This is a genomic window from Sphingomonas sp. SL1004, assembly GCF_057815015.1.
Map to the genome: position 1 here is coordinate 3707351 of NZ_JBYMUX010000001.1, position 226917 is coordinate 3934267.

Below are 226917 nucleotides of genomic sequence, written 5' to 3' on the forward strand. Positions count from 1 at the left end.
CCGAGCAGCAGCGGCTCGACGATAAACGCGGCGGGGTGCGCGGCGCAGGCCGTCTCCAGCGCATCGAGCGTCGCCTGTTCGTGCCCGGCGGCAGGGAAGGGGATCGTGCCGACGTCGAACAGCAGCGGTGCATAGGCTCGGTTGTAGACGCCGCGTGCGCCGACCGACATCGCGCCGATCGTGTCGCCGTGATAGCTATGTTCGAGGACTAGGATGCGGTGGCGATCCTCGCCGCGATCGAGCCAATAGCCGAGCGCCATCTTCAGCGCGCACTCGACGCTGGTCGAGCCGGAATCCGAGAAGAATACGCGCGTAAGATCGGGCGGCATGATCGCGGTCAGCCCGCGCGCAAGGTCCTCGGCGGGCTGATGCGTCCAGCCGGCGAAAATGATCTGGTCGAGCCTGCCCGCCTGCTCGGCGATCGCCGCCATGATTTTGGGGTTGGCGTGGCCGTGCGTGGTGACCCACCAGGACGAGATCGCATCGACGATCCGCCGGTCATCCGCGGTATAAAGCGCTGCGCCCTCGGCATGCGTGACGAGCGGGATCGGCTCGCGCAGGCCGTGCTGCGTGAAGGGGTGCCAGACGGGGGAGTCGGTCACCGGAACGCCCCCAGGTCGAAGCTCGCGGCGAACGCCTCGGCCAGGGTCGCTGCGTTCAAGGGATCGAGACGGGGCAGGCGGCCGAGCCGGCGGACCTTGCCGAGCGTGGCAATCGTCGCCTCGCTATCCTCGACCGCATCGCCGACGAACGCGATGCCGAGGATCGGTACGCCGCGGCTTCGCAGCGCCTCGATCGAGAGCAGGCTGTGGTTGATCGTGCCGAGCCCGGTGCGGGCGACGAGCACCACCGGCTTGCCCCAGCGCGCGAACAGGTCTGCGAAGATCAGCTCGCGCGTCACCGGCACCATCACGCCGCCCGCGCCCTCGACAACCAGCGGACCGTCGATTTCGGGCAGCGCCAGCTGGTCCGGATCGATCGTCACGTCGTCGATTTCCGCGGCGAGATGCGGCGAGCACGGCGTCGTCAGTCGGTATGCTTCGGGCAGGACGCGGTCTGCGGGGACCCCGAGCGCCGCGACCGAAGCCGCATCGCTGCCGTCCGTGAGCCCCGCCTGCACCGGCTTCCAATAGCGTGCGCCGAGCGCGGCGGTCAGGCCGGCGGCGAACACCGTCTTGCCGATATCCGTGTCCGTCCCGGTGACGATAATCGTCATTGCAGCGCCTCCTTCATGACCTCGCCCAATGCCTCGATATCCGCCGCGGTGGCGTTCAGCGTCAACGATATCCGCAGCCGTGACGTCCCCTCGGGCACGGTCGGCGGCCGGATACCACGGACGTCGAACCCGGCCGCCTGGATCGCGCCGGCAACGCGCATCGTCCGCGCGGCATCGCCCAGTACGAGCGGCAGGATCTGCGACCCGGTTGCCGCGACACCGTAAGGCGCCAGCACCTGCTCCGCCGTCGCGACGAGGTTCCAAAGCCGGTCCCGACGCGTGGGTTCGTCGGCCATGATCCGCAATGCCTCGCCGACCGCCAGCGCCATCAACGGCGAAGGTGCGGTCGAGAAGATGAACCCGCGCCCGCGATTGACGATGAACTCGCGCATGACGGCGGGGCCACACAGTAGCGCGCCCTCGCAGCCGAGCGCCTTGCCGCAAGTGCGTAAGGTGATGACGTTCTCGCGCCCGTCGAGCCCCTCTGCCAATCCGCGGCCACGGGTGCCGAACATCCCGGTCGCGTGCGCCTCGTCGATCAGCAGGATCGCGTCGTGGCGATCCGCGACGCGTGCGAGGTCGGCAAGCGGCGCCTGGTCGCCGTCCATGCTGTAGAGGCTCTCGACCGCGATCCACACGTGGCCCATGCCGCCCGCCGCGCGCCAGTTGGCGATCGCATCCTCGAACGCGTCCACATCGTTATGCGCTGCGCTCGTACAGGTCGCCCGCGTGAGCCGCATCCCTTCGTGCGCGCTCGCATGGATCAGCGCGTCGTGGACGATCAGGTCGCCGCGCTGTGGCAACGTCGCAAACAAGATCGTGTTCGCGACATAGCCGCTTGCGAAGAACAGCGCGGCTTCGGTTCCGAAGAACCGTGCGGCTTCCGCCTCCAGCGCGTCGTGCTCGGGCGCATTCCCGCGCAGCAACCGCGACCCGCCCGATCCGACCGGCACGCCGCGCTGAAGGGCGTCCGTCATCGCGGCGCGCAAGCGGTCCGAGGAAGCGAGCCCGAGATAGTCGTTCGAGGCGAAGTCGACGCCCGTGCGCGGCTGGAGCGATCGATACCGGTCGGCGGCGGCCAGCGTGGCGAGGTCTCGTTCCTGGTCGGCGAACATCATCGCCGAACCCTAACCGCTACGCCGCGCGAAGACGATCCCCTCGGCGCAGATCTGGCTCGCACAATCGTTGGCGCTGAATTATCAGATATAAAAAGGGAGAGTGTGATGTCAGGATTTACCCGCCGTTCGGTGCTGGGGCAAAGCGCGCTGGCGCTCACGGTAGCGGCCACCCCGGCATTCGGGAGCAAGGCGACATTGCCAGCACCGCCGGCGCCTCGGTCCCGCGAGCGGTTGGCAGAATGGCGCTTCCATCTGGGCCACGCTGCGGAGACGGAGCGCGATTTCGGGTTCGGTCGCAACCAGCGAACCTTTGCCAAGGCGGGCGCCGCGACCGCGGATGCGGCCATGGCGACGTTCGACGATTCCGGCTGGCAACAGGTCCGCGTGCCGCACGACTGGGCCGTCGCGCTGCCGTTCGCTCCGCCGGCTTCTCCGGCGCCGAAGGAGACCGAGGATGCGGTCGCGGCGCACGGCTTCAAGGCGATCGGCCGCGATCATCCGGCGAACAGCATCGGCTGGTATCGCTGCCCGATCGCGGTCACCGCGGCCGACCTCGGACGCCGGCTGTGGCTCGAATTCGACGGCGTATTCCGCGATTGCTTGGTGTTCGTGAACGGCCACATTGTCGGCCGCAACGAGAGCGGCTATGCCCCGTTCCGCGTCGAGATCGACGATTTTCTCGACTATGACGGCGGCCGGAACGTCGTCACGGTGCGCGTCGACGCTACACTCGGCGAAGGCTGGTTCTACGAAGGCGCAGGTATCTACCGCCACGTCGAACTGGTGCGCGCGGATCCGGTGCATGTGCCGCAATGGGGCACGGCCGTGCGCAGCGACGTGCAGGCCGACGGCGCGCAGGTCTCCGTCTCCACCGAAATCTTCAACAGCGGCGATGCCAAGGTCGAGGGCGTGGTGCGCCAGCGCTTGATCGGTCCCGATGGCCGCGCGGTGGCAAGCCTGGCGGATACCCCGTTCGCGATAGCTGCCGGCGATCGCGTCATGCTCGACGCGCGGACGCAGGTCGCGACGCCCGTCCTGTGGTCGATCGAGACCCCGAAACTCTACACCGTCGAGGCCGAGATCGTGATCGGCGGGCGGGTCGTCGATCGCTACGACACGCGGTTCGGCATCCGCACGATCCACTTCGACGGCGCGCGCGGCTTCCTGCTCAACGGCAGGCCGGTCAAGTTGCTCGGTACCTGCAACCATCAGGATCATGCCGGCGTCGGTGCCGGCATTCCCGATGCGCTGCACGCGTGGCGGGTCGCGCAGTTGCAGGACATGGGTTCGAACGCGTGGCGCAGCGCGCACAATCCGCCCGCGGCCGCGCTGCTGGATGTCTGCGACGACATGGGCATGATGATGATCGTCGAGGCCCGGCTGAACAGCAGCGACGACGAGGCGATGGCGCAACTCGACCGCATCGTCCGCCGCGATCGCAACCGGCCGAGCGTGATCGCCTGGTCGCTTGGCAACGAGGAGCCGCAACAGGGCTCGGCCAAGGGCGCGCGGATCACGTCCGAAATGCAGGCGGCGGTACGGAAGCTCGATCCGACTCGCCCGACGACGTTCGCGTTCGACAATAGCTGGGACAAGGGTGCGGCGAAGGTCGTCGACGTGGTCGGCTTCAACTACCGCACCGACAAGATCGAGGCGTTCCACCAGCAATTCCCCGAAATGCCGACGATGGGTACCGAGACCGGCAGCACCGTCAGCACGCGGGGCGCGTATATGAACGATGCCGCCGCGCATGTGGTGCGCGCGTATGACACCGAGCATCCGTGGTGGGCGTCGACCGCGGAAAGCTGGTGGTCGGTCGCGGCGACGCGGCCGTATATTGCGGGCGGGTTCATATGGACCGGCTTCGATTATCGCGGCGAACCGACGCCGTTCGCGCAATTCCCGAGCATTTCCAGCTACTTTGGCGTGCTCGATACGTGCGGCTTTCCGAAGGACAATTTCCATTATTATCGCGCGTGGTGGCGGCCCGACCTGCCGCAAGTCCACCTGCTGCCGCACTGGACGTGGCCGGGCCGCGAAGGTCAGCCGATCGAGGTCTGGGCACACGGCAATTGCGACGAGGTGGAGCTGTTGCTCAACGGCCGGTCGCTCGGGCGCAAACCGATGCCGCGCAACGGGCATCTCGCGTGGAGCGTGCCCTACGTGCCGGGCCGGATCGAAGCACGGGGCTTGAACAAGGGGCGGCGGGTGGCGTCCTCGGTGCGCGAGACTGCGGGCGCGGCGGCGGCGGTGCTGCTCACCGCGGACAGGCGCGTGGTAAAGGCGGACGGCAACGACGTCGTCATGCTGCGCGCGGAGATCGTTGATACGCGTGGGCGGCCGGTGCCCGATGCCGACACGCTGCTGCGGTTCGAAACGAGCGGTGGCGCGGCGGTGATCGGTGTAGGCAACGGCAATCCGACCAGCCTCGAAGCGGATGTCGCGAGCCAGCGACGGGCGTTCCACGGGCTTGCGCAGGCGATCGTGCGGGTCGGGTCGCAACCCGGGCCGGTCGGGATTTCCGTGTCCGGCGATGGGCTCAAGTCCGCGTCGCTGCGCATCATGGCGGCGCGCTGATGCGTCGCGCTTTGCTCACGCTCGTGCTGCTCGCGTCGACTGCTACTGCGCAACCGCTAGCCCCCAAACCGGTAGGCGGAGTCTATCTCGGCGCCGACCTGTCCTACGTCAACGAGATGGAGGATTGCGGCGCGGTGTACCGCGTGGACGGCAAGCCGGTCGATCCGTTCGCACTGATGAAGTCCAAGGGCGGCAACATCGTCCGCGTCCGGATCTGGAACGACGCGAAGTGGACGAAGTACAGCGACCTCGCCGACGTTACCAAGACGATCCGGCGCGCCAAAGCGGCGGGCATGCAGGTGCTGCTCGACTTTCATTACTCGGACGATTGGGCGGACGGCGAGAAGCAGATCCCGCCTGCCGCATGGGCCAAGCTCGACACCGCGGCGCAGGCGAAGGCGCTGTATGCGTACACGCGCGAGGTATTGGGGAAGCTCGCTGCGGATGGCCTGATGCCGGAGATGGTGCAGGTCGGCAACGAGACGAACCCGGAGCTGATGGGCGGGACAAAGGACCGCCAGATCGACTGGACGCGTAACGCGACGTTGCTCAACGCCGGGATAAGGGCGGTGCGCGATGCGGGGAAGGGCGCAAAGATCAACCCGCGGATCATGTTGCACATCGCCCAGCCCGAGCATGTCGCGGCGTGGTTCGACGATGCGGCGAAGGCGGGCGTGCGCGATTTCGACGTGATCGGGATCAGCTATTACCGCAAATGGTCGACGCGGACGCCGGCCGAGCTTGGCGAGACGATCGCGCTGGCGAAGGCGCGCTACAAGGCGGACGTGATCGTCGTCGAGACGGCGTATCCGTTCAATCCGGTCGGCGAGGATGCGTCGCCCGATCTGCTGGGCGCGGATTCGCTGCTGCCGGGTTATCCTGCGACGCCGCAGGGGCAGCTGAAATATCTGGTCGATCTGACGCAGACGGTGGTCGATGCGGGCGGGATCGGCGTGGTGTATTGGGAGCCGGCGTGGGTTTCGACCGGGTGCAAGACGCGCTGGGGGACGGGCTCGAACTGGGAGAATGCGGCGTGGTTCGGGCTGGGCCGGCACGAGGCGCTGCCCGCGTTCGATTTTCTCGGGCGGCGGTATGTGAAGACGAGGTAGTGGCTTTCCCTGCGCTGCGTTTGCAATCCTCCCCCGCCAGGGGGAGGTGGCTGGCTTTTGCCAGACGGAGGGGCGGTGAGGGAAACCTCTGCTCCGTGTCCTCCCCCCTCCGTCACCTTCGGTGACACCGCCCCCTGGCGGGGGAGGATCGATCTGTCTTAGCCCTTCAACGCGGCGATGAAGCCGGCCGCGCGTGCGCCGACGTCCGCTGCGGTCATGCCGGGTGCGTACAGGGCCGAGCCGAGGCCGAAGCCGGCCGCGCCCGCCTTGCGCCATTCCGCCATGATCTCGGGTACGACGCCACCAACCGGCAACACGCGTGTGTCCTTGGGAAGCACCGCGCGCATCGCCTTCAGTACCGCGGGGCTCGCGGCTTCGGCCGGGAATAGTTTCAGCGCCGCCGCACCTGCCTCCAGCGCGGCGAACGCCTCGGTCGGCGTGGCGATGCCGGGGAGCGCGACATAGCCGCGTTCCGCCGCTGCCGCGATCACGCGCGTGTTCGCGTTGGGCGCGATGATCAGCGTGCCGCCCGCCGCGCCGACCGCCTCGACGTCCTCGACGCGCAGCACCGTGCCGGCGCCGACCACCGCGCGACCCTGCAGCGTACGCGCCAAGCGCGCGATGCTGTCGAGCGGGTCGGGCGAGTTCATCGGGACTTCGAGGATCGTGAAGCCCGCCTCGACCAGCGCTTCGCCGATCGCCTCGACCTCGTCGGGCTTCACGCCGCGCAGAATCGCGATCAGCGGGCATTTGGCGAAGGCGTCGTCGAACGCTTGGCGGTGGTTGGTCATGCGGCGAGATCCTGGATGCGGGTGATGCCGGCCACGAACGCGGCCTGGCTGTCGATATGGTGCGAGTGGCCGCCGAGCGCATCGACCGCGCTGGCATAAAGCGCGCCGAGTGCCGGGTCGGCGAGGATGTGGACGGTCGCGCCGGGCGTGATCCGTGCGACGGTATCCGCGCCGATCAGCAGCCCGCTCGCGAACGAGGCGGCGTGCGCGTCGTCGGCAATCCCGAGCACGCCGCGCGCCCTGATCGCGAACAGGCTGGCCGCAAGATCGCGTTTCGAGCCCTCCTCGACGCCCTCGAGGAAGGCCGCGCCGGGTTCGACCGCATGGCCAAGCTGGCGTGACAATACGCCGTGCGCGCGGAGCAGGGCGAACAGCTCGCCGGTCATCGCGGTAGTGAACCGCGTGATCTGGCCACCCTCGACCGTCGCCCATTTGCAATGCGTGCCGGGTTGGCAGAGCAGGGCGTCGGGCGGCACCAGTTCCGCCGCGACCGCGCCGAGCAACTGGACCTCCTCACCGCGCATCACGTCGGCATGGAGTCCGTCGCGGTACGACAGCCCCGGTACGATCGCGGTGCGGTCGTCGACCCTGTCGAGCCCGGCGGCAATTTCGGCAAGACCCGCAGGCGCGGCGACATAGGGCACGCTGCGCCAGCCGATGTTCGAACCGACCATCCCGGCGAGCAGCATCGGCAGGTCGCCCAGCCGTTCGCGAATGCCGGCGACTTCGGCTTCGTACTCGCCTGCCGCGACGTTCGCGGCACCGCGATCGTCCCGCTCGGTCGCGACGACCTGACCATCCTCGATCCGGAACGCACGCCGGTTGGTCGTGCCCCAGTCGACCGCAATAAACTCGCTCATGCTCACCACCACGTTGCGTACAAAGCGACGAGGATCATCACCACGCCGACCGCTGCGATATTGAACCCGCGCGTTGTCGTATAGTCGACGTCGCGCGTGACAATCCGGTTGGCCGCGCTCGATTGCGGTCGGACCAGCGAGGCGATCACCGCCAGTACCAGCGCGATCACGAACGCGATCAGCATGCGGTTCATGAACGGAATTTCCGGCGCGGCATATTTCAGCAGCAACGAGATCGCGAACGACGCGACCGCGGCGATCAGAGCGCCGGCCTCGGTCGCGCGCTTCCAGAACAGGCCGAGCATGAATATCACGACGATGCCGGGCGTGAAGAACCCGGTATATTCCTGGATATACTGAAACGCCTGGTCCGATTTGCCGAGCAACGGCCGCGCGGTGATCATCGCCAGGACGATCGCTACCGCGGCTGCGATCCGGCCGACCTTAACGAGGTTACGCTCGACGGCCGGATCGGCCACCACGGTCGAACCGTCCTCGGCGATCGACGTCGCACCGCGGCGCTTGGCGTAGAGGTCGAGCGTGAAGATCGTCGCGATCGAGTTGATCTTCGACGCGGTCGAGGCGACGATCGCCGCGATCAGCGCTGCGAACACCAGCCCGAGCAGACCGGGGGGCAGCAGGCGCATCATCGTCGGGTACGCCTGATCCGGCTTGGCGAGACCGGGCGCGAGGATCACCGCGGCGATCCCCGGCACGACGATTACCAGCGGCATCAGCAGCTTCAGGAACGCGGCGAACACGATCCCCTTCTGCGCCTCGCCGAGCGACTTAGCGGCGAGCGCGCGCTGGATGATGTACTGGTTGAAGCCCCAGTAGCTCAGATTTGCGATCCACATCCCGCCGACCAGCACCGAGATGCCCGGCAGATCCTTGTAGAACGCATTGTCCTTCGACAGGATCATGTGGAAATGGTCGGGTGCCTGGTTCACGAGCCGGTGGAAACCGCCGAGCATGCCAGCGCCGCCACCGAGTTCGCTCAGCGCTAGGCCGGAAACGATCAGGCCACCGACGACCAGCAGCGTCACCTGGACGATGTCAGTCAGCGCGACCGCCTTCAGCCCGCCTTTCAACTGGTACAGCAGCGCAAACAGGCCGAGGCCGATCAGGGCGAAATCCTGGTTGATCCCGGCGACCTGGTTGACCGCGATCGAGCCGAGCCAGATGATCGAGGTGAGGTTCACGAACACGTACAGGCCAAGCCAGAACACCGCCATCAGCGTGCGGATCGACGGGCCGTAGCGCTGCTCCAGGAACTGCGGCATCGTGTAGATCTCGTTGCGCAGGAAGATCGGCAGGAAGAACTTGCCGACGATCAGCAACGTCAGCGCCGCCATCCATTCGTACGAGGCGATCGCGAGGCCGATCGCATAGCCCGAGCCGGCCATGCCCACGATCTGCTCGGCGGAGATGTTGGCGGCGATCAGCGACGCACCGATCGCCCACCACGGCAATGATTTCGAGGCGAGGAAATAGTCGGAGCTGTCCTTGGCCTTACCCTTGTCGCGCGATACCCATTGCGCGAGGCCGAATATGCCGATCGCATAGACGATGACGACGATCAGATCGATGCCGGACAGGCTCATGGACGTTCCTCTTCCATCCCGGTTCACGTCGTTCGACAGGCCGGTTTTCGATATTTATACGACAAATATCGAAAGTCCAGTATGCCCAAGCCGGCCGATGGGGCGTTAGACGCGTGACAGGCTGACGATGTTGCGCCAGAACTCGGGGTGATGGCTAGCGATATGACAGACACCGACACGGCCCCGATCGCGCCCGCCCTGGGTCGCAACCTCACCCACGGCATGCTCGATACGCTCGGCCGCGCGATCGTGACCGGGCGGTACGAACATCGCCAGTTCCCGACCGAGGCGGAGATCGCCAAGACGCACGGTGTCAGCCGCTCCGTCACGCGCGAGGCGGTCAAGATGCTGACCGCGAAAGGCCTTGTCAGCGCCCGGCCTCGGCAGGGGACGGTGGTGCAGCCCGCGAGCGCGTGGAACCTGTTCGACACCGACGTGCTGCGCTGGACGCTGGAGCGTAAATTCTCGGTCGAGTTGCTGCGGCATTTCAACCAGCTGCGCGTGGGAATCGAACCCGAGGCGGCGGCGCTGGCGGCGCGGTTCGGCGATGATGCGGATTTTGCTGCGATCCGGGGAGGGCTCGAGCAGATGGAAGCGGGCGAAGCGGGACATACCGATCCGCTCGAAGCCGACATCGCGTTCCACGTGGCAATTTTGCGGGCGTCGAAAAACCCGTTCTACGCGCAGTTCCAGTCGGTGGTGTCGACTGCGCTGCGCACCTCGATCCGCTTTACCAACAAGATCAAGGGCCGGTCCGCGAACGTTGCCGATCACGCCGCGGTCGCGGACGCGATCATCGCGCGGGATCCCGAGGGGGCAAAGGTGGCGATGACGCGGATCATCGGCGACGTGCTGACGCTGATCGGCAAGGAGTAGGGGGGCGTTTTCGGGTACTCCCCCTGGCCGGGGAGGATCGAAGGACGATCGTCACACCACCACCCCGGCGAAGGCCGGGGCCCAGTTGGGGGCTGCGAACGGCGAAGGGCAACGCGTCGTTACCGCGACCTTTCCAACTGGGCCCCGGCCTTCGCCGGGGTGGTGGCTGAGTAGGGAAGCAAACCTTTCAATGGCTATCGCGCGGCAGGCCCTTCTCCGCGATGCGCTGGTACTTCACCGCGCTTTCGATCACCGCGCCGCCGTCGAACTGGCCGACGATGTTGCGATGGATTTCCTGCCACGGGGTCTGCGACACCGGGAAGAAATAGCCGTCCGCATCCACTGCCGCACGGCGTCGCGCGAGTTCGGCGTCGTCGACCAGCATGTCGGCGCGGTTGGCGCGCAGGTCGATGCGGATGCGGTCGCCGGTCTGGAGTAGCGCGAGATTGCCGCCCGCCGCCGCCTCGGGCGAGGCGTTGAGGATCGACGGACTACCGCTCGTCCCCGACTGGCGCCCGTCGCCGAGGCACGGCAGCGCGTGGATGCCCGCGCGGATCAGCGCCGCCGGCGGCCGCATGTTCACGACCTCCGCGCCGCCCGGATACCCGATCGGACCTGTGCCGCGCATCACCAGGATGCAGCTCTCGTCGATGCCCAGCGCGGGGTCGTCGATCCGCTTGTGATAATCCTCCGGCCCATCGAACACCACCGCGGTCGCCTCGAACGCCTCGGGATCGTCGGGATTGCTGAGGTACATCGCGCGAAACTGGTCCGAGACGACGCTGAGCTTCATCACCGCCGCATCGAACATGTTGCCGCGCAGGACGGTGAGACCCGCATTGGCGAGCAACGGCGCATCGAGCAGGCGGATGACGTCGACGTCGCGGGTCGTCTGGCCGCCGATATTCTCCTCGACCGTCTTGCCGTTCACGGTCAGCGCAGAGCCGTCGATCATGCCCTTCGCCAGCAACTGGCCCATCACCGCCGGTACGCCGCCCGCGCGGTAGAAATCCTCGCCGAGATATTCGCCCGCTGGCTGCAGGTTGACGATGAACGGCACGTCCGCGCCGTGATTCTCCCAATCCTCCAGCGTCAGTTCGACGCCGACATGACGCGCGATCGCGTTCAGGTGGATCGGCGCGTTGGTCGATCCGCCGATCGCCGAATTGACCCGGATCGCGTTCAGGAACGCCTGTCGCGTGAGCACGTCGGACGGGCGGCGGTTGGCGGCGACCATCTCGACGATACGGCGGCCCGTCTCCCACGAACATTCCTGGCGATCGCGGTGCGGCGCGGGGATCGCCGCCGATCCCGGCAGCGACATGCCGAGCGCCTCGCACAACGAGTTCATCGTCGTCGCGGTGCCCATCGTGTTGCAGAAACCCGTCGACGGCGCCGACGACGCGACCAGCGCGATGAAGCCCTTGTAATCGATCTCGCCTGCCGCGAGCAGCTCGCGCGCCTTCCAGACGATCGTGCCCGAGCCGGTACGCTGGCCGTTGTAATTGCCGTTGAGCATCGGCCCCACGGAGAGCGCGATCGCCGGGATGTTGACGGTCGCCGCGGCCATCAGGCACGCCGGCGTCGTCTTGTCGCAGCCGATCGTCAGGACGACGCCGTCGATCGGATAGCCGTGCAGCACCTCGACCAGGCTCAGATAGGCGAGGTTGCGGTCGAGCCCCGCGGTCGGACGCTTGCCGGTTTCCTGGATCGGGTGGATCGGGAATTCGATCGGGATGCCGCCAGCGTCGCGGATGCCGTCGCGGACGCGTTGCGCGAGGACGAGGTGATGGCGGTTGCACGGCGCGAGATCGCTGCCGGTCTGCGCGATGCCGATGATCGGCCGGTTCGACTGAAGCTCTTCCAGGCTGAGCCCGTAGTTCAGATAGCGCTCGATATAGAGCGCGGTCATGTCGGGATTGCTAGGGTCGTCGAACCACGCACGCGACCGCAATCCGCCTTGACCCTGCTTGGCCGCACCGTCGTCGATCGTGTTCGTCATGTCGTTCTCTCCGAAGCCCGGCAAATCAACGCGTTGGCCCCGAAGCTCGGGCTCGCGCCGTTACCGGTCCGGTGATAGCGTGAGCAGCCTGGGTTACAATGAATAAGTCATATAAATGGGTGTGCGTGAGGTTCGCGGGCTGCTGTCGGCGGTGACCGCGATCTCGATGTGACACGTAGCGTCTCGCCGCTGACCCATGTTGTATCGGGCGGCCGGACAGGTGGTGCGGTTCCGGTGGTGATTTCACCCACGGCAAACTAACTGATCCAAGATAGTATCGCAGGAACGGCTGATGGGACGTCTCGTTGACTTCCACCAGCGAGAGGAATGCGAGTGCTTCAGCGTAGCCAACAGGTCGAGACCGAAATCGCTGCGTGCGCTGTGCCGCCGGCGCCGACTGCCGTTACGCTAGCCGCACGGCTGACCGAGGGTGACATCCTGTTCGTCGCCGCCGACGATCAGCGCGCGAGCGAAATCGCGGCGACCGCAGCCGCGCTCGCGCCACAGGCTGTGGTCGTGCATTTGCCGTCGAGCGACGCGTTGCCCGGCGACGATGCGCCTGCTTCGCCTGCCAACGTGGGTCGACGGGTAGCCGCGTTACGCCATGTCAGGGCGGCCATCGCGGCCGATACCGGGCCGATCCTGCTCGTCACGACCGCGGAGGCGACCGCGGTGCGCTATCCCGCACCGGCGATGTTCGATGCCGCGCCGCCGCGGCTGGCGGTCGGCGACGCACTCGACGTCGAGGCCTTTGCCGCGACCGCCGAGGAGATCGGCTATATCGTCGACGACCGGATCGACGAACCGGGCGAGATCGCCGTGCGCGGCAACGTCATCGACATCTTCCCGGCGGACCGCGAAGCGCCCGTGCGGATCGAATTTGCCGATGGGCACATCACTGCACTCCGCGAATATGATCCGGTCTCGCAATTGGGGTCGGCGGACATCGAGATCGTCGAGATCGGGCGGGCGACCGAACCCGTGGCCGAGGAGGGTGATTCGATCCTCGCGCATCTGCCGGGAGCGGCCGTCGCGTTCGATCCGGATGCAGATCGCCGCCGTACGAAGTTCCTCGCCATCGCCGCCGACGGTCTGCCGCGGCGCAAGGCGTCGAACGATCTGATCGCGGCCAAGGCATGGGGTGCCGAGATCGCCAAGCGCGAAATGCTGACGATCGAGCCCGCCGGCGAGACGCCGCCGCGGTTCATCGAACAGCGCGATCCGGCGCGCGGGTTTGCGAAGTTTGTGCGCGGGGTGTTGGCGGAGTCGCGGCTGGTGCTGGTCGGCTCACCGCGCGATCTGCGCTTTCTGCAACCCCGGCTCGAACGGAATGCCAAGATCGCGTTCACCGCTGTGGACAGTTGGTCGGACGTCATGGCGGCCAAACCCGGCACCGCGGTGATGCTGGTCGCGCCGGTCGACCGGGGTTTTGCGGTTCCCGGCGTTACCGTGATCGCTGGCGCCGACCTGCTGGGCGGTCGCGCTCGCGGGGACGAGATCGGCGGCAGCGCGGGCGATGCGTTCGCCGGGCAATTCAGCGAACTGCGCTGCGGCGACGTGATCGTACACGAGGAGTTCGGGATCGGCGTCATACGCGGGCTCGAAAAGCTGCCCGGGAATGACGGCGATGCGGTCGTATTGGGCTATGCCAAGGAGGGCCGTCGGCTCGTGCCGGTCGCGGAGGCCGACCGGATCTGGCGCTATGGCGCGGACGCCGATGCAGTGACGCTCGACGCGCTCGACGGGTCGTCGTGGCAGAAGCGACGCGGTGCGATCGATACTGCCATCGCGGAAAGCGCCCGCGATCTCGCTGCCATAGCGGCCGAACGGGGTGCCCAGACAACCGATCCGATCATCCCCGACCGTGCTGCGTACGAACGCTTTGCAGCAGGTTTTGCGTTCACCGAAACGCCGGACCAAGCGCGGGCAATCGCCACGACGCTGGCCGATCTGTCGAGTGGCAGGCCAATGGATCGGCTCGTGATAGGCGACGTTGGCTACGGCAAGACCGAGATCGCGTTGCGGGCTGCGGCGGCGGTCGCCCTGGCGGGCCGACAGGTGGCGATCGCGGCACCGACGACCGTCCTGGTTCGCCAGCATATCGAGACGTTTACACAGCGGTTCGCGGGCAGTGGCGTCACCGTCGCCGGCTTGTCACGCTTGTCCAGCACCACCGAGAAAGCGCGTGTGAAAGCGGGGCTCGCGGACGGATCGATCGGTGTCGTGATCGGCACCGGCGCAATCGCAGGCAAGGGCGTGGACTATCACGATTTAGCACTCGTCGTGATCGACGAGGAACAGCGTTTCGGTGCCGCGGACAAGGCGAAACTCCATGCACTCGGGGCGGGGCATGTCCTGACGCTCAGCGCCACGCCGATCCCGCGGACGCTGCAATCGGCGATGATCGGGCTTCAGGGTCTGTCGGTGATCGCGACCCCGCCCGCGCGTCGCCAGCCGATCCGTACGTCGGTCGCGACCTTCGACGACGCGACCGTGCGCGCGGCGTTGCGGCGCGAGCGGGCGCGTGGTGGCCAGAGCTTCGTCGTGGTGCCGCGGATCGACGACATGGCGCCGCTCGCCGCGAAGCTCGCCAAGCTCGTGCCCGAACTCGGGCTGGTCCAGGCGCACGGCAAGATGCCCGCAGCCGAGATCGACGAGGCGATGGTCGCGTTCGCGGCGGGGGATGGCGACGTGCTGCTGGCGACCAACATCATTGAGGCGGGGCTCGACGTGCCGCGCGCGAACACGATGATCGTGCATCATGCGGACCGGTTCGGGCTGTCGCAGCTGCATCAGTTGCGCGGGCGGGTTGGTCGTGGTGGGCGGCGCGGGCAGATCATGCTGCTGACCGACGGCGAGGCGACGATCGCCGAGGCCACGCTGAAGCGGCTGCGGACGTTGCAGGCGTTCGACCGGCTCGGCGCGGGGTTTGCGATCAGCGCGCGCGATCTCGATCTGCGCGGCGCAGGCGATCTCGTCGGCGAGGCGCAGGCCGGGCACATGAAGCTGATCGGGATCGACCTGTACCAGCATCTGTTCGGTCGCGCCCTCCGGCTGGCGCGGGGCGAAGAGGTCGATGACTGGGTGCCCGACCTTCACCTGGAGGTGGGCGGAAGCCTGCCCGAGGCGTGGATTCCCGAGGAGGAAGTGCGTCTGTCGCTCTACGGTCGGCTCGCGCGGCTGGACGATGTCGCGGCGCTTGATCAGTTCGAGGCGGAACTGGAGGATCGCTTCGGTGTCGTACCGGATTCAGCGCGGCATCTGTTGTTGGTAGCGCGGATCCGCATGCTGGCGCGCGCCGCGGCCATCCGGCGGATCGATGCAGGGCCAGCCGCGATCGCGTTCACGCCGCATGACAAGCGCACGGACAAGCCGTTGGACGAGTTGGTCGAGAAGAACGGCCGGTGGATCGCCGAACTCGCTATCGCCGATCCGATCGAGCGTGCCGAGCGGATCGAGGGGCTGCTCGACGCGCTGACCGACTGATTACTCGGCGGCGGTCGCCAGCGGTATCGACAGCGCCTCGTCCGCCAGCGCCACCAACGTCGCGCGCAACAGGTCGACGACGCGCGCAAACCCTGCACCCGGCGCGTGCAGCTTCCGGTCGAGGTACAGCGTACGGTCGAATTCGAGCTGTATCGCGTGGATGCCGATGTCAGGCCGGGCATGTCGTTCGAGGATGTGCCCGCCCGCATAGGGCGCGTTGAGCCCGACCGAAAAGCCGCGGGCGGTGCATTCAGCCTCGATCCGGCCGACGAACCGGGGTGCTGCGGAATGGCCGAATCGATCGCCAATGACGATCCGGGCCCCTCCTCCCGGCGTATTGAGCGGCGGCATCGAATGCACGTCGAGCAGCACGGCGATGCCGAACCGCGCATGCGCCGCCGCCAGCGCCGCGGCCAGCGCGGCATGATAGGGGCGGTGGTCGTTCGCGATCCGCGCGGTTACGTCGGCATCGGTGAAGCGCCGCGCCCACAGGTCGCCGGCACCGGATGCGCGTCGTGGAACGAGCCCCAGTCCGCTGCGCAGCTTGGCAGATTGTTGCGCCAGCGGAACTGCGGCCGCGCCCTCGTCGAGCAGCGGATCGCGCTCATGCTCGCCGCGGTTCAGATCGATCCAGGCGCGCGCGCGGGTCTGGATGATCGCGGTCTGGTCGGTCCGCGCAGACCGCGCGACCGCATCGACGAGCCGGTCCTCGAGCGGCAGCACGCCCGCCAGCGGCACGCGCAACGCAGTCATCAGCGCGAGCGGGTAATCGCGGCCAGCATGCGGCACGGAGATCACCACCGGGCTCGCGGGCGGCATGGCGCCCAGGCGTTCATAGGGGGATGCGTGCATGCCGCACACGCTAGGGCGAGCGTGCGGTGCGGGCAATCGATCTGGAAATCTTAACCGCTTTGGGCGTAGGTCGGTATGCGAAACGCTGTACGAAACACTGTACGGAACACTGTGCGAAAACGGGACTTTTGATCGATGTTGCGAATCCTGCTGGCCGAAGACGATCAGGTCATGCGCGAGTATCTGACGCGGGCGCTCGAACGCTCCGGATATGCGGTGACCGCGGTCGATCGCGGGACGGCAGCGATTCCGCTGCTCGAAACCGAGACGTTCGATCTGTTGCTGACCGATATCGTCATGCCCGAGATGGACGGGATCGAGCTGGCGCAGAAGGCCGGCGAGATGTGCAAGGACCTCCGCGTGATGTTCATAACGGGCTTTGCGGCGGTCACGTTGAAGGCCGGGCGGGCGATGCCGCAGGCGCGCGTGCTGTCCAAGCCGTTCCACCTGCGCGACCTGGTCGCCGAGGTCGATCGGCTGTTCGAGATGGATAATGTCACCGGCATGCATTGAGCGCTTGCACCCCGCGATAACCGCGGCTAGTGGAGCCCTCCGGCGGGCGTGTAGCTCAGTGGTAGAGCACTGTGTTGACATCGCAGGGGTCGCAAGTTCAATCCTTGCCACGCCCACCATAGAAAGCCCTGGTAGCTCGATGAGCTACCAGGGCTTTTTTGCATCTGCAGCTGGACGGTGTGAGCGAGGCGGACCGGCCGTTTGCGCTCGATCATCCTGGCGAGACAGCGCTAGGCCGCGTTTCGGTACCTCCTTCGGCCATGCGTCGTGATGCGCGCCTGCGTCGGCCCGCATCGGTGGTACGCCGCAACGGGCGTCGCGATTCCCGGTACCGATCAAGTGCCACGTCGTACAAGGAGTCAGGCCGCGATCCTCTCGTCCGGCGACCAGGCTAGAAGCGGGCTTGCGTTTCGACCGAGAAGGCGACGCGCATCGTCCATCACGACATTTTGCCGTGCGATGGTCGATGGCACGCGCCGATCGATAGACACCGACCGCGACTGTCGACGATGTGCGGAGTGTTCGAAAACGATGTCGCGCCAAGCGTCCGGGCTTGTCCTGCCGCGGAATCCTGCCATGCGGCGCCGATGATACGCACCTCGCTTCCCGCCTTGGCCCTCGCACTTCTTTCGTCGGGTCCGGCTTTTGCCCAGTCGATCGGCGCGCCAGCCCCGGAGATGACTCCCGACATCGTCGTCACTGGTCGCGGGCTCGAGGCGGCGCCAGGCGACCGCGCATACGACGTCGTCACGATCGAGCGCGACCGGATCCAGGCGAATGCGAGCAATCGGCTGGAAAGCATCCTCGCCGACGTCGCCGGCCTGCAGCAGTTCCGTCGCTCGGATTCGCGCAGTGCCAACCCGACCAGCCAAGGCATTTCGCTGCGCGGCATTGGTGGTAACGCGTCGAGCCGCGCGCTGCTGATCTTCGATGGCGTCCCGCAGGCGGATCCGTTCGGCGGATGGGTCGCGTTTCCGGCGTATGCGACGGGGCGGCTCGGCCGCATCCGCGTCACGCGCGGCGGCGGCAGCGGGTATCAGGGGCCGGGAGCCTTGGCCGGGACGGTCGAGCTGGAAAGCGCGACGCCCGATCAACTGACCCCGTTCCAGGGCAGCGTCGCCTATGGCAGCCGTGACTCGGTCGACGCGCAGGGCTCTGCGGCGCTGGTCCGTGGATCGGGATTCGCCACCTTGTCAGGGGCCTATGCACGCGGTGACGGCTTTACGCCGACCGTCGAGGAAAGCCGCGGGATCGTTGATCGACCAGCCCCGTACGAACAGGCGTCGGGTGCGCTGCGGACCGTCGTCGGGATCGGCGCGAAGACCGAATTGCAGATGAATGCGAGCGCGTTCACCGACAAGCGCGACCGCGGCAGCGACTTTACCGACAACAAGAGCGGAGGCGCCGACGCCAGCATCCGCCTGATCGGGCGCGGGAACTGGGCGTATTCCGCGCTCGCCTATCTGCAGACGCGCGCGTTCGCGAGCAGCTTCAACAGCATCAATGCCGCGCGGACGACCGCGATCCAGTCGCTGAACCAGTATAATACGCCGGCCACCGGGCTGGGCGGACGCGTCGAGATTGCGCCGCCCTTGGGCGAGAGCATCACGTTGCGCCTCGGCGCGGATATCCGCGACGTCAGCGGCAAGACACAGGAGCTCTATACGTTCGTGAACGCGGTCCCGACGCGGCGGCGCGAAGCGGGGGGGAGCACGACGACGACCGGCGTGTTCGCCGATGGCAGCCTGGTCGCAGGCGACTTCACCTTCAGCCTCGGCGGGCGGGTCGACTGGTGGTCGATCGATGGCGGCTATCTGTCCGAACGTCCGCTGGCGACCGGCGTGGCACTGACCAATCTGCGCTACGCGGACCGCAACGGCAGCGAGACAACCGGGCGGGCGGGCGTGGCGTACAAGCCGCTCGACGCGATCACATTGCGCGCCGCCGGCTATCGCGGGTGGCGGTTGCCGACGCTCAATGAACTGTATCGCCCGTTCCGCGTCGGTAACGATGCGACCGCGGCGAATGCGCTGTTGTCGCCGGAGCGACTGACCGGGGTCGAGGGCGGCATCACGCTGACGCCGGCGCCGGGGGTGAGCATCGCAGCGACCTATTTCTACAACCGGCTGAAGGATGCGATCGCCAACGTCACGACGACCAGTCCGACGCAGGTGTTGCCGGGGGTGACGACCTACCGCGTGCGCCAGAACCTCGATGCGATCCGAGCGCATGGGTTCGAGCTGGATGCGTCGTATCGACCCGGCGCCTTCGGCGTACAGGCGTCGTGGTCGCATACCAACTCGAAGGTCGAGGGATCGGGAATCACGGCTGCGCTCGATGGTTTGCGACCGGCACAGACGCCGCGCGATCAGGTGTCGGGGACCGTCGACTGGCGGCACGACGCGGCCGCGCTGTCGCTGACCGTGCGGCACATCGGCCAGCAATATGACGACGACCAGAATACGCGCGTACTCGATCCGGCGACGACGCTGGATGCGTATGCCGCGCTGCCGATCATGCGATCGCTGGTCGCCGAACTGCGCGGCGAGAATTTGTTCAACGAGCGGGTCGAGGCGGGGATCAGCGGGGCGAACATCGTCGAACGCGCGACACCGCGGACGATCTGGGTCGGGTTGCGCTACGGGATCCGCTGAACCGGCACGCGTTGACCCGTGCATGGCGTGCGACTAATGCCGAGCGCGTGAAGGGTTCCCGGCGACGGGATCAAAAGGGAAGTCGGTGCGCGGGCAGGTCGTCAGGACCCAAATCCGCAAGGCCGGCGCTGTCCCCGCAACTGTGACCGGAAAGCGGCCACCCCGATTACGCCACTGGGTTTCGATCTGGGAAGGCGGGGTGGAGGCGATGACCCGGAAGCCAGGAGACCTGCCCCTCACGGTCGATCCACTGCGCGGGCGGGTGCTCCGGCGCGGACGAGCGCTCCGGTCAAATGGAGTTCCCTCGAGTGAGAGACGTCTGCCGTTTCGCGAATGGTCGCGAGCGGCTTTTCAGGACGTAACCCATGACGAAATTTCTCCTTCTCCTGAGCGCCGCGCTGATCGCATCGCCGGCCTATGCGCAGGACATCCCCGACAGCGACGCGCCCGAAGTCGTCGTCACCGCGACCCGCGTCGCGCAACCCGCGAGCGAAGTCGGCCAGGCGGTGACCGTGATCGACCGCGCCGAGATCGAGCGCCGCCAGACCGTCGTCGTGTCAGACCTGCTCGCGACCACGCCGGGTGTTACCGTGACGCGCAACGGCACGCTGGGTGCTTTGACCGGTGTGCGGATCCGCGGTGCCGAGTCCGACCAGACGTTGGTGGTGATCGACGGCGTGCGGGTCAACGATCCGTCGTCGACCGGCGGCGGCTTCGATTTCGGCAATCTCCTGTCGAGTTCGGTCGAGCGGATCGAAGTGTTGCGCGGACCGAACTCGGTGCCTTGGGGCAGCCAGGCGATCGGCGGCGTCGTCAACATCATCACCGCCGCACCGAGCGAGGGTTTGCAGGCGCGCGCCAACGCCGAATATGGCTATGCCGACAGCGTGTTCGCGAGCGCAGGCGTGTTGGGGAAGACCGGGCCAGTGTCGGGATCGCTGACCGGCGGGTATCTGAAGACCGACGGGATTTCATCGGCCGCTGACGGGACGGAGCGGGACGGGTATCGTCAATATGGCGCGACCGGACGGCTCGGCGTCGAGTTCGCGCCAGGGATCGGCCTCGACCTGCGCGGGTATTTCGCGGACAGCCGGGGCGAACTGGATGGCTTCCCGGCGCCCGACTATGTGCTTGCCGACACCGCCGACTATAGCAAGACGCAGGAGCTTTACGGCTATGCGGGGCTGCACGCGAACTTCGCCGACGGACGGTTCAACAACCGGGTCGCGTTCACGATCGCCGACATCGACCGCGACAATTACGAGCCGGCGTTCGGCGCGGACCCGTCGTTCATCGGTCGCGGCCGTAGCGAGCGCTACGAATACCAAGGCGACTTTCGCCCGCTCGACCAGGTCCGCGTCGTCGCCGGCGTGGAGCGCGAGAACAGCCGTTACAATGACGGCTTCACCTATGCCGATACCGGAATCACCAGCGTTTACGGCCAGTTGATCGTCAAGCCGCTCGACATCCTCACGATCACCGGCGGCGTCCGCAACGACGATCACGAGGATTTCGGCAACCACACGACGTTCGGCGCGAACGCGGCGCTGGCGCTGCGGACCGGCACCACCGTCCGCGCAAGCTATGGTGAAGGGTTCAAGGCGCCGACGCTGTACCAGCTCTTCTCCGAATATGGTGACCGCGATCTGGACCCGGAGACGGCACGCAATTTCGATATCGGCGTCGAGCAGGCGTTCCTCGGCGACCGGGCCCGCGTCGGCGTGACCTATTTCAACCGCCGCACGCGCAACCAGATCGATTTCGATCTGGAGACGTACACCTACCAGAACATCGCGCGCGCCGAGGCGGACGGAGTCGAGTTCACGCTGGCGTTGCGTCCGGTCGATGCGCTGACGCTCACCGCCAACTACAGCTACATCCACACCGAGAACCGCTCGATCGGCGCGAATTACGGCAACGAACTCGCGCGTCGCCCGCGGCAGACCGCCAGCGTCAACGCCGATTACCGGTTCGGGTTCGGGCTCTCGGTCGGCGGCACCGTGTCGCTGGTCGACGACAGCTTCAACGATGCCGGCAACACGACGCGGATCGACGGCTATGCGATCGGCAGCGTCCGTGCGGAGTTCCCGATCGGTGAGCGGTTCGCGATCTACGGTCGTGTCGATAACGTCACCGACGCGAGTTATCAGACGGTCACGGGCTACGGCACCTATGGCCGTGCGGCGTATGGCGGCGTGCGGTTGCGCCTGAAATGAGGTCGGGGGCAATCCTCGCCGCCCTGCTGCTCGGCGGATGTGCAGCACCACCGAGCGGAGGCGGGGGGATCGTCTCGACCAACCCGTGCGTGGATTCGGTGCTGGTCCGGATCCTGCCGGCCTCGCGGATCGCCGCGATCAGCCGGTATTCGCAGGATCCGGCCGCGACCTCGATTCCGCTCGACGTCGCGGGCCGTTTTCGTGCGACCGCGGGGACTGCCGAGGAGGTGATCGCGCTGCATCCCGATCTCGTCATCGCCAGCACCTATACGCCGCCTGCTACCCAGGCGGCGTACGCGCGGGCCGGGTTGAAGACGCTGCTGCTCGGCATTCCGGACTCGATTGCGGAAAGCCAGGCGCAGGTCACGCAGATTGCCGATGCCGTCGGTGCACCTGCGGGCGGCGCGCGGATCAATGCGGATATCGATCGTGCGGTGGCGCGATGGAGCCGCAAGGATGGCGGGGTGCCGAGCGCCTTGCTTTATATCAGCGGAGACCTGGCGACCGGGGGGAGCACGTTGCTGAACGAGATGATGACGCGCGTCGGCTTCCGCAACGCTGCCGCGACTTACGGCCTGACGCATACCGGCACGGTGTCCGCCGAGACGATCGTGACGCGTCCGCCTGCGGTGGTGATCGCGTCGGAACGCGTCGGTCGGGGCACGGCACTGCGCCACCGGCTGCTGCCGAACACGCCGCAAGCCGTCTTCCCGCGCGTCCTGATCAACTGTGGCGGGCCGACCATTCCGCCCGCGCTTGAACGCCTCGCCGCGATCCGGGCGGCGCTGTGATGCGATACCCATACCCAAACCACCCCGGCGAAGGCCGGGGCCCAATTGGAATGGCGGCAATAACCGAGTGCTGCACGCCGTCACGTTCGTCCCCCAATTGGGCCCCGGCCTTCGCCGGGGTGGCGGCAGTGGTCGGTATGCTTGCGGCGGTCCTGTGATGACCCGCGCGCTCAAACTTGCCGTATTGGCCGTCCTGGTGGTCGTGCTGTTCGGACTGTCGCTCGGGTGCGGGAAAGTCTGGGTGCCGCTCGACACCTGGTTCTCGACCGATCCGCGCTGGTGGATCATCCTCGAACTCCGCCTGCCGCGCGCCGTGCTGGGGCTCGCGCTCGGCGCGACGCTCGGGCTGTCGGGCGCGGTATTGCAGGGGTATCTCCGCAACCCGCTCGCAGATCCTGCGGTCGTGGGCGTGTCGTCGGTCGCAGCGCTGGGGGCGGTCGCCGCGATACTCTTCGGGATTGGCCCCGGGCCTGCGATCTTTGCAGCCGCGATGCTGGGGGCAGGGGGGGCGGTGGCGCTGCTCGCCGCGCTGACGTGGCGGTCGCCGAGCGCGATCACCTTCATCCTCGCCGGCACCGTGCTCGCCAGCCTCGCCGGTGCGCTGACCGCGTTCCTGATCTCGATCGCGCCGAACCCCTATGCGGTCGCCGAGGTGATCGACTGGATCATGGGCGCGCTGACCGATCGCGGCTGGGACGACATCAAGCTGGCCTTGCCGCCGATGCTGCTCGGCGCGGTCCTGCTCATGTTCACCGGTCGCTCGCTCGATGCGCTGTCGCTGGGCGAGGCGGCGGCGCGGTCGCTGGGCGTGCGGATGGGCCGGGTGCGCTGGCTGGTCGTGCTCGGCACCGGACTCGTCATCGGCGCGGGTGTCGCAGTCACCGGCGTGATCGGCTTCGTCGGCCTCGTCGTGCCGCATCTGTTGCGGCCCGTCTTCGGTCACCGACCGGGAGCGCTCTTGCTGCCCTCCGCGCTTGGTGGCGCAGCGTTGGTCCTCGCCGCGGACAGTCTCGTTCGCCTCGCACCCGGCGCAGGCGAAGTCCGGCTCGGTGTCGCGATGGCGCTGATCGGGGCGCCGTTCTTTCTCGGGTTACTGGTCAAGGAACGGGGCCGCGCGTGGATCTGATCATTGATGCACTGAGCGTGAAGCTCGGCAAGCGCACTGTCCTCCAGGACGTGTCCGCGCACCTGCGCCCCGGCCGCGTCACCGCGATCCTCGGCCCTAACGGCGCTGGCAAGAGCACGCTGGTCAAAGCCGCCGCGGCACTCGTCGCTCGCGGCGGAGGAAGCGTCCGGCTCGATACGCAGGACGTGGCGGCGATGGACCCGCGCGCCCGCGCACGTGCGATCGGCTACCTCCCGCAGGACGCGACGGTGCACTGGAACATCGTCGCACGTGATGTCGTAGCGCTCGGCCGCCTGCCGCACCTTGGCGCCCATGCAGCGCCGTCGCCTGCCGATCTGGCCGCGATGGAGCGGGCGATGCACGATACCGAGACCACGCACCTCGCGGATCGCCCGGTCGGCGAACTCTCCGGCGGCGAGCGCGCGCGCGTCCTGCTCGCGCGCGTGCTGGCGGGCGAACCGCGCTGGCTGCTCGCCGACGAGCCGCTCGCCAGCCTCGATCCCTCGCACCAGATCGACCTGCTCGCGCGTCTGCGTGCCTACGCGGCAGGCGGGGCGGGGGTCGCGATCGTTCTGCACGACCTCGTCCAGGCCCAGCGCGCGGCGGACGATGCGCTGCTGATCGCGGACGGTCGCGTCGTCGCCTCCGGCACGGTCGCTGAGGTTATGACCGCGGAGACGCTGGCGCGGGTGTTCGGCGTCCGCGTTGCTCCTCTCGAAGACGATGGTCGACGCCTGCTCGTGCCGGTCGGGCGCATCGATTCATAACGAGCTCACGCGGCATAGACGGTCGACGCGCCGCGCCCGCGGCACTATCCCGCGCCGGGTGATCGACATACCCGCTCCCCTCCGCCTGCGCCTCGATGGCGACGCCCTTGTCCAGAATTGGCGCACGCTCGACCGCATGAGCGGCACGGCTGCATGCGGTGCGGCAGTGAAGGCGAACGGCTACGGCCTGGGCGCGGCAGAAGTCGCACGTCGGCTGGCGGGGGCGGGGTGCCGGGACTTTTTCGTCTCCAACTGGCGCGAAGCCGCCGAACTCGCGCCACTGGGCTTGACCGTGTCGGTCCTTCACGGCGTCCGCGAAGACGACATGCCTGCCGCGGCCACCGGCTTCGCCCGGCCCGTGCTCAGCACGCCCACGCAGGTCGCACGCTGGAAGGCGGCAGGCGGCGGTGCCTGCGACGTCATGGTCGACACCGGCATGAACCGCCTAGGCGTGTCGGCGGACGACATCGCCGATGGCCTGCTCGATGGCCTCGCGATCGAAACGCTGATGAGTCATCTGGCGTGCGCGGATGAGGATGTGGCGATGAACGAACGCCAGCGTGCTGCATTCGCCGCACTTGCCGGGCAGACATCGGCAAGACGAATGAGCCTCGCCAACTCCGCCGGTATCGCGCTGGAAGGCTATGCATTCGATCTTACCCGGCCCGGATTGGCGCTGTACGGCGGGATTCCCCGCGGCGAACTGACCGGAGCGATCCAATCCGTCGTAACTCCCGAAGCGCAGATCCTCCAGCGTCGTCGCGTCGTGACCGGCGATACCGTCGGCTACAATGCGACCTGGACGGCCCCCCGCGACACCGAGGTTGCGATCATCAGCCTGGGGTATGCGGACGGCTATTTCCGCGGGTTCTCGGATCGCGGCAAGGCGTCGATCGACGGTCAGCTCGTGCCGGTGATCGGCCGGGTATCGATGGACCTGCTCGCGGTCGATGTGACTGCGGTCGCGGCTATCCAGGAAGGCGCATGGATCGCGCTCGATTTCGCCCTGCCCGACGCCGCCGCGTTGTCGGGGATGTCGCAATATGAACTGCTGACCGGGATGGGCGCGCGCTACTCCCGGTCATGGTCCTGACCGGCCGCTTCGTGGCGAGCGACCGGTAAAGGAGTGAACGTTACCGCTCGATGCACATCGCGATGCCCATGCCGCCGCCGATGCAGAGCGTCGCCAGCCCCTTCTTCGCATCGCGCTTCTGCATCTCGTAGATCAGTGTCGTCAGGACGCGCGCGCCGCTGGCGCCGATGGGGTGGCCGATCGCGATCGCGCCGCCGTTGACGTTGACCTTCGACGCATCCCAGCCGAGTTCCTTGCCGACCGACAAAGCTTGCGCGGCGAAGGCTTCGTTGGCTTCGATCAGGTCGAGGTCGGCTAGTGTCCACCCGGCCTTCTCGAGCGCGCGCCGGGTGGCGGGGACGGGGCCGATGCCCATCACCGACGGATCGACGCCGGCCGAGGCCCAGCTCTTGATCGTGGCCAGAATGGTCGAGCCGCGGCGTTCGGCCTCGTCGCGGCGCATCATCACCAGCGCGGCGGCGCCGTCGTTGAGGCCGCTCGCGTTGGCGGCCGTTACCGTGCCGTCCTTCTTGAACGCGGGCTTCACGCCCGAGACGCTCTCGATCGTCGCGCCGGCCCGGATATATTCGTCGTCGGCAACGATGGTGTCGCCCTTGCGGCCCTTGATCGTGACCAGTGCGATCTCGTCCTTGAAGCGGCCCGAGCCGCGCGCGGCCTCGGCCTTGTTCTGCGAGGCGACCGAGAACGCGTCCTGCTCGCCGCGCGTGACCTGGTATTGCTCGGCGAGGTTCTCGGCGGTGATGCCCATGTGATAGCCGTTGAAGACGTCGGTCAGGCCGTCGCTGACCATCGTGTCGACGAGGCTGAGATTGCCCATCTTTTGGCCACCGCGGATCGACTGCGCGTGCGCGGAGAGCGACATCGATTCCTGGCCGCCCGCGACGACGATGGTCGCGTCACCGGTCTGGATCGCCTGTGCCGCGAGTGCGACCGCGCGGAGGCCCGAGCCGCAGACTTGGTTGACGCCCCATGCCGGGATTTCCTTGGGCACGCCAGCGGCCATCGAGGCCTGGCGGGCGGGGTTCTGGCCCTGGGCTGCGGTGAGGACCTGGCCGAGGATCACTTCGGAGACGTCCTCGCCGGCGACGCCTGCCTGTTCGAGCGCGGCTTCGATCGCGATGCGGCCGAGTTCGTGTGCGGGCGTGGTGGCGAATGCGCCGAGGAAGCTGCCGACGGGGGTGCGCTTGGCGGCGGTGATGACGACGTCGTTCGAGTTCAGGTCGGTCATGGCGGGATCCTCTATGTTTGGACCCCATGTAGGTCAGTCGAGCGCGGCGATCCAGTTGGCCAGCGGTTCCCAGAGGCGCGCGCGGGCGGACCGGCCGACGATCATGCCGACATGCCCTGCGCCGAGATCGCGGCGGTCCGCGAGGCCGATCGCGGTGGCGGCGGGGACGATGCGGTCGCTGAGCGAGACGAACTCGACCGTGGGGCAGGCGAGGGCGAGCGGATCGACCGGCGTGCCGGCGATCGTCCATTGCCCTTTGCCGGGGAGGTCGCTGGCGATGCAGTCCTCGAACAACGAGGCGGCAGCGGCGTAGGGAAGGGGGGCGCCTGCGTTCGCCCAATCCTCGAGTCGGACGAACGCGCGGGCCGCATCACTGTCGGGGGCGAGGTCGGCGAACGCTTCGTATTTGGCGATCGTACGTGTCGGGTCGAGTTGCCAGAAGCCGGCCTGGAGCACTTCCATCGGTAACAGGCCGAGCATTTCCGCCGCCGGTCTTACTGCGGCCCATGTCGCGGCGAGGGCGGGGCGACCTTCGCCATAGCCGGCGAAGTGCCAGGGTGCGGCGATCGCCGCGACGCCCGCAACGGGCATGATGGCGGCGGCACCGAGCGCGAGCGTGCCGCCGAGGCAGTAGCCAACGATGACCGGCGGTTCGTCGAACGCCTGGAGCAGCGGCACCAGCAAGCGCTCGACATGCAGCGCCAGATCGAGGTCGCGGTCCTCGCTGCCGGGCGATCCCCAGTCGATCAGCCATGCGTGAAAGCCCTGTCCGGCGATCCACCGCAACAGCGAAGTCTCCGCGGAATGATCGAGGATGTCGGGTGGGTTTATCAGCGACGGGACGAACACCACGGGGCGTCCGCTGCCACCGTAATCGCGCAACGACACGCGGCCGGCGCGGTGGATCGCAGGCATCGGATCGGGCCGTTTCTCTCGCGGTGCCGACTGGTATGCGCGCAATCCGGCTAGCGCGCGGGCCATCCGTTCGGGCGATGCTGCAGTCTCGCTGCGCAGCACGGATAGGAACAACGGCAGGGGGCGCGGACCGTGTTGCGGTGCGTCATCAAAGACTGTAGCCTCCGTTTCAAACATAAGACGGGGGATCCATGAAGAAGCAACCGGCGGCCGACGGAATCGTCATCATCAAGAAATACGCCAATCGGCGACTCTATAACACCGAGACTTCATCCTACATCACGCTCGATCATCTCGCGACGATGACCCGCGAGGGCCGCGACTTCAAGGTGGTTGATGCGAAGACGGACGAGGACATCACACACAATGTTCTCACGCAAATCATCATGGAGGAGGAGAGCCGCGGCGAGACGATGATGCCGGTGAATTTCCTGCGCCAGCTGATCTCGATGTACGGCGATTCGATGCAGACGATGGTGCCCGGTTATCTCGAGGCGTCGATGGACAGCTTCCGCCGTAACCACGATCAGTTCAAGTCCGCGGTTGAGGGCGCGTTCGCCAATTCGCCGTTCGCCGACATCGCCAAGCGCAACCTGGCGATGTTCGACGTCGCCGCGCAGGCGATGGCGTCGCCCGCGCCCGCACCTGCCGCCAGCAAGGACGACGAGATCGCAGCATTGCGCAGCGAACTCGCCAAGCTGCAGGAAAAGGTCGAGAAGCTCGGCTGAGCGATCGGGTTTAACGGTGGCACCGATATTGTGGAGCGCGAGCGGCGGGTTGGCCGCGCTCGCCGTGATCGCGGGGCTCGGCGAGCGGCGCAGGCGACGGCGCCACGATCCGGATTCGGTCGGGTGGGTCGACTGGCCGACGGTCCAGATGCTGGCGCTGATCGCGCTGGCCGTCACGATCGGACTGGCGTTCAAGTCCTGAACCGACGCCCGTTTCTCAGATAGACGACGGTGTGCCACCGGCTGCGCGGCGTCGTGAAGACCGGGTGATAGTCGCGGGCGAGCGCCGCCTTCACCGCGCGCAGGCTGCCACGGTTCCAGATCGACAGACGCCGATCCGACGTGACGATAACGGGCGGACGGTTCGCCAGGATGCGGCGGACCTCGGCGGCCTCGTCGATCCCGGTCGCATGCTGTTCGGTGTCGTAGGCCAGCAGGTTAGGGAAGGCGTAGGGCGTAGGCAGGCAAGCGTGCGCGAGATGATACGTCACCGTGTCGCCGATAAAGACGTAGGGGCATTCGGCGCCGCTGTTCGCTTCGACGATCTGCGCGACGCGGTAGGCGCCTTGCGCGTCGTTCGGGATCAACGCGCGTTTCGCCAGCAGAATCAGAACGGTGCCGCCGAGAACTAGTGCCAGCAATCGCACTGACCGGCCCAGCGTCGGGGCTGACAAAATTACGAATGGGGTAACCAACGGCAGTGAATAGTGATCGAAGAAGGTCCCGATCGCAAAGAATCCGATCAGCGCCGATGCCAACCAACCGTAGCCGAGGATAATTGTCTCGCGTGGTACGCCGCTGCGTGGTCGAGCGCGCCACGTCAGAACTGTCGCGAGGAGCAGGGGCGACAACTGGGCGATTATGCCGAGCAATCGCATTGCGAGTTCGCTTGCAGGATAGCCCCGGCGCAGCGCGATCGACGTAAAGTTGGCAAACCAGAATGCGTCGAGCGCGACAGCACCACCGGCATAGTACCAGCCGATTGCAGCCAGCGTCGGAATGAGCCCCATGGCCGTCCAGATGACTATTGCAGCAACAAGCCCAATTTTAGGTGTGCCCGAACGTCGCAAGAACCAGATATGCGCCAACCCAAAAGCAGCACCCTCGAACATCGGGGTATATTTTATCTGGATGGCGATACCTGCAAGCAGGCACGAGACAATGCCGCTCGCAAAGATCGCACCGCTGCGACCTTCCGCGGCCTTGGCCGGCACCTGTAGCGTCAACCATGCGGCAATCGCCATCGGCAGATTGTAGAATACCGGCGACTGCCCGCCATTTCCGCCGACTAGCGATATGGCGCCTAGATACACGACTCCCGCTGCAAAGGCGCCTCGATCGTTTGCCCCCACGATTTTGGCCGCTTGGCGGACGATGATCGCAGTGGCCCAAGCGCAGGCGGTCGCGACGAGCTGATATGCGAGGATACCGTTGCCTGGCAGCATCCGGATGCCGGCAAACAGCGCGAATAATCCTATCGGCTTACGATCCCAAAGATCGATATACGGCACTGCGCCGTGCAGCATGCGATCGCCGACGAGCAGATAATATTGCTGGTCATACTCGATGACCGGGTTGCCGAAATCCCAGGCGCGGATCGCGAGCGCGACCAGCAGCAGGAGCAGCGCCTGTATCCAGCGATGGTGTATCCAGCGATTGCGCGACATCAGTAGAAGCTTGCGAGCGTCAGGGGGCGAACGGGGCCGTCGCACAGCCCCAGCGCGACGACGCGTCCCGGCGTGCCGGCGGACCAGGACGCGATCGGACTGGTCGGATATGCGGCGGAGATCGGTGCTCCATCGACCGAGCAGATCAGGTCGCCGTCCTTCCAGCCTGACCCGGCTGCAGGGCCGCCGCGCATGACGTGAAGAACTTTCAACCGATCCTTTTCGACGCCGACGAGCAACCCGCTGGTCGAGCGGAGCGGCGGCGTGTCGGCTTTCGGGCCGCGGCTCAGGACCATCCGGCGTGCGCCGGGATCGAGCAGGACGCGGTAGTTCTGGAGGAAGCCCGAGCCGATCCGGCCTGCCGTGCCGATGGCTTGGGAAAAGCCGTCCGCGGGTTCGATGCGGACTTCGGTGGCGCGCGCGAGCATATCGCCGACGCGGATGTCGGGTACGATCGCGAGTCCGCTGACCGCTGGCCCCGCGAGCCCGAACGAGATCGCGGTGGTGGACGGCAATTGCGACAGGTTCGCCGCCTGCCAGCCGGGCGCGGTGACGGTGATCGAGGATCCGTCGCCGGTGTCGACGACGATCGGTGCCAGGCGTCGGCCGCCGAGGGTTATCGCGCTTTCGTAGACGCTGCGCTCGGCGGAGACGCGGAGCGGTGCGGTCTCGCCCTTGAACGGCAACCGGCCCGAACGAAGCAGGCGGAAGCGGTGCGCGGCGTAATCGATGTCGAGCGCGTGGCCGGCGAGCAGGTCGGCGCCGACCAGCAGGTCGACCGCGGCGGCGCTGCCGGTGGCGATCGCGGGCAGGTCCGCGACGGTGACGCCGCCGCCGGTGCGGGTCAGGCCGCCGACCGTGACCGATCGGGTCGGCATCCAGCCGAGCGCCACCGATCCCCCGATCGCGGTCGCCCGGCCACCGGCGACCAGCTTGGTGGTGTCGAGCGCGGGGGACGCCTTGGCGAGCAGCGTGTAGCTGACGCCGGTATCGAGGATCGCAATGACGTCGCGGCCATCGAGCTGCATCGTGAAGCGGATCTGGTTGCCGGGGGTGAGGTCGAAAGGCACCCAGCGCGCTTCGGTATCGGTGGCGAGCGCGTAGACGCCGCGATCGCGCGCGGCGGGGGAGATGGCGGCGGCCGGTGGCGGTGCCGGCTCGCGCGCGGAGACGAAGAGGACCGCGATCAGCGGGACGAGAGCGAAGAGGGCGCGGCGCATGAGGGGGTGTCCCTAACGAGTCGGTCGCGGCGTACAAGCGCGGGCGGGGCGTGCTCATAGAAGAAGTGGCCTATCCCCTCGCTGCAAGGACGTGGCTAGTGACTAGTGACGGTCCGCGCGTCCATGTTCTCCCGAGAAGGGGGGAGTCCAGTCTGAGTCCCCGCTTTTGCAGGGAAACAGTCTTCTCTCGGTTTGAGCGCAAAAGCCGATCGATGATCCTCTCCCGCCAGGGGGAGGTGGCCGGCGCTTGCCAGCCGGGGGGGCGGAACGGACTCCTGTCTGTTGCGCGTCCTCCCCCTCCGTCGCCTTCGGCGACACCTCCCCTCTGGCGGGGGAGGATCGTTGGGGTTGCACCTTGATGTGAGGACGGCAGAAGGGGGCGAGGCTGTCGAAACCAACCAGCAAACTCAGACAACTATCCAGCCCGAGAAGCTGCGCAGCGCATAGAAAATACACCACCCCGGCGGAGGCCGGGGCCCAATTGGGGGACAGCGATGGCTAAGGGCAGCATGCCATTACTGCCACCTTGCCAATTGGCCCCCGGCCTTCGCCGGAGTGGTGCTCTCCGCCGTGGTAACGACAGTGGGGTAGGAAGGCGCTCGATGAGGCAGCGGCAGCCCCTACAGGCACGCTTCCAGATACGCCTGGTCGAACCCGAACTGTTTCGCCTTCTCCAGCGTATACGGCCGCAATCCCATCGAACGGTACTCGCCCAGGATCTTCCCGTCCGCCGACTCGTCCATATATTCGAACTTGAACAGCTCCTGCGTGACGATCACCGGGCCCTCCATGCCGATCACCTCAGTGATGTTGGTCACCCGGCGCGAACCGTCGCGCAGGCGCTTCACCTGGATGATCAGCTCGACCGAATCGGCGATCTGTCGCGAGATGGCTTCCTTCGGCACCTTGATGTCCGACATCATCACCATGTTCTCCATGCGCGCAAGCGCCTCGCGGGGAGAGTTGGCGTGGAGCGTGCACATCGAGCCGTCGTGACCCGTGTTCATCGCCGCGAGCATGTCGAAACACTCGGAGCCACGAATTTCGCCCAGGATGATCCGGTCAGGACGCATACGCAGCGCGTTCTTAACGAGGTCGCGGATCGAGATTTCGCCCTGGCCCTCCAGATTGGCGGGCCGCGTCTCGAGCGGCAGCCAATGCGGCTGTTGCAGGCGAAGCTCGGCGGCGTCCTCGATCGTCAGCACGCGTTCGCCGGGGTCGATCATCTTCGACAACGCGTTGAGCATCGTCGTCTTGCCCGAACCGGTACCGCCAGAAATGACCACGTTAAAGCGCGAGGCACCCGCAATCTTGAGCGCGGTCGCCATCTTGGGCGACATCGAGCCGAAGCCCGCCATCATGTCTAGCGTGATCGGTTTCGCCGAGAATTTACGGATCGAGATCGCGGTACCGCGCAAAGACAGCGGCGGGACGATCACGTTGACGCGCGAGCCGTCCTTCAGACGCGCATCGGCGAGCGGCGAAGTCTGGTCGACACGGCGGCCGACCGAGTTCACTATCCGCTGCGCGATCTGAAACAGATGCTCCTCGTCGCGGAACTGGATCGGCGCGAGTTCGAGCTTGCCCTTGCGCTCGACATAGGTCTGTTCGGGGCCGTTCACCATGATGTCGGTGATGTTCGGATCCGCCAGCAACTCCTCGAGCGGCCCGAGCCCGAGCAGTTCGTCGACCAGCACCTTTTCCAGCGCGAACTGTTCGCGGCGGTTGAGCGTCAGCTTCAGTTCGGCGAGCACCTCGCCGATGATCGGGCGAAATTCCTCCGCGAGTTCGTCCTTGCCGAGCGTCGCCGCCGCTTCCGGATCGACGCGTTCGAGCAGGCGCGGGAGGACCTGCTCCTTGATCTTGTGGATCGACTGTTCGAAACCTTCGACGCGGCTGTTGCCCGCTTCGCCGCTCGCATTCTGGCGGTCTGAGAGGCGCTGCATCGCGTCCATCTGCGTGCCGGGCATCGTGCCGGGACCGAAGCCGTCCGATTCGCCTGGCATCGGCAGCGATTCGATCGGCGGGAATTGCGAGCCGCCCTCGGGTTCGGATCGCGGCGCGGGGCCGCCACCCTGCATCGGGCGGGCTACGCCGAATGCGGGCCGGGCCGCTTGCCCCCCGCTCATGCCATTACGACGCCCGAATGCGCTCATGCCCAAATCCCTGGATAAGTACGTACCGGGTTAGGCGCGAAGGCTTGATAATTCGCTAACCAAACCGGAATGGTGGATGTCGTCGGATCGGCTGCAGGGTTGATCGCGGTCGAGAACTCCCCGAAGGCTGGGGAATGATCCGCCTGCTGCTCCTTCTCGCGCTGACTTTCGGGTTGGCGAGCTCCGCGTCTGCCGACGACATCGCCGCCACCGGGCGCGGCGTGGTGCGCGTCGTGACGATCGCGGTAGTCGACGATCAGGTGGTCGGCTTCGGTCACGGCAGCGGCTTTGCGATCGCGCCCAACCGGATCGTCACCAACGCGCACGTCGTCGATCTCGCCGAGCGCTATCCCCACAATGTCGTCGTCGGGATCGTCCCGACCGAGGGCACCAAATCGTACCAGGGCAAGGTGATCGCGTATGATTCGCAGCGCGACCTGGCGCTGATCGAGTTCACCGGCGCGCGCCTGCCGCCGAGCGCGCTCTATACCGGGCCGATGAGTGAGGGCGACGCGGTGGTGTCGCTCGGCTTCCCGGGGAACGTCGATCTGGCGACCGCGCGGTCGGCGGCGGATTACATCCGGCCGATGACTCCGGTGCGGTCGGAGGGTGTGCTGTCGGGGCGGCGCGTGCTGAGCAATGTCGAAGTCTTGCTCCATACCGCCAGCATCGCGCGGGGCAATTCGGGCGGGCCTTTGCTTGATCGCTGCGGCCGAATAATCGGCGTGAACTCGGCGATCACGCGCGGCGAGGAGGGCGATTCGACGTTCGGGTTCGCGATTGCGGATACCGAGCTCGCCGGCTTCCTGCACGACGCGAAACAGCCCTACGCGTCGATCGGGACGGGTTGCACGTCGATCGAGGATCGCTTGCGGCAGGATAGCGACGCGGACGCGCGCGCCACCGCCGATGCGGCGTCGGCGAAGCGCGATGCCGCGACGCAGGATGCGATGGCGCGCGAGGTTGCGCTGGAGAAGGCGCGGACCGAGGCGTCGCGCAGCCGCGAGAACGTGATGGCGATCGCCGGGCTGCTGCTGGTGGCGGGGGCGCTGGTGATCGGGAGCGCGGGGCTGCTCGAATCGCGTGGTCAGCGGCGGCAGGCGGTGTGGGCGCTGGGCGTTGGCGGGCTGAGTGCGCTTATCGCGATTGTCGTGTTCGTGCTGCGGCCCTCCGGCGAGGTCGACGTGCCACTGTCCGCGCTGCCGAAGACGCGGATATCGACGCCCGATGCGGCGCTCGGCAAATTGATGTGCACGCTGATCCCCGAGCGCAGCCGGATCACGATTTCGTCCAGCGAGGACGTGCCGATCGATTGGGGCGCGAAGGGCTGCGTCAACGGCAAGACGCAATATGTCGAGGCGAACGGCCGCTGGGACCGCGTGCTGGTGCCCGATGCCGAGCAGACCGTGTCCGTCCTCTCGTTCGATCCGGCGACGCGCGTGTATTCCAACACGCGCTATCTGCTGTCGGCAGCGGGGATGACCGCGGCGCGGACCGCGCGCGGTGTCGTGCCCAACGTGTGCAACATGGACGATGCGGCGCTTGGGCGACTCGCCGGGCAGCAGGCGGCGGTGCGTGCGGTGTTGCCGCCGCTGCCGAACGAGAAGCTCGTCTATTCCTGCAAGTCGGCGCGCTGAGCCTCGGTCGCGAGTAGCGCGCGTTTGCGATCCAGCCCGTACGCATAGCCGCCGAGCGCGCCGCCGATCCGCTGCGCACGGTGGCAGGGGATGACGATCGACACCGGGTTCTGGCCGCAGGCGGTGCCGGCGGCGCGGACCGCGGCGGGGCGACCGGCGAGCGCGGCAAGTTCGCTGTAGGTGCGGGTTTCGCCGATCGGGATTTGCCGCAATGCTTGCCAGATAGCTTCCTGAAAGGCGGTGCCGCGGACGTCCAGCGGGAGGTCTTGGTCGCGTTCGGGGGATTCGACGGCAGCGACGACTTGCGCTGCCAGGTCGGCGAGCGCGGCATCGCCTGGTTCGATCGTGGCGTTGGGGAAGCGGCGGCGGAGTTCGTCGGCGTCTTCGTCGAACGACACGCGGCACAGGCCTTTGTCGGTGGCGGCTACGAACAGGGTGCCGAGGCTCGTATCGGCGGTGGTCCAGCGGATCGTGACGCCTTCGCCGCCGCGTGCCCAGGCGCTGGGGGCCATGCCGAGCCGTTTCGCGTCGGCCTCGTAGAAGCGGCTGGGGGCGGAGTAGCCGGCGTCGTAGATCGCTTCGGTCACGGTCGAATCCTCCGATAGGGCGTTGGCCGCGCGGCCGGTGCGGAGGGCCCGCGCGTAGGCGGCGGGGGTGACGCCGGTGGCGCGCTTGAACAGGCGATGGAAGTGATGGGGGGCGTAGCCGACTTTCGCCGCGACCTCCTCTAGCGAGAGGCGGTCTTCGGCGGCTTCGAGCAGTGCGACCGCCGCGGCGACGGCGATGCGGTCGCGGCCGACTTCGTCCGGGGTGCAACGCAGGCATGGGCGGAAGCCGGCGGCGCGGGCGCTTGGCGGGTCGGGGTGGAAGGTGACGTTTTCGCGCTTGGGATGGCGCGCGGGGCAGCTTGGCTTGCAGTAGATGCCGGTGGTCTTCACGCCGACGATAAACCGGCCGTCCCACGCGCGGTCGCGGCGCTCGAACGCGGTCCAGGCGGTATCATTGTCGGGAGCGGTGATCATCGCGTCGGTATAGCCGGTCGCGACGCGCGTGCATCCCGTGGCTTGCGGTCAAAGCGGAGCCAATCGCGGGCCCGGCCGTTCTCTTGGGTATACCCCATAACGAAAGATGTCTCATGGCCTCCGACACCCCCGTCTGGTTCATTTCCGGCTGCTCGACCGGTTTCGGCCGTGAACTCGCCAAGCTCGTCCTAGCGCGCGGTTGGCGTGCGGTGGTCACTGCGCGGGATGCGGATCGCGTCGCTGATCTGGCGAAGGGTACCGAGGATCGTGCGCTGGCGGTGTCGCTCGACGTGACGGAGCAGGCGCAGATCGACGATGCGGTCGCGCGGGCCAAAACGAAGTTCGGGCGGATCGACGTGCTCGTGAACAATGCGGGATACGGCTACCAGGCTTCGGTCGAGGAGGGCGAGGAGTCGGAGATCCGTGCGCAGTTCGATGCGAACGTGTTCGGGTTGTTTGCGCTTACGCGGGCGGTGCTGCCGATCATGCGGGCACAGAAGAGCGGCAACATCATCAACATCACCTCGGTCGCCGGCCAGGTCGGGTTCCCGGGCTCGGGCTATTACGCCGCGTCGAAGCATGCGGTAGAGGGGTGGTCGGACGCGCTGCTCGCCGAAGTTCAGCCGCTTGGCATCAACGTCACGTGCGTCGAGCCGGGGCCGTTCCGCACGGATTGGGCCGGGCGTTCGCTGAAGCAGACGCCGGTGAAGATCGCCGACTATGCGGATACTGCGGGGAAGCGGCTCGACGGTACGCGCGAGGTGAGCGGGACTCAGGCTGGCGATCCGGTGCGGGCCGGCGAGGCGATGATCGCGCTGACAGAAAACGCGAACCCACCGCGGCATCTGGTGCTGGGGGCCTGGGGGTATGATGCTGTGACGAAGAAGCTGGCGGAGCGGTTGAAGGAGATCGAGGCGCATAAGGCTGACAGCCTCGGAGCCGATTTCCCAGGCGAGTAATCTGAGAGCTTAACCCCACAACCTGTTTCCCCGCGAAGGCGGGGATCCAGACTGGGCTCCCGCCTTCGCGGGAGAACAAGGAAGCGGGGGGTTGCCTTCACGTTTGTAGCGCTAGTCTGCGCTCAGGCCCTTTGCTCTCTCCTGGCCTTTTACCAGAGCCACCATCTAACCGAAGCCACCGCCCCGGCGAAGGCCGGGGTCCAATTGGGGGACGTCGCTGACAGAGCGCGCCCCTCAATTACTGCCACCTTTCCAATTGGGCCCCGGCCTTCGCCGGGGTGGTGCCAATAGGATGCGGCGGCTTAGCCGCCGTTGGCGCGGAACAGGTCCAGCGTGCGCTGCTTCGCCAGATCCGCGCTAGGCTCGTGGTAATCCTTCCGCCGGTCCGAATTGAACCCGTGGCCCGCCTCGTAGACATACACCGTCGCGTTCGGCCAATCCTTCGCGATCACCTGCTCGACGCCCTCCATCGGGATGCCGTGGTCGTGGCGACCGAAGTGGAGGATCACCGGCACCTTCGGCTCCTCGTCCGCCGCGGCCGGGATCATGCTGCCGTAATAGCCGCTCGCCGCCGCCACGCCGGTGAGCTTGGTCGAAGCGAACCACGCGACCGAGCCGCCATAGCAATAGCCGACCACGAACACCGGCCCGGCGGAGGCGAGCGTGTCGATGCAGGTCTGGACGTCCTTCAGCGACAGGTCGAACGGGTGGAGCTGGCGGGCCAGCTCGACCCCGCGGGCGAGGCCGTCGCCCGAATAGTCCGCCTCGAAGCCGGGATGCTCGCGGTCGAACAGCGCGGGGGCCAGGACCTCGTAGCCGTCGGCGGCATACTCATTGCAGAGATCGCGGATGTGGTCCGTAATGCCGAAGATCTCCTGCACCAGCACAAGGCCACCGCGACGCTCGCCGGTCGGCTGCGCGTGATAGACCGCGACGCTCGCGCCGTCGGACATCGTCATCGTTTCCATCGTGCCGGTCATTCTTCAGTCCTCGTCGATTGGTCGTAACGCCCGCCCAATACCGTCATTCCAGCGGAGGCGGGAACCCATAGTGGCAGGCCGTGCGGCGAAAGCGCTGGGTCCGCAGGATATCGATCCCCCGCCTTCGCGAGGATGACATAGGAGTGGTGGTTGTCTCGACACGAATGACAAAACAGTCACAAACCCGTCCTCCCGACCCTCCCGCCGGGTTGCCAATCCGACAACCCGATGCTAACCGCGCCGCGTCCCAGGAGAGGTGCTTTCGCGCCCTCTCTTCCTTTGGGTCGGTTATTCGTTGCAGGCGAGGATAGAGGTTCCGTGGAGACATCCGGCGGTATTCAGGCGAGCTTAGGCGGGCGTTATGCGCTGGCCCTGTTCGAACTCGCGCGTGACGCGAAGACGATCGATGCGGTCGAGTCGAGCCTGGCGAACGTGCGCGACGCACTCGCGCAGTCCGAGGACTTCCGCAATCTGACGGTCAGCCCGATGGTCTCGCGCGGTGCCGCCGTGAAGGCGGTCTCCGCGGTTGCCGACGAGCTCGGCGTCGATGCGACCACCAAGAGCTTTCTCGGCGTCCTCGCCGAGAACCACCGGCTGGGCGCGCTGCCGAAGATCATCAAGGCATTCCGCGCACTTGCCGCGCAGCATCGCGGCGAGATCGCCGCCGAGGTGACGTCCGCGCATCCGCTGACCGACGAGCAGGTGATCGAGCTGAAGCATCAGCTCCGCCAGCGGGTCGGCCGTGAAGTTTCCGTCGACCTCAGCGTCGACCCATCGTTGCTGGGTGGACTCGTCGTCCGCGTCGGCAGCCAGATGATCGATTCGTCGATCAAGACGCGTCTCAACACTCTCGCGCACGCGATGAAGGGCTAAGCTAATGGATATCCGCGCCGCAGAAATCTCGAAGATCATCAAGGATCAGATCGCCAATTTCGGCACCGAGGCCCAGGTCAGCGAGACCGGCCAGGTGCTGAGCGTCGGCGACGGCATCGCGCGCATCTTCGGCCTCGACAACGTCCAGGCCGGCGAGATGGTCGAATTCTCGAACGGCGTGCAGGGCATGGCGCTCAACCTCGAGGCCGATAACGTCGGCGTCGTGATCTTCGGGAGCGATTCCGAGATCAAGGAAGGCGACATCGTCAAGCGCACCGGCACGATCGTCGACGTGCCGATCGGCAAGGAGCTGCTCGGCCGCGTGGTCGATGGCCTCGGCAACCCGATCGACGGCAAGGGCCCGATCCACACCACCGAGCGCAGCCGCGTCGAAGTGAAGGCACCGGGCATCATCCCGCGCCAGTCGGTCAGCGAGCCGGTCCAGACGGGCCTGAAGGCGATCGACGCCCTCGTCCCCGTCGGCCGCGGCCAGCGCGAGCTGATCATCGGCGATCGCCAGACCGGCAAGTCTGCCGTCGCGATCGACGCGTTCATCAACCAGAAGATCGCCAACGCCGGCGACGACGAGTCGAAGAAGCTGTATTGCGTCTATGTCGCGATCGGCCAGAAGCGCTCGACCGTCGCACAGCTCGTCAAGACGCTCGAAGAGAATGGCGCGATGGAATACACCATCGTCATCGCCGCGACCGCGTCGGACCCCGCACCGCTCCAGTATCTCGCGCCCTATACCGGCGTCGCGATGGGCGAGTATTTCCGCGATCGCGGCATGCACGCGCTGATCTGCTACGACGATCTGTCCAAGCAGGCCGTCGCGTATCGCCAGATGTCGCTGCTGCTGCGTCGTCCTCCGGGCCGTGAGGCGTATCCGGGCGACGTGTTCTATCTCCACAGCCGTCTGCTCGAGCGTGCGGCGAAGATGTCGGACGCGAATGGCGGCGGATCGCTGACCGCGCTGCCGATCATCGAGACGCAGGCAGGCGACGTTTCGGCGTACATCCCGACCAACGTGATCTCGATCACCGACGGCCAGATCTTCCTCGAGACCGACCTGTTCTTCTCGGGCGTGCGTCCGGCGATCAACGTCGGCCTGTCGGTGAGCCGCGTCGGTTCGGCGGCTCAGACCAAGGCGATGAAGAAGGTGTCGGGCTCGATCAAGCTCGAGCTGGCGCAGTACCGCGAGATGGCGGCATTCGCGCAGTTCGGGTCGGATCTCGATGCGTCGACGCAGAAGTTGCTGAATCGTGGTGCTCGTTTGACCGAACTGCTCAAGCAGGCGCAGTTCTCGCCGTTGCCGTTCGAGGAGCAGACCGTGTCGATCTTCGCCGGCACCAGCGGCTATCTCGACAAGGTGCCGGTCGCCGACGTGACCCGCTACGAGCAGGCGCTGCTGGCCGACATGCGCGCGAACCATGCCGACGTGCTGAAGCTGATCCGCGATACCCGCGACCTGGGTAACGAGGCGAAGGACAAGCTGAAGGCAGCGCTCGAAGCGTTCGCGAAGACTTTCGCTTAAGTAGATTGTGCCCCCGCGAAGGCGGGGGCCCAGACTGGGCCTCCGCCTTCGCGGAGGAACAAAGGGACGTAGATGGCGAGCCTCAAGGCACTCAAGATCCGCATCGGCTCGGTGAAGTCGACGCAGAAGATCACCAAGGCGATGAAGATGGTCGCCGCCGCGAAGCTGCGCCGTGCGCAGGACGCGGCGGTCGCCGGGCGTCCGTATGCCGAGCGTCTCGAAGCGGTGATGGCGAGCCTTGCGGGGCGCGTCGGTATCGCACCGGGCGCGTCGCCGCTGCTCGCGGGCACCGGCAAGGACCAGGTCCACCTGATCGTCATCGCGACGTCGGAACGCGGCCTCGCGGGTGCGTTCAACACCAACATCGTTCGTGCGGCACGTCGCAAGGCCGAGGAGCTGATCGCGGCGGGCAAGACCGTGAAGTTCTACGTCGCCGGCAAGAAGGGGCGCGTGATCAAGCGCTTCTTCCCGAACGACATCCTCGCCGATCACGAGATGGGCCAGATCAAGCGACTCGCGTTCAGCGATGCGCAGGAAATCTCCGAGGACCTGATCAAGCGCTTCGGCGAAGGCCAGTTCGACGTCGCACACCTGTTCTACGCGAAGTTCGTGTCGGCGCTGGTGCAGGTCCCGACTGGTATCCAGATCATCCCGATCCCGCTGTCGGCGATCCCCGGTGCCGAGGCCAAGCCCGGTGCGCCTGCCGAAGCCGTGGTCGAGTACGAGCCCGACGAGGAAGCGATCCTCGCCGATCTCCTGCCGCGCAACGTCGCGATCCAGATTTTCCGTGCGCTGCTCGAAAACGCAGCGTCGGAGCAGGGCTCGCGCATGAACGCGATGGACAACGCCACGCGCAACGCCGGCGACATGATCACGCGCCTCTCGATCCAGTATAACCGTACGCGTCAGGCTGCGATCACGACCGAGCTGGTCGAGATCATCTCGGGTGCCGAAGCGCTGAAATGAGGCTTGCGGTCGCCCTGACCCTTACGATGATGCTGGCTGGCTGTGGCAAGCCGGCACCATCGGTGCGTGAGCAGGAAGCGGCGCAGACCGCTTCCGTCGCGACGCTGTCGGGCTGGGATCGGCTGTTCGCCGCCCCGCAGGAGACGGTCGGCGCGATCAATCAGGCGGGCTTCGCGCTCGGCGAGTATGCGGCGAAGAACGATGGCTTCATCGCGACTGGCCAGCCGCGGATGTTCTCCAATTCCAATGCGGCCAAGCCCAACACGACCTCGGTCGCGGTTACGGGCAAGACCGCCGCGGCGATCGATACCGTGGCCTATACGCTGACGCTGACCGACCCGGTCGACGTGACCACTGCACGGATGCGGCTCGCGCAGACCATCGGCGAGTTTCTCGGCCGCTTCAAGATCAAGGCGTCGCCCGACCTCTTGCGCGCGATCCGCCTCGGCCAGCCACTCGATGCGGCGCCCGCCAAGGTCGCGATCGTACCTGCTACCAACACCACGCCAGCACGCGTGGACGTGACTTTTACCCGTTCTCCGGCTACCAGCCCGGCCAACAACAAGACCCAAGGATAGTGTGATGGCAACCGCCGCTGAAGACATCCGCCCGACCGAGGGCAGCTCGAAGGCCACGAACAACACCGGCCGCATCTCGCAGGTGATCGGTGCCGTCGTCGACGTGCATTTCCCCGATAACCTGCCCGCCATTCTGTCGGCGCTCGAAACCGACAATAACGGCAACCGGCTCGTGCTCGAAGTCGCGCAGCATCTCGGCGAGAACACCGTTCGCACGATCGCGATGGACGCTACCGAGGGTCTGACCCGCGGCCAGACCGTCACCGACACCGGCTCGCAGATCCGCGTGCCGGTCGGTCCGAAGACGCTCGGTCGCATCCTCAACGTCATCGGCGAGCCGATCGACGAGCGTGGTCCCGTCGGCGCAGAGACGACCGCCCCGATCCATGCCTCGGCGCCGCTGTTCGTCGACCAGTCGACCGAGAGCGCGATCCTGGTAACCGGCATCAAGGTCATCGACCTGCTCGCACCCTATGCGAAGGGCGGCAAGATCGGCCTGTTCGGCGGCGCCGGCGTCGGCAAGACCGTGCTGATCCAGGAACTGATCAACAACATCGCCAAGGGGCACGGCGGCACCTCGGTGTTCGCGGGCGTCGGCGAGCGCACCCGCGAGGGTAACGATCTGTACCACGAGTTCCTCGATGCGGGCGTCATCGCCAAGGATGCCGACGGCAATCCGCAGTCGGAGGGTTCGAAGGTCGCGCTCGTGTTCGGCCAGATGAACGAGCCGCCAGGCGCACGCGCTCGCGTCGCGCTGTCGGGCCTGACGATCGCCGAGTATTTCCGCGACGTCGAAGGCCAGGACGTGTTGTTCTTCGTCGACAACATCTTCCGCTTCACGCAGGCGGGTGCCGAGGTTTCGGCACTGCTGGGCCGTATTCCTTCGGCAGTGGGCTATCAGCCGACGCTGTCGACCGACATGGGTGCGCTGCAGGAGCGCATCACGTCGACCAACAAGGGCTCGATCACTTCGGTGCAGGCCGTGTACGTTCCGGCCGACGATCTCACCGATCCGGCACCGGCGACGTCGTTCGCGCATCTCGATGCCACGACCAACCTCAACCGCGCGATCTCGGAGCTGGGCATCTACCCGGCGGTTGATCCGCTCGACTCGACCTCGCGTCTGCTCGAGCCACGTGTCGTCGGCCAGGAGCATTACGACACTGCGCGCGCCGTTCAGTCGACGCTGCAGAAGTACAAGTCGCTGCAGGACATCATCGCGATTCTCGGCATGGACGAGCTGTCCGAGGAGGATAAGCTCACCGTCCAGCGGGCTCGGAAGATCCAGAAGTTCCTGAGCCAGCCGTTCCACGTCGCCGAGGTCTTCACCGGCATCAGCGGCAAGTTCGTCCAGCTCGAGGATACGGTCCGGTCGTTCAAGGCGGTGGTCGAAGGCGAGTATGATCACCTCCCCGAGGCGGCGTTCTACATGGTCGGCGGCATCGACGAAGCCGTCGCCAAGGCCGAGAAGATGGCTTCCGAGGCGTAACTTCTAACTGCTCCCCCTCCCGCAAGCGGGAGGGGGCTGGGGGGTGGGCACCCGCTCTCCACGTCGCGCGACGCCGATGGCGCGAGCCCACCCCCGGCCCCTCCCGCATGCGGGAGGGGAGTGAGACCCAGACATGCTGCATTTCGAACTCGTCACGCCAGAAAAGCTCGTCCGCTCGGAGGAGGTCTACATGGTCGTCGTCCCCGGCACCGAAGGCGATTTCGGCGTCCTCGAAGGCCACGCGCCCTTCATGTCGACGGTCCGCGACGGCGGCGTGCAGGTTTACCGCACGCAGAACGGCACCCCCGAGATCATCGCCATCAAGGGCGGTTTCGCCGAGGTCAACGCCAAGGGCCTGACAGTGCTTGCCGAGCACGCGGGCGAGTAAGCTTCCCTAACAAGATTGTTTCCCCGCGAAGGCGGGGACCCAGACTGGGCACCCGCCTTCGCGGGTGAACACGCTATTTGGATTTGAGCCGGCGAGCGCCTCCCTCAAACCGTCATCCCAGCGAAAGCTGGGATCTCCCCGTTCCGGGTCGCAGCACCCGCCCCGATGATATCCCAGCTTCCGCTGGGATGACGGGTGGGGTGAGGGGATGTAGGGGGGCGGGGCGAGGCGCGCGGCTCCCAGCTCACAGCTCACAGCTCCCAGCTCCCAGCGCCTAGCACTACAAGAAATTATACGGGTCGACGTCGACCGTCACGCGCACTTTCAACGGCCAGTCCAGCTTCCCCAGCCACTCCCGAATCACATCCTGCACATCCAGCGCCCGCCGCGCATGAACCAGCAGCCGATACCGGTGCCGCCCCCGCAACATCGCCAACGGCGCCGGCGCAGGGCCATAGACGTGCATGCCCTCGACCTCGGGCGCACTTCGCCCTACCAGCTTGGCGGTATCATGCGCGCAAGACTGGTCCTCCGACGACACGACGATCGCCGCATAGCGCCCGAACGGCGGCGCCCCCGCGTCCTTCCGCGCATCCGTTTCGGCCGCGTAGAACGCATCCGCATCGCCGGTGATCAGCGCCTGCATCACCTGGGCTCCCGGACTATGCGTCTGGATGAACACGTGCCCCGGCTTCTCGCCGCGCCCAGCACGTCCCGACACCTGCCGGATCTGCTGGAACGTGCGTTCCGCCGCACGCAGGTCGCCGCCATCGAGCCCGAGGTCCGCATCGACCACGCCGACCAGTGTCAGGTTCGGAAAATGATACCCCTTCGTCACCAGCTGCGTGCCGACGACGATGTCGATATCGCCGGCCTCCATCCGCCCGACGAACTCCGCCGCCTTGGCGGGCGACCAGATCGTGTCCGACGTCACCACCGCCGTCTTTGCCTCGGGGAACAGCGCCGTCACCTCGTCGGCGATCCGCTCCACGCCGGGCCCGCAGGCGACCAGCGTATCCTCGCCCTTGCACTCGGGGCAGACGCGCGGCGTCGGCTCGGCGTGGCCGCAATGATGGCAGGCGAGCCGCCGCGTCAGCCGATGCTCGACCATCCACGCGGTGCAGTTCGGACACTGGAACCGGTGCCCGCACGTCCGGCACAAGGTCAACGGCGCATAGCCTCGCCGGTTGAGGAAGAGTAGCGACTGCTCCCGCCGCTCCAGCGTCGCCTGCATCGCCTTGACCAGACGTGGGGCCAGCCAGCGACCACGTTCGGGCGGCTCCTTGATCAGGTCGATCGGCTCGATCGTCGGCATCTCCGCCGCGCCGAACCGCCCCGGCAGCTTGAGTTCCGCATACCGCCCGGTCACGACCTGTTGCCGCGTCTCGATCGCCGGCGTCGCGGAGGCGAGGATCACCGGGCACCCCTCGAACTTGCCGCGCATCACGGCGACGTCGCGCGCGTGATAATGCACACCCTCTTCCTGCTTGAAGCTGGTCTCGTGAGCCTCGTCGACGACGATCAGCCCGAGATCGCGGTACGGCAGGAACAGCGCCGAGCGCGCCCCCACCGTCACCAACGCCTCGCCACTCGCAATCGCCCGCCACGCGCGCCGCCGCTGGGTCGAGCGCAATCCCGAATGCCATGCGATCGGCTCGCACCCGAACCGGTCGTGGAAGCGCTTCAGGAACGGCTCGGTCAGCGCGATCTCGGGGAGCAGGACCAACGTCTGGCGCCCATCGCGAATCGCCTGCGCCACCGCCTCGAAATACACCTCGGTCTTGCCCGACCCGGTGACCCCGTCGAGCAGGGTCGGGTGGAACGCGTGCTCCGCAACGCCCGCGACGAGAGCATCGGCCGCGGCGCGCTGATCTTCCGACAGGACCGGTTCGTGATGCGCGGGATCGGGGACAGGGTAGGGGACGTCGATACTCACCTCGACCGCCTCGATCGCACCGACCTTCACCAGCCCGCGAATCACCGCATCGCTGACCTCTGCCAGCGTGGCGAGCTCCCGGATCAGCCCCTGGCGATCGCCGATCCGCTCCAGCGCCTGCTCGCGCTGCGGGGTAAGGCGAGGTGGCACGACTCCAGTAGACCGATACTCGATCGCCGTCCGCGCGCCTTCCAGCGCCGAGGTCGACGCCAGCGTCATCCGCAACACCGACGCGGCCGGCGCGAGGTAATAATCCGCGGTCCACTCGACCAGTCGCCGCAGCGGTGCTCCCAGGGGCGGCACGTCGGCGACCGCGAGCAGGTTGCGCAACCGGTTGTCGCCAACCTCCGCATCCGACGGCATCCGCTCCGCCTCCCACACCACGCCGAGCAACTGGCGGGGGCCAAGGGGGGCGACCACGATCGAGCCCGGCTCCACGCTCATGCCGGCAGGCACGCGGTAGTCGAGCGGCCCAAGAGCGGCGTTGAGGATCAGGACACGGGCGCGAGACGACATCGTGTGCGTATATGGGGGCGGATCGACTCGACGGAAACCGCTTTGCGTACCAGTCGGTCGAGATCCGACTTAAGCGGCGGAGCGCCGATCGCTGCGCCGGCGCTCACCCACGCGCGCGCGCTTCGCCCGGTAGAGGATCGTATCGGCGCGGTGCACGAAATCGCGAATGGTGTGACAGTCGGGGTCGAGCGCGGCGATCCCGACGGTGCCGGCGCTGACCATCGCCAGGCCGTTCATCGCAATCGGGAAGCGCAGCGCCTCCTCAAGCCGCGCGCAGATAAGATCCGACGTGGCGGCAAGCCGCGAATCGTCGATTATCAGCGCGAATTCGTCGCCACCGAGACGTGCCGCGAAACTACCCTTGAGCCACGGCGCTTGCAGCACCCGGCCGACGCCGCGGAGCACGTCGTCACCCGCGGTATGGCCGAGCGTGTCGTTGATCGCCTTGAACCCGTCGAGATCGACGAGCGCCAGCAAGAGCGGCGTGTCCTGCGCATGCGCCCGCGTGATCGCGGCGTCGAGCGCGCGATCGAACGCAGCACGGTTGGCGATGCCCGTCAGCGAATCGGTATCTGCCGACCGCCGCAGCGTCACTTCGAGTGCATGGCGTTCGGTGACGTCCTGGAACACGCCGACGACCGCAACGGCAGTGCTTTCGCTGCCCTCGCGTTCGCCCATCACGCGGACGCGGCGTGGTTCGCCTTGTGCCGTGATAAAATCGACTTCGAGATCAAGCGGGGCGCCCGTCTCTACCGTTCGCGCAAGCCCTGCCGTCACCTCGCCGCGGGCATGCGGCGGATAGAAGCCCATCGCGATCGGCATCGGCGGCAGCTCGCCGACCGGAAGGCCGTGGATCCGGTAGACGCCGTCCGACCATTCGAGCCGTTCGTCGGCCAGCGTCACGCGCCACGATCCGAATGCCGCCATCCGCTCCGCCTGGCGAAAGATGCGATCCTGGCGGGTAAGCGCGGCGGCCTGGCGATCGGCAACCGTAGCGATGGAGATCGCCTGATGTGCCGCCGAGCGCGCCGCGATCGTCGTTTCGGCCAGCGTGGCGAGATGCATCAGCGCGCGGCGACCCGCGGCGTTCAGGCTGCGCGGTGCGGTATCGACCACGCAGATCGCCCCGATCGCGCGTCGTTCGCCCATGCCGTCGATCGCGTGGATCGGTGCCCCGGCATAAAAGCGTGCACCCTGAGTGGCCATGACCAGCGGATTACAATCGAACCGCCGATCATCGGCCAGATCGTCGATCACCAGTGGCTCCTGGCCCCGGATCGTATAGTTGCACATCCCGATTTCGCGCTGGATTTCGCCGCGATCTCCGCCACTTGCCGCCTTGATCCAGAGCCGGTCACTGTCGACGAGCGTCAGTAACGCGGTCGGACAGCCCAACATTTCCGCCGCCAGCGCCACGAGCGCATCGAATTCGCGCTCGGGCTCGCTGTCGAGCAGCTCAAGGGCATGTAATGCTGCCACGCGCCGTGTTTCGTCCGCGAACATGTCTGTGGTGAGGTCTATCGGGGACATGGCGATTCAATAATGCGAGGACGTTAATTTTCTTTGCCGGTTGAACGCGATACTGTCCACCTGTGGTAATTAACAATGACTTCGCGACGTCGCACGACGTACTCCCGCCCTCGATGGTCTGGGCCGAGCATCTCGCGCGCGATCGGCGCCGGTCGGTCCACACGGTCCGGGCGTACCGCGCATCGGCCGAGCGGCTGACGGCGTTCCTGACAGGCCATTGGGGCGAACGAATCGACCGGAATGCGCTGGCGCGGGTGACGGCGATCGACCTACGCGCGTATCTTGCGCAGCGTCGCGAATCGGGGCTCGGCAATGCTTCGGCAGCGCGGGAATTGTCGGCCTTGCGCGGCTTCCTCGCGTGGGCGAACGACGAGGCCGAGCAACCCCGCCTGCGCGGGCCGCGTGTTAAGAAAGGTGTGCCGCGGCCAATCTCTCCCGCCGAGGCGGTCGCGCTGGCCGAGGAGGTGGCGGACGATGCGGCCGAGCCGTGGATCGGCGCGCGCGACTGGGCGGTGCTGCTGCTGCTGTACGGCGCGGGGCTGCGGATCGGCGAGGCGCTGACGCTGACGGGAGCCGTGCTCCCGTTGGGCGAGACGATCCGGGTAACGGGCAAGCGCGCCAAGACGCGCGTCGTGCCGCTGTTGCCGCAGGTACGCGCGGCGATCGAGGCCTATGTCGCGCAGACTCCGTGGCCGATCGCGCGCGATGCGCCGATATTTCGCGGCGCAAAGGGCGGCGTGCTGTCGCCCGTGGTGGTTCGGCGCTCGGTGCGCGGTGCGCGGGCGCGATTGGGCCTTGGCGACCGGACGACCCCACATGCGCTCCGCCACAGCTTTGCGACGCACCTGCTGGGGCGGGGAGCGGACCTGCGGGCGCTGCAGGAGCTGCTCGGGCATGCGAGCCTGAGCTCGACGCAAATCTATACGCAGGTCGACGCTGCGCACCTGATGGACGTGTACCGCAACGCCCATCCTCATGGCGGCGCCTAGCTGTTTAGTCCCGGCATCTGGTGGATCGGATTGACGATGAACCGCTCAGGCTCTGAAGTCCAGATTTTGGCGATGTATTCGTAAGGCGTGAGGCCGCTGAGCGTTTTGAGCCGACGGGCGAAGTTGTAGGCAGCCATAAAGTCAGCGAGGTGCGTCCGTAGCTGTTCGTGGTTTTCGTAGTGGAAGCGTTTGACGGTCGCCTCCTTGATGGTGCGGTTCATCCGTTCGACCTGTCCGTTGGTCCACGGATGGTTCGGCTTCGTGAGGCGGTGCTCAATGTCGTTTGCCTCGCAGATCATGTCGAAGCGCATCTGACGCGACCAGGCGGTGTTACGGTTGCGCGGCTGGTCGGCGAACTGGATGCCATTGTCGGTCAGGATCGTGTGGATCCGGTACGGCACCGCTTTCAGCAGGTGCTCAAGGAACTCCCACGCCGTTCGCCTGTCAGCCTTGTCGACGAGCTGGGTGACCGCGAATTTACTCGTGCGGTCGATGCCGACGAACAGGTAGAGTTTGCCTTCGGCTGTCTGAACCTCGGCGATATCCATGTGGAAGAAGCCGATCGGGTAGCGCTTGAAGCGCTGTCGCTTCGGCTTGTCGCCCTCAATGTCCGGCAGACGGGATATACCGTGCCGCTGCAGGCATCGATGCAGCGCCGATCGGGTCAGATGAGGGATCGACGGCTGCAATGCGTAGAGGCAGTCGTCCAGCGGCAGCAACGTGTGACGCCGGAATGCGACGACCGCTGCCTCCTCGGCTTCGGTTAGGGTCGTGGAGTGAGGGGCCTTCGGCCCGGTCTTCAGATCCTCGACCGTCGCCCGCTTACGCCACTTCGCGACCGTCTTGGGGTTGATCCCCAGTTCCTGGCTCAACGTCGCGAGCGAAGCTTGCGATCGCTGTATTGCTGCTCTGACGGCGTGCGTGGTCGTGGCGCTCCCGTGACGTACCTGTCCCATATGGCTTCCTTCCATTCCAACGAAAGGATCGCACCATCAAACCGTGGGATCAAACACCTAGCCCTTGGGCTTCCAGGTCAGCACGCGCCACCCATAGCCGATGATGATGACCACGAACGTCGCCACCGCGACCGGCCCGACATAGCGGTCGAGTTCCTCGAAATGCGAGCCGAGCAGGATGCCGGCATAGGCGAGCACGGTGTTCCAGATCGCACTGCCCGCCGCGGTCCATATCACGAACTGCCAGATCGGCATGCGGGTCATCCCCGCGGGCAGCGAAATGACGGTGCGGAAGGTCGGCATGAAGCGGAACACGAAGATCACCCAGCCACCGCGCTTCATGAAGAAGCGGTGGATCTTTTCGACGTCCGACCATTCCATCGTCAGCCAGCGGCCGTTGCGTTCGATGAACGGGCGGAAGCGTTCGTAACCGATGTTGCGGCCGATATAATACCAGAAATAGTTGCCGACTACCGACCCCGCGGTGCCCCAGGCGATCAGCGGAACGACGGTCATGTCGCCGCGCGCGACGGCCATGCCGCCGAGTCCCATGATGACTTCGGACGGCACCGGGGGCACGATATTCTCGAGCGCCATCAACAGGAAGATACCGAAATATCCGCCCCAGGCGATGAGATCGAGGATGAAAGCGGTCATGGGTATCAGATACTGCCGGGGCGGCGGATGGGTTCCGCGCGGCGTTCCACCACTGCACCACCCCGGCGAAGGCCGGGGCCCAATTGGGGGACGGTCATGACGGAGGACGGCGCTTCGTTGCCACGACCATTCCAATTGGGCCCCGGCCTCCGCCGGGGTGGTGTTCGGTGCCTACCGCGCCGCCACCTTCGCTTCGATCGCATCCCAGATCATGCCGGCGACATCGGTCCCGTCGAACTTCTCGATCGCGACGATCCCCGTGGGCGACGTCACGTTGATCTCGGTCAGCCACGTGCCGCCGATCACGTCGATGCCGACGAACAGCAGCCCGCGCTTCTTGAGTTCCGGTCCCAGCACCGCGCAGATCTCGCGCTCCTTGTCGGTCAGTTCCGACTTCTCCGCAGATCCTCCGACCGCCAGGTTCGAGCGGATCTCGCCTTCGCCCGGCAGCCGGTTGATCGCGCCCGCGACTTCGCCGTCGATCAGGACGATGCGCTTGTCGCCCTTCGCCACGTCGGGGAGGAAAGCCTGGACCATGTGCGGCTCGCGCCACGTCATGTTGAAGACCTCCATCAGCGCCGACAGATTGGCGCCATCCGACTCGACCTTGAAGATCGCCTTGCCGCCATTGCCGTGCAGCGGCTTGATGACGATCGCGCCGTGCTCGGCAAGAAACTTCCGCGCCTCGTCGAGTGAGCGCGTCACCAGCGTCGGCGGCATGAACTGCGGATAGTCGAGCACGAACACCTTCTCGGGCGCGTTCCGGACCTGCGCAGGATCGTTCACGACCAGCGTCTTGTCGGCAATCCGCTCGAGCAGGTGCGTCGCGGTGATATAGCCGAGATCGAACGGGGGATCCTGTCGCATCAGCACGACGTCGGCCTCGTCGCCGAGGTCGAGGTTCACGGGCTCGCCAACCGAGAAGTGATCGCCGACGACGCGCTGCACGGTGACCGGATGCGCCTTCGCCCAGACCCGGCCGTCGCGGTAGTTCAGGTCCTCGGCGGAGTAATGGAAGAGCTTATGGCCACGATTCTGCGCCGAGAGCATCAGCGCGAAGGTCGAATCGCCGGCGATGTTGATGCTGTCGAGCGGGTCCATCTGGACGGCGACGGTGAGGCTCATTCTCGCATTCCTTCCATGCACCCCGCTTTGGCCGTCACCCCAGCGGAAGCTAGGGTCTCCCGGTTACGGAGAGACCCAGCTTCCGCAGCGGTGACGGGTCGGGATGGTTCGGATCGGGACTTAGGAAGGCGGGCGGGATTTGTCACCCACGCTTGCCTGATCGCTACCCGATCCCGTCACCCGATCCACGCATTCTCGATATGCCGCGGTCGCGTACCCGGCGCGAGCAGGATCACGTCGACACGGATATCGTCGCCCGGTCCGGCATAGCGCGGCATCAGATACTCCGCCGCCGCTGCCACCCGCGCAAGCCGGCGTTCGTCGATCGCGAAGTCGAGTTCGGCGGCGGTCGCGCGGGTTTTTACCTCGACGAATGCGATCAGGTTGCCCTTCCGCGCGACGAGGTCGACCTCGCCGGCGGGCGTACGAACGCGGCGATCGAGGATGCTCCAGCCCTTCAGCCGCAACCACCACCCCGCCAGCCGCTCGCCGCGTCGGCCGGTGGCCTCCGCGACTTGTCGGTCAGCGGTGTTCCCCTTCCGCCTGCGGGAGGGGTTAGGGGAGGGCGGGGGAGGCACGTCCGTGGCATGCCCTCCCCCGACCCCTCCCGCAAGCTGGAGGGAAGAATGGCGCGCTTCCGCAAGCGGGAGGGGAGATCAGGGTTTAGGCTTCAACTCCAGTGCCCGCGCATACAGCGCCTTGCGATCGAGCCCCAGTTTCTTCGCTACCTCGCTCGCAGCCTGACCGGTGGACAGGCGGGTGAGTGCTTCGGTCAGCGCCGCGTCACCGTCCTCGGCACTCGCCGGCGGCGCCTCGCCCGGCGGAGCGACGACGATCACGATTTCGCCGCGCGGCGGCGCATCCGCATAGCGTGCGGCGAGCGTCGACAGCGTCCCCGTCACTGCCTCCTCGAACTTCTTGCTGATCTCGCGCGTCACCGCCGCCTCGCGGTCGCCGAGCCCTTCGAGCAGCGCCGCCAGACACGCGCCGAGCCGCGGCCCCGACTCGTACATCACCAGCGTCGCGCGGATCGTCGCGACTTCGGCGATCGCCTCCGCCCGCGCGTGCAGCTTCGACGGCAGGAAGCCGACGAACAGGAACCGGTCGGTCGGCAACCCCGCCAGCGTCAGCGCAGCGACGGCGGCACACGGGCCGGGGATCGTGACCACCAGATGCCCCGCGGCCCGCGCGTCACGCACCAGCTTGAAGCCGGGATCGGAGATCAGCGGCGTCCCGGCGTCCGACACCAAAGCCACCGCCTGCGTCGCCATGCGTGCGATCAGCGCTGGCCTTACCCCTTCCGCGCTGTGGTCATGATACGGCACCATCGGCGTCTTGGTGCCGACATGGCGTAGCAGCCCGGCCGTCACGCGGCTGTCCTCGACCGCGATCACATCGGCCCTGCGGAGGATGTCGGCAGCGCGCGGCGACAGATCGCCAAGATTGCCGATCGGGGTCGCGACGATGTAGAGGCCGGGATCGAGAAGAGTTTCAGGGTTCATGGGGAGTGTCATGGCAGACGCAGCGACGATACGGCAACCGGGGCGCCATCGGCCACGCGCATTCGGACGGTGGGCCGCACTCGCTGCGGCATGCCTGCTCGGCGCGTGTCAGACGATCGTCCCGCGCGGCCCCGTCGAGCCTGCACAGCAGCGCCCGACGACGCGCCCGGTCGATCGGCCGACGATCGGTGTCGAGACCGGCATCCCCCGCGATGCCGAGCGCAACCGCGTCGCGCTGCTCGTGCCGTTGTCGGGCAGCAACGCCGGCGTCGGCACCTCGATCGCCAACGCGACGATGCTGGCCTTGCTCGATACGCAGAACCAGCGCGTGCGGATTACCAATTACGATACCGCGACCGGCGCCGCCGCGGCGGCCCAGCGCGCGATCGCAGAAGGGGCGCAACTGATCCTCGGGCCGCTGCTCGCCGACGACGTCCGCGCAGTCGCCCCGATCGCGCGCGCCGCCAACATTCCCGTGCTCAGCTTCTCCAACGATCTGGGAGTCGCGGGCAACGGCACGTACCTGATGGGCTATGTCCCGACCCAGTCGGTCGGCCGTGTCGTCGACTTCGCCAAGGAGCGCGGCGTCAGCAATTTTGCCGGGCTGGTCCCCAACGGCCTGTACGGCGAGCGCGCGTCGACCGCGTTCCTCCGCGCCGTCGAGGGTGCGGGCGGGCAGGTCGTATCGCTCCAGACGTACGCGCGGGGCCCCGGTGGCGTTTCCGGTGCAGTCACGCGGCTTGCGGCGAAGGCGCCGTACGACGCGGTGCTGATCGCCGACAGCGGTTCGAACGCGGCGGCGGCGGCGGCGCTGGTCAAGCGTGGCGGCGGCGCATCGACGCGTATCCTCGGCACCGAATTGTGGAATTCGGAACCCGGCATCGCCGCCAAGCCCGCACTCTCCGGCGCATGGTATGCGAGCGTGTCGGACACGCTGTACCGCCAATACGCCGCCAAATACCGCGCGCGGTTCGGCACGGGCCCGTACCGCCTGTCGAGCCTCGGCTATGATTCGGTGCTGCTGACGGTCCGGATCGCCCGCGACTGGAAGCCCGGCACGCCGTTCCCGGTCAACCGCCTGCGCGACGGCGATGGCTTTGCCGGCATCGACGGAGCGTTCCGCTTCGGCAAGGACAGCGTTGCCGAGCGTGCGCTGGAGGTGAAGGAAATCCGCGGCGGTACGACCACGGTGGTATCGCCGGCGCCGACCGGGTTTGGGAAGTAGCGCACGTCCCACGCACTTCGTCACCCCGGATCAGTTCCGGGGTCCACGGTTCCCGCGATCTCAATTCTTTCGAATATGCGGAACCGTGGATGCCGGAACGAGCCCGGCATGACGGAAGCAGGTCAGGCGGTGACGATCTCGGGCAAAATGGCATCCAACAATAGCGCACCCGCCTCGGTAACCCGCAGTCGGCCCGGGGTATGCGCGATCAGCCCCAGATCCTCCAACCGCGCCACGGCTGCCAGATCCACCGGCACGACGCCCGCGTTCAGCGCGGTGATCCGGTCAAGATCCACCCCTTCCGCCAATCGCAGACCCATCAGCAGAGCCTCGGTCGCGCGCGTCGACGGGGTCAGCGGATCCTCGACCTCCATGCCGTGGCCATTGCGCTCGATCGCCGCCAGCCAGTTCTCCGGCTTCTTGCGTCGCACCGTCGCCAGCCCGCCGCGCCGCCCATGCGCGCCCGGCCCGATCCCGGCGTAATCCTGGTATCGCCAGTAAGCGAGATTGTGGCGGCTCTCCGACCCCGGCCGTGCGTGGTTCGACGTCTCGTACGCCGGGAGCCCCGCCGCGGCGGTGTCGGCCCGCGTCGCTTCGAAGAGGTCGGCCGCCGAGTCGCCATCGGGGATCACGATCCGGCCTGCGAGCGCTTCGGTCGCGAACCGCGTACCGGCCTCGATCGTCAGCTGGTACAGCGACAGATGTTCCGTGCCGAGGCTCAGCGCACGCGCGAGTTCCGCACGCCAGTCGTCGAGCCGCTGCCCCGGCAGCGCATAGATCAGGTCGAAACTCACCCGCGGAAACACGCTCTGTGCCGTCGCCAGCGCCGCTTGCCCCTCGTTCACGTCATGCGCGCGGCCGAGGAACTGCAGGGCCGCGTCATCAAGCGATTGCAGTCCCAGCGACACCCGGTTCACCCCCGCGTGCGCCAGATCGGCGAACCGCGCCGCCTCGACCGACGACGGGTTTGCCTCCAGCGTGATCTCGATGCCCTCGGCGAACCCCCACGCCTTTTCTGCGGCATCCAGCACCGCCGCGACGGTCGCGGGCGGCATCAGCGAGGGCGTGCCGCCGCCGAAGAAGATCGACTGCAGCTTTCGCCCAGGCAGAACGCGTGCCTCATGCTCCAGGTCGGTGATCAGCGCGGCGCGCCACGCGGCTTGGTCGACCTCCTCGCGGACGTGGCTGTTGAAGTCGCAATAGGGGCATTTCGACACGCAGAACGGCCAGTGGACGTACAGTGCGAGATCCGAACCGGGGCTTGGTGTTTCGAAGACGGGCATTATCTGGCGCATATGGTCGCACGGGGCGGCGGAAGGAAGTGCGATGACGGTTCGGTTGAGTTTGGCGGTCGCCGCGGCGTTGCTGGTTGCGGGGTGTGCGCAGGGGCCCGAGCGTGTCGTCGAACGTCGCGAGACGCAGGCGCCCGCGCCGCGCGGTGCGGCATTGCTCAAGATCGCGATGATGGATGGCCACAACGCCGCGCGGGCCGAGGTCGGCGTGTCGCCGCTGGTTTGGAGCGACACGCTGGCGACGACCGCGCGCGCCTATGCCGAGGAAATGACGCGAACGGGGAAGTTCGCGCACGCGCATCAGCCGCAGGACAATACGCGTGAGGGCGAAAATCTGTGGACGGGCACGCGCTACGCCTACACCTATGCCGAGATGATGGGGCATTGGGTCGCGGAAAAGCGCGATTTCATCAACGGCGTGACGCCCGATTTCAGCCGGACGGGCAAGTTCGAGGACGTCGCGCATTATACGCAGATCGTTTGGCGGAACTCGACGGCGGTCGGGTGTGCGATCGCGAGCAACAAGACCGACGATTATCTGGTGTGCCGGTATTCGCCACCGGGGAATGTGATCGGGCAGCGATCGTTCTGACTGCGGTCTGAGCGGTAACGCGGCATGTCGGTGTCACCGCGACCCTTGTCTGTGGCTGCGTCTCATACCCGTCAACCCAGCGAAACTTCGTCACCCCAGCGAAAGCTGGGGTATCCCCGTTCGAGCCGTGCGTTTCCCGACTGGGATACCCCAGCTTTCGCTGGGGTGACGGAAGTTTGTAGGGGGCCGGTTTTAGAACACCGCCGACTTAGACACGCCCGCTCAGAACACCGCAGCTTCGAGGAGCTTGAACGCCTCGTTGCGGTGGCTGATCGCGTTCTTCGTTTCGTGCGGCAGTTCGGCGTAAGTCTGTTCGTAGCCCAGCGGCACGAACACAGGGTCGTACCCGAAGCCGACCGCGCCACGCGGCGGCCATGTCAGCGTACCTTCCGCACGACCCTCGAACCATTCGACGTGACCATCGGGCCAGGCGAGCGCGAGCACGCTGACGAAATGCGCGCCACGAGTCGCTTCGGGACCCTTGGCGGTCAGCGCGTCCTCGACCTTCTGCATCGCCATGTTCCAGTCGCGACCGTTCGGCGTCTCCGCCCAGTCGGCGGTGTAGACACCCGGATCGCCGTTCAGTGCGTCGACGCACAGCCCGCTATCGTCCGCGAGCGCGGGGTAGCCCGACAGGTCGGCCGCCGAGCGCGCCTTTAGTTCGGCGTTCGCGAAAAAGGTGGTGCCCGTCTCGATCGGCTCCGGCAGGTCGAGCTCGGCGGCGGAGACGACTTCGAGCCCGCGGCCTTCGAGCAGCGCGGCGATCTCGCGGACCTTGCCCTTGTTGTGACTGGCGATGACCAGCTTGCCCGGCTGGAGCTTGCGGATCGCCTGCGGCTCCTTGCCTTCGCCGCTCACTTGGCGACCGCTTTCGCCTGCGCCGCGAAGATATCCGTGCAGCCGATCCGCGCGAGCCGCAGCAGGCGGAGCAGCGCCTCCTCGTCATAGGTCGCGCCCTCGGCGGTCGCCTGTGCCTCGGCGATGTTGCCGTTCTCCAGCAACACGAAGTTAGCATCCGCATCCGCGCCCGAATCCTCGATATAGTCGAGGTCGAGCACCGGATTGCCCTGATAGATGCCGCAGCTGATCGCCGCGACCTTCTGCGTCAGCGGGTCGGCGGTCAGCTTGCCGCTCGCGAGCAACCCGTCGATCGCAAGGCGCAGCGCGACCCAGCCGCCCGAGATCGACGCGGTGCGCGTGCCGCCATCCGCCTGGATCACGTCGCAGTCGATCACGATCTGGCGCTCGCCAAGCAGCTTCAGGTCGACGACCGCGCGAAGCGAACGACCGATCAGCCGCTGGATTTCCTGCGTGCGACCCGATTGCTTGCCCTTGGCGGCCTCGCGGTTGTTGCGCGTGTTGGTGGCGCGCGGGAGCATGCCGTATTCGGCCGTCACCCAGCCTTCGCCCTTGCCGCGCATGAACGGCGGGACCTTCTCCTCGACGCTGGCGGTGACGAGCACTTTCGTGTCGCCGAAGCCGATCAGGACGGAGCCCTCGGCATGCTTGGTGAAGCGCGGCTCGATCGTGATCGCACGCATCTGGTCTGGGGCGCGGCCGGATGGGCGCATGTTGTATTCCTAAAACGGGAGTGAGTAGTTGTGCGCTGCCTAGCCTTTCGTTTGGTCGCTCGCCAGCCTAGATCAAAGCGATGGCCACGCCCCCCGTCACCGAACTGACCGATCGCGCGCGCGACATTTTTCGTGCGGTGGTCGACAGCTATCTCGCCAGCGGCACGCCGGTCGGGTCGAAGACGATCGCGCAACTGACCGGCCTCAGCCTTTCGCCCGCCTCGATTCGCGGTGTGATGGGCGAACTCGAAGGTCTTGGCCTGCTCGCCAGCCCGCATACCAGTGCCGGCAGGATGCCGACCGATCGCGGCTTGCGGCTGTTCGTGGACGGCATGATGCAGGCGATGGAGCCGTCGTTCGAGGAGCGCCAGACAATCGAGGCCCGCGCCGGAGTCGGTGGTCCGGTCGAGGATGCGCTCGCCGCGACCACGCTCGCGCTCTCCGGGCTGTCGGCGTGCGCGGGGCTTGTGATGGTGCCCAAGCGCGAGCTGAAACTGCGCCAGATCGCGTTCGTGGCACTCTCGCCCGAACAGGCGCTGGCAGTGCTGGTCAGCGAGGACGGCTCGGTCGAGAACCGCGTGATCGCACTGCCCAAGGGCATGTCGGCGTCCGCGTTGATCGAGGCGGGCAATTACATGTCGGCGACTCTCGGCGGGCTGACGCTGGCCGAGGCGCGCGGCCGGATCGAGCGCGAGCTGGCGGACGGTCAGGCGGCGCTCGATGGCGCGGCGCGCGCGTTGGTGGAGGCGGGCATCGCGGTGTGGAGCGAGGATGCCGATCGGCGCCCGGTGCTGATCGTGCGCGGGCAGGGTCGGCTGATCGACGCGGCCGCCGCCGCCGATCTCGATCGGGTCCGCGACCTGCTCGACGATCTCGAGGGAAAGCAGGAAGTCGCATCGCTTCTGGACAGCGCGCGGGCCGGGGATTCGACCCGGATTTTCATTGGCGCGGAGACAAAATTGTTCGCGTTGTCAGGGTCTTCGGTGATCGCACGGCCGTTCCGTGGGTTGGACGGTCGGGTTGTCGGCGTGGTCGGTGTCATAGGCCCGACGCGGTTGAACTATGCGCGCGTCGTGCCCATGGTGGATTTCACGGCTGCAACGCTCGCCCGGTTGATGGGTTGAGCGGGCCAGATTTTATAGGGAAAGCAATGTCCGATATCGACCAGAACACGCCTGCAGACCTGCGCGAAGAGACCGCTGAAGACGCACCCGAAGTCGCCGCGAACGACCGGGTCGCCGAACTCGAAAACCAGCTCGCCGAGGCCAAGCAGAACGTCCTCTATGCGCAGGCCGAGATCCAGAACGTCCGCCGTCGTGCCGAGAAGGAAGCGCAGGATGCCCGCGCCTATGCCGCGACGGCGTTCGCGCGCGACGTGTTGTCGGTTGCGGACAACCTCTCGCGTGGCCTGTCGGCGATCCCCGCGGACCTGCGTGCCGACGACAAGATGAAGGGGCTCGTCACCGGGCTTGAGGCGACCGGTCGCGAGCTGGAGAGCGTGTTCCAGCGCCACGGCATCACCAAGATCGCCGCGGAGGGCCAGATGCTCGACCCGAACAAGCACCAGGCAATGCTGGAAGTCCCGAGCGATCAGCCTGTGGGGACGATCGTCCAGGAGATGCAGGCGGGCTACATGATCAAGGACCGCCTGTTGCGTCCGGCGATGGTCGGCGTGGCCAAGGCTGGGTAATCCTCCCCGGAACGGGGAGGGGGACCGCCACGCGCTTGCGTGGTGGTGGAGGGGGCTCACCTCCCGCGTACCATCTGCGGCCGGGGGGCTGCGTCGAGCGTCACGTACGCGGCGAGCCCCCTCCACCAGCTGCGCTGGTCCCCCTCCCCTTGCAGGGGAGGATTTGAAAGTCAGTCGATGAACCAGAACCTTACCGCCGATCGCCAGACCTTCGTGACGCATCTCGAATGCTCGATTGCCGGTGAGCGCTATGAGGCGGACCAGCTTCATGGGCTTTCCCGCGCTGGGCGGCCGTTGCTTGTACGCTACGATCTGGAGGCGGTGCGGTCGACGATCTCGCGCGACACGATCGAGGCACGGCCGACTGATCTGTGGCGGTGGCGTGAACTGCTCCCCGTGCGCCACACCTCCAATATCGTCAGTCTTGGCGAGATCGAGACGCCGCTGGTGCCGCTGACCAAGTCCGGTGGCCCCAACGTGCTCGTGAAGGACGAAGGTCGCCTCCCGACCGGTTCGTTCAAGGCGCGTGGGCTGGTCATGGCCGTCGCGATGGCGAAGGAGCTTGGCGTCAAGAAAATCGCGATGCCGACCAACGGCAATGCGGGCGCGGCGCTGGCGGCGTACGCCACCCGCTGTGGGATCGAGACGATCGTATTCTGTCCCGACGACACCCCCGAGATCAACGTCCGCGAGATCGCGATGCAGGGCGCGCGGGTCTGGCGGGTCAACGGCCTGATCGACGATTGCGGCGCGATCGTCGGCAAGGGCGCCGCAGAGGGCCGCTGGTTCGATTTCTCGACGTTGAAGGAGCCCTACCGGATCGAGGGCAAGAAGACGATGGGGCTCGAACTCGCCGCGCAGTTCGGCTGGAAGCTGCCCGACGCGATCTTCTACCCGACCGGCGGCGGCACTGGGCTGATCGGGATGTGGAAGGCGTTCGACGAACTCGAGAAGCTCGGCTGGATCGGTTCGGAGCGCCCCAAGATGTTCGCAGTGCAGGCGAGCGGCTGCGCGCCGATCGTCCGCGCGTTCGAGGCGGGCGAGGAGCATGCCGAGCGTTGGGAGGATGCGAGCACCGTTGCGGCGGGCATTCGCGTGCCGAAGGCGGTCGGCGACTTCCTGATCCTCCGCGCAGTGCGGGAATCGGGCGGGCAGGCGCTCGCAGTTGGCGATCCGGCGATCCTGAAGGCGGTCGATGCGGCGGCGAAGCAGGATGGGCTGCTGCTGTGCCCCGAGGGTGGCGCGACGCTGGCGGCGTATCATCAGGCGCTGAACACCGGCTTGGTCGACGAGGACGACAAGGTCGTTCTTTTCAACTGCGCGACCGGACTGAAATATCCGATGCCCGAGGCGCCGCAAGCGCTTGATAGAACACGACCTATCGATTTCGACGCGCTGTAAGCGGCGGATTTCTGCCGATCGGGTGGATTGAGATCTACCCGATCGGTGGTTGAAATTGATCCAAGCTGTCTGCAACGGGGCGCCCTTCTTTACAAAAAAAGGTGCTAAATGCAGAAAATCGTCCAGGTCGTTTGTGTCGTGCTCATCGCGGCGGCGGTGATGTTCGGCGGGCGTTGGTACATGTATGTCGCGCGTGGCGAGAGCCCGTATGACGAGGTTGGTATCGCGTTGAACGGCTACGCGCCGGGGCCGATGCGGGCGTGGGGCTGCCACAAGATGCAGACGCGGTTCCCGGGCCAGTTGCCGCCTTATGGGTGTGGCGGACCGGATGGACGTAGCTGGCTTTAACAAACGTCCGTCATCCCGGCGAAAGCTGGGATCTCCCCGTGATAGCGTGCGCCCTCGCCGCTTGAGATCCCAGCTTTCGCTGGGATGACGGTGGGGGAGCGGACGGGGATGGTGTGGCGGACGTCAGGCCGACGCTAACGGCGTGAACGGCAGCACCGTCTCGTATTGAGCGAGCGGCGGCGCGCCTGCCACCTTTGCTCCCGCGCGCAGCAGGAAAGCGTGCCGTACGATCTCGCCTTGTTGCTCGATGCCATAGCGGTGCAGCGCCACGCCGGGCCGGAATGCATAGTCGTACCGACACCACGGATGCCGCGCCAAGGGGAGGAACACGCCACGCTGGTGTTGCCAGATATGCGTCATCTCGTGGACGAACAGCCCCTGCAGCGTCAGGTGCGCGTGCGCGAAGTCGTCGCACCACAGGTCGCCTTTGGGGTGGAAGTGGATGCAGCCACGGGGCGCCATCACCGTGTCGCGCGGCTGGAAGAATGCCCATTTACTCCGCGACAGGCTGACCCGAGAATACTCGATCGCGCCGCCGAATACGGAAGCCGCCAGCGCCGTCTCCCCCTCGGTCAGCGGGCGTTTCACTTGCCCGCCGGAGTCCCCGCCGCGACCACGGTCGCGTTGTCCAGGATCCGAGTCCCGTCCGCGAACGCAAACGTCAGCATCACGCGATCACCGGGCTTGATCCCGGAGTTCATGCTGAACAGCATCACGTGCCGCCCACCCGGCGCGAACGCCACGTCCGTGTTCGCCGGGATCTCAACCTTCGCGAGCGGTGCCATCGTCGACATGCCGCCCTTGTCCATCGTCTCGTGCATCTCGGACTTGATCGCTACGTCGGTCGTAACCGAAATCAGCGTCGCTGGCGCAGGCCCGCCATGCACCGTGAAATACGCCGCCGCAGGCCGTCCGGTCACCGCTCCGAGCCGCACCCAGGCCCCGTCGACGGACAGTTCCTTGGGCGGCGAGCACGACGCCAGTGCCATCGCGGCAACACCCAGGCCGAAAACGATACGCATAGGTTACTTTTCTCCGGGCGCTGCCTCTTGCGCATCCTATGACCCATACAATCTTGCGGCAAGCGCGAGGCCACCTATATCGCGCCCATCATCAGAAAGGTTCCACTGCCGTAACGGGGTGGAACCGGTTTCGTATTTTCGTTTCAAGTGAGGGGCTAATCAGAACTCATGGCTAAAGTAATCGGTATCGATCTCGGCACGACCAACAGCTGCGTTTCCGTCATGGAAGGCGGCAAGCCCAAGGTCATCGAGAATTCCGAGGGCGCGCGCACCACGCCGTCGATCGTCGCCTTCGCCAAGGATGGCGAGCGACTGGTCGGCCAGCCGGCCAAGCGCCAGGCAGTGACGAACGGCGACAACACCATCTTCGCGGTGAAGCGCCTGATCGGCCGTCGCTTCGACGATCCGATCACCAAGAAGGACACCGAGCTGGTTCCGTACAAGATCTCGCGCGGGCCGAACGGCGACGCTTGGGTCTCGGCGGGCGGCAAGGATTACTCGCCGTCGCAGATCTCGGCGTTCACGCTGCAGAAGATGAAGGAAACCGCGGAGTCGTATCTCGGCGAGACGGTCACGCAGGCGGTCATCACCGTTCCCGCGTACTTCAACGACGCCCAGCGCCAGGCGACCAAGGACGCCGGCCAGATCGCCGGCCTCGAAGTGCTGCGCATCATCAACGAGCCGACCGCGGCGGCGCTGGCCTACGGCCTCGACAAGCAGGACGGCAAGACGATCGCGGTCTACGATCTCGGCGGCGGCACGTTCGACATCTCGGTGCTGGAAATCGGCGACGGCGTGTTCGAGGTGAAGGCCACCAACGGCGACACGTTCCTCGGCGGTGAGGATTTCGACAACAAGATCGTCCAGTATCTCGCCGACGAGTTCAAGAAGGCCGAGGGCATCGACCTCGCCAAGGACAAGCTGGCGCTGCAGCGTCTGAAGGAAGCCGCCGAGAAGGCGAAGATCGAGTTGTCGTCGGCGCAGACGACCGAGGTCAACCTGCCCTTCATCACCGCGGACCAGAACGGCCCGAAGCATCTGGTGAAGTCGATCACCCGCGCCGACCTGGAGCGGATGGTCGAGGATCTGGTCAAGCGTACGCTCGAGCCTTGCCGCAAGGCGCTCGCAGACGGCGGCCTGAAGCCCGAGGACATCTCGGAAGTCGTGCTGGTCGGCGGCATGACGCGCATGCCGCGCGTCCGTGAAGTCGTGAAGCAGTTCTTCGGCAAGGAGCCGCACACCGGCGTCAACCCGGACGAAGTCGTCGCAATGGGCGCCGCGATCCAGGCCGGCGTGCTGCAGGGCGACGTCAAGGACGTGCTGTTGCTCGACGTGACGCCGCTGTCGCTCGGCATCGAGACGCTGGGTGGCGTGTTCACCCGGATGATCGATCGCAACACGACGATCCCGACCAAGAAGTCGCAGACCTATTCGACCGCCGACGACAACCAGGGCGCGGTGACGATCCGCGTGTTCCAGGGCGAGCGCGAGATGGCGGCCGACAACAAGATGCTTGGCAATTTCGATCTCGTGGGTATCCCGCCGGCACCGCGCGGCGTGCCGCAGATCGAAGTCACGTTCGACATCGATGCGAACGGCCTCGTCAGCGTCTCGGCCAAGGACAAGGGCACCGGCAAGGAGCAGCAGATCCGCATCCAGGCGTCGGGAGGCCTTTCGGACAACGACATCGACCAGATGGTCCGCGATGCCGAGACCTTCGCCGAGGAAGACAAGAAGCGTCGTGCCGGCGCCGAGGCGAAGAACAACGCAGAGTCGCTGGTCCACACCACCGAGCGTCAGCTTGCCGACAATGGCGACAAGGTCGACGAGTCGCTCAAGACCGAGATCCAGGCCGCCATCGACGCGACCAAGGCTGCGGTCGAGAGCGGCGATGCGGACGCGATGACCGAGAAGAGCACCGCGCTCGCCCAGGTCGCGATGAAGCTCGGCCAGGCGATCTACGAGAAGCAGGCCCAGGCGGACGCTTCGCCGTCGGCTGATGGTGACGGCGCGAAGAAGGACGACGACGTCGTCGACGCCGAGTTCTCGGAAGTCGACGACAACCCGAAGGCGTAACCGAAACTCCCTCTCCCCCTCGGGGAGAGGGCCGGGGTGAGGGGCAGTTCCGCGCGCTGCCGTGTGGAATGGCCCCTCACCCAACCCTCTCCCCGGAGGGGAGAGGGCTAAGAGGGCCGCTATGAGTACCCAGACAGATTATTACGAACTGCTCGAATGCGAGCGGACCGCGGATGCGGGGACGATCAAATCGTCCTACCGCAAGCTCGCGATGAAGTATCACCCGGACAAGAATGCCGGCTGCAAGAATTCCGAAGCGCAGTTCAAGGCAGTCAGCGAGGCGTACGAGTGCCTCAAGGATCCGCAGAAGCGCGCGGCCTATGATCGCTTCGGTCACGCCGCGTTCCAGAACGGCGGCGGCGGTAGCCACGGTGGCGGCGCGCAGGATTTCGGCGGCTTCAGCGACATCTTCGAAAGCGTCTTCGGCGAGTTCATGGGCGGCGCCCAGCGCGGCGGTGGCCGCTCGGCGGCCCGGCGCGGCGCGGACCTGCGCTACGACATGGAAGTCTCGCTCGACGAAGCGTTCCACGGCAAGACGACCGAGATCACGGTCGACGTGTCGGCGCTCTGCGACACCTGTGACGGCTCGGGCGCCAAGGCCGGTACGCGTGCGAAAACCTGCCAGCATTGCGGCGGCCACGGGAAAGTCCGTGCGCAGCAGGGCTTCTTCGTGGTCGAGCGCGCCTGCCCGGTCTGCAACGGCGCCGGCGAAGTCATCGCCGACCCGTGCCCGGATTGTCGCGGCGAAGGTCGGGTCGAGAAGACCAAGACGCTGTCGATCAACGTCCCCCCCGGCGTCGACGAAGGCACGCGGATCCGCATGTCCGGCGAGGGCGAGGCTGGCGCCCGCGGCGCTCCGTCCGGCGACCTCTACATCTTCCTCCACGTGACCAAGCACAATCTGTTCGAGCGCGAAGGCACGACGCTGTTCGCGCGCGCGCCGATCAGCTTCACGGTCGCGTCGCTCGGCGGTTCGCTGTCGATCCCCGGCCTCGACGGTCGCACGCATGAAGTGAAGATCCCCGCCGGTATCCAGTCGGGCAAGCAGCTCCGCCAACGCGGCGCCGGCATGCCGGTGCTGCAGGGCCGAGGCCACGGCGACCTCGTCGTCCAGATCGACGTCGAAACCCCCACGCGTCTCAGCAATCGCCAGAAGGAATTGCTCGAGATGTTCCGCGAGACCGAGACGGGCGACGAATGCCCGGCAAGCCAGGGCTTCTTCGCTAAGCTCAAGGGTGTGTTCGCGGGGGAGTAGCCAGGTGACAGGTGAGGCGGCAGCGCGTCACCTGTCGCATAGTTCTAGCCGATCAATGCAGTTGTTGGCAGGCTGATGAGTTCGACTGTGCCTTTCGTTCCCCTGGCTCCGTCGGCTCCGGCGGAAGCCGGAACTGGGCTGCGGCCGGCTTTTCCAGTATCTCCGCCATGGCAAAACCCTTTTCCATGGCCGCCTGGGCCGCCACTTCCCGGCCGTCCTGATTTGCCGGCAGGGCCGTTACCTCCGCCGTTACCCCCTTGATTCTGAATCGAGGCGTAGCTGAACTGGCCAACGCCGCGCGACGTTGAGACAAAGGTCACGGAACTACCATCGCCACCACGACCGCCATCCCCTCCCTTGCCACCTGCGCCGCCGTCGTCGCCGGGACTGCCGTCTCCCCCGCTATGATTGCAGCCAACGCCACTAGACGCTTTTTTACCGCGCGTACCGTCGGCGCCATCCTTGCCGGCACCGCCGCGGCCGCCATCCCCGCCAGCTACGCCGCGGAATTTGAGGGCAAGATTAATCAGCCGCGGCTGGGCATCGTTGCCCACGGAAAAATGATCAACGACGAAATAGACGTGGGGCAGCGTGACACTGGCACCTGCCCCGCCGGCTTCGCCCCCAGCGCCATCCACTCCGTTTGCAGCCGTTGGTGTCTCGAACCGGATTCGATAACTCGAGTCCGTATCGGGAAATTTAACGTCGCGCGCGGCGATGACGATGAACGGTGCGCTCGTGGCACCGAGGACCAGTTCGCTATTGGCCGAAAAACTGATGACATCGGCCTTAAGGATCGTGCCTGCAAAGGGCTCCGATCCATTGATAGGGAACAGCGATTGGTTTTGCGAAGCGCTGGCTAACATCAGGCGCACGTCGGCAGGCAGTGCAGCATCAAGCGACGGCAATGATTTGGGTGCTTCGTCCTGCGCTTGCACGGGTACCGCGAAGAGGGCCGATGTGATCAGGAATTGGTGCAGGCGCATGTCCGTCTCTCCCGTTACCGCCCAGCAGGTCTTTGCTAGGCTGGCGTGAACATTGGGGATCGGACGGAGTAACTGCTATCGGGTGCGCAACCGTTTCGACGGGAAGGGCGAAGCGATTGATCCACTTCGGACCTGCTCGACGCCAGCGCTATAAACTCGGGCCCTAGCCGCGCCCCCTGGGAAGGGGGCGGGCGGGCCGATGGATCAGAAGGCGGTGATGACCACCCCGACCACCAGCGCTTGAGCCGCGATCGCCAGCATGGTGCTGGTCACGGTTTCGAACATGCGCATGGGTAGGTCTCCGATGCCGGAACAATATCCGGCAAGGGCGATGTATGCATAGTTGCGCATTGTCGCAATTTTGTAACAGGTAATCGCAATTGCGTTGCGCGCAATCGCCGATCGACCCGGTGGGATTAAGCCGCGCCGAATACCCGGGCGAAGATCGTATCGACGTGCTTCAGGTGATAGCCGAGGTCGAACTTGTCCTCGAGCTCCGCGTCCGACAGCGTCACTTCCGGATCCGCCTTCAGCAGTTCGAGCAGCGACAGCGCGCCGTCCGAATCCCACACCTTCATCGCGTTGCGCTGCACGAGGCGATACGCGTCCTCGCGGCTCACGCCCGCCTGCGTCAATGCCAGCAGCACGCGCTGCGAATGGACGAGCCCGCCCATCTTGTTGAGGTTCTTCAACATCCGCTCGGGGTACACGACCAGCTTGTCCATCACCCCGGTCAGCCGCGCGAGCGCGAAATCGAGCGTGATCGTCGCGTCGGGGCCGATATACCGCTCGACCGACGAGTGCGAGATGTCGCGCTCGTGCCACAGCGCGACGTTCTCCATCGCCGGCGTGACGTAACCGCGCACCATCCGCGCGAGGCCGGTCAGGTTCTCGGTCAGCACCGGATTGCGCTTGTGCGGCATCGCCGACGAGCCCTTCTGGCCGGGCGAAAAGAACTCCTCCGCCTCAAGCACTTCGGTACGCTGCAAATGCCGCACTTCGGTCGCGAGCCGCTCGATCGAGCTGGCGATCACGCCCAGCGTCGCGAAGAACATCGCATGGCGATCGCGCGGGATCACCTGCGTCGAGACGGGCTCGACCGACAGACCCAGCTTGCCCGCGACATACTCTTCCACGAACGGATCGATGTTCGCGAACGTACCGACCGCGCCCGAGATCGCGCAGGTCGCGACGTCCTCGCGCGCCGCCACTAGCCGCGCGCGGTTGCGGGCGAACTCGGCATGCGCCTGCGCAAGCTTCAGCCCGAACGTCACCGGCTCGGCGTGGATGCCGTGGCTGCGACCGATCGTCGGCGTCATCTTATGCTCGCGTGCGCGGCGCTCCAGCACTACCAGCAATGCGTCGAGATCGGCGATCAGGATGTCGCTAGCCTTGGCCAGCTGCACCGCCAGGCACGTGTCGAGCACGTCCGACGATGTCATGCCTTGGTGCATGAAGCGCGCTTCCGGCCCGACATGCTCGGCGACGTTGGTCAGGAAGGCGATGACGTCGTGCTTGGTCTCGCGCTCGATCTCGTCGATCCGGTCGACTTCGAACGCACCCTTTTCCCAGATCGCGGCGGCGGCTTCCTTGGGGACCACGCCCAGCTCGGCGAGCGCGTCGGTAGCGTGCGCTTCGATCTCGAACCAGATCTTGAAGCGCGCTTCGGGCGTCCAGATCGCGACCATGTCGGGGCGGGAATAGCGGGGGACCATGGGTTTCCTCGGGAGCTTAGGGGGCGGGGCACGCTCGCGCCCCCGCAAATGGGGAACGCGGAGGCGATTGCAGGCGCGGTAGCAGGCCGGGCGCCGGGGTTCAAATGCGCGAAGGGCGCTCCAGCGGTGTGATCTGGAACCAATCGACGGAGTCGCGGGTTGTTGCCGCCTAGTATCCGCCCGACGGTTCTAAGAATCGGTGTCGTGCCTGACACTATAACAACGGAGAGATGCAATGTTGAAATTTGCTCTGCTCGCAGCCACCATGACGATTGCTGCGCCCGCATTGGCTCAGACCAGCCCGACGCCTGCACAGGCCGACCCGGCAACCGCAGGAGGGGCGATGACTTCGACCACGCCGTCGGCGACAACTTCTCAGGCCACGCCAACCGATGCAGCGCCGATGCAAGCGGCACCTGTGGAACAGGCCGCAACGCAGCCGGCATCGGGTGCGCAGGTTGCGCAGGTCGTCGACACCGAGTTTCCCGGATACGACAAAAACAGCGACGGCAAGCTAAGCCCGACCGAGTTCGGCGCATGGATGGTCGCGCTGAAGACCAAGACCGATCCGTCGACCAAGGCCGGTACGCCCGATACCAAGAAGTGGGTCGATGCCGCGTTCGCCCAAGCCGACACCGACAAGAACAAGTCGCTGTCGAAGACCGAACTGACGAATTTCCTGTCGCAGGGCTGATACCTGTCGGCATGTTCGCCGTCGGCACATTCGATGGTGCAAGGTGGCCGCCGGGTTCGTCCGGCGGCCTTTTTGTGTCAGGCTTCGATCGCGCCTGTCGCCATGAGAGACAGAAAGGGTTTGCGCACCCTGTCCGATGCGCCCGTCAACAGTCTTCGCATTCGGGCGTCGTAGGTATCGGCTGGATCGTTCGCGCGCCGGTGCGCCATCGTCCATCCACCGAACTGGCGTTCGAGGATCGGGATATTGTGCTGGAGCGAAAGATCGTAATAGCGATGATCGTTCAGGATGCGCTCGAAGGTCGAGTCGATGCTGGCCGTCGGCCCTTCGATCACTTGCAGAAATCGAACGCCGTCCGACCACAGCAACCCCGTCACACCATCGATCGCGTTGTTATGACGCGACTGTTCCAATATTCCCACGAGATCAGCCTTGTCGCCGGCTATGGTACTGGAACTCACATAAAGAATTTGGCGCATCGCGTCTCCGGTCCGTCTTTGCAAACGAGACTACGACGGATCGACGATCGATGTGTTGCGGTCGATCAATGAACCTTGCGCGCGGCACGATCTTCGGCGGCGCGCGCCGCAGCGAGGAGTTGCCCCTGCGCTTCGGCAGCGCTGTGGAGCAGGCGATCAGAGGTTTCCGCGGCCGCATCTGGTGTCAGGGATACGGCGACCCCGTCCGGACCATCGACCAGAACTTCACCATGCTCGGCCGTCACGTGCGATGCTTCGTCGTGTAGTTTGTTGTCCACAAGGGATACTCCTTCGTGACCACAACGACGGCGGCTGTAAAAAGACACGGGGTCGTTGGGTCGGACTGCATTAATTTACGTTGCTTCAGGTTAACGCCCGCCCTCAGATCAACCCTTGTGCGCGCAAGCTGACATGGCCGCCGGTCCCCATCACGATATGGTCATGCACAGCGATGCCGAGGCGCTTGCCCGCCTCGGCGATCGTCCGCGTGATGTCGATGTCGGCGCGGCTGGGGGAGGGGTCGCCGCTCGGGTGGTTGTGGACGAGGATGATCGACGCGGAGCCGAGGTCGATCGCGCGGCGGATGACCTCGCGGACATACACCGCGGCTTGGTCGATCGACCCCTTGCTCATCACTTCGTCGCGAATCAGCATGTTCCTGGTGTTGAGATGCAGCACGCGGAACCGCTCGATCGCGTGGTGCGCCATGTCGGCGCGGAGATAATCGAGCAGCGCCTGCCAGTTGGCGAGCACCGGGCGGTCGCTGACCTGCGATTGCAGCAGGCGTATCGCGGCGGCGTGCGCGATCTTGATCGCGGCGGTCGAGATTTCGCCCATGCCCTTCACCCGGCCGAGCGCTTCGGCGTCCGCGGTGAGCACCCCGCCGATGCCACCGAACTCGCGCATCAAGGCCTTGGCTAGCGCCTTGGTATCGCCGCGCGGAATCGCGATCGCGAGCAGGTATTCGATGAGTTCGTGGTCGAGCAGCGCGTCGCTGCCGCCTTCGAACAGGCGTTTGCGAAGGCGCCCGCGATGGCCCTTCAGATCGTTCCCCAAGACATTGGCGTCGTCGTCCGGTTCGGCCATTTCGGCAGGCTAGCACATCCGCGCGCAATTGCATGACGCCCCCGCCCCCGCCTATGCAGGGGCCTGAGCGTGGCGGAGTGAGTAAGTGAGCGAGACGAGCGAGACGGGGGGCGACCCCGGGGCCGACCCTCGCCGTTCTGCGACTGCCCGCCGCGTTGCGATGGTGCTGGCGCTGCTTCTGCTCGCCGGGCTGGTCGTGCTTTGGCTGGTGCGGAAACCGATCGCCGAAGGGTTCATCGACCGCGAACTTGCCAAGGCCGGCGTGCCTGCGCGCTACGACATCGCCGACCTCGCGTTGGGCGGCCAGCGATTGACCAACGTCGTGATCGGCGATCCGGCGCATCCCGATCTCGTCGCCGACTGGGTCGAGACGCGGACCGGCGTCGGATTGTCGGGACCGTATCTGGAGGGCGTGCGCGCGGGGAAGGTCAGGCTGCGCGGGCGGCTGGTGGACGGCAAGGTCTCGCTCGGCGCGATCGACAAATTGCTGCCGGCACCATCGGGGAAGCCGTTCGCACTGCCCGCGCTCGACGTGTCGGTCGCCGACGGGCGGATGCGGCTGGAGACGCCGCAGGGAGTCGTCGGGTTGAAGCTGGCGGGCTCGGGCAAGCTCGATGACGGGTTCCGTGGCACGCTGGCGGCGATCAGCGAGCGGCTCGATGTTGGTGGATGCGTGATCGACCGGCTGGCGGCGACGGTGAAGCTACGGATCGACGGGGCGAAGCCGACGGTGACGGGGCCGGTGCGCGTGTCGCGGCTCGCCTGCGGGACGACGCAGGCCGAGCGGATCGTGGCGGATCTGGACGTCGGCCTCTCCGCGGCGCTCGATCGCTGGCAGGGCAAGGCGACGCTCAAGACTGGTGCGGCACGGACACCGGGCGTGACTTTGGCGAGTGCCGGGGGCACGATCGACTTCACCGGAACCGCGGCGGAAACCGGCGGCAAGGCGAACATCGCCGCGGACACGGTTCGCACCACCGAGGGCCACGCGCGGCGGGTTGCGCTCGCAGGCGCCTACCGGATCGGCCAGCAGATCGTGTTCGACGGGCGCGTCCAGGCGAGCGGGGCGGCAGTGGCGCAGAAGCGACTCGCGGGACTTGTGGGGATCGGTAGAGCAACCGCGGGAACGCCTGTTGCACCACTGGCGAGCGCGGTGACGCAGGCGATCCAGAAGGCGGGACGCGGGTTCGCTGCGGACGCCGATCTGCGCGTGCAGATCGAGGGCGGACGCGGCAAGGCGGTGCTGTCCCGTCTCGCGCTCGCCTCCGCCAGCGGTTCGCGGGTGGCGCTCGGCGGCGGCGACGGGGTCGCGTTCGGCTGGCCGAATGGCGGCGTGCAGCTCGACACGGTTCTCGCGATGCGCGGCGGGGGCTTGCCCGAGGCACGCATATCGCTCGCGCAGGCGAAACCCGGCGCGGCGATCCGCGGTGTCGCTACCATCGCGCCCTATGTGGCCGGTGACGCGCGCCTAGCGCTGACCCCCGTCACCTTCAGCGCGACTCCGGGCGGCGCGACCTCGATCGCGACTCGGGTCACGCTCGGGGGACCGATCGGTTTGGGCGGTGCCGGCAACCGGGTCGATGGCCTGTCGATGCCGGTGTCGGCGCTGTGGAACGGTCGCGGGCGGCTGGTCGTCAACACCGGTTGCGCACCGCTGACGGTGCAGCGCCTCGCGATATCCGGGCTGGTGCTCGACCCGTCGCGGCTGACCTTGTGCTCGGTGGATGGCGCGCTGGTGCAGGTGAACGGCGCGCGGATCAGCGGCGGCGCGAAGATCGCCGCGGCGAAGCTGGGTGGGCGACTCGGCACGACACCGATCACGCTCGTGACCGCGGGAGCGACCGTGCGGCTGGCGGACCGCGGCTTTGCCATCGACGGGGTGCAGACCCGCATCGGCGCGCCAGAACGTGTCACGCGACTCGATTTCGGCACCGTCACCGGTCGCATGACCGGGCAGGGCGTGGCGGGCGCGTTCACCGGCGGTTCGGGGCAAATCGCCAACGTACCGCTGCTGCTTGGCGACGCCGCAGGCGACTGGACGCTGGTCGGCGGCGCGCTCAACCTCACCGGCGCGATGGGGGTGTCCGATGCCGCGCCGACGCCGCGGTTCAAGCCGCTCGCCGCACGCACCGTGACGCTTCAACTGGTCAACGGCACCATCACCGCGGCGGGCACGCTGTTCGAGCCGACCACCAACACCAAGGTCGCCGACGTCACGCTGACCCACGCGCTGGGGACCGGGGCGGGCAAGGCCGATCTCAACGTACCCGGGATCGCGTTCGCCAAGGATAGGCTACAACCCGACGCTCTTACCCCGCTCACCTTCGGCGTCATCGCCGACGTCAACGGATCGGTCAGCGGCGAGGGACATATCGCCTGGAACGCCGCCGGCGTGACCAGCAACGGTGTATTCCGCACCGCCGGCACCGATCTCGCCGCCGCCTTCGGCCCGGTCACCGGGATCGCCACCGAGATCCGTTTCACCGATCTGCTCAACCTCCAGAGCGCGCCGGGGCAGGTCGCGACGATCCGCACGCTCAACCCCGGCATCCCGGTCACCGACGGCAAGATCCGCTACCAGACGCTGCCAGGCGCGCGCGTGCAGGTCGAGGGAGGGTCGTGGCCGTTCGCCGGCGGATCGCTGACGCTCGACCCGACTTTGCTCGACTTCTCCGCGCCGAAGGAACGGCGGATGACGTTCCACATCGCCAACATGGCCGCCGACCAGTTCCTGCAGCAGTTCGATTTCAAGAATCTCGACGCGACCGGCATCTTCGACGGCGTCCTGCCGATGATCTTCGACGAGAGCGGCGGCCGGATCGAGGGCGGCGATCTGCGCGTGCGACCGGGTGGCGGCACGCTCGCCTATGTCGGCGATCTCAGCCAGAAGGACCTCGGCATATGGGCGAACATCGCGTTCCAGGCGCTGAAGTCGCTGCGCTACCAGTCGCTGCGGGTCGGCATGAACGGGCCGCTCGCAGGCGAAATGGTCACCGACGTGCGCTTTGCCGGGATCAGCCAGGGCGAGGGCGCGAAGTCGAACTTCATCGTCCGCCGGCTCCAGAAACTGCCGTTCATCTTCAATATCCGCATCAAGGCGCCGTTCCGCGGGCTGCTCGACTCGGCGCAGAGCTTCTACGACCCGAAGCGGCTGATCCAGCGCAACCTGCCCGCGCTGATCCAGCAACAGTCGGCGCCGCCTTCTCCTAAACCCCCGACCATTCAGCCTCTCGCAAGCAGGATCGTGCCATGACCGAAACAGGATTGAAGAAGCTGGAGCAAAGGCCGATCTTGCATGGGATGACGAGGACGATCGCTATTGTCGGGCTGTTGGCCGCCTTGCCAGGCTGCATCAACGTGTCGGCGCCCGACAAGCCGATCGAGATCAACCTCAACATCAACGTCACGCAGGAAGTGGTCTATCGTCTCGATGGCGAGGCGAAATCGTTGATCCAGCAGAATCCGGGGATATTTTGATATGAGCGTTTTTGCGGGCAGGAATGGGGCCATTGCCATGATCGCCGCAGCCGCGGTTCTCGGCGGCCTTTCGGTGGCGGCGTCGGCGCAGCGCGATCCGGCCTATGCCGCGGCGCGTGCCGGGGGCGAGGTCGGCGAGCAACCCGACGGGTATCTGGGGCTGGTCGGTGCGGCGAGCGGCGATCTGCGTGCGCTGGTCAACAACATCAACATCCAGCGCAAGTCGGCGTATACGCAGAAGGCGCAGGCGAGCGGCGCGACGGTCGAGCAACTCGCGTTCACCAGCGGCTGCAACCTGATCCTGCAGACCAATCCGGGCGAGAAGTACAAGACTCCGGACGGCGTTTGGAAGACCCGCACCGCCGGCGCCCCCGACCGCGATTCGCGGTGCGTTTGACCTCCCGTCATGCCGGACTCGTTCCGGCATCCACGGTTCCGCATAGTCGATAGCCGTGGGCGTGCGGAACGGTGGACCCCGGAACAGGTCCGGGGTGACGAAGAAAGAGGGGCGTCCCCCCGTGGCGCGAGGTCCCGGCTTTCGCCGGGATGACGAAGAGCGTGGCCGTTCCGACGCCCCTCGCTAAAATCCTCCCCCGCCAGGGGGAGGTGGCTGGCCCTTGCCAGACGGAGGGGGAGGCAAGCGAAACGTAGGTTCCGCATCCTCCCCCTCCTTCACCTGCGTTGCCGCCTCCCCCTAGCAGGGGAGGATCGAACGCCCCATTAATGACGCCCCTGTCACACCAGTTGACTTGCACCCCCCCCTTTTCTAAACGGACCGCGCCTTGGCGGGATCGCTCGTCGCTGCTTGCTTCCTCCCCGATGCGAAATCAGGTGGAGGAACGTGCGTGGCGGAGATCGAACCCGGACAGGACCCCCAGGGTGTTGAAGATCCGCGACTTTCCGCGCTCGATGAGCGATTGCGAGAGGCGCAGCATCGGGAAACGCCGGCAAAGGGGCAGAAGGGGGCGGATGCCGAGCGGGGGTACTCGCAAGGCAATCGCGTCATTTCCGCTCTCGTCGGGAGTCTCGTCGGCAGTGCGCTGATCGGGTGGTTGATAGACCATTGGTTCGGCACTGGCCCTTGGGGACTGATCGTGTTGCTGTTCCTCGGGATAGCGGTCGCGTTCAGGCAGATCATTCGAATTTCAGGCGAACGCCCGGAGTAACCGGGCGTTTGTCGTATCAAGACGGCAGGGATTCCACGTGGCGGCAGAACAGGGCGGCAAGATCGATCCGATGCACCAGTTCCTGATCGAGCCGGCGTTCGGCTCGCACTGGATCGTAGGTGGCTATGACCTGTCGTTCACCAACTCCGCATTGTGGATGGTGGTGACGCTGGTCGCGCTTTGGGCGTTCATGATCGGTGGCATGAAGCGCGAGCTCGTGCCCGGTCGTTGGCAGATGGCGGTCGAGGGCTTCACCGGCTTTATCTCGGGCATGCTCGAGCAGAATGTCGGCCCCGGCGGCAAGCGCTTCGTGCCCTATGTCTTCTCGCTGTTCATGTTCATCCTGTTCGCGAACATCATCGGGCTCCTGCCGTTCGGCATCGTCCCCGGCGTGCACCCGTTCACCGTGACCAGCCACATGACCGTCACCGGCGTGCTGGCACTGATCAGCTTCGGAATCGTGCTGCTCGTCGGCTTCGGCAAGCACGGCTTCCACTTCTTCTCGCTGTTCGTGCCGAGCGGTACGCCCGCGCTGATGATCCCGCTGATCTTCGTGGTCGAGCTGATGTCGTTCCTGGTGCGGCCGTTCTCGCTCGGTCTGCGACTGTTCGTGGCGATGACCGCAGGGCATATCCTGCTCAAGGTGCTGGCCGCGTTCGTGATCAACGGCCTGAACCTCGGCGGGATGTACATCGGTCTGGTGAGCGCGCCGAGCATGCTGCTGATGATTGGCATCACGCTGCTCGAGCTGCTGGTCGCCGCGATCCAGGCATACGTGTTCGCGTTGCTGACGTCGGTCTATCTGAACGACGCGGTCAATCTCCACTAAGTTTTCTATTTACCAACTGATTTTCAAAGGGAATTTACCATGGACGCACAAGCAGCAAAGATGATCGGTGCCGGCCTCGCAGCGATCGGCATGGGCCTCGCAGCACTCGGCGTGGGCAACGTGTTCGCCCAGTTCCTCGCCGGCGCTCTGCGCAACCCGGGCGCAGCCGACAGCCAGCAGGGCCGTCTGTTCATCGGTTTCGCAGCAGCCGAGCTTCTGGGTCTGCTCGCATTCGTCACCATGATCATCCTGGTGTTCGTCGCCTAACCACTCGGTGATTTGGCCGGGCAACCGCGCCCGGCCGGATTAACGCAGGACAGACCAATGCCCCAGATTGCCCAGATAGCCGCCACCTACGCCTCGCAGATCTTCTGGCTGCTCCTCACCTTCGGCATCCTGTATTTCGGGATCGGCAAGGGAATGGTGCCAAAGATCGTGTCCAACGTGGACTCGCGCGAAGGCAAGATCGCCGGCGATCTGGCGGCGGCGGTCGCTGCCCGTGCGCAGGCCGATACGGTCCAGGCGAACTGGCAGGCCGAAATGGACGCGGCGCGTACTGCGGCGCAGGCCGAGACCGCGGCAGCAGCCAAGCGCGCGGCGACCGCGTTCGAGCAGCAGGTCCATGCGGCCGACGCCGAACTCGCCGAGCGCCTGGGTCATCATGACCTGGCGGTCGCCAACGCGAAGGCCGAGGCACTCTCGAACTTGCAGGGTGTCGCCGCCGAAGCAGCACAGCAATTGGCCGCCAAGGTCGCCGGCCTCCAGGTCAGCCTGGACGCGGCGACCGACGCGGTACGCAGGACTATGGCGCATGGCTAATCCAGATTCGGCCGCAAAGGTCATCCACGGCGAGGGCATGGCGCCCGAGGGTGCGATCGACAACCAGGGCCTCCAGGGTCACACGACCGCACCCGGCGGCGTCGAGCACGTGCCCGATCCGACCGCGCTCGGCCTGACCTCGACAGGCTGGGTCGCGGTGGCGATGATCGTCGTCATCCTGCTGATGATCTGGAAGAAGGTTCCAGGCATGATCGGCAAGATGCTCGACACGCGCATCGCCGGCATCCGCACGCAGCTCGACGAAGCCAAAGCGCTCCGTGCCGAAGCCGAAGCGATCCGCACGGAATACGAGGCAAAGGCCAAGACCGCGCACGTCGAAGCTGAAGCCATGAAGGCTCACGCGCATACCGAAGCCGCAGCGATCATCGCCAAGGCTAAAGCGGGCGCCGAAGACCTCATGACCCGCCGTGCGAAGATGGCCGAGGACAAGATCGCCGCCGCCGAACGTGCCGCGATCGCTGAAGTCCGCGCGCGGGCCGCCGATGCTGCGGCCAAAGCCGCCGGTATCCTGATCGCCGAGCACCACGACGCAGCCGCCGACCGCATGATGGTCGACCGCTCGATCTCCGGCCTCAGCCGCCTGAACTAAGTAATCTCCTCTCCCTCCGGGGAGAGGAAGGGGCCCGCTGCGAAGCAGTGGGAAGGTGAGGGCACGCCCCTCACGCACCTGCATATCCATGACGGCCGTCTCTTCCCGGGTTTCCGGCGGCCAAGTCTCCAATCTGAGCCCGTTGGAGAACACTCATGTCCTGGCTCATCCTCGGCATCGCCGTCATCACCGAAATCAGCTGGGCGCTCAGCCTCAAATGGGCTGCGACGCTCGCCACCTGGCAGGCGTCGAGCGTCCCGATCGTCCTGAGCTTCGTCAACATGGGCCTGCTCGCGCTAGCCATGCGCGGTCTCCCTGCCGGCACCGCCTACGCTCTATGGACCGGAGCCGGCGCGGTCGGCGTGATCATCGGCGGCGTAATCCTCTTCGGCGACCGCGTCAGCGGCGTCCAGGCCGCCTTCATGGCGCTGACCGTGGTTGGCATCGTCGGCACAAAGGTTTTCGCTCAGGCGTGACTCTCTTCACCCGCAGGGCACGAAGAAGATTGACTCACGCGAAGGCGCAAAGGCGCGAAGAGAAGGACGATTGGTTCGCGCAGAGGCGCAGAGAGCGCGGAGGTGTTGCGCTCCGGGCCGATGATCGACTTGACTACGAGGAATATCAGCCTTCGGCAGTCTTGGCGCTAGCCTCGCACCACATGACCCTTCTCTCAGCGTCCTCTGCGCCTCTGCGCGAAAAAAATCTTCTTCGCGCCTTTGCGCCTTCGCGTGAAAATCACTTCTCCAGCGACAAAGACGATCGCTGGCATAACCCCCTCCCACTCCCTAGATTCCACGACAATGTCCTCACCCAATTCCCCCGACCGGTTCAACGAAGACAAGTCCACATTCGCCGTCCGCGGCGGCGGTGAAGCGCCAGACCTCGCGGCAGGCGTAGCGGCGATCAGGAACGTGCTCGACACGCTGCCGATCCGCCCCGGCGTCTACCGTATGCAGGATGCGCGCGGCGACGTGCTCTACGTCGGCAAAGCGCGTGCGCTCCGCAACCGTGTCGCGAACTACGTTCAGGTCGAGCGGCTGACCAAACGCCTCCAGCGGATGGTGTCGCAGACCCGGTCGATGACGATCGTCACGACCAACAACGAAGCCGAAGCGCTGCTGCTCGAATCGCAACTCATCAAGCGCTATCGCCCCGCCTACAACGTGCTGCTGCGCGACGATAAGAGCTTCCCCTTCATCCTCCTGCGCGACGACCACGCGTTCCCGCGCGTTCAGAAACACCGCGGCGCGCGCCGGGCAAAAGGCAATTACTACGGGCCTTTCGCGAGCGCCGGGTCGGTCAACAACACGCTCAACGCGCTCCAGAAGCTGTTCCTTCTGCGCAGTTGCACCGACAGCTTCTTCAAGACCCGCGACCGGCCCTGCCTGTTGTACCAGATCAAGCGCTGCTCAGCGCCGTGCGTCGGGCGGATCGACGAGGCCGCGTACCGGGAATTGACCGAGGACGCGAAGGCGTTCCTTGGCGGCAAGTCGACTGGCGTGCAGGCCAAGCTCGGCGCGCAGATGCAGGCTGCCGCGGAGAACATGGACTTCGAACTCGCGGCGCTGCTCCGTGACCGTCTCCGCGCGCTCACCTTCATCCAGGGCACGCAGGCGATCAACGCGGAAGGGGTTGGCGACGCCGATATCTTCGCGATGGCGTGCAAGGACGGGTTGATCGGCATCCAGGCGTTCTTCATCCGCGGCGGCCAGAACTGGGGCCATCGCAGCTTCTTCCCGCAGCACACCAACGACGTCCCCGAGGACGAGGTGCTGACCAGCTTCCTCGGCCAGTTCTACGAGGAGGTCCCGCCGCCCAAGCAGATCTTGCTCGACCGCGAACTGACGGAAGGCGCGCTGCTTGCAGAAGCCCTAGGCGAACGCGCCGGCTACAAGATCGCATTGCAGGTTCCGCAGCGAGGCGATCGCCGCCGCCTGATGGACCAGGCCAAGCGCAACGCAATCGAGGCGATCGAGCGGCGCCAGGCCGAATCGACCACGCAGGCCAAGCTGCTGCGCGAAGTCGCCGACCTGTTCGACCTCGCCGAGCCGCCGCAGCGGATCGAGATCTACGACAACAGCCACATCCAGGGTACCGCCGCGACCGGCGCGATGGTCGTCGCGGGGCCGGAGGGCTTCCGCAAAGGCCAGTATCGAAAGTTCAACATCAAGAACAAGGATACCGCGCCGGGCGACGATTTCGCGATGATGCGCGAGGTCTTCACGCGGCGGTTCTCGCGCGCGCAGGCCGAGGACCCCGATCGGGATTCGGGCGACTGGCCGGATCTCGTCTTGATCGACGGCGGCAAGGGCCAGCTCAACACGGTCAAGGCCGCGCTAGAGGAGATCGGCGTCGAGGACGTGTGCCTGGTCGGGATCGCCAAGGGCCCGGAACACGGCCGCGATGGCCGCGAGGTCTTCCACATGCTCGACGGCCGGGAGTTCCAGCTGCCGGTGAATGCGCCGGTGCTGTTCTACCTCCAGCGCCTCCGTGACGAGGTCCACCGGTTTGCGATCGGCGTCCACCGCGACAAGCGCAGCAAGGCGATCGGCGCCAGCCCGCTCGACGAGGTCCCCGGTATCGGCCCCGCGCGGAAGAAGGCGCTGCTGATGCACTTCGGCACCGGCCGCGCCGTCCGCAATGCGAGTCTGCAGGACCTGCAACAGGCGCCGGGCGTGTCGGCCGGAGTCGCGCAACAGGTGTATGACTTCTACCATTCGAGATAGGCGTGGGTCGGGCTATCACTGAGCGAGCGGGGTACCCACCCGCGGTTGTTCAAAACGGTTCTATTGCAAAAAAATGCAACTCAATCTTCATGACGAATTGTTACACACCAGCCCGTGACCACGCCCGTATTCCTGACCGTCGACACCGAATTCGCCTGGCGGCATCACGCCGCGCGACTCGGCAGCGACGATATCTATACGCGGTCGCTCGAACCGGCGGGCGTCGGGCTCAGCTATCAATTGAGCGAACTCGCCAAGCATGAGCTGAAAGCGTGCTTCTTCGTCGATCCGATGCCGGCGCTCGTCTACGGCCCTGCACCCGTCCGCCGTATGGTGGAGACGATCCTCGCCGCCGGACAGGAGGTTCAGCTGCATCTTCACCCCAACTGGACCGGTGCGCAGCTCGGCGATGGCGGCGCGCATCACGGGCGTTTCCAGCTGTTCGACTATGACCTCGCCGAACAGACCGAGCTGCTGATCCGCGCCACCGACCTGCTGGTCGAGGCCGGTGCACCGCGGCCGATCGCCTTCCGCGCGGGCAGTTACGCCGCCAACGACGATACGCTGACCGCGCTTGGATCGCTCGGCTTCAGCTACGACAGTAGCCACAACGGCTCCGAAGCGCCGGGATCGAGCCGCATCTCGCTGTCCGCGCATCAGATCGCCCCGGTTAGGCTGTCACCGGACAACGACCTGATCGAAGTGCCCGTGACGGTGATCGAGGATTCGCCGGGGAAAGTCCGCACCTTCCAGCTCTGCGCGCTGTCCGCCGGCGAAAGCTACGACGCGCTCGAACATGCCGCGGTATCGCACCACGCCGCGGTGACGATCGTCAGCCACGGGTTCGAGCTCGCCAACCGCCGCGGCACGCGCGCCAACGCGGTCCATGTCCGCCGCTTCCAGGCATTGTGCGCGATCCTCGCCGAGATGCGCGACGTGCTGCCGACGCATCATTTCGCCGATCGCCCGCCGCTCGCGCTCGACAGCGCCGACGTGCCGCTCGCGCCGGATCAGTTGCGGACGCGCTGGCGCCAGGCCGAACAGCTCTGGTCGAACTGGATCTCGGAACGGTCCCGGCCACGGCGCCGATAATGGTCCGGACGGTACCGCTGAAGTTCCAGGTGGGGGCGCGGACGCTCGCCACGATCTCGAAGCGACTGATCCGCGTGCCGTTCTCGCTCGATGCGGTGCTCGCCGCGACGCCGCCGAACTTGCCGTCCCTGCCGAACGACGCCGATGGCTACCTGGTTACGTCGTTGCCCGAGACGATGCTGGCGGGTCTGGATGACAAAGGCCTGCTCGCCTTCGTTCGGCAACGCTATAGCCGCTACCATATCGATCTCGCGGCGGGCGAGCCGGCATGGCTGGCGGGCCTGTCGGGCAGCGCGCGATCAGGCATCAAGCGCAAGGCGAAGAAGCTCGCCACCGCGAACGGCGGTACGCTCGATATCCGCCGCTATCACGGCGCCGAAGCCTTCGCGGCGTTTCACCCGCTGGCCCGCGCGGTATCCGCGACGACCTATCAGGAGAAACTTCTGGGGTCGGGACTGCCGGAGGACGGAGGCTCCGTCCGCCACCTCCAGTCGCTCGCCGCAGGGGACCGGCTGCGTGCATGGCTGTTATTTCTGGGCGGTGCGCCGATCGCGTATCTGTGCTGCACCGCAGAGGGCGGGTCGCTCCGCTACGATCATGTCGGCCATGATCCTGCGCATAACGATCTGTCGCCCGGCGCGGTGCTGCAGGTCGAAGCGATGCGCGATCTGTTCGCGGACGGTAGCTTCGCGCGGTTCGATTTCACCGAGGGGGAGGGCCAGCACAAGCGGCAGTTCTCGACCGGCGGCACGTCGTGCGTCGACGTGCTGCTGCTTCGGCCGACGCCTGCGAACCGCGCGGCGGTGACGGCGTTGCGGACGTTCGACGCAGCGATAGTCGCCGCCAAGCGCGCCGCGACGCATCCGATTCTGGCAAGGCTCGCGAAGAGGATTCGCCGCTAGGGTTCAAGCGACATTCGATCCCCGTAAATCCTCCCCTGGCGGGGGGAGGATATAGGATCGATCGCAGGCCCCTCCCTCTACCGGCGGGAGAGGGTATAGGACCGCATGCATCTCCGCGCAGCCGCCATCGTCGTCGCCGTCCGCCAGCACGGCGAGCATGGCGCGATCGTGCGCGCGCTGACCCGCAACGACGGTGTCCAGCCCGGCTATGTCCGCGGCGGACGATCGCGCGCGATGCGGCCGGTGCTGCTCCAGGCAAACGTCATCCAGGGCGAATGGCGCGCGCGGACCGGTGAGCAGCTCGCATCGCTGACCGCAGAGCTGATCCACAGCCGCGCGACATTGCATCACGAACCGCTCGCGGCAGGCGCGCTCGAATGGGCGACCGCGCTCACGGCGGCCGCGCTTCCCGAAGCGCAGCCCTATCCCCACATCCACGACGCGCTCGACGGCCTGCTCGGCGCGGTCGAGGCGGCGCCCTCCGCACGCGGATGGGCGGCGGCACTGGTGCGGTACGAACTGCTGGTGCTGGCGGAGCTCGGCTTCGGGCTGGATCTCGATCGGTGCGTTGCGAGCGGCGTGGAGGACGACCTTGGCTTCGTCTCGCCCAAGAGCGGCGGCGCGGTCTCGCGCGGGGCTGCGTTCGGATACGAGGCCAAGCTGTTGCGATTGCCCCGATTCCTCATCATCGGCGGTGAAGCCGACTGGCCCGATATCTTCGATGGCCTGCGTCTCACCGGCCATTTCCTCGCGCGCGACATCCTGGTCGATCGTCGAGCCGATCCGCTGGCTGCGCGCGACCGGCTGGTGGATCGTCTCAAAAGGGCGGTTGCGTGAGCGCGCCTCGCCCGGCAAGGGCGGCGGCGGAGGAACGCACATGCCCTTGATCGCGATACTGGCCGGCGACGGCATCGGACCCGAAGTTACGGCAGAGGCGCGCCGCGTGCTCGACACGCTCGGGCTCGATCTGACCTACGAGGCGGGCCTGGTCGGCGGCGCCGCGTACAAGGCGGTCGGCCATCCGCTCCCGCCCGAAACGCTGGAGCTCGCGAAGCGTGCCGACGCCATCCTGTTCGGCGCAGTCGGCGATCCCGATTGCGACAAGCTCGACCGGCATCTTCGACCCGAACAGGCGATCCTCGGCTTGCGCAAGGAACTCGGCCTGTTCGCGAACCTGCGCCCCGCAAAACTGTTCGCCGGGCTGGAGGACGCCTCCGCGCTCCGCCCCGAGATCGCGCGCGAGATCGACATGGTCATCATCCGCGAACTCACCGGCGACGTGTATTTCGGCGCGAAGGGTTTCCGCACCACCGCCGACGGCCTGCGCGAAGGCCATGACGAGATGCGCTACGACGAACGCGAGATCGCGCGCATCGCCCGCGTCGGTTTTGAAACGGCGCGCACGCGGAAAGGCAAATTGCTGTCGGTCGACAAGGCCAACGTGCTAGAAACCTCTCAGCTCTGGCGCGATGTCGTCGTCGAGGTTTCGGCAGACTATCCGGACGTCGAGCTCAGCCACATGTATGTCGACAACGCGGCGATGCAGATGGTCCGCAAGCCCGGCCAGTTCGACGTGATCGTCACCGGCAACCTGTTCGGCGACATCCTCTCGGACGAAGCGTCGATGTGCGCGGGTTCGATCGGCATGCTCCCGTCCGCCGCACTCGATGGCACCGGCCGCGGCATGTACGAGCCGATCCACGGCAGCGCGCCCGATATCGCCGGACAGGGCAAGGCCAATCCGTGCGCCGCGATCCTGTCCGCCGCGATGATGCTGCGGCATTCGCTTGGGCTGCCCGACGCCGCCGACCGGATCGAGGCTGCGGTCGCGGCGGCGATCCTCGGTGGCGCGCGCACGCCCGATCTCGGCGGCACGCTGACCACCGCCGCGATGGGCGACGCCATTCTCGCCGAACTCGGCTGACCCGATGATCCCCGACCTTCTCGAACTCGCGATCGTCATCCCGACGTTCAACGAGAAGGCCAACGTCCCGACGTTGATCGCCAAGCTCGATCAGGCGCTGGTCGGTCGCAACTGGGAAGCGATCTTCGTCGACGACGACAGTCCCGACGGCACCGCCGACGCCGCGCGCGCGATCGCCCGGCTCGACAGGCGCGTCCGCGTGATCCAGCGGATCGGCCGGCGCGGGCTCTCGTCGGCGTGCATTGAGGGGATGTGCGCGACGGCGGCGCCGGTCGTCGCGGTGATCGACGGCGACCTCCAGCATGACGAGACGTTGCTGCCGGCGATGCTCGACCTGCTGAAGGACAGTGAAACCGACGTGGCGATCGGCTCGCGCTTCGTCAGCGGCGGCGGCACTGGCGATTGGGACCGTGACCGCGTCGCCAAGTCGGCGCTTGCGACCAAGTTGGCACGCCGCGTGTTGAAGGCCGATCTAAGCGATCCGATGAGCGGCTTCTTCATGATCCGCAGCGACATCGTCCGCCGTCTTGCGCCGGGCTTGTCCGCGATCGGCTTCAAGATCCTGCTCGACCTGTTGACCGCCAGCCCCCAACCGCTTCGCTTCGTCGAATTGCCCTATACGTTCCGGGTCCGCACCGAGGGTGAGAGCAAGCTCGACCACGTCGTCGCGCTGGAATATCTGATCGCGTTGTACGACCGGATGTTCGGGCGCGTCGTGCCCGTGCGGTTCGCCATGTTCTCGGCGATCGGTGTGTTCGGCGTCGGTATCCACATGGCGGTGCTCACCGCGTTGTTCGTCGGGTTCGGTGCGAATTTCCTCGCCGGCGAGATCCTCGCGACGTTGGCCGCCCTGACCTTCAACTTCTTCCTCAACAACGCGCTGACCTATCGTGACCGACGGCTGAAAGGCTGGCGGCAACTAGTCGATGGCTGGGTATCGTTCGCGGTGATCTGCTCGGTCGGTGCGGTCGCCAACGTCGGCATCGCCGCGTTCCTGTACGAGATGCGCGACGGCGCGTGGGCGGCGTCGGCGCTGATCGGCGTGCTGGTCGGTGCGGTCTGGAACTACGCGCTGTCCTCGAAATTTACCTGGGGCCGGTACTAGGGAAACCTTTGATCCTCCCCCGCAAGGGGGGTGGCTGGCGCTTGCCAGACGGAGGGGGAGGGAACGACACGGCGGTTGCCTGCTCCTCCCCCTCCGTCGCCTTCGGCGCCACCTCCACCTGGCGGGGGAGGATCGTAAGATCCGCCCCTGTCTCGCCACGCCCTATTACCCGCAAGGGTTGTCATCGCGGCTCCCCCCCGGCAAAGCGTCGCGCATGAAGCGCAAGACCGGCCAGGATCGTTCGATCACTCAGAATTGGCGTCCCGCGACGCGCGCCATCCGCGGCGGCACCGCCCGCAGCGAATATGGCGAGACGTCGGAGGCGTTGTTCCTCACCTCGGGCTATTGCTACGACAAGGCGGGCGACGCCGCGGCGCGCTTTGCCGGCGAGCAGGAGGGGATGACCTATTCCCGCCTCCAGAACCCGACGGTGCAGATGCTCGAGGAGCGGATCGCGCTGCTGGAGGGCGCCGAGGCGTGCCGGACGATGGCGACCGGGATGGCGGCGATGACCGCGTCGCTACTGTGCCAGCTCCAGACCGGCGATCACCTCGTCGGCGGCCGTGCCGCGTTCGGCTCGTGCCGCTGGCTGACCGACACACTGTTGCCGAAGTTCGGGATCGCCACGACGATCGTCGATGCGCGCGATCCGCAGGCGTTCCTCGACGCGGTCCGCCCCGAGACGAAGGTGTTCTTCTTCGAGACGCCCGCCAACCCGACGATGGACATCGCCGACCTCAAGGCGATCTGCGACATCGCGCGCGAACGCGGCATCACGACCGTGGTCGACAATGCGTTCGCGACGCCGGCGCTGCAGCGGCCGATGGAGTTCGGCGCGGACGTCACCGCCTACAGCGCGACCAAGATGATGGACGGGCAGGGCCGCGTGCTCGCCGGCGCGGTCTGCGGAACCGAAGATTTCATCACCAACACGCTGTTGCCCTTCACGCGCAACACCGGGCCGACGCTGTCACCGTTCAATGCGTGGGTGGTGCTCAAGGGTCTCGAGACGCTCGACCTGCGCATCCATCGCCAGTCCGAGAACGCGATGAAGGTCGGCGAATTCCTCGAAGGCCGCGTCCCCCGCGTGCTGCACCCCTTCCTGCCGAGCCATCCGCAGCACGAACTGGCCAAGCGCCAGATGGACGCGTGCGGACCGATCTTCGCGTTCGAAGTCGAGGGGCGCGAGCAGGCGCACGCGCTGCTCGACGCGCTGGAACTGGTCGACATCTCGAACAACATCGGCGACTCGCGCTCGCTGATGACGCATCCCGCCTCGACCACGCACGCGAGCGTCTCGCCCGACAAGCAGATCGAGATGGGCGTGACCGAGGGACTGCTGCGGATCAACGTCGGGCTCGAGGATGCGCAGGACGTGATCGACGACCTCGACCAGGCGCTGCGTCAGGCGGGACTGTGAAGGCGCTGTTCCCCAACGCGGCGACGACCGATGGGGTGACGGTGCGCGTGTCGGTCAGCTACCTCCCCGAACAATCCGAGCCCGAGCGCGGCCGCTGGTTCTGGGCCTATCACATCCGCCTCGAGAACGAGGGCGAGGAGAGCGTCCAGCTGCTCACCCGCCACTGGGTGATCACCGACGGCCGCGGCGCGCGCCACTCGGTCGAAGGTGAAGGCGTGGTCGGCGAACAGCCGGTGATCGAGCCGGGCGCGAGCTTCGATTACGTCTCGGGCTGCCCGCTCGCGACCCCTTCGGGCGCGATGCAGGGAAGCTACCAGATGGTCCGCGAAGACGGCACCGTGTTCGCGGTCGAGATCCCCCGCTTCTCGCTGTTCGCCCCCGCGGTGCTCAATTGAAGCGCACGCATCTCCCGCTCAACGGCCTGCGCGTGCTCGACGCAGCGGCGCGGCATCTGTCGTTCACGCGCGCCGCGGACGAGTTGGCGGTGACGCCAGCCGCGGTCGGGCAGCAGATTCGCGCGCTGGAGGATACGCTCGGCGTCGTCCTGTTCCGCCGCACCACGCGCGGGCTTGAGCTGACCCCCGAGGCTGAGGCTGGTCTCGGCGCGCTCCGCGGCGGCTTCCTCCAGTTCGAGGAAGCCGTCCGCGCGATGCAGGCCGGTCAGTCGTCGAAATCGCTGACGATCGCCGCGCCGCGCGACCTGACCGAGAAGTGGCTGATGCCGCGGCTCGCACAGATCGCCGAGGCGGATCCGGAACTCCGCTTCGTGCTGATTACCGCCGACGAGAATGTCGACTTCACCGAAGCCAATCTCGACCTCGCGATCCGCTGGGGCGATGGCCCGGGCGAGCACGAGGGCGAGGCGCTCGAGTCGGAGGGCATGGTAACGATCGCCAAGCCCGGCACCGATAGCGAAGCCGCGATCGCATGGTCCGGTGAAGACGGCGTAGCGCTGGTCCGCGTCACCGATGCCGGTCTCGCGATCGACGCGGCTGCGGCGGGACTGGGCCGCGCGACCGTCCCCGAACTGCTCGCCCGCCGCGATCTCGCCGAAGCCCGCGTGCAGCTGATCGGCGAGTCGCAGCCGTCGAAGGGGGGATACTGGCTGGTCGCCCCGCTCCCGCAGTGGCGGCAGAAGAAAGTCCGCGCGCTCGTGGATGCCCTCACCGCGTGAGACAGCCTGGACGCAGACCGCGCCGGGCCGGGGTATCACCCGTCCTCAAGACGCGGCGGCTGCGGTTGCGGCCGCTTGTCGAGGGTGATGCGACCGCGTTGCACCCGATGCTCGCCGATGCCGAACTGATGGCCTATTCCGCCGATGGTCCGCTCGGCAGCGTCGACGACGTGCGCACCTATCTCGCCGAGGAAGCCGCGCCGGGCAACCAGCGGACCTGGGCGATCACGCGCACAGGCGACGACCGCGCTATCGGCTGGGTCTCGGGGAGCGAGGCCGATGGGGCAGGGGTAACCGAGATCGGCTTCATCCTGGCGCGTGAGGCTTGGGGGCGCGGGATTGCGCGCGAGGCGGTCAGCGCAGTGATCGATCGGCTGTTCGCGGAGGGGCGCAAGCGCGTGTTTGCCGACGCGGATACCGAGAATACCGCGTCGATCCTGTTGCTGGAGCGGTTGGGGTTCCGCCGCGAGCGTCTGCTTCGCGACGAGTGGGAAACGCATCTGGGGTTGCGCGACAGCCTGATCTATGGGCTATGCGCGGATAGCTGGCAGGCGGCCGGGCGGGCTTAGCGCCGATACGCCCCGTACTGATATCCCACCCCGGCGAAGGCCGGGGCCCAATTGGCAAGGTGGATATAACGGAGCGATATCCTCCGTTTAGCAGCGTTTCCCAATTGGGCCCCGGCCTCCGCCGGGGTGGTGGCACACGTTAGTGACGCTGCAGAGACGCTAACCTACCGCGCCGCCAGCAGCGCCAGTGCCCGGCCCATTAGGCCCGCGAACCGCACCTCGTTCACCGCATCGTCCGTCCGGTGCCAGTTCCCGGTCGCCGCATACCAACGCCCGTCCTTCGCCTGCGCCAGGTAGTTCAGCGTCAGCACCCCGGGCTCGCCGCCACCCTTGAACCCGACATACCCAAACCGCTTGGCGATCGCCGGGTCGACCCCCGCATTCACTGCTAGGATCGCCCGAGTCGTGGAGTCCGCACCCCGCAACCGATCAAGCACGCCTGCCATCGCCGCCGGGCTCGCAAACCACTCGACGCTGTCGATCGCCACCGGCTTCCCTGCGAACACCGTCGGATCCAGCTTGGCGGTGGAGATTTTCACGGCATTGTCGACCAGCAGCGCCCGCCGCTCGTCCACCGATCCCGCCGCCCACGCCTTCGTCAGCGCCGCATCGCCCTTCACAGCAAACATCTCGCGCGTGGTCATCACCGGCACGCTGCCGCCCGCCGCCTCCGCCATCGCGTCGACCTTCGCGCGGCCGAGCGTCGTCAGCAGCGTATCGGTCGCGGTGTTGTCGCTGATCGAGATCATCAGCGTTGCCAGCGTCTGCACCGTCACCGGCGAGTCCGCCGGCCAGGTCTGCAACACGCCGGAAGGCAGCGACGGAGCCCCGACCTTGACCACGTCCGCCCAATGCCGCTCGTCCGCCGCCACCTGCCGCGCGAGTTCGGCCAGCACCCACAGCTTGAACGCCGACCCGAGCGGTGCGGCGACATCCGCCCGGTATTCGAGGATCGGCGCAGGCTGGCCCGCGCCAAGCGCATACAGCCCGAACCCACTAGTCCCCGGTAGCGCGCGAAATTCCGCTTCGACCTTGGCAAGGCTATCGTCGCGTGCAGCCGTACCCGTGATCAGTAAGCCGGTGGCCGCATGCGGCAGGGCCGGGTCGAGTGCCAGACGAACGCTCGCCGTCCCCCGTTCGTAACCGACGATCAGATCCGCGCTCCACGCCGACGTTGCCGTCAGCGACTCGATCTTCTGCGGCGCGCCGAGTGTCGCCTTCAGCTTCTCGACGATCGTCGCGAACTGCGCCTTCGGCACCTTCTCGCGGAAGCTCGCGGCGAAATACGCGTCATACGCGCCACGCCCGTCGAGGATCGCGACCAGCGCATCCGCCTTGGCACGCAATGCCGGATCCGCCGCAACCCCTTGGGCGACGGCCATGACCGGCATCGCCGCTATCAGAACCGCCACCAGCCAGAGTACGAGCCCACGCATCAGTTCTTCAGCTTCCAACCCGTTTTCAGCAGCCGGTAGCATAGCACGGCCAGCGCCAGATCGATCAGCAGGATCACGACCCCGCCGATCATCACCGGCGAGTCGGCGATCCCCAGGAACCCGTAGCGGAACCCCGAGATGATGTAGAAGAACGGGTTCGCATGGCTGAACGCACGGAACGCCGGCGCGAGCTTGTCGACCGAGTAGAACGTCCCCGACAACAGCGACAACGGCGCGATCACGAAGTTGGTGACGGCAGCGGCATGATCGAACTTGTCCGCCCAGATCGACGTCAGCACGCCGAGCAACGCGAGGAACGTCGCGCCTAGCAACCCGAACCAGACGATCGCGAGCGGCGCATGCGGCGTCACGTGCACGCCCGGATACAGCGCCATCGCCGCCCACACGACGATCCCGACGATCACCGCGCGAGTCACCGCGCCACCGACCAGCGCGGCCAGTAATTCACCCGTCGACAAGGGCGGCTGGAGATAATCGACGATCGTGCCCTGCATCTTGCCGACCAGCAGCGAGAAGCTCGCATTGGCGAACGCGGGGCCCATCATCCCTTGCGCGATGATCAGCCCCGGCGCGATGAAATCGGCGAACGCGACGATCTGGCCGTCGACCGGCACCGGGCTTTTAGCGCCGGTCGCGATGGTGAAGACGATCAGAAACAGGAGGGTGGTGATCGCCGGCGCCCACACCGTCTGAAGCTGCACCTTGAAGAACCGGCGCACCTCCTTGATATAGAGGGTTCGCAATCCCTCCCAGTTCACGCTCTTTATGACGGGGACGCCGGGGGCGGAGTGCACCGCCGAATGGATTTCACCGATTGGGGGCTGGCTGCTCATAGGGGTTGCGGGTAATCGCTGCCGCTGCCGCCCGCAACCCGGCTGAGCAAGACTGAGGAACGAACATGTCCTGGACCGACGAGCGCATCCAGACGCTCAAGACGATGTGGGAGGCCGGCCAGACCGCCAGCCAGATCGCCGAAGCCCTGGGTGGCGTCAGCCGCAACGCCGTCATCGGCAAGGCGCACCGCCTCGAGCTGCAGGCGCGCCCGTCGCCGGTGAAGCCGAACGATCCCGAGGCGAAGGCGGCTGCTGCCGCTGAAGTATCGGCCTCGGCTGCAGCGGCAGCCCCCGAGCCGGTCGCGGCACCGGAGCCGGTCGAGGTCGAGGCCCCCAAGCCCGCACCGGTCGCACCGCCAGTCGTGGCAGCGACCAAGCCCGCGGCACCGGTCGAGCCCGAGCCCGTCGCCGAAGAGCCGGAGGAGGACGAGGACGAAGATGAGGACGAGGCTCCGGCGGTCGTCGCCCCCGTCCGCGCGCCACAGCCGATCCTGCGCTCGGTCGGTCCCGGCGGATTCCTCCGTCAGGCACCCGGCGAGCAACAGCCACCGAGCACGCCCGCACCGCCACGTCGCCTGGTACCCGCCAAGCCGTCGCCCGAAATGGCGAACAAGACGAGCCTGCTCGAATTGAACGACCGGATCTGCAAATGGCCGCTCGGTCATCCCGGCGAGCCCGACTTTCACTTTTGCGGCAAGGCGGTGAACCCGGGCTTCCCGTATTGCGTCGATCATTGCGGCCATGCGTACCAGGCACAGCTGCCGCGGCGCGACCGTCGCCCGACTCCGCCGCTCCCGTTCGGCGGTCCGCGGCCGAGGTAAGGCGCGGGGCGGCCTGCGCTAACCTGGCGCAGGACTCGCCCAAGCCCGGCCGGCGCGGCTAGCCGCGGCCGACGACATGGGCTTTGCCCATGGCTAGCGTGATATAGAAAAGGCCGCTTCCTCGGGTGAGGAAGCGGCCTTTTTTTCTGACTGTTACACCACCCCGGCGAAGGCCGGGGCCCAATTGGGAAGGTCATGGTGATGACGGGTTTCGCTCAGTTGACTACGTTGCCCAATTGGGCCCCGGCCTTCGCCGGGGTGGTGGACGAGGTTGAGGGCGAGCATCCCCACCTTGTTCTCCCGCGGAGGCGGGAGCCCAGTCTGGATCCCCGCCTTCGCGGGGAAACACGCTGCGCACGAAACAAAAAAGGCCGCTTCCCCGTGTGAGGAAGCGGCCTTTTCTATATCAGCTAGCCATGGGCAAAGCCCATGTCGTCGGCCGCGGTGAACCGCGCCGGCCGGGCTTGGGCGAGTCCTGCGCCAGCTTGGCGCACGCCGCCCTTCGCCTCAAAACCGAAACGCAGCCGTGGCGCGCAGGCTGTGCCAGCGGAAATCCTGGGAATTGCGACGGAAGTCGGTGCCCGACGCGTTGCCGCGCGTGAACGGACCGCCAGCGGGGCCGCCGGCTGCGCGGACGCGGTAGTCATTGTCCTGATACTGGTGGTACTGATATTCCAGACCGACCGAGAAGTTCTTGCCCAGCTTCTGCTCAATGCCGCCGCCACCGACGATGCCCCATTCCTTGCTGCCACCGTTGGTGGTGAAGGTGTTGGCGGTGTTGCCGGTCGTGAAGCTGTTGTCGATGTTGGCATAGCCGACACCGAACGTGCCGTAGAACAGCGTCGTGTTGGCCGCATAGCCGAGACGGCCGCGGGCCGATGCTTCCCACTTCAGGTCGCGCGTCATCGTGTAGAAGGCCGGCGTCGTGCTGAAGGCGGTGACGCTGTCGCTGATCTCGTTCTTGCCGAACTCGCCGACCACGCCGACGACGATGTTGCCGCGCTGGTAATCCGCGCCGACCCGTGCCGAATAGCCGATGCCGTCCTTGTCGCTACGGCAACCACGACCACCAGCAGCGGGCGCGGTGTTGCTGGTTGCGCGACCGTTGCAGAAGCCCGGCGAAAACGCATTGGCGGCGGTCGCAGTCGAGATGGTGTCGCCGAAGACGCCGTCCAGATTGCGATCGAACGCGATCGTCTCGCCATTGTCGTTGGGCTGCACGTCATAGCCGAACGAGCCGCCGACATAGACACCACTGAACGGAGCTTCGTCGGTTACGTCCTGCGCAGCGGCAGGCGCCGCGAAACCCAGTGCGGCAACGCCTGCGAGCGCCACCATCATCGTCTTAGTCATATTCACTCCCGGAAACTTCATGACAGGTTTTTCATAAACGGCCGATCGCCGGAAAATTATCCCGCTGTCGCAACAATCTGGATCAGTGTGACTTTCGGGTGACAGGGAGAACAAACGGAGCCTGTGGCTTTGTCCGACGCCTGCGGCTACGCTCGCGCCATGGCTGAAGATCTGTTCGCGTCCCCCGGCGCACCCGGCGCCGGCAAAACCGCCGCCAATACCTATGATGCCTCCTCGATCGAGGTGCTCGAAGGCCTCGAACCCGTCCGCCGCCGCCCCGGCATGTACGTCGGCGGTACCGACGAGCGCGCGCTGCATCATCTCGCCGCCGAAGTGCTCGACAACGCGATGGACGAGGCGGTTGCCGGCCACGCGACGCGGATCGAAGTCACGCTGGAGGCGAACAATCGCCTGACGATCGTCGACAATGGCCGCGGCATCCCGGTCGACCCGCATCCGAAGTTCCCGGACAAGTCCGCGCTGGAGGTGATCCTCTCGACGCTTCATTCGGGCGGCAAGTTTGCGGGCAAGGCCTATGCGACAAGCGGCGGCCTGCACGGCGTCGGCATCAGCGTCGTCAACGCGCTGTCGTCCGATACGGTCGTCGAGGTCGCGCGGGACCGCCAGCTTTACCGTCAGCGCTTTGCCAAGGGACTGACGCTTGGGCCGATCGAACATCTCGGGCCAACGCCGAACCGCCGCGGTACCAGCGTCGCCTTCACGCCCGATACCGAGATCTTCGGCACCGAGCTTAACTTCAAGCCGCAGCGCCTCTACAAGCTCGTCCGCTCGAAGGCGTATCTTTTCGCCGGCGTCGAGATCCGCTGGCACTGTGCACCCGACCTGATCGGCGACGACACGCCCGCGCAAGCCGTGTTCCAGTTCCCCGGCGGCCTGGCGGATCACCTCCGCGACCAGATCGCCGGCCGCGAATGCGCAACCTCCGACTTCTTCTCCGGCTCGCAGGACTTCCCGAGCGCGAATGGCGAGACACAGGGCCGCGTCGAATGGGCGGTCGCATGGCCGCTGTGGAGCGACGGCTCGTACAGCTGGTATTGCAACACCATCCCGACCCCCGACGGCGGCACGCACGAACAGGGCCTTCGCCAGGCGCTGGTCCGCGGGCTTCGTGCGTTCGGCGATCTCGTCGGCAACAAGAAGACCAAGGATATCAGCGCGGACGACGTCATGGTCGGCAGCGAACTGATGTTGTCGGTCTTCATCCGCGAGCCGCAATTCCAGAGCCAGACCAAGGATCGCCTGACGAGCCCCGAAGCCGCCGGCCTCGTCGAGAAGGCGGTCCGCGATCATTTCGACCATTTCCTCAGCCACAACATGGAGCGCGGCAAGGCGCTGCTGAACTATGTGCTGGAGCGGATGGACGAACGCCTGCGTCGCAAGCAGGAGCGCGACGTCAAGCGCAAGACCGCGACCTCCGCGCGAAAACTGCGGCTGCCGGGCAAGCTCACCGACTGCTCCGCCAACTCGCCAGAAGGCACCGAACTCTTCATCGTCGAAGGCGATTCTGCAGGCGGTTCGGCCAAGCAGGCGCGTGACCGGAAAACGCAGGCGATCCTCCCGATCCGCGGCAAGATCCTCAACGTCGCGTCGGCCACCAGCGCAAAGATCTTCGCCAACCAGGAAATTGCCGACCTCACGCTCGCGCTAGGCTGCGGCACGCGGAAGGACTGCACGCCCGATACGCTGCGCTACGAACGCATCGTCATCATGACCGACGCCGACGTCGACGGCGCGCACATCGCCACGCTGTTGATGACGTTCTTCTTCCAGGAGATGCCCGAACTCGTCCGCCGCGGGCACCTCTACCTCGCGCAGCCACCACTCTACCGTCTCACCGTGGGCACCAAGAGCGTGTACGCTCGCGACGACGCGCACCGCGCCGAACTCGAACGCACCGTATTCAAGGGCAAGAAGGTCGATGTCGGCCGCTTCAAGGGCCTCGGCGAGATGAACCCGAGCCAGCTCCGCGAAACCACGATGGACCCCGCCACCCGCGGCATGCTCCGCATCACGCTGCCGCAGGAATATGAAGAGCGCGCACAGGTGAAGGATCTCGTCGACCGGCTAATGGGCAACAACCCCGCGCACAGGTTCGCGTTCATTCAGGAGAATGCAGGCCGGATGGACGAGGAAGCGATCGATGCATAGGTAAATCGTATTGACAATTTGAGCTGGGGGGCTAGATGGAGATTACGTTCGATCCTGCAAAGGACTCTGCGAATATCGCCAAGCACGGCTTGTCTCTGGCCGAATTCCGGGGTTTCGATACCGATCCGAGCATCTATTTAGATGATCGACACGATTACGGCGAAACTCGGTTGTTGGCACGCGGCCGTATCGGCGGACGGGGATATTGCGTCGTCTTCACGGTTTCCGGAGCTGCGGCTCGAGTCATCAGCTTTCGCAGAGCGCATGAGAAGGAAATGAGGCGTTATGAGTAAGGGGCCGCCGCCGCCGGACTATGACGACAATCCGATCTGGACCGACGAGATGATCGCCAAGGCCCGGCCAGCGTCCGAAATGCTGCCGCCCGAGGTTGCCGCGTTATTGGTGCGTCGTCGCGGCCCGCAATCGGCACCCATCAAGAAGGCTGTGACCCTACGGCTCGATCCCGACGTGCTCGACAAGTTCCGCGCCACCGGCCCCGGCTGGCAATCGCGGATGAACGAGGCGCTACGCCGAGCCAAAGTTTGACGTGGCGTCGCGCCAGCCAAGGTTGACGCATCTCCTACTGCGCTCGTATTAGGCGCATCCGGGCGGCCAATGGGTCGCCCTTCTCGTTTCGGAAAAGGAAGCGCTTGTGACCATCACCCCGCTCATGCCCGTCTACCCGCGGTGTGGCGTGCGTCCGGTCCGAGGCGAGGGCGTGTACCTCTACGGCGAGGACGGCCAGCAATATCTCGATTTCGCCAGCGGCATCGCGGTCAACGCGCTCGGCCACGCGCATCCGCATCTGACCAAGGCGATCGCGGATCAGGCCGCGACGCTGATGCACGTGTCCAACCTGTACGGGTCGCCACAGGGCGAGCATCTCGCGCAGCGGCTCGTCGACAACACGTTTGCCGACACCGTGTTCTTCACCAATTCGGGTGCGGAAGCGGTCGAGTGTGCGATCAAGACCGCGCGGCGCTATCACTTCGCCAACGGCAATCCGCAGCGGCACACGCTGATCACGTTCGACACCGCGTTCCATGGGCGTACGCTCGGCGCGATCTCGGCGACCAACCAGGCGAAGATGCGCGACGGGTTCGAGCCGTTGTTGCCAGGGTTCGCTTACGCCAAGTTCAACGATCTCGAAGGCGCGCTCGCGCTGATCGACGACAACACCGCCGGATTTCTGGTCGAGCCGATCCAGGGCGAGGGCGGTATCCGCCAGGCAAGCCACGAGTTCCTGACCGGCTTGCGCAAAGCCTGCGACGAGCACGGCCTGCTGCTAGTGCTCGACGAAGTCCAGTGCGGCTATGGGCGCACCGGCAAGTTCTTCGCGCACGAGTTGTACGGCATCACGCCGGACATCATGGCGGTCGCCAAGGGTATCGGCGGCGGCTTCCCGCTGGGTGCGTGCCTCGCGACCGAGGAGGCGGCCAAGGGCATGGTCGCGGGTACGCACGGCTCCACCTATGGCGGCAATCCGCTAGGGATGGCGGCGGGCGAGGCGATCCTCGACGTGATGCTCGAGGAGGGCTTTCTCGAGAACGTCACGGCAATGGGCGACCGGTTGCGGCAGGCGCTCGAACAGATGATCCCCAACCACGATCACCTGTTCGACAGCGTCCGCGGCACCGGCCTGATGCTCGGGCTGAAGCTCAAGAGCGACAGTCGTGCGTTCGTCGCGTTCGCGCGCGATCATCACAATCTGCTGCTGGTGTCGGCGGGCGAGAACGTCGTCCGCATCCTGCCGCCGCTGGTGATCGACGAGAGCCACATCGCCGAATGCATCGACAAGCTGTCGACCGCGGCCCGCGTGTACGTGCCGGCCGCCGACGATTGACTTAAAATCCTCCCCGGAACGGGGAGGGGGACCATGCGAAGCATGGTGGAGGGGGATCGCCCCGAAGTGTTGCGTTCGTGGAAAGTTTCAGGTCGAACATACCCAGTATGTTCGAGGATCACCCGGGGGGTGATCCGACCCGAAACTCCCTCCACCATTCGCTATGCGAACGGTCCCCCTCCCCGTGCCGGGGAGGAATAATGCGCCATTTCCTGAATCTCACCGACGCCGGAGCCGACGGCATCGCCGCGATGCTGGCCGATGCACTCGACCGCAAGGCGGCGCGCGCGGGCTTCCCCAAGGGCCGCGCCGACGCTGACGCGCCGCTCGCCGGCCACACGCTCGCGATGGTGTTCGAGAAGAATTCCACCCGCACGCGCTTCTCGTTCGACATGGCGATCCGCCAGCTCGGCGGCACCTCGATCGTGTCCGACGCAGGGTCGATGCAGCTCGGCCGCGGCGAGTCGGTCGCCGACACCGCGCGCATCCTGTCGGGCTATGTCGATGCGATCATGATCCGTACCGACGATCACGCCAAGATCGAGGAGATGGCGCATTACGCCTCGGTCCCGGTCATCAACGGCCTGACCGACGCGTCGCACCCGTGCCAGATCATGGCCGACCTGCTGACGATCATCGAGAGCGGCAAGGCACTGCCCGGGCTCAAGGTCGCGTGGCTGGGCGATGGCAACAACGTGCTCGCGTCGATCGTCGAGGCGGCCGGGCTGATGCAGTTCGACGTCGTCGCGGCGTGCCCGCAGGGGTATATGCCGACCGAAGCCGATATGGCGCTGGGCAAGGGCCGGGCGCGTATCGTGTCGACGCCGCGCGAGGCGGTCGAGGGGGCGGACATCGTCGTCACCGACACCTGGATCTCGATGGGTCAGGCGCATGCAGAGACCAAGCTCAAGGCGCTGACGCCGTACCAGGTCGACGCCGCGCTGATGGCGCTCGCCAAGCCGGACGCGAACTTCCTCCACTGCCTCCCCGCGCACCGCGGCGAGGAAGTGACGCCCGAGGTGATCGATGGCCCGCAGTCGCTGATCTGGCAGGAGGCCGAGAACCGGCTGCACGCGCAGAAGTCGGTGCTGCGCTGGTGTTTCGGCCAGATCGGTTGATCGCGACTGGCTGAGCCGTCGTTTCGGCCGTCGACGTCATTCCTACTGTTCCCGTCATCCCAGCGAAAGCTGGGATCTCCCGGTTCGAGTCGCGACGTCCGCCAAGGAAGATACCCCGGCGTCCGTTGAGGTGACGGATGGAGGATCGGGTTGACCCGCCGTCCTCGCTCCCCATCTTCTCATCGATGAACGACCCCAACATGACCGATCTCGACCGCGCGCTGGCTTTCGCAATCCCCGCGCGGAGTGCCCGCGGCCGGATCGTCCGGCTTGGCACCGCGCTCGACGAAGTGCTCCGCGCACACGCCTATCCCCCCGCGATCGAGAAACTGCTCGCCGAGGCGCTGACGCTTGCCGCGCTGATCGGTTCGACGCTCAAGGACGCCAGCGGACAGCTGACGATGCAGACGCGCACCGACAACGGCGTCGTCCAGCTGCTCGTCTGCGATTACCGTGGTGGCGAAGTGCGCGGCTATATCGAATACGACGCGGACAAGCTCGCCGAAGCGCCGGCCGAGCCATCGTTGTTCGCGCTGTTCGGCGCCGGCTATCTCGCGATCACCTTTGACATGGCCAGCAGCAACGAGCGCTATCAGGGCATCGTCCCGCTCGACGGCGATACGCTGTCGGAGGCAGCGCAGAGCTATTTCACGCAGTCCGAGCAGATCCCGACGATGGTGCGCACCGGCATGGCGAAGGGACCCGACGGTCGCTGTGTGTCCGGCGGGCTGTTCCTCCAGCATCTGCCAGAGGGCGAGGACGGGCGTGAGCGGCTGCATACCAAGCTCGACCATCCGGAATGGGAGCATGTCGCGACGCTCGGCTCGACGATAAGCGTGGACGAACTGACCGACGCGACGCTGCCGCTGGAGACCTTGGTGTGGCGGCTGTTCAACGAGGAGGAGGACGTTCGCATCCTCGCCGACATCCCGATCTCGCGCGGGTGCCGCTGTGACCCCGAGTATATCAAGGGCGTGATCTCGAAATTCCCGATCGAGGAACGGCGCTCGATGGCCGACGAAACCGGGTTCATCGTCGTCGACTGCGCGTTCTGCGCGAAGAAATTCCCGGTCCCGGTGGAGGGTTGATACCCTCTTCCCTCAGGGGAGAGGGAGGGGGCCGCGGCGCAGTCCTGGGAGGGTGAGGGGCATGAGGCTCGGGACATTCGTCCCAACTACCCCTCACCCTTCCGCAGCCAAGCGGGTGCTCCTTCCCTCTCCCCGCAGGGGCGGGGGAAGGAGGTGTTAACGCGATCTTTACCTCCCCCCACTACCCCTGATCACGTGCTTTTATTCGGCACGTTTTTTCTCCCTTGTGGCGCTTCGTGCGCCAACCTCAGGGCCGCTCGACTGGGCGGCCCTTTCTTTTTGTCCGCCGCTGGCCTAGCGGACTCCGCATCATGACATCTCCTGCTCCTTATGCGGTCGCCCTTTTGTCGGGCGGCCTCGACTCGATGGTATCCGCGGCCATGGCGCGCGAAGCCGGCCAGCGCCTGCTCGTGCTATCGTTCGACTATAATCAACGTCATCGCGTCGAACTCGCCGCGGCACGGCGCATCGCCGACGCGCTGGGTGCCGAGCGCCACATCGTCCTGCCGATGGACCTCTCCGCGTTCGGCGGTTCGGCGCTGACCGCCGACATCGACGTACCGAAGGACGGCGTAGGCACTGAAGACGGCGGCGGCATCCCCGTCACCTACGTCCCCGCGCGCAACACCATTTTCCTCAGCTTGGCACTCGGCTGGGCCGAAGCTGCGGGCGCGCGCGACATCTATATCGGCGTCAACGCGCTCGATTATTCGGGCTATCCCGATTGCCGCCCCGAGTTCATCGCCGCGTTCGAAAGCCTCGCCGAACTCGCCACCAAGGCCGGCGTCGAGGGTGATCCGTTCCGCATCCAGGCGCCGCTCCAGCACATGACCAAGGCGGATATCGTCCGCGAAGGCACGCGCCTGGGACTCGACCTGGGCTTGAGCTGGTCATGCTACGATCCGGCACCGGGCTCGCTGCATTGCGGCGAGTGTGACAGCTGCCGCCTCCGCGCGAAGGGCTTCGACGAAGCCGGTATTGCCGATCCGACGCGTTACGCCGTGAAGCCGATCTAACCATGAGCTACGCGGTCAAGGAGATGTTCCTGACGCTGCAGGGCGAGGGCGTGAATGCCGGCCGCCGCGCGGTGTTCGTGCGCTTCGCAGGGTGCAACCTGTGGTCGGGGCGCGAACAGGATCGCGCGACCGCCATTTGCAAGTTCTGCGATACCGAGTTCGTCGGCACCGATGGTCTCGGCGGCGGCAAGTTCGCCGATGCGCAAGGACTGGCGGCGGCGGTTGCGGGGTTCTGGGGTGAGGGCGCGCGCGACCGGTTCGTCGTCCTGACCGGTGGCGAGCCGATGCTCCAGATCGACGACGCGATCGTCGATGCGCTGCACGCCGAGGGCTTCCGGATCGCGATGGAGAGCAATGGGACGATTCGGGCACATCCCGGCATCGACTGGGTCTGCATCAGTCCCAAGGCGGGCAGCATCGTCGTCCAGCGTACCGGCGACGAACTGAAGCTGGTCTGGCCGCAGCCCGGCACAGACATCGACGACGTCGAAACGTGGGATTTCGCGAACCTGCTGCTCCAGCCGCTCGACGATCCTCAAGCGGACGCTAACCGCGAGGCGTGCGTGGAGATGGTGATGCAACGACCGCAGTGGCGGTTGTCGTTGCAGACGCACAAGCTGCTGGGTCTGCGCTGAAAATTCGAACGGCGCTACGTACGGTGCGTCATGTCTTTCCGTCCGTCATCCCAGCGAAGGCTGGGATATCCCCGTGTGACTGTCGTCGTCCGTTCCGCGGGATACCCCAGCTTTCGCTGGGGTGACGGCGCAAGAGTGAGGGTAAAAGTCGTCGGGTTAAGGGATAGGCGTTACCGCCCGGCCATCCCGACTCCAACCGGCGGCCAGTTCTGCGCGCCGCACTTCTTGGCGACCCATTCGCCCTTCTTGTCCCAGCAGATCGCATCGAGGCGGACGATCGGCGCGGTCCGGTCGCGGCCGATATAGCGGGGAAAGCGCTGTTCGCCCCACGGGATCAGGCTGTTGCGCAGTTCGCGCGAGCGGGCCAGCGCGACTTCGGCGAAATGCCCGCGCGGTGCAAACACCGCGTCGCGGCCGATCGACCCGGCGGTCTGGCAAAAGCCGTATTGCGCGGCGACCGTGGCGAAGCTGGAATAGGTGCGTGTGCCGAACTGGTCGAGCGCGGTCTGTCCGGCCTTGGGGCCCGCTGCCTTGTTCACGCGCAGGAAGTATTTCGTCAGCGTGTCGAACGACCCCTTCAGTTCCTCGCCGTGGTCGGCCAGGATCGCGTTGTAGTTCGGCACGGTCAACAGGGTCGGCTCGAACTGGCATTGCAGCGCAGCCACGTTCAGCGCGGCGCGCATGTGCCACACCAGCGCCGCACGCATTTCTGCCGACGTCGCGCCCGGTAGAGCCTGGCCGAGGTCCGCTTCCTCACCCGTCACTGCCGCACCCGAAAAATCGCGCGACTGCAAAAAGAACTGCGCCGACGCGGTCTGCGCCACAGCCAGCCCGCTCGACGCCACGCAAAGCGCGAGCGCGGTACGCAACACCTTCATTCCAACCTCCCCAGGGGCATTCCAAGCTGTCGAATCTAAAGCGTTTCGCGGAAACTCCCAAGCGATTTTAACCTTTTCCCGCGAGCGGTGGACCGGGAGACGCGACCAGCCGCGGAACTCTATTCGCCGCATCCGAAACGATCACATATGAGAAGCGAAGTTTCGGGTGGGCCTTCATCGCTCCTCCGCGAAACGAAAAGGGCCGCCCGGTTGCCCGGGCGGCCCTTCACACCGTGTAATTCCAGTTGGAAACTGCCCGCCGAAACGGGCAATCCCCACGGAGATTACATTGCGTTGTTGGTCATCATGGTGTCGTTCGACATCATCGTGTCGTTCGCCATCATGGTGTCGTTGGCCATCATGCCACCGTTCGACGCGCCGTCGACTGCGGTCATGTTGTCGGTCATGGTGTCCATGCCTTCAGTGGCGTTCATGTCGGTGACCATCGTGTTGTCGGTCGTCGTCTCGGTCTTGGGACCGCAAGCCGAAACGGCGAGTGCTGCGCTGGCGATCAGCGAACCGGTCAGGACCTTGGAAATGAGTGCACGCATGTGGAAGCTCCCTAGATAGAGGATTTGGCTGGCTGCTCGCCCTTAATACCCAAATCGTAGTGGACATTAATCCGATAACGCTTTGCCCTCAAGCCTCGTTTTCTCAAGGACAAGAAACTGTTTCAAGGAAAGCATCGGCCGTCAACGCCAGGGCGGCATCGAAAGTTGCAAGGTCGGCGGAAATGCCGAGCGATTGCAGGCTGGTAACGCCGTATTCGGGCAGGCCGCAGGGCACGATACCACCGAAGTGCGACAGGTCGGGGTCGACGTTGACCGAGAAGCCGTGGAGCGTCACCCAGCGTTTCACGCGGACCCCGATCGCACCGATCTTCGCCTCTCTCCCCCGATCGAGCGTCCAGATACCAACACGGCCATCGACCGCGAACGCCTCGACGCCCAGTTCGCCAAGCGCGGCGCTCACCCAGGATTCGAGTGCGTGGACGTAGCAACGCACGTCACGCCCGCGCTTGGTGAGGTCAAGCACGACATAGCCGATCCGCTGGCCCGGCCCGTGATAGGTGTATTTCCCCCCGCGACCGGTCGCGATCACCGGAAAGCGCGCGTCGATCAGGTCGCCCGGCTCGGCGCTGGTGCCCGCGGTATAGACCGGCGGATGTTCGAGCATCCACAGCAGTTCGCGCGCCTCGCCCGCGCCGACCGCGACCGCCCGCGCCTCCATCTCCGCCAGTGCGTTCGCATAGGGGGTGAGGCCGGCGCTCGTACGCCATTCGATATCGGAGGGGAGGGGGTTCGTCACGGATCCCAATTGCGCACGTGCCGCCACAGTTGCAACCATGTGGTCAAGCGCGGGGGCATCGGCTAACCCCCGCGACACGCGATATCGCCGACAAAAGCTGGGGAGCCGAGCGCATGGTGAAGATGGGAACGGTCTGGGATCGCACGGTCGAAGTGCTCAACGGGCGCACCGGCATGATCGCGCCGATCGCGGTGCTCGGCATGCTGCTGCCCAGCATCGTCCGAGACGGCTTCGTCGCGTTCTCGACACCGGGGACGCCGAGCTTCGCGCTGATCGGCGGTCTGCTGACCCTCGTCGCGCTCGTCGCGATGATCTGGGCACAGCTCGCCATCGTCGCAATCGCCACCGATCCGGCGACCGACGCGGCGTCCGCGCGCAGCCAGGCGCGCGCGCGTCTGCTGCCGGCGGTCGGGATTACCCTCGTGTTGTCGATCGTCGCACTCGTGGTCGCGTTGCCGCCGATCGTCGCACTGGCCTATGCCGGTTTCGATTTCACCGCAGCGGCGAGCGGACGGCCCGTCGCCACGCCAGGCGTCGGCAATGCCGCGATGTTCAGCGCACTCTATTTTCTCGCCTATCTGCTGCTGGCGATCTGGCTCGGCGCTCGGCTCGTGCTGCTCAACCCGGTGATCGTCGACGAACGCCGCGGCCTCGGCGCGCTGCGCAGGTCGATCCAGCTGACAAAGGGGCTGACATGGCGGATCATCAGCGTGTTGATCCTGTTCGTGATTGTCACGCTGATCTCGACCTGGGCCGCGCAGTCCGTGACCGGGATTATCTTCCGTCTGGCACTCGGCGCCGACGGCATAACCACCGCGACTTTCCTCGCCGGCATTGCCGGCACGGTCGTCACCACCGCCTTCACCGCGCTCGCCGCGGTCTTCACCGCGCAGCTCTATGTCGCCGTCAGAGAGAAATCCGTCACCCCATGAAGCTCGATTTCGCGACCGTCCTCACCGACGCCTGGACACTGTTCAAGCGCGACCGCGACCTGCTGCTGCGGATCGCCGCGCCGTTCCTGTTCCTGCCCGCGTTCGCGCTCGCTTTGGTCGTTCCCGATCCGCCAATGCCGGACGCGGCGGCGGGCAACAGCGAGGCGCAGGCGTTGGTCTGGGCCGACGCGGTGCAGACCTGGGCGGCTGCGCATGGCGGCTGGTACCTGCTCGCCTATGTGGTGAGCTTCTTCGGGACGTCGCTGTTCTACGCGTTGTATCTCGATCGCGACCAGCTCGATTTACGGCAGGCCTTGACGCGCTGCCTGCGGATCTTCCCGCGCTTCCTGCTGGCGATGGTGATCGTGTCGCTGCCGGCAGGGGCGGGGCTGTTGCTGTACGCGATCCCCGGCCTCTACATCCTCGGCCGGACGATGTTGACCGGGCCTGCGCTGTTCGCCGAAGCGCCGCTCGGCGCCATGGGGGCAATCCGTCGCAGTCTCGTGCTGAGCCGCGGTTCAGGGCTGCCGCTGATGGGGCTGGCGGCGTTCAGCTACATCAGCGGCTGGATCGCCGGCGCGCCGTTCATGATGCTCGACCGTGCCTTGCGCGAAGGCGGCGAGCCCAACCCGGTGGCGCTCGCGATCGTCGATGCCGGTGCCGCGGTGGCGGCGATGGCGGCCGGTATAGCGATGGCCCTGATCGCGATCTCCGCCTACCGCCGCTTGGCGAGGTAGGGCGGGCCTGAGGGGCCGCCAATGTCTGCGGGGAAGGCACGCACAAATTGCTCCCTCTCCCCTGCGGGGAGAGGGTTGGGGTGAGGGGTTGGGGCAGTTGCCGGCGTTTCCGCCTGGGGCTGCCCCTCACCCCGCCCCCTCCCCAGAGGGGAGAGGGAGTTTCGGTTGCGACCTTCCTGGACGCCGGACTTCTCGGCTTCGTGGCGCGGCTGCTGCCTCCCTCATCGTGCGGAAACACGTCTCAGATCTACCCCCGCTTCCCTAGATATGGAATCTGCGGCGCCGTCTCCGCCGGCAACACCCCCGAAGCCCGAGGATCCGGAAACGTCTCGATCGTCCGCTTCACCGCCACGAACCCCTGCGCCCGATAAAACCCCAGCGCGCTCGGATGATCCAGCGTGCAGGTATGCAGCCAAACCCGCTCCACCCCCTTGGCCCAGGCCCGCGCGCAAGCCTCCGCCATCAACCACCGCCCATGACCTTGCCCCGCCAGCTCCGGGATCAGCCCAAAATACGAAATCTCGCACGCCCCCGCCGTGCGGAAATCGAGTTCGAGCATCCCGACCTCGATCCCTGCAGGATCGAGCACCGCATACACCGCGATCCCCGGATCATGCACGATCGCCGCCAGCGCCTCGTCCGCCATCACCAGCCGCGAGAACCAGAGCCACGGGCTTCCTACCCGCCGGAACAGCGCGCGGTATTTCTCCAGCGCCGGCCGCTCCCACCGCACCAGCCGCAACCGCGATCCCGGGCTCGGCCGCAGCGGTGGCCGCTTGCGCATCTCCAGCGTCGTGACGATCGTCGCGAGCGTGTCGTCGGCGACCGGGATCAACGCCATATCAGGACCACGTAGCGCGCGGCGGCAGGCTCATCAGGATCGCGTCGATATTGCCGCCGGTCTTCAGCCCGAACAACGTCCCGCGATCATAGACGAGATTGAATTCGGCATAGCGCCCGCGCCATTCGAGCATCCGCGCCTCATCGGCCGCATCGAACGGCATATCCATCCGCCGCCGCACGATCCGCGGATAGGCGTCCAGAAACGCCTCGCCGACATCGCGCGTGAAGGCGAAGTTGGTCTCGAAATCGCCATCTAGGTGATCGAAGAAGATCCCGCCGACGCCGCGGCCGACCTTCCGGTGCGGGATATAGAAATAGGTCTCGGCCCATTCCTTGAACCGGGGATAGTGCGCCGGATCATGCGCGTCGCACGCCGCCTTCATCGTCGCGTGAAAGTCGGCGGTGTCCTCCTCGATCGGCAGAGGCGGGTTGAGATCGCCGCCGCCGCCGAACCAGCGCTTGGTGGTGTTAAGGAACCGGCAGTTCATGTGCACCGCGGGCACGTGCGGATTGGCCATGTGCGCCACCAGGCTGATCCCGGTCGCGAAGAACCGCGGGTCGTCGCCCGCACCGTGGATCGACTTGGCGAACTCGCCCTCGAACGTCCCGCCCACGGTCGAGACGTTGACGCCGACCTTTTCGAACACGCGGCCCTTCATGACCCCCATCACTCCACCGCCGCCCGGCTCGCCCGACGGATCGATCCGGTTCCACGGCGTGTAGTCGAACGAAGCGTCGGAGCCGGCCTCGCGCTCGATTGCCTCGAACTCGGCGCAGATGCGGTCGCGCAGGGATTCAAACCAGTGGCGGGCGGCGGCTTGCTGGGGGTCGAGGTCGATCATGATACCGCCCCTACCAAATCCTCCCCGGAACGGGGAGGGGGACCGTTCGGCTACTTGGCCGAAGGGTGGAGGGGGAGTTCCGCGAGCGGTACGGTTGTGATGACGAAGCGGGACGTTCGCGGTGAACCCCCTCCACCATGCTTCGCACGGTCCCCCTCCCCGTGCCGGGGAGGATTAGCTCGGCCAGCCACCCGTCTGCCGCAAAGCCTCCGCCGCCACGATCCCGGTCGCCACGGAGATATTCATCGACCGCAACCCAGGCCGCATCGGGATCAGCACGCGCACATCGGCGCGCCCGTGGACCTCCTCCGGCACGCCAGCCCCCTCGCTCCCCATCAGCAAAACGTCATCCTCGCGAAACTCGGCAACATCCAGCCTCACCGCCCCCTTCGTCGTCAGCAGCACGATCCGCCCGCGAACCTGCGCCAGGAACGCGTCCCAATCGACATGCCGCACCACGTCGACTGCGCCGACATAGTCCATCCCCGAGCGCGCCACGGCCTTGTCGCTCCAGGTAAATCCCATCGGTTCGATCAGGTCGACTCCGATCCCCATGCACGCGGCGGTGCGCAGAATCGCGCCGACGTTTCCGGCGATATCGGGCTGGTAGAGGGCAATACGCATGGCCGATCCTGTAGCGAGGTGGTAACCCAAAGCAAAATGCAGTTGGCAAACCCGCACCCCGCCGTCTATCAAAGGTCAGCCTCCGTGGGGACGGTCGGGCAGGGTGGACGTACGGTTCGTCGAAGCCGGAAACCCCGCCAGGCCACGAAAAAAATAACGTGCAAGGGCGAGATGAATGGCGACAGTCGACGACATGGTTCCTCCCGGCGAATCGCCAGAGCCGTTTCACGAAGAGGCCCATGACCCTCGCCGCCGTGATTTCATCAATATCGCCGCCGTCTCGTTCGCCGGCGTCGGCGCGGTCGCGATCGTCCTGCCGCTGATCAACCAGATGAACCCCTCGGCCGACGTGCTCGCGCAGTCGACCACCGAGATCGACCTGTCGAAGATCCTCCCCGGCCAGGCGATCAAGACGTCGTTCCGCAAACAGCCACTGTTCGTCCGCAACCTGACGCCGAAGGAAATCTCGGAAGCCGACGCGGTCGATATCTCGACCTTGCGCGATCCGCAGACGCTCGAACAGCGTACCAAGGCGGGCAAGAAGAACTGGCTGATCACGCTGGGCGTCTGCACGCATCTCGGCTGCGTCCCGCTTGGCGCGGGCGAGGGTGAGAACAAGGGCCCGTTCGGCGGCTATTTCTGCCCATGCCACGGTTCGGCCTACGACACCGCCGCACGCATTCGCAAAGGCCCCGCTCCGTCGAACCTCCACGTTCCGGACTACGCCTTCAATTCCGACACCGTCGTCACGGTAGGCTGAGGAAAACGACATGAGCTTTCCCTGGGCCAAGCAATACGAACCGAAGCTGCCGCTGACGCGGTGGCTGGATGAGCGGCTTCCCGTTCCCCGGCTCGTCTACAATTCACTCGGCGGCGGCTATCCCGTCCCGCGCAACCTCAATTACTTCTGGAACTTCGGCGTGCTCGCCGGCGCCGCGCTGGCGATTCAGATCGTCACCGGCATCGTCCTGGCGATGCACTACGCCGCCAACGGCGCGGTCGCGTTCGACTCGGTCGAGAGCATCATGCGCGACGTCAACGCGGGCTGGTTCCTGCGCTACGCCCACGCGAACGGCGCCTCGATGTTCTTCATCGTCGTCTACACGCACATCTTCCGCGGGCTCTATTACGGCTCGTACAAGGCGCCGCGCGAGATGGTGTGGCTGCTTGGCGTGGTCATCTTCCTGCTGATGATGGCGACCGCGTTCATGGGCTACGTGCTTCCCTGGGGGCAGATGAGCTTCTGGGGCGCGCAGGTCATCACCGGGTTCTTCTCGGCGATCCCGCTGGTTGGCGATACCATCCGCATCTGGCTGCTCGGCGGATTCGCGCCGGACAACGCCGCGCTCAACCGCTTCTTCTCGCTGCATTACCTGCTGCCGTTCGTCATCGCGGGCGTCATCATCCTGCACATCTGGGCGCTGCATATCCCAGGCTCGAACAACCCGACCGGCGTCGACGTGAAGGGCGAGCAGGACACCGTCCCGTTCCACCCCTATTACACCGCGAAGGACGGCTTCGGGCTCGGCATCTTCATGCTGGTGTTCGCCGGCCTGCTGTTCTTCTTCCCGAACTATCTCGGCCACCCGGACAACTACATCCCGGCGAACCCGCTTTCGACGCCCGCGCACATCGTCCCCGAATGGTATTTCTGGCCGTTCTACGCGATCCTGCGCGCCTTCACCGCGGACTTCATCCTGCCGGCCAAGCTCTGGGGCGTGCTGGCGATGTTCGGCTCGATCCTGCTGCTGTTCTTCCTGCCCTGGCTGGACAGCTCGCCGGTCCGCTCGATGAACTACCGTCCCAAGGCGCGGATCGCGTTCTGGGTGCTGGTCGCGGACATTTTCGTGCTCGGCTATTGCGGTGGCGCGCCGGCGAACGCGTTCTACGTGATCCTCAGCCAAATCTGCGCGGCGTATTATTTCGCGCATTTCCTGATCATCCTGCCGATCATCTCGCGCTCCGAGCGTCCGCGGCCGCTGCCCAACTCGATCACCGAGGCGGTGCTGAACAAGCACGGCGGCACCAGCCCTGCGAAGACCGCGCTGTCCACGGCGTCCGCGCCCTCCGCGCCGCACGCCGCGCACTGATACGAACTAGAGGACACACACATGGTTCGTCTCATCGCCTCCATCGTCGGCGCGGCCTTCGTGCTGGTGCTCGGCATCGCGCTCTTCGGCAGCGTGGCGGGAGTCATCACCGACCCCGTCGCGCCGACCGCGGAAAGCGTCGCGCACAAGCACCCCAAGGAACTCGAGCTCGCCTCCAACGGCGTGTTCGGCAAGTTCGACCGTCGCCAACTCCAGCGCGGGTTCCAGGTCTACAAGGAAGTCTGCTCGGCCTGCCACTCGCTGCGGCTGGTGTCGTTCCGCGACCTGACCAAGATCGGCTATACCGACCCCGAGGTTAAGGCGATCGCCAACCAGTGGGTGATCGAGCAGCCGTCGATCAATCCGGAAACCGGCGAGCCGGCAACGCGCAAGAACATCCCGTCGGATCGCTTCCCATCGCCGTTCGCGAACGAGATCGCCGCGCGCGCCGCGAACAACAACGCGCTGCCGCCCGATCTCTCGCTGATAACCAAGGCACGCGAGGAAGGCACCGCGTACGTTCACTCGCTGCTGACCGGCTACACGACACAGCCGGCCGCGCTGCTGAAGGAATTCCCGGACATCAAGACGCCGACGGGTCTCCACTACAACCCGTATTTCGCGAACCTCAACATCGCGATGCCGCCACCACTGACGTCTGACGGCCAAGTCACGTATGCAGACGGCACCAAGCCGACGATCGAGCAGATGTCGACCGACGTCTCCGCGTTCCTGACCTGGACCGCCGAGCCCAACCTCGAGGCGCGCCATGCCGCCGGGTTCGCGTCGATCATCTTCATCCTGATCTTCTGCGGCCTCGCCTGGGGCGCGTACCAGAACGTCTGGCGCGACGTTAAGCATTGATGACGGCCCGGCTCCCGCGGTAAGGGCGCACGGATAAAGGGAGCGGCGGACGGGCAGGGTGCCTTGTCCGCCGCTTTCGTTTCGGCCGTCGCGCAGTGTCGCGCACCGGCGCATCCGCCGCCTCCGGGCGGAGAGAAGGGAGCTTCCATGCTCGATACCGAAGAGCGCAATGCCGACCTCAAGGCGCTGATCCGTACCATCCCGGACTTCCCCAAGCCCGGCATCCAGTTTCGCGACATCACGACGCTGCTGCTCGACCCGCAAGGTTGGGCGACCGCGATCGAACGCATGGTCGAAGCGGTATCGGGTCCCGTCGATCTCGTCGCCGGTATCGAAGCCCGCGGCTTCCTGTTCGCCGCCGCCTTGGCCGCACCGCTCAAGGCCGGCGTTCTCCTGATCCGCAAGGACGGCAAGCTACCCGGCGCAACGATCGCGGAGGATTACGCGCTGGAATACGGCACCGACCGCATCGCGATCCACGCCGACGCCTTCGCCCCCGGCGCGCGCGTCCTGCTGGTCGACGACCTGATCGCCACCGGCGGCACCGCCCGCGCCGCCGTCCGCCTGCTCCACAAGGCGGGGGCGATCGTTACACAGGCGCAGTTCCTGGTCGATCTTCCTGCACTCGGCGGCGCAGACGCGCTACGCTCGGACGGCATCGAAGCTTCCGCACTGATCCACTTTCCCGGCCACTGACGTGCGCTTGCCGACGCACGCTACCTAATGCAGGTCACCTGATAATGGTCATGCGTACCCCAATACGTCACCACCCCGGCGTAGGCCGGGGCCCAATTGGGAAACGTTGCTAACGGATGGCTGCGCGCCGTTACCTCTTTCATCGCTATTGAACCCCGGCCTTCGCCGGGGAGGTAGTGAGGTAGCGGTTTGCTTCATGACTTGATCGCTGCGAATGCGATGCCGGGTTAGGTTAAGCACACGCGCACCCCCGCCAACCCCAAACCCCGTCAGACCCCATTCATGGAACCTGCGACATACGGAGTCCGTTGTGCGACGAATGGCGGCGCGTTGTGTCCGCCCTCCGCGTACGGGAGAATTTCCATGTTTATGAAACGCTTCGGCATTATCGGCTTGGCCCTGGGCCTCGGACTAGGCGTCGCAGGCTGCACCGATGGCTACGGCTATGGCGGCGCCGGCGTCGGTTATGCCAGCGACCCGTATTACGGTGGCGGCTACGGCGACGGCTATTATGGAGCGGGCTATGGCGGTTACGGCGGCGCCTATGACGGGTTCGCCGGCTACGGGGGCCTGAACTCCTATTACGGCTGGGCTGGCGATTATTATTATCCCGGCTCGGGCGTCTATGTCTACGATCGCTATCGCCGCCCGCACCGTTGGAATGGCGACCAGCAGCGTTATTGGCAGGGGCGCCAGCAGTACCGCGGCAACCGTAACGACGGCGGTCGCGGCAATTGGGGCGGCTTCGGCAACCGCGGCAATGGCGGCAGAGACGGTGGTTGGCGCGGTAATCGCCCCGGCTATCAGGGCAACCCTGGCACGCCCGGTCAAGGCCAGTTCGGCAACGGCCGCCCCGGCCGTGGCGACGATCGCGGCCGTGGTCCAGGTCGCGGCCAGTTCGGTCAACCCGGCCAGCCTACGCAGCCCGGTCAAGTCACCAACCCACAGCAGCCACAAGCGCAAGGTGGCTTCCGCGGTAACCGTGGCGACGGCGCGTTTCGAGGCAATCGCGGCGGTGGCCAGCGTTTCGGCGGTGGACGGCAAGGCGGCGGTCGTCAGGGCGGTGGCAACCGCGGCGGCGGTCGTCCGGCGCAATAAGTAGAGCAGGTTAGGTTCACGCGAAGGCGCGAAGCCTGTCCTGAGCTTCGCAGAAGGGGCGCGAAGAGAAGGATTAGTTTTTCACGCGGAGACGCGGAGAGTAGTTTTAGAGCGGCATTGTCCGCTCACAGCGACGGCAAAGCTCACGACGAAGCTCTGCCATACTAAAATCTCTCCGCGCCTCCGCGTCTCCGCGTGAACAAATCTTCTCTTAGCGCCTTCGCGTCAAAAACCACTCCGTCAGGCAAAAAACCGGACATCGTGAGGGGCAATAGACCGCCCATTAGCCGGTCGGCGTCTCTGCAGGGCGCGTCGCCACCAGTCCATTAGACACGAACGTCATCACCATTACGTCGTCCTGATTGAACACCCGCATCCGGCTCTTGAAGATCCCCATCTCTGGCCGGCTCGCCGACACGCGCTTCTCCAGGATCTCGGTCTCGCAGCGCAGAGTGTCCCCCGGATACACCGGCTTCACCCATTTCAGCTCGTCGATCCCCGGCGACCCCAGCCCAGCCTGCCGGTTCTCCTTCAGGTTCGCGACCACCATCGACATCACCATCGCGCACGTATGCCAGCCGCTCGCCGACAACCGTCCGAAATGCGTCTGCGCGGCCGCCTCGTCGGACAGGTGGAATGGCTGCGGATCGTATTTCGCGGCGAAGTCCATCACCTCCTCGCGCGTGACCGCGTAGGAACCGAACGCCGCGGTCCGACCGACCTCGATATCCTCGAAATACTGCACAACCTCTCCTCTTATCGTTGCAGCACCTTCTGGAAGGGTGCGTCGGTGCCGTCCAGTCCCGCTTCGGCCGGCAACCCGATCAGATCGCGTAGCAAAGGCTCGATCGCAACATTGTCGAAGCTCGCAATCGTCTTGCCGCGCGCAAACGCTGGCCCGTTGGCGATGAACAGCGCGCGCATCTCCGCCGCCATGTTGTCATACCCGTGGGAACCGCCGCTCGACGCCTTGGTCGGCGCGCTCGGATCGACCCGCCAGCCGACATCGGCGAGACACAGATAGCTCGGCACCCGCGGGTTGCGCCCATAATGGAACCGCGCCGGGATTTCGCCTTTCCGCCAGCATTGCAGATGATCGTGCTTCGTCAGCAACCGCGCCTCCAGCGCCGCCTCGTGTCCCGGCACCGCGAACAGGGTCGCGTACGGCCCCATCTCGACGGTACGATAGTCGGCCTTGTCCGCGATCGCATCGAGCGCGACGACTCGCGTGCTGCTTGTCGCGGCCATGCCGTGGTCGGCGACGATCACCAGGTTTGCCGGCTGCCCCAGCGCGGCGAGCCCCTCGGCCAGCATGCCGATGCTCGTATCGACGTCCGCCACCGCCTGCGTCACGCCCGCGCTGTCGGGCCCGCCGGCATGCCCTGCGCTGTCGACCGTATCGAAATACAGCGTCACCAGCCTGGGCCGGATCGCCGCCGGTCGCCGCATCCAGTCGAGCACCGCATTGACCCGCTGCGTGCCGGACACCTGCTGGTTGAACTGCTGCCAGTCCTCCGGCCGGGTGCCTCCGTCGATCGCTCCGTGGCTGTCGGGCTTCGCCGTGCCGCCGACCGCGACGTTGGCGCCCGGCCAGAACATCGTCGCGGTCCTGATCCCGGCCTTTTCCGCATCCACCCAGATCGGCGAGCTTTCGCTCCACCAGAACGGATCGTCGGTCGCCATCGTGAAGGTCTCGCCCGGCCGTGCGGGATCCTCCATCCGGTTGCCGACGATCCCGCTGCGATCGGGGCGCAGGCCCGTCACCAGCGTCCAGTGATTGGGGAAGGTGATGCTCGGAAACGACGGCCGCATGCTCGCGAAAACGCCGCCTACGCGCAGCCGGTTGAGGTTGGGCGTCACGCCACGATCGAGATAATCGGGGCGGAAGCCGTCGATCGACACCAGGATCGTGACCGGCGCGCGCGTTTTGCCCGGCATCGCAGCTGCAGCGGTCGATGCGGGAGCCGGCACCGTAATCGGCGCAAGAGCGGGCGGCGTGTACGGATACGCACACCCGGCGAGCGTCAGCCCTAGAGATGCGAGCACAGTCGTCTTCATCATAACCGTTCGTCCCGAGCAGGTGCCGACTTCGCGCGGTCCTTACTCGGCACGACCGGGGAGGGAAACCCGTTCGCGTTGTGGACCTGGCCCGCCCAATGGGAAGCACCACCCCGGCGAAGGCCGGAGCCCAGTTGGGGGACATCGCGGATACGCGTTGCGCGTCGTCACTCCGACCTACCCAACTGGACCCCGGCCTCCGCCGGGGGGGTATCATCTCCCCTCAGTTGGCTACCGACCTACAACCCCACTGCCAGCTTGCTGAACAGCGTCCAGCTCACCGGCGTCTTCCCATACGCCGCCTCCAGCGCAGCCGGCTTCGCATACGCCGCGACGGTCCCGCCAAGCGCCAACCCAAGCGGCCCGACGATCGGCAGCCGATACGCATACCCGACCTCCGCCTCCGTCACGCGGAACTTGGTATCGTGCAGCGGATCTGCTTCATCCGGAAAAAGCTCGTCATTCGCGACGTTTTCCAGCCTGCCGAACACCGCATGCCGAGCCGACAGCTCGTACGTCGCCTCCGCCAGGAACGCGCTCAGCTTCTCCCCCGGCACCCGGTCCTTGAGACTATACGCAAATGTCGTCGCCAGCCCGCCCCGCGCATATTGCACGCTCGCGGTCGAGCGGTTCTCGTCCTCGCCCGGATGCTGCGCCTCGGGCTCCTTCAACCGCCCATGGCTCACCTGCACCGCCCAGAACGGCGACGGCGTCCACGTCCCGCGCACGCTCCACGAATCGAGCCGCGGCGTCTCGATATTCCAGCGATGCTCGTCCGGCTCGCGCCCCTTGAACGCCGACGCCTCCAGCTGGAACGCCGGCGTCGCATACCCCGCCGTCACCACGCCGTAGGTGATGTGCGTCGAATCGAACCAGTGATGCGTGATCGGCGACATCGGCTGATACCGCGCCGACCCGCGGTGCATGAACGCGCTCGGCCCCAGTGCCGGCTCACCAACCGGCCCGCCATACAGGAACAGCGTGTCGCCGTTCCCGAGCCGGTAATCGATCTTCGCGGCAAGCTCCATGAACAGGTCGTGCGGATGCTGGCGATCGACCAGCGGCCGATCGTTCGCCAGTTCCCCGGTCGCGAACAGATTGGTGTAGCCGCGCGCGCCCATCAGCGGCTCGAGACTGTTCATCGTCCGCAACTGGATATGAAACCGGTCGCCCAGATCGCGATCCGCCATCAGCATCGCCATCGACTGCACGAACGCCTCGCTCTTCCCGCGCGGTCCTCCTTGGTCGGTCGCGACGCCCCACGCATAGCCATGCGCCATCAGCATCCACTCGCCGACCTGGGTCATGTACCCGCGCATCGGCCCCTCGGCCGCTGGCAGCCGCGACGTCCCGCTACCCTGGCTGTAGAACCCGGCCGACGTCCCCATCGCCATCCCCGCCATCGCCGAACCCGCGGGCATCTTGGCCACCGCCGCATCGGACGCCGCACGATAGGCGGGGTCCACGATCATCGCGCGCGCCATCGCGCCGTGGTCCATCGCCGTTCCCGGCATCGCCGAGTGATCCATCTGCGCATGATCCATCCCCGGCATGGCGTCCTGCATCGCAGAAGGTGCGGCCGGAGTCGGCGGCGCGACCGGAGCAGGGTGACCCGTCGCCGAATGGTCCATCGTCGAGTGATCGACCGTACCGCCAGACTGCGATGGTTGAGCCGCCGGGGCAGCCGAACGCTTCGCCACGGGCCGCGACTTCGCCTTCTTCGCGGTCTTCTTGGGAGCCGCATCCGGCATCGTCATGCCCGGCATGACCATGGAACGTTGCGCAACCGCGCCAACCGGCAACACCGCCGCCACCACACCGCCCGCAAGCAGCGTTGCCCTCACGGCACCAGCCGCGAGAAACCTCGATCGAGTCATAAGTATATCCTTGGAAAGCCTGAAATCGGGGCGCACCAGCACCCGACGATCAAGCCTTCCGCGGCGGCCGCAAAGCCGGCGCGACGCCCGCCCCAAGATCCAGCACCGCCGCCCGCTCGGTCACCATCTCGGGTTCCCGCAACGCCACGCCGAGCACCCGAGCTGTATTCCAGTTCGAAGGCGGCACGCACCCGATACACCCATGCAGCGGCGTAGCCTTCCGATCGGGCGCCTCGTGGTCTGGCACAGCCTCCTGCGTCCCGCTCATCGCCGCCATATCCATCACGACGGCAGACCCCCGCGAAGCAGACGCATCATGACACGCCGCCGGCGCCACCGCAGGAAACGCAAACGCAGCAAGGAGCAAAGCCAGGATCAGGCGCGCAAGCATGCCCCGGTCTACCCTTCCGCACGGCCCGTCACAACCACGCATTCTCCCCGCGACCCCGGCAAAGCCCTCGCACCGCTAACGCGCAGCCTTGCCCGAAAACCGCGAAAGGTTCAGCCTCGACCCATGAAGACCCCAACGCACCCCGAACGAACCAAAACCTTGAGCGTCCCCGCCGCCAAAGTCTCGATCAGGATCGGCAAGCGCACGACCCTGGACGCTTCAATGACCACCGCCGGTCTGCTGTCGGTCGGCGCTCTCGTATCCAGCATCCTCCTGTCCAGCGCAGTCATAGTCGCCGCGGCAGGTCGCAAGGCCGCAGGACGGCCACTGGCATTGCCTGATCATACCAAGACCGACCGCTAACGCCCAATAGCGGACATCCCCACATCTGGTATGAGGGCCTATGGCAACTCGCAAATGGGTATCGATCGCGCTGGTGCTTGGCATCGTAGCTGCGTGGATCATCATTCTCTCGACTGACGAACCACGATTATCTGCGACCAGTGCAGATGGGACTTATTACAATCCCTGCTGTGGCGTTTTGACCCTGCAAGGTGGTGAATTGCGGGGCGGGAACGAAGCTGTCTCCTATGTTGTCGAACAGGATAAGGGCGGCGCTTACGTCCTGCCAAAAGCTCTTGTAAGTGTCGCCAGCAACCGGCTCGATATCGATCGAAGTGCATATCCGCTCAAGCTGCGACTTGATCGGGAGCGCGATCCGTCCAGCATTGAGGTGATGGACCGAAGCAACGCACCGTCCTATATTTTCGCACGCCGCAACGTCCGCTAACCTTCCCATAGCAGACATCGCGTTGTTGCCGTCTCGCCCTTGGGGCAGCAGCCGCCGATAAATATTCGTCAACCAGTACGCCCGTATAGTGGCGTCATGGAGCGTTCCTTTATCGCGGTCACGGCGATCGCCTCGACATTGATGTTCGCGGGTGTCTGGAAAGCCACGGAGCCGACGTCGACTGCGGCCCCGGTTATCGTCGATACCGAGGCGGGGCTCGATCCGGCCGTGGCTCCACCGCGGGTCCTACGGCAACACGTGGTCGCGCCTTCCCGACAAGCCGCGGAAGCCGAGCCCTACAACGTCGCTCGGACGGCATATGGGTCATCGACCCTAGCCCGCCGTTCAACCAACGCCGGATCGGAAAGCTCTGTCTTCTACAGCGGGTGCCGCGAAGTACGCGCGGCGGGGGCGGCACCGCTCCACCGCGGCCAGCCGGGCTACCGCGAAGGCATGGACGGCGACGACGATGGGATAGCCTGCGAAAACTATCGCTGACCCACCGCCGCCGACCCCTCAGCTATGCAGGAAGTGCATCACGTCGCCGTCGTGGACGACGTACGCCTTGCCTTCCGCGCGCAGCTTGCCCGCCTCGCGCGCCTTCGACTCGCCACCCAGCGCGATGAAGTCGTCGAACGCGATCGTCTCGGCGCGGATGAAGCCCTTTTCGAAATCGCCGTGGATCTCGCCCGCCGCCTGCGGTGCGGTCGCGCCCTCGTGGACGGTCCAGGCGCGCGCTTCCTTCGGGCCGACCGTGAAGAACGTCAGCAGATGGAGCAGCTTGTACCCGGCGGTGATGACGCGCGCGAGGCCGGTCTCTTCCAGCCCCAGCTCGCCGAGAAACTCGCCGCGATCCTCGGCGGGCATCGTCGCGATTTCCGCCTCGATCGCCGCAGAGACGACGACCGCCTCGGCGCCCTCGGCCTTCGCCTTCTCGAACACCCGCGCCGACAGCGCATTGCCGTTCGCCGCATCGCCCTCGTCGACGTTGCAAACGTACAGCACGGGCTTGGCCGTCAGCAGTTGCGCCTGCGCGAACACGCGCGCCTCGTCCTCGTCCTTCGGCACGGTCAACCGCGCGGGCTTGCCTTCGCGGAGCAATTCCAGCGCCTGGCCCAGCACGGCGGCACCGATCTTGGCTTCCTTGTCGCCCTGCATGCCCTTCTTGGCGAGGTTCGGCACGCGCTTCTCGAGGCTTTCGAGGTCGCTCAGCATCAGCTCGGTATCGACCGTCTCGGCGTCCGCGATCGGATCGACCTTGTTGTCGACATGCGTCACGTCGCCGTCCTCGAAGCAGCGCAGCACATGGACGATCGCGTCGACCTCGCGGATGTTGCCGAGGAACTGGTTGCCGAGCCCTTCGCCCTTCGACGCACCGCGCACGAGGCCGGCGATGTCGACGAAGCCGAGCTGGGTCTCGATGATCTTCTGCGATCCGGCGATCTTCGCCAGCGCGTCGAGCCTTTTGTCGGGCACGCCGACGTTACCGACGTTCGGCTCGATCGTGCAGAACGGATAGTTCGCCGCCTGCGCCGCGGCCGTCTCGGTCAGCGCGTTGAAGAGAGTGGACTTGCCGACGTTCGGCAGCCCCACGATGCCGCAGCGAAAACCCATGATATGCCTTTAGTATAAGAATGTGGTGGCGCTTTAGGCGACGCGCGGCCGGAAGGCCAGCAAGGACGCCTCTTCCTTAATCCTCCCCCGCAAGGGGGAGGTGGCAGGCACTTGCCTGACGGAGGGGGAGGCTGATGCAACCGCTGTTCCGTGTTCCTCCCCCTCCGTCGCTTCGCGCCACCTCCCCCTCGCGGGGGAGGATCAGTTAGCCTCGGCCTGATCGAACCACTCGATTGCCGCAATGCAGCAAAATTATCATACCGCTCGGTAGAGATATCGCCATTCGATGGTTATCATGAGCCTCTCCCCCAGAAATCCCCAGGAATTCCATGACCACGACCGCCCACGGCTACGCCGCGCAATCCCCCGAAACCCCGCTCGCCCCGTTCAGCTTCGAGCGCCGCGAGCCCGGCAAGACCGACGTCGCGATCGACATCGCGTTCTGCGGCGTCTGCCATTCCGATCTCCACACCGCCAAGGGCGAATGGGAAGGCACGCTCTACCCGTGCGTCCCCGGCCACGAGATCGTCGGCCACGTCACCGCGGTCGGCGACGACGTCACCAAGTTCAAGGTCGGCGACGTCGTCGGCGTCGGCTGCATGGTCGGCAGTTGCGGTCACTGCGCATCGTGCAACGACGGCGAAGAGCAATATTGCGAGACTACGGGTATGGTCGGCACCTATAACGGCCCCGATCCCGTGCTCGGCGGCCACACCTTCGGCGGCTATTCGGACAAGATCGTCGTCGACGAAGGGTTCGTGCTGAAGGTCTCGCATCCCGAAGCCGACCTCGCCGCGGTTGCGCCGCTGCTGTGCGCCGGCATCACGACCTATTCGCCGCTTAAGCACTGGAAGGTCGGCCCCGGCCAGAAGGTCGGCATCGTCGGTCTCGGCGGTCTCGGCCACATGGGCGTCAAGATCGCCAACGCGATGGGCGCCGAGGTCTACGTCTTCTCGACCTCGCCGAACAAGCGCGACGATGCCAAGCGTCTCGGCGCGAAGGACCTGATCGTGTCGAAGGACGAGGCCGCGATGGCCGAACACGCCAACAGCTTCGACTTCATCCTGAACACCGTCGCGGCGAGCCACAACCTCGACACGTTCACCGCGTTGCTGAAGCGCGACGGCACGATGACGCTGGTCGGCGTGCCGGAGCACGCGCATCCGTCGCCCTCGGTCGGCAATTTGATCTTCAAGCGCCGCGCGATCGCCGGCTCGCTGATCGGCGGCATCGCGGAGACGCAGGAAATGCTCGATTTCTGCAACGAGCACGGCCTGGTATCGGACATCGAGATGATCCGCATGGACGAGATCGAACCCTCGTATCAGCGCATGGTGAAAAGCGACGTGAAGTACCGCTTCGTCATCGACATGGCGTCGATGAAGACGGCCTGATCGGGCAGGGGGCGGTGCTGATGGAGTGCCGCCCAAAGCTCCCTCCCCTTCAGGGGAGGGTCGGGGTGGGGCAGTGCCACGAGCGCAAGCATGTGCGGCCAAGCCCCACCCCAACCCTCCCCTGAAGGGGAGGGGGTAAGAAGGTGCCGAACGCTCCCCCAAACACTACCACCCCGGCGAAGGCCGGGGCCCAAGTGGGAAGGCTAATCTGATGAAGGGCAGCCCTCCGTTAGCAACGTTTCCCAATTGGGCCCCGGCCTGCGCCGGGGTGGCACTTTGCATGCCGAGCTGTTTCAGGCGCCCCAATCACCACCGATAGTTAAAACTAATACTAATCCGCTCTCCCTTGGCAGCATTCGGCACGACCTCATGCCGCAACCAACTCTCCCAAAGAAACACACTCCCCGGCTTAGGCTCGGCATAAACGAACGTCCGAAGATCCTCCGGCGCATCCTCGAGCCGCATCGGCGCCGCCATCATCATCGGCAACCGCGGATCCTCAAGCTTCAGCGCCCCAGCCCCCTCCGGAATCGCAACATACATCGTCCCCGAAACGACGCTATGCGGATGGATATGCCCCGAGTGCGCGCCCCCAGGCTTCAGGACGTTCACCCAAAGGCTGTCGAGCTTCAACTTCCGCCCGCCAAGATCGAACGCACAATCCTTCGCGAACTGCGCGACATGCTTGTTCAGCAGCCGCACCAGATCCCCGAACCGCGGATCGCGCAACGGCAGGTCGTTGAGCGACGCATACGACGTATACCCGCGATACCCATGCGCCTTCGACCACGCGACCCCGGCGCGATCCGCCTTCGCCAGCTCGAGCGCGGCGTCCTCGAGTTCCTCGACCAGATCGTCGTCGCCGAGATCGGCCTCGTAGAACCGCGTGGCAAACAAAGAGCGGGTGGTCATGGCTGCATCCTCAACGCGACATCGTTCATGAAGCGGACGTCGTCGCCCTCCGCCAGCCACTTGGCCTCCGCCGCGACCGCGCCGAGCATGTCGGAGAGCGGCTCGATCTCGGCCTTCGCGTAATTCCCGAGCACGTATCCGGTCACGCGATCCTTGTGCCCCGGATGTCCGATCCCCAGCCGCACTCGGCGAAACTCCGGGCCCAGATGCTGGTCGGTCGAGCGTAGGCCATTATGCCCCGCGGTCCCGCCGCCGGTCTTCACCTTCACGCGGAATGGCGCGATATCGAGTTCGTCGTGGAACACCGTCAGCGCCTCGACCCCGAGCTTGTAGAAGCGCAGCGCCTCGCCGATCGCGCGGCCGCTCTCGTTCATGAACGTGGCCGGCTTCAGCAGCAGGATCCTGGTCGAGCCGATCCGCCCCTCCTGCGTCCAGCCCTGGAACTGCTTCTTGACCGCGCCGAAGCCGTGCACCTCGGCGATCGCGTCGGCGACCATGAACCCGACATTGTGCCGGTGCATCGCATATTGCGCCCCCGGATTGCCGAGTCCCGCCCAGATCTGCACGTATGATTCTCCAAAAGACCGCGTCGGCCACGTAACCGTGTTCTCCTGCGAACGCAGGAGCCCAGGGTAACGGGCGGCGGCGCTGCTTGATCCTGGACCCCCGCGTTCGCGAGGGAACAGTAAGGGGCAGCCCCATAAAACGAAACGGGCGGGAAAGCCCTAGCTTTCCCGCCCGCCAGATCATCCTAAGACGAAGGGCTGAACCCTCAGTCCTTCTTCTGCGGCGTGATCTTGTCGTCGTCGTTATCGTCGTCGTTAGGCTCGACGACCGGCTCTTCGTCCGAAGCAGCCTCGGCAGCCTGTGCTTCGGCGACTTCGGCCTCGAGCTCTTCGTCCTCGACGGTCGGCACGGTCGGCGGCACGATCGTGGCGATCGCGAAGTCGCGGTCGTCGATCGCGGGCGTCGCGCCCTTGGGCAGCTTCACGTCGCTGATGTGGATCGAATCACCGATCTCCAGACCGGCGAGCGAAATCGTGATCTCGCTCGGGATGTCCGAAGCGTCGACGACCAGCTCGATCTCGTGACGCGTGATGTTGAGGACGCCCTTGCCCTTCTTGATGCCCGGTGCATCGTCTTCGTCCGCGAACACGATTGGCACGGCGACCGTCACGGTCGAATGCTCACCGATGCGCAGGAAGTCGACGTGGATCGGACGATCCGAAACCGGGTGGAACGACACGTCCTTCGGCAGCGTGCGCACGCCGTTGACCATCACGACGGAATTCATGAAGTGGCCGGTCATCAGCGCCTTCATCAGCGCCTTTTCCTCGAGGTGAACCGAGGTGGGTTCCTGATTCAGGCCGTAGATCACGGCAGGCACGCGGCCATCACGACGCAGCGCCCGGGAGGCTCCCTTGCCAACCCGGTCACGCGTCTCGGCTGCGAGCGTCAACTGGTCGCTCATCGATATTCTCCGAAACTCGTTTGTTGTCCTTCCCGCCCACGCCTCCAGGGATGACCATGGACCGGAAGCGCGGGCGCATAGCGGAAGTGGGGGATTTAATCAACTAAACCCTCGCCCCTCCGGGGAGAGGGAGGGGCCCGCGTGCGCTTGCACGTGGGAGGGTGAGGGGAGTGAGGCTCGGGACGTTCGCGCCAACTCCCCCTCACCCTTCCGTCGCAAGGGCTCCTCCCTCCCTCTCCCCGAGGGGGAGAGGGACTCGGGCATCAATACTTGACCCGCTCAGCCTTCACCCCAAGCTTAGCCAACTGCGCCTGCACGCTGTCCTTACCAGCCAGATGCCCCGCACCGACCGCGATAAACACAGTCCCCGGCGACTTCATCCGGTTCGCGACCCACTCGGCCCACCGCGCATTACGATCCACCAGCAGCACCTTCGCCACCTCGGGCGAGTCCTTCAGACTATCGTTCATCTCCTTGGCCAAGGCTTCGGGATCCCCCTTCGCCCACTCGTCGACCATCGCCGCCATGGTCTCTTCCAGCTTCGGCAACTCGTCGATCGTGCTGCCGAGGAACTGGATCTGCGCCTTCTGCGACAGCCCGCCGAAATACCCCAGCTGCTGCTCCGCCGTCTCCAGCCCGATCACAGGCTTCCCCGCAGCTTTCGCGGCCGCGGTAATCACCTGCTCGGGTCCGTTCGCAGAATCATACCCAAGCTTCGACAGCGGCGCGATCGACAGGTTGGTCGCCGCCAGCCACGGCTTGAACCGATCGAACGCATTCGCCGGCAGCCCCAGATCGGTCACTGCCTTCGCATACGCCGCACGCTTGTCCGCGGGCAGCTGCTCGGTCAGCGTCGGGCCGTCCTTCGCCACGCCGGTGGCCATCACCAGCGACTGCATCTTGGCGGGATCGGGCATCACCAGCTCCAGCACCACCTGGGTCGAGCGATCGAACGCCGTCTTCACCGCCTCGTCGAACCACGTCATGCCGGGCTTCAACACATGGATCGTCCCAAACAAATAGATCGTCGTGTCCTTGTCCTTCACCACCCACAACGCCGGATCGGCATCGTTCGCGGCTTGCACCGGCTTCGGCGCCACCTGCGCACAGGCGGGCAGGGCGAACGCCATCGCGATGGCAGAAAGCGCGGATCGGAACGAAACGATCTTTGAGAACAGCTTCAAGGTGACGGCATCCTTATCGTTGGTGCAGCCCATGTAGGACGCCCGGCCGCAACGCACCACTTGCCTCCCGCACCCCCATCCGCCAAAGCCCGCGCGTGACCCAGCCCGTGACAAAGCCTCTTAGCTTCCAGCGCATGATCCTCACGCTCCACGATTACTGGAGCGAACACGGATGCCTGATCCTGCAGCCCTACGACATGGAAATGGGCGCGGGCACCTTCCACACCGCCACGACGCTCCGCGCGCTCGGGCCGAAACCGTGGAACGCCGCGTTCGTCCAGCCCTGCCGCCGCCCGACCGACGGCCGCTACGGCGAGAACCCCAACCGGCTCCAGCATTACTACCAGTATCAGGTCATCCTGAAACCGAGTCCCGCCAACCTCCAGGAACTCTACCTCGGCAGCCTCGCGGCGATCGGCATCGACATGCTGAAGCACGACATCCGCTTCGTCGAGGACGACTGGGAAAGCCCGACGCTCGGCGCCTGGGGTCTCGGCTGGGAAGTCTGGTGCGACGGCATGGAGGTGACCCAGTTCACCTATTTCCAGCAGATGGGCGGCTTCGACATGAAGCCCGTCGCCGGCGAACTCACCTACGGGTTGGAGCGCCTCGCGATGTACATCCAGGACAAGGACTCGGTCTACGACCTCGCCTTCAACGGCGCCGGGGTGACCTACGGCGACGTATTCCTGGAGAACGAGCAGGAGATGTCGAAGTGGAACTTCGAAATCGCCGACACGGACTCCTTGTTCGACCAGTTCCGCAAGCACGTAGCGGAATGCGAGAACTCGCTGGCCGCCAAGCTCCCGATCCCAGCGTACGAGCAGGCAATCAAAGCCAGCCACATCTTCAACCTGCTCCAGGCCCGCGGCGTAATCTCGGTCGCGGAACGCCAAGCCTATATGGGCCGCGTCCGCGACCTCGCGAAGGGCGCCTGCGCTGCCTGGATGGACAAGCACGGATGGGCAGCATGATGCGCCCCCGTAGCGCCGCAGGCTGTATCTCTCCTTCTCTCCGCGTCCTCTGCGTCTCTGCGCGAACAGATTTTCGCGCAGAGACGCAGAGAACGCAGAGTGTTTTTGCTCCGACCGGTGAGCCCGAATGACCGACTTCCTCCTGGAGCTACGCTCCGAAGAAATCCCCGCCCGGATGCAGTCCAAGGCGCGTGAAGACCTCGCCAGGCTGTTCACCGCCGAGCTCGCCAAGGCCGGCATCGCCACCAGCGCGATCGTCACCTACGCGACCCCGCGCCGCCTGACGCTGATCGCCCGCGACCTGCCGCTCGAGACCGCCGCCGTCTCCGAGGAAACCAAAGGCCCCAAGACCTCCGCCCCCCCGCAGGCGCTCGAAGGCTTCCTCCGCAAGACCGGCCTCACGCGCGAGCAACTGATAGACCGCAACGGCACGCTGTTCGCAGTCACCGAGAAGCCAGGCCGCGCCACCGCCGCCGTGCTCGCCGAGGCAATCCCCGCGATCGTCCGCGCGTTCCCGTGGCCGAAGTCCATGCGCTGGGGCGACGCCTCCGCCAGCACCGAATCGCTCCGCTGGGTCCGCCCGCTGCAAGGCATCGTCGCGCTGCTCGGCGAAGAGATCGTGCCGTTCGAGATCGCCGGCATCGCCAGCGGTGCCGCCACGCTCGGCCACCGCTTCCACCACCCGTACCAGATCACGATCGGCGGCGCGCACGACTATGTCGAGAAACTGCGCGCCTGCCACGTCATCGTCGACCAAGACGAGCGCGCCACGCTGATTCACGACCACGCGCGCGAAGCCGCGATGCAGGCCGGTCTCGAACTGATCGAGGACGAGGGCCTCGTCGCGGAGAATGCCGGGCTCACCGAATGGCCGATTCCCCTGCTAGGCCAGTTCGACCCCGCGTTTCTCGACGTCCCGCCCGAGGTGATCCAGCTCACCGCGCGCGTGAACCAGAAATATTTCGTCTGCCGCGGGGCCGATGGAAAACTGGCCAACGCCTTCGTCTGTACCGCTAACATCGCCGCGCACGACGGCGGCGCGAAGATCGTCGAGGGCAACCGCAAGGTCCTCGCCGCGCGGTTGTCGGACGCGAAGTTCTTCTACGACACCGACTTGAAGGTCCCGCTCGCAGAGCAGGCGGAGAAGCTGTCGAAGATCGTCTTCCACGAAAAGCTCGGCACGGTAGCCGACAAGGTCGACCGCGTCGCGAAGCTCGCCCGCTGGCTGGTAGAAGAGGGCATAGTCCTCCCCGGAACGGGGAGGGGGACCAGCGAAGCTGGCGGAGGGGGCGCGCCACGAAGCGCAGCGCCCGCGGAGAACCCCCTCCACCCTCAGCCTGCGGCTGACGGTCCCCCTCCCCTTGCAGGGGAGGATTTGGCAACCCTCGCCGACCGCGCAGCCCGCCTCGCAAAAGCAGACCTCGTAACCGGCATGGTCGGCGAGTTCCCCGAGCTGCAAGGCCTGATGGGCGGCTACTACGCCGCCGCGCAGGGCGAGCACCCATCCGTCGCCACCGCCATCCGCGACCACTACAAGCCGGTCGGCCAAGGCGACGACGTCCCCACCGACCCGGTAACGGTGGCCGTGAGCTTGGCGGACAAGCTTGATACGATTTACAGCTTCTTTCAGACCGGGGACTTTCCGACCGGGTCTAAGGATCCTTTCGCTCTTCGGCGCCAAGCACTCGGTGTAATTGCGCTCATCACCACGAACAATGTTCGGGGTAGTTTGCGCAGGGCGTTGCACCAAGCCGGTCAGAACCGCTTTAACCAGGTCATGGACCGCGTAGTTACGAAAGGCTCCAAACTTGAAGCCTTCATAATCGGCGCTATGCGAGGCGAGAAGACTGCTGACGATTGGATGGCACGCCTCCAGACCGCAATTTCTACCGATGTGGGGCCGGCGGAGCTGACCCTTGCGAATAACGGCATGGATCAAGTCGTCGGCGCGCTCAAAATGCAAGAACGGTGGCCGAAATTGGCGGACCGTTTGCTGGAATTTTTCGCCGACCGCCTGAAAGTTCAACAACGCGAAGCCGGCGTCCGTCACGACCTGATCGACGCGGTGTTCGCGCTCGGTGGCGAGGACGATCTCGTCCGGCTGCTCGCGCGCGTCCACGCGCTTCAGGCGTTCGTGACCACCGAGGACGGCGCGAACCTGCTCGCCGGCTACAAGCGCGCCGCCAATATCCTGAAGAAGGAAGCCCCTTCTGCTCCCTCTCCCCCTCGGGGAGAGGGTCGGGGTGAGGGGCTGCCAAGCAGTGCAGCGCCCGGTACTGCCCCTCACCCCGACCCTCTCCCCGCAGGGGAGAGGGAGAAGATGCTGTCCTACACCCGCGAACCCGCAGAGACCGCGCTGATGACCGCGCTCGACTCCGCCGAACCCCGCGCCACCGCCGCGATCGCTCGCGAAGACTTCGCCGCCGCGATGGCCGCGCTCGCCTCGCTGCGCGCGCCGATCGATGCGTTTTTTGATAGCGTTATCGTCAACGATTCTGATCCCGCCAAGCGGTCCGCCCGCCTCGCGCTACTTGAGCGAGTCCGCGCCGCAGTGCACAACGTCGCAGATTTTTCGAAGATCGAGGGCTGATTGAAACCGGAAGTGCAGACGGCTCCCAGCGTCTGCACTTCCTATACTTCACTTTTGCCCCACCCATAAAAACAAGCACTTAGAGGACCCGAGATGACCCAATATGTGTACCGCTTCGGCGGCGGTGTTTCGGATGGCGGCAAGGGCGACAAGAACCTGCTCGGCGGCAAGGGCGCGAACCTCGCCGAGATGGCGTCGATCGGCCTGCCGGTCCCGCCGGGCTTCACGATCTCGACCGATTTCTGCGCGGTCTATTACGACGAGGGCGGCCAGTTCCCGCAAAGCCTGCGCGACGAGGTCGCCACCGGCCTAGCGCACATCGAAGGCGTCACGGGCAAGAAGTTCGGCGACCCCGCCGACCCGCTGCTCGTCTCGGTTCGCTCGGGCGCCCGCGCGTCGATGCCGGGGATGATGGACACCGTCCTCAACCTTGGCCTCAACGACCAGACCGTCGAAGGCCTCGCCGCCAAGTCCGAGGACGCGCGCTTCGCCTGGGACAGCTATCGCCGCTTCATCCAGATGTACGCCGACGTCGTCCTCGAACTCGATCACGGCGCGTTCGAGGAAGCGCTGGAGATCGCCAAGGAAGACCAGGGCTTCACGCTCGACACCGAACTCTCCGCCGACGACCTGCGCAAACTCGTCGCGGAGTATAAGGGCCTCGTCGAAAAGCTCTGGGGCAAGCCCTTCCCGCAGGACGTCCACGACCAGCTCTGGGGCGCGGTCGGCGCCGTCTTCGGTTCGTGGCAGTCCGAGCGTGCCAAAGTCTATCGCCGCCTGAACGACATCCCCGGCGGCTGGGGCACCGCGGTCAACATCCAGGCGATGGTGTTCGGCAACATGGGCGACACCTCGGCCACCGGCGTCGCGTTCACGCGCGACCCGTCGAAGGGCGACCGCGCCTATTACGGCGAATTCCTGATAAATGCGCAGGGCGAAGACGTCGTCGCCGGCATCCGCACGCCGCAGTATCTGACCAAGACCGCTCGCGAAGACGCCGGCGCCAAGCCCGCCTCGATGGAAGAGGCGATGCCTGAGGTCTATCACCAGCTCGCCGACGTGTTCGACACGCTCGAAAACCACTATCGCGACATGCAGGACATCGAGTTCACGGTCGAGAAGACCAAGCTCTGGATGCTCCAGACTCGCGCCGGCAAGCGCACCGCCAAGGCTGCGCTGAAGATCGCCGTCGACATGGCCAACGAGGGGCTGATCACCCGCGAGGAAGCGATCCTGCGCATCGAGCCGATGGCGCTCGACCAGCTTCTCCACCCGACGCTCGATCCCAAGGCGCACCGCGACGTCCTGACCAAGGGCCTCCCCGCATCGCCCGGTGCAGCCTCGGGTGCGGTCGTGTTCGACGCCGATGCCGCCGAGAAGAAGGCCGCCGATGGCGTCGCCGTCATCCTCGTCCGCACCGAAACCTCGCCCGACGACATCCACGGCATGCACGCGGCCAAGGGCATCCTCACCGCGCGCGGCGGGATGACGAGCCACGCGGCCGTGGTCGCACGCGGCATGGGACGCCCCTGCGTTTCGGGTGCCGGCACGCTCTCCATCGACGCCAAGGCGAAGATCATGCGTTGCGGCGGCCGCGAGGTGAAGGAGGGCGACCTGCTCACAATCGACGGCACCACCGGTGAAGTGATGATCGGCGCGGTCGCGACCGTCCAGCCCGAGCTGTCGGGCGACTTCGCGACCTTGATGGTTTGGGCCGACGAGGTCCGCCGCCTGAAAGTCCGCGCCAACGCCGAGACCCCCGAGGATTGCCGTGTCGCGCGCGAGTTCGGCGCCGAGGGCGTCGGCCTCTGCCGCACCGAGCACATGTTCTTCGAGAGCAGCCGCATCACCAACGTCCGCCAGATGATCCTGGCGAGCGATGAGAAGGGCCGCCGCGTCGCACTCGAAAAGCTGCTCCCCGAACAGCGCAAGGATTTCACCGAGATCCTCGAGGTCATGGCGGGGCTTCCGGTAACGATCCGCCTGCTCGATCCGCCGCTGCATGAATTCCTCCCGCACGAGGAATCAGAATTCGCCGAAGTCGCGACCGCGGCGGGCGTCGACGTCGACACCTTAAAGCGCCGTGCGGCGGAGTTGCACGAGTTCAACCCGATGCTCGGCCATCGCGGTTGCCGTCTCGGCGTGACCTATCCCGAGATCTACGAGATGCAGGCGCGCGCCATCTTTGAGGCGGCGGTCGACGTCGCCGAGAAGTCCGGCGCGGCCCCGATCCCCGAAGTCATGATCCCGCTGGTGGCCACCCGCCGCGAGCTGGAACTGATGAAGGCCGTAGTCGACAAGGCCGCGCAGGCGGTGTTCGCCGAGAAGGGCCGGACGATCGAGTATCTCGTCGGCACGATGATCGAGCTACCCCGCGCAGCCCTCCGCGCCGGTGAGATCGCGGAAGTCGGCGAGTTCTTCTCGTTCGGCACCAACGACCTGACGCAGACCACGCTGGGTGTCAGCCGCGACGATGCCTCGCGCTTCCTCGGCGCCTATGTCGAGCAGGGCATCTACGCCAAGGACCCGTTCGTCAGCATCGACGTCGAAGGCGTCGGCGAACTGATCGAAATTGCGGCTGAGCGTGGTCGCAAGACGCGGGCCGGCATCAAGCTCGGCATCTGCGGCGAGCACGGCGGCGACCCGGCGAGCATCGCATTCTGCGAGAAGGTCGGCCTCGATTACGTCTCGGCCAGCCCCTACCGCGTCCCGATCGCCCGATTGGCAGCGGCGCAAGCAGCGCTATCGAAGAAGTAACGCCAGCCTCAACCAAAGCACCACCCCGGCGAAGGCCGGGGCCCAATTGGAACGTCCAGAGTAACGAAGGGCTACCCCAAATTACTCAGCACTCCCAATTGGGCCCCGGCCTCCGCCGGGGTGGTGAAATGGGGGAGGGGTGCGCTCCCCAAATATGTTTCCCCGCGAAAGCACGGATCCAGACTGGGCTCCCGCCTTCGCGGGAGAACAAGGGGCGGGGGCTAACCTACCCCCAAACCTCACCGACGCTGGTCGAAATCGAACCACCCACGCTTCGTCCCATCGGCGTTATACGCCGGCCGGGCATAAGCCGGCCGCGCCGCCGAAGCCGCACTCGGATGCGCAACCGGAGCCACCGCCGACCGATCATCGACCACGCGCCGCTCGACCACCGGAGTCGCAACCCGCGCCGCCTCAACGTCCTTCACCAACCGGGCATTCTCCCGCTCGGCCTCGACCGCGCGTTTCTCCGCCGCCGCCGCGCGAACATCGCCATCCTTCTTCACCGAAGCATGCGCGTCCCGCTCCGCCAGATAGCGCGCCTTCCACTTCTTGCCCCCCGGATGGCTCGCCAGTCCGAACAGCCAGCCGGCGACGAAAACCAGCGCAAGCGCCGCGAACTGCGTAGGTGTGGAAAACAACGGCATCGTAAAACCCTCCTGTTACGGGAGCTCAACGATCATGCCGCCCAGCGGTTGCCTCAAGTCTTCATGAGCGCATCGGAGATCGAACACGCCGCCGGCCCCAGGATCACGACGAACAGCACGGGCAGGATGAACAGGATCAGCGGGATCGTCATGATCGCCGGCAACCGCGCTGCCTTCTCCTCCGCCCGCATCATTCGCTCGTTGCGGAACTCCCCTGACAGCACGCGCAGCGCCGACGCCAGCGGCGTGCCGTATTTCTCGGTCTGGATCATCGTCGTGACGACGCCCTTCACTGCATCGAGCTTCACCCGTTGTGCCAAATTCTCGAATGCGCTGCGCCGCTCGGTCAGGAATCCCAGCTCGATCCCGGTGAGTGTGAACTCCTCGCCCAGTTCGGGATAGGCCCGGCCCAGCTCGCGCGCGACGCGGTGGAATGCGGCATCGACGGTCAAGCCCGCCTCGGCGCAGATCACGAGCAGATCGAGCGCATCGGGTAGCCCCTTGCGGATCGCGTCCGAGCGCTTCTTGATCTTGTTGTCGAGATACAGGTCCGGCGCCTTGTAGCTCAGGATGAAGGTCATCGCGACGAGCCCATATTTCTTCAGCGGACCCCAGGTGGCGAAGCCATCGGTGCCGTACACCCAATACAGCATCATGCTGCCCAGCACGATCGGCAGGACGAGCCGGCCGAAGATCACTGCGGGCGCCCATTCCTTCGATCGGATGCCGGCCTGCATCAGCTTGACCTGGACCGCCTTGACCTGGCTGTCCTGCAGCACCTTCATCGCCGACAATATGCCGCGCATCCGGTCGGCGGTGTCGTTCCGCTGGACCAGCTTGGCGCGGCGCTTGGTCGAGGCGGTGATGCCTGCCTTCAACTGCTCGCGGCGATCGTTGAGCGCTTTCACGCGCTTGGCCATCGGATCGTTGACGGTGGTCACCGCATAGATCGCGACCATCACCGCGAACGCGGCAATCCCCGACAGGATCGTCGCGACCGTGAGGACGTCGAATCCGAGCAGGGTAGGTCCGGCAGTGGTGCCCATCATGTGCCCCTAAATCTCGAAGCTGATCATCTTGGACATGATGAAGGCGCCGATCGCCATCCACACCATGCCGCCCATGCCGATCGCCATCAGCCGCTCGTCGATGAAGAAATTCTGCATGTACTTGCCGTTGATGACCCAGATCATCCCGAACACGATGAACGGCAGCGCGCCTATGATGTAAGCGGACGCCTTGGATTCGGACGACATCGCCTTGATCTTCAGCTTCATCTGGCCGCGCATGCGCAGCACGTTGGACAGGTTCGCCAGCGTCTCCGCCAGATTGCCGCCGGTCTCGCGCTGGATCGCGATGGTGATCACGAAGAACTGGAATTCGGGTGTGCCGAGCCGGTCGGCTGTGTCCTGCAGCGCGGCGTCCATCGTCCGCCCGATCTTCATCTTGTCGCTGACCGACCGGAATTCCTCGCCGACCGGGCCATCGACCTCATGGCCGACGACGCCGATCGTCTCGCTGATCGGCAGGCCCGAACGCAGGCCGCGCACTAGCAGGTCGATCGCGTCGGGAAACTTCGCGGTAAACTTGCCGATCCGCCGCTTGATCGTCTGGCCGACGATGAAATGCGGTATGCCGACGCCGAGGAACAGCCCGACGAACAGCGCGAGCAGGATCGGCAGACCGCGCAACGCCATCAGCAGCGCGACGACCACCGCGATTCCAGCGGTCGTCATGCCATATTGGCCGACGGTCCAGTCCTTGCCCGTCATCGCCAGCCGCTTGGCCAGCTGAACCGGGTTGGGTAGGATCCGGATGAACGCCAGGTCCATCTTGGTATCGCGGTTGGTCGCGATGCGCCGCATCTGTGCCTCGGCGACGACCAGCGCGTCCCCGTGCCGTTCGCGCAACGACGCGATACGGCGCGTCTGTGCGCGGCTCGCGGACGGCCCCGCAAACGCAAACGCGACCATGCCCAGCACGACCAGCGAGCCGAGGATCACGAACAGGAACGGCATCATCTCCATGACGGCTCAACGCCCCCTGAGGATGGCGATGCGGACGATCCGGGCGGCGCTCACTTCGCCTTCGCCTTGGCCGAACGCTTGGGCATCAGACCCTTCAGCTCGCCGAACTTGCCCATCAGCGACTTGCTCTTCGCCTTGACGCCGTCGCCACTCGTGTCGGGAACCGCGCAGGCAAGCTCCGTTGCGAGCGCGACAATCGCTCCGATGGTCTTCGAATTTTTGCCAACCTCGACGATCGGCTTGCCGAGCTTGGCCGCCTGCGACGCGAGCTTCTGGTCGAACGGCACGATATAATCGATCTTCCGCTCGATCGAGCCCTCGAAATCCTTGCGGTTGATCTCGAGTTGGCCGCCGGCATGCATCCGGTTGGCGAGCACGAACACCGTCGTCTGCGGTGCGTTCGTTTTCATCCATGACAGGATCCGGATCGTGTCGCGGGCCGAGGCCAGCGTCAGTTCGGTGACGATCACGGCAAGTTGCACGTCGCTGATGAGGTGCGGGTGCTGGATCAGCATCGCGCGCGGCAGATCGACGACGGTACATTCGAACGCCGAACGCATTTCCTCCTGCAACTGATAGAACGCGCTGCCATCGGTGATCAACGGCGCGTTGATCGGTGCCTCGGCGCTGAGCACCGACAACTTCTCCGACGCCTTGACCATCGCGCGCTCGATGAACAGTCCGTCGATCCGGCTCGGGTTCTCGATCGCGTCGGTCAGCCCGCGACCCGGTTCGAGATCGAGGCTCAGCGCGCCCGTGCCGAAATGCACGTCGAGATCGAGCAACGCGGTCGTCCGGTCTTCCTTGTCCGCCAACAGCCAGGCAAGCGACGTGGCCATCGTCGATGCGCCGACGCCGCCGCGCGTGCCGATCACCGCGACCGAGCAATGCGGCCGGTCGGTCGAGACCTCGACGTGCTTGGGCGCATTCAACAGCGCCTGCGCATGGCCGAACGCTTCGCGCAGCATGTCGGGATGCAAAGGCTTCAACAGGTAATCCTGGATCCCGCTCGCGACGAGGTCACGATACAGGCGGACGTCGTTCACCTGGCCGGCGGCAATCACCACGGTCCCCGGCTCACACACTTCGGCGAGCGCGTTGATATCGTTTAGCGGATCGCCCGATTCGGCAAGGTCGACGAACAGAATCTGGGGAGACGCCGACACCGACAACGACTGGATCGCGTTGCGCAGGCCGCCCTTGTGGATCTTCTCGACCGACCAGCCGAGTTCGCTCGCGATCGGGCGGAGTGCCTCGGCGGTGATCTCGTCGCAGACATAGGCGGTGAAGGGTTCGCGGTGGGCGATGCCGCCCGGCTTCCACGGTGCGTTCATCACTTCCCTCCCGTGCTGGACGCGGACAGACCACCGGCACCGCTCGGCGTCTTCTTGCGATACGTGTCGATCGCCTTGAACGAGACTGCGGCATCGGTGGTCTCGGCGCCGGGCGCGCCGCGGACGAGATCGGCGGGGTTGGCGATCATTGCCGCGATATTGCGATTGGTCGCGCAGCCATAGTTGGATGAGCCGTTCGATTCGAACTCGTTGCTCGAATCCCGCGACCAGTCTGGGCAATGCGGCACGTCCGCCCGCATCCGGCTGACCACCACGCGAATCGATCCGGGGGTGACCGGAGCCGGGGTGACCGGCGCGTCGTCGCTCAGCAACAGGCCATAGCTGGCGACGACCGCGGCGACGTCGTCGCGGACGCGCGGACCTTTGCCGGCGGGATCGTCGATCGCGACCCGGTCGCCATAACCGAGCCGCATCGTCGTCATCCAGCCTGCGAGACGCTGTTGCTCGCCGCGCGCGAGGCTGCCGCCGGCAACGCCCAGGTCGAGCGCATAGTCCGATCGGCTGACGACCGGCTGATGGACCGATTCGAGGCCGCGATTCTCGGTGCCCATGCACCCCCCAAGCGGCAGGCCCAGCAGCAGTGCGGGAACGAGGGACGCTAGGATCGATTTGTTGATCATCGGAAATCCTTGGTGCGTTGGGCGCCAGCCCGGCATGATCGGCGCGGGCTCAATTCGAGAAACCGGGGGCGGGCACGACGCCCTTCTTGGCCTTGCCGCCTTTGGTCATGGTCGAGGCCGGCACGGCGTCGTCCTCGCTGCGGCGGACGTCGCCGCGCGGCAGCGGCATCACCGGCGCCGCGGCTCCGACCGAGGGCTGCGCGTAGGTCGGTGGTGCGACCGTCGGCACCGGCCGCTTGCCGCCACCGCTTGCACTGAGCGTTCCCAGCAGCACGCGGTCGAGATCGGTCGGCGAGCGAGCGCCGTCGGTCGGCAGCGCGATATCGCTGGCGTTGTTGACCGGCTTCACCAGATACGGCGTGACCACGATCACCAGTTCGGTCTCGTTGCGCGAAAACGCGTTGGAGCGGAACAGCGCACCGATGATCGGCAGTGCGGCCAGCCCCGGAGTCTTGTCGTACGAGTTGTTGTGGCTGTTCGACAGCAAGCCGCTGATCATCATGCTCTGGCCGGAGCCGAGTTCGACGGTCGTCTCGGTGCGCCGCGTGGTGAGACCTGGAACCCGCGTGTTGTTGAGCGTCACGGCGTTCGAATAATCGAGCTGTGATACTTCCGGGCGGACCCGCAGCGATATCCGGCCATCGGAAAGCACCGTTGGCGTATAGGCCAAGCTGATCCCGTATTGTTTGTATTCGACGGTGCTCGTGCCAAGTGCCTGTGCGACCGGGATCGGGACTTCGCCACCCGCCAGGAACGTACCGGTCTCACCCGATAAAGCGGTAAGATTCGGATTGGCGAGCGTCGTCACCTGGCCCGTTGTTTCGCCGAGGTCGAGCGAGCTCAGGACATCGAGACCCAGCAGGCTGCCGGCGAACCCGAGCGTCGTGCGCCCGGTGCCCTTGGTGAAGGTGCCACCGGTGGTCGCGGTCGGGAACGTGCCCGCCGTGCTCCCCGATGCGACACCGAAGTTGAACCCGCCGGTCGAATCCCGAGTCATCAGGTTGACGCCGATGTTCTTGACGAAGCTGCGGCTGACCTCGGCGACGCGCACCTGCAGGTTCACCTGCAACGGCGTCGCGGTCTTCAGACGCGACAGGACCTTGGTGGCATCCCCCACGAACGCCTGCACCAGGCGCTCGGCCTCGGCGGCATCCTCGGGGGCGGCGACCGTGCCGGTCAGCAGGATCAGCCCGTTCATCGGCGTCGCGACGACCTGAGCCTCCGGCATCGCCAGCCCCAGCATCTGCTGGACCGAGTCGAGGTTGTTGCCGACGCGAACGGTGGCCGCATAGACCACGCCGCCGCCCTTGGCAGTCGCCGAGATCGTCGTCTCGCCGGTCTTCTTACCGAAAATATAGAGCTGGGTCGGCGAGCGGACCTGGACGTCCGCGACGGTGTCATCGGCGACGAACAGGTCGGTCATCGGCCGCGCCAGCGTCACCAGCCGGCCGCGACCGGTGTTGACCTGTACGACGGGGGATCCCGAGGGGGCCACTGCCGACATCGCGCGCTGCGCGAGCGCCGGGACCGACGGCGCAGTGGCGGCGGCGATCAGCGCGACCGCGGTCGGCCAGCCAAGCGGCGTGCCGAGAAGCGTCTTGGACGTACGCATCTTAATTCTTCCCCCCGACCGGAACGATCGTCAACGCATTGCCGCGCGCGATCCGCACGACCGGCCCCTGGACGGCGACTGCACCGCCCGCCGAGGGCGAGACCGGCACGCCCTGCATCGCCGGGCCACCCATACCGCCGCCTTCGACTTGCTTGCCGGGCACGCTGCTGCGCTGATAGCGCGAGACGTCCGCTCCGGTCTGGAAGGTGGAGGCGCCCGCCGATGGCTGGCTCGCGAGCTTGACCATCATCGCCTTCTCCGCCTTCGGATCATTGCCATCGGGCACCTTCACCGCGCCCGACGCGATCGCTTCCTCGAGTTCAGCCGAGTTGTCGGCGATCGAGCGCAGCGACAGCGACAGCGACCCGAGCGTCTGCGCGACCGCGACCTGCTCCGCCATTTTTGGTGTCGCCTCGATCGTCACGTTCGAGAACGTGCGGACCTGCGTCTTGCCGTCTTCGCCCACCAGGTTGTCGGTGCGCTGGTCGGTGGCGAGCACGCGGATGTTGCGCATGATCGTCTCGGACACCTTGAGCGGCTGGCCATCGCCGCCGCCCGCTACGGTCTGCGTCAGGACCAGATCGATCCGGTCACCCGGAAACACGAAGCCTGCGACCGCCGCCTGTGCCGATACCGGTACGGTGACCGCCCGCATGCCCGGCCCGAGGGCCGCCGCCAGGAAGCCGCGATCACCGGGCTTGACCAGCGACCCCTGGGTGACCGGCTGCCCGGCGGTGATGTTGCTGCGCACCACCGTCCCCTGCAGCGACTGGAGATTGGTCTTGTCCTTGAGGTAATAGGCGTTGTCGACCAGCTCCTTGGGCCAGGGCTGATATTTCAGCGCGGTCGCATCAAGGATCGTGCCGACCGGCAGCGAGCGCGTCGCGACCAGCACTTCGGGCCCGTCGACGACCGGCGCGGCCATGACGACGGCACCCGCTTGCGGCGCCGAGCTCCCGGCGATGAGCGTCCTGGCGAAGAATGCTGTAATGGCTGCGACTATCAGCGCACCAACCAGCAAAACGATCTTGCGACTATCCATGACTACTTCGTGCCTTTCAGGCGCCGGGAGTGTGTTCCGACATTAATCATCACTGAAACTGGTTAAGGAGTGGTTCGCGCAACGCGAGAAGCCCTGCGATTGCTATTGCGACACCGTACGGGACTTCGATCTGACCTTGATTCTTCTTCCAGGCCCGCTCGATCATCATGACGATCGTGACGATTCCGCCCGCGATCGACATCACCATCAGCATCGACAGGAACGCCGGAAACGGCAGCCATAATGCCAGCGCGACGATCAGTTTCACGTCGCCGCCGCCCATCATCCCGAAATGGAACGCGACCAGGAACAGCGCGAATACACCGAGCGCCACGCCGATTTGCAAGGCCATGTCCGGCCAGACGTCGAGCCCGTTGGCATACCACCAGACCGGCGCCAGCAACGCGACCGCAGCGTTCTTCCAGTTCGCGATCTCGCGCGTGCGCGCATCCTGGATGCCCGCGGAGACCAGCAGGCCACCGAGCACGAGAATCAAAATTGGAAGAGCAATGTTCCACCCCATCGGCTAAGCCCTAACGGAGATGGCTTTCGAAAAAGTAACCGTCCCGGATACGCCCGCATCCGACCCCGTTCGCCGTACGATTCCTGGCGATGCGCGGATCGGCTGTTGGACCGCGCCGGACGGCTGGAAGCTGCGCCGGTTCGACTGGCCGGCAGTACGTCCGCGCGGGCGCCTGCTGTTCCAGACCGGGCGCGGCGATATTTTCGAGAAGTATCTGGAAACGTTCGCGCATCTGAACGCGCAGGGCTGGTCCGTGACGGCGTTCGACTGGCGCGGGCAGGGCGGATCGGGGCGGTTGTCGGCGGATCCCCATGTCGGCCACGCGAGCGATTACGGCGTGTACGATGCCGATCTCGCGGCGTTCTGGGACGCGTGGAGCGCGGCGGGCGAGGGGCCCCGCGTCATCCTGGGGCATTCGATGGGTGGCATGCTGGTGATGCGCGCACTCGCCAGTCGCTCGATCCGGCCGGATGCCGCGATTCTCGTCGCACCGATGATCGGTCTGAAGGCACCGCTGGGGTCCGCGTTCAGCGGCTTGGTCGCAGGGTGGATGGCACGGCGCGGTAATCCGGCGCGCGCGGCATGGCGCAGCAACGAGCGTCCCGGCACCGTCGCGTCGCGCCAGGCGCTGCTGACGCACGATGTCACGCGCTACCGCGACGAGGGGTGGTGGCAGGCGCGGCATCCCGAACTGGTGCTTGGTCCGCCGAGCTGGGCGTGGCTCGCGCAAGGCTTTGCGGGTGCCGCCGCGCTCGCCGCCGATCCACGGATCGAAGCGATCGAAACGCCGGTGCTGATGCTGATCGCAGAGGCGGACGCGCTGGTCGAGCCGCGCGCCGCACTGCGCCTGGGCGCCCGCCTGCCCGACGCGCAGATCGTGCGCTTCGGTCGCGAATCGGCGCATGAAATTCTTCGGGAGGCGGATGGCGTGCGGAACCGCGCGCTGGCGGCGATCGATTCGTTCCTCGATGCCTGCGTCCACAAGCTTCCGTGAGGCCGTGTCCGTGACGCCGATGTACGACATCGCGATCGTCGGCGCGGGAATGGCCGGCGCCAGTCTCGCGGCGGCGATCGGGTCGCGGGCGAGCGTCCTGCTGATCGAGGCGGAAGATGCGCCGGGCTATCACGCCACCGGCCGCTCGGCGGCGTTCTGGTCGGAAACATATGGCGGCCCCGATATCCAGCCGCTCACCACTGCGTCGGGCTCCTTTCTCCGGGCGGGCGGACATTTGGCGCCACTCGGCTCGCTGCATATCGGCTGCGTCGGTGACGAGGCTGCGGTCGACGCGTTCCTCGCCGAGTTCGCGGACAGCGCCGTCGTCCTCGACCGGGTTGACCCCGCCGCGTTCGTCCCCGGCCTGCGCCCCGAATGGACGCTCGGCGTGCAGGAGGCGAGCTGTGCCTATATCGACGTCGCCGCGCTGCACGCCGAAAGCGTTGCCACCGCCCGTCGTGCCGGTGCGACCCTCGTCACCGACGCCGCGTTCCTCGGGGCCACCCGCGCAGACAGCGTCTGGACCATCGACACCAAGGCGGGGCTGTTCCGCGCACGTACGCTCGTCGACGCCGCCGGGGCCTGGGCCGACAGGGTCGCTGCACGCGCGGGCGCGCGTCCGCTCGGCGTGCAGGCGTATCGCCGGACGATGGTCCAACTCCGCACCGATCCCGGCGCGCGCGAAGGCATGCCGCACGTCGCCGACATTGCCGGTCGCTTCTACTTCAAGCCCGAACCCGGTGGCCGACTCTGGCTCAGCCCGCACGACGAGACGCCGACCGACCCGTGCGACGCCGCCCCCGAGGAGATCGACGTCGCGATCGCGGTCGACCGGTTCGAGCAGGTCGTCGACTGGCGCGTCGCCGCGGTCGAGCGGCGCTGGGCGGGCCTGCGTACCTTCACGCCCGACCGCCTGCCCGTCTACGGCTTCGACCGCGATGTGCCCGGCTTCTTCTGGTGCGCGGGGCAGGGTGGGTTCGGCATCCAGACCGCGCCTGCCGCCGCGCTGCTCGCCGCCAGCCTGTTGCTCGACAACACGCCTGATCCAGCCGTCGCGGCGATCGATCCGGTGCGCTATTCTCCCCTGCGATTCTGAGACAGCCTCGGCACGCGTTCATCAACAAGTCGGCGATATGGCGCCTCAGTTCGTAATCGAGCAGAAGAAGGCCGGCGCCAGGAACGCGATCGAATCGATCCTCAAGAACGGCCCCACCGTCCCGGTCGACGAAATCTGACCAATTCGCCCGAGTCGCGCGGGTGCCCGGCTGGAAACGGACGTCCGTCGATCGTGTAGATGGTGGAAACTGGCAATGCGTGGCAGAATTCGTACACCAGAATGCAGCATAATTCCGATTTCATACCCTGGAAATTCCGGATCTGTTCTGCCGAAAACAAACGATAATGACTTAGCTTCGTAAACTACAGAAATGTTAATTATCTAATCTGGTTAACCCGCCATCAACCGCCGGTCGGCAGAGCAGATCCATCGCATCCGGATGTTCGTTCCAGACGCACTGCGATGTCGACACCTCGTCGTTATTGAGGGTGTAAACATCATGGACGAACTCTTCGTGGGAAGTGCGGTCTCGACGATCAGTGCGCGTGGCGAGCTGGCTCTTCCCGAACATTTCTGCATCACTATACAGGCACGACAGGCGCGCGAGGATCTGTTCATCGGTCTTCACGCCGACGATCCGTGCATGCTCGTCTACGATCGCGGCAGCGTTGCCGACCGGCATTGTACGCTGGCAGAGCTTGGCGACGATCGCTCGTGGGGCAGCGGAACGCGCGATACGCTGCTTCGGCGACGACTCGGGTTCGTCGCGCCCGCGCAGATGGATGGCAAGGGGCGGCTGCGTATCGCCTCTTGGATGCGGTCGCGGCGCGGGGTGCGCCAGCGCGCGCTGCTGGTCGGCATGGGCCGTCACTTCGAAGTCTGGAATCTGGATCAGGTGCTCGAACAGGGACCGGGCGACCTGATCGTGCTGGCCGCGCTGCATCTCGACGCGCTCAATCTCGACCCGCTCAATTTGGACTCGCTCACCATCAAGGAGGATCATCATGAACCTGCTCTGTCACGCCTCGGGGCACGTCGCCGCGCCGCTCGTCCTGGAAAATCAGGGGTTCCTGTTCAGCCGCTGCCAGCGCTGCCGGCACGACCTGATCCGCTCCGTCCCGTCCTTGGCAGGGTCGTCGGAGGCCGCTAGCTGGACCCGCGTTCCTGAAGGCCTGCGCGTGGCGTGGCGCTCGGCGGACGTGTCCGCGTTCGACCAGCCGACATGGTTGCAGCGATCCTGGGAACGGGTGCGCGATCGCGGCCATCAGTCGAGCGTCGCGATCACCGACGCGGCGCAGGTCGCGTTCGCGGTGGTCGGCTGGCATGCCACCGACGCCGCGCGGCGCGCGAAGCAAACGACGCTCGCGGCCTACCGCTCCGGTCGTCGCGTCGTCCGCCTGCCACGTCCCGCAAGGCCGCCACATGCGGGTATCGTCATTATAAACCTCACGATGAACCGCGACCCGTCCTGGCGCGATGCGGTGCGGTCCGACACGCAGTTCGGCGACGTCGTAGGCGCGTGATCTCCTGATTCTCCCCCGCCGGGGGAGGTGGCGGGCACTTGCCAGACGGAGGGGGAGGAAAGGGAAACGCCTGTTCCGTGTCCTCCCCTCCGTTGCCTACGGGGACACCTCCCCCCTGGTGGGGGAGGATCGTAGCGAAGCCGACCTACCGCCGCCCGGCTGCCACCGCTGCATCGCTCGCCAATTTGTCCGCGCGCTCGTTCTCGGGGTGGCCGGCATGACCCTTCACCCATTGCCACACGATCTGGTGCCGCCCGACCGCGGCCAGCAGCGCATGCCACAGCTCGGCGTTCTTCACCGGCTTCTTGTCGGCGGTCTTCCAGCCGTTGCGCTGCCAGCCCTTCACCCACTTGGTGAGCCCGTCCATCACGTATTTGCTGTCGGTATACAGCGTCACCGAACACGGCCGCGTCAGCGCATTGAGCGCCTCGATCGCCGCGGTCATCTCCATCCGGTTGTTGGTCGTCGGCGTCTCGCCGCCCGACAATTCCTTCTCGTGCGCGCCCATGCGGATCACCGCACCCCAGCCGCCGGGGCCCGGATTGCCCTTGCAGGCACCATCCGTGAAGATCTCGACCTTCGTCATGGTGGGGGCGGCTGCGTCGTCAGTCATGCAAACAGATCGTCCTTGAGATACGTCTCGAGCCGCTGCCAATAGGCGAGCGGATCCTTGCGCGTCACCAGCGCATCGGCGGGCGTGTTGAGCCAGTCCCATGCGCGCGTCAGCAGGAACCGCAGGCATGCCCCCCGCGCCAGGATCGGCAGCGCGGCGCGCTCGGCGTCTGACAGCGGAAAGCGGCTCGCATAGCCCTCGATCAGCGCCTTGCCGATCGCCGGATCATAGTTCGCGCCATCGCCGTCGAACGCCCAGGACGTGTGCATCACGGCCAGATCATAGGCGCGGATGTCGGTACAGGCGAAATAGAAGTCGATTACCCCTGTCACCCGGTCGCCGAGCATCAGCACATTGTCGGGAAACAGGTCCGAATGGATCGCCGCCATCGGCAGGTCCCGCGGCCACGCCGCCAGCACCGCCGTCAACGCCGCCTCGGTCCGATCGAACAGCCCGGGTGCGATCGTGTCGATATCGCGGCCGCAGCGTTGCAGGAACGGTCGCCACGTATCCGCACCGAGCGGGTTGTCGCGGACCTGGTCGAACCCGGCGAGGCTCGTGTGCATCTGGCCCATCGCCGCGCCCGCCGCATAGGCCTGCGCCGCGGTCGGATGCGACACCGACACGCCGGTCAGGAACTCGATCAGGCATGCCGACCGTCCCGCCAGTTGCTGGATCGCCGTGCCATCACGATCGGGCAACGCTCGTGGTACGGGATTGCCATCGGTGGCGAGGTGATCGAGCATGTTGAGGAAGAACGGCAGGTCGTCGGTCGACGTGCGCTCCTCATACAGCGTCAGGATGAAGCGGTCGGCGGTCGTTTCGACGAGATAGTTGCTGTTCTGCACACCCTCGGCGATGCCCTTCGCCGAGAGCAGTTCGCCGTGATCGTAGCGCGCCAGGAACGCGCCCAGCGCCTCTGCCGAAACCTGCGTATACACCGCCATGCTAGGCGGCCGCCTCCAGCCCGCGCGGCAGCTTGAACGCGATCGTCTCTCGGTTCGTCTCGACCTCGCGCTCCGACACGCTGAAGCGTTCCGACAGCCGATCGACCAGTTCGCGCACCAGCAACTCGGGCGCAGACGCACCCGCGGTGATCCCCAGCGTACCGACACCGGCAAGGAAGTCCCAGTCGAGGTCGCTCGCGCGCTGGATCAGCATCGCTGGCGTCCCCTCGCGCTCGGCGACCTCGACCAGCCGTACCGAGTTCGACGAGTTCGGCGCACCGATCACCAGCACGGCATCGACGCTGTGCGCGATCGCCTTCACCGCGGTCTGGCGGTTCGACGTGGCGTAGCAGATGTCCTCGCCCCGCGGCGGCAGCATCTGCGGGAAGCGGCGCTGCAACGTCGCCACCACTGCGGCGGTATCGTCGACCGACAGCGTGGTCTGCGTCAGGAAAGCGAGGTTCGTCGGATCGGCAGGCGCGAACACCTCGGCATCATCGACCGTCTCGATCAGCGACATGGCGCCCTCAGGGACCTGCCCGAACGTGCCGATCACTTCGGGGTGCCCGGCATGGCCGATAAACACGATATGGCGCCCGGCTCCGACCAAGCGCTCGGCCTGGCGGTGGACCTTCGATACCAGAGGGCAGGTCGCGTCGAGATATTCCAGCCCACGATTCTGCGCGTCGAGCGGCACCGACTTCGGCACGCCGTGCGCCGAAAATACCACCGGGGCACCGTCCGGCACCTCGTCCAGCTCCTCGACGAAGATCGCGCCCTGCGCCTTCAGCGTGTCGACGACGAACTTGTTGTGGACGATCTCGTGGCGGACATAGACCGGGGCGCCATGCTTCTCGATCGCCAGTTCGACGATCCGGATGGCGCGGTCGACGCCGGCGCAAAAACCTCGGGGCGCTGCGATCAACAGTTCGAGCGGCGGCTTGTCGATTAGGCTCATGATGCGTCAGCCTCTACGCGATTGCTTGCCTGGACGATAGCCGGTTCCTATGGTGCGCCGCGACAGGGGCCGCTTGCGACATGCGGTGGCCCTTTCGCTCGTTCGAGAAGGTAAGCGTCGCCGTGAAAGCCCCTATCCTAGCCGTTTCGGCGTGTGCGATCCTCCTGACCGGGTGCGCCGGCAAGGGCGAAGTCGATGCGACCGGCGGCATTTCCGCGGTCCGCTCGGTCTGCCCGCCTGTCGCGATCCCTGCTGCGACCGGCGACATCACGCTGTTCGATCCGGTTGGCAGCCGCGAACAGTCGGCAATCGACGTCGCCGCGCTGATGACTAACGTCCGCTCGACCTGCGCCGACGCGACCGACCAGGTCGTCACCAGCGTCACCTTCGACATCCGCGCCCGCCGTACCCGCACCGAGGGTGCGCGCGACGTGACGTTGCCGTACTTCATCACGGTGGTCCGCGGCGGCAGCGCCGTCGTTGCCAAGCGCATCGGTCGCGTCGCGCTGCACTTCGAGGCGGGCCAGGCGCTAGCTTCGGCGTCGGCGACCGCCTCCGCAACGGTCGCCCGGTCTGCGGCAACGCTGCCCGACGACGTCCGCGAAAAGCTGACCCGCAAGCGCAAGGCCGGCGACCAGGACGCCGCAGTCGATCCTCTGAGCACCCCTGAAGTCCGGCAGGCCGTCCTCCGCGCCAGCTTCGAGGCCCTCGTCGGCTTCCAGCTCACCGACGACCAGCTCAAGTACAACGCCACCCGCTGAGGCAAGCCTCCCTCTCCCCGCCGGGGAGAGGGAAGGGGCCCGCGGCACTTGCCGTGGGAAGGGTGAGGGGAGTGGGGCTCGCGACGCCCGCCCCCGCCGATCCGTCATGCCGGGCTCGTTCCGGCATCCACGGCTCAGCGAAATCGACAGAGCCGAACGCGCGGAGCGGTGGACCCCGGAACAAGGCTCTCCTGAGCTTGTCGAAGGGCCCGGGGTGACGGAAGGAGGGACCGTCCCATCTAATTCTTCTGGCGCCCCTCATCCCTAGATTGACTATAATTGTGCGCCGCGTCACAGATTGACGCGTCGATGTCGGGCAACCGGCATGGCACCGCGCGGGAGAGCGTTTCCGGTCCTTTCAGGGCCAACGGAACCGCCGAAGGAGCAACCACCCCGGAATCTCTCAGGCACCAGAGACCGCGCGAGGCTGATCGACACTCTGGAAAGCGTCCTGGCGTTCGCGCCGAGGGCCACCGAAGGGGTAAGCGCTGGACAAGTCCGGCGCGAAAGCTCTCAGGTCCCGTGACAGAGGGGGTTCGGATCGTTGCACCCATTGGTGCCGCGCGCCCCTTCGACGGAGACCGGATATGAGCGATTACGCCAGCATCATCGACCAGGCGGACGATTACGTCGAACCCGAGATCCTGCCATTGCCGCTCGACGCGTGGCACCGGGCTAACGGCGCACGGATGGTTGAATTCGCCGGCTACGAGATGCCGATCCAGTATGAAGGCATCATGGCCGAACACGCCTGGACGCGCGACTCGGCAGGCCTGTTCGACGTCAGCCACATGGGCCAACTCGTTTTCTCCGGCGAAGGCGTCGCGCACGCGCTCGAAACCGTCCTGCCGGGCGACATGGTCGGGCTTGGCGAGGGCAAGATGCGCTATTCGCTACTTCTCGCGCAGGACGGCGGCATCCTCGACGACCTGATGGCCACGCGTCTCCCCGACGACCAGCCGTCGCCCTTCTCTGCGCAGGACGTCGAGCCTGAGGCGTACGACCCGCTTCATCCGTCGCCGACCGCGAGCGGCAGCTTCTACGTCGTCGTCAACGGCGCGACCAAGTATGACGACATCAGCTACCTGATCGAGCATCTGCCCGACGACGTCACGATCAACATCCTCGAAGACCAGGCGCTGCTCGCGGTGCAGGGGCCCAAGGCGGTCGAAGCAGTCGCGCGGATCGTCCCCGGTGTCGACGGCCTCGTGTTCATGACCGCCGGCGCGTTCCACTGGAACGACGTACCGCTCTGGATCAGCCGCTCGGGCTACACCGGCGAGGACGGCGTCGAGATTTCGCTCCCCGCCGAACACGCCGTCGCGTTCGCAGACGCGCTGCTCGCGCTCCCCGAGATCAAGCCGATCGGCCTCGGCGCGCGCGACTCGCTGCGTCTCGAAGCCGGCCTGCCGCTCTACGGTCACGACCTCGACCCGGAGATCACGCCGGTCATGGCCGACCTCGGCTTCGCGCTGTCGAAGCGTCGCCGCGAGGCCGCCGACTTCCCCGGTGCCGAGCGCATCCTGACCCAGCGCGAGCATGGCCCCGCCACCAAGCGCGTCGGTCTGATCGTCGAGGGCCGCCAGCCCGCGCGCGAGGGCGCCGAAGTGATCGACGACACCGGCGCGACGATCGGCCGTCTGACCAGCGGTGGTTTCGCACCCACGCTCGGGAAGCCGATCGCGATGGCCTATGTGCCGCTCGCGTTGTCGACGCCCGGCACTCGCATCGAAATCGCGCAACGGGGCAAGGTCCACACCGCCACCGTCACCGCGATGCCCTTCATTCCCCACCGCTACGTCCGCGCAGGAGCCAAGTGATATGAGCCGTTACTTCACGCAGGATCATGAATGGGTCGACGTCGACGGTGACGTCGGCACCGTCGGTATCTCCGAATACGCGCAGAGCCAGCTCGGCGACGTCGTGTTTGTCGATGTCCCCGAAGCCGGCAAGACGTTGTCGAAGGGCGACGAAGCCGCCGTCGTAGAGTCGGTCAAGGCCGCCTCCGACGTCTATTCGCCGGTCTCGGGCACTGTCACCGAGGGCAACGCGGCTTTGACCGATGACTCCAGCCTGGTGAACTCGGACGCCGAAGCGGCCGGCTGGTTCTTCAAGCTGACGCTCAGCGACCCGAGCGAACTCGACAGCCTGATGGACGAAGCCGCCTACGCAGCCTTCGTCGAAGGGCTGTAAGATCTAGAACCCCCTCCCGCATGCGGGAGGGGGCAGGGGGTGGGCACGCGCTCACCTCCAGCGTTCCGCCCGCAATAGGCCGGGCGCCCACCCCCGACCCCTCCCGCATGCGGGAGGGGGGAGTCGATGCCGATGCGCTACCTTCCCCTGACCCAGCCCGACCGCGCGGAAATGCTCGCCGTCATCGGCGCCGCGACCATCGACGACCTCTTCGTCGACGTTCCCAAAGCCGCCCGCCTCGACGGACCCATCCGCGAACTGCCGATGCACGCGTCCGAAATGGCGGTCGAACGCCACATGTCGGCGCTCGCCAAGAAGAACCTCACCGCGGGCGAGGCCCCGTTCTTCCTCGGCTGCGGCGCGTACAAGCACCACGTTCCCGCGTCGGTCGACCACCTGATCCAGCGCGGCGAGTTCCTCACCGCCTATACGCCGTACCAGCCCGAGATCGCGCAGGGCACGCTGCAGATGCTGTTCGAGTTCCAGACTCAGGTTGCGCGGCTGCTCGGCACCGACGTCGCTAACGCCTCGATGTACGACGGCTCGACCGCGTGCTGGGAAGCGATCGTGATGGCGCGTCGCATCACCAAGCGAGGCAAGGCGATCCTGTCGTCGGGCCTCCACCCGCATTACGTCTCGGTCGCGAACACGATGGCCAAGTTCACCGGCGACGTGCTTGACACGACCGCGCCCGAACTGGTCGCCGACATGGACCTCGACCAGCTGATCGCGAAGATCGACGACGATACGTCGTGCGTGGTCGTCCAGTACCCCGACATCCTCGGCCGCATCGCCGACCTGCGTCCGCTTGCGGATGCGTGCCACGCGAAGAAGGCGCTGCTGATCGCGGTCGTCACCGAGCCGGTCGCGCTCGGCGCGATCACCTCGCCCGGCGAGATGGACGCGGACATCGTCGTCGGCGAAGGCCAGTCGCTCGGCGTCGGGCTCCAGTTCGGCGGGCCGTACGTGGGCCTGTTCGGGTGCAAGGACAAATACGTCCGCCAGATGCCCGGCCGCCTGTGTGGCGAAACGGTAGACGCCGACGGCCGCCGCGGTTTCGTCCTGACGCTGTCCACGCGCGAGCAGCACATCCGCCGCGAAAAGGCGACGTCGAACATCTGCACCAACTCGGGGCTGTGTGCGCTGGCTTTCTCGATCCACATGACGCTGCTCGGTGAAGCCGGCCTGCGTCGCCTGGCAGGGCTGAACCACGCGGGTGCGGTTCATGCCGCACGTCGATTGGCGAAGGTACCGGGCGTCGAATTGCTCAACACGCTGTTCTTCAACGAATTCACGCTGAAGCTCCCCGTCGAAGCCCGCCCGATCGTCCGCACGCTGGCCGACCGCGGCATCCTAGCGGGCGTCTCGCTGGGCCGGCTCTATCCCGGCAATGACGACCTCGCCAACGGCTTGGTCGTTGCGGTGACCGAGACGACCACGGCGGAGGACGTTGAAACGCTTGCGTCCGCACTCGAGGAGATACTGGCATGAGCATCAACCAGAGCGGCTGGCGCCCGACCGCCCCCGAGGCGAACACGGTCAACGTCCCAGCATCGGTCACCGGCAACAAGGCGCTGATGCTGGAGGAAGCGCTGATCTTCGAGATCGGCGACGCGAAGACGACGGGCGTCGACTTCGGCGAAGGCGACGTCGCGCACGACATGCTCGGCGATCTGACGCGCAAGGCGCCCATCGGCCTCCCGGGTCTCTCCGAGCCGGAAACCGTTCGCCACTACACCCGCCTCTCGCGCCAGAACTACGGCATCGACCTCGGCTTCTTCCCGCTCGGCTCGTGCACGATGAAGCACAACCCGCGCCTCAACGAGAAGATGGCGCGGCTGCCCGGCTTCTCCGACGTCCATCCGCTCCAGCCGGTCGACACGGTGCAGGGCGCGCTCGAAGTCATCCACCAGCTCGCGCACTGGCTCGTCACGCTCACCGGCATGACCTCGGTCGCGATGAGCCCCAAGGCCGGCGCGCACGGCGAGCTCTGCGGCATCCTCGCGATCCGCGCGGCACTCGAAGCCAAGGGCGAAGGCGCGCGGAAAATAATCCTCGTCCCCGAGAGCGCACACGGCACCAACCCCGCCACCGCCGCGTTCGCCGGCTATAGCGTCGAGGACATCCCCGCCACCACCGAAGGCCGCGTCGATACGACCGCGCTGAAAGCCCGGCTTGGCCCCGACGTCGCCGGCGTGATGATCACCAACCCCAACACGTGTGGCCTGTTCGAGAGCGACATGCGCGAGATCTCCGACGCGGTGCACGCGGCGGGCGGCTTCGTCTATTGCGACGGCGCGAACTTCAACGCGATCGTCGGTCGCGTCCGGCCGGGCGATCTCGGCATCGACGCGATGCACATCAACCTGCACAAGACCTTCTCGACGCCGCACGGCGGCGGCGGTCCAGGCTCGGGCCCGGTGGTGTTCTCGGCAGCTTTGACCCCCTACGCACCGCTCCCGTTCGTCGAGAACCAGGACGGCCAGTTCGTCCTCGTCGAGGAGGAAACCGCAGGCGAACATCACGCCGGCAGCTTCGGCCGCATGGTCGCCTTCCACGGCCAGATGGGCATGTTCACGCGCGCACTGACGTACATCCTCAGCCACGGCGCGGACGGTCTTCGCCAGGTGTCGGAGGATGCAGTGCTCAACGCGAACTACATCCTGCGCAGCCTCGACGATACGCTCGACGCGCCGTTCGGCCCCTCGGGTCCGTGCATGCACGAGGCGCTGTTCTCGGACTTGGGGCTTGCCGCCGGCTTCTCGACGATCGACATCGCGAAGGGCCTGATCGACGAGGGCTTCCACCCGATGACGATGTATTTCCCGCTCGTCGTCCACGGCGCGATGCTGGTTGAGCCGACCGAGACCGAATCGAAGGCGGCGCTCGACCAGTTCATCGCCGCGCTCCGCTCGGTCGCCGAGCGTGCGAAAGCCGGCGACCCCAGCCTCAAGACCGCCCCGCACTTCGCCCCCCGCGCGCGCCTCGACGAGACGCTCGCGGCACGCAAACCGGTACTGGTCTGGAAGGACCCCGCTCCGCTGGCGCAAGCCGCGGAGTAAGGGAAGCAGGTGATCTTCGAGGCGTGACGCTTACACCCGAAGAACAAGACCACCCCGGCGAAGGCCGGGGTCCAATTGGGTGACGCTGCTGAGGGATGGCGGCGTATCGTTATTGCCACCTCTTCAATTGGGCCCCGGCCTCCGCCGGGGTGGCAGTCCAAATGTGTCGCCGCCTCTTTACCTTGGCTGTATTGCTGCCATGCTACACCAATTGAGGTGATGGCGTGGGGGACGCAATGCAGGCGCACGAAGCGCAAGGCTGGATCAGCTACGCGATCACCGCGGTCGTCATCGGCATAGTCTTCGCGATCCGCTGGCGCCGCATGAGCGTGGTGAAACCTCTAAAGCTCGAACGCCTCTGGGTCTTCCCCGCGCTCTACGCCGCCGTCACGCTCTACATGTTCGTGATGTACCCGCCGCACGGCCTCGCCTGGCTGTTCTGCGCACTAGCCCTGGTCATGGGCGCAGCGCTCGGCTGGCAGCGCGGCAAGCTCATGCGGATCACGATTGATCCGGACAGCCACGCGCTCAACACGACGTCGTCCCCGGCAGCGGTCCTGTTCATCGTAGCGATCGTCGCAGTCCGCACCGGCGCCCGCGCCGTCATCGGCGACGGCCACGCCCTCCACCTAGACACCTTCGCGATCACCGACATGCTGGGCGCGTTGGCGCTAGGCCTGTTCACCACCCAACGCATCGAAATGTACCTCCGCGCCAAGCGGATGCTCGAAACGGCCCGCGTCCGCTAACCCGCCGCTACCGTACGATCCTCCCCCGCAAAGGGGGAGGTGGCTGGCCCTTTGCCAGACGGAGGGGGAGGGAAGGGCAACCTTTGTTCCGCGTCCTCCCCCTCCGTCACCTCCGGCGCCACCCCCCCCTGGCGGGGGAGGATTACAGGCTCGCCGTCAAGCGATCGCCTGCTCAGTCTCTTCCCGCCGCCGCACATGCTCGCGCCACACGATATACAGCCCGCTAGCCACGATGACCGGCGCCCCGACCCAGGTCGCCTCCGCGGGCAGCGTGTCGAACACCAGCCACCCCAACAGCGTCGCCCACAGCAAGCTCGAATAATCCATCGGCACCACCACCGAAACCGGCCCGAGCCGCAACGACGTCGTCATCGCGATCTGCGCCAGCCCGCCGAAGATCCCGACGCTCGCCAGACACACCCACGCGACCAGATCATGCGACTGCGCCGCCCTCCCATAGAATACCGACAGCGGGATCAACGACAGCGCTGAGAACCAGAATACCGTCGTCAGCGCGCTCTCGGTCTTGCCAATCTGCCGCAACAGGATCGACACGCTCGCCGTCCCGAACGCCCCCGCCAGCGCACAGCCCGCGCCCCATAACGGAAAGTGATCGCCCCCTGGTTGCGCAACGATCAGCACACCCGCGAACCCGGTCGCGACAGCAGCCCAGCGATGCCACCCGGTCGGCTCGCGCAACACCAGCGCTCCCAGGATCGTCGCGAACACCGGCACCGTGAACCCGATCGTCGTCGCCTCCGCGAGCGGCAACGCGACGATCCCGTTGAAGGTAAATGCCATCGCTGACAGCCCGACCACCGCGCGTACGATATGCGCGGGCAACCGCTTGGTCGCGACCGAGGGCAAACCTGGGCCGGCTAGTATCACCCCCGAAACCAGCAGGCACGCGCCGAACTGACGAAAGAACAGAATCTCCGACACGCTCGCGCCGTGCCGCTCGGCCAGCTTGATCGCGGTATTCATCAGCGCGAAGATCACGACCGACAGCAACCGCATGCCGATGGCGGGAAGGATGCGGTCGGTAGGCATGCGTGGCTCCTAGCCAACGCCCGCCGCCGCGTCACCCTCCGCACTACGACGCTCGTCCCGTTCAACAGCCGTCATCCCAGCGAAAGCTGGGATCTTTCGCGGCTGAGGCGGGGCGTTCCCCGGGGAGATCCCAGCTTCCGCTGGGATGACGGCAGAAGGTTTGAAGGCGATGGAGGATGGGGTGACGAAGCGCCGTGTTCGCGATAAGCGCACCGCATGATAAAGCGCGCACTCCCCGTCACCCGCGAGGCGGATTTCTCCGCCTGGTACCAGGCCGTCATCTCCGAGGCCGATCTCGCCGAGGAATCCGGCGTCCGCGGCTGCATGGTTATCCGCCCCTGGGGCTATGGCATCTGGGAGCGCATTCAGCGCCTTCTCGACGACCGGATCAAGGCGACCGGCCATGAGAACTGCTATTTCCCGCTTTTCATCCCGCTCTCGTATTTCGAGAAGGAGGCCGAGCATGTCGACGGTTTTGCCAAGGAAATGGCCGTGGTCACGCACCACCGTCTCAAGGCCGACGGATACGGCCGTCTGATCCCCGACCCCGACGCCAAGCTCGAGGAGCCGCTCGTCGTCCGTCCGACCTCCGAGATGGTCATCGGCGCCGCGTTCGCGCGGTGGGTCCAGTCGTGGCGCGACCTGCCCGTGCTGATCAACCAATGGGCCAACGTCGTGCGCTGGGAAATGCGCACGCGGATGTTCCTGCGCACCAGCGAGTTCCTCTGGCAGGAGGGCCACACCGCCCATGCCACCGCCGATGAAGCGCGCGACGAGACGCTGAAAATGCTCGAAGTCTATCGTGACTTCGCGGAGGAATGCCTCGGCGTCCACGTCATCGCCGGCGAGAAGCCCGAGAACGAGCGCTTCCCGGGCGCGGTCGCGACCTACTCGATCGAGGCGATGATGCAGGATGGCAAGGCGCTGCAAGCCGGCACCTCGCACTTCCTCGGCACCAATTTCGCGTCGGCGCAGAACATCCGCTTCCAGAATGCGGGCGGCGAGTTCGAGCTGTGCAACACCACCAGCTGGGGCGTGTCGACTCGGATGATCGGCGCGGTCATCATGGTCCACGGCGACGACGACGGCCTGCGCGTGCCGCCGATGATCGCCCCGTGGCAGGTCGTGATCGTGCCGATGCTGCGTGACGTCCCCGAGGACGCGGCGATCGTCGACTATTGCAAGTCGCTCCAGGCCGAACTCGCCAAGCAGTCCGCGCTCGGCGAACCCGTCCGCGCGCTGCTCGACCTCAAGCCTGCCAAGGCCGCGACCAAGCGCTGGGGCTGGGTCAAGAAGGGCGCACCGGTCGTGATCGAAGTCGGCGGCCGCGACGTGGCGGGCGGCAACGTTACCGTAATCCGCCGCGACCGCCTGTACCGCGAGGACGGCAAGCTGAACAGCAACCCCGTCGCTCGCACCGATTTCGTCGGCGAAGTGTCGGGGGTTTTGCACGACATTCAGGCGTCGCTCCACGTCGAGTCGATGAACCGCCTCAAGGCCAACATCGTCCCGGTCGACGACTTCGCCGCGCTCGAAGCGCATTTCGCAGACGGCATCAAGAACCCGGGTTGGGTCGACGTCCGCTGGTCCAAGCCCACCGGCCCCGCACTCGACAAGGTCGTCGAACGCCTGAAGGCGCTGAAGCTCACCATCCGCAACGCCCCGATCGGCCAGACCGGCTGCGACGACGGCACCTGCATCTTCACCGGCGAGTCGGCCGTCGAGCGTGTCCTGATCGGGCGCGCTTACTAAGCTCCCGTCATCCTGGGTTCGGCCCATGATCCCGAGCCGAGGGCGCGCCGTGCGTGGCCCTCGGTCCCGGACGGAAGATATCGTTTCGCACCTGCCATCCCAGTCGTGCCCGAATATTGGTGCTGAGAAAGCAACCAAAACGATCCGAACGGCAGGATGCTCTGCATCTGTTCGTCAGATACCATCGCCTTGGTTTCGGCGACGCGACTCGGGAGGCAGGCATGGGCGTGACGGGGATCGGCGGTTTCTTCTTCCGGGCCAAGGATCCGGAGGCGATACGGGCATGGTATGTCGAGCATCTCGGCGTAGGATCGGTGCCCTATGGATCGTGGGAGACCCAGACGGGCCCCAGCGTGTTCGCACCGTTCGCGGCCGACACCGACTATTTTCCCGCGGATCGTCAATGGATGCTCAACCTGCGCGTCGACGATATCGATGGCCTGCTGGCGAGCTTTCGCGCGGCCGGGGTTGCTGTCATCACCAATCCGGAATGGGACAGGCCCGGCTTCGGTCGCTTCGCCCGCATCCACGATCCGGAAGGCAATCCCATCGAATTATGGCAGCCCGAAGACTCCGGGTGAAGTAGCGGCATTCGACTTCGGTTTCGCCAGTGGCCGCAGTCAGGGCACGACGAGCGCAAGTCGCGGTTCCCTGTCACGCCTTCTCGACCTTCACCGTCCGCAGTGATCGCTCACCGTGTAGTTACGGCACGTCGTAGATCGCGACACCCTCGACGCCCTCGTCAACCCGTGCCGCGATCGTGCCGTCGGGACGCACGATCATCGTGCAGCCAAGACTCAGCAGTGCGCCATGCGACCCAGTGACGTCGGCGGACACGATCCAGCATCCCGTCTCCTCCGCCCGCGCGCGCAAATTCCCGATGCTTCGCCCACGCCAGCGTGCAGCGGTATCCGGCGACAGCATATTGTTGAGCGGATAGCAGATCACTCTCGCACCCTGATCGGCGAGTTTTCCCGCGGCCTTGGGATAGTTGGCATCGTTGCAGATGTTGATCCCATACCGCACTCCGGCGCAGGCGAAGACCGGGCTGACGATGCCTGCCACAACGCCCGGTTCGTTCGGATGGCGCTTGGCATAGCGTCCGACAATTCGGCCGCGTTCGATCACCAGCGCGCAGTTCGTGATACCGTCCGGCCGACGCTCGAAACTGCCGAGGATCACCGTGGCGGCAACCGGCGCGAGCTGCGCGAACACCGCCCGCCACCGTTCGTCTTCAACATCGATGGCGCGCGCCGCGATCGTCGCGGAGTCGTAGCTATGTCCCAGCAGATGGCATTCCGGAAACACGGCAAGGTCCACCCCTCGCATGTTCGCGCGCGACAGATCGGCGACGACGCGCGCGACGACGCTCGCCGCATCGTCGAACACCGGCGCATGCTGGAACGCCGCTATCCTCACCGCCGCGCACCGATCTTCGAAATCGGGATCAGAACAACTCGCCCTGCGGCCCCCTGGGCGCCCGAAACAGGTCGTTGCGCAACGCGATCCGCTCCTGATTGAGCCCGTGTTTCGCGCACGCGATCCGGAACCGCGTCCCCAGCAACTCGGCCCACGGACCTTGCCCCTTCATCCGCGTGAAAAAGTTCGGATCATTATCCTTCCCGCCGCGCAAGGATGCGATTGTCGCCATCACCTTTCCCGCGCGGTCCGGAAAATGCTCGTCGAGCCATGCACGGAACAAGGGCGCCACCTCATGCGGCAGGCGCACGGGAATGAAAAACGCGCGGGTTGCCCCGGCCTGTGCCGCGCGCGCGATCAAATGCTCGATCTCGTGATCGGTAATTGCCGGGATCACCGGCGCGATCGACACGTACACCGGCACGCCGGCATCGGCGAGCTTGCGCACCGCCGCCAGCCGCCGTTCCGGATGCGGCGCGCGCGGCTCGACGGTCGATGCGACCTTTGGATCGAGCGATGTGATCGACATCGCCACCGCCGCCAGTCCCTTTGCCGCCATCGGCGCGAGCAGGTCGATATCGCGCACCACGCGGTCCGACTTGGTGGTGATGGTCAACGGATGATCCGTCTCCGCCAGGATCTCGATGATACCGCGGGTGATACGCCAGTCGCTTTCGATCGGCTGGTACGGATCCGTATTGGTTCCGAGCGCCATCGGCGCGACGGCATAGCCCGGCTTCGACAGTTCCGCGCGCAACAGCGCCGCCGCGGACGGCTTGGCGAACAACTTGCTCTCGAAATCCAGCCCCGGCGACAGATCGTGAAATGCATGGCTTGGCCGCGCGAAACAATAGATGCAGCCATGTTCGCATCCCCGATACGGATTGATCGATCGGTCGAACGGCACGTCGGGCGAGGCGTTGCGGCTGATGATCGTCCGCGGTGTCTCTACTGTCACCGTCGTACGAAGCTTCGGCGCGATCCCGTCGATACCCTCGCGCATGTCGAGCCAGTCGCCGTCCGCCTCGGTCTGCGGCAGGTTGAAACGCTGGCTTTCTCTGTTGAGCGTCGCGCCGCGGACGGGTCGGGCCTTGATCATGCGCGGACGCTAGACGCGTGCACTGAACGTAACAAGAACAAACGCAGTAGATCCAAGCGCGTCAGATTTCATCGATCCTAACATGGATCTATCATTTTTCATCCGTTTTCGAGGGACTTGGCACTGGTAAGAATGATCACTCGCCGCGCGTTCGGATAGCGCGTAGGGCAGGGGCATGACGGGACAGATCACCACGGTGGAACGCGCATTCGAGCTGGCACGATCGGGCCAATGCGACTCGGTCAACGATCTGCGCCAGAGACTGCGACGCGAAGGGTATGACGCGGTTCATCTGCATCTGCATGGTGCCTCAATCAATAAGCAGCTCGTCGATCTGATCCACGCCGCCAAGGCCTGACGTGCCGCGACCGCGCGACGATCGCGGCACGTCTGATCATCCGCGTCGTAGCGACCCGTCGACCAGATAGGCGACGCCGGACTTGTCGTACTGGTTCTGGAATCCGCCTGGATCGAGCGGATGCAATCCGGCGCGCGCGAGTATGGCGGCGCGCGAATGATCGGCGGGTGCGGGCTTGCCGCTATCGTGCGCGTCCTTGGCTTCCTTCAGCCCTTGGAAGCAGATTACCAGATCGGGATCGAAGTTGGTGTACCAGTTGATCCCGTAGTCGATCAGGTCGTCAGGATCCGATCCCGACGACAGGAACAGTCCGATCTTGCCCAGCAGCGACGGCGTGATCGCATCCTTGATGGTGTTCGCCGAACTTTTCAGCTTGTCGCTCATCTGCTGCGCGGTCAGCTTGTCGAGCGGCGTCATGTCGTTGGCGATGATCTTTTCCAACTCGGCCCTCACGGCGGGCGCGGCCTTGTCGATGATCCCGTGCATTGCGGACCAAGACGTGCTGTCGCTTTCGAAGGCGAGGCTGACGATGCCGAGGATTTCCGGTTTCAGCCCGGGATCGGCGCCGGGTTTGCGCGCCGCAGTGAACTCGGCGAACCCGAATTTGGTGACGTTGTCGAAGCCGACACGACCGATATTGTCGGGGATATGCCGCACTGCGCCCTGCTTGACGTGTTTGGCCCAGTCGTAGCTCGCCCACGGGTTGGTCCAGGTCTGAGTCGATCCCGGCACACCCAGTTTCGAGCGGAACGCGATCACGACCATGTACACTTCGTCGCCGTCGGACAGCCAGTTATCCTCGTCGGCGTTCTGTACCCGCAACGTGTCGAGCCCCAAATTCCATGTCGGCATCACCCATCCCCCTTTTGCTGTTCAGACGGGGGAGGCTGTCACAGGATGCCGAGTCGGAACGATCGCAGCTGGGTCGATAACGGAGGCGTCACGGACGAGACGGCACCGATATGGTGGCGTCCCGTCCAAACGATCAGGCGGATCACTTCGCCGCGAGTTTGACGGTCTTCGGCATGCCGAATCCCTGGGCAGACCACCGCGCCGACGTCTGACAGGTGATCCGATCGATATGTGAACCGGTGGCGGCGGGTTCTGTCAGGCAATATTTCCCTGTCTTCGCGTCATACTTCAGCGAGACCGTCTGCGGTGCGTCGCTTGGCGCTGCGAACACGGGCGCTGCGAGCATGGGCGCAGCGCCGGCGAGGGCGGCAGCAGCGAAGAGGCTCTTCCGGATGATCGATGGCATGGTAACGTCCTTGTGGTTGGTGCGAAGCGCCCGGACGGGCGGTATCTCGACCAATGCACTTGGTGTGCCAGTTTAGTAATACAGTGCTACAGCCGACAAAGGCTCTTGTAATCGCAGGTTTCTTTTCTTCAACCGCCGCATTTGGGTAGTGCGCCGCCGAGCTGAGATCCTGCCAGATTTTGGCGGAAACTCCATTTTTGTGGCGTGGATTGCTTTGCGCCTAGGGCGCGTCGTCCTCACCTATATTCGCTCTCAGCGGCGTTCGCGATCGCTCGCGGCAATGAGCGGCGTGCCGTCGCCCTGTTCATGAGTAGCGCGAAAAAGGGATCGCCGCGGGCGGGTATGGTAGCGTGAGCAATGAGCGATCTAGCAAACCAACTTCGCGCCGCCGTTGAAGCTGCCCTCAAAGGTGGGCGCGTATTGGCGATCCACTTATTTGGGATCGAGCATGCGGAACGATGAGGGCACCGCGTTAAAATCGCTGGCCGAACAAGCCGGACTTGGCGAATCGTTTGCAACGGAACTTCGGAAAGCGTCCGCCTTGCGGAATTCGTCGTGATAAAACGGTTATAAACGGAATACGCAACAACCGCTGAGCAAAGCGGGCAACGATGCCAAGGGCGTATTAGCGCTCCAGCAGGCGAGGCATGAGTTCGACAAAATTGCAGGGGCGGTGTCGGCTGTCGAGTTGGTCGCGCAGGATGCCGTCCCAGCCGTCCTTCACCGCACCCGTCGAGCCGGGCAGCGCGAATATGTAGGTGCCGTGCGACACGCAGGCGCACGCGCGCGACTGGATCGTCGACGTGCCGATCGTCTGGTAGCTCAGCATGCGGAAGAGCTCGCCGAAGCCGGGGATCATCTTCTCGGCAACCTGCTCGACCGCTTCCGGTGTCACGTCGCGCCCGGTCACGCCGGTGCCGCCGGTGGTGATTACGCAATCGACCTCGGGATCGCCGATCCAGGCGTGAAGACGCGAGACGATCGTCTCGACATCGTCCTTCTCGATCCGGCGATCGGCGAGCGCATGACCTGCCTCGGTCAGTCGCGCGACGAGGGTATCGCCCGAGCGATCTTCCGCCAGCCCGCGCGTATCCGACACGGTGAGCACGGCGATACGGACCGGCAGGAAAATCCGGCTTTCGTCGATCGGCATAAACTCAATCCGCGCGCGTGACGGTGGTGGAGCGTGGTCCGACGCTGGCGTTCACCGCGACCGTGGCATTCAAGGGCGCCGTGCTGGCCTGGTATTGCGTGTACGGCTTGGCCGCCATCCGCACCGCGGTCGCACCCGGAAGGCCGGGGAAGCGCGGCCACATGCCCTGCGCCAGCGCGTTGCGGCTGGTCGACGCCTTCTTGCCGCCCTGCGCCTCGTACATCCAGTAGTTGCGCAGCACGGTGGTCACGTAGCCGCGCGTTTCCCAATACGGGATGCTCTCGATATACATCAGCGGATCGCCGTTATCGCGGACGATCGCGTTCCAGTCGCCGACCGGGCGGGGACCCGCGTTGTACGCCGCGATCACCTTGGGCAGCAGCCCACCGGTCACGCCCGCCATGTCGCGCAGCCGCTCGAGATGACGCTGGCCGATATCCATGTTGGTCGACGGCTTGGTCAGCGCCTTCATGTCGATCGACGTGCCACGCTCGCGCGCGAAGTCGGTCGCGGCGGCGGGCATGATCTGCATCAGGCCATACGCACCGGCCGGGCTCTTCACGGTGTTGCGGAACCGCGATTCCTCGAGCGTGTGCGCGTAGACCAGCGCCTTGTCGATGTGCCAGCCGCTGTCGGGCGTCCAGTTCGGCGTCGGATAGCGTGCCTCGGCGGTCGAGGTGATTCCCTGCGGGCAGTTGTGCGCGAGGAACACGGTCGTCGCCGGCAGGCTGAGCGCATCGGCGACGCGGACCAGGTTGCCGAACTCGCGCGGGTCGCCGATCTTGGCCTGCTGGCGAATGACGGTATCGGCCAGATCGGTCTCGCCGACCTCGACCAGTGCGGCTGCGACGCGCACGTTGGGGCGTTTGCCGACGACCTTCCAGTCGCTCGCGACCAGCCCGCCGACCGACGTGCCCTTGTCCTTCATCGCCAATTGCTGGCGCGCGAGCTGGCCGTAGAAGCTCTCGCCGAACTGCGCCGCCGCCTTCAGTCGACCCTCGATCTTGTCGGGGCGCGAGCACACCATGTCTGCGCGCGACGCCCAGTACAAAGCCGCCGCCCGAAGATCGACATCGCCCGCGCGCGCCGCGACGCCCTCGAACCCGCTCTCGGCATTCGCACAGTCATTCTGCCGCCATGCCGACAGCGCGCCGACCCAGCGGCCCTGCACTGCCCAGTCGCCGACGCCGTCCTGCGCCTTCGCCGCCATCACGCGCGCGTTCACGTCGTCGCCTTGGAGAAAATAGATCCACGCGATCTTCTGCTGCCACTCGGTCAGCGCCTCGGCGGTGAGACCGGGCGTGCTATCCAACAGCGACTGCGCCTCGCGGCCCATGTCGGCCTTGACGTAGGGCTGCATCTTCAGCGCGAGATCGGCGGCGATCATGTCGCCCTTCAGGCTTTTCGCGCGGACGCGACGCGGCGCGCCATCCTGCCAGATCAGCCGCTGCGCGACCGGCAGCGGGGGCAGGCCGACCGCACCGCGCATCGAGGCGAGCCGCGAGATCTGCTCGGCCTCGGGGAGCTCGGGCGCCTCGTTCAGCAACGCTACCAAGGGCTCCATCTCGACCTTGGGCGAACCCTTGGCAGTATACATCTCGGCGCGCGCGATGGCGTGCAGCGGGCCGGGCTTCATCGTGTCGAGCTGGATCTGCGCGTCGGTCCACTTGCCGTCGCGAATCGCCGCGAACACGATCTTGTACGCCTCGCGCTGGCCCGCATCGAGCTGGTCCGGAATCTGCTCCAGCGTCGGCGCGCCGACCAGCTGCGTCGTTCCGAGCCGAGCATCGCCGCCGGGCTCGCCCGCAGCGGTTGCCGCGAGCGCAGGGAGGGGGAGGGCGCTCAAGCCCAATACGATAGCCAGAGTCCGAATCATTCCGCGCCCTTTTGCGACATCTGTCCGCCCATCAGCATCTGCAAATCCTTCCAGGCCTCGGCCTTGGCCGCCGGCTTCTCGATCAAGAACCGCGGATGGAAGCTCGCGACCACAGCCGTGGAACCAGTACCCGTTTGTGCGGTCTTATGGTTAAACCCGTGTAAACGCCCGCGCGCCGCCTGTAATTCCATCCCGAGGATGGCACGGCTCGCCGCATTGCCCAGCAGGAGCAACCGCTGCGGCGCCACCAACCCGATGTGATGCTTGGCGATTTCCGCGAGCCGCTCCTCGACATCGCTGTGGATCCGCCCCGCAGTTGGCCGTTTCGCGCAGACCGCGGCAAGGTGCACTTCGTCCCGCGTCAAACCGATCGCGGCGAGCATCTTGTCGAGCAACCGCCCCGACGCCCCGCTCAGCAACGCGCCCGCCCCACCATTATCGGGGCCGTCGTCGCGGTCGGGGCAATCGACAAGTACCATGACCGTAGCGTCAGCCGGGCCGATCGCCGTCAGCGAAACCCCGCTCCAGTCCGCTTCGGGAACCTCTGCACCACGCCGCCAGTTGAGGAAATCGGCAAGCAGAAGCGGCATTGCAGACGGCGCGACGACTGGCGCAACCGGCGTCGTGGCAGGCACGACAAGCGGCTCCGGCGTCGCGAACCAATCGCGCGGAACGTCGTCGACCAGCGTGTCGACGCCAGCCTCGTGCCACCAGTCGAGCGCACTCGCCGCTGTATTTCGCCAGTCGATGGTTTGGTCCGCCCCCACAGGGTAACCTATGCTGCACGGTTGACGTGGCGGTCAACTCGCGCAATCGCCATATTGGACAAGATGGTGCCGGCCCGAGCCCGAACGAAGGGTGGGGCATGAGCTGAGGCAAGAGGGGACATCCCCCGGGAGACGATGATGACGACACGTGAATCGATGCCGTACGACGTGGTGATCGTCGGCGCTGGCCCGGCCGGTCTCTCGGCAGCGATCCGCCTTAAACAGCTGGCCGCGGAGAAGGACGCCGAAATCAGCGTCTGCGTGCTCGAAAAGGGCTCCGAGGTCGGCGCCCATATCCTGTCCGGCGCGGTCATCGATCCCAAGAGCCTCGACGAGCTGCTGCCGAACTGGCGCGAGGACGGCTGCCCGCTCGCCGAAGTCCCGGTGACCGAGAACCACCACTGGATCCTCACCAAGACGAAGAAGAGCGAGATGCCGCACTTCGTCACGCCCTCGTTCATGCACAACAAGGGCACGTACACCGGCTCGCTCGGCAATCTGTGCCGCTGGCTCGCGGGCAAGGCGGAGGAGCTCGGCGTCGAGATCTTCCCGGGTTTCGCCGCGGCGGAAATCCTGTTCAACGACGACGGCTCGGTGAAGGGCGTCGCGACCGGCGACATGGGTGTCGCGCGCGACGGCACGCACAAGGGCGACTACACCCCCGGCCTCGAACTCCACGCGAAGTACACCTTCTTTTCCGAAGGCTGCCGCGGTCACCTGACGAAGGAACTGATCCGCAATTTCGCGCTCGACAAGGACAGCGATCCGCAGGTCTACGGCCTCGGCATCAAGGAACTGTGGGATATCGATCCCGAACTCCACGTCCCCGGCCGCGTCATCCACACGCAGGGCTGGCCGCTGACGGAAACCGAAGGCTCGAACGGCGGCGGCTGGATCTATCACCAGGCGAACGGCCAGGTCTCGATCGGCTTCGTCACGTGGCTGAACTACACCAACCCGCATCTCTCGCCGTTCCACGAGATGCAGCGCTGGAAGACGCATCCCGAGATCGCCGCGCTCCTCAAGGGCGCCAAGCGCGTCAGCTACGGCGCGCGCGCGATCAGCGACGGCGGGCTGCAGTCGATCCCCAAGCTCGTCATGCCCGGCGCCGCCCTTATCGGCGACAGCGCCGGCTTCCTCAACGTGCCCCGCATCAAGGGCACGCATACCGCGATGAAGTCCGGCATGATGGCCGCCGAAGCCGCGGTCGAGGCGATCGTCTCGCAGCGCGGCCACGACGAACTCGCCGCCTATCCCGAGGCGTTCGAGAAATCATGGGTGAAGAAGGAGCTCTCGGTCGTCCGCAACGTCGTGCCGCTGGTCAAGAAGTTCGGCGACCTGATCGGTTCGGGCCTCGCCGGCATCACGATGTGGCTCGAACATCTGGGGATCAAGGTGCCCTTCACGATGCACCACCATCCTGACCATGAGAGCCTCTGGCGCAAGGACCTCGTCAAGCCGATCGTCTACCCCAAGTCGGACGGCGTGCTGACGTTCGATCGCCTTTCGTCGGTGTTCATCTCGAACACCAACCACGAGGAGGACCAGCCGGTCCACCTGACGCTCAAGGATCCGGCGGTACCTATCTCGTACAACCTGCCGATGTACGACGAGCCCGCGCAACGCTATTGCCCAGCCGGCGTTTACGAGGTGGTGGGCGTCGAAGAGGGCGATCCAAAGTTCGTCATCAACGCGCAGAACTGCGTCCACTGCAAGACCTGCGACATCAAGGACCCCACCCAGAACATCAACTGGGTCGTACCCGAGGGCGGCGGAGGCCCGAATTATCCCAACATGTAAGCGTCTGTTTCTCGCACTAGGTCTCGTCGCGGCGGCTCCCGCCACGGCGGGAACGGGTGATCTCTCCGCCTATCTGAAGGCTCGTGCTGCGGACGCCGCAGGGCGACCGGATCTCGCTGCCGCCAGCTATGCCAAGGTACTCGCGGCCTCGCCCGACGATCCCATCGTCGCGATCCGCGCCTACCGCGAGGCGCTCAAGGCCGGGGATATGTCGCTCGCGACGCGCGCCGCCGCTGTGCTGACCAAGGCCGGCGTAGCGCCCGCAGATGCCGCGCTCTTCCCGCTCGCCGACGCTGCGCGCAAGGGCGACACGAAGGCCGCGAGCACTGCCATCGCCACGCTCTCCACCGGTCCACTCGTAGTCCTCGCGCCCTCGCTCTACGCTTGGGTCGCGCAGGCCGAAGGTCGCGACCCGGAACCCTCGCTCGCTACCGCCGCGAAGGATCCCGTCGCCAACCGCTTCGCCACCGAAACGCGCGCGCTGATCGCCGCCGCACCGCCCAGGCAACCGCTCGCGAGCGGCGTGTCGCACCTGCTGGCCCGCCTCGCCAGCGACCTCGCTGCCGGTGAGCCTTCGCCGCTCTCGATCGCCTTGACGCAAGCCGCCCTGCGCGCCGACCCAAGCTATGACCGCGCCCGCATCCTCCTCGCCGACGCGCTGGCCCGCATCAAGATCGTCGACCCCGCGCTCGCCGTCCTCGACGAGATCGACCTGAAAAGCCCGTTCGCCGCAGCCGCAGCCGCCGAACGCATCGACATCCTCGCCAACGCCGACCGCGACGGCGAAGCCCTCGCCGCCGCCAAGAACCGCGTCGACCAGCAGGGCGCCGCGCCCGCCGATTGGCAACGCTATGCCGATCTGCTCGTCACCACCGGGAACCCTGCCGAAGCCGCCATCTGGTACCAGCGCATCATCGCCGCCGACGGTGACAAGGGCGGCACTTGGGGGGCGTGGCTGCAATATGGCGGCGCGCTCGATCAGGCCGACCGCTGGCCCGAAGCCCGCGACGCACTCCAAAAAGCTGTCGCCCGCGGCCCCGCCCAACCACTCGCGCTGAACTACCTTGGCTTCGCGCAAGTCGAGCACGGCGACGACTTACCCGGCTCGATCAAGCTGCTCGAACGTGCCACCCGCCTCGATCCGACCAACGCCTCGATCACCGACTCGCTGGGCTGGGCCTACCACCTCTCCGGCGACACCGCCCGCGCGCTGCCCCTGCTCGATCGCGCATCGCAAGCCGACCCGACCAACGCTGAGATCGCCGACCACCTCGGCGACGCCTATTGGAGCGTCGGCCGTCAATACGAAGCGCGCTACGCCTGGCGCGCCGCGCTCCTGACCGCCGAACCAACAGAAACCGCCCGCCTAACCGCCAAGATCGCAGGCGGCCTCCCGGCCAACGCCCGCAGATAATCTCCTTCTCCTACCGGGACAGGGAGGGGCTCGTACCGAAGATGTGGGAAGGGTGAGGGTGACGCGTCACCGAAGTCCCGATCAGCCGCCTCCTCCCAACACCCGTCACTCCAGCGAAAGCTTGGGTCTCCCACGAGGCACGCAACGCCCGCCAAACCACGAGATCCCAGCGTCCGCTGGGATGACGGGCGGTTCGTGGCCAAGCCGCCCTGCAACGCCAACGATCCCCCCGATCGACGCCCGCCGCCAGCAAAAACGCTTTCGTCCAAGCTACGCCGCCACTCCAACGACGACACGCCGGCACCGACACGCCCGCATCGTCACGTCGCACACTGTCACGCCCCACGCTCCATGCCCCAGGCCGTCACCCCAGCGAAAGCTGGGGTCTCCCACGAGGTACGCAACGCCCGCCAAACCACGAGATCCCAGCGTCCGCTGGGATGACGGGCGGTTTGTGGCTAAGCCGCCCTGCAACGCCGAGCCCAAACCCGAGACACACGATGCCCGCCACCACAGAATCCGCCCCAGCGAAAATCAACCTGGCACTCCACGTCCGCCACCGTCGCCCCGACGGCTATCACGAGCTCGAAACCCTCTTCGCCTTCGCCACCGACGGCGACCTCGTCACGGTAGAACCCGCCCAAACCAACAGCTTCACCATAACCGGCCCCTTCGCAGCCGCACTTATCCCACCCCAAACCACCACCCCGGCGAAGGCCGGGGCCCAGTTGGGAGCCGACACTGATGCACCAAACGCCACCCCGGGCAACGCCCCCTGGAACGGCAATCTCGTAACCGCCGCAGCCGACGCCTTCACCGCCACATTCGCGCCGAACACCTACCACGCGCTGACCCTCGAAAAGCACCTCCCGATCGCCTCGGGCATAGGCGGAGGCTCGGCCGACGCCGCCGCCACCCTGCGCGCGCTAGCCCGCCTCCACGCCGTCGCTCCAACCGACCCCCGCCTCCACGAAATCGCCGCAAAGCTCGGTGCGGACGTCCCCGCCTGCCTGGCCAACCGCACCACGCTCGGCACCGGGAAAGGCGACACCCTGACCAACCTCGAAGGCCTAACCGGCAAGCCGCTCCTGCTCGTCAACCCGGGCGTAGCTGTCTCCACAGCCGCGGTTTTCAACGCCTGGGACGGCCAGGATCGAGGCCCGATCCCCAAAGGCGACCTGCTCGACCGCGCGAAAGGCGGCCGCAACGACCTCGAACCCCCCGCGCAGGCGCTCGCGCCCGTCATAGCCGAAGTCCGCACGCTCCTCGACGCAGCAGAAGGCGTCCTCCTGTCGAGAATGTCCGGCTCCGGCGCCACCTGCTTCGCCCTCTTCGACTCTGTCGAAGCGAGAGACGTCGCGGCAACCGCGGCCAAGACACAAGGCTGGTGGACACTCGCAACGAAGCTTGCCTGAGTTCCGCCAAAAACCCGTATACGGATCAACGCCCCCAAGCCCCGGCATACTGACAAAAGTCAGGATCAGAGCCGCAAACGGCTCCATGCGTACGATGCGTTCTCGACACCGTACAGGGGGCGATCCATGCCACCTCTGCATCAACTCGAACCGATATCGACCAGACTCTGCCGAACCCAACCCTCATGCCGGAGTCGTTCCGCATCCACCCCGCCGCGAACCCACGCTGGCTGCGTATGCGGACGGGGTAGATGTCGGAACGGGTCCGGCAGGACCGAAGCGCGCCTGTCTTTTCCCACAAACCCGATGTTCCGCTCTTGTTCCGGAAGAACAAAGAGAATACATGGTGTTTGAAGCGTTGAATGGCACGCGCGCTTGCTTTAGCGATGGGAGCTTATCAATGGCCGCTAATCTGAAAGTGATCGACACCGGCATGGCAACCGCAACCAACGACCGCCAGAAGGCGCTCGACGCCGCGCTCGCGCAGATCGACCGCGCGTTCGGCAAGGGCTCGGCGATGCGCCTGGGCTCGAAGGAAACCATGCAGGTCGAGGTCATCTCGACCGGCTCGCTCGGGCTCGATATCGCACTCGGCGTCGGCGGCCTGCCGCGCGGCCGCGTGATCGAGATCTACGGTCCGGAAAGCTCGGGCAAGACCACGCTCGCGCTCCACGTGATCGCCGAAGCGCAGAAGGGCGGCGGCACCGCGGCGTTCGTCGATGCCGAGCACGCGCTCGACCCGGTCTACGCCAAGAAGCTCGGCGTCAACATCGACGAGCTGATCGTGTCGCAGCCAGACACCGGCGAGCAGGCGCTCGAGATCGTCGACACGCTGGTCCGCTCGAACGCGATCGACGTGCTCGTGGTCGATTCGGTTGCAGCCCTCGTGCCGCGCGCCGAAATCGAGGGCGAGATGGGCGACAGCCATGTGGGTCTCCAGGCGCGCCTGATGTCGCAGTCGTTGCGCAAGCTCACCGGCTCGATCAGCCGTTCGCGCTGCATGGTGATCTTCATCAACCAGCTCCGCATGAAGATCGGCGTCATGTACGGCAATCCGGAAACGACGACGGGCGGCAACGCGCTGAAGTTCTACGCCTCGGTCCGCCTCGACATCCGCCGTATCGGCGCGATCAAGGCGGGCGAAGAGGTCACCGGCAACCAGACGCGCGTAAAGGTCGTCAAGAACAAGGTCGCCCCGCCGTTCAAGCAGGTCGAGTTCGACATTATGTACGGGCAGGGCGTCTCCAAGCTCGGCGAGATCCTCGATCTCGGCGTGAAGGCCGGGCTGGTCGAGAAGTCGGGCGCGTGGTTCAGCTATGACAGCGTCCGTCTCGGTCAGGGTCGTGAGAACTCGAAGACCTTCCTCAAGGACAACCCCGAAACCGCCGACCGTCTCGAGAAGCAGATCCGCGCGCGCACCGACAAGGTCGCCGAGGAAATGATGGCCGGCCCCGACGCCGAAGACGACGCATAAGGCTCCTCCTCCTTTTTCCTAAGGGGGAGAGGGAGGGGCCCATTGCCCTCGCAATGGGAGGTGAGGGCATGCGGCGGATGGTGCAGGCGGCGTGGCGGCAACGGGATTGCATCGGCGTCAGCATCGGCTTCGCACCGACATCGGATTTCTACGTAGGCACCGCACCGCCGCTCCCCAACACTCCACCCCGGCGAAGGCCGGGGCCCAATTGGAAAGGTGGCAATAACGAAGCGCGATCTTTCGTTACGATCATCCCTCAACTGGGCCCGGCTTCCGCCGTGGTGGCTGCTCCTACCGATCAACAACCCCCGCCACCTTGTTCTCCCGCGAAGGCGGGAGCCCAGTCTGGATCCCCGCCTTCGCGGGGAAACAAGAAAGCGCAGACTGCCGCGGAAAAATAGCGCAACAGTCGCGGCGAAGCGTCCAAATACCCAACGCTAAACCCTCGCGAGCGTCTATACTTCCTATACTTCACTCCAAACCGCCGCCCCCGATCCGACCATGAGGCACCCCGACCCATGACCACCGCCTACGACTGGACCGGTAGAATAGGCGACGTCTGGGCCGAGGAATGGCGCCGAACCGACCGCAGCTTCACCAACCTGACGCCGCGCCTCAACGCCGCGATCCTCGCCGCCGCCGTTCCCCAAACCCGCAAGATCATCGACATAGGCTGCGGCGCTGGCGCGACCACGCTCGCCACGGCGCATGCCCTTCCGAACGCGACCATAACCGGCATCGATCTCTCGCCAAATCTGATCGAGATCGCCAAGCACCGCAGCGAAACCCAAACCAACGCCTGCTTCGAATGCGCCGACATCACCATCGCCGCCCCGAACCACGCCCCAACAGACCTCTACGTCTCGCGCCACGGCGTCATGTTCTTCGCCGATCCCATCGCCGCCTTCGCCACGCTCGCCGAAGCCGCCGCCCCCGACGCCGCGCTCGTCTTCTCCTGTTTCGCCGAACGCACCGCAAACCGCTGGGCCACCGAGATCGTCACTGCAACCGGCGGCGACGCAGACGCTCCGGTGTCCACCTCGCCCGGCCCATTCGCCTTTGCTGACCCAAGCCATGTCGCCGCGATCCTGCAAAACTCAGGCTGGCATGCTGTACTACCCCGACGCGTCGACTTCACCTACCGCGCAGGCGAGGCCGCCGACCCCGTAACCGACGCAGTCGACTATTTTCGCCGCATTGGCCCCGCCGCATCCGCAATTCGCGACGCCGCCCCCGAGGAACGCGAGCGCCACATCGCGCGTCTCACCCAGGTCTGCGACCGGTACCGAAACGGCGACACGGTGGAATTCCCCGCCGCCGCCTGGATCTGGACCGCGCGCAAATCGGCCGAATAAAACAGGGGAGCCCGCATGATCATCGTCCACCACCTCGAAAACTCGCGATCGCAGCGGATCCTGTGGATGCTCGAGGAACTTGACCTCCCCTACGAAATCAAGCGCTACGAGCGGAACACGCAGACCATGCTCGCCCCGCCCGAACTCAAGAAGGTGCATCCGCTCGGGAAGTCGCCGGTGATCGAGGACGACGGTCAGGTAGTCGCCGAAACCGGCGCAATCGTCGAATATTTGGTCGACAAGGCGGACGGCAAGCTTGGCGCCCCCGCGAACCGCGCCGATGCGCTCCGCTACCGTTTCTGGCTGCATTATGCGGAAGGTTCGATGATGCCGCCACTGCTCTTGAAGCTCGTCCTCGCGCGCATCCCGCTCATGGGCAAGGTGGCGGTGAAGAAGATCCAGCCGATGATCGACGTCCACCTCGACTATGTCGAATCCGAACTGTCGCAGCGCCCCTGGTTCGCGGGTGCGGAGATGACCGCCGCCGACATCATGATGAGCTTTCCGTTGGAGGCGGCGCGGAGCCGCGGTGGACTGAACGAGTCCCGCCCCGCGACGATCGCCTGGCTGGCAAAGGTCCACGCACGACCCGCGTATCAGGCTGGCCTCAAGAAGGGCGGACCCTACGCCTACGCTTGAGGGCTGCGGATCAAAAAACCGCATCGAGGCTGAGAACGCAACCTTCCCCTGAACACCACCCCGGCGAAGGCCGGGGCCCAGTTGGAAAGGTCGAAATAACGGGGCGCTACGGTTATCACCGACGTCCCCCCAACTGGACCCCGGCCTTCGCCGGGGCGGTACTTCTATATTAAACCGCCAGCGTAAAAGGAAGTTTTTGGGACGTCATCGACCCGACATCGCCACTCGACCTCAGGCCTGCCCCGGCCCGATCTTCTCATAACTATCCACATCCACCTTCGGCCCATGCCCGGTCGGCGCATGCGGGAAATCCCGATCGGCCGGCTCGCGCTCGTCGAGCCCGCCCTCCCATTTCGCGACCACGGTCGCCGCCACCGCATTGCCGATCACGTTGGTCGCCGACCGCCCCATGTCGAGGAAGTGATCCACCGCCAGGATCAGCAAAATCCCCGCCTCCGGGATCTTGAACATCGACAGCGTCCCCGCGATCACCACCAGCGACGCGCGAGGGACCCCCGCAATCCCCTTCGACGTCACCATCAGCACCAGCAGCATCGCGATCTGCTGCCCGATCGGCATGTGGATGCCGTACGCCTGCGCGATGAACAGCGACGCGAACGTCATGTACATCATCGACCCGTCGAGATTGAACGAATAGCCCAGCGGCAGCACGAAGCTCGCGATCCGCGGCGGCACGCCGAACCGGTCGAGCGCCTCCAGCGTCCGCGGATATGCCGCCTCGGACGATGCCGCCGAGAACGCCAGGATCAGCGGATCGCGGATATACCGCACCAGCAACCGCGTCCGCGGCCCGATCAGCAGGAACGCGATCCCGATCAGCATCGCCCACAGCAGCGCAAGGCCGATATAGAAGGTCAGCATGAAATAGCCCAGCTGCCCGAGGATGGTCGGCCCCCGTTCAGCCAGCGTCGCGGTCACCGCCGCGAACACCGCGAACGGCGCGAACCGCATCACGTAGTTGGTGATCTGGAGCATCACCGCGACCAGCGCTTCTATCGCCTTGACCAGCGGCGCGGCCTTCTCGCCGACCGCGGTAATCGCGACGCCGACGAAGACGGAGAACACGACGATCTGCAAAATCTCGTTGCTCGCCATCGCCGCGATCATCGAATCCGGCACGATATGCGAGATGAACTTGGCGAGATCGAACGCCGCGGCATCGACCCCGCTCGACGCGGTCGCCGGCGGGATCGCGAGTTCAAGGCCGACCCCCGGCTGCAACACGTTGACGAGGATCATGCCCAAAGTGAGCGACAACAGGCTCGCGCAGATGAACCAGCCGAGGCTGCGCAGTCCGACCCGCCCCAGCGCGCCGGTATCCCCCATATGCGCGATGCCCACGACCAAGGTCGAGAACACAAGCGGCGCGATGATCATCTTGATCAGTCGCAGGAACAGCGACGTCACGATCGAGAAATAGCTCGCGATGTCCTTCAACTGCGCGGCGGATTCAGGCGTGCCGTTGTCGATCGAGGCGTTGAGGACCCAGCCGACGACCATCCCCGCGACGAGGCCGAACAAGATGTAATAGGTTAGCCGCTTGGCCATTAATCGCTCCCGAGAAGTGCGAACAGGGAAGGGGATTGCGGCGCCCGGGTCAAGGACCCTATCGTCCGGCAATGTCGACCGCACGCCACAAGCCCGCCTTCAGCCCCTCGCGCCGCGACCTGCTGAGCCTCGCCATCGCGGCGCCGCTGCTGTCGACCACGGCGATCCTCCGCGCCGCCGAGCCCGACCTGTCGGCGCTGTCCGACATCACCGGTGCGACCAGGCCGATCGATGCCACCGAACGCGCCGCGCGGCTGGTCCGCGCGCAATCGCTGATGAAGGCGGCGGGCATCGGCGCAGTGCTGATCGAGCCCGGATCGTCGATGATCTACTTCACCGGCGTCCGCTGGCACACGAGCGAGCGGCTCACGCTGGCGATCCTGCCGGTCGAGGGCGAACCGTGCATCGTCACGCCGTTCTTCGAAGAGCCATCGGTGCGCGAGACACTCGCCGTTCCCGCCGAGGTGCGCGTCTGGCAGGAGGACGAGAACCCGCTGACCATAGTCGCCGGGTTCCTGCGCGACCGGAAACTCGCCACGCGGCCGATCGGGCTGGAGGCGGAGGTGCGCTACTTCGCCTATGCCGGTCTCCAGCGGGTGCTGCCCGATGCGAAGATCGTGTCCGCCAACCCCGTCGTCCGCGCCTGCCGGATGATCAAGACTCCAGCCGAGATCGCGCTGATGCAGGCGGCGACAGAGGTCACGCTCGCCGCGTATCGCTGGACCAAGCCGCGCGTCGAGAAGGGCATGACCGGCCCCGAGATCGGCGCGCTGATGAACGCCGCGACCCGCAAGCTTGGCGGCGCCCCCGAGTTCGCGCTCGCGCTGATCGGCGAAGCGTCCGCCTATCCGCACGGCAGCCGCGAGATCCACCGCGTCGCCGACGGTCAGGTCGTGCTGATGGACTGCGGCTGCACCGTGCAGGGCTATCAATCCGACATATCGCGCACCTGGGTCCACGGCGCGGCGACCGTTGACCAGCGCAAGACCTGGGACCAGGTCGCCCGCGGCCAGCAGATCGCGTTCGCCGCCGCGAAGATCGGTGTAGCCGCGGGCAGCGTCGATGACGCCGTCCGCCGGCATTATGAAACGCTAGGCTACGGGCCGGGCTACAAGCTCCCCGGCCTGTCGCACCGGACCGGCCACGGCATCGGCATGGACGGCCACGAACCGGTCAACCTCGTCCGCGGCGAGGCGACGAAGCTGGCGGCGGGGATGTGCTTCTCCGACGAACCCGGCATCTACATCCCTGGCAGATACGGTGTGCGCATCGAGGATTGCTTCCATATGACCGATGCCGGGCCGAAATGGTTCAGCGAACCGCCCAAGTCGCTCGACGCGCCGCTTTGAGGAAAGGGACGACATGAAGCCGCACGCTGCTATCGCGATGATCCTGTTGCTCGGGGCGAGTGCGCCGCCCGGTCAGAAGGCGACGCCCCCGCGCCCGCCGATACGCGTCGGCACCTGCGCCTTCACGACGGTCAGCCTCGTAAGCCAGCGGCTTGAAGACAATGGTCGTCCGGTTCCCGACTCCGGAACGAGCATCACCCTGAAGAACGGCGTCTACGGCGTCTCTTATGATCAGGTCGCGGCTGCCCAGCACGCGCGCGTCGGCGACCGCGTCATGACCTGCCTCGCCAAGCTGCCGACGCACTGCCCGCCGGGCGACCAGCGCGGCAAGTGGTACACGACCACCAATCTGCGTACCTACGAGTCTTGGACGCTGCCGGATGCGGAGCATATGTGTGGCGGTGCGTGATTGGCCTGCCACCAATCTCGACCACCCCGGCGAAGGCCGGGGCCCAATTGGGGGACCAGGGTAACGAAGCACTGCGCTCCATTATTTCCACCTTTCCAATTGGGCCCCGGCCTCCGCCGGGGTGGTGCGCGCTGACCCGAACGGCCGCATCCGCTTCTTTGTTCTCCCGCGAAGGCGGGAGCCCAGTCTGGGTCCCCGCCTTCGCGGGGAAACAAGCGTGCTTCGTTCCAAGTGGATACGTCCGAGCCTCCTCGCACACCCGACTTGAGCGAACCGCCCCGCTCGCCTAAGTCCCCGCGCATGACATCGACGAACGACATCCGCCGCGGCTTCCTCGACTATTTCGGATCGCAGGGGCACCAGATCGTGCCCAGCGCACCGCTCGTGCCGCAGAACGACCCGACGCTGATGTTCGTCAACGCGGGGATGGTGCCGTTCAAGAACGTCTTCACCGGCCTCGAATCGCGCCCCTACACCACCGCGACCTCGTCGCAGAAATGCGTCCGCGCCGGCGGCAAGCACAATGATCTCGACAATGTCGGCTACACCGCGCGCCACCACACGTTCTTCGAAATGCTCGGCAATTTCTCGTTCGGCGATTATTTCAAGGAACAGGCGATCGTCCACGCCTGGACTTTGCTCACGCGCGAATGGGGCCTGTCACCCGACAAGCTGACCGCCACCGTCTACCACACCGACGACGAGGCGTTCGACCTCTGGAAGAAGATCGCCGGCCTCCCCGATCACCGCATCATCCGGATCCCGACCAAGGACAATTTCTGGTCGATGGGTGACAACGGGCCGTGCGGGCCGTGCTCGGAGATCTTCTACGACCACGGCGACCACATCTTCGGCGGCCCTCCCGGCAGCCCCGACGAGGATGGCGATCGCTTCGTCGAGATCTGGAACCTCGTGTTCATGCAATACGAGCAGGAGAATGCCGAGATCGTCGGCAACCTGCCGAAACCGTCGATCGACACAGGCATGGGGCTCGAGCGCATCGCGGCGGTCATGCAGGGCGTTACCGACAATTACGACACCGACACGTTCAAGGCGCTGATCGCAGCCTCGGGCGCGCTGACGCACACCGCGACTGACGGCGCCAACACCGCCAGCCACCGCGTGATCGCCGATCACCTGCGCACCGCCGGCTTCCTCATCGCGGACGGCGTACTGCCCGCGAGCGAGGGCCGCGGCTATGTCCTGCGCCGGATCATGCGCCGCGCGATGCGTCACGCGCACATCCTCGGCGCCAAGCAGCCGCTGATGCACCGGCTGGTCCCCGCGCTCGTTACCGAGATGGGCGCCGCCTATCCCGAACTGTCGCGCGCACGCCCGCTGATCGAGGCGACGTTGCAGCAGGAGGAGACGCGCTTTCGCCAGACGCTCGACAAGGGGCTGAAGCTGCTCGACGAAGCGACCGCGGACATGACCGATGGCACGCTCGCCGGCGACGTCGCGTTCAAGCTCTACGACACCTACGGCTTCCCGTACGACCTGACCGAGGACGCGCTGCGCGAACGCAACATCGCGGTCGACCGCGCTGGCTTCGACACCGCGATGGCCGAGCAGAAGCGCGCCGCCCGCGCCGCCTGGAAGGGCTCGGGCGCGAAGGCCTCGGACGACATCTGGTTCGACATCGTCGAGCAGACCGGCGGTACGGAGTTCCTCGGCTACGCGTCCGATACGGGCGAGGGCGAGGTTGTCGCGCTGGTCAAGGACGGCGCGCGCGTCGACCACGCCACCACCGGCGATACGGTAGCAATCGTCGTCAACCAGACACCCTTCTATGGCGAGAGCGGCGGGCAGGTCGGCGACGCGGGCCACATCTCCAACGACAGTGGCCTGCGCGCGAACGTCACCGAGACGTCGAAGCAACTCGGCCGCGTGTTCGTCCACCATGCGATCGTAAGCGCCGGCGAGATCAAGGTCGGCGACCCGGTCAAGCTCCAGATCGACGTCGCCCGCCGCGCGCAGATTCGCGCCAACCACTCCGCGACGCACCTGCTGCACGAAGCGTTGCGTGAGCGTCTCGGCACGCACGTCGCGCAGAAGGGTAGCCTCGTCGCACCCGACCGCCTGCGCTTCGACTTCTCGCAGCCGGTCGCGATGACCCCCGCCGACATCGCGCAGGTCGAGGCCGACGTGAACGCGCAGGTCCGCGGCAACGGCGCGGTGACGACCCTGCTGATGACTCCCGACGACGCGATCGCGATGGGCGCAATGGCGCTGTTCGGCGAGAAATACGGCGACGAAGTCCGCGTCGTGTCGATGGGCTCGCAGGATGACGGCAAGACGTATTCGATCGAGCTGTGTGGCGGCACGCACGTCACTGCGCTCGGCGATATCGGCCTGTTCAAGGTGGTCGGCGAAGGCGCGGTCTCCAGCGGCATCCGTCGCGTCGAGGCACTGACCGGGGAAGCGGCCCGCGCGTACCTGACCAGCCGCGACGATCGCCTGCGCGAAGCCGCGGCGGTGTTGAAGTCGACCCCCGACGAGGTCCCGGCGCGTGTCGCGTCTTTGCTCGAAGACCGCCGCCGCCTCGAACGCGAACTCGCCGACGCGAAGAAGGCGCTGGCACTTGGCGGCGGTCGTTCGGGCGAAGCGGCTGGCCCCGAACAGGTCGGCGGCGTCGCGTTCATCGGCCAGGTGCTCAGCGACTTCGAAGCCAAGGGCCTGCGCGGCGCGGTCGACGAAGCCAAGCAGCGTCTCGGCTCGGGCATCGCGGTGATGGTAGCGATCAACGACGGCCGCGCCTCGGTTGCGGTAGGCGTCACGGCGGATCTGGTAGCGAGCCATAACGCGGTAGACCTGCTCAAGATCGCGGTGGCCACGCTAGGCGGGCAGGGCGGCGGCGGCCGCCCCGACATGGCGCAAGGCGGTGGCCCCGATGGCGACAAGGCTGCGGAAGCAGTCGCGGCAGTGCGGGCAAAGCTGGAGGCGGCGGGCGCCTGAAGCTCGCCGGACGTCGCATCCCAAACGGTGTTCCCCCGCGGACGCGGGGGCCCAGCTAAGTACCGCTAGCGACCTTGGCTTCTGGACCCCCGCCTTCGCGGGGGAACGGTAGATAGCGCAGTGAGATTACCTCCACCCCGGCGAAGGCCGGGGCCCAGTTGGCACGTCCGGAGTAACGGAGGACGGTGCGTCGTTACTGCCGTCCCCCAACTGGGCCCCGGCCTCCGCCGGGGTGGTATTTCTTTTGCGGGGCTTAATCGGGGCGAGGCTCACGCCGCCCCACGCACCTTCGCCAGCGTAGTCCCGGCAGTAATCGCCTCGATGTCCGTCACCACATGCAGCAACCTGACCCCAGACCGAGACATCGCCCGCTCCAGCGCCCCCGCAAAATCCTCGGTCCGCTCGACAGTCTCAGCCCAACACCCATAAGCCCGCCCCAGCGCAGCAAAGTCCGGGTTCCGCAACCCAGTCCCCGAAACCCGCCCCGGATACTCGCGCTCCTGATGCATCCGGATCGTGCCGTACCCACCATTATCCACCACCAGCACCAACATGTCCGCGCCATGCGCAACCGCGGTCGCCAGTTCCTGCCCGTTCATCAAGAAACACCCGTCGCCCGCGAGCGCAACCACCGTCCGCTCCGGATGCCGCAACGACGCAGCAACCGCCGCCGGCACCCCATACCCCATAGCTCCCGCAGTCGGCGCAAGCTGCGTACCCGGCCCGGCATACGCCCAGTACCGATGCCACCAGCCCGAGTAATTCCCCGCCCCGTTGCAGATGATCGCATCCGCCGGCAGCCGCTCACGCATCGCCGTTACGCACGGCCCAAGGTCCATCACCAGATCGCGCGGGCTCGGCGTCGACCAAGTCAGCCACTCCGTATGGGCCTCCGCCCCGGCAGTACGCGGCGGCAAATCGACCACCAGCAACGCCTCGGCAAACTCCGCCATCCCCGCACACACCGCGACATCCGCGCGGTAGGCCCGATGCAACTCATCCGGATCGGGATGGACATGGATCAGCCGCTGTCCCGGATGATCGGGCGTGATCAGCGCGTAGCCATCGGTCGTCGCCTCTCCCAGTCGCGGCCCGACCACCAGCAACAGGTCCGCTGCCTTCACCCGCTCGACCAGCTTCGGATTGGGCCCATACCCCAAATTCCCAGCCCAAACCGGGCAGTCGTTCGGAACAGCATCCTGCCGGCGAAACGCCGCCGCCACCGGGATCCCGTTACGATCCGCCCAAGTCGAGAATGCCCCCGACGCCGCCACATCCCAGCCGGCCCCCCCGACGATCGCCACCGGCCGCTCGGCCGTCGTCAGCAAATCCGCGAGCAGGTCCATCGTATCGGCATCACACCCTTGCGCTACCCGCTCGACCCGCGGCCGATCGACCGCGTCGACCACATCCAGCAGCATATCCTCGGGCAGCGCGAGCACCACCGGTCCCGGCCGTCCCGAAATCGCGGTCGCATAGGCCCGCGCGACATATTCCGGGATCCGCCGCGCATCGTCGATCCGCGCCGCCCATTTCGCGATCGGTGCGAACATCGCCTGGAAATCGATCTCCTGGAACGCCTCGCGGTCACGCGTCCCGCGGTCGATATCGCCCACGAACAGGATCATCGGCTGCGAATCCTGCATAGCGACATGCACGCCGATCGACGCGTTGGTCGCGCCCGGCCCGCGGGTAACGAACGCCACCCCCGGCCGGTGCGTCAGCGTCCCGTCCGCGCACGCCATGAATCCGACGCCGCCCTCCTGCCGACACACCACGAGGTCGATCGCTGGCGTATCGTGCAGCGCGTCGAGCACGGCGAGGAAACTCTCCCCCGGCACGGTGAAAATCCGGTCGCAGCCCTGCGCGACGAGTTGGTCGACCAGGATACGGCCGCCGGTGCGTGGTGTGATCATCGGTGCATCCTGCCGTCCGTTGTGCACGAAGTCGAGAAACGGTTACGCTGGCATCGAAGCCGGGACCAACCCGACTCGCCCGGAGAGGATCATGACAGACTTCACCACCATCGCCGACGGCCTGCGCTTTCCCGAGGGCCCGGTCGCGATGCCGGACGGCAGCGTCATCCTCGTCGAGATCGAGGCCGGTCGCATCACCCGCATAGCTCCCGACGGCACGAAAACGACGGTCGCCGAACCCGGCGGCGGTCCCAACGGCCTCGCGCTCGGCCCCGACGGCAAGCTCTATTGCTGCAACAATGGCGGCTTCGTGTGGCGCGAGACGAATGGCTTCCTAATCCCGCACGGCCAGCCGGACGACTATTCGGGCGGCCGTATCGAGCGGATCGACATCGCCACCGGCGCGATCGAGACGCTCTACAAGGATGGCGATTTCGGCTGCTCCCTGCGCGGACCCAACGACATCGTCTTCGATTCGCACGGTGGCTTCTGGTTCACCGACCACGGCAAATCACGCGACCGTGAGCGCGACATCACCGGCATCTTCTACGCGAAAGCCGACGGGACCCAGCTCGAGGAAGTGATCTTCCCCAGCGAAAACCCGAACGGCATCGGCCTCTCCCCCGACGGCACGCGGCTATATGCGGCGGAGACCTTCACCTGCCGCCTGATGGCGTTCGACATCGTCGCACCCGGCAAGGTCGCCAGCGCTGCGGGCACGCCGCTCTACCGCCCGGCCGGTTACAAGTTCTTCGATTCGCTCGGCGTCGAGGCGTGCGGCAACATCTGCGTCGCGACGATCGGCGAATGCGGGATCAGCGTGATCTCGCCGGCGGGGGAGCTGGTCGAGTTCGTCGCCACCGACGACGTGTTCACGACCAACATCTGCTGGGGCGGCGCGGACATGATGGATGCGTACATCACCTGCTCGGGCAGCGGTCGGTTGGTGAAGACCCGGTGGAAGCGGCCAGGGTTGAAGCTGGCGTACTGAAGCTACTGTATCCTCCCCCGCCAGGGGGAGGTGGCTGGCACTTGCCAGACGGAGGGGGAGGAAAGGGAAACCGACGTTCCGCGTACCTCCCCCTCCGTCACCTTCGGCGACACCTCCCCCTGGCGGGGGAGGATCGTGAAAAGTCGATCTAGCCTAAGTTGCCGACCGAGCATCGCCGCCTTATGCGAGGCCAAAGACCTGAGGAGGATGCATGGCGAACAAGCGCTACACCGACGCGGCAACGGCACTCGAAGGCGTGCTGTTCGACGGCATGACGATCTGCGCGGGCGGGTTCGGGCTGTGCGGCATCCCCGAGCGGCTGATCGACGCGATCGAGGCGTCGGGCGTGCGTGACCTGACGATCGCCAGCAACAATGCCGGGATCGACGGGCAGGGCCTCGGCAAGCTCCTCCGCTCGCGTCAGGTGAAGAAGATGATCTCGTCCTATGTCGGCGAGAACAAGGAGTTCGAGCGGCAATATCTGAGTGGCGAACTCGAGGTCGAGTTCTGCCCGCAGGGCACGCTCGCCGAACGTTGCCGGGCAGGGGGGGCGGGGATCCCCGGCTTCTACACCAAGACCGGCGTCGGCACGCAGGTGGCCGAGGGCAAGGAAACGAAGGTCTTCGACGGCCAGGAATACATCCTCGAACGCGGCATCCGCGCCGATCTCGCGATCATCAAGGGCTGGAAGGCCGACGAGACCGGCAACCTCATCTTCCGCAAGACCGCGCGGAACTTCAACCAGCCGATGGCCACCGCGGGGAAAATCTGCGTCGCCGAGGTCGAGGAGATCGTCTCCGTCGGCAGCCTCGATCCCGACACGATCCACCTGCCGGGCATCTACGTGAAGCGGATGATCGTCGGTTCGCCGTACGACAAGCAGATCGAATTCCGCACCGTCCGCGAGCGGGTTTCCGCGTGATCCACTCTCGGTTCTCCTGCGAACGCAGGAGCCCAGGGTCGCGAGCGTTGCGGGCAGTATTATGGGCGCCTGCGTTTGCAGGGGCACTCGCGCTGCAAGGATGCGTAAGCGTGTCCGCGCCGACCTCGATCGCAGCGACGCCGACTGTCTCCGCCCCCGTCACCGTCGACGGTGTCCCCGCCGGCATGCAATATCTCTACGCATCAGGCGAAGCCGCCGCGGTCAGCATCCAGGCCTGGAACGCGCTCGTCGGCTACGTCCGCGCGCAACGCACGCCAACATCCGTCGTCCTCGCCCAAGGCGTCTCGCTCGCCGCCCCCACCTGGACCCCCTGCGGCACCAAGCCCAAAGCCGCCGTGTTCGACGTCGACGAAACCGTCCTCCTCAACCTCGGCTTCGAATACGACGCATCCTCTGGCCAACCCTGGTCCGATCCTCGCTGGCAGGACTGGGAGCGCACCGGCGTCAAGCAGGTCGCCCCCGTCCCGGGCGCGCTCGCCGCGCTCACCCAACTCCGTGCGATGGGCGTCACGGTGATCTTCAACACCAACCGCTCCGCCGCCAACGCCGCGCAGACCGAGGCCACGATCGAAGCCGCCGGCCTCGGCCCCGCGCGCCACGGCGAGACGCTGTTCCTCGCCGGCGACGACGCGATGGGTTCCAAGAAGGACGGCCGCCGCGCGAAGATCGCCGCGAAATACTGCGTCGTCGCGATGGGCGGCGACCAGCTCGGCGACTTCAGCGATCTGTTCAACGCCGGCCAGACCCCCGCCGTGCGCCGCGCCGCGGTCCAGTCACCCGCGATCGCGGCGAGATGGGGCGCAGGGTGGTTCGTCCTGCCCAACCCCGTCTACGGCACCGCGCTCAAGGGCAACCGCGACGAGGTATTCCCGCCAGCAGTCCGCTGGGCCCCGACTGGAGGCGTACGCTAATGGCCGACCACCCAAACGCGATCGCGCTCGACAAGGGCGCGCAACTCACCAGCGAATCGGTCGAGGTCGCGCGGATCTGGATCACCAACGGCGCCGGCAGCAACGTGCTGATCGACGCCGGCATCCTCGAGGACCCGACCGTGTTCGGCTACCTCCTCGCCGACACGATTCGCCACGCCGCGCGCGCCTATGCGGGCACCTGGGGCCTCGACGAGGACGCCGCGTTGCAGGCGATCGTCGACGGCGTCGGCACCGAACTCCGCGAACAATTCACGACCATCACCACCATCCAGGAAGGAATGCACTGATGCCCTGGGACCGTAACCAGATGGCCGCGCGTGCGGCGCAGGAACTGAAGGACGGCTATTACGTCAACCTAGGCATCGGCATTCCGACGCTGGTCGCGAACAACATCCCCGACGGCATGACCGTCACGCTCCAGTCCGAAAACGGCATGCTCGGGATCGGCCCGTTCCCCTATGCGGGCGAGGAGGACGCCGACCTGATCAACGCCGGCAAGCAGACGATCAGCGAGCTCCCCTCATCGGTGTATTTCAGCTCGGCGGACAGCTTCGCGATGATCCGCGGCGGCCATATCGACCTGACAGTACTCGGCGCGATGGAGGTCAGCGAAGGCGGCGACATCGCCAACTGGATGATCCCCGGCAAGATGATCAAGGGCATGGGCGGCGCGATGGACCTCGTCGCGGGCGTCAAGCAGATCATCGTCGTGATGGACCACAATGCCAAGGACGGGACGCCGAAGTTCATCCCGTCGTGCACGCTGCCGCTCACCGGCAAGAACGTGGTGGACATGATCGTCACCGACCTGGCGGTATTCCAGCGCCCCGACCACGACACCCCGTTCAAGCTGGTCGAACTCGCCCCCGGCGTGACCGCGGACGAGGTCGCGGCGAAGACGACGGCGCACTACACCACCTGATGAAACGCGCCGCCATCCTCATCGCGCTGATCGTGATCCTGATCGCAGGCACGGCGTTCACCGCGGGCCCCGGCACGCTCAGCGTGCTCGATGGCATGATGGGCGGTGGTCGCGGGACCGCACGTGTCCGCGAAGGCGTCCCGTTCGGCACGCACGGGCAGAAGCTCGACGTCTGGCGCCCGTCGGGTGGCGCGAAGACCGGGCTGCCGGTGCTGATCTTCTGGTACGGCGGCGGCTGGGTCCACGGCTCGCGCGGCGCCTATGCGTTCGCCGCGCGCGCCTACGCGAAGGCGGGCTACGTCGTCGTCATGCCCGATTATCGGAAAGTGCCCGACGTGCGCTTTCCCGCCTTCCTCCAGGACGGCGCCGAAGCGGTAAAATGGACCCGCGACCACATCGCGGAGGCTGGCGGCGACCCGAACCGGATCGCCGTCGCCGGCCATTCCGCCGGCGCCTACACCGTCGCGATGCTGTCGCTCGACGAGCGCTGGCTGAAGGCGGAAGGCGTCGACCCGCACATCATCAAGGCCGCTGTCGGCCTGTGCGGGCCGTACGACTTCTATCCCTTCACCGCGAAACGCGCGATCGACGCGATGCAAGGCGCCGCCGACCCTGTAATGACCCAGCCGATCCACTTCGCGCGCGCGGACGCCCCGCCGATGCTGCTGATCACCGCCGGCGACGACACGCAGGTCAAGCCGCACAACGCGATCAACCTCACCGCGCGACTGAAGGCGCTCGGCGCGCCGGTGACGCACATCGATTATCCTGGCCTCAGCCACGAGAACGTCGCGATGGCGCTCTCGAAGCCGTTCCGCGGCAAGGCCCCTGTGCTCGCCGACAGCGTCGCGTTCCTGAACGCGGCGATGCCCGCGCGATAGACTCGCCCCACCCCGAAGTCCGTCACCCCAGCGAAAGCTGGGGTATCCCAGTTGGCGGATACCGCGACCCAAACCGCGAGATACCAGCTTTCGCTGGCATGACGGATAGGGGGGGCGGCGGGCGAACGATCTTCTCCCGATCGCACCACACGTCCGCCTGAGCGACCGAAAATTACATCGAACCTTGGCCTCGCACCCCTTTTCGGTTAACGCGCGCTCCATCATGGCTACTCCACAAACGCTGTACGAAAAGATCTGGGCGGCGCACGTCGTCGAACGCCGCGACGATGGCACCTGCCTGATCTATATCGACCGCCACCTCGTCCACGAAGTCACCAGCCCGCAAGCCTTCGAAGGCCTCCGCGTGGCAGGCCGCAAGGTCCGACGCCCCGACCTGACGCTCGCCGTCCCCGATCACAACCTTCCGACCACTGCGCGCAAGGACGCCGCCGGCCGCGTCCTGCCGATCGCCGACCCCGAAAGCGCGCAACAGCTCGACGCGCTCCGCCGCAACACCTCCGAGTTCGGCATCGACTATATCGACGCGACCGCGATCGAGCAGGGCATCGTCCACGTCGTCGGCCCCGAGCAGGGCTTCACGCTGCCCGGCACGACGCTCGTCTGCGGCGACAGCCACACCTCGGCGCACGGTGCACTCGGCGCGCTCGCGTTCGGTATCGGCACCAGCGAGGTCGAGCACGTCCTCGCCACGCAGACCTTGCTCTTGTCGCAGGCCAAGACGATGGAAGTCCGCGTCGACGGCGAACTCGGCTTCGGCGTCAGCCCGAAGGACGTCATCCTCGCGATCATCGGCAAGATCGGCGCGGCAGGCGGCACCGGCCACGTCATCGAATTCACCGGCAGCGTGATCCGCAACATGTCGATCGAAGGTCGCCTGACGATCGCCAACATGTCGATCGAGGCGGGCGCGCGCGCCGGCCTGATCGCACCAGACGACACGACCTTCGCGTATCTCAAGGGCCGCCCGATGGCCCCGACCGGCGAGAACTGGGATAAGGCGGTGACGTGGTGGCGTAGCCTCGCCACCGATCCCGGCGCGCGCTACGACAAGTCGGTCACGCTCGACGCCGCCGATATCGCCCCCGGTCTCACCTGGGGCACCAGCCCCGAGGACGTCGTGCCGATCACCGGATTCGTACCCGAACCGTCGAGCTTCGCCGACCCGGCCAAGCAGGCCGCCGCACAGAAGTCGCTCGATTACATGGGCCTCACCGCCGGCACCGCGATGCGCGACGTGCCGATCCAGCACGTCTTCATCGGCAGCTGCACCAACAGCCGTATCGAAGACCTCCGCGCCGCCGCAGCGATCGCCGACGGCCGCCATGTCGCCACCGGCGTCCGTGCACTCGTCGTGCCCGGGTCGGGCCTCGTAAAGCGCCAGGCAGAAGCCGAGGGGCTCGACCGGATCTTCATCGACGCCGGTTTCGAATGGCGCGAGCCGGGCTGTTCGATGTGCCTCGCGATGAACCCGGACAAAGTCCCTGCGGGGGAGCGTTGCGCTTCCACGTCGAACCGCAATTTCGTCGGCAGACAGGGTCCCGGAGCGCGCACGCATCTGGTATCACCCGCGATGGCGGCGGCGGCGGCGGTAACCGGCAAGCTGAGCGACGTCAGAGAGTTGATGGGGGAAAGAGCGTGAAGAAGGTTTTCGTACTGCTGGCGGCTGGCGCAATGCTCAGCGGCGTCGCGGCCTATGTCGCATCGGCGCGTGTGGTTCCGGAGCGCACGGAACAGCGATGACTCCCGTCACGACCGTCTCGGGCCGCGCCTATCCCTGGGGCGCGAAGAACATCGACACCGACGTCATCATCCCGGCGCACTGGCTGAAGACCATCACGCGTACCGGCCTCGGCCGTGGCGCGTTCGAGACGGTCCGCGCGCAACCCGGCAACATCTTCGACGACCCGCGTTATGCCGGATCGCCGATCCTCATTGCCGGCGATAATTTCGGCTGCGGGTCCAGTCGCGAGCACGCCGCCTGGGCTCTCGCCGACATGGGCATCACCGCCGTGATCGCGCCTAGCTTCTCCGACATCTTCTCGGGCAACGCGTTCAAGAACGGCATCGTCCCCGTCGTCCTGCCGCAAGAGGCGATCGATCGCCTGATCGAAGTCGCCAAGGACCAGATCGTCACCGTCGATCTCGAGACGATGACCGTCACTACCCCGTTCCAGGACCGCTTCACCTTCGAACTCGACGCATTCCGTCGCCAGTGTCTCATGGAAGGGCTGGACGAAGTCGGCCTGACGCTGGCAAGGGATACCCAGATTTCGAAATTCGAGGAGGCGGTCGCATCGAATCGCCCCTGGACGACGGTGGAGAGCGGGTATGCGAGCATTGGTGTCGAAGGCAGTCGGCGGACCTGAAACTCTGGAAATGGTCGAGTTGCCAGATCTGGTAGCCGGCCCCGGACAGGTCGTCGTCGCGGTCAAGGCCTGCGCGATTAACTTCCCCGACGTCCTGATCATCGAGGACAGATACCAGTTCAAGCCACAACGCCCGTTCGCACCGGGCGGCGAGATCGCCGGTACGATCGACTCGATCGGCGACGGTGTCACCGGCTGGGAAGTCGGCGACCGCGTCATCGCGATGCTCGGCCACGGTGGCCTGTGCGAGCAGGTGATCGCCGACCCTTCCAAGCTCTACCGCCTCCCCGAAGGCCGCAGCTTCGCCGAGGGCGCGTCGCTGATCCTCACCTACGGCACCACGATCCACGCGTTGCTCGACCGCGGTCACATCAAGGCGGGGCAGACGTTGCTCGTGCTCGGCGCAGCCGGCGGGGTAGGACTCGCTGCAATCGAACTCGGCAAGGCGTTCGGCGCCAAGGTCGTCGCCGCGGTTTCGTCCGAAGAAAAGGCGGCCGCCGCCAAGTCCGCCGGCGCCGACGAAACGCTGATCTACGCCCGCGCCCCGTTCGACAAGGACCAGTCGAAGGCCCTTGCCGAGCAGTTCAAGGCCGCGGTCGGTCGTGACGGCGCGCACGTGATCTACGATCCGGTCGGCGGCGATTATGCCGAGCCGGCGCTGCGTTCGATCGCCTGGGAGGGCAAGTATCTCGTCGTCGGCTTCCCCGCCGGCATCCCAAGGCTCCCGCTCAACCTGACGCTGCTCAAAAGCTGCGATGTGTGCGGCGTATTCTGGGGCGCCTTCGCGGCGCGCGATCCAAAGGCGAACCAGGCGCATATCGAAACGCTGTTCGACCTGTGGGCGGAGGGAAAGATCGCGCCGCGGGTCACGAAAGTCTTCGCGTTCGAAGACGGTGGCAAGGCGATCGCCAAGATGGCGGCACGCGGTGCGATTGGAAAACTCGTGGTCGAAGTCGGCTGATCGCTACGGGCGATCGGCCGATCCTCGCAATCGTCAGATGAATCCGTACGCGATAACGCCGATCGCGACCCACATCGCTATCGACGTGAGAATTCCGTACACAAGTCCATGTACCACACGCGGCGCAGACCGTGCTGGGGATCCAATACCGGGCGGCGGTGCCGATAGCGTCGTCATGATCACTCTCCTGTCCGCGCACTGTGTCACGTGACTGACTTATATATCGTTACAACTGCACCATTGTTCCAGTAGTTTTTGTACGTTTCTCCCGATTGTTGCGCAGGCGCCTCCCGCGACCTATCTCGGTGGCGAAGACGAGACTGAACGGGGACTGCGCAATGACCATTTTTGACGACCGCGAACGCGCCAGCGAGGCGAATTTCGCGCGCGAAGAAGAGATGGCTTTCCGAATTACGGCACGGCGCAATCGTCTGCTGGGGGCCTGGGCCGCGCAGGAGATGACGCTGACGCCTGAGGAAACCGATGCCTATGCGACTGCGCTCGTCCACGCCGACATGGAAGGCGGCGGTGACGACGACGTCGTGCGCAAGCTCGTCGGCGACCTGACGGCCGCCGGCCTCGACCATGATGAGGCGACCGTTCGGCGCGCGCTCGCACAGCAGATGATCGAAGCGCGCCGTCAATTACTGGAGGCGCATTGATATGCCGATGGCCGCCGACGATATCGAGAAGATGATTCGCGACGCGATCCCCGATGCCCATGTCGAGATCACCGATCTGGCCGGCGATGGCGATCACTACGCCGCGAAGGTAACCGCCGCGAGCTTTGCCGGGATGAGCCGGGTGAAGCAGCATCAGTCGGTCTACGCCGCACTCGGTGGCCGCATGGGCGGTGTCCTGCACGCATTACAGCTTACGACCGCAATTTCCTGAGGACCAGTACATGACCGACGATTCCAGCACCCGTATCGACGCCCTCGTAAAGGCAAGCCCCGTAGTGCTTTTCATGAAGGGCAGCCCGCTCTTCCCACAATGTGGTTTTTCGAGCCGTGCGATTGCAATCCTCAATCACCTCGAAGTCGAGTTCGAGAGCGTCGATGTGTTGCAGGACCAGGGTATCCGCCAGGGCATCAAGGCCTATTCCGACTGGCCGACCATCCCGCAGCTTTATGTGGATGGTGAATTCGTCGGCGGCTCCGACATCATGATGGAGATGTACGAGAGCGGCGAGCTGAAGCAGCTGTTCGAGACGCAGAAGGCTGGCTGAAGCCCAAACCTCGTCCCTGCCTCAAAGCTCACCCCGCAAGTCGTCACCCACCCACAAGTCGGCACCCAGCCACTAGTCGTCACCCCAGCGAAAGCTGGGGTATCAGCATAAGGCGGGCGGCATCTGTATCGAGGGAGACCCCAGCTTTCGCTGGGGCGACGGAGTTTGGGGGGCGACGTCGGCTGGCTAGTCAGGAAGCCGTAGCTCAACCTTCAAGTACGTCGACGGTCCAAAGTGGCACCGGGGAGGGTGGATCGACGCGAGACCGGACGGAAGCGGTCGATCCACCCTGCATGAACGTGGGTACGTTCGGTGACACTCCAGACTATGCAGTCTGCGTGCCAATCTTGTTCGGCCCCCAATTTATGCGGCGCTCAGTAGTTAACGGCCGTTCTGCGTCCGATCGACTTGTAAAGAACGGCGACATTCGGCCGAAACGGCAAGGGTCTTGCTATCGCCGCGCGGAGCCGCCATCTCCGATTCATGGCTGAGCATCCGACCGGTATCCCGATCCAGCTCGAGCCGCTGGTCGTCCGCGTGCTCGCGCCCAACGCATCGCCGTACACATATACCGGCACCCAGACGCACATCGTCGGCACGACCGATCTCGCGGTGATCGATCCCGGTCCCGACGATCCCGCGCACCTCGACGCGCTGATGCGCGCGATCGGCGGCCGCCCAGTAAAGGCGATCGTGGTCACGCATCACCACCGCGACCACAGCCCCGCGACGAGGCCGCTTCAAGCGATCACCGGCGCACCGATCGTCGGCGCCGCGCCCTTCGATCTCGACGACGAGGGCGCGCGCGCGGATGCGTCGTTCGATGCCGACTACGCTCCGGACCGAGTGCTGACCGAAGGCGAGACGGTCGTCGGCGACGGTTGGACCCTCGAAGCGATTGCGACGCCTGGCCACACCTCGAACCATCTCGCCTTCGCGCTGCCCGAAACCAACGCGCTGTTCTCCGGCGATCATGTCATGGGCTGGTCGACGACGATCGTCTCGCCCCCCGACGGCAACATGACATCCTACATGGCGAGCCTCGAAAAGCTGATGACCCGCGACGACCGTGTATATTACCCTGGCCACGGCGAAGCAGTCGAAAAACCGCAGCGCCTCGTCCGCGGCATGCTCGGCCACCGCAAGCAGCGCGAGGGCCAGATCCTTCGCCTGCTCCGCGAGGGTGCGCGGCCGATCCCGGCGATGGTCGAACGCATGTATGTCGGCCTCGACGCGCGCCTGCTGGCCGCGGCCGAGCGCTCCGTGCTCGCGCATCTCTACGACCTGCAAACGCGGGGTCTCGTGATCCAGGAAGGGCAGGCATGGCAGACGACCGCATGATCGAGCCGGTCCGCAAGGGCGGCGGCGTGGGCGGGTTCCTCGCCAAGGCGGTAGGCGTCGTCGTCATACTCGTCCTCGCCGCGCTGCTCGCGCTGTGGGGCGTGCAACGGTACGTCAGCGACCGTCTGGCGCCGGACCCCACGACGATCGCCAGCGCCAGTCTCGAAGGCCTGCGCGAACAGAACCGGCTGTCCGCGTTCGCCGCGCGCTACGTCGCTGTCGTCACCTCCAAACAGTCGCAGCTCGGCTTCACCACCGAGAAGACGCTGATCATGCCCGGCATGGTCCGCTACGAGGTCGACATGGCCAAGCTCACCCAGGCCGATGTCGCGTGGGACGGCAGCACCAAAACGCTTTCGGTGCGCCTGCCCGCGGTCGAGGCGGATGGCCCGCAGGTCGATCTGAACGCGGTCCGCGAATATGGCTCGGGCGGCGTGCTGACCACCTTCACCGACGCCGAAAAGCGTCTCGACGCGGCCAACCGCCGCGCCGGCCAGATCGAGCTGATCCGCCAGGCGCGCGAGCCCGCCATGATCAAGCTTGCCCGCGACGCGACGCGCAGGGCCGTGGAACGCAGTTTTGCGATGCCGCTGCGGGCCGCCGGAATCGACGCCAGCGTCGCGGTGCGCTTCGCCGACGAGCCGGTGGCGAGCAATGAACGCTGGGACACCTCGCGCTCGCTGCAGGACGTGCTAGGGAACCGCCGGTAGAAGACGGGCAACACTCGGGATACGACTATGGAATTGAACCAGAACTTCGCCGGCATCGACATCCGCGCCGAGATCGAGCGCCTCCGCAAGGAGAAGAACGCCGTCATTCTCGCGCATTACTACCAGAAGCCCGAGCTTCAGGATCTCGCCGATTTCGTCGGCGACAGCCTCGATCTGTCGCGCAAGGCGGCGGCCACCGACGCCGACGTCATAGCGTTCTGCGGCGTGCGCTTCATGGCCGAGACCGCCAAGATCCTGTCGCCCGACAAGATCGTCATCCTGCCCGACATGGATGCCGGCTGCAGCCTGGAGGACAGCTGCCCGCCCGAGCAGTTTGCCGCCTTCCGCGCCAAGCATCCCGATCACATCGCGCTGACCTACATCAACTGCTCGACCGAGGTGAAGGCGCTCTCCGACATCATCGTCACGTCGTCCTCGGCGGACACGATCCTCGCGCAGATCCCGCTCGAGCAGAAGATCATTTTCGGTCCCGACCGCAACCTAGGCGGCTATCTCGCGCGGAAAACCGGCCGTGACATGCTGCTCTGGCCCGGCGTCTGCATCGTCCACGAGGCGTTCAGCGAGACCGAGCTGATGAAGCTCAAGGCGCAGCACCCCGGTGCGCCCGTCGTCGCACACCCCGAATGCCCGCCGATCATTCTCGACCACGCCGATTACGTCGGATCGACGCGCGGCATCCTCGATTACGCGCTCGCGATGCCGGGCGACACGCTGATCGTCGCGACCGAACCGCACATCATCCATCAGATGGAAAAGGCGCTTCCGAACAAGCGCTTCATCGGTGCACCGGGCGCAGACGGCAACTGCAACTGCAACATCTGCCCGTACATGGCGCTCAACACGCTCGAAAAGCTGTACGTCGCGCTTCGTGACCTGTCGCCGCGGATCGAGATCGAGGAGGGGCTTCGCCTCCAGGCGAAGAAGAGCCTCGATCGCATGCTGGAGATGGCCTCAAACACCGTCGGCAAGGGCGATCTGGGCCCTGCTCGCTGACGACGCACTAATGGCCTGAAGCAACGGTTCGGCAGCTTAGGCTGCCGGACTCAACCGCGCAGGATCACTTACGAGGTCGGAAAGACGTTCGGCTCGCCCAACTGCGACAGCGCCTGATCGATGTGAATCGCGACGATCGGAAGGTCGAGCTGATCGGCGATCGCCAGCGCCTCGCCAAGCAAAATGCCCAAGCGGGTCGTATCAGCCATGGTTTCAACGATCATTCTTACAATTCCTCGGATATAGCCCTGCTAACTCTTAACGGGCAGCGTAGTTCCCGCCATCGCAAAAAATTATCCGATGAATCGATACTGCGCTGAATTTGCTGTCTTCCCCAGATGTTTTTTGGCACCGGCTCCGGACGCGCGACGCCATGTCGAAGGGAACCGAAATTGACCGCAGCTTCGCCCGATCTTGCTCTCTCGAACGGCGATCTGCCAAATTTCGATCTCAACGCTTTCGTCGCGGCGACGCTGCACGAGGATCTCGGTACGATCGGCGATATCACGTCGGCGGCGGTCATTCCGGCGGACGCCCGGTTCACAGGTATGATGGACAGCCGTGATGCGATCGTCGTCGCCGGGCTCGACATTGCCGAAGCTTTCTTCCGCGCGCTAGATCCCGATGTCCGCATCGAACGGCTGGTGAACGACGGTCAATCGGTCGCCGCCGGGACCGATCTGATGCGGCTCGCAGGGGCAGGGCGAGCGATGCTCACCGCCGAACGGTCGGCGCTCAATACCGTCCAGCATCTGTCGGGCATCGCCACGCTCACCCGCCGCTATGTCGATGCGATGGCGGGCACCGGCGCGATCCTGCTCGATACGCGCAAGACGATCCCGGGCCTGCGCGTGTTGGAGAAATACGCGACCCGGATGGGCGGCGCGCAGAATCACCGCATGGGGCTGTGGGATGCGGCGATGATCAAGGATAATCACGTCGCGGTGGCCGGCGGCGTGACGGAGGCCGTCCGACGCGCAAGGGATGCGGGGATCGCGCACATCATCGTCGAGGTCGACAGCGTCGACCAGATCGAACCGGCGCTCGCCGCCGGCGCGACGCATCTGCTGCTCGACAATATGGCGCCGGCGACGTTGCGCGGTGCGGTGACCCTCGTCGGCGGCCGCGTGCCGACCGAGGCATCGGGTGGCGTCAATCTCGACACGATCCGGGCGATCGCGCAGACCGGCGTGACTTATGTCTCGGTCGGGCGCTTGACGCAGTCGGCCCCGGCGGCGGATATCGGTCTCGACTTCACGGCCGCCTGACGTCGAACCTGACGCCGATACTGACGAAGGACCTCCGCATGATCGCAAGACTGACCCTGGCCGCCGCCGCGCTGGCCTTGCCGAGCGTCGTGCAGGCGCAGGCCTATCAATGTTCTACCCCTGCCTCCGTCGAGCGCATCCGTCCCGACCTGCCGTCCGAAAGCCAGCCGAAGCGCGATATCCCGATCGGCAGCTATACGCTGGCGATTACCTGGGCGCCCCAATATTGCCGCGACAACGGCGATCGCGCGTCATCCACGTTTCAGTGCGGCGCGGGCAACCGGTTCGGCTTTACGCTGCACGGGCTGTGGCCCGACGGGATCGACAAGGACTGGCCGCAATATTGCCGCGCTGCAGAGTTCGTGCCGCCACCGGTGATCCGCGCGCACCTGTGCACCACGCCGTCCGCGCAGCTGCTCCAGCATGAATGGGCGAAGCATGGCACCTGCATGCCCGGCTATCGGCCGGCCAAATATTTCAACCAGTCGGCCGGGCTTTACGGCAAGCTGCGCTATCCCGACATGGACGCCCTGTCGCGCGCGCCGCTGAATGCAGGTCGGTTCGCCGCGGCGATGGCCGCCGCCAATCCAGGACTTAAGGCCGACATGATGCGCGTGACCGCCACTAGGCAAGGTTGGCTCGACGAGGTCTGGATCTGCCTCGACCGCCGCTTCCGCTACCGTCGCTGTCCGGTGCACCAAGGCGGCCTCGCACCGACCGCACCGCTGCAGATCTGGCGCGGGAGTCGCTAGAGAGCGGACGACTAATCATCACCCTCGCGGGGAGGCAGGCATCAGCCGGAAATAGGGCGAGGAAAGGGAAACCGCTATTGCGTGTCCTCCCCCTCCGTCTGGCAAGCGCCCGGCACCTCAGCCTGGTGGGGGAGGAAGCAACTGCAGACGTCGCTCCCCTTACCCCTCCAGCGTGGTCGTCGACGGGTAATGCTTGTCGAGATGCCGCTTGATAATCTTCAGGTTGCGCGTGTTCGAGCGGAAGAAGAAATCGGGGATCGCGCCGACGAACGGGATCATCCCCAGCGCCCAGTCGACACCGATATTGCCGAACATCCGTGCCATTTGTAGCTTCGACATGCCGATGTTGCGCGCTTCCCACGCCATCCATGCGCCGATCGCCGCGGCGATGGTGCTGCCGGCGAACGGGATGATGTCCAGGACGACATCCATGCCGACCTTGCGGTTGGTGCCGGGGATGACGAACAGCCCTTCCATCACCCGCTCCATCGCCTCGACGCGGCGGCGGACCGACAGGGCGTCCTGACCCATCGGCAAATTGCCCAGGTTCAAGCCGTTGGTGAAGCGGGTGGCGCGTTGGTTCATCGATCTCAGTTGGTGTCGCTACGCAACCGGTTCAACGGGTGCCACGCGCGCACGTTGGGCTGCCACTGTCGCAGCCGAGCCGACACCAGCGACCAGCGCAGCGGTCGCGCCAGCGGTATGAACGCCACGTCCTCGTTGAGCGCCGCATCCGCCGCCGCGATCCGCACCCCGCGTTCGGTCAGCGTCGGCGCCTCGCGCGCCGCCTCCAATGCTGCCTGCGCAACATCGCCGCACACAATGCAGGCTCGCGCCAGATACCAGCGCGCACTGTCATAGGGCGCGACCGCATCGACGAGTTGCAGGTCCGCCGGCGCCTCCAGCGAAACGCGGATCGGCGTGATCCCGATCGCGACGAGCGAGGCCGCGACCTGACCGTATAGCAACGTCGCGCCCGGCCCGGCCGGCAGCGCGATCCGAAGCGTGATTGGCCCGTCGGTCCACGCCACGACCCGCTGTCGGGCCGCCGCACGCCGCTCGTCCTGGGTCAGCAGCGTCCACGCCGGAACCTGCGGCAACGATGCGGAGTCGAGAATATCCGGCAAGATGCGATCCGCCGGGTCCCAGGCTGGCGCGATCGCGGCGGTCAACGCCGCGCGATCGATCGACTCGGCCACCGCCGCGCGGTTCGTAGCATCGGCCAGGAACCCGTCGCGCCGGACGATCGCGAGGCCGAACAGGCCGACCGCCGGATCGACGCGGACGTTGGCTGGTGCGATGTCGGTGGTCGCGAGCAGCGGCCAGTCGACGAAGCTTCCCCCACTCACCAAATCGGAATCCCGATTGGCAAAGCGCGCGATCGCCCGCGCCGCGCGTTCGCCGATCAGACGGACGTCCTCCTCCGGCTTGGCCTCGCGCTGGTCCTCGGGATCCGCCTGGCCGGGATCGAACGCCGGGCGCAGCAGGGGCGCCCGGCCACGCCTCGCGACGCGGAACGGTCCGCTGCCCCCAGAAGGCCGCAGCCGCAACAACGCGAGTTCGGGTTGCGCGAACAGCTTCAGCAGGTCGGGACGGGGACGCGACAGCCGCACTTCGATCACCTGCGGCGTCATCACGACGATCTCGTCGATTGCGGTCAGGAACGGCGCGAGCGGATTGCGCGAATTGGGACCGATCTGGCGCTCCAGCATCGTCACCACCTGTTCGGCGGTGACCGGCGTATCATCGCCCCAATTTCCCTCGCGCAGGCGGAAGATGTAGCTCATCCCGCCGTCGATCACGATCCAGCGCTCGGCGAGACCCGGCTCGATCTGACCCGCGGCATCGAACCGGACGAGCCCCTGCGCGGTGGAATCCATCATCAGCCGGCTCGGCGTGTCGAGCGCGACACGACTGGCATCGGCAACCCGCGGCGCGGCGCCGATCGCGCTCACGATCACTGCGCCGGTATCGGGCCGGCGGTCACACCCGCTCAGCGCACCGCCGGTCAGCGCAAGGCCGCCAGCGAGCAAGGCAATCTTGATGGTGCGGACGGCGGGACTCGAACCCGCATTCCTAGGGAGGGAGATTTTAAGTCTCCTGCGTCTACCGGTTTCGCCACGTCCGCACACGGCACCAACAAGACGAGGTCGCGCGCAGGGTCAACCCATCTTGCTCGCTAGGGCGCATAATCCTGCGTCTTTACGCAAGAGCCGCGCTCGATTGGTAGCGCTCACACATTGAGGCGTGCGCGCATTTCCTTGCCGGGTTTGAAATAGGGCACGCGCTTCGCCTCGACCGCGACGACTTCGCCGGTCCGGGGGTTGCGGCCCGTGCGCGCGTCGCGTGCACGCGTCGAGAATGCGCCGAAACCGCGCAGTTCGACCCGGCCATCGGCGGCCAGTCGCTTGGATATCTCGTCGAAGAAGGTGCTGACGATCAGCTCCACTTCGTTAGGCTGCAGGTCCGGATGCGCCTCGGCGATCTTCAGGACCAGTTCAGATCGGATCATTCGAGCCCCCGCCCATCTGGAAACACTTACACATTGATACAGGTCAACATGCGAACCATTAGCACTAATCGGGGGCCAGTCAAAAACCAAAGTGGTCCAGACATGAAAAAGCCCGGCATGTTCGAGACATGCCGGGCGATTTCGTCGTCAGGCGGTTAGCCTTACTTCTTCTCGGCGTCCGTGCGAGCCTTGAGGGCCTCGCCCAGGATGTTGCCGAGGGTCGCGCCGGAGTCCGACGAACCGTACTGCGCAACAGCCTGCTTCTCTTCCGAGATCTGCATGGCCTTGATCGAGAAGGTCGGCTTCTTCGAACGATCGAAGCCGGTGACCATCGCGTCGAACTTCTGGCCGACCTGGAAACGCTCCGGACGCTGCTCGTCGCGATCGCGACCCAGATCCGTGCGCTTGATGAAGCCGGTCGCGCCATCGTCGCCCTGCTGCACTTCGAGGCCCGCGTCGCGGACTTCGAGAACGGTCACGGTAACGATCGCGTTCTTGTTCAGCTTGTCGCCTGCTGCTGCGATGCCGCCGGCCGATGGCCCGCCACGCTCGAGCTGCTTCATGCCGAGCGAGATACGCTCCTTCTCGGCGTCGATGTCGAGCACGACGGCCTCGACGGTCTCACCCTTGCGATGCAGGTTAAGCGCGTCCTCGCCCGAAACGCCCCATGCGATGTCGGACATGTGGACCATGCCGTCGACGTCGTTGTCGAGGCCGATGAACAGACCGAACTCGGTCGCGTTCTTGACTTCGCCTTCGACGGTCGAACCGATCGGATGAGCGGCAGCGAAGGCCTCCCAAGGATTGGCCTGAGCCTGCTTGAGGCCGAGCGAGATGCGACGCTTCTCGGAATCGACTTCGAGGACCATGACGTCGACTTCCTGCGAGGTCGACACGATCTTGCCCGGATGGACGTTCTTCTTGGTCCAGGACATTTCCGACACGTGGACGAGGCCTTCGATGCCCGCTTCCAGCTCGACGAACGCACCATATTCGGTGATGTTCGTGACGCGGCCGGTGAGCTTCGCGCCGACCGGATACTTGACCATCGCGCCATCCCAGGGATCGCTTTCCAGCTGCTTCATGCCGAGGCTGATGCGCTGGGTGTCCTTGTTGATGCGGATGATCTGCACCTTGACGGTGTCGCCGATGTTCAGGACTTCGCTCGGGTGACCGACGCGCTTGTAGCTGAGATCGGTGACGTGCAGCAGGCCATCGATGCCGCCGAGATCAACGAACGCACCGTAATCGGTGATGTTCTTGACGACGCCGTCGATGATCTGGCCCTCGGCCAGGCTGAGGATCAGGCCCGAACGCTGCTCTGCGCGCGTCTCTTCGAGAACGGCGCGACGCGACACGACGATGTTGCCGCGCTTGCGGTCCATCTTCAGGATCTGGAACGGCTGGGGGATGTCCATCAGCGGGGTGACATCGCGCACGGGGCGGATATCGACCTGCGAACCGGGCAGGAATGCGACGGCGCCGTTCAGGTCGACGGTGAAGCCACCCTTCACGCGGCCGAAGATCACGCCTTCGACGCGGGTCGTCTTGGAGAATTCGGTTTCCAGCTTGTCCCACGCGGCTTCGCGGCGTGCGCGATCGCGGCTGAGCATCGCTTCGCCGTGGACGTTCTCGACGCGGTCGACATAGACTTCGACTTCGTCGCCGACCTTGAGGTCAGCCTTCTGGCCCGGCGCTGCGAATTCGCGAAGCGGCACGCGGCCTTCCGACTTCAGACCGACGTCGATGACGGCCATGTCGTTCTCGATGCCGGTCACGGTGCCATGCACCACGCGGCCCTCGAAGCTGTCGGCGTCGCCGAGCGTTTCGTTCAGCATCGCCGCGAAATCGTCGCGGGTCGGCATTACCTGGGTTGCCATAGAATTCAGTAATCCTAGTCTGTTTCCGGCCAAGCGGTTGGGTCCGCTGGTCTTGGCCTTCGTTGCCGCGACGACCGAACGCCGGCGCAGCATCCGGACGGCACGAGGCTGCGGAGGACGTAGACGCTGAATGCGAAAACGGCGCGTGAGACTCGAGGGTCTCCGCGCCTTCCTCCACGAGCATCGCTCGCCGGACGGTTCCGTATAGCCGAAACCCCGTCTCGGAGCAAGTTCGCCGCTGCTTCGTTAGGGGCCGCTCACAACAGGAGCGAAGATTTGAACGAACGCGGCATTCTCGTGCTGGGCTGGGTCGCCACCGTGACGGCGATCGTGATGTACCTGTCGTACATCGACCAGATCATGTTGAACCTTGCGGGTCAGAAGGGATCGGTGGTCCAGCCGTTCGCGACGATGGTAAATTGCGCGCTGTGGGTCGGGTATGGGTTTCTGAAGGACAAGCGGGATTGGCCGATCGTCGTGGCGAATTTTCCGGGGGTGGTGTTCGGGGCGGTGGCGCTGGTTACTGCGCTTTAGGGGAGGGCGGGGAGCGTCGCTGTGAGCGCCGGGCTGGGCCATATAACGCACGGCGCCCCCGCTTACTTGTTCTCCCGCGAAGGCGGGAGCCCAGTCTGGGGCCCCGCCTTCGCGGGGAAACAACATTGGGCCGCGGTAGCTCACCCCAACAGAGCAACCACCCCGGCGAAGGCCGGGGCCCAATTGGGGGGGCGTTGCTAACTAAGGACCGCCCTTCGTTACTGCGGACGTTCCAATTGGGCCCCGGCCTTCGCCGGGGTGGTGCGCCCGTCCGGGTGGGCGGAGGCTTAAACCGAAGCGGCCTTTTTCGCCCGCTGCGCTTCAACCAGCGCAACAGCCCGTTGCACCGAAGCCTCTATCGAAAGAAAACTCGTATCCAGCAACGCAGCATCCGCCGCCATCACCAGCGGCGCAGTAGACCGCCCGCTATCCCGCGCATCCCGCGCCCGAATATCCGCCAGCACGCGATCCTTGCTCGCCGTCCCGCCCCGAGCCTGCAACTCCGCATGCCGCCGCTGCGCGCGAATATTCGGCGTAGCCTTCACGAACAGCTTGGCATCCGCATCCGGCGCGATCACCGTCCCGATGTCGCGCCCGTCGAGAATCGCGCCACCCTCCTGCGCCGCGAACCGCTTCTGCCGGTGCAGCAATGCCGCGCGCACCAGTGGATGCGCCGACACTACCGACGCCAGCGCGCCGATATCGTCATCACGCAACGCCGGATCGCTCAACAGCGCGTCGCTGAAATCGCACGCCGCGACCGCGTCGGCCTCGGTCTCCGGATCGAGCCCCATCCGCGCGACGCTCAATGCCACGGCCCGGTACAACAGCCCGGTATCGAGATACGGCAGCTTGTAATGCTTGGCCAAGGCGCGCGCGATCGTGCCCTTGCCCGATGCTGCCGGACCGTCGACTGCGATGATCATCTTACTTCCCCCGGCCGGTCAGCGCATCGAGCGACCGGAAGAACACGGGATAGCTCGTCGCCACCGGCGATACATCATCGATCGTGACGGGCTCAAGCGCGCCAAGTCCAGTCACCACCATGCTCATTGCGATGCGGTGGTCGAGTTTCGAGGCGATCCGAGCGCCACCGCGAATCGCCGCGCCGCCCGACCCGGTGATCGCCATGCCGTCCTCATACTCTTCGCAAGGAACCCCGCAGGCTTCGAGCGCGATACGCATCGTCGTGATCCGGTCCGACTCCTTGACCCGCAACTCATGTGCGCCGCGTGCGACGGTCGTGCCGGTCGCGAAGGACGCCGCCACGAACAGCACCGGATATTCGTCGATCATGCTCGGTGCGAGATCGGCCGGCACCTCGATCGCGGTCAGAGCTGCATGCCGGACGCGCAGGTCCGCGACCGGCTCGCCGCCGACGGTCCGCGGGTCTAGCTCGGTAATATCCGCGCCCATCATCCGCAAAGCCGTGACGATCCCGATCCGCGTCGGGTTCAGCCCGACATTGCGCACGACGATGTCCGAACCCGGCACGATCGACGCCGCGACCAGCCAGAACGCCGACGACGACGGATCGCCCGGCACGACGATATCCTGCGGCTTCAAGTCCGCTTCGCCGGTGATCGAAATGATCCGCCCGGCCGCGGTTTCCTCGACGGTCAGCTTCGCGCCAAACCCGGTCAGCATCCGCTCGCTATGATCGCGCGTCGCGACGGGCTCGATAACCCGCGTGATCCCCGGCGTGTTGAGGCCCGCCAGCAAAATCGCCGACTTTACCTGCGCCGATGCGACCGGCAGCGTGTATTCGATCGGTACCGCCGGGCAGATTCCGCGTACCATCAGCGGCAGCCGCCCGCCCGGTGTAGACGTGATGTCCGCTCCCATCTGCGACAGCGGCTCGATCACGCGCCCCATCGGCCTACCCGACAGCGAAGCATCGCCGGTAAAGGTGCAGGTGATCGGATGGCTCGACACCAGGCCCATCAGCAACCGCGTCGACGTGCCAGAATTGCCCATCTCCAGCGCAGTCTCGGGCTGGAGCAATCCGCCCACGCCGACGCCATCGACCGTCCAGATCCCGTCCTCGCCACGCTCGATCGTCGCGCCCATCGCGCGCATCGCAGCAGCCGTGGCGAGCACGTCCTCGCCCTCCAGCAGCCCCTCGATCCGGCTGGTGCCGACCGCGAGGCTCGCGAACATCAACGCGCGGTGGCTGATCGACTTGTCGCCGGGGACCGCGATCGAACCGGTCAGAGGACCGCGCGCGACGACGTCCATCGAAGTGGGGAGGGGGTGTGCCATGGGGTCGGGCTTTTGACAGTGGCCTTGCGCTATGGCAAGGCGCGCCCACTTTGCGAGGGTATCCCCCTGCAATCCATTCATCCGAAAGGTTCTATCGGCATGATCAAGCCGGAATGGGGCACGAAGCGTTCGTGCCCGAAATGCGCGACGCGTTTCTACGACCTCGAAAAAGCCGACCCCGTGACCTGCATCGAATGCGGGTATGCATGGGAGCCCGAGCCCATCCTGAAGTCGAAGCAGCCGCTGCCGTTCGAGGTCGCCAAGCCCGACACCAAGAAGCCCGACGCGGATCTCGAGGGTGACGAGGAAGAGGATATCGCCTCGATCACCGGCGAGGACGAAGAGCCGTCGGCCGACGACGAAGTCGATCTCGGCGGCGACGACGATCTCGGCGTCGAGACGCCGCAGGACGAGCACGAGCGTTAAGTGCAATAAATTTGGCAGGCGGCATTTACGCCGCTTGCCAACCCGGTCGGGTCCGGTTAGTGACCCGCCTCCCAACGGGAATGGGGCCGTAGCTCAGCTGGGAGAGCGTTCGCATGGCATGCGAAAGGTCAGGGGTTCGATCCCCCTCGGCTCCACCATTTCCGTTGATGCCCGGTCGATTGGACCGTTTTCCCAGATAGCGCGATCGGGCCGGACGGCGACGTCGTTGGCCTGCTGCCTCAGCCCGAATCGAACGGTGTTCTGGACGCGGCACTCCACATCCCGAACACCGTCGCCACGCAGTTAGAACGCGGCGGATAGCCCTGCGAATGCCGACACGCTGTCGCGGTCGTCGCGCAACGCGTAGCCGGCGACACCAGCGCGAAGCGACAATTGGCCGGCGACATTGCCGTCCACGCCCATCGCGTAGCTCATGTAACTGCGATCGGCGCGTTCCACCGTGCTCGTGAAGCTGATCGGCGCGCCCGTTGGGGTCAATGTCAGTGTCCGCGGATCGTCGTCGAACTCGCGCTCGTAGCCGGCGCGGGCGAAGAACCGCACGGGCTCGCCCGGGACCGTCCGGACCACGGCGCCGAAGCGGCCGGTCAGGCTTTTGATCTCCTGCTTGCCGAACGCCGCCGCGGTCGAGAGCCCGCCGGTTTCCGCATAGCCGGCGATGCGGACGCGGTCGTACTGCGCCGCGATGTCGGGGCCGAACGCCACGCCGCCGAGCGTGATCAGGTCGAAGGCGGCGGTGACGCGGCCGGCGACGTAGGTGCCGTCGGTCTCGCCCTCATGCGAACGGATCGCCGGGCCGAGCTGGACGGTGCGTCGAATGTGGCGATAGTCGATCTCGCCGTACGTCCCGTCCGCGAGCAGGCGCACCGGGCCAAGTTCGCCGCGCGCGTAGCCGCTGACCGACCAGGCGCGCGGTTTGTAGGTGCCAGCGCCGGCCTTGAAGTCGCCGGTGCCATCGGAATAGCCGCCAGCCACACCGACTCCCGACGCATCGCCGATCGCGAGGTCGGCGCCCGCGGTACCGCTAAAGCCGCGCTCGGTGATCCCGACGCGCTGGGCGGAATTGCCGCTCGCGTAATAATGATAGCCGGCGCTGCCGAACAGTGACAGCGCGTGCCCGGTGCGTTGCGCGCCGCCGCGTTCTGCGCCTTCGAACAGGTCGCGCTGGCCGCGGAACATCGCTTGTGCCGCGTAGCCGAGCCCGGCGATCTGGTCGGGAGCCTGGACGAGGCTGGCCAGTGCCTGCCCCTGGATGCGCTGCGTCTTGCCCGAAGGATGGACGCTATCGGCCAGGATATAGGTCTCGTTGGCGTCGGGCGAGACGAGTGTCGCGCGCGTACATGCCAGCGATGACGGCACGGCGCAGGCGACGCCGGTGATGTTGGTGTAGCCATAGGTCGCGGGGCTCGCGACGAGTTCGCCGAACAGCCGGTCGGTATCGAAATACAGTGCGTTGACGTTCGCCGCCGCCAATGCCGCGGCATAGGTCCGGTTGAACAGCTGGAGCCCGGCCGCGCCGCCGGTCTGGACCGCGAGCGTGACGATACGCGTGGCGCCCGCCGTCTGGAGCCGGCTGACCTGTGCGGCAAGCTGGGTCGCAGCGGTGGTCAGGATCGCGGTGTTGGTGCTGCCCGCCGCCTGGAACGCGAAGTAATCGTTTCCGCCGCCCTGGATGTAGACGAGATCGCGCGGACCGAACGTGCCGCCAGCGGCGAGGAAGTTGCTGATCTGGGTCGTGACGGGGATGGAAAATCCGTTGGCCGCCGTGACGCGCGCGCCGCCGACCGCGTAATTGGTCCCGCCCTTGCCGTAGACCGGATCAAGCGGGAGGCCGAGTCGCGCCGCGAGGACTTCGGGCGAGACCGGGTCGGGGTTGGTCGTGAAGCTGCCCGCATCGCGCGGCAGGGTTGGATCGAGCGTCAGATAATAGCCGCCGTCGGCGAGGCTGTCGCCGAACACGACCATGCGGTTATAGGTCTCGGTGCTCGCGACACTGGTCGGGCTGGCGGTCTGCGCCACGCCCGGAGTCGCGACGCCGAGCGCGGTCCCGAACAGCAACGCCGCATAGGTCGTCTTCATGATGTCCTCTCCCTGGCGGCGAAGGATCATTGTCCTTCGCTCGCCCGGGAGTGTCGGAGCCGTTTACGGCTGCGTCAATAGACCGTCGCCTGGGATCGGCGGGGAGAGTTCAGACGAACAGCCCGACCAGTAGATACGTCCCTGCGCCGATCAACCCGGCGGCGGGCAGCGTCAGCGTCCAGGCGACGACGATGTTGCTCGCGACGTTCCAGCGGACCGCCGACAGGCGTCGCGCGGCACCGACGCCAACGATCGAGCCCGTGATGGTGTGCGTCGACGACACCGGGATGCCCCAGAACGTCGCGGCGAACAGCGTGATCGCACCGCCGGTCTCCGCGCAGAAGCCCTGTGCCGGGGTCAGCCGCGTGATCTTCGAGCCCATCGTGTGGACGATCCGCCAGCCGCCCGACAGCGTGCCGAGCGCCATCGCCGCCTGGCAGGAGAGGACGACCCAGAGCGGCACGTGGAATTCGCCTCCGAGCAGGCCCTGCGAGTAGAGCAGCACGGCGATGATCCCCATCGTCTTCTGCGCATCGTTGCCGCCATGGCCGAGCGAATAGAGTGCGGCCGAGATCAGCTGGAGCTTGCGGAAACGCTTGTCGACGCCGAGCGGGGTGAGCTTGAGGCTCGTCCAGGCAACGATCAGCACCAGCACCAGCGCGAGCATCAGGCCGATCGCGGGTGAGGCGAAGATCGCGACGACGGTCTTGATCACGCCGCTCCAGACGATTGCGCCGAAGCCGATCTTGGCGATGCCCGCACCGAGCAGACCGCCGATCAGCGCATGGCTGCTGCTCGACGGAATGCCGAGCACCCAGGTGATGACGTTCCACGCGATCGCCCCGATCAGCGCGGCGAAGATCACCTGCGCGTCGATGACATGCGCCTGGACGATGCCGGTGCCGACGGTCTGCGCGACGTGGAGGCCGAAGACGGCGAACGCGATGAAGTTGAAGAACGCGGCCCAGAGGACGGCGTATTGGGGCTTGAGAACGCGCGTGGAGACGACGGTGGCGATCGAGTTCGCCGCGTCGTGGAGGCCGTTCAGGAAGTCGAACAGCAGCGCTATGCCGATGAGGCCGATCAGGAGGGGGAGCGAGAGGATCATGCGATTGCCGCCCTATCCGCTATAAGTACACCCCCCCGGCGAAGGCCGGGGCCCAGTTGGAGAGGTCGCAGTAACAGTGCACCGTCCTCGGTTATTGCCGTCCCCCAATTGGGCCCCGGCCTCCGCCGGGGTGGGGCACCTATCGATGACTGCACATCAAGCATGGTCGATGACCAGCCCCTGGATCTCGTTCGCGACATCCTCGAAGCGGTCGACGATCTTTTCCAGGCTGCTGTAGATCTCGCGGTTGATGATGAAGGTCATCGGATCCGCACTGATCTTCGACGCCTGGAACAGCGCGCGCAGGCCCGTGTCGTGGATGTCGTCGGCATGCCCCTCGATCTGGATCAGCCGCGCGGTCAGGTCGTGCAACCGCCCCGCGTTAGTGCCGAGCGACCGCAGCAGCGGGATCGCCTCCGCGGTGATTCGTGCGGCTTCGACGATGATGCCGGCCATGTCGCGCATCTCGGGCGAGAACTCGGTCACCTCGTACAGCGCGATCGCGTTGGCGGTGCCATTCATCTGGTCGATCGCATCGTCCATCACGCCGATCAAATCCGTGATCGCGCTGCGGTCGAACGGCGTCACGAACACCCGGCGGACGTCCTGCAACACCTCCCGCGTGATATCGTCGGCCTCGTGCTCGCGCTTGACGATCTCGGCGATCTGCCCCTCGATCGAGCCTTCGCCGTGGAGCAGCCGTGCAAGCGCATCGGCGCCGGCGACCAGGGTCGCGGCATGCGCGTCGAACAGTTCGAAGAACCGTCCCTGCTTCGGCATCAGCGACTGGAACCAGCCCAGCATCGGAATTCTCCTTTTCGCGCTCGTGCGCACGACGGGTAAGATACGTTGCGCGAACGACGCCGGGATCGGCGGCTCGCGGAAAGCAGCGATCAGCGCCTTCAGGCCGGGCTCATTGACAGCCTCGGCGGCGCGATCAAGCGTAAACCAGCGCGTGTCGCGCTGTTCGCGCTCGGGCCAGTCGTCCAGTTGCTCGACGAATGCCAGCGGAAACACGGTAACGACCATGTCGCGGTAGCGGCCGGTGCGGCGGCGTTTGCGATACGCGAACTGTCCGACCGGCGAGGGGCAGGGGATGCCGCGGATGCCGGCCTCCTCATACGCTTCCTGCGCGGCCGCCTCATGGCTGGCGAGCCCGACGATCGGATTGCCCTTCGGGATCACCCACCGGCCGGTATCGCGCGAAGTGATCAGCATTACGCGCGCGTGCCCGGCTTCGTCGATCACATAGGGAAGTGCGCCGATCTGCTGGATTGTCAGGGTCCTCTTGCACCACAGAATCACGGGCGTTGACCGCAGCTTATACGTGGTTTCTGCGCAAAGACAGCGGTTCGACGTTCCGTTGGGAAGCCGTTACCGCCCATCCAAATCTGTCCCATTCCCGGACGAGCTTGGTTTAACCACTTTTGCGGCTGGTCGATCTGGTAAACGCCGCGTTAACGTTTGCATCATGACCAGACGCCTAGTCCTCACCAACGAAGCCGCCCGCCATCCGCTGCGGCGGTCGTTGCCGCCACCGGTGATCGCGCGCGCCAAGAACGACGATCACGACCTGAAGCTGTTCGCGCTCAGCTTCGCGGCGTTCTTCACCTGTTTCTACAGCTTCATTTTCTGAGGTGAACGATCCTCCCCCTGCCGGGGGAGGATTGTTCGGCGCCTACTTCCTCAACGTCGGCAAACACCCGACGGCATCGTCGTCGCAGGCGCGGTGCAGCTTCTGCGCCAGCCATGCGGACACCAGGCACATCGCCGCGACCAGGAACAGCATGTCCTCGGGCGTAACACCCATCGCGGTAATACCGATGACGAGGATCGAGCCGATCGTCATCGCGCCCGAATTGACGACATTGTTTGCCGCGACTGTGCGCGCGGTCTGGTCCTTCTCGACGGTCGTCGTCAGGAACGCATAGAGCGGCACGACGAACATACCGCCAGTGATCGCGATCGCCAGCAGCGTCGCCAGCACGGGGATCGCGCCGGGCTGATGGATGAACCCCGCCCAGTCGTAATAATGACCCGCTGGCGCTGGCGTCCAATTGCGGGCGAGGAACGAGAACAGCACGACGAAACCACCCATCGCGATCACCGACGCGGGCGAGAACTTGGCCGAGATACGGCCCTTCAGCATCGAGTTGATGACTACCGAGCCGATCGCGACGCCGACCGAAAACACCGCGATCACGAAGCTGGCGACTCGCTCGTCCGCGGTGAGGACGTTCTTCACCAGCGGCGGGAACACGATGATCAGCACCGCGCCGATCGTCCAGAAGAAGCTGATCGCGACGATCGCGAGGAACAGCCGCGGAATGTGCAGGGTAGCACTGATCAGCCGCCACGACGCGGTGAACGGGTTGTAGTCGAGCTTCAGCGGCGGGCCTTCGCGCGGTGCTGGTGGCACCTGACGCCCCGCGAACCAGCCGATCGCAGCAACGACCAGCACGCTTGCGGCGGCGCCCTCGATCGGGATCCAGCCGGCAGTCACGGTGCCGAGCAGGATCGCCAGATACGTGCCCGCTTCGACTAGGCCGGTGCCGCCAAGCACGTCGCACGGCGCCAGGTGCTGCGGCAGGATCGCGTATTTGATCGGCCCGAAGAACGTCGAATGCACGCCCAGGCACAGCACAGCGCCGAGCATGAGCCCGATACCGAGCGACGGATGTCCGGCGCGCGCGACCATCAGCCCGGTCGCTCCGAGCAGCATGATGCCGATCTCGACCGTCTTCACGATCCGGATGATCCGCGCCTTGTCGTGACTGTCCGCCAATTGCCCGGCGAGCGCGGACAGCAGGAAGAACGGCAGGATGCCGAGTCCGGTCGCCAGCGCGTTGAAGTTCGCCTCCATCTTAGGGTCGTTGAAGACCGCATAGGTGGCGAACAGGACCATCGAAGTCTTGAACAGGTTGTCGTTGAACGCGCCGAGAAACTGCGTGGTGAACAGGGGCAGGAAGCGACGTTGCTTCAGCAACCCGAGGGCATTGAGCATGCGAGAAATCGCCCAGATCGTTGCGAAAATACGCCAAACCCTTAGCCCAGCGCCATGCCCACGCCAACGCTTAAACCGGTTTCGCCGCGCGACCGACCGGTATAGGGGTGGTGGGTGCTGAGCTTGCCTAACCTCCTGACATTGTCGCGGATCGTCGCGGTGCCCCTGCTGGTCTGGTTCCTGTGGTGGCCGGACTGGGAGGCGGGCTACGGCATCGCCTTCGTGCTGTACTGCCTGATGGGCATCACCGATTATTTCGACGGCTATCTCGCGCGATCGAGCGGCGCGGTGTCGCGATTGGGCATTTTCCTCGATCCGATCGCCGACAAGATCATGGTCGCGGCGGTGATCCTGATCCTGGTCGGCACGCGCGATATCGCCGGCATCCATGTGATCGCCGCGCTGGTGATCCTGCTGCGCGAGATCGCGGTGTCGGGACTGCGCGAGTTCTTGGCGCAGGTGCAGGTGTCCGTGCCAGTGTCGCAGCTGGCGAAGTGGAAGACGACGCTGCAGCTCGTGTCGCTCGGCGGCATCATCCTCGGTGGCGCGGTGCCCGACATGGTTTGGGTTCACACGGTCGGCATCGTCGCTTTGTGGGGGGCGGCCGTCCTGACCTTGCTGACCGGATGGGACTATCTCCGCGTCGGCCTGAAGCACATGGACTAAGCATGACGATACGGATGGTCTATTTCGCCTGGGTACGCGAGCGTATTGGCACGGGCGAGGAAACGGTCGAGCCGCCCGCGAGCGTGGCGACGGTGGCGGATCTGGTCGACTGGCTGGCGGAAACGAGTCCGGCGCATGCGAGTGCGTTCGAGAATCGCTCGCGACTGCGCGCGGCGATCGATCAGGATTTCGTGGCCTTGGCTACGCCGATCGGTCGGGCGCAGGAGATCGCGATCTTCCCACCGGTGACCGGCGGATGATCCATGTCTCGGTTCAGCACGCGCCGATCGATATTGCCGCCGAGATGACGCGGGCGGAAGCGGCCGGGGCAGGGGCGGTCGCGACCTTTACCGGGCTGGTCCGCGCGGACGATGGCGTTGGCACGCTCGAACTGGAGCATTATCCGGGCGCGACCGAAGCGGCGTTGCTGAAGGTTGCCGAGGGCGCGATCGAGCGCTGGGGGCTGAGTGCCGCGGTCATCGTGCACCGTATCGGGCCGATGCATCCGGGCGAGCGGATCGTGTTCGTTGCGGCGACGGCGGCGCATCGTGGCGCGGCGCTGGAGGCGTGTGCCTATCTGATCGACCGGTTGAAGACCGACGCTCCGTTCTGGAAACGCGAGACGCGTGGTTTCGAAGCGAGATGGGTCGAGGCGCGCGATGGCGATCATGCTGCAGCTGCTCGGTGGGAAGCTACGCAAAAATAAGCGCATCGACCTAGGCTTGTTCTCCCGCGAAGGCGGGAGCCTAGACTGGGTTCCCGCCTTCGCGGGAAAACAATGTGGTACGGGCCGCGCTTCCCGGGGGGAAACCGCGGCCCGCAATCGCATCAGCCGAGCTTCGGAACGCTCATGCCATTGGTGAGATGAACGACACCGTTCGTCTCCTTGATATCCGCCGTGTCGACGTACGACTTGATCCCGGCGGTGTCGGTCAGCTCTATGTTGCCGTTCGGACCGATCGAGGCGATCAACGGCTGGCCGGCGAGCGTCGTCAGCGTGGCCTTGCCACCACCTGCGGTAATCTGCGCCTTCAACTGGTCGGCCGTCACTGCACCAGCCACGACATGATACTTGATGATCGTCGCGAGCGTCGGCGCCGATTCCGGCTTCAGCAGCGTATCGAGCGCACCGGCAGGGAGACGCGTAAAGGCTTCGTCACTCGGCGCGAACAGCGTGTACGGACCAGGACCCGCCAGCGTCGTCTGCAACTTCGCCGCAGTCACCAGCTTGGCGAGCGTCGCACGGTTCGGCAACGTCGGCAGCGCCGCGGCGATCGTGGTCGTTGCGGCAGCGGGTGCAACTGGCGCGCCAGCCGTCTGTGGTGCGACCGCCGTGCCGGGTGCTGCCGGTGTGGTCGGTGCGGCAGTCTGCGGAGCAGTCGGCGCGGCGGTCTGCGGCGCAGTTGGGGCTGCCGTCTGGGCAGTGGCGCCGGTAGCAATGAGCAGGCTCGATGCTGCGGCAATCATAAGGTTCGTCTTAACAGTCATCTGCAACTCCAGAGATTGTGAATGGGGCGAATGAAACTCGAACTGTAGAATTGGGATAACGAACGGTCTATCTCAACTATTTCGCCGATCAGTCGTAGCAAGGATGCGATGAACCGAGCCTATGCGGCGAAAATCAGCTTAGTTTAGGTACGATCACGCCGTTGACGACATGCACAACGCCATTGGATTGGCGAACATCCGCCGTTTCTACATAACTCTTGTTACCATTGACGTCCGTCAATGCGATCACGGCACCGACCATCGTCGCGGTGATCGGATCACCCTCGACCGTGGTCAATGTCGCGGTACCGCCTCCAGCCGCGATCCGCTGACGCAGATCGTCGGCGGTAATGACGCCCGGCACGACATGGTACGTAAGCACCTTGGTTAGCGAAGCCTTGTTCTCGGGCTTCAACAGCGTATCGACCATGCCCGGTGCCAGCCGCCCGAACGCGTCGTTGGTCGGCGCGAACACCGTGAACGGACCCGGTCCCGACAGCGTGCCGACCAGATCTGCGGCCTTAACGGCAGCAACGAGCGTAGACAGGTTCGGCGCGGCCGACGCGTTGTCGACGATCGTCCGCGTCGCCATCATCGGTACGCCACCGACAGTCGGATTGGCCACGGCGGGCGGGCCATTCGGCACCGCCAGCGCAGGGTTGGCGGGGGTCGTCGATGCGCTGGCGACATCGTCCTTCGATTTGCCGCTGCACGCGGCAAGCGCCAGCGCACTCGTGAGCAGCAGCAGCGGAAACGTCTTCGACATTGGTATCTCCAGGCAATCTGGAAAACATACGATCGAACGCCGAGTTGGTTGCGCACCCGTGCCAATCGTGCGCCAAGCGGATACCGTTATTGGACGTCCGCCAGCGCCTTCGCCATCAGCCGGAAATCCTTCTCGCGCGGGCTCGCCCGCCGCCAGACCAGTGCGATCCGGCGCACCGCATTCACCTCGTCGAGAGGCCGTGCGGTGATGTTGGTGTTGTCCAGGATCCCCGCCTTGATCGCCATTTCGGGCAGCATCGTGATGCCCAGTCCGTTGTCGACCATCTGCACGATCGTATGCAGCGACGTGCCGAGCATCGTCGCCTCCGCGCGCAGCTCCGGTCGATTGCACGCGCCCAGCGCATGATCCTTCAGGCAATGCCCGTCCTCGAGCAGCAGCAGCCGCGTCTCGTCGATCGCCGACGCCGGAATGGCAGGTCGCGCCGAAGGCACCTCGCCCGACGGATAGGCGACGAACAGGCGGTCCTCGAACAACGTCTCGGACGTCACCTCGCCGCATGCATAGGGCAGGGCGAGCAGCACGCAGTCGGTCCGCCCGTTATGCAGTCCCTCGCAGGCCGCCCCGCTCGGTTCCTCGCGCAGGAACAGTTTCAGGTCCGGATAATCCTTGCGCAACCGCGGCAGGATCCTCGGCAGCATGAACGGTGCGATCGTCGGGATGACGCTCATCCGCATGTCGCCCGACAGCGGCTGCCCTGCCGCGCGCGCCATGTCGCCCAGTTCCTCCGCCTCGCGCAGCACGCGCCGTGCCTTGTCGGCGATCCCGTCGCCCAGCGGCGTGAACCGCACCACGCGCCGGGTCCGCTCGACCAGCACCACGCCGATCAGCGTCTCCAGTTCGCGCAAGCCCGCCGACAGCGTCGATTGCGTCACGAAACACGCCTCCGCGGCCCGCCCGAAATGACCATGGTCCTTCAGCGCAACGAGATACTGCAACTGTTTGAGCGTGGGTAGGTAGGTCGCTGCCATTAATCGCCTCTATCGATCATCACACGACAGATAGAGTGCCCGATCGATTACGCCACCCCGCAAATGCCGCAGCGCACAATGAGCGCGGCGGCCAGCATGGTATCGCTGGCGAACTCAGTGGCAGATCGCGCGGTACAGTCCGAACAGGCTCGTCAGCGTTAGAATTACCCCGACCAACACCATCAACGTCTTGGCCGGCACGCGCTTCGCCAGCATCGCCCCGAACGGTGCGGCCAGCACGCCGCCGATCAGCAATCCCACCGTCGCCTGCGTGAACGCCGCCCAGCCGAGCTGCGTGATGAACGTCGCCGAGATCGTCGCGGTGAGGAAGAATTCCGCGGTGTTCACGGTCCCGATCGTCGTCCGTGGTGCCGCGCCCTGCACGAGCAGGTTCGATGTCACCACCGGCCCCCAGCCGCCACCGCCCGCCGCATCGAGGAACCCGCCGACCAGCCCGAGCGGCTCGACGATCTTCGGCTCCTTCTGCTTGGGGGGATAGCGCAGCCCGCGGTACAGCAGGTACACGCCGATCGACGTCAGATACGCCAAGATGAACGGTTTCGCGGTGCTCGCATCGATGTTGGACAACACGTACGCGCCCAGCACACCGCCGATCACGCCGGGTATCATGAGGCGCAGGAACAGCGTCCAGTTGACGTTCTTGTGCAGCACGTGGCTGATCCCCGACACCGCGGTCGTGAAGGTCTCGACGGTATGTACGCCCGCCGACGCTGCGGCCGGGGGCACCCCGACCCAGAGCAGCAACGTGTTCGAGATCACCCCGAACGCCATGCCGAGCGCGCCATCGACGATCTGCGCAGCGAACCCCACCAGGATGAAGGGGAGTAACGTCTCGAAACTCAAGGTCGTCAGATCGAACATCGGCATCCCCCGGATAGTATTGGCGATAATCTGCAACGCGCCAACAAATCCCACAACAAAGATAGGCTTTACACCGATCCCATCGTTTCGACGCGGCGACCGGATCCACGGTCAGCCGGTTCTGGAAATAGGTGGGCCGATACCCTAGATACGGACATCGCGAAGGGGACTGCGGATGTCGAGCGGATTACTGGCCTATCTGGATTCGATCCGCGCACGCGATCCCGCTCCGCATTCCCGCGCGGAAATCATGCTGTACCCCGGCGTCTGGGCGCTCGGCTATCACCGCATCGCGCACCGCCTGTACAAGGCGAAGCTCTATTTCCTCGCGCGCTGCGTCAATCACTGGTCGCGCTTCACGACCGCGATCGACATTCATCCGGGCGCGACGATCGGCCGCAATTTCTTCATCGACCACGGTTTCGTCGTGATCGGCGAGACCGCGGAGATCGGCGACGACGTGACGATCTACCAGTGCGTCACGCTCGGCGGCACCAGCCCCGACAACGGCGTGCAGGGCAAACGCCACCCGACCATCTCCGACGGTGCGATCATCGGCTCGGGCGCGCAGGTGCTCGGGCCGATCACGCTCGGCAAGCGCTCGCGCGTCGGTGCCAACGCGGTCGTCACGCGTGACGTGCCGGCGGGTACCACGGTCGTCGGCATTCCTGCGCGCGCGACCACGATCGAGGGCGGCAACGCCCCCGAGATGCCGCGGTTCGTCCCCTATGGTACGCCGTGCAGCGAGGCATTCGATCCTGCGACGCAGAAGATGGAGCTCATGCGCTGCGAGCTGGAGACGATGCGCAAGCGGCTCGATGCGTTGCTCGCCGATGGCCACGTGGATGAGCGTCCAGAGGACCGCCGCGACCGCGCATGATGGGTGATAGCTGATGGGCGTCGTGCCGTTCCCGACACCGTCCAAGGCGACGCAGGTCGGCTTCGAACGCCTCGAACTCAATCGCATCCTCGATCTCTACGGCCGGATGGTCGCGGCGGGGCATTGGCGCGATTATGCGATCGATCTCGGCAAGGACGCCGCGGTCTTCGCCGCCTTCCGCCGGGCCGCCGAACGGCCGGAGTTCAGGATCGAGAAACGCCCGGCACTGCGCAACAAGCAGGGCATGTGGGCGCTGATCGGCGAGGGCGGCGCGGTAGTGAAGCGCGGGCATGACCTAGGGCCGGTGCTGGCCCCGGTAGAGCGCCGTTTCATGAAGCTGGTCAAGGACTGAGCCAGCCTAACGATCCTCCCCCGCCCGGGGAGGTGGCTGGCTCTTGCCAGACGGAGGGGGAGGAAAGGGAAACCTCTGTTCCGTGTCCTCCCCCTCCGTCGCCTTCGGCGCCACCTCCCCCTGGCGGGGGGGATTGAAACCGTCAGACGAGCACTGGCGCCGAGGCGCGGTCGGCTTCCCCAAAAACGCGCAGATACCGCGCGATCTCGCTTGGCTCGCCGGTCGCCTTGGCCGGATTATCCGACAGCTTAACCGCCGGCCGGCCGTTCGCCGCGATCACCTTGCAGACCAGCGAGATCGGCTCCAGCGCCGCCGCCCCGTCGGGATCGCAACCGCGGAAGTCGTTGGTCAGGTTCGTCCCCCAACCAAAGCTCATCCGCACGCGCCCATGGAAATGCCGATAGGTCTGCTCGATCGTGTCGATGTCCATCCCGTCGGAGAAGATCAGCAGCTTCGTTTTCGGATCGACGCCCTGCTCCTCCCACCAGCGGATGATCTGCTCGCCGCCCGCGATCGGCGGCGCGCTGTCGGGGCGGAAGCCAGTCCAATCCGCCAGCCAGTGCGGCGCATTGCGCAGGAACGCGGTCGTCCCGAACGCGTCGGGCAGCGCGATCAACAGGTTGCCGTTATAATGTTGCCGCCAATGCTCCAGCACGCGGTAGGGTGCCTCGGCGAGTTCGGCGTCGTTGTCGGCCAGCGCGGCGGTCACCATCGGCAGTTCGTGCGCGTTCGTGCCGATCGCCTCCAGATCGGCGTCCATAGCCAGCAGCACGTTCGAGGTACCGATGAACCGGTCGCCGAGCCCTTCCTTGAGCGCCTCGACGCACCATCGCTGCCACAGGAATCCATGCCGCCGCCGCGTGCCGAAATCCGACAGGACAAGGTCGGGGAGCTCGCGCAGCCGTTCGACCTTTTCCCACAATTTCGCCTTGGCGCGCGCATAGACGATGTCGAGCGCGAACCGCCCGCGATCGCGCAGGGCCGCGCGCGATTTCAGCTCGTTGATGATCGTCAGCGCGGGGATCTCCCACATCGTCGTGTGCGTCCACGGGCCGTCGAAATGGAGTTCATACTGCCCGTCGACCTTGCGCAGGTCGTAGGCGGGCAGGCGGAAATCGGCGAGCCAGGCGATGAACTCCGGCCCGAACATCTTCTGCTTCCCGTAGAAGCTGTTGCCGGCGAGCCAGATCAGCTCCTTCTTCGCGAACCGCAGCGTCCGCGCGTGATCGAGCTGCGCGCGCAGTTCGTCCTCGTCGACGATTTCGGCGAGGCGCACGCTGGTCGTCCGGTTGATCAGCGCAAAGGTGGCGCCGACATCCGGATACACCTGCCGGATCATCTGCAGCATCAGCAGCTTGTAGAAATCGGTATCGAGCAGGCTGCGCACGATCGGATCGAGCCGGAAATTGTGGTTGTACGTCCGGGTGGCGATATCGGTCACGGCCATGCGCGCGGGCTCCTGCGTTGCTGGACGCTGCGGGTGTCCGAGAAGACGCGAGTGTGTCAAGCAGCGGCCAAAGGAGAGGTGCGGTGGCGCGGTTCGTGGTCGTGGTGGATACGCAGTGGGATTTCATGGCGGAGAACGGCGCGCTGAGTGTCGCGGGGGCCGCGGCGCTGGTCACGCCGATGCAGGCGTGGCTATCCGCGCAGACGCCAGCCGAAACTGCGGGCGTGCTTTTCACCTTCGACACCCATTTCCGCGAGACCTACGCCGCCTCGCCCGAGGCGCAGATGTTCCCGATCCACTGCGTCCGCGGCACGCGAGGCTGGGGCAACATGCTGGACGTCGCGCTGGTCGACCCCGCGATCCCGGCATGGCGGATCGAGAAGGGGGTGTTCGACATGTGGGCCGAACCGGGCCTGGCGATCGAGGACGCGCGCGACGCAAGCCAATCGACGACCCCGCGCGAAGACTTCTTCGCAGACCTTGCCGCAAAGGGCCTCACCGACGTCACCGTCATCGGCGTCGCGGCCGACTATTGCGTCCGCTGGGCGGTGGAAGGCCTGATCGCTCGCGGCTTCACGGTAACCGTCCCGGCAGGTCTCACGCGCGGTATCGAACGCCAGATCGACACGGTCGCGGCCGAGGATTTCGGGGGTAAGGCACTCGTCGTCTGATCTGGCTGGCGCTGGGTAGGGTCCAGCGTTCACACCATCGCCGCAACCAACCGCCCCACATCCACCGTCGCGAACGAAGCGAAATTGTCCGCCACCCCGAACGGCAGCAGCAACGTGCGCCCCTGCACGATTCCCCCGCAGCTATAGACGACGTTCGGCACATAGCCGTCGCGCTCCTTCGGGCTCGGCACGATCAGCGGCTCGGTCATCCGCGCCAGCAGCTTGGTCGGATCGTCGCGATTGAGCAGGCACGCACCGACGCAATAATTGCGCACGCTACCGACGCCGTGGGTCAGCACCAGCCAGCCCTCGTCGATCTCGATCGGTGAGCCGCAATTGCCCATCTGGATGAACTCCCACGGCCATTTCGGCTCGACGATCCTGGTGCCACCCTCCCAGGTCAGCAGGTCGTCCGATGCCAGGTACCAGATATTCTCGTTGTCCTGCCGCCCGAGCATCGCATAGCGGCCGTCGATCTTGCGCGGGAACAGCGCCATCCCCTTGGTGCCGGCGACCGCACCGCGCATCGGCTGCATCTCGAACGTCTTGAAATCCCCGGTCCGCAGCAATTCGCACCGTGTCTCGGCGCCGCTGAACGCGGTGTAGGTGGCAAGATAATAGGGCGAATTGCCGTCATCGAAGCGGACGAGACGAACGTCCTCGATCCCCTGGCGCTGGCTCGGCAGCACCGGGAACAGCACGGTTTCCGATACGTCGCGGCTGCCGCTGCAATCGAGTTTGGTCGGTCCGCCATCGGTCGCGCCGCGGTCGGTCGGGGCGATCCGTGGCGGCACCGCGGTCCGGCTCGCGGGGTCGACCGAGAAACCGTCGTTCGCGGACCAGCGTCCGGTACGGAACGTCACCGACGACACATGGCCCTCGCCGATCCCGCGCAGCGACAGGATGAAGCGCAGGCCATCCTCCGGCGCACCGTCCTGATCGGGGTGGAGCACCATGCTTGGGTTGAACAACGCCGCCGCCTCGAACGAATATTCCTCGCTCAGATACGCACCGATCAGCACCTGCTGGTCGCGCGTGATCGGGCGCGGATCGTCCAGCACCGCCATCACCTCGCCGAACCGGTGCAACAGGAGATCGTCGACGTCGCGGTGCCGTTCGTCGAGCGATTCGGTTACGCGCGCGCGTTCGGCGTGAAGCTCGTCGTGCGTCAGCGACAGCACGCGGTCGATCACCCGCACCGCCCGCGAGTGGCCCTCGACCTTGAAGGGGCCGGGATATTCGACGTTGAACGGTCGGATCACCGTCCGCGAGGGATCGGGTTTCAGCTGGATATCGGAAAAACTGACGAGATCGGCTTCGGCCATGGTCCGCTCCATTCCAGCGCGAATCGTCCGCGCCTGTATGCGTCAGCAGGAACGCCAGAATTTCTGGCTTGGCTACATTTTCAACAGGCCAGATTTTCAACAGGCAGGTGCGGCAATGTCCTTGAAATACTGCGGACAAGATCTCGGATCAGGATGCCTTCAGGATTTCGAGGGGGACAAGTTTGCACATCCAGCCAATCGCATCGGCCGAATGCGCGCTCGGTCGCCATACGCCGCGCTCCCGTCACCGCGATATCCTCGGCGAGCCGATCCAGCGGTCCGCCTGTCGGCGCTGCGGCGCGCCGATCGTCAAATCCGCGGTCAGCCGGCGCTGGATCGTTTCCGGCATGCTCGGCTGACACCGCATCCGAAGTTCAAAAGGGGAAGCAGTTAATGAAGACGAAGATCTGGCCGATGCTCGCATTGGCCCTGGCGATGCCCGGCGCGTTGAGCGCACAAGGCCCGCGCGACGGGCATGACGGCCCGCCGTCCCGCGCCGATATCGCGCGCCTGCAACAGCGCGAAGGCGACGACATCGCGCTCCTGCTCGCGTTGCGCCCGGCCCAGCGCCCGGCGCTGGCCGCGTTCCTCCAGTCGCTGGCGCCACCCGAGCCGCCGCAGGACGATCGCCCGCCGCGCGATGCGGGCCCGCCCGCCGACGGCTTCGCGCAACATCTGCAGCGCATGACCGAGGCGACGACGCGGCATGCCGCCGACGACACCCGCCGGATCACCGCCGCGCGGACCTTCTACGACGGTCTCGATCCGACCCAGCGTACCGCGTTCGAGGCGCTGATGCGCCTGCGCCACGGTCCGCCGATGATGCATGGCGGCCCCGAGCACGGCCCTATTCACGGTGGCCTACAAGACGGCCCGCCACCGCATCCCTGACCAACGTCCGTTCGTGCTGAGCGAAGTCGAAGCACCCCCGCTCGGGGGAAATCCTTCGACTTCGCTCAGGGCGAACGGCGGGGGCGTCAGCGGTCGTCGCGCTCCCCCGGCTCGCCACCGGGCCGCGGCCCGGACCGCATGTCCGAAGGCCGGTCCGAACCATTCCGCCAGGTCTCGGCACCCGCCCGCGGCAATTCGCCCCGCGTCAGCGCGCCGTCGTGGTTGCGATCGAGTGCCGCGAACCGGGTCATCGCCGCCTTGGCGAACTCTGCCGCATCGACCCCGCGATTACCGTTCAGGTCCGCCGAAATCACCGGCTCCGGCATATCGAAGAACCCGTAGCGCGCCGCGCCCAGTCGCTCGCTCACCCGCGTGGCGGACGTCTTCTTGTCGCCGTCGCCGCCATTGCCGAACTGCATGCCCTGACCGCCGCCGCTCCCGCCGCCGCCGCCACGACCGCCACCACCACGCCCCCCACGAGGCGACCGCCCGCCCGCCCCCGGTCCGCGTCCGCCACCCGCGACGCGAATCTCGGGCACCAGCACATTCTCGTAATATTCGAGGTCGCCCGGATCGATCTCGCCGTCCTTGCCGCGGTCCAGCACCGCGAAGAACCGCGTGGCATCGGCCTGAAACTCCGCCAGCGTGATCCGACCGTCGCCGTCACGATCGGCACCGTCGAACCACAGCGCCTGCGCCGCACCCGGCTTCAGCATCGACCGGAAAGGCTCGCCCATCGGGCTGACGAACAGCTGTCCGCGGCCATGTTCGGGCGGACCGCCGGGGCGGGGGGCCTGCGCGGCACATCCCGCCAACGCGCCGGCCATCCCGATCACAAGAAAGCGTCGCATATATACTCCTGAGAAAAACGGGCGCGTGCGTGGATCAGACCGGCAGGGACACGCGTGCGCGCAAGCCGCCGCCCGCCCGCGCCTCGATCGTCGCGTCGCCGCCATGCCCGCGCGCGACCGCACGGACGCTGGCCAGGCCAAGGCCGATCCCGCCGGTATCGCGGTTGCGCGACTGTTCGGCGCGGAAGAACGGTTCGAACGCACGCGCCAGATCCGCTGGCACCATGCCGGGGCCGCGGTCCTGCACCTCGATCACCACCATGCTGTCCTCGCGGCGCAGCACCATCTCGGCATGGCCGGCATATTTGACCGCATTGCCGACCAAATTGCCGACCAGCGCCTTCAGCGACGGTGCATCGCCCTCGATCGTCAGTGGTCCGCCCGGCTGCAGCACGACGTCGTCACCCTGGTCGCCGAACTCGTCGGTCACGCTTTCGGCGAGCGAGCGCAGGTCGAGCCGCTGGCGGCGGACGTGGCGGGTCATGTCGCGGACGAAGGCCATCGCCGATCCGATCCGGTGGCTCATCTCGTGAATGTCCTCTTCGCTGGCGATACGGATCGCGTCGGGCGCCTTTTCCAGCCGCAGCGACAGCCGCATCAGCGGCGTGCGAAGATCATGTGCGACCGCCGCGATCAGGGTCGTGCGATCCTCGACATAGCGATTGAGCCGCTCCTGCATCACGTTGAACGCGCTCGCTGCCTCGGCAATCTCGGGCGGCCCTGCGATCGGCAACGGGTCGGTCCGCGGATCGCGCCCTAGCCGTTCGGCGGCAGCGGCGAACAGCCCGATCGGCTTGGCGACGCGGCGGGCCAGTGCCCAGGCGATTGGCGCCACCACCGCCATCGCGACGATGAACCACAGGATGATCCGCATCCGCCACGGCCCGGTCGCGCCGCCGGCCGGACGGATCACCCGCCAGCGGTCACCACCGATATGCACCGACACGACAAACGGCCCGAACAGCGCATTGTCGAGCGACGGAGGGCGCATCGGCGGGCGGCCCATGCCCATCGGCATCGGCGGCCGCAGCGCACCGGCGAACATCGGCAGGCCCGACCGGTGCGCCTCTACCGCCACCGAACTCATTGGCATCCCGAGATCGCCTGCGATCAGCTCGGCGATCCGGTGGTCCCGGTCGTCGTCGCTGGGATTAGGCCGCTGGTGCGTCAGCTCCACCGTCAACAGCCCGACGGGATCGCGCCCGGCCCGTGCCACCGCGGCGATCCGGTTGGTGGTGAAGATCACCGGTGTCGGCGGCGGCATCATGATGACAACCGCGAAGTTCAGCACCTGCACGAGCAGCACGGTGATCAGCATCAACGCGAAGATCCGCAGGAACAACGGCCAGGATCGCGCATGGCCGACCCGCCCGAGTCCCGCCCTCATGCCCGTCATCGTACGCGTGGCTGGTGTCACAGACGCACCACGCGGGGCACGAAGAAATAGCCCTCGTTGCGGATCGTCCGGATGATGTCGTCGCCGCGCGACCGCAGCTTGCGCCGCAACCGGCTGACCTGCACGTCGATCGCGCGGTCGAACGCGTCGGTGTCAGGCCCGCGCGCCGCCTCCAGCAACGCGTCGCGCGCCAGCACCCGCCGCGGCCGCTCGACGAACGCGCGCAGCACCGCGAACTCGCCATCGGTCAGGTCGATCAGCGTGTTCTCGGCATCGAACAGTTCGTGCGCCGAGAAATCGACCCGCCACCCGAGAAAGCCATAAGCGCGGCCCTCGCTCGCATCCTGTATCTCCCGCGCGCGCAGGGCGGCCCGGACGGTCGCCAGGATCTCGCGCGGGCTGCACGGCTTGGTCAGGTAATGGCTCGCACCGATCTCCAGCCCCAGGATCCGGTCGGGCTCGTCGCCCAGCGCGCTCAGCATCACCACCGGCGGCCCTGCGGTACGCGCGAGGCGCCGACACACCGACAGGCCGTCCTCGCCGGGCATCATCACGTCGAGCAGGATCAGCGCGACCGATTGCCGCGCGAGTACGGTGTCCATGTCCTGCGCGCTCGTCGCGGTCTCTACATTATAGCCATGCATGCCAAGGCTTTGCGCAAGAAGCGTACGGATCATGTGGTCGTCGTCGACCACCAGCAAAGTCGGCTTGGGCGAATCGGGGGCGGGGATCGGCGTCATGCTGCTGTCATACCGTCCGCGTGTGTTCGGGATATTTCAGCGTATGGCAATCGTCGCGGTTGCGCGCCTGTTTCGCGTGAAAAGCACCGGATGGTCGCACCGGGGTCACATTGGGAAACATCCCGGACAAACAGTCGGCGCACAGACACGGATGATATTTGCCGGAGTCTTCCCCGAGACTCCCCCCGGAATCCGCGAGGCGGTCCGCCGTCTCCCCCGTTCGAAAGTCGCCGACGATGAACGTCTCCCCCAGCTACTCTTCCTTCGAGTCCGCCACCGGACGTCTTCCCGCGCTTCCGATCTCGCGGGATTCCGAATGGCAGGACGGGCCGGCGCACGATGACTCGAGCGACGCGAGCTATCACGCCGCGCGGATCATCATCGTCGACGACGATCCCGGCCTGCGCGAACTGCTCACCGAGTTCCTGGTCGACAACGGGCTTGGCGTCGAGGCGGTCTCGAGCGGCGTCGCCCTGCGCGCGCGGCTCAGCCAGCGCCCTTGCGATCTCGTCATTCTCGACATGATGATGCCCGGCGAGGACGGCCTGTCGGTGCTACGCTCGCTGACACAAACCGACGATGCACCCGGCGTCATCATGCTGTCGGCACTGTCGAGCGAAGTCGACCGCGTCGTCGCGCTCGAAATGGGCGCCGACGATTACGTCACCAAGCCATCGACCCCGCGTGAGATCCTCGCGCGCATCCGTTCGGTCCTGCGCCGCCGCAGCCGGACCGCCTCCTCGGGTGCCGGCAGCGCGCCCGATCCCGGCACCACCTCCGATGGCAGCGCGTCCACGCACTTCTATGCCACCTACCGGTTCGCCGGCTGGACGCTCAATTGCCGGATGCGGTCGCTGCAGGCGCCCGGCGGTGAGGTGGTCTCGCTCACCGAGAGTGAATTCCAGATGATGGACGCCTTCGTCACGCACCCGCACGCGGTCCACAGCCGAGAGGACATGATCGCATTGTCGGGGCGGGCGGACACCTCCTCGAAGGATCGCACGATCGACGTCAACATCAGCCGCCTGCGCCGCAAGCTTGCCGCGTTCGATGCGACCGAGATCATCCGCACGGTCCGCGGCAAGGGCTATCTGTTCATCGCCGACGTCGTCGGGTCCTGATCCCACCGGGCCTCGCCCGTCCGGCGAGGCCGGTCGGGCAGGGGGCTATCGGCCCAGGACTGTCGGCCTAAACTATAGGCCGGGACTATAGCGCCCGCAGCGCCGAATAGATCATGGCGGCGGTGCGTTTGGCGGTATCGTCGGGCGACAGGCTCGGCTGCGACAGCGTCCGGTGACCCAGCCCGAACATCAGCGCCAGGATCATCTCCTCCGCGCCCTCGCGCTGCGCCTCGGTCAGGTCGGCCTTCACCGCGAGCGCCAGTCCGCCGATCACCGATCGACCGGCGCTGCAGAACTCCGCGATGGTCGCTGCCACTTCGGCATCGCGGTACGCTTCGGCGAGGATGTCGAACGACAGCGCCTCGTCCTTGTTGTGCAGCGCTTGCAGGCAGATCTTGGTCAACGCCGTCTCGATCGAGATTCGCCCGGCATCGAGCTCGGCCTGCACCGCGGTCATCTCGGCGATCCGCGCCGATGCGTCCTCGCGGATGATCGCGCGGATCAGCGCGTTCTTGCCCGTGAAGAATCGATAGATCTGGCCGACGCTCACTTCGGCCTCGCTGGCCAGTTCGGACATCGGCGTCTGGTGAAAGCCCTGGTTGGTGAACAATTGGCGCGCGGTCGCTACGATCCGCTCGCGTCCTCCCAACTCATGCTGCACTGCACTCAAAACCCATCTCCGGCCGACTTTTTGGCTTGACCGGGCGGGTACACGATCCTAGCGGGTCCGCAAGCAGAATGAACGCTCATTCACTGAGATAACGCCGTTTGGCGTGAGGACGAGAAATATGCGCTGGACCAAATTCAAGGGATCTGCGGCACTGGGTGCCATTGCCCTCCTGTCGGCTTGCGGCAAGGAGCAGGCGCCGCCACCGCCGCCGACCCCGACGGTCGGCGTCGTTCCGGTTGCCGAGGAATCGGTAGTGCTCACGACCGAGCTTCCAGGCCGAGTCGCCGCCGCGGAGACGTCGGAAGTACGGCCGCAGATCAGCGGCGTGATCCGTCGTCGCCTGTTTACCGAAGGCTCGATGGTGCAGGCGGGGCAGGTCCTCTACGAGATCGAGGACGCGCCCTACCGCGCCGCGCTCGGCACCGCACAGGGCCAGCTCGGCGCCGCGCAGTCGCAGATCAACGCGACCCGTTTGCAGGCCCAGCGCTATAACGAACTCGTTGCTGTCAATGCCGTCTCGAAGCAGGAGGCGGACAACGCCATCGGCTCCGCAGCACAGGCGCGCGCCAATGTTGCGGCGCAGCGCTCGGCAGTCGAATCGGCGCGCGTGAACCTCAACTTCACGCGCATCAAGGCGCCGATCTCGGGCCGGATCGGTCGTTCGATCTACACCGTCGGCGCGCTGGTCCAGACCGGCCAGACCGATGCGCTCGCCACCATCCAGCGCACCAACACGGTCTATGTCGACGTCGTCCAGTCGGCCGCCCAGCTGCTCGACCTGAAGGCACAGCTGCGCTCGGGCGGCGTCGTCCGCGCCGATGGCAGCGCGCGCGTCCAGCTCATCCTGCCCAACGGCGCGATCTATCCCATCGAAGGGCGCCTGCAATTCTCCGAAGTCACGGTCGACCCGACCACCGGCGCGGTGACGTTGCGTGCATCGTTCGACAACCGCGACGGCCTGTTGCTGCCGGGTATGTACGTCCGCGCCAAGCTGGTCGAGGGCACTCGCCGCCAGGCGATCATGGTGCCGCAGGCGGGCATCAGCCGCGATCCGCGCGGTGGCGCGACCGCATTGGTCGTCAACGCGCAGAACAAGGTCGAGCAGCGCAACGTCGTCACCGACCGCGTGATCGGCGACAAGTGGATCGTCACCAGCGGCCTGAAGCCCGGCGACAAGCTGATCGTCGAAGGGCTGCTCAACCTGCGTCCTGGCACGACCGTCAAGGCCGCGCCGCCGCAGCAGGTCGCCAAGCCCGCGGGCCAGGATGCCGGCGGGGGGGCTGCCAACGGCAATGATCCCGCTGCAGCTGCCGATCCTGCCGCCGGCAACGCGCAGGGCGGGAAGTAACCGCCCATGTCACGCTATTTCATCGATCGACCCATCTTCGCATGGGTCATCGCCATCATCTTGATGATGGCCGGTATCCTCGCGATCCGCTCGCTGCCGATCGCCCAGTTCCCTGAGATCGCCGCCCCCAAGGTGACGGTCGCGACGTCCTATCCGGGCGCCGACGCACAGACGCTCGAGAACACGACGACGCAGATCATCGAGCAGCAGATGAAGGGGATCGACAACCTTCGCTACTTCGCCTCGACCTCGGACGGCTCGGGCAACCTCGCGATCACGCTCACCTTCGAGCAGGGCACCGATCCCGACATCGCGCAGGTCCAGGTGCAGAACAAGCTGCAGCAGGCCACCCCGCTCCTGCCGCAGGAAGTGCAGCAGGCCGGTCTCCGCGTGACCAAGGCGACCGCCAACTTCCTGCTCGTGATCGCCGCCTATTCGGAAAACGGCGCGCACGATCAGGTCGATCTCGGCGATCTGATCGCCTCGAAGCTCCAGGATCCGCTCAGCCGTATCAAGGGTGTCGGCGACACGCAGGTGTTCGGCGCGCAATATTCGATGCGGATCTGGGTCGATCCGTTCAAGATGTCGAACCTCGGCGTCACCGTCACCGACATCACCTCGGCGCTGACCGCGCAGAACGCCCAGGTCTCGGCGGGGCAGGTCGGCAGCCTTCCCGCGCTCAAGGGACAGGCGCTGAACGCGACCGTCACCGCGCAGTCGCGCCTGCAGACGCCCGAGCAGTTCCGTCAGATCATCGTCCGCTCGGCCACCAGCGGCGCCACCGTGCGCCTCTCGGATGTCGCGCGTGTCGAGATGGGGTCCGAGAATTACTCGTTCCAGGCGCGCTACAACGGCAAGCAGGCGGCAGGCTTCGGCGTGAAGCTCGCACCGGGCGCGAACGCGCTCGACACCGTCAAGCTCGTCAAGGCCGAGGTGGAGCGGATCGCCAAGCAGTTCCCGCCCGACGTCAAGGTCGCCTTCCCGATCGACAATTCGACGTTCGTGAAGCTGTCGGTCGAGCAGGTCGTTCACACGCTGGTCGAGGCGATCGTCCTCGTCTTCCTCGTGATGTTCCTGTTCCTCCAGAACTTCCGTGCGACGTTGATCCCGACGATCGCTGTCCCGGTCGTGCTGCTCGGCAGCCTCGCCGTGCTGCAGATCGCCGGGTTCACGATCAATACGCTGACCCTGTTCGGCATGGTGCTAGCGATCGGCCTGCTCGTCGATGACGCGATCGTCGTCGTCGAGAACGTCGAACGCCTGATCCAGGAAGAGGGGCTTTCGCCGAAGGAAGCCGCCAAGAAGTCGATGGACGAGATCAGCGGCGCGCTGGTCGGCATCGGCCTCGTGCTGTCGGCGGTGTTCCTGCCGATGGCGTTCTTCAGCGGCTCGACCGGCGTCATCTTCCGCCAGTTCTCGATCACCATCGTATCGTCGATGGCGCTCTCGGTACTGGTCGCGTTGATCCTCACGCCGGCGCTCTGCGCAACGATCCTGAAGCCCGCCAAGGACGGTCACGGCGAGAAGAAGGGCTTCTTCGGCTGGTTCAACCGCACCTTCGACAAGGGCGTCGGCAAGTACGGCAACGGCCTGCGCCGCGTCGAGAAGGGCTGGGTCCGCACGATGCTGGTCTATGCGCTGATCGTCGTCGCGATGGCGTTCGTCTTCCTGCGCCTGCCGTCGGGCTTCCTCCCCGAGGAAGACCAGGGCATCATGTTCGCGCAGGTCTCCATGCCGTCGGGCACGACGATGGAGGAAACCGCGCGGACGATGGACAAGGTCCGCGATCACTTCCTGATCGACGAGAAGGCCAATACCGCGGGCATCTTCACGATCAGCGGCTTCGGCTTCGTCGGCCAGGGCCAGAATGTCGGCATCGCCTTCATCCAGCTCAAGCCGTGGGAAGATCGTAGCGGCAAGGACAACACGGTTGCCGCGGTTGCTGCACGCGCCAACCAGGCACTGGCTGGCGTCCGTGCCGGCATGGTCATCGGCTTCGTGCCGCCGGCCGTGCAGGAACTCGGCAACGCCAACGGCTTCGACTTCATGTTGAAGGACAATGCCGGCGTCGGTCACGACAAGCTGCTCGAGGCGCGCAACATGCTGCTCGGCATGGCCAGCCAGGACAAGCGCCTGATGCAGGTCCGTCCGAACGGCCTGGAGGATGCACCACAGCTCAAACTGAACGTCGATCAGGCCCAGGCCGGCGCGCTCGGCCTTAGCCAGGCGGACATCAACACCACCGTCAGCACCGCGTTCGGTGGCGCCTACATCAACGACTTCATCGACCGCGGTCGCGTGAAGAAGGTGTATGTCCAGGCCGACGCACCGTTCCGCACCTCGCCTGCCGATCTCGGCAACTTCTACGTCCGTGGCACGACCAGCAACGCGATGGCTCCGTTCTCGTCCTTCTCGACGACGAGCTGGAACTACGGCCCGTCACGGCTCGAACGGTACAACGGCGTCGCCTCGTTCGAGATCATGGGCTCGCCCGCACCGGGCGTCAGCAGCGGTACCGCGATCAAGGCGATGGAGGAGATGGCAGCCAAGCTGCCGGCCGGCATCGGCTATGAGTGGACCGGGCTCAGCTACGAAGAGCAGCTGTCCGGCGGCCAGTCGACCTATGTCTACGCGCTGTCGTTGCTGATCGTGTTCCTCTGTCTCGCGGCGCTGTATGAGAGCTGGTCGATCCCGATCGCCGTCCTGCTGGTGGTGCCGCTCGGCGTCCTCGGCGCGGTGCTCGCGGCGACGCTCTTCGGGCTGAACAACGACATCTACCTCCAGGTCGGGCTGATCACGACGATCGGCGTGGCGGCGAAGAACGCGATCCTGATCGTCGAGTTCGCCGAGGAGAAGATGCGTGACGGGATGAACGCGGCGGATGCCGCGGTCGAGGCGGCCAAGCTTCGCCTTCGTCCGATCCTGATGACGTCGTTCGCGTTCATCTTCGGCGTGTTGCCACTCGCACTGTCGAGCGGTGCCGGTGCCGGGGGCCAGAACGCAATCGGCTGGGCGGTGGTCGGCGGCATGCTGTCCGCGACCGTCCTCGCGATCTTCTTCGTGCCGCTGTTCTTCCTGCTCGTGAAGCGCGTCTTCAAGCAGGATCAGCCGATCGACGAGAACGATCGCGAGCATAACGATGACAACCGTGACGGCCGCCGTGACGACACACACGCGACGCCACACGACCAGCGGCCGCAGGAGGCCTGATCCAGATGTTTTCGCGCCAGATATCGGGCCGCACGGCCCTCATGTTCGCCGCCGGGCTCACGCTCGCCGGCTGTAACCTCGCCCCTAAATACGTCCGGCCCGAATCGTCGGTACCGGTGTCGACGCCGTCCGGTCCCGCCTATGCAGCGACCGACGCGGCGGGGGCGATCATGCCCGCGGATACCGCATGGGAGACGTTCTTCACCGACGATCGCCTCCGCAGCGTGATTCGCACCGCGCTGGCGAACAACCGCGACCTTCGCGTCTCGGTCGCCAACGTCGCGCAGGCCCGCGCGCAATACCGCGTCCAGCGCGCGGACCTGTTCCCGACGCTCGCCGCCACCGGCAGCGCCACCTATCAAAAGTCGCCCTTCGGTGCGGTCGGTGGCGGCACCACGGGTACAGGTACGGGCACTGGCACTGGCACTGGCACTGGCACTGGAACGGGTGCCGGCACGGTCACCACGTCGAGCGGCCGGGCCGACATCTACTCCGCCAATGTCGGCGTTTCGGCCTGGGAGATCGATCTCTTCGGCCGCATCCGCAATCTGACGCAGGCGCAGCAGGAACAGTATTTCGCGGCAGAGGAAAACCGCAACGCAGCCCAGGTCTCGCTCGTCGCCGAGATCGCGACAGCGTGGCTGACGATGGCCGCGGACCAGGATCGCCTCAAGATCGCGCGCGATACCGAAAAGGCGTTCGGTCAGACCGTCAAGCTGACCCAGGACCGGTTCCGAGTCGGCATCGCGTCCGAACTCGAAGTGCGCCAGGCCAGCACCAGCTATGATCAGGCGCGCTCGGATATCGCCGACGCCACCACGCTGATCGCGCAGGACCAGAACGCGCTGAACCTGCTCGCCGGCACGACCCTGACCGCGGACATGCTGCCGTCGCAGCTCGATACGACCAGCCCGACGCTGCAGAACCTGCCCGCGAACCTGCCGTCGGAAGTGCTCCTGCGCCGTCCCGACATCGCCTCGGCCGAGCATCAGCTGATCGCCGCCAACGCCAATATCGGTGCGGCGCGCGCAGCGTTCTTCCCGAACATCTCGCTCACCGCGGCGTTCGGGACGATCAGCCTCGGTCTGTCGAACCTGTTCGGCAGCGGTAGCCAGAACTGGTCGGTCGCACCGTCGATCAGCCAGCCCTTGTTCGACTTCGGCCGCAACAAGGGCAATCTCCGCTACGCGCAGGCCACCCGCGACGCCGCGGTCGCCACGTACGAGAAGAGTGTGCAGACCGGCTTCCGCGAAGTGGCCGATGCACTGGCCCGCCGCGGCACCGTCAGCGCCCAGCTCCAGGCGCAGACCTCGCTCCGCGACAATGCGGCAGGCGCGTACAAGCTGTCGGAACTGCGCTTCCGGGCCGGCATCGACACGTTCCTGAACACGCTCGATTCGCAGCGTTCGCTCTACACCGCGCAGCAAAGCCTGCTGGCCACGCGCTTGACCCGCGATACCAACTCGGTCGAACTGTACCGCGCGCTCGGCGGCGGTGTGACGACGACGGCGCCGTCGGACCCCCGCCCACAAAACTAACCAGACGATCCTCCCCCGCCAGGGGGAGGTGGCTGGCCCTTGCCAGACGGAGGGGGAGGAAAGGGCAACCTATGTTCCCTGTTCTCACCCCCCGTCACCTACGGCGCACCGACCCCCGG

Annotated in this window: 222 protein-coding genes, 3 tRNA genes and 3 riboswitches (1 of these 228 running past the window's edge); of the genes, 130 read left to right on the forward strand and 95 right to left on the reverse strand. The window is 66.1% G+C overall.

Annotation, left to right across the window (positions count from 1 at the left end; translation table 11 throughout):
- The 3 genes in view from AC3D24_RS16975 to AC3D24_RS16985 are tightly spaced (each overlapping or abutting the next) and all read right to left on the reverse strand, a layout consistent with a single transcriptional unit that may run on beyond the window.
- A protein-coding gene (locus AC3D24_RS16975; RefSeq protein WP_489032308.1) for an adenosylmethionine--8-amino-7-oxononanoate transaminase crosses the window boundary here: on the reverse strand, window positions 1-602 show its 5' portion. Its footprint begins 658 nt before the window's first position; only the first 602 of its 1260 coding nucleotides appear in the window; its start codon is at window positions 600-602; its stop codon lies off the left edge, out of view.
- A complete protein-coding gene (gene bioD, locus AC3D24_RS16980; RefSeq protein WP_489032309.1) occupies window positions 599-1216 on the reverse strand; it encodes a dethiobiotin synthase in 618 nt (205 codons plus the stop codon). Before bioD ends, AC3D24_RS16975 begins: the two co-directional genes overlap by 4 nt.
- On the reverse strand, window positions 1213-2334 hold the full coding sequence (locus AC3D24_RS16985) for an 8-amino-7-oxononanoate synthase (RefSeq protein ID WP_489032310.1): 1122 nt from the start codon (window positions 2332-2334) through the stop codon (window positions 1213-1215). Before AC3D24_RS16985 ends, bioD begins: the two co-directional genes overlap by 4 nt.
- 105 nt (window positions 2335-2439) lie before the next feature.
- On the opposite strand from AC3D24_RS16985, the gene galA reads away from it, so the two are divergent.
- Entirely contained in the window at window positions 2440-4911 is a 2472-nt protein-coding gene (galA, locus tag AC3D24_RS16990) for a beta-galactosidase GalA (RefSeq protein WP_489032311.1), read from the forward strand.
- On the forward strand, window positions 4911-6020 hold the full coding sequence (locus AC3D24_RS16995) for a glycoside hydrolase family 53 protein (RefSeq protein ID WP_489032312.1): 1110 nt from the start codon (window positions 4911-4913) through the stop codon (window positions 6018-6020). The genes galA and AC3D24_RS16995 overlap by 1 nt, the downstream gene beginning before the upstream one ends.
- Before the next feature lie 158 nt (window positions 6021-6178).
- On the opposite strand, the gene AC3D24_RS17000 is transcribed toward AC3D24_RS16995, so the two are convergent.
- From AC3D24_RS17000 to AC3D24_RS17010, 3 genes are read right to left on the reverse strand one after another with little or no spacing between them, the layout of a single operon-like run.
- Complete coding sequence (locus tag AC3D24_RS17000; protein ID WP_489032313.1) at window positions 6179-6811, reverse strand: 2-dehydro-3-deoxy-6-phosphogalactonate aldolase; 633 nt, start codon at window positions 6809-6811, stop codon at window positions 6179-6181.
- Window positions 6808-7671, reverse strand: coding sequence for a 2-dehydro-3-deoxygalactonokinase (locus AC3D24_RS17005; protein WP_489032314.1), 864 nt, complete (start codon window positions 7669-7671; stop codon window positions 6808-6810). The genes AC3D24_RS17000 and AC3D24_RS17005 overlap by 4 nt, the downstream gene beginning before the upstream one ends.
- 2 nt (window positions 7672-7673) lie before the next feature.
- Window positions 7674-9275: a sodium/sugar symporter gene (locus AC3D24_RS17010; protein ID WP_489032315.1), complete on the reverse strand. Its 1602-nt coding sequence runs from the start codon at window positions 9273-9275 to the stop codon at window positions 7674-7676.
- Between the two features lie 162 nt (window positions 9276-9437).
- On the opposite strand from AC3D24_RS17010, the gene AC3D24_RS17015 reads away from it, so the two are divergent.
- Window positions 9438-10151 carry a FadR/GntR family transcriptional regulator gene (locus tag AC3D24_RS17015; protein ID WP_489032316.1) on the forward strand — a complete coding sequence of 238 codons (714 nt, stop codon included), beginning with the start codon at window positions 9438-9440 and terminating at the stop codon, window positions 10149-10151.
- A gap of 187 nt (window positions 10152-10338) precedes the next feature.
- Here the strand turns inward: AC3D24_RS17015 and AC3D24_RS17020 are convergent, their stop codons facing one another.
- Complete coding sequence (locus tag AC3D24_RS17020; RefSeq protein ID WP_489032317.1) at window positions 10339-12153, reverse strand: IlvD/Edd family dehydratase; 1815 nt, start codon at window positions 12151-12153, stop codon at window positions 10339-10341.
- 333 nt (window positions 12154-12486) lie between these two features.
- Here AC3D24_RS17020 and AC3D24_RS17025 point away from each other — a divergent pair, with 333 nt between their 5' ends.
- Complete coding sequence (locus AC3D24_RS17025) at window positions 12487-15639, forward strand: helicase-related protein (RefSeq protein WP_489032318.1); 3153 nt, start codon at window positions 12487-12489, stop codon at window positions 15637-15639.
- Here the strand turns inward: AC3D24_RS17025 and AC3D24_RS17030 are convergent, their stop codons facing one another.
- Complete coding sequence (locus tag AC3D24_RS17030; RefSeq protein ID WP_489032319.1) at window positions 15640-16491, reverse strand: N-formylglutamate amidohydrolase; 852 nt, start codon at window positions 16489-16491, stop codon at window positions 15640-15642.
- Window positions 16492-16626: 135 nt separating this feature from the next.
- On the opposite strand from AC3D24_RS17030, the gene cpdR reads away from it, so the two are divergent.
- The 8 genes from cpdR (at window position 16627) to alr (ending at window position 25651) form a co-directional block, all read left to right on the forward strand.
- Entirely contained in the window at window positions 16627-17004 is a 378-nt protein-coding gene (gene cpdR / locus AC3D24_RS17035) for a cell cycle two-component system response regulator CpdR (protein ID WP_055881295.1), read from the forward strand.
- 44 nt (window positions 17005-17048) lie between these two features.
- Window positions 17049-17123 (forward strand) — tRNA-Val (locus AC3D24_RS17040).
- Between the two features lie 468 nt (window positions 17124-17591).
- Window positions 17592-19658 carry a TonB-dependent receptor gene (locus AC3D24_RS17045; protein ID WP_489032320.1) on the forward strand — a complete coding sequence of 689 codons (2067 nt, stop codon included), beginning with the start codon at window positions 17592-17594 and terminating at the stop codon, window positions 19656-19658.
- Between the two features lie 35 nt (window positions 19659-19693).
- Window positions 19694-19909, forward strand: a riboswitch (cobalamin riboswitch).
- Between the two features lie 114 nt (window positions 19910-20023).
- Complete coding sequence (locus tag AC3D24_RS17050; protein ID WP_489032321.1) at window positions 20024-21874, forward strand: TonB-dependent receptor plug domain-containing protein; 1851 nt, start codon at window positions 20024-20026, stop codon at window positions 21872-21874.
- Window positions 21871-22665 carry an ABC transporter substrate-binding protein gene (locus AC3D24_RS17055; protein ID WP_489032322.1) on the forward strand — a complete coding sequence of 265 codons (795 nt, stop codon included), beginning with the start codon at window positions 21871-21873 and terminating at the stop codon, window positions 22663-22665. Before AC3D24_RS17050 ends, AC3D24_RS17055 begins: the two co-directional genes overlap by 4 nt.
- A 157-nt stretch (window positions 22666-22822) precedes the next feature.
- Window positions 22823-23791 carry a FecCD family ABC transporter permease gene (locus AC3D24_RS17060; RefSeq protein WP_489032323.1) on the forward strand — a complete coding sequence of 323 codons (969 nt, stop codon included), beginning with the start codon at window positions 22823-22825 and terminating at the stop codon, window positions 23789-23791.
- Window positions 23782-24558 carry an ABC transporter ATP-binding protein gene (locus tag AC3D24_RS17065; protein WP_489032324.1) on the forward strand — a complete coding sequence of 259 codons (777 nt, stop codon included), beginning with the start codon at window positions 23782-23784 and terminating at the stop codon, window positions 24556-24558. Before AC3D24_RS17060 ends, AC3D24_RS17065 begins: the two co-directional genes overlap by 10 nt.
- Before the next feature lie 67 nt (window positions 24559-24625).
- A complete protein-coding gene (alr, locus tag AC3D24_RS17070; protein ID WP_489033202.1) occupies window positions 24626-25651 on the forward strand; it encodes an alanine racemase in 1026 nt (341 codons plus the stop codon).
- A gap of 40 nt (window positions 25652-25691) precedes the next feature.
- On the opposite strand, the gene AC3D24_RS17075 is transcribed toward alr, so the two are convergent.
- Both AC3D24_RS17075 and AC3D24_RS17080 read right to left on the reverse strand, forming a co-directional pair.
- Entirely contained in the window at window positions 25692-26879 is a 1188-nt protein-coding gene (locus AC3D24_RS17075; RefSeq protein ID WP_489032325.1) for an acetyl-CoA C-acetyltransferase, read from the reverse strand.
- 33 nt (window positions 26880-26912) lie between these two features.
- Entirely contained in the window at window positions 26913-27971 is a 1059-nt protein-coding gene (locus AC3D24_RS17080) for an alpha/beta hydrolase (RefSeq protein ID WP_489032326.1), read from the reverse strand.
- Between the two features lie 14 nt (window positions 27972-27985).
- Between AC3D24_RS17080 and phaR the strand changes: the two genes are divergently transcribed.
- On the forward strand, window positions 27986-28522 hold the full coding sequence (gene phaR / locus AC3D24_RS17085) for a polyhydroxyalkanoate synthesis repressor PhaR (RefSeq protein WP_489032327.1): 537 nt from the start codon (window positions 27986-27988) through the stop codon (window positions 28520-28522).
- 16 nt (window positions 28523-28538) lie between these two features.
- Window positions 28539-28724 (forward strand): hypothetical protein, encoded by a 186-nt coding sequence (locus AC3D24_RS17090; protein WP_489032328.1) that lies wholly within the window; start codon window positions 28539-28541, stop codon window positions 28722-28724.
- Here the strand turns inward: AC3D24_RS17090 and AC3D24_RS17095 are convergent.
- From AC3D24_RS17095 to AC3D24_RS17105, 3 genes are all read right to left on the reverse strand, one after another.
- On the reverse strand, window positions 28714-30189 hold the full coding sequence (locus AC3D24_RS17095) for a hypothetical protein (protein ID WP_489032329.1): 1476 nt from the start codon (window positions 30187-30189) through the stop codon (window positions 28714-28716). The genes AC3D24_RS17090 and AC3D24_RS17095 overlap by 11 nt on opposite strands.
- A complete protein-coding gene (locus tag AC3D24_RS17100; protein ID WP_489032330.1) occupies window positions 30189-31409 on the reverse strand; it encodes a pepsin/retropepsin-like aspartic protease family protein in 1221 nt (406 codons plus the stop codon). The genes AC3D24_RS17095 and AC3D24_RS17100 overlap by 1 nt, the downstream gene beginning before the upstream one ends.
- Window positions 31410-32029: 620 nt before the next feature.
- Window positions 32030-33565 (reverse strand): TadA family conjugal transfer-associated ATPase, encoded by a 1536-nt coding sequence (locus AC3D24_RS17105; protein WP_277983403.1) that lies wholly within the window; start codon window positions 33563-33565, stop codon window positions 32030-32032.
- Window positions 33566-33699: 134 nt separating this feature from the next.
- Here AC3D24_RS17105 and AC3D24_RS17110 point away from each other — a divergent pair, with 134 nt between their 5' ends.
- Window positions 33700-35202 (forward strand): S1C family serine protease, encoded by a 1503-nt coding sequence (locus AC3D24_RS17110; RefSeq protein ID WP_489032331.1) that lies wholly within the window; start codon window positions 33700-33702, stop codon window positions 35200-35202.
- Here the strand turns inward: AC3D24_RS17110 and ada are convergent.
- Complete coding sequence (gene ada, locus AC3D24_RS17115; protein WP_489032332.1) at window positions 35178-36224, reverse strand: bifunctional DNA-binding transcriptional regulator/O6-methylguanine-DNA methyltransferase Ada; 1047 nt, start codon at window positions 36222-36224, stop codon at window positions 35178-35180. The genes AC3D24_RS17110 and ada overlap by 25 nt on opposite strands.
- Window positions 36225-36337: 113 nt before the next feature.
- On the opposite strand from ada, the gene AC3D24_RS17120 reads away from it, so the two are divergent.
- Window positions 36338-37183: an oxidoreductase gene (locus AC3D24_RS17120; RefSeq protein ID WP_489032333.1), complete on the forward strand. Its 846-nt coding sequence runs from the start codon at window positions 36338-36340 to the stop codon at window positions 37181-37183.
- A 302-nt stretch (window positions 37184-37485) separates the two neighbouring features.
- Here the strand turns inward: AC3D24_RS17120 and AC3D24_RS17125 are convergent, their stop codons facing one another.
- Window positions 37486-38163, reverse strand: a complete 678-nt coding sequence (locus AC3D24_RS17125; RefSeq protein ID WP_489032334.1) for a dienelactone hydrolase family protein — start codon at window positions 38161-38163, stop codon at window positions 37486-37488.
- 318 nt (window positions 38164-38481) lie between these two features.
- Here AC3D24_RS17125 and AC3D24_RS17130 point away from each other — a divergent pair, with 318 nt between their 5' ends.
- The 6 genes from AC3D24_RS17130 (at window position 38482) to AC3D24_RS17155 (ending at window position 43991) form a co-directional block, all read left to right on the forward strand.
- A complete protein-coding gene (locus AC3D24_RS17130) occupies window positions 38482-39036 on the forward strand; it encodes a F0F1 ATP synthase subunit delta (RefSeq protein WP_187505215.1) in 555 nt (184 codons plus the stop codon).
- 4 nt (window positions 39037-39040) lie between these two features.
- Window positions 39041-40570: a F0F1 ATP synthase subunit alpha gene (gene atpA, locus AC3D24_RS17135; protein WP_055873607.1), complete on the forward strand. Its 1530-nt coding sequence runs from the start codon at window positions 39041-39043 to the stop codon at window positions 40568-40570.
- Between the two features lie 72 nt (window positions 40571-40642).
- Complete coding sequence (locus AC3D24_RS17140) at window positions 40643-41536, forward strand: F0F1 ATP synthase subunit gamma (protein ID WP_056065178.1); 894 nt, start codon at window positions 40643-40645, stop codon at window positions 41534-41536.
- Complete coding sequence (locus AC3D24_RS17145; protein ID WP_489032335.1) at window positions 41533-42114, forward strand: hypothetical protein; 582 nt, start codon at window positions 41533-41535, stop codon at window positions 42112-42114. Before AC3D24_RS17140 ends, AC3D24_RS17145 begins: the two co-directional genes overlap by 4 nt.
- A gap of 4 nt (window positions 42115-42118) precedes the next feature.
- Window positions 42119-43603, forward strand: a complete 1485-nt coding sequence (atpD, locus tag AC3D24_RS17150) for a F0F1 ATP synthase subunit beta (RefSeq protein WP_056055325.1) — start codon at window positions 42119-42121, stop codon at window positions 43601-43603.
- A gap of 133 nt (window positions 43604-43736) precedes the next feature.
- Window positions 43737-43991 carry an ATP synthase F1 subunit epsilon gene (locus AC3D24_RS17155; RefSeq protein ID WP_093399766.1) on the forward strand — a complete coding sequence of 85 codons (255 nt, stop codon included), beginning with the start codon at window positions 43737-43739 and terminating at the stop codon, window positions 43989-43991.
- 280 nt (window positions 43992-44271) lie between these two features.
- Here the strand turns inward: AC3D24_RS17155 and AC3D24_RS17160 are convergent, their stop codons facing one another.
- Both AC3D24_RS17160 and AC3D24_RS17165 read right to left on the reverse strand, forming a co-directional pair.
- On the reverse strand, window positions 44272-46443 hold the full coding sequence (locus AC3D24_RS17160) for a primosomal protein N' (protein WP_489032336.1): 2172 nt from the start codon (window positions 46441-46443) through the stop codon (window positions 44272-44274).
- Between the two features lie 69 nt (window positions 46444-46512).
- Entirely contained in the window at window positions 46513-47973 is a 1461-nt protein-coding gene (locus AC3D24_RS17165) for a diguanylate cyclase domain-containing protein (protein WP_489032337.1), read from the reverse strand.
- Between the two features lie 113 nt (window positions 47974-48086).
- Between AC3D24_RS17165 and AC3D24_RS17170 the strand changes: the two genes are divergently transcribed.
- Entirely contained in the window at window positions 48087-48962 is an 876-nt protein-coding gene (locus AC3D24_RS17170) for a tyrosine recombinase XerC (RefSeq protein ID WP_489033204.1), read from the forward strand.
- Here AC3D24_RS17170 and AC3D24_RS17175 read toward each other — a convergent pair.
- The 5 genes from AC3D24_RS17175 to rsmI all read right to left on the reverse strand — a co-directional run bounded on the left by AC3D24_RS17175 (window position 48959) and on the right by rsmI (window position 53202).
- Complete coding sequence (locus AC3D24_RS17175) at window positions 48959-49918, reverse strand: IS481 family transposase (protein ID WP_489032338.1); 960 nt, start codon at window positions 49916-49918, stop codon at window positions 48959-48961. The genes AC3D24_RS17170 and AC3D24_RS17175 overlap by 4 nt on opposite strands.
- Window positions 49919-49975: 57 nt before the next feature.
- Complete coding sequence (locus AC3D24_RS17180) at window positions 49976-50575, reverse strand: DedA family protein (RefSeq protein ID WP_489032339.1); 600 nt, start codon at window positions 50573-50575, stop codon at window positions 49976-49978.
- Window positions 50576-50746: 171 nt separating this feature from the next.
- A complete protein-coding gene (gene gshB, locus AC3D24_RS17185; protein WP_489032340.1) occupies window positions 50747-51700 on the reverse strand; it encodes a glutathione synthase in 954 nt (317 codons plus the stop codon).
- A gap of 176 nt (window positions 51701-51876) precedes the next feature.
- Window positions 51877-52278, reverse strand: a complete 402-nt coding sequence (locus AC3D24_RS17190; protein WP_489032341.1) for a YraN family protein — start codon at window positions 52276-52278, stop codon at window positions 51877-51879.
- Window positions 52279-52356: 78 nt separating this feature from the next.
- Window positions 52357-53202, reverse strand: a complete 846-nt coding sequence (gene rsmI, locus AC3D24_RS17195) for a 16S rRNA (cytidine(1402)-2'-O)-methyltransferase (protein WP_423326940.1) — start codon at window positions 53200-53202, stop codon at window positions 52357-52359.
- 10 nt (window positions 53203-53212) lie between these two features.
- Between rsmI and AC3D24_RS17200 the strand changes: the two genes are divergently transcribed.
- Window positions 53213-54427, forward strand: coding sequence for a penicillin-binding protein activator (locus tag AC3D24_RS17200; RefSeq protein WP_489032342.1), 1215 nt, complete (start codon window positions 53213-53215; stop codon window positions 54425-54427).
- 122 nt (window positions 54428-54549) lie between these two features.
- Here AC3D24_RS17200 and hemW read toward each other — a convergent pair whose 3' ends face one another.
- Window positions 54550-55710, reverse strand: a complete 1161-nt coding sequence (gene hemW / locus AC3D24_RS17205) for a radical SAM family heme chaperone HemW (protein WP_489032343.1) — start codon at window positions 55708-55710, stop codon at window positions 54550-54552.
- Between the two features lie 43 nt (window positions 55711-55753).
- Here hemW and AC3D24_RS17210 point away from each other — a divergent pair, with 43 nt between their 5' ends.
- A complete protein-coding gene (locus AC3D24_RS17210) occupies window positions 55754-56311 on the forward strand; it encodes a CAP domain-containing protein (protein WP_489032344.1) in 558 nt (185 codons plus the stop codon).
- Window positions 56312-56533: 222 nt separating this feature from the next.
- Here the strand turns inward: AC3D24_RS17210 and rdgB are convergent, their stop codons facing one another.
- Entirely contained in the window at window positions 56534-57169 is a 636-nt protein-coding gene (gene rdgB, locus AC3D24_RS17215; RefSeq protein WP_489032345.1) for an RdgB/HAM1 family non-canonical purine NTP pyrophosphatase, read from the reverse strand.
- Window positions 57166-57882 carry a ribonuclease PH gene (gene rph, locus AC3D24_RS17220; RefSeq protein WP_056055360.1) on the reverse strand — a complete coding sequence of 239 codons (717 nt, stop codon included), beginning with the start codon at window positions 57880-57882 and terminating at the stop codon, window positions 57166-57168. The genes rdgB and rph overlap by 4 nt, the downstream gene beginning before the upstream one ends.
- Window positions 57883-57962: 80 nt before the next feature.
- Between rph and hrcA the strand changes: the two genes are divergently transcribed.
- From hrcA to AC3D24_RS17240, 4 genes are all read left to right on the forward strand, one after another.
- On the forward strand, window positions 57963-59006 hold the full coding sequence (gene hrcA / locus AC3D24_RS17225; protein WP_489032346.1) for a heat-inducible transcriptional repressor HrcA: 1044 nt from the start codon (window positions 57963-57965) through the stop codon (window positions 59004-59006).
- Window positions 59007-59032: 26 nt separating this feature from the next.
- Entirely contained in the window at window positions 59033-59572 is a 540-nt protein-coding gene (grpE, locus tag AC3D24_RS17230) for a nucleotide exchange factor GrpE (protein ID WP_489032347.1), read from the forward strand.
- 177 nt (window positions 59573-59749) lie between these two features.
- Window positions 59750-60973 (forward strand): threonine synthase, encoded by a 1224-nt coding sequence (locus tag AC3D24_RS17235; protein WP_489032348.1) that lies wholly within the window; start codon window positions 59750-59752, stop codon window positions 60971-60973.
- A 108-nt stretch (window positions 60974-61081) separates the two neighbouring features.
- On the forward strand, window positions 61082-61321 hold the full coding sequence (locus AC3D24_RS17240; protein ID WP_489032349.1) for a hypothetical protein: 240 nt from the start codon (window positions 61082-61084) through the stop codon (window positions 61319-61321).
- A 123-nt stretch (window positions 61322-61444) separates the two neighbouring features.
- Here AC3D24_RS17240 and AC3D24_RS17245 read toward each other — a convergent pair whose 3' ends face one another.
- Window positions 61445-61909, reverse strand: a complete 465-nt coding sequence (locus AC3D24_RS17245) for a vgr related protein (RefSeq protein ID WP_489032350.1) — start codon at window positions 61907-61909, stop codon at window positions 61445-61447.
- Window positions 61906-62343, reverse strand: a complete 438-nt coding sequence (locus tag AC3D24_RS17250) for a copper chaperone PCu(A)C (RefSeq protein WP_489032351.1) — start codon at window positions 62341-62343, stop codon at window positions 61906-61908. The genes AC3D24_RS17245 and AC3D24_RS17250 overlap by 4 nt, the downstream gene beginning before the upstream one ends.
- A gap of 168 nt (window positions 62344-62511) precedes the next feature.
- Here AC3D24_RS17250 and dnaK point away from each other — a divergent pair, with 168 nt between their 5' ends.
- Window positions 62512-64419 (forward strand): molecular chaperone DnaK, encoded by a 1908-nt coding sequence (gene dnaK / locus AC3D24_RS17255; protein ID WP_380781870.1) that lies wholly within the window; start codon window positions 62512-62514, stop codon window positions 64417-64419.
- Window positions 64420-64540: 121 nt separating this feature from the next.
- Window positions 64541-65674 carry a molecular chaperone DnaJ gene (gene dnaJ, locus AC3D24_RS17260; protein ID WP_489032352.1) on the forward strand — a complete coding sequence of 378 codons (1134 nt, stop codon included), beginning with the start codon at window positions 64541-64543 and terminating at the stop codon, window positions 65672-65674.
- Between the two features lie 44 nt (window positions 65675-65718).
- On the opposite strand, the gene AC3D24_RS17265 is transcribed toward dnaJ, so the two are convergent.
- The 3 genes from AC3D24_RS17265 to purB form a co-directional block, all read right to left on the reverse strand.
- A complete protein-coding gene (locus tag AC3D24_RS17265) occupies window positions 65719-66660 on the reverse strand; it encodes a hypothetical protein (RefSeq protein WP_489032353.1) in 942 nt (313 codons plus the stop codon).
- A gap of 204 nt (window positions 66661-66864) precedes the next feature.
- Window positions 66865-67011, reverse strand: coding sequence for a hypothetical protein (locus AC3D24_RS17270; protein ID WP_489032354.1), 147 nt, complete (start codon window positions 67009-67011; stop codon window positions 66865-66867).
- Window positions 67012-67076: 65 nt separating this feature from the next.
- Window positions 67077-68375, reverse strand: coding sequence for an adenylosuccinate lyase (gene purB, locus AC3D24_RS17275; RefSeq protein WP_107954426.1), 1299 nt, complete (start codon window positions 68373-68375; stop codon window positions 67077-67079).
- 235 nt (window positions 68376-68610) lie between these two features.
- Here purB and AC3D24_RS17280 point away from each other — a divergent pair, with 235 nt between their 5' ends.
- Window positions 68611-69069 carry an EF-hand domain-containing protein gene (locus AC3D24_RS17280; protein WP_489032355.1) on the forward strand — a complete coding sequence of 153 codons (459 nt, stop codon included), beginning with the start codon at window positions 68611-68613 and terminating at the stop codon, window positions 69067-69069.
- A gap of 77 nt (window positions 69070-69146) precedes the next feature.
- Here the strand turns inward: AC3D24_RS17280 and AC3D24_RS17285 are convergent, their stop codons facing one another.
- The 3 genes from AC3D24_RS17285 to radC all read right to left on the reverse strand — a co-directional run bounded on the left by AC3D24_RS17285 (window position 69147) and on the right by radC (window position 70634).
- Entirely contained in the window at window positions 69147-69548 is a 402-nt protein-coding gene (locus AC3D24_RS17285) for a BLUF domain-containing protein (protein ID WP_489032356.1), read from the reverse strand.
- A gap of 65 nt (window positions 69549-69613) precedes the next feature.
- Entirely contained in the window at window positions 69614-69826 is a 213-nt protein-coding gene (locus AC3D24_RS17290; RefSeq protein WP_489032357.1) for a hypothetical protein, read from the reverse strand.
- Between the two features lie 103 nt (window positions 69827-69929).
- Complete coding sequence (gene radC / locus AC3D24_RS17295) at window positions 69930-70634, reverse strand: RadC family protein (protein WP_489032358.1); 705 nt, start codon at window positions 70632-70634, stop codon at window positions 69930-69932.
- Between the two features lie 85 nt (window positions 70635-70719).
- Between radC and AC3D24_RS17300 the strand changes: the two genes are divergently transcribed.
- The 19 genes from AC3D24_RS17300 to AC3D24_RS17390 all read left to right on the forward strand — a co-directional run bounded on the left by AC3D24_RS17300 (window position 70720) and on the right by AC3D24_RS17390 (window position 88447).
- On the forward strand, window positions 70720-73887 hold the full coding sequence (locus tag AC3D24_RS17300; RefSeq protein ID WP_489032359.1) for an intermembrane phospholipid transport YdbH family protein: 3168 nt from the start codon (window positions 70720-70722) through the stop codon (window positions 73885-73887).
- A 47-nt stretch (window positions 73888-73934) separates the two neighbouring features.
- A complete protein-coding gene (locus AC3D24_RS17305) occupies window positions 73935-74111 on the forward strand; it encodes a YnbE family lipoprotein (protein ID WP_121905275.1) in 177 nt (58 codons plus the stop codon).
- A gap of 37 nt (window positions 74112-74148) precedes the next feature.
- Window positions 74149-74508 carry a YdbL family probable chaperone protein gene (locus AC3D24_RS17310; RefSeq protein ID WP_489032360.1) on the forward strand — a complete coding sequence of 120 codons (360 nt, stop codon included), beginning with the start codon at window positions 74149-74151 and terminating at the stop codon, window positions 74506-74508.
- 448 nt (window positions 74509-74956) lie between these two features.
- Window positions 74957-75277, forward strand: coding sequence for an AtpZ/AtpI family protein (locus AC3D24_RS17315; RefSeq protein WP_489032361.1), 321 nt, complete (start codon window positions 74957-74959; stop codon window positions 75275-75277).
- Window positions 75278-75347: 70 nt separating this feature from the next.
- A complete protein-coding gene (locus AC3D24_RS17320) occupies window positions 75348-76106 on the forward strand; it encodes a F0F1 ATP synthase subunit A (RefSeq protein WP_489033207.1) in 759 nt (252 codons plus the stop codon).
- A 39-nt stretch (window positions 76107-76145) separates the two neighbouring features.
- Window positions 76146-76373, forward strand: coding sequence for a F0F1 ATP synthase subunit C (locus AC3D24_RS17325; protein WP_055873230.1), 228 nt, complete (start codon window positions 76146-76148; stop codon window positions 76371-76373).
- A 57-nt stretch (window positions 76374-76430) separates the two neighbouring features.
- Entirely contained in the window at window positions 76431-76925 is a 495-nt protein-coding gene (locus AC3D24_RS17330; RefSeq protein WP_489032362.1) for a F0F1 ATP synthase subunit B family protein, read from the forward strand.
- 37 nt (window positions 76926-76962) lie between these two features.
- A complete protein-coding gene (locus AC3D24_RS17335; protein ID WP_489033209.1) occupies window positions 76963-77535 on the forward strand; it encodes a F0F1 ATP synthase subunit B family protein in 573 nt (190 codons plus the stop codon).
- 155 nt (window positions 77536-77690) lie between these two features.
- A complete protein-coding gene (locus AC3D24_RS17340) occupies window positions 77691-78011 on the forward strand; it encodes a DMT family transporter (RefSeq protein WP_489032363.1) in 321 nt (106 codons plus the stop codon).
- A 324-nt stretch (window positions 78012-78335) separates the two neighbouring features.
- Window positions 78336-80261 carry an excinuclease ABC subunit UvrC gene (gene uvrC, locus AC3D24_RS17345; RefSeq protein WP_489032364.1) on the forward strand — a complete coding sequence of 642 codons (1926 nt, stop codon included), beginning with the start codon at window positions 78336-78338 and terminating at the stop codon, window positions 80259-80261.
- A gap of 114 nt (window positions 80262-80375) precedes the next feature.
- Complete coding sequence (locus AC3D24_RS17350; protein ID WP_489032365.1) at window positions 80376-81353, forward strand: polysaccharide deacetylase family protein; 978 nt, start codon at window positions 80376-80378, stop codon at window positions 81351-81353.
- Window positions 81353-82255, forward strand: a complete 903-nt coding sequence (locus AC3D24_RS17355) for a GNAT family N-acetyltransferase (protein WP_489032366.1) — start codon at window positions 81353-81355, stop codon at window positions 82253-82255. Before AC3D24_RS17350 ends, AC3D24_RS17355 begins: the two co-directional genes overlap by 1 nt.
- Window positions 82256-82360: 105 nt before the next feature.
- A complete protein-coding gene (gene recO, locus AC3D24_RS17360) occupies window positions 82361-83092 on the forward strand; it encodes a DNA repair protein RecO (protein WP_489032367.1) in 732 nt (243 codons plus the stop codon).
- Window positions 83093-83132: 40 nt separating this feature from the next.
- Entirely contained in the window at window positions 83133-84179 is a 1047-nt protein-coding gene (gene leuB / locus AC3D24_RS17365; RefSeq protein WP_489033211.1) for a 3-isopropylmalate dehydrogenase, read from the forward strand.
- Window positions 84180-84183: 4 nt separating this feature from the next.
- Window positions 84184-85284 carry a glycosyltransferase family 2 protein gene (locus AC3D24_RS17370; protein ID WP_489032368.1) on the forward strand — a complete coding sequence of 367 codons (1101 nt, stop codon included), beginning with the start codon at window positions 84184-84186 and terminating at the stop codon, window positions 85282-85284.
- Window positions 85285-85498: 214 nt separating this feature from the next.
- The gene (locus tag AC3D24_RS17375; protein WP_060527159.1) at window positions 85499-86704 is read left to right on the forward strand and encodes a trans-sulfuration enzyme family protein; all 1206 of its coding nucleotides are present in this window, start codon (window positions 85499-85501) and stop codon (window positions 86702-86704) included.
- Window positions 86701-87099 carry a Co2+/Mg2+ efflux protein ApaG gene (apaG, locus tag AC3D24_RS17380; protein ID WP_489032369.1) on the forward strand — a complete coding sequence of 133 codons (399 nt, stop codon included), beginning with the start codon at window positions 86701-86703 and terminating at the stop codon, window positions 87097-87099. The genes AC3D24_RS17375 and apaG overlap by 4 nt, the downstream gene beginning before the upstream one ends.
- Window positions 87096-87878 (forward strand): LysR family transcriptional regulator, encoded by a 783-nt coding sequence (locus AC3D24_RS17385; protein ID WP_489032370.1) that lies wholly within the window; start codon window positions 87096-87098, stop codon window positions 87876-87878. The genes apaG and AC3D24_RS17385 overlap by 4 nt, the downstream gene beginning before the upstream one ends.
- Before the next feature lie 65 nt (window positions 87879-87943).
- Complete coding sequence (locus AC3D24_RS17390; protein WP_489032371.1) at window positions 87944-88447, forward strand: GNAT family N-acetyltransferase; 504 nt, start codon at window positions 87944-87946, stop codon at window positions 88445-88447.
- Between the two features lie 164 nt (window positions 88448-88611).
- On the opposite strand, the gene AC3D24_RS17395 is transcribed toward AC3D24_RS17390, so the two are convergent.
- Together AC3D24_RS17395 and AC3D24_RS17400 are read right to left on the reverse strand one after the other, a co-directional pair.
- Window positions 88612-89883: a serine hydrolase gene (locus tag AC3D24_RS17395; protein ID WP_489032372.1), complete on the reverse strand. Its 1272-nt coding sequence runs from the start codon at window positions 89881-89883 to the stop codon at window positions 88612-88614.
- Complete coding sequence (locus AC3D24_RS17400) at window positions 89883-90737, reverse strand: ABC transporter permease (RefSeq protein WP_489032373.1); 855 nt, start codon at window positions 90735-90737, stop codon at window positions 89883-89885. Before AC3D24_RS17400 ends, AC3D24_RS17395 begins: the two co-directional genes overlap by 1 nt.
- A gap of 65 nt (window positions 90738-90802) precedes the next feature.
- On the opposite strand from AC3D24_RS17400, the gene AC3D24_RS17405 reads away from it, so the two are divergent.
- Window positions 90803-91558, forward strand: a complete 756-nt coding sequence (locus AC3D24_RS17405) for a GcrA family cell cycle regulator (protein ID WP_489032374.1) — start codon at window positions 90803-90805, stop codon at window positions 91556-91558.
- Window positions 91559-92065: 507 nt separating this feature from the next.
- On the opposite strand, the gene AC3D24_RS17410 is transcribed toward AC3D24_RS17405, so the two are convergent.
- Complete coding sequence (locus AC3D24_RS17410; RefSeq protein WP_489032375.1) at window positions 92066-92911, reverse strand: outer membrane protein; 846 nt, start codon at window positions 92909-92911, stop codon at window positions 92066-92068.
- 159 nt (window positions 92912-93070) lie between these two features.
- On the opposite strand from AC3D24_RS17410, the gene parE reads away from it, so the two are divergent.
- The 8 genes from parE to queE all read left to right on the forward strand — a co-directional run bounded on the left by parE (window position 93071) and on the right by queE (window position 100780).
- Window positions 93071-95080, forward strand: a complete 2010-nt coding sequence (gene parE, locus AC3D24_RS17415) for a DNA topoisomerase IV subunit B (RefSeq protein ID WP_489032376.1) — start codon at window positions 93071-93073, stop codon at window positions 95078-95080.
- A 35-nt stretch (window positions 95081-95115) separates the two neighbouring features.
- Window positions 95116-95373 carry a BrnT family toxin gene (locus AC3D24_RS17420; protein ID WP_489032377.1) on the forward strand — a complete coding sequence of 86 codons (258 nt, stop codon included), beginning with the start codon at window positions 95116-95118 and terminating at the stop codon, window positions 95371-95373.
- Entirely contained in the window at window positions 95366-95626 is a 261-nt protein-coding gene (locus AC3D24_RS17425) for a BrnA antitoxin family protein (RefSeq protein ID WP_489032378.1), read from the forward strand. Before AC3D24_RS17420 ends, AC3D24_RS17425 begins: the two co-directional genes overlap by 8 nt.
- Window positions 95627-95732: 106 nt before the next feature.
- On the forward strand, window positions 95733-96923 hold the full coding sequence (locus AC3D24_RS17430; protein WP_489032379.1) for an aspartate aminotransferase family protein: 1191 nt from the start codon (window positions 95733-95735) through the stop codon (window positions 96921-96923).
- A 200-nt stretch (window positions 96924-97123) separates the two neighbouring features.
- Window positions 97124-98041 (forward strand): ornithine carbamoyltransferase, encoded by a 918-nt coding sequence (gene argF / locus AC3D24_RS17435; protein ID WP_489032380.1) that lies wholly within the window; start codon window positions 97124-97126, stop codon window positions 98039-98041.
- A gap of 200 nt (window positions 98042-98241) precedes the next feature.
- Entirely contained in the window at window positions 98242-99129 is an 888-nt protein-coding gene (gene hslO / locus AC3D24_RS17440; RefSeq protein WP_489032381.1) for an Hsp33 family molecular chaperone HslO, read from the forward strand.
- A gap of 311 nt (window positions 99130-99440) precedes the next feature.
- Window positions 99441-100145 (forward strand): 7-cyano-7-deazaguanine synthase QueC, encoded by a 705-nt coding sequence (gene queC, locus AC3D24_RS17445; RefSeq protein WP_489032382.1) that lies wholly within the window; start codon window positions 99441-99443, stop codon window positions 100143-100145.
- 2 nt (window positions 100146-100147) lie between these two features.
- The gene (gene queE, locus AC3D24_RS17450) at window positions 100148-100780 is read left to right on the forward strand and encodes a 7-carboxy-7-deazaguanine synthase (RefSeq protein WP_489032383.1); all 633 of its coding nucleotides are present in this window, start codon (window positions 100148-100150) and stop codon (window positions 100778-100780) included.
- Between the two features lie 170 nt (window positions 100781-100950).
- Here the strand turns inward: queE and AC3D24_RS17455 are convergent, their stop codons facing one another.
- The 3 genes from AC3D24_RS17455 to lipB all read right to left on the reverse strand — a co-directional run bounded on the left by AC3D24_RS17455 (window position 100951) and on the right by lipB (window position 103005).
- Window positions 100951-101658, reverse strand: a complete 708-nt coding sequence (locus AC3D24_RS17455; protein WP_489032384.1) for a hypothetical protein — start codon at window positions 101656-101658, stop codon at window positions 100951-100953.
- A gap of 284 nt (window positions 101659-101942) precedes the next feature.
- On the reverse strand, window positions 101943-102209 hold the full coding sequence (locus AC3D24_RS17460) for a hypothetical protein (protein ID WP_055881015.1): 267 nt from the start codon (window positions 102207-102209) through the stop codon (window positions 101943-101945).
- A 103-nt stretch (window positions 102210-102312) separates the two neighbouring features.
- Window positions 102313-103005, reverse strand: coding sequence for a lipoyl(octanoyl) transferase LipB (gene lipB, locus AC3D24_RS17465; protein ID WP_489032385.1), 693 nt, complete (start codon window positions 103003-103005; stop codon window positions 102313-102315).
- Window positions 103006-103079: 74 nt separating this feature from the next.
- Here lipB and AC3D24_RS17470 point away from each other — a divergent pair, with 74 nt between their 5' ends.
- Together AC3D24_RS17470 and AC3D24_RS17475 are read left to right on the forward strand one after the other, a co-directional pair.
- Window positions 103080-103898, forward strand: a complete 819-nt coding sequence (locus AC3D24_RS17470) for a hypothetical protein (protein WP_489032386.1) — start codon at window positions 103080-103082, stop codon at window positions 103896-103898.
- Window positions 103895-104635, forward strand: a complete 741-nt coding sequence (locus AC3D24_RS17475) for a hypothetical protein (protein ID WP_489032387.1) — start codon at window positions 103895-103897, stop codon at window positions 104633-104635. The genes AC3D24_RS17470 and AC3D24_RS17475 overlap by 4 nt, the downstream gene beginning before the upstream one ends.
- A gap of 247 nt (window positions 104636-104882) precedes the next feature.
- On the opposite strand, the gene AC3D24_RS17480 is transcribed toward AC3D24_RS17475, so the two are convergent.
- The 3 genes from AC3D24_RS17480 to AC3D24_RS17490 all read right to left on the reverse strand — a co-directional run bounded on the left by AC3D24_RS17480 (window position 104883) and on the right by AC3D24_RS17490 (window position 106944).
- Window positions 104883-105476, reverse strand: coding sequence for a GNAT family N-acetyltransferase (locus tag AC3D24_RS17480; protein WP_489032388.1), 594 nt, complete (start codon window positions 105474-105476; stop codon window positions 104883-104885).
- Between the two features lies 1 nt (window position 105477).
- On the reverse strand, window positions 105478-106320 hold the full coding sequence (gene hemF / locus AC3D24_RS17485) for an oxygen-dependent coproporphyrinogen oxidase (RefSeq protein WP_489032389.1): 843 nt from the start codon (window positions 106318-106320) through the stop codon (window positions 105478-105480).
- Window positions 106321-106494: 174 nt separating this feature from the next.
- Window positions 106495-106944, reverse strand: a complete 450-nt coding sequence (locus tag AC3D24_RS17490; protein WP_489032390.1) for a tRNA (cytidine(34)-2'-O)-methyltransferase — start codon at window positions 106942-106944, stop codon at window positions 106495-106497.
- A 193-nt stretch (window positions 106945-107137) separates the two neighbouring features.
- Between AC3D24_RS17490 and petA the strand changes: the two genes are divergently transcribed.
- The 5 genes from petA (at window position 107138) to AC3D24_RS17515 (ending at window position 111692) form a co-directional block, all read left to right on the forward strand.
- Window positions 107138-107704: a ubiquinol-cytochrome c reductase iron-sulfur subunit gene (petA, locus tag AC3D24_RS17495; RefSeq protein WP_056489394.1), complete on the forward strand. Its 567-nt coding sequence runs from the start codon at window positions 107138-107140 to the stop codon at window positions 107702-107704.
- A gap of 10 nt (window positions 107705-107714) precedes the next feature.
- Window positions 107715-109034, forward strand: a complete 1320-nt coding sequence (locus tag AC3D24_RS17500; RefSeq protein WP_489032391.1) for a cytochrome b — start codon at window positions 107715-107717, stop codon at window positions 109032-109034.
- Window positions 109035-109055: 21 nt separating this feature from the next.
- Window positions 109056-109898 carry a cytochrome c1 gene (locus AC3D24_RS17505; RefSeq protein ID WP_489032392.1) on the forward strand — a complete coding sequence of 281 codons (843 nt, stop codon included), beginning with the start codon at window positions 109056-109058 and terminating at the stop codon, window positions 109896-109898.
- A 147-nt stretch (window positions 109899-110045) separates the two neighbouring features.
- Window positions 110046-110594 (forward strand): adenine phosphoribosyltransferase, encoded by a 549-nt coding sequence (locus AC3D24_RS17510; protein ID WP_489032393.1) that lies wholly within the window; start codon window positions 110046-110048, stop codon window positions 110592-110594.
- Between the two features lie 363 nt (window positions 110595-110957).
- Window positions 110958-111692: a hypothetical protein gene (locus AC3D24_RS17515; protein WP_489032394.1), complete on the forward strand. Its 735-nt coding sequence runs from the start codon at window positions 110958-110960 to the stop codon at window positions 111690-111692.
- 283 nt (window positions 111693-111975) lie between these two features.
- Here AC3D24_RS17515 and AC3D24_RS17520 read toward each other — a convergent pair whose 3' ends face one another.
- The 4 genes from AC3D24_RS17520 to AC3D24_RS17535 form a co-directional block, all read right to left on the reverse strand.
- The gene (locus AC3D24_RS17520; protein WP_489032395.1) at window positions 111976-112437 is read right to left on the reverse strand and encodes a MaoC family dehydratase; all 462 of its coding nucleotides are present in this window, start codon (window positions 112435-112437) and stop codon (window positions 111976-111978) included.
- Window positions 112438-112448: 11 nt separating this feature from the next.
- The gene (locus AC3D24_RS17525) at window positions 112449-113750 is read right to left on the reverse strand and encodes an alkaline phosphatase family protein (protein WP_489032396.1); all 1302 of its coding nucleotides are present in this window, start codon (window positions 113748-113750) and stop codon (window positions 112449-112451) included.
- A gap of 239 nt (window positions 113751-113989) precedes the next feature.
- A complete protein-coding gene (locus AC3D24_RS17530) occupies window positions 113990-115627 on the reverse strand; it encodes a hypothetical protein (protein ID WP_489032397.1) in 1638 nt (545 codons plus the stop codon).
- 49 nt (window positions 115628-115676) lie between these two features.
- A complete protein-coding gene (locus tag AC3D24_RS17535) occupies window positions 115677-116018 on the reverse strand; it encodes a hypothetical protein (RefSeq protein WP_489032398.1) in 342 nt (113 codons plus the stop codon).
- A 222-nt stretch (window positions 116019-116240) separates the two neighbouring features.
- Between AC3D24_RS17535 and AC3D24_RS17540 the strand changes: the two genes are divergently transcribed.
- The 3 genes from AC3D24_RS17540 to AC3D24_RS17550 all read left to right on the forward strand — a co-directional run bounded on the left by AC3D24_RS17540 (window position 116241) and on the right by AC3D24_RS17550 (window position 117306).
- The gene (locus AC3D24_RS17540; RefSeq protein ID WP_489032399.1) at window positions 116241-116381 is read left to right on the forward strand and encodes a hypothetical protein; all 141 of its coding nucleotides are present in this window, start codon (window positions 116241-116243) and stop codon (window positions 116379-116381) included.
- A 40-nt stretch (window positions 116382-116421) separates the two neighbouring features.
- The gene (locus AC3D24_RS17545) at window positions 116422-116808 is read left to right on the forward strand and encodes a hypothetical protein (protein ID WP_132897730.1); all 387 of its coding nucleotides are present in this window, start codon (window positions 116422-116424) and stop codon (window positions 116806-116808) included.
- A 96-nt stretch (window positions 116809-116904) separates the two neighbouring features.
- Window positions 116905-117306: an excalibur calcium-binding domain-containing protein gene (locus AC3D24_RS17550; RefSeq protein ID WP_489032400.1), complete on the forward strand. Its 402-nt coding sequence runs from the start codon at window positions 116905-116907 to the stop codon at window positions 117304-117306.
- Window positions 117307-117324: 18 nt separating this feature from the next.
- Here AC3D24_RS17550 and ychF read toward each other — a convergent pair whose 3' ends face one another.
- On the reverse strand, window positions 117325-118422 hold the full coding sequence (ychF, locus tag AC3D24_RS17555) for a redox-regulated ATPase YchF (RefSeq protein WP_056047251.1): 1098 nt from the start codon (window positions 118420-118422) through the stop codon (window positions 117325-117327).
- A gap of 329 nt (window positions 118423-118751) precedes the next feature.
- Between ychF and AC3D24_RS17560 the strand changes: the two genes are divergently transcribed.
- Window positions 118752-119816 carry an NAD(P)-dependent alcohol dehydrogenase gene (locus AC3D24_RS17560; RefSeq protein ID WP_489032401.1) on the forward strand — a complete coding sequence of 355 codons (1065 nt, stop codon included), beginning with the start codon at window positions 118752-118754 and terminating at the stop codon, window positions 119814-119816.
- Between the two features lie 306 nt (window positions 119817-120122).
- Here the strand turns inward: AC3D24_RS17560 and AC3D24_RS17565 are convergent, their stop codons facing one another.
- The 4 genes from AC3D24_RS17565 to AC3D24_RS17580 form a co-directional block, all read right to left on the reverse strand.
- Window positions 120123-120728, reverse strand: a complete 606-nt coding sequence (locus AC3D24_RS17565) for a TIGR02466 family protein (protein ID WP_489032402.1) — start codon at window positions 120726-120728, stop codon at window positions 120123-120125.
- The gene (gene pth, locus AC3D24_RS17570; protein ID WP_120301056.1) at window positions 120725-121294 is read right to left on the reverse strand and encodes an aminoacyl-tRNA hydrolase; all 570 of its coding nucleotides are present in this window, start codon (window positions 121292-121294) and stop codon (window positions 120725-120727) included. The genes AC3D24_RS17565 and pth overlap by 4 nt, the downstream gene beginning before the upstream one ends.
- Before the next feature lie 206 nt (window positions 121295-121500).
- Complete coding sequence (locus AC3D24_RS17575) at window positions 121501-122199, reverse strand: 50S ribosomal protein L25/general stress protein Ctc (protein ID WP_489032403.1); 699 nt, start codon at window positions 122197-122199, stop codon at window positions 121501-121503.
- A gap of 263 nt (window positions 122200-122462) precedes the next feature.
- On the reverse strand, window positions 122463-123329 hold the full coding sequence (locus AC3D24_RS17580) for a TraB/GumN family protein (protein WP_489033213.1): 867 nt from the start codon (window positions 123327-123329) through the stop codon (window positions 122463-122465).
- A 188-nt stretch (window positions 123330-123517) separates the two neighbouring features.
- Here AC3D24_RS17580 and AC3D24_RS17585 point away from each other — a divergent pair, with 188 nt between their 5' ends.
- The 3 genes from AC3D24_RS17585 (at window position 123518) to ppdK (ending at window position 129704) form a co-directional block, all read left to right on the forward strand.
- The gene (locus tag AC3D24_RS17585) at window positions 123518-124357 is read left to right on the forward strand and encodes a glycine--tRNA ligase subunit alpha (protein ID WP_489033215.1); all 840 of its coding nucleotides are present in this window, start codon (window positions 123518-123520) and stop codon (window positions 124355-124357) included.
- A 127-nt stretch (window positions 124358-124484) separates the two neighbouring features.
- The gene (gene glyS / locus AC3D24_RS17590; RefSeq protein WP_489032404.1) at window positions 124485-126947 is read left to right on the forward strand and encodes a glycine--tRNA ligase subunit beta; all 2463 of its coding nucleotides are present in this window, start codon (window positions 124485-124487) and stop codon (window positions 126945-126947) included.
- Window positions 126948-127040: 93 nt separating this feature from the next.
- Window positions 127041-129704, forward strand: a complete 2664-nt coding sequence (ppdK, locus tag AC3D24_RS17595; RefSeq protein WP_489032405.1) for a pyruvate, phosphate dikinase — start codon at window positions 127041-127043, stop codon at window positions 129702-129704.
- A gap of 239 nt (window positions 129705-129943) precedes the next feature.
- Here ppdK and AC3D24_RS17600 read toward each other — a convergent pair whose 3' ends face one another.
- Genes AC3D24_RS17600 through AC3D24_RS17635 form a run of 8 tightly spaced genes read right to left on the reverse strand, consistent with a single transcriptional unit; the run spans window position 129944 to window position 137530 of the window.
- The gene (locus tag AC3D24_RS17600; RefSeq protein ID WP_489032406.1) at window positions 129944-130351 is read right to left on the reverse strand and encodes a hypothetical protein; all 408 of its coding nucleotides are present in this window, start codon (window positions 130349-130351) and stop codon (window positions 129944-129946) included.
- Between the two features lie 53 nt (window positions 130352-130404).
- Window positions 130405-131397: a type II secretion system F family protein gene (locus AC3D24_RS17605; protein ID WP_489032407.1), complete on the reverse strand. Its 993-nt coding sequence runs from the start codon at window positions 131395-131397 to the stop codon at window positions 130405-130407.
- Window positions 131398-131406: 9 nt separating this feature from the next.
- Complete coding sequence (locus AC3D24_RS17610; protein ID WP_489032408.1) at window positions 131407-132378, reverse strand: type II secretion system F family protein; 972 nt, start codon at window positions 132376-132378, stop codon at window positions 131407-131409.
- A 50-nt stretch (window positions 132379-132428) separates the two neighbouring features.
- Window positions 132429-133712 (reverse strand): CpaE/TadZ family protein, encoded by a 1284-nt coding sequence (locus tag AC3D24_RS17615; protein WP_489032409.1) that lies wholly within the window; start codon window positions 133710-133712, stop codon window positions 132429-132431.
- Window positions 133712-134353 carry a CpaD family pilus assembly protein gene (locus AC3D24_RS17620; RefSeq protein ID WP_489032410.1) on the reverse strand — a complete coding sequence of 214 codons (642 nt, stop codon included), beginning with the start codon at window positions 134351-134353 and terminating at the stop codon, window positions 133712-133714. The genes AC3D24_RS17615 and AC3D24_RS17620 overlap by 1 nt, the downstream gene beginning before the upstream one ends.
- Before the next feature lie 49 nt (window positions 134354-134402).
- Window positions 134403-135965, reverse strand: a complete 1563-nt coding sequence (locus AC3D24_RS17625; protein ID WP_489032411.1) for a type II and III secretion system protein family protein — start codon at window positions 135963-135965, stop codon at window positions 134403-134405.
- Between the two features lies 1 nt (window position 135966).
- The gene (gene cpaB / locus AC3D24_RS17630) at window positions 135967-137007 is read right to left on the reverse strand and encodes a Flp pilus assembly protein CpaB (RefSeq protein ID WP_489032412.1); all 1041 of its coding nucleotides are present in this window, start codon (window positions 137005-137007) and stop codon (window positions 135967-135969) included.
- A gap of 49 nt (window positions 137008-137056) precedes the next feature.
- Window positions 137057-137530, reverse strand: a complete 474-nt coding sequence (locus tag AC3D24_RS17635; RefSeq protein WP_489032413.1) for an A24 family peptidase — start codon at window positions 137528-137530, stop codon at window positions 137057-137059.
- Window positions 137531-137549: 19 nt separating this feature from the next.
- Here AC3D24_RS17635 and AC3D24_RS17640 point away from each other — a divergent pair, with 19 nt between their 5' ends.
- The 3 genes from AC3D24_RS17640 to AC3D24_RS17650 are packed head-to-tail and all read left to right on the forward strand — an operon-like array spanning window position 137550 to window position 139759.
- Window positions 137550-138524, forward strand: coding sequence for an alpha/beta fold hydrolase (locus AC3D24_RS17640; protein WP_489032414.1), 975 nt, complete (start codon window positions 137550-137552; stop codon window positions 138522-138524).
- Window positions 138499-139620 (forward strand): NAD(P)/FAD-dependent oxidoreductase, encoded by a 1122-nt coding sequence (locus AC3D24_RS17645; RefSeq protein WP_489032415.1) that lies wholly within the window; start codon window positions 138499-138501, stop codon window positions 139618-139620. The genes AC3D24_RS17640 and AC3D24_RS17645 overlap by 26 nt, the downstream gene beginning before the upstream one ends.
- A 37-nt stretch (window positions 139621-139657) precedes the next feature.
- Window positions 139658-139759: a YegP family protein gene (locus AC3D24_RS17650; protein ID WP_489032416.1), complete on the forward strand. Its 102-nt coding sequence runs from the start codon at window positions 139658-139660 to the stop codon at window positions 139757-139759.
- Between the two features lie 195 nt (window positions 139760-139954).
- On the opposite strand, the gene AC3D24_RS17655 is transcribed toward AC3D24_RS17650, so the two are convergent.
- The gene (locus tag AC3D24_RS17655; RefSeq protein WP_489032417.1) at window positions 139955-140587 is read right to left on the reverse strand and encodes a hypothetical protein; all 633 of its coding nucleotides are present in this window, start codon (window positions 140585-140587) and stop codon (window positions 139955-139957) included.
- Here AC3D24_RS17655 and AC3D24_RS17660 point away from each other — a divergent pair.
- Entirely contained in the window at window positions 140586-141104 is a 519-nt protein-coding gene (locus AC3D24_RS17660) for a hypothetical protein (RefSeq protein WP_489032418.1), read from the forward strand. The genes AC3D24_RS17655 and AC3D24_RS17660 overlap by 2 nt on opposite strands.
- A 145-nt stretch (window positions 141105-141249) precedes the next feature.
- On the opposite strand, the gene rnhA is transcribed toward AC3D24_RS17660, so the two are convergent.
- Genes rnhA through ispH form a run of 3 tightly spaced genes read right to left on the reverse strand, consistent with a single transcriptional unit; the run spans window position 141250 to window position 143622 of the window.
- On the reverse strand, window positions 141250-141717 hold the full coding sequence (gene rnhA, locus AC3D24_RS17665; protein WP_489032419.1) for a ribonuclease HI: 468 nt from the start codon (window positions 141715-141717) through the stop codon (window positions 141250-141252).
- Window positions 141714-142664, reverse strand: a complete 951-nt coding sequence (gene thrB / locus AC3D24_RS17670) for a homoserine kinase (protein ID WP_489032420.1) — start codon at window positions 142662-142664, stop codon at window positions 141714-141716. The genes rnhA and thrB overlap by 4 nt, the downstream gene beginning before the upstream one ends.
- Before the next feature lies 1 nt (window position 142665).
- The gene (gene ispH, locus AC3D24_RS17675) at window positions 142666-143622 is read right to left on the reverse strand and encodes a 4-hydroxy-3-methylbut-2-enyl diphosphate reductase (protein ID WP_489032421.1); all 957 of its coding nucleotides are present in this window, start codon (window positions 143620-143622) and stop codon (window positions 142666-142668) included.
- Window positions 143623-143702: 80 nt separating this feature from the next.
- Here ispH and AC3D24_RS17680 point away from each other — a divergent pair, with 80 nt between their 5' ends.
- The 6 genes from AC3D24_RS17680 (at window position 143703) to AC3D24_RS17705 (ending at window position 150387) form a co-directional block, all read left to right on the forward strand.
- Window positions 143703-144383, forward strand: coding sequence for a hypothetical protein (locus AC3D24_RS17680; protein ID WP_489032422.1), 681 nt, complete (start codon window positions 143703-143705; stop codon window positions 144381-144383).
- A gap of 326 nt (window positions 144384-144709) precedes the next feature.
- A riboswitch (glycine riboswitch) is annotated at window positions 144710-144813 on the forward strand.
- Window positions 144814-144922: riboswitch (glycine riboswitch) on the forward strand.
- 48 nt (window positions 144923-144970) lie between these two features.
- Complete coding sequence (gcvT, locus tag AC3D24_RS17685; RefSeq protein WP_489032423.1) at window positions 144971-146203, forward strand: glycine cleavage system aminomethyltransferase GcvT; 1233 nt, start codon at window positions 144971-144973, stop codon at window positions 146201-146203.
- A 1-nt stretch (window position 146204) separates the two neighbouring features.
- Window positions 146205-146576: a glycine cleavage system protein GcvH gene (gcvH, locus tag AC3D24_RS17690; RefSeq protein ID WP_132735659.1), complete on the forward strand. Its 372-nt coding sequence runs from the start codon at window positions 146205-146207 to the stop codon at window positions 146574-146576.
- Between the two features lie 132 nt (window positions 146577-146708).
- Window positions 146709-148067, forward strand: a complete 1359-nt coding sequence (gene gcvPA / locus AC3D24_RS17695; protein WP_489032424.1) for an aminomethyl-transferring glycine dehydrogenase subunit GcvPA — start codon at window positions 146709-146711, stop codon at window positions 148065-148067.
- Complete coding sequence (gcvPB, locus tag AC3D24_RS17700) at window positions 148064-149638, forward strand: aminomethyl-transferring glycine dehydrogenase subunit GcvPB (RefSeq protein WP_489032425.1); 1575 nt, start codon at window positions 148064-148066, stop codon at window positions 149636-149638. The genes gcvPA and gcvPB overlap by 4 nt, the downstream gene beginning before the upstream one ends.
- A gap of 236 nt (window positions 149639-149874) precedes the next feature.
- Window positions 149875-150387 (forward strand): CcdC protein domain-containing protein, encoded by a 513-nt coding sequence (locus tag AC3D24_RS17705; RefSeq protein WP_489032426.1) that lies wholly within the window; start codon window positions 149875-149877, stop codon window positions 150385-150387.
- Between the two features lie 156 nt (window positions 150388-150543).
- On the opposite strand, the gene AC3D24_RS17710 is transcribed toward AC3D24_RS17705, so the two are convergent.
- Entirely contained in the window at window positions 150544-151437 is an 894-nt protein-coding gene (locus AC3D24_RS17710; protein WP_489032427.1) for a DMT family transporter, read from the reverse strand.
- Between the two features lie 216 nt (window positions 151438-151653).
- Between AC3D24_RS17710 and AC3D24_RS17715 the strand changes: the two genes are divergently transcribed.
- Both AC3D24_RS17715 and AC3D24_RS17720 read left to right on the forward strand, forming a co-directional pair.
- Window positions 151654-153189, forward strand: coding sequence for an aminoacyl--tRNA ligase-related protein (locus AC3D24_RS17715; protein ID WP_489032428.1), 1536 nt, complete (start codon window positions 151654-151656; stop codon window positions 153187-153189).
- A 221-nt stretch (window positions 153190-153410) separates the two neighbouring features.
- Window positions 153411-153770, forward strand: a complete 360-nt coding sequence (locus AC3D24_RS17720) for a VOC family protein (protein WP_489032429.1) — start codon at window positions 153411-153413, stop codon at window positions 153768-153770.
- Window positions 153771-153891: 121 nt separating this feature from the next.
- On the opposite strand, the gene AC3D24_RS17725 is transcribed toward AC3D24_RS17720, so the two are convergent.
- Together AC3D24_RS17725 and AC3D24_RS17730 are read right to left on the reverse strand one after the other, a co-directional pair.
- Window positions 153892-154608: a carbon-nitrogen hydrolase family protein gene (locus AC3D24_RS17725; protein WP_489032430.1), complete on the reverse strand. Its 717-nt coding sequence runs from the start codon at window positions 154606-154608 to the stop codon at window positions 153892-153894.
- Window positions 154609-154636: 28 nt separating this feature from the next.
- A complete protein-coding gene (locus tag AC3D24_RS17730; RefSeq protein ID WP_489032431.1) occupies window positions 154637-155707 on the reverse strand; it encodes a PA0069 family radical SAM protein in 1071 nt (356 codons plus the stop codon).
- 175 nt (window positions 155708-155882) lie between these two features.
- On the opposite strand from AC3D24_RS17730, the gene AC3D24_RS17735 reads away from it, so the two are divergent.
- On the forward strand, window positions 155883-156065 hold the full coding sequence (locus tag AC3D24_RS17735) for a hypothetical protein (RefSeq protein ID WP_489032432.1): 183 nt from the start codon (window positions 155883-155885) through the stop codon (window positions 156063-156065).
- A 36-nt stretch (window positions 156066-156101) separates the two neighbouring features.
- On the opposite strand, the gene AC3D24_RS17740 is transcribed toward AC3D24_RS17735, so the two are convergent.
- Both AC3D24_RS17740 and AC3D24_RS17745 read right to left on the reverse strand, forming a co-directional pair.
- Window positions 156102-156917 carry a hypothetical protein gene (locus AC3D24_RS17740; RefSeq protein ID WP_489032433.1) on the reverse strand — a complete coding sequence of 272 codons (816 nt, stop codon included), beginning with the start codon at window positions 156915-156917 and terminating at the stop codon, window positions 156102-156104.
- A 142-nt stretch (window positions 156918-157059) separates the two neighbouring features.
- The gene (locus AC3D24_RS17745; RefSeq protein WP_489032434.1) at window positions 157060-157323 is read right to left on the reverse strand and encodes a hypothetical protein; all 264 of its coding nucleotides are present in this window, start codon (window positions 157321-157323) and stop codon (window positions 157060-157062) included.
- 357 nt (window positions 157324-157680) lie between these two features.
- Between AC3D24_RS17745 and AC3D24_RS17750 the strand changes: the two genes are divergently transcribed.
- A complete protein-coding gene (locus AC3D24_RS17750; RefSeq protein ID WP_489032435.1) occupies window positions 157681-157785 on the forward strand; it encodes an HTH-like domain-containing protein in 105 nt (34 codons plus the stop codon).
- A gap of 163 nt (window positions 157786-157948) precedes the next feature.
- Here the strand turns inward: AC3D24_RS17750 and moaB are convergent, their stop codons facing one another.
- From moaB to AC3D24_RS17765, 3 genes are read right to left on the reverse strand one after another with little or no spacing between them, the layout of a single operon-like run.
- Window positions 157949-158476, reverse strand: a complete 528-nt coding sequence (moaB, locus tag AC3D24_RS17755; RefSeq protein ID WP_489032436.1) for a molybdenum cofactor biosynthesis protein B — start codon at window positions 158474-158476, stop codon at window positions 157949-157951.
- A 4-nt stretch (window positions 158477-158480) separates the two neighbouring features.
- Entirely contained in the window at window positions 158481-160352 is a 1872-nt protein-coding gene (locus AC3D24_RS17760; RefSeq protein ID WP_489032437.1) for a lytic transglycosylase domain-containing protein, read from the reverse strand.
- Window positions 160349-161119: a uracil-DNA glycosylase gene (locus AC3D24_RS17765; protein ID WP_489032438.1), complete on the reverse strand. Its 771-nt coding sequence runs from the start codon at window positions 161117-161119 to the stop codon at window positions 160349-160351. Before AC3D24_RS17765 ends, AC3D24_RS17760 begins: the two co-directional genes overlap by 4 nt.
- Window positions 161120-161257: 138 nt before the next feature.
- On the opposite strand from AC3D24_RS17765, the gene AC3D24_RS17770 reads away from it, so the two are divergent.
- From AC3D24_RS17770 to AC3D24_RS17795, 6 genes are all read left to right on the forward strand, one after another.
- Window positions 161258-162919, forward strand: a complete 1662-nt coding sequence (locus AC3D24_RS17770) for an electron transfer flavoprotein-ubiquinone oxidoreductase (protein ID WP_489032439.1) — start codon at window positions 161258-161260, stop codon at window positions 162917-162919.
- Between the two features lie 208 nt (window positions 162920-163127).
- The gene (locus tag AC3D24_RS17775) at window positions 163128-164333 is read left to right on the forward strand and encodes a tetratricopeptide repeat protein (protein ID WP_489032440.1); all 1206 of its coding nucleotides are present in this window, start codon (window positions 163128-163130) and stop codon (window positions 164331-164333) included.
- Between the two features lie 500 nt (window positions 164334-164833).
- Window positions 164834-165748: a 4-(cytidine 5'-diphospho)-2-C-methyl-D-erythritol kinase gene (locus AC3D24_RS17780; RefSeq protein WP_489032441.1), complete on the forward strand. Its 915-nt coding sequence runs from the start codon at window positions 164834-164836 to the stop codon at window positions 165746-165748.
- A gap of 400 nt (window positions 165749-166148) precedes the next feature.
- Window positions 166149-167222, forward strand: coding sequence for a recombinase RecA (recA, locus tag AC3D24_RS17785; protein ID WP_128455473.1), 1074 nt, complete (start codon window positions 166149-166151; stop codon window positions 167220-167222).
- Window positions 167223-167740: 518 nt separating this feature from the next.
- The gene (locus AC3D24_RS17790; protein ID WP_489032442.1) at window positions 167741-168577 is read left to right on the forward strand and encodes a class I SAM-dependent methyltransferase; all 837 of its coding nucleotides are present in this window, start codon (window positions 167741-167743) and stop codon (window positions 168575-168577) included.
- Window positions 168578-168592: 15 nt separating this feature from the next.
- Window positions 168593-169216: a glutathione S-transferase family protein gene (locus tag AC3D24_RS17795; RefSeq protein ID WP_489032443.1), complete on the forward strand. Its 624-nt coding sequence runs from the start codon at window positions 168593-168595 to the stop codon at window positions 169214-169216.
- Between the two features lie 231 nt (window positions 169217-169447).
- On the opposite strand, the gene AC3D24_RS17800 is transcribed toward AC3D24_RS17795, so the two are convergent.
- Window positions 169448-170785 carry a dicarboxylate/amino acid:cation symporter gene (locus tag AC3D24_RS17800; protein WP_489032444.1) on the reverse strand — a complete coding sequence of 446 codons (1338 nt, stop codon included), beginning with the start codon at window positions 170783-170785 and terminating at the stop codon, window positions 169448-169450.
- A gap of 71 nt (window positions 170786-170856) precedes the next feature.
- On the opposite strand from AC3D24_RS17800, the gene AC3D24_RS17805 reads away from it, so the two are divergent.
- The 3 genes from AC3D24_RS17805 (at window position 170857) to alaS (ending at window position 175498) form a co-directional block, all read left to right on the forward strand.
- Complete coding sequence (locus AC3D24_RS17805; protein ID WP_489032445.1) at window positions 170857-172134, forward strand: M24 family metallopeptidase; 1278 nt, start codon at window positions 170857-170859, stop codon at window positions 172132-172134.
- A gap of 13 nt (window positions 172135-172147) precedes the next feature.
- On the forward strand, window positions 172148-172543 hold the full coding sequence (locus AC3D24_RS17810; protein WP_489032446.1) for a hypothetical protein: 396 nt from the start codon (window positions 172148-172150) through the stop codon (window positions 172541-172543).
- 300 nt (window positions 172544-172843) lie between these two features.
- Window positions 172844-175498 carry an alanine--tRNA ligase gene (gene alaS / locus AC3D24_RS17815; RefSeq protein WP_489032447.1) on the forward strand — a complete coding sequence of 885 codons (2655 nt, stop codon included), beginning with the start codon at window positions 172844-172846 and terminating at the stop codon, window positions 175496-175498.
- Window positions 175499-175767: 269 nt separating this feature from the next.
- On the opposite strand, the gene AC3D24_RS17820 is transcribed toward alaS, so the two are convergent.
- Window positions 175768-177414 carry a thiamine pyrophosphate-binding protein gene (locus AC3D24_RS17820; RefSeq protein ID WP_489032448.1) on the reverse strand — a complete coding sequence of 549 codons (1647 nt, stop codon included), beginning with the start codon at window positions 177412-177414 and terminating at the stop codon, window positions 175768-175770.
- Between the two features lie 91 nt (window positions 177415-177505).
- On the opposite strand from AC3D24_RS17820, the gene AC3D24_RS17825 reads away from it, so the two are divergent.
- The 15 genes from AC3D24_RS17825 to nadA all read left to right on the forward strand — a co-directional run bounded on the left by AC3D24_RS17825 (window position 177506) and on the right by nadA (window position 189724).
- Window positions 177506-178405 (forward strand): SMP-30/gluconolactonase/LRE family protein, encoded by a 900-nt coding sequence (locus tag AC3D24_RS17825; protein ID WP_489032449.1) that lies wholly within the window; start codon window positions 177506-177508, stop codon window positions 178403-178405.
- Window positions 178406-178616: 211 nt separating this feature from the next.
- Window positions 178617-179327: a CoA transferase subunit A gene (locus tag AC3D24_RS17830; protein WP_489032450.1), complete on the forward strand. Its 711-nt coding sequence runs from the start codon at window positions 178617-178619 to the stop codon at window positions 179325-179327.
- A gap of 110 nt (window positions 179328-179437) precedes the next feature.
- Window positions 179438-180259: a 5'-nucleotidase, lipoprotein e(P4) family gene (locus AC3D24_RS17835; protein WP_489032451.1), complete on the forward strand. Its 822-nt coding sequence runs from the start codon at window positions 179438-179440 to the stop codon at window positions 180257-180259.
- The gene (locus tag AC3D24_RS17840; protein ID WP_056047204.1) at window positions 180259-180567 is read left to right on the forward strand and encodes a DUF5076 domain-containing protein; all 309 of its coding nucleotides are present in this window, start codon (window positions 180259-180261) and stop codon (window positions 180565-180567) included. Before AC3D24_RS17835 ends, AC3D24_RS17840 begins: the two co-directional genes overlap by 1 nt.
- On the forward strand, window positions 180567-181202 hold the full coding sequence (locus AC3D24_RS17845) for a CoA transferase subunit B (RefSeq protein ID WP_489032452.1): 636 nt from the start codon (window positions 180567-180569) through the stop codon (window positions 181200-181202). The genes AC3D24_RS17840 and AC3D24_RS17845 overlap by 1 nt, the downstream gene beginning before the upstream one ends.
- Window positions 181202-182083 (forward strand): alpha/beta hydrolase, encoded by an 882-nt coding sequence (locus AC3D24_RS17850; protein ID WP_489032453.1) that lies wholly within the window; start codon window positions 181202-181204, stop codon window positions 182081-182083. The genes AC3D24_RS17845 and AC3D24_RS17850 overlap by 1 nt, the downstream gene beginning before the upstream one ends.
- Before the next feature lie 223 nt (window positions 182084-182306).
- Window positions 182307-183743: a 3-isopropylmalate dehydratase large subunit gene (leuC, locus tag AC3D24_RS17855; protein WP_489032454.1), complete on the forward strand. Its 1437-nt coding sequence runs from the start codon at window positions 182307-182309 to the stop codon at window positions 183741-183743.
- Between the two features lie 97 nt (window positions 183744-183840).
- Entirely contained in the window at window positions 183841-184470 is a 630-nt protein-coding gene (gene leuD / locus AC3D24_RS17860; RefSeq protein WP_132897718.1) for a 3-isopropylmalate dehydratase small subunit, read from the forward strand.
- Complete coding sequence (locus AC3D24_RS17865) at window positions 184433-185431, forward strand: NADPH:quinone oxidoreductase family protein (RefSeq protein ID WP_489032455.1); 999 nt, start codon at window positions 184433-184435, stop codon at window positions 185429-185431. Before leuD ends, AC3D24_RS17865 begins: the two co-directional genes overlap by 38 nt.
- Before the next feature lie 338 nt (window positions 185432-185769).
- Window positions 185770-186093, forward strand: a complete 324-nt coding sequence (locus AC3D24_RS17870; RefSeq protein ID WP_489032456.1) for a DUF1476 domain-containing protein — start codon at window positions 185770-185772, stop codon at window positions 186091-186093.
- A 1-nt stretch (window position 186094) separates the two neighbouring features.
- Window positions 186095-186325, forward strand: a complete 231-nt coding sequence (locus tag AC3D24_RS17875; RefSeq protein ID WP_489032457.1) for a BolA/IbaG family iron-sulfur metabolism protein — start codon at window positions 186095-186097, stop codon at window positions 186323-186325.
- A gap of 10 nt (window positions 186326-186335) precedes the next feature.
- Window positions 186336-186659, forward strand: coding sequence for a Grx4 family monothiol glutaredoxin (gene grxD / locus AC3D24_RS17880; protein ID WP_489032458.1), 324 nt, complete (start codon window positions 186336-186338; stop codon window positions 186657-186659).
- Between the two features lie 483 nt (window positions 186660-187142).
- A complete protein-coding gene (locus AC3D24_RS17885) occupies window positions 187143-188000 on the forward strand; it encodes an MBL fold metallo-hydrolase (protein WP_489032459.1) in 858 nt (285 codons plus the stop codon).
- Window positions 187982-188710, forward strand: a complete 729-nt coding sequence (locus AC3D24_RS17890; protein WP_489032460.1) for a DUF4230 domain-containing protein — start codon at window positions 187982-187984, stop codon at window positions 188708-188710. Before AC3D24_RS17885 ends, AC3D24_RS17890 begins: the two co-directional genes overlap by 19 nt.
- A 27-nt stretch (window positions 188711-188737) precedes the next feature.
- Complete coding sequence (nadA, locus tag AC3D24_RS17895) at window positions 188738-189724, forward strand: quinolinate synthase NadA (protein ID WP_489032461.1); 987 nt, start codon at window positions 188738-188740, stop codon at window positions 189722-189724.
- Between the two features lie 68 nt (window positions 189725-189792).
- Here the strand turns inward: nadA and AC3D24_RS17900 are convergent, their stop codons facing one another.
- The gene (locus AC3D24_RS17900; protein WP_489032462.1) at window positions 189793-189948 is read right to left on the reverse strand and encodes a hypothetical protein; all 156 of its coding nucleotides are present in this window, start codon (window positions 189946-189948) and stop codon (window positions 189793-189795) included.
- Between the two features lie 168 nt (window positions 189949-190116).
- On the opposite strand from AC3D24_RS17900, the gene nadC reads away from it, so the two are divergent.
- A complete protein-coding gene (gene nadC / locus AC3D24_RS17905; protein WP_489032463.1) occupies window positions 190117-190992 on the forward strand; it encodes a carboxylating nicotinate-nucleotide diphosphorylase in 876 nt (291 codons plus the stop codon).
- Between the two features lie 38 nt (window positions 190993-191030).
- On the forward strand, window positions 191031-191744 hold the full coding sequence (locus AC3D24_RS17910) for a ribonuclease T2 family protein (protein WP_489032464.1): 714 nt from the start codon (window positions 191031-191033) through the stop codon (window positions 191742-191744).
- A gap of 159 nt (window positions 191745-191903) precedes the next feature.
- Here the strand turns inward: AC3D24_RS17910 and AC3D24_RS17915 are convergent, their stop codons facing one another.
- The 5 genes from AC3D24_RS17915 to rpsA all read right to left on the reverse strand — a co-directional run bounded on the left by AC3D24_RS17915 (window position 191904) and on the right by rpsA (window position 196136).
- Window positions 191904-192329: a DUF4112 domain-containing protein gene (locus AC3D24_RS17915; protein WP_489032465.1), complete on the reverse strand. Its 426-nt coding sequence runs from the start codon at window positions 192327-192329 to the stop codon at window positions 191904-191906.
- Window positions 192330-192334: 5 nt separating this feature from the next.
- Entirely contained in the window at window positions 192335-193777 is a 1443-nt protein-coding gene (locus AC3D24_RS17920; protein ID WP_489032466.1) for an ABC transporter substrate-binding protein, read from the reverse strand.
- An 11-nt stretch (window positions 193778-193788) separates the two neighbouring features.
- Window positions 193789-193872 (reverse strand) — tRNA-Leu (locus tag AC3D24_RS17925).
- 105 nt (window positions 193873-193977) lie between these two features.
- The gene (ihfB, locus tag AC3D24_RS17930) at window positions 193978-194256 is read right to left on the reverse strand and encodes an integration host factor subunit beta (RefSeq protein WP_489032467.1); all 279 of its coding nucleotides are present in this window, start codon (window positions 194254-194256) and stop codon (window positions 193978-193980) included.
- A gap of 161 nt (window positions 194257-194417) precedes the next feature.
- On the reverse strand, window positions 194418-196136 hold the full coding sequence (rpsA, locus tag AC3D24_RS17935; protein ID WP_056060414.1) for a 30S ribosomal protein S1: 1719 nt from the start codon (window positions 196134-196136) through the stop codon (window positions 194418-194420).
- A 276-nt stretch (window positions 196137-196412) separates the two neighbouring features.
- Here rpsA and AC3D24_RS17940 point away from each other — a divergent pair, with 276 nt between their 5' ends.
- A complete protein-coding gene (locus tag AC3D24_RS17940) occupies window positions 196413-196670 on the forward strand; it encodes a SemiSWEET family transporter (protein WP_056486791.1) in 258 nt (85 codons plus the stop codon).
- 287 nt (window positions 196671-196957) lie between these two features.
- Here the strand turns inward: AC3D24_RS17940 and cmk are convergent, their stop codons facing one another.
- Window positions 196958-197596, reverse strand: coding sequence for a (d)CMP kinase (cmk, locus tag AC3D24_RS17945; RefSeq protein WP_056051420.1), 639 nt, complete (start codon window positions 197594-197596; stop codon window positions 196958-196960).
- A 1-nt stretch (window position 197597) separates the two neighbouring features.
- The gene (gene aroA, locus AC3D24_RS17950; protein ID WP_489032468.1) at window positions 197598-198932 is read right to left on the reverse strand and encodes a 3-phosphoshikimate 1-carboxyvinyltransferase; all 1335 of its coding nucleotides are present in this window, start codon (window positions 198930-198932) and stop codon (window positions 197598-197600) included.
- 99 nt (window positions 198933-199031) lie between these two features.
- Between aroA and AC3D24_RS17955 the strand changes: the two genes are divergently transcribed.
- Together AC3D24_RS17955 and AC3D24_RS17960 are read left to right on the forward strand one after the other, a co-directional pair.
- Entirely contained in the window at window positions 199032-199358 is a 327-nt protein-coding gene (locus AC3D24_RS17955; RefSeq protein WP_031395784.1) for a TIGR02300 family protein, read from the forward strand.
- Between the two features lie 82 nt (window positions 199359-199440).
- A tRNA-Ala gene (locus AC3D24_RS17960) sits at window positions 199441-199516 on the forward strand.
- A gap of 145 nt (window positions 199517-199661) precedes the next feature.
- Here AC3D24_RS17960 and AC3D24_RS17965 read toward each other — a convergent pair.
- The 3 genes from AC3D24_RS17965 to AC3D24_RS17975 all read right to left on the reverse strand — a co-directional run bounded on the left by AC3D24_RS17965 (window position 199662) and on the right by AC3D24_RS17975 (window position 203838).
- Window positions 199662-201455 carry an autotransporter domain-containing protein gene (locus AC3D24_RS17965; protein ID WP_489032469.1) on the reverse strand — a complete coding sequence of 598 codons (1794 nt, stop codon included), beginning with the start codon at window positions 201453-201455 and terminating at the stop codon, window positions 199662-199664.
- Window positions 201456-201564: 109 nt separating this feature from the next.
- Window positions 201565-202563, reverse strand: coding sequence for an inorganic phosphate transporter (locus AC3D24_RS17970; protein ID WP_132738978.1), 999 nt, complete (start codon window positions 202561-202563; stop codon window positions 201565-201567).
- Between the two features lie 156 nt (window positions 202564-202719).
- The gene (locus tag AC3D24_RS17975; RefSeq protein WP_489033217.1) at window positions 202720-203838 is read right to left on the reverse strand and encodes a DUF47 family protein; all 1119 of its coding nucleotides are present in this window, start codon (window positions 203836-203838) and stop codon (window positions 202720-202722) included.
- A 196-nt stretch (window positions 203839-204034) separates the two neighbouring features.
- Between AC3D24_RS17975 and AC3D24_RS17980 the strand changes: the two genes are divergently transcribed.
- Window positions 204035-204199, forward strand: a complete 165-nt coding sequence (locus AC3D24_RS17980; protein WP_489032470.1) for a hypothetical protein — start codon at window positions 204035-204037, stop codon at window positions 204197-204199.
- A 42-nt stretch (window positions 204200-204241) separates the two neighbouring features.
- Here the strand turns inward: AC3D24_RS17980 and AC3D24_RS17985 are convergent, their stop codons facing one another.
- Complete coding sequence (locus AC3D24_RS17985; RefSeq protein ID WP_489032471.1) at window positions 204242-205567, reverse strand: MFS transporter; 1326 nt, start codon at window positions 205565-205567, stop codon at window positions 204242-204244.
- Window positions 205568-205681: 114 nt separating this feature from the next.
- Between AC3D24_RS17985 and pgsA the strand changes: the two genes are divergently transcribed.
- From pgsA to AC3D24_RS18000, 3 genes are read left to right on the forward strand one after another with little or no spacing between them, the layout of a single operon-like run.
- Entirely contained in the window at window positions 205682-206233 is a 552-nt protein-coding gene (gene pgsA / locus AC3D24_RS17990) for a CDP-diacylglycerol--glycerol-3-phosphate 3-phosphatidyltransferase (protein WP_056057734.1), read from the forward strand.
- A 2-nt stretch (window positions 206234-206235) separates the two neighbouring features.
- Complete coding sequence (gene moaD, locus AC3D24_RS17995) at window positions 206236-206493, forward strand: molybdopterin converting factor subunit 1 (protein WP_489032472.1); 258 nt, start codon at window positions 206236-206238, stop codon at window positions 206491-206493.
- On the forward strand, window positions 206490-206939 hold the full coding sequence (locus tag AC3D24_RS18000; RefSeq protein WP_489032473.1) for a molybdenum cofactor biosynthesis protein MoaE: 450 nt from the start codon (window positions 206490-206492) through the stop codon (window positions 206937-206939). The genes moaD and AC3D24_RS18000 overlap by 4 nt, the downstream gene beginning before the upstream one ends.
- A gap of 122 nt (window positions 206940-207061) precedes the next feature.
- Here AC3D24_RS18000 and AC3D24_RS18005 read toward each other — a convergent pair whose 3' ends face one another.
- The 4 genes from AC3D24_RS18005 to AC3D24_RS18020 form a co-directional block, all read right to left on the reverse strand.
- A complete protein-coding gene (locus AC3D24_RS18005) occupies window positions 207062-207721 on the reverse strand; it encodes a fasciclin domain-containing protein (RefSeq protein ID WP_489032474.1) in 660 nt (219 codons plus the stop codon).
- A 133-nt stretch (window positions 207722-207854) separates the two neighbouring features.
- Window positions 207855-208487, reverse strand: a complete 633-nt coding sequence (locus tag AC3D24_RS18010) for a fasciclin domain-containing protein (protein ID WP_489032475.1) — start codon at window positions 208485-208487, stop codon at window positions 207855-207857.
- Between the two features lie 86 nt (window positions 208488-208573).
- Window positions 208574-209476, reverse strand: a complete 903-nt coding sequence (locus tag AC3D24_RS18015) for a hydrogen peroxide-inducible genes activator (RefSeq protein WP_489032476.1) — start codon at window positions 209474-209476, stop codon at window positions 208574-208576.
- Between the two features lie 114 nt (window positions 209477-209590).
- Complete coding sequence (locus tag AC3D24_RS18020) at window positions 209591-210358, reverse strand: sulfite exporter TauE/SafE family protein (protein WP_489032477.1); 768 nt, start codon at window positions 210356-210358, stop codon at window positions 209591-209593.
- A 175-nt stretch (window positions 210359-210533) separates the two neighbouring features.
- Between AC3D24_RS18020 and epsC the strand changes: the two genes are divergently transcribed.
- Complete coding sequence (gene epsC / locus AC3D24_RS18025) at window positions 210534-211238, forward strand: serine O-acetyltransferase EpsC (protein ID WP_489032478.1); 705 nt, start codon at window positions 210534-210536, stop codon at window positions 211236-211238.
- 13 nt (window positions 211239-211251) lie between these two features.
- Window positions 211252-211590: a DUF2794 domain-containing protein gene (locus tag AC3D24_RS18030; RefSeq protein WP_489032479.1), complete on the forward strand. Its 339-nt coding sequence runs from the start codon at window positions 211252-211254 to the stop codon at window positions 211588-211590.
- A 142-nt stretch (window positions 211591-211732) separates the two neighbouring features.
- On the opposite strand, the gene pncB is transcribed toward AC3D24_RS18030, so the two are convergent.
- On the reverse strand, window positions 211733-213037 hold the full coding sequence (gene pncB / locus AC3D24_RS18035; RefSeq protein ID WP_489032480.1) for a nicotinate phosphoribosyltransferase: 1305 nt from the start codon (window positions 213035-213037) through the stop codon (window positions 211733-211735).
- An 83-nt stretch (window positions 213038-213120) separates the two neighbouring features.
- Between pncB and AC3D24_RS18040 the strand changes: the two genes are divergently transcribed.
- On the forward strand, window positions 213121-213708 hold the full coding sequence (locus tag AC3D24_RS18040) for an isochorismatase family protein (RefSeq protein ID WP_489032481.1): 588 nt from the start codon (window positions 213121-213123) through the stop codon (window positions 213706-213708).
- A 29-nt stretch (window positions 213709-213737) separates the two neighbouring features.
- Here AC3D24_RS18040 and AC3D24_RS18045 read toward each other — a convergent pair whose 3' ends face one another.
- Window positions 213738-215033, reverse strand: coding sequence for a glycoside hydrolase family 130 protein (locus tag AC3D24_RS18045; RefSeq protein ID WP_489032482.1), 1296 nt, complete (start codon window positions 215031-215033; stop codon window positions 213738-213740).
- Window positions 215034-215215: 182 nt separating this feature from the next.
- Here AC3D24_RS18045 and AC3D24_RS18050 point away from each other — a divergent pair, with 182 nt between their 5' ends.
- Together AC3D24_RS18050 and AC3D24_RS18055 are read left to right on the forward strand one after the other, a co-directional pair.
- A complete protein-coding gene (locus tag AC3D24_RS18050; protein ID WP_489032483.1) occupies window positions 215216-215392 on the forward strand; it encodes a hypothetical protein in 177 nt (58 codons plus the stop codon).
- Between the two features lie 34 nt (window positions 215393-215426).
- Window positions 215427-215924: a hypothetical protein gene (locus AC3D24_RS18055; protein WP_489032484.1), complete on the forward strand. Its 498-nt coding sequence runs from the start codon at window positions 215427-215429 to the stop codon at window positions 215922-215924.
- Between the two features lie 86 nt (window positions 215925-216010).
- Here AC3D24_RS18055 and AC3D24_RS18060 read toward each other — a convergent pair whose 3' ends face one another.
- From AC3D24_RS18060 to AC3D24_RS18070, 3 genes are read right to left on the reverse strand one after another with little or no spacing between them, the layout of a single operon-like run.
- Window positions 216011-216775, reverse strand: coding sequence for an EF-hand domain-containing protein (locus tag AC3D24_RS18060; RefSeq protein WP_489032485.1), 765 nt, complete (start codon window positions 216773-216775; stop codon window positions 216011-216013).
- Between the two features lie 34 nt (window positions 216776-216809).
- Complete coding sequence (locus AC3D24_RS18065; RefSeq protein WP_489032486.1) at window positions 216810-218162, reverse strand: sensor histidine kinase; 1353 nt, start codon at window positions 218160-218162, stop codon at window positions 216810-216812.
- A 26-nt stretch (window positions 218163-218188) separates the two neighbouring features.
- Window positions 218189-218911 (reverse strand): response regulator, encoded by a 723-nt coding sequence (locus tag AC3D24_RS18070; RefSeq protein ID WP_489032487.1) that lies wholly within the window; start codon window positions 218909-218911, stop codon window positions 218189-218191.
- 236 nt (window positions 218912-219147) lie between these two features.
- On the opposite strand from AC3D24_RS18070, the gene AC3D24_RS18075 reads away from it, so the two are divergent.
- Window positions 219148-220032, forward strand: a complete 885-nt coding sequence (locus AC3D24_RS18075; protein WP_489032488.1) for a response regulator — start codon at window positions 219148-219150, stop codon at window positions 220030-220032.
- A gap of 85 nt (window positions 220033-220117) precedes the next feature.
- Here AC3D24_RS18075 and AC3D24_RS18080 read toward each other — a convergent pair whose 3' ends face one another.
- Entirely contained in the window at window positions 220118-220693 is a 576-nt protein-coding gene (locus AC3D24_RS18080; protein WP_489033219.1) for a TetR/AcrR family transcriptional regulator, read from the reverse strand.
- 127 nt (window positions 220694-220820) lie between these two features.
- On the opposite strand from AC3D24_RS18080, the gene AC3D24_RS18085 reads away from it, so the two are divergent.
- The 3 genes from AC3D24_RS18085 to AC3D24_RS18095 are packed head-to-tail and all read left to right on the forward strand — an operon-like array spanning window position 220821 to window position 226798.
- A complete protein-coding gene (locus AC3D24_RS18085) occupies window positions 220821-222050 on the forward strand; it encodes an efflux RND transporter periplasmic adaptor subunit (RefSeq protein ID WP_489032489.1) in 1230 nt (409 codons plus the stop codon).
- 6 nt (window positions 222051-222056) lie between these two features.
- Window positions 222057-225260, forward strand: coding sequence for an efflux RND transporter permease subunit (locus AC3D24_RS18090; protein ID WP_489032490.1), 3204 nt, complete (start codon window positions 222057-222059; stop codon window positions 225258-225260).
- Between the two features lie 5 nt (window positions 225261-225265).
- Complete coding sequence (locus AC3D24_RS18095) at window positions 225266-226798, forward strand: efflux transporter outer membrane subunit (RefSeq protein WP_489032491.1); 1533 nt, start codon at window positions 225266-225268, stop codon at window positions 226796-226798.
- The last annotated feature ends 119 nt before the right edge of the window (window positions 226799-226917 follow it).

Coding starts and splice junctions, on each gene's coding strand:
- bioD (WP_489032309.1), bottom strand. CDS start 1,216: ATGACGATTATCGTCACCGGGACGGACACGGATATCGGCAAGACGGTG.
- AC3D24_RS16985 (WP_489032310.1), bottom strand. CDS start 2,334: ATGATGTTCGCCGACCAGGAACGAGACCTCGCCACGCTGGCCGCCGCC.
- galA (WP_489032311.1), top strand. CDS start 2,440: ATGTCAGGATTTACCCGCCGTTCGGTGCTGGGGCAAAGCGCGCTGGCG.
- AC3D24_RS16995 (WP_489032312.1), top strand. CDS start 4,911: ATGCGTCGCGCTTTGCTCACGCTCGTGCTGCTCGCGTCGACTGCTACT.
- AC3D24_RS17000 (WP_489032313.1), bottom strand. CDS start 6,811: ATGACCAACCACCGCCAAGCGTTCGACGACGCCTTCGCCAAATGCCCG.
- AC3D24_RS17005 (WP_489032314.1), bottom strand. CDS start 7,671: ATGAGCGAGTTTATTGCGGTCGACTGGGGCACGACCAACCGGCGTGCG.
- AC3D24_RS17010 (WP_489032315.1), bottom strand. CDS start 9,275: ATGAGCCTGTCCGGCATCGATCTGATCGTCGTCATCGTCTATGCGATC.
- AC3D24_RS17015 (WP_489032316.1), top strand. CDS start 9,438: ATGACAGACACCGACACGGCCCCGATCGCGCCCGCCCTGGGTCGCAAC.
- AC3D24_RS17020 (WP_489032317.1), bottom strand. CDS start 12,153: ATGACGAACACGATCGACGACGGTGCGGCCAAGCAGGGTCAAGGCGGA.
- AC3D24_RS17030 (WP_489032319.1), bottom strand. CDS start 16,491: ATGCACGCATCCCCCTATGAACGCCTGGGCGCCATGCCGCCCGCGAGC.
- cpdR (WP_055881295.1), top strand. CDS start 16,627: ATGTTGCGAATCCTGCTGGCCGAAGACGATCAGGTCATGCGCGAGTAT.
- AC3D24_RS17045 (WP_489032320.1), top strand. CDS start 17,592: ATGATACGCACCTCGCTTCCCGCCTTGGCCCTCGCACTTCTTTCGTCG.
- AC3D24_RS17050 (WP_489032321.1), top strand. CDS start 20,024: ATGACGAAATTTCTCCTTCTCCTGAGCGCCGCGCTGATCGCATCGCCG.
- AC3D24_RS17055 (WP_489032322.1), top strand. CDS start 21,871: ATGAGGTCGGGGGCAATCCTCGCCGCCCTGCTGCTCGGCGGATGTGCA.
- AC3D24_RS17060 (WP_489032323.1), top strand. CDS start 22,823: ATGACCCGCGCGCTCAAACTTGCCGTATTGGCCGTCCTGGTGGTCGTG.
- AC3D24_RS17075 (WP_489032325.1), bottom strand. CDS start 26,879: ATGACCGACCTGAACTCGAACGACGTCGTCATCACCGCCGCCAAGCGC.
- AC3D24_RS17080 (WP_489032326.1), bottom strand. CDS start 27,971: ATGTTTGAAACGGAGGCTACAGTCTTTGATGACGCACCGCAACACGGT.
- phaR (WP_489032327.1), top strand. CDS start 27,986: ATGAAGAAGCAACCGGCGGCCGACGGAATCGTCATCATCAAGAAATAC.
- AC3D24_RS17095 (WP_489032329.1), bottom strand. CDS start 30,189: ATGTCGCGCAATCGCTGGATACACCATCGCTGGATACAGGCGCTGCTC.
- AC3D24_RS17100 (WP_489032330.1), bottom strand. CDS start 31,409: ATGCGCCGCGCCCTCTTCGCTCTCGTCCCGCTGATCGCGGTCCTCTTC.
- AC3D24_RS17105 (WP_277983403.1), bottom strand. CDS start 33,565: ATGAGCGCATTCGGGCGTCGTAATGGCATGAGCGGGGGGCAAGCGGCC.
- AC3D24_RS17110 (WP_489032331.1), top strand. CDS start 33,700: ATGATCCGCCTGCTGCTCCTTCTCGCGCTGACTTTCGGGTTGGCGAGC.
- ada (WP_489032332.1), bottom strand. CDS start 36,224: ATGATCACCGCTCCCGACAATGATACCGCCTGGACCGCGTTCGAGCGC.
- AC3D24_RS17120 (WP_489032333.1), top strand. CDS start 36,338: ATGGCCTCCGACACCCCCGTCTGGTTCATTTCCGGCTGCTCGACCGGT.
- AC3D24_RS17125 (WP_489032334.1), bottom strand. CDS start 38,163: ATGACCGGCACGATGGAAACGATGACGATGTCCGACGGCGCGAGCGTC.
- atpA (WP_055873607.1), top strand. CDS start 39,041: ATGGATATCCGCGCCGCAGAAATCTCGAAGATCATCAAGGATCAGATC.
- AC3D24_RS17140 (WP_056065178.1), top strand. CDS start 40,643: ATGGCGAGCCTCAAGGCACTCAAGATCCGCATCGGCTCGGTGAAGTCG.
- AC3D24_RS17145 (WP_489032335.1), top strand. CDS start 41,533: ATGAGGCTTGCGGTCGCCCTGACCCTTACGATGATGCTGGCTGGCTGT.
- atpD (WP_056055325.1), top strand. CDS start 42,119: ATGGCAACCGCCGCTGAAGACATCCGCCCGACCGAGGGCAGCTCGAAG.
- AC3D24_RS17155 (WP_093399766.1), top strand. CDS start 43,737: ATGCTGCATTTCGAACTCGTCACGCCAGAAAAGCTCGTCCGCTCGGAG.
- AC3D24_RS17160 (WP_489032336.1), bottom strand. CDS start 46,443: ATGTCGTCTCGCGCCCGTGTCCTGATCCTCAACGCCGCTCTTGGGCCG.
- AC3D24_RS17165 (WP_489032337.1), bottom strand. CDS start 47,973: ATGTCCCCGATAGACCTCACCACAGACATGTTCGCGGACGAAACACGG.
- AC3D24_RS17170 (WP_489033204.1), top strand. CDS start 48,087: ATGGTCTGGGCCGAGCATCTCGCGCGCGATCGGCGCCGGTCGGTCCAC.
- AC3D24_RS17175 (WP_489032338.1), bottom strand. CDS start 49,918: ATGGGACAGGTACGTCACGGGAGCGCCACGACCACGCACGCCGTCAGA.
- AC3D24_RS17180 (WP_489032339.1), bottom strand. CDS start 50,575: ATGACCGCTTTCATCCTCGATCTCATCGCCTGGGGCGGATATTTCGGT.
- gshB (WP_489032340.1), bottom strand. CDS start 51,700: ATGAGCCTCACCGTCGCCGTCCAGATGGACCCGCTCGACAGCATCAAC.
- rsmI (WP_423326940.1), bottom strand. CDS start 53,202: ATGAACCCTGAAACTCTTCTCGATCCCGGCCTCTACATCGTCGCGACC.
- AC3D24_RS17200 (WP_489032342.1), top strand. CDS start 53,213: ATGGCAGACGCAGCGACGATACGGCAACCGGGGCGCCATCGGCCACGC.
- hemW (WP_489032343.1), bottom strand. CDS start 55,710: ATGCCCGTCTTCGAAACACCAAGCCCCGGTTCGGATCTCGCACTGTAC.
- AC3D24_RS17210 (WP_489032344.1), top strand. CDS start 55,754: ATGACGGTTCGGTTGAGTTTGGCGGTCGCCGCGGCGTTGCTGGTTGCG.
- rph (WP_056055360.1), bottom strand. CDS start 57,882: ATGCGCCCATCCGGCCGCGCCCCAGACCAGATGCGTGCGATCACGATC.
- hrcA (WP_489032346.1), top strand. CDS start 57,963: ATGGCCACGCCCCCCGTCACCGAACTGACCGATCGCGCGCGCGACATT.
- grpE (WP_489032347.1), top strand. CDS start 59,033: ATGTCCGATATCGACCAGAACACGCCTGCAGACCTGCGCGAAGAGACC.
- AC3D24_RS17235 (WP_489032348.1), top strand. CDS start 59,750: ATGAACCAGAACCTTACCGCCGATCGCCAGACCTTCGTGACGCATCTC.
- AC3D24_RS17240 (WP_489032349.1), top strand. CDS start 61,082: ATGCAGAAAATCGTCCAGGTCGTTTGTGTCGTGCTCATCGCGGCGGCG.
- AC3D24_RS17250 (WP_489032351.1), bottom strand. CDS start 62,343: ATGCGTATCGTTTTCGGCCTGGGTGTTGCCGCGATGGCACTGGCGTCG.
- dnaK (WP_380781870.1), top strand. CDS start 62,512: ATGGCTAAAGTAATCGGTATCGATCTCGGCACGACCAACAGCTGCGTT.
- dnaJ (WP_489032352.1), top strand. CDS start 64,541: ATGAGTACCCAGACAGATTATTACGAACTGCTCGAATGCGAGCGGACC.
- AC3D24_RS17265 (WP_489032353.1), bottom strand. CDS start 66,660: ATGCGCCTGCACCAATTCCTGATCACATCGGCCCTCTTCGCGGTACCC.
- AC3D24_RS17270 (WP_489032354.1), bottom strand. CDS start 67,011: ATGCGCAACTATGCATACATCGCCCTTGCCGGATATTGTTCCGGCATC.
- purB (WP_107954426.1), bottom strand. CDS start 68,375: ATGGTCCCCCGCTATTCCCGCCCCGACATGGTCGCGATCTGGACGCCC.
- AC3D24_RS17280 (WP_489032355.1), top strand. CDS start 68,611: ATGTTGAAATTTGCTCTGCTCGCAGCCACCATGACGATTGCTGCGCCC.
- AC3D24_RS17285 (WP_489032356.1), bottom strand. CDS start 69,548: ATGCGCCAAATTCTTTATGTGAGTTCCAGTACCATAGCCGGCGACAAG.
- radC (WP_489032358.1), bottom strand. CDS start 70,634: ATGGCCGAACCGGACGACGACGCCAATGTCTTGGGGAACGATCTGAAG.
- AC3D24_RS17305 (WP_121905275.1), top strand. CDS start 73,935: ATGACGAGGACGATCGCTATTGTCGGGCTGTTGGCCGCCTTGCCAGGC.
- AC3D24_RS17310 (WP_489032360.1), top strand. CDS start 74,149: ATGATCGCCGCAGCCGCGGTTCTCGGCGGCCTTTCGGTGGCGGCGTCG.
- AC3D24_RS17320 (WP_489033207.1), top strand. CDS start 75,348: ATGCACCAGTTCCTGATCGAGCCGGCGTTCGGCTCGCACTGGATCGTA.
- AC3D24_RS17325 (WP_055873230.1), top strand. CDS start 76,146: ATGGACGCACAAGCAGCAAAGATGATCGGTGCCGGCCTCGCAGCGATC.
- AC3D24_RS17330 (WP_489032362.1), top strand. CDS start 76,431: ATGCCCCAGATTGCCCAGATAGCCGCCACCTACGCCTCGCAGATCTTC.
- AC3D24_RS17335 (WP_489033209.1), top strand. CDS start 76,963: ATGGCGCCCGAGGGTGCGATCGACAACCAGGGCCTCCAGGGTCACACG.
- AC3D24_RS17340 (WP_489032363.1), top strand. CDS start 77,691: ATGTCCTGGCTCATCCTCGGCATCGCCGTCATCACCGAAATCAGCTGG.
- uvrC (WP_489032364.1), top strand. CDS start 78,336: ATGTCCTCACCCAATTCCCCCGACCGGTTCAACGAAGACAAGTCCACA.
- AC3D24_RS17355 (WP_489032366.1), top strand. CDS start 81,353: ATGGTCCGGACGGTACCGCTGAAGTTCCAGGTGGGGGCGCGGACGCTC.
- recO (WP_489032367.1), top strand. CDS start 82,361: ATGCATCTCCGCGCAGCCGCCATCGTCGTCGCCGTCCGCCAGCACGGC.
- leuB (WP_489033211.1), top strand. CDS start 83,133: ATGCCCTTGATCGCGATACTGGCCGGCGACGGCATCGGACCCGAAGTT.
- AC3D24_RS17370 (WP_489032368.1), top strand. CDS start 84,184: ATGATCCCCGACCTTCTCGAACTCGCGATCGTCATCCCGACGTTCAAC.
- AC3D24_RS17375 (WP_060527159.1), top strand. CDS start 85,499: ATGAAGCGCAAGACCGGCCAGGATCGTTCGATCACTCAGAATTGGCGT.
- AC3D24_RS17395 (WP_489032372.1), bottom strand. CDS start 89,883: ATGCGTGGGCTCGTACTCTGGCTGGTGGCGGTTCTGATAGCGGCGATG.
- AC3D24_RS17400 (WP_489032373.1), bottom strand. CDS start 90,737: ATGAGCAGCCAGCCCCCAATCGGTGAAATCCATTCGGCGGTGCACTCC.
- AC3D24_RS17405 (WP_489032374.1), top strand. CDS start 90,803: ATGTCCTGGACCGACGAGCGCATCCAGACGCTCAAGACGATGTGGGAG.
- AC3D24_RS17410 (WP_489032375.1), bottom strand. CDS start 92,911: ATGACTAAGACGATGATGGTGGCGCTCGCAGGCGTTGCCGCACTGGGT.
- parE (WP_489032376.1), top strand. CDS start 93,071: ATGGCTGAAGATCTGTTCGCGTCCCCCGGCGCACCCGGCGCCGGCAAA.
- AC3D24_RS17420 (WP_489032377.1), top strand. CDS start 95,116: ATGGAGATTACGTTCGATCCTGCAAAGGACTCTGCGAATATCGCCAAG.
- AC3D24_RS17425 (WP_489032378.1), top strand. CDS start 95,366: ATGAGTAAGGGGCCGCCGCCGCCGGACTATGACGACAATCCGATCTGG.
- argF (WP_489032380.1), top strand. CDS start 97,124: ATGCGCCATTTCCTGAATCTCACCGACGCCGGAGCCGACGGCATCGCC.
- hslO (WP_489032381.1), top strand. CDS start 98,242: ATGACCGATCTCGACCGCGCGCTGGCTTTCGCAATCCCCGCGCGGAGT.
- queC (WP_489032382.1), top strand. CDS start 99,441: ATGACATCTCCTGCTCCTTATGCGGTCGCCCTTTTGTCGGGCGGCCTC.
- queE (WP_489032383.1), top strand. CDS start 100,148: ATGAGCTACGCGGTCAAGGAGATGTTCCTGACGCTGCAGGGCGAGGGC.
- AC3D24_RS17455 (WP_489032384.1), bottom strand. CDS start 101,658: ATGAAGGTGTTGCGTACCGCGCTCGCGCTTTGCGTGGCGTCGAGCGGG.
- AC3D24_RS17460 (WP_055881015.1), bottom strand. CDS start 102,209: ATGCGTGCACTCATTTCCAAGGTCCTGACCGGTTCGCTGATCGCCAGC.
- lipB (WP_489032385.1), bottom strand. CDS start 103,005: ATGGTTGCAACTGTGGCGGCACGTGCGCAATTGGGATCCGTGACGAAC.
- AC3D24_RS17470 (WP_489032386.1), top strand. CDS start 103,080: ATGGTGAAGATGGGAACGGTCTGGGATCGCACGGTCGAAGTGCTCAAC.
- AC3D24_RS17475 (WP_489032387.1), top strand. CDS start 103,895: ATGAAGCTCGATTTCGCGACCGTCCTCACCGACGCCTGGACACTGTTC.
- AC3D24_RS17480 (WP_489032388.1), bottom strand. CDS start 105,476: ATGGCGTTGATCCCGGTCGCCGACGACACGCTCGCGACGATCGTCACG.
- hemF (WP_489032389.1), bottom strand. CDS start 106,320: ATGATCGACCTCGACCCCCAGCAAGCCGCCGCCCGCCACTGGTTTGAA.
- AC3D24_RS17490 (WP_489032390.1), bottom strand. CDS start 106,944: ATGCGTATTGCCCTCTACCAGCCCGATATCGCCGGAAACGTCGGCGCG.
- petA (WP_056489394.1), top strand. CDS start 107,138: ATGGTTCCTCCCGGCGAATCGCCAGAGCCGTTTCACGAAGAGGCCCAT.
- AC3D24_RS17500 (WP_489032391.1), top strand. CDS start 107,715: ATGAGCTTTCCCTGGGCCAAGCAATACGAACCGAAGCTGCCGCTGACG.
- AC3D24_RS17505 (WP_489032392.1), top strand. CDS start 109,056: ATGGTTCGTCTCATCGCCTCCATCGTCGGCGCGGCCTTCGTGCTGGTG.
- AC3D24_RS17510 (WP_489032393.1), top strand. CDS start 110,046: ATGCTCGATACCGAAGAGCGCAATGCCGACCTCAAGGCGCTGATCCGT.
- AC3D24_RS17515 (WP_489032394.1), top strand. CDS start 110,958: ATGTTTATGAAACGCTTCGGCATTATCGGCTTGGCCCTGGGCCTCGGA.
- AC3D24_RS17525 (WP_489032396.1), bottom strand. CDS start 113,750: ATGAAGACGACTGTGCTCGCATCTCTAGGGCTGACGCTCGCCGGGTGT.
- AC3D24_RS17530 (WP_489032397.1), bottom strand. CDS start 115,627: ATGACTCGATCGAGGTTTCTCGCGGCTGGTGCCGTGAGGGCAACGCTG.
- AC3D24_RS17535 (WP_489032398.1), bottom strand. CDS start 116,018: ATGCTTGCGCGCCTGATCCTGGCTTTGCTCCTTGCTGCGTTTGCGTTT.
- AC3D24_RS17540 (WP_489032399.1), top strand. CDS start 116,241: ATGACCACCGCCGGTCTGCTGTCGGTCGGCGCTCTCGTATCCAGCATC.
- AC3D24_RS17545 (WP_132897730.1), top strand. CDS start 116,422: ATGGCAACTCGCAAATGGGTATCGATCGCGCTGGTGCTTGGCATCGTA.
- AC3D24_RS17550 (WP_489032400.1), top strand. CDS start 116,905: ATGGAGCGTTCCTTTATCGCGGTCACGGCGATCGCCTCGACATTGATG.
- ychF (WP_056047251.1), bottom strand. CDS start 118,422: ATGGGTTTTCGCTGCGGCATCGTGGGGCTGCCGAACGTCGGCAAGTCC.
- AC3D24_RS17560 (WP_489032401.1), top strand. CDS start 118,752: ATGACCACGACCGCCCACGGCTACGCCGCGCAATCCCCCGAAACCCCG.
- AC3D24_RS17565 (WP_489032402.1), bottom strand. CDS start 120,728: ATGACCACCCGCTCTTTGTTTGCCACGCGGTTCTACGAGGCCGATCTC.
- AC3D24_RS17575 (WP_489032403.1), bottom strand. CDS start 122,199: ATGAGCGACCAGTTGACGCTCGCAGCCGAGACGCGTGACCGGGTTGGC.
- AC3D24_RS17580 (WP_489033213.1), bottom strand. CDS start 123,329: ATGGCGTTCGCCCTGCCCGCCTGTGCGCAGGTGGCGCCGAAGCCGGTG.
- AC3D24_RS17585 (WP_489033215.1), top strand. CDS start 123,518: ATGATCCTCACGCTCCACGATTACTGGAGCGAACACGGATGCCTGATC.
- glyS (WP_489032404.1), top strand. CDS start 124,485: ATGACCGACTTCCTCCTGGAGCTACGCTCCGAAGAAATCCCCGCCCGG.
- ppdK (WP_489032405.1), top strand. CDS start 127,041: ATGACCCAATATGTGTACCGCTTCGGCGGCGGTGTTTCGGATGGCGGC.
- AC3D24_RS17600 (WP_489032406.1), bottom strand. CDS start 130,351: ATGCCGTTGTTTTCCACACCTACGCAGTTCGCGGCGCTTGCGCTGGTT.
- AC3D24_RS17605 (WP_489032407.1), bottom strand. CDS start 131,397: ATGGGCACCACTGCCGGACCTACCCTGCTCGGATTCGACGTCCTCACG.
- AC3D24_RS17610 (WP_489032408.1), bottom strand. CDS start 132,378: ATGGAGATGATGCCGTTCCTGTTCGTGATCCTCGGCTCGCTGGTCGTG.
- AC3D24_RS17615 (WP_489032409.1), bottom strand. CDS start 133,712: ATGAACGCACCGTGGAAGCCGGGCGGCATCGCCCACCGCGAACCCTTC.
- AC3D24_RS17620 (WP_489032410.1), bottom strand. CDS start 134,353: ATGATCAACAAATCGATCCTAGCGTCCCTCGTTCCCGCACTGCTGCTG.
- AC3D24_RS17625 (WP_489032411.1), bottom strand. CDS start 135,965: ATGCGTACGTCCAAGACGCTTCTCGGCACGCCGCTTGGCTGGCCGACC.
- cpaB (WP_489032412.1), bottom strand. CDS start 137,007: ATGGATAGTCGCAAGATCGTTTTGCTGGTTGGTGCGCTGATAGTCGCA.
- AC3D24_RS17635 (WP_489032413.1), bottom strand. CDS start 137,530: ATGGGGTGGAACATTGCTCTTCCAATTTTGATTCTCGTGCTCGGTGGC.
- AC3D24_RS17640 (WP_489032414.1), top strand. CDS start 137,550: ATGGCTTTCGAAAAAGTAACCGTCCCGGATACGCCCGCATCCGACCCC.
- AC3D24_RS17645 (WP_489032415.1), top strand. CDS start 138,499: ATGCCTGCGTCCACAAGCTTCCGTGAGGCCGTGTCCGTGACGCCGATG.
- AC3D24_RS17650 (WP_489032416.1), top strand. CDS start 139,658: ATGGCGCCTCAGTTCGTAATCGAGCAGAAGAAGGCCGGCGCCAGGAAC.
- AC3D24_RS17660 (WP_489032418.1), top strand. CDS start 140,586: ATGAACCTGCTCTGTCACGCCTCGGGGCACGTCGCCGCGCCGCTCGTC.
- AC3D24_RS17655 (WP_489032417.1), bottom strand. CDS start 140,587: ATGATGATCCTCCTTGATGGTGAGCGAGTCCAAATTGAGCGGGTCGAG.
- rnhA (WP_489032419.1), bottom strand. CDS start 141,717: ATGACTGACGACGCAGCCGCCCCCACCATGACGAAGGTCGAGATCTTC.
- thrB (WP_489032420.1), bottom strand. CDS start 142,664: ATGGCGGTGTATACGCAGGTTTCGGCAGAGGCGCTGGGCGCGTTCCTG.
- ispH (WP_489032421.1), bottom strand. CDS start 143,622: ATGAGCCTAATCGACAAGCCGCCGCTCGAACTGTTGATCGCAGCGCCC.
- AC3D24_RS17680 (WP_489032422.1), top strand. CDS start 143,703: ATGCGGTGGCCCTTTCGCTCGTTCGAGAAGGTAAGCGTCGCCGTGAAA.
- gcvT (WP_489032423.1), top strand. CDS start 144,971: ATGAGCGATTACGCCAGCATCATCGACCAGGCGGACGATTACGTCGAA.
- gcvH (WP_132735659.1), top strand. CDS start 146,205: ATGAGCCGTTACTTCACGCAGGATCATGAATGGGTCGACGTCGACGGT.
- gcvPA (WP_489032424.1), top strand. CDS start 146,709: ATGCGCTACCTTCCCCTGACCCAGCCCGACCGCGCGGAAATGCTCGCC.
- gcvPB (WP_489032425.1), top strand. CDS start 148,064: ATGAGCATCAACCAGAGCGGCTGGCGCCCGACCGCCCCCGAGGCGAAC.
- AC3D24_RS17705 (WP_489032426.1), top strand. CDS start 149,875: ATGCAGGCGCACGAAGCGCAAGGCTGGATCAGCTACGCGATCACCGCG.
- AC3D24_RS17710 (WP_489032427.1), bottom strand. CDS start 151,437: ATGCCTACCGACCGCATCCTTCCCGCCATCGGCATGCGGTTGCTGTCG.
- AC3D24_RS17715 (WP_489032428.1), top strand. CDS start 151,654: ATGATAAAGCGCGCACTCCCCGTCACCCGCGAGGCGGATTTCTCCGCC.
- AC3D24_RS17720 (WP_489032429.1), top strand. CDS start 153,411: ATGGGCGTGACGGGGATCGGCGGTTTCTTCTTCCGGGCCAAGGATCCG.
- AC3D24_RS17730 (WP_489032431.1), bottom strand. CDS start 155,707: ATGATCAAGGCCCGACCCGTCCGCGGCGCGACGCTCAACAGAGAAAGC.
- AC3D24_RS17735 (WP_489032432.1), top strand. CDS start 155,883: ATGACGGGACAGATCACCACGGTGGAACGCGCATTCGAGCTGGCACGA.
- AC3D24_RS17740 (WP_489032433.1), bottom strand. CDS start 156,917: ATGCCGACATGGAATTTGGGGCTCGACACGTTGCGGGTACAGAACGCC.
- AC3D24_RS17745 (WP_489032434.1), bottom strand. CDS start 157,323: ATGCCATCGATCATCCGGAAGAGCCTCTTCGCTGCTGCCGCCCTCGCC.
- AC3D24_RS17750 (WP_489032435.1), top strand. CDS start 157,681: ATGAGCGATCTAGCAAACCAACTTCGCGCCGCCGTTGAAGCTGCCCTC.
- moaB (WP_489032436.1), bottom strand. CDS start 158,476: ATGCCGATCGACGAAAGCCGGATTTTCCTGCCGGTCCGTATCGCCGTG.
- AC3D24_RS17760 (WP_489032437.1), bottom strand. CDS start 160,352: ATGATTCGGACTCTGGCTATCGTATTGGGCTTGAGCGCCCTCCCCCTC.
- AC3D24_RS17770 (WP_489032439.1), top strand. CDS start 161,258: ATGACGACACGTGAATCGATGCCGTACGACGTGGTGATCGTCGGCGCT.
- AC3D24_RS17775 (WP_489032440.1), top strand. CDS start 163,128: ATGTCGCTCGCGACGCGCGCCGCCGCTGTGCTGACCAAGGCCGGCGTA.
- AC3D24_RS17780 (WP_489032441.1), top strand. CDS start 164,834: ATGCCCGCCACCACAGAATCCGCCCCAGCGAAAATCAACCTGGCACTC.
- recA (WP_128455473.1), top strand. CDS start 166,149: ATGGCCGCTAATCTGAAAGTGATCGACACCGGCATGGCAACCGCAACC.
- AC3D24_RS17790 (WP_489032442.1), top strand. CDS start 167,741: ATGACCACCGCCTACGACTGGACCGGTAGAATAGGCGACGTCTGGGCC.
- AC3D24_RS17795 (WP_489032443.1), top strand. CDS start 168,593: ATGATCATCGTCCACCACCTCGAAAACTCGCGATCGCAGCGGATCCTG.
- AC3D24_RS17800 (WP_489032444.1), bottom strand. CDS start 170,785: ATGGCCAAGCGGCTAACCTATTACATCTTGTTCGGCCTCGTCGCGGGG.
- AC3D24_RS17805 (WP_489032445.1), top strand. CDS start 170,857: ATGTCGACCGCACGCCACAAGCCCGCCTTCAGCCCCTCGCGCCGCGAC.
- AC3D24_RS17810 (WP_489032446.1), top strand. CDS start 172,148: ATGAAGCCGCACGCTGCTATCGCGATGATCCTGTTGCTCGGGGCGAGT.
- alaS (WP_489032447.1), top strand. CDS start 172,844: ATGACATCGACGAACGACATCCGCCGCGGCTTCCTCGACTATTTCGGA.
- AC3D24_RS17820 (WP_489032448.1), bottom strand. CDS start 177,414: ATGATCACACCACGCACCGGCGGCCGTATCCTGGTCGACCAACTCGTC.
- AC3D24_RS17825 (WP_489032449.1), top strand. CDS start 177,506: ATGACAGACTTCACCACCATCGCCGACGGCCTGCGCTTTCCCGAGGGC.
- AC3D24_RS17830 (WP_489032450.1), top strand. CDS start 178,617: ATGGCGAACAAGCGCTACACCGACGCGGCAACGGCACTCGAAGGCGTG.
- AC3D24_RS17840 (WP_056047204.1), top strand. CDS start 180,259: ATGGCCGACCACCCAAACGCGATCGCGCTCGACAAGGGCGCGCAACTC.
- AC3D24_RS17845 (WP_489032452.1), top strand. CDS start 180,567: ATGCCCTGGGACCGTAACCAGATGGCCGCGCGTGCGGCGCAGGAACTG.
- AC3D24_RS17850 (WP_489032453.1), top strand. CDS start 181,202: ATGAAACGCGCCGCCATCCTCATCGCGCTGATCGTGATCCTGATCGCA.
- leuC (WP_489032454.1), top strand. CDS start 182,307: ATGGCTACTCCACAAACGCTGTACGAAAAGATCTGGGCGGCGCACGTC.
- leuD (WP_132897718.1), top strand. CDS start 183,841: ATGACTCCCGTCACGACCGTCTCGGGCCGCGCCTATCCCTGGGGCGCG.
- AC3D24_RS17865 (WP_489032455.1), top strand. CDS start 184,433: ATGCGAGCATTGGTGTCGAAGGCAGTCGGCGGACCTGAAACTCTGGAA.
- AC3D24_RS17870 (WP_489032456.1), top strand. CDS start 185,770: ATGACCATTTTTGACGACCGCGAACGCGCCAGCGAGGCGAATTTCGCG.
- AC3D24_RS17875 (WP_489032457.1), top strand. CDS start 186,095: ATGCCGATGGCCGCCGACGATATCGAGAAGATGATTCGCGACGCGATC.
- grxD (WP_489032458.1), top strand. CDS start 186,336: ATGACCGACGATTCCAGCACCCGTATCGACGCCCTCGTAAAGGCAAGC.
- AC3D24_RS17885 (WP_489032459.1), top strand. CDS start 187,143: ATGGCTGAGCATCCGACCGGTATCCCGATCCAGCTCGAGCCGCTGGTC.
- AC3D24_RS17890 (WP_489032460.1), top strand. CDS start 187,982: ATGGCAGACGACCGCATGATCGAGCCGGTCCGCAAGGGCGGCGGCGTG.
- nadA (WP_489032461.1), top strand. CDS start 188,738: ATGGAATTGAACCAGAACTTCGCCGGCATCGACATCCGCGCCGAGATC.
- AC3D24_RS17900 (WP_489032462.1), bottom strand. CDS start 189,948: ATGATCGTTGAAACCATGGCTGATACGACCCGCTTGGGCATTTTGCTT.
- AC3D24_RS17910 (WP_489032464.1), top strand. CDS start 191,031: ATGATCGCAAGACTGACCCTGGCCGCCGCCGCGCTGGCCTTGCCGAGC.
- AC3D24_RS17915 (WP_489032465.1), bottom strand. CDS start 192,329: ATGAACCAACGCGCCACCCGCTTCACCAACGGCTTGAACCTGGGCAAT.
- ihfB (WP_489032467.1), bottom strand. CDS start 194,256: ATGATCCGATCTGAACTGGTCCTGAAGATCGCCGAGGCGCATCCGGAC.
- rpsA (WP_056060414.1), bottom strand. CDS start 196,136: ATGGCAACCCAGGTAATGCCGACCCGCGACGATTTCGCGGCGATGCTG.
- cmk (WP_056051420.1), bottom strand. CDS start 197,596: ATGATCATCGCAGTCGACGGTCCGGCAGCATCGGGCAAGGGCACGATC.
- aroA (WP_489032468.1), bottom strand. CDS start 198,932: ATGGCACACCCCCTCCCCACTTCGATGGACGTCGTCGCGCGCGGTCCT.
- AC3D24_RS17955 (WP_031395784.1), top strand. CDS start 199,032: ATGATCAAGCCGGAATGGGGCACGAAGCGTTCGTGCCCGAAATGCGCG.
- AC3D24_RS17965 (WP_489032469.1), bottom strand. CDS start 201,455: ATGAAGACGACCTATGCGGCGTTGCTGTTCGGGACCGCGCTCGGCGTC.
- AC3D24_RS17970 (WP_132738978.1), bottom strand. CDS start 202,563: ATGATCCTCTCGCTCCCCCTCCTGATCGGCCTCATCGGCATAGCGCTG.
- AC3D24_RS17980 (WP_489032470.1), top strand. CDS start 204,035: ATGACCAGACGCCTAGTCCTCACCAACGAAGCCGCCCGCCATCCGCTG.
- AC3D24_RS17985 (WP_489032471.1), bottom strand. CDS start 205,567: ATGCTCAATGCCCTCGGGTTGCTGAAGCAACGTCGCTTCCTGCCCCTG.
- moaD (WP_489032472.1), top strand. CDS start 206,236: ATGACGATACGGATGGTCTATTTCGCCTGGGTACGCGAGCGTATTGGC.
- AC3D24_RS18000 (WP_489032473.1), top strand. CDS start 206,490: ATGATCCATGTCTCGGTTCAGCACGCGCCGATCGATATTGCCGCCGAG.
- AC3D24_RS18005 (WP_489032474.1), bottom strand. CDS start 207,721: ATGACTGTTAAGACGAACCTTATGATTGCCGCAGCATCGAGCCTGCTC.
- AC3D24_RS18010 (WP_489032475.1), bottom strand. CDS start 208,487: ATGTCGAAGACGTTTCCGCTGCTGCTGCTCACGAGTGCGCTGGCGCTT.
- AC3D24_RS18015 (WP_489032476.1), bottom strand. CDS start 209,476: ATGGCAGCGACCTACCTACCCACGCTCAAACAGTTGCAGTATCTCGTT.
- AC3D24_RS18020 (WP_489032477.1), bottom strand. CDS start 210,358: ATGTTCGATCTGACGACCTTGAGTTTCGAGACGTTACTCCCCTTCATC.
- epsC (WP_489032478.1), top strand. CDS start 210,534: ATGTCGAGCGGATTACTGGCCTATCTGGATTCGATCCGCGCACGCGAT.
- AC3D24_RS18030 (WP_489032479.1), top strand. CDS start 211,252: ATGGGCGTCGTGCCGTTCCCGACACCGTCCAAGGCGACGCAGGTCGGC.
- pncB (WP_489032480.1), bottom strand. CDS start 213,037: ATGGCCGTGACCGATATCGCCACCCGGACGTACAACCACAATTTCCGG.
- AC3D24_RS18045 (WP_489032482.1), bottom strand. CDS start 215,033: ATGGCCGAAGCCGATCTCGTCAGTTTTTCCGATATCCAGCTGAAACCC.
- AC3D24_RS18055 (WP_489032484.1), top strand. CDS start 215,427: ATGAAGACGAAGATCTGGCCGATGCTCGCATTGGCCCTGGCGATGCCC.
- AC3D24_RS18060 (WP_489032485.1), bottom strand. CDS start 216,775: ATGCGACGCTTTCTTGTGATCGGGATGGCCGGCGCGTTGGCGGGATGT.
- AC3D24_RS18065 (WP_489032486.1), bottom strand. CDS start 218,162: ATGAGGGCGGGACTCGGGCGGGTCGGCCATGCGCGATCCTGGCCGTTG.
- AC3D24_RS18070 (WP_489032487.1), bottom strand. CDS start 218,911: ATGACGCCGATCCCCGCCCCCGATTCGCCCAAGCCGACTTTGCTGGTG.
- AC3D24_RS18075 (WP_489032488.1), top strand. CDS start 219,148: ATGAACGTCTCCCCCAGCTACTCTTCCTTCGAGTCCGCCACCGGACGT.
- AC3D24_RS18085 (WP_489032489.1), top strand. CDS start 220,821: ATGCGCTGGACCAAATTCAAGGGATCTGCGGCACTGGGTGCCATTGCC.
- AC3D24_RS18090 (WP_489032490.1), top strand. CDS start 222,057: ATGTCACGCTATTTCATCGATCGACCCATCTTCGCATGGGTCATCGCC.
- AC3D24_RS18095 (WP_489032491.1), top strand. CDS start 225,266: ATGTTTTCGCGCCAGATATCGGGCCGCACGGCCCTCATGTTCGCCGCC.